The following is a 230,686-nucleotide window of genomic DNA, read 5'->3' as shown; positions in this document are numbered from 1 at the left end:
TCGTGAACTTGTTTGCCTTTTTCTACGCAAAGACGGGTTCACGACCATAGAGGCTGGAGATGGCAAAGAAGCGCTAGCCCTCTATCGCTCAACGCCAATCGATCTTGTTGTACTGGATATTATGATGCCAACGATGGATGGCTGGACACTATGTAAGGAGCTACGCAAAATGAATACAGATCTGCCCTTACTGATGCTGACAGCAAGAGGAGAAACATGGGAAAAAGTGAAGGGCTTTGAGCTCGGAACAGATGACTATTTAACGAAGCCATTTGATCCGTTAGAGCTGACGGTACGTGTAAAGGCGCTTTTAAAGCGCTATAGGATTGGTCATTCGCAGACGATACAACTTGGTCAAATCACGCTGGACCGTCAGACCTATAAAATCATGAGAGGGACAGATACCATTTCACTGCCACTCAAGGAATTTGAATTATTATATAAGCTTGCGGAAACACCTGGGCAAGTCTATACACGGGAACAACTAATCGATCAAATTTGGGGGATTGATTATGCGGGAGATAATCGAACCATCGATGTACATATTAAGCGCCTGCGCGAGCGCTTCAACACGATAACTGATTTTCATATCGAAACAATAAGGGGTCTTGGCTATAGGCTTGAGGTTGATGAATGATTAAATCTTTATATACACGCGTCGTTCTAATCTTTTTAGTTGCTGTCATTGGAGGAACTGTTATCTCCTTTTTCATGGCAACATGGGTATTTAAAGATAAATTGAATGAAAACCTACAAATTCCCTTACTGAATTTTGGTCAAGACATGGTACAAATTTTTGACACATTACCGTTTAATGAAGCAAATCGTTTCATTCGTGATATGCATCAGCTTGAATCCTATCATATTCGTATTTATGAAGAAATGGGGCAGTTTACGTCTTACGGAAAGCTTCCTGACGATGAACTGGCTCCTGTAACCATGACACAAGTGAAAACTGTGCTGGCTGGAGAGATCATTCAAGTCAATCCTGGGGGCATTTCATCTATACTTGTTGGCATACCTTTAACAACTGAAATGGGAACAAAAGCGATGTTTATCCAGCCCATATCTTTACCTTCTACCTCTTTTTCCATAAAGTTGATTTTGAATTTTGCTACCTATGCCCTTGTTATAGGAAGTGTTGTGTTTTTAGTAGCAGCGATGTTTCTAGTCAAGCCAATCAAAAAGCTAACACAAGCAACTAAACATATTGCTGGTGGCGACTTCAATGTAGAGCTAAACATTAAGCAATCAGGAGAGCTAGGGACGTTGGCTAAAAGCTTTGAAGACATGGCGGAGGGGTTACAGCAGCTAGAGCAAATGAGAAGAGATTTTGTATCGAACGTATCCCATGAGGTGCAGTCTCCACTTACCTCCATCTCTGGCTATGCGTTAGCACTAAAGCAAGTCGATGTAACGGACGACGAGAAAAGCCGTTATCTTGATATTATCATTTCAGAAGCCAATCGAATGTCCAAGATGAGTGATAGCCTCTTAAAGCTGAGCTTACTAGAATCAAAGACAAAGCCCATGCATCTTGATAGGTTCAACCTAGATGAGCAAATTAGACGTGTCATTGTCTCGATCCAGCCGCAATGGTCTTCTCGCAACATCGATTTTGAGCTTAATTTGAAGGCTGTTCGCCTCATGGCTGATTACGATCAATTACATCAGGTATGGACAAATATTCTTACGAATAGTATTAAATTTTCAAATGCTCATGATACGATTGAAATCAGCATGAAGCAACATGCTAATCATGTGACAGTGCGAATAACGGATAGGGGCATTGGGATTTCTTTAGAGGATCAGAAACGTATATTTGAGCGATTTTTTAAGGCTGATCGTTCACATAGTCACAAATATGAAGGCAGTGGAATGGGACTTGCTATCGTGAAACAAATTGTCTCGCTACATCAAGGAGAAATTCAAGTAGAGAGTGAGCTTGGACGAGGAACGACAATCATTGTCAGATTACCTTTTACCTTAAATTAAAGGGATAATGTTACGACTCCTATAGGGATAACGTAACATTTTTTGTTGTTCATCTTGCGTTCATATTGTCGTCATTCGGAAGACATCTTCCTCCTTTATATTAATACTAACAGCTTAAAAGTAGCTGGAATAATCGTAGTAAAGGAGGGAAGCACGGGTAAAGGTGAATCCCCCTCGTGCATCAAACATGAAAAAAATTACGCGTATTTTACTGAAATCAATGGCGGTCATCGGTGTAACAATTGTGGTACTACTTGCTATTGTTTTTACAGTAAACATTGTTTGCAACAAAATAGAGCAAGGAAAAATAGAACCCTATGGTCAGCTCGTCTCTGTTAATGGGAAAAAGATGAATATCACCATCCAAGGCAAGGGTACTGAAACCATCGTACTGCTACCAGGCTTCGGAACTGCAGCACCAACGCTTGATTTCAAGCCACTGATAGATGAACTAGCTCCTTATTATAAGATCGTCTCCGTAGAGCCCTTTGGCTATGGCTTAAGTGAGGATACTGCTAAAGAACGAAGCACGGAGAACATAGTTAGTGAGATTCATGAAGCTTTACAGGAGTTAAAGATTGATCGGTATATGCTCATGGGACACTCGATAGCAGGCATCTATGGGCTGGATTATGTCAATAAATATCGGAATGAAGTAACTGGATTTGTCGGGATTGATAGCAGTGTACCTACGCAGGATGGGATGGACACGAAGTTTCCAATCAAGTCATTACAACTTCTAAAAAAATCAGGGATTGCACGAATTCTTATAAAATTTACAGATGATCCCTATGCAGGTCTTCCATATGATGATGACACAAAAGAGCAAATAAGGATGATTACACTCAAAAACTTTTATAATACAAGTACTTCTAATGAATTAGAAAGTATTTACAAAAAATTTACGGCAGCAAAAAATCTTACATTCCCTAAAGATTTACCCCTTCTATTATTTGTCCAAGCAAATAGTGAGGGTGTTGAAAAAAATTGGATACCACTCCATGAAGAACAAGTCAAACATTCAGTTTATGGCAAAGTAATCACATTGGATGGGGATCATTACTTACACCATACAAAATCGCCGGAAATCGCAGAAAACGTCAGATTGTTTATGCAAAACAAATGATCAATAGTATCTTACCTCTTTGCTTTTTGGAGGTAAGATTTTTTAAATCCTATCCCTTTAATTGATTTCTTCCTTACGTAGTCTTCTAAAATCTTTCGTTTTTCTGATAGTTATATGATTGAATTGAGCAAAATGATCCAAATGTGTTATCACATCTTTCGGTTTGAAATAGACAATACGTAAGTTGAAGCCTTTTGTGATAATCGTTGCACCCGGTGTTGCCCATCCATAGCGCTTAAACAGTATTTGCTTTATTTGCTGTGCTTGCAGATACTTTGAAAATAGTACGACCTTACAAAGAGAGATGGTATACTTGATTTCATTTTCTTTGATTAGTAAATCATATTGTACTAGGAGACCTGCCAAACAAAGTAACAATGAGAGACTCAATAAAAGGGTAAGGATGAAATTATCTCCTAAAGTAATCAATAGGAATGTCCCACAAAAAAGTATGGATGGTAATAAGCTACTTTTAGGCTGCTTTGCACTATAATGCATCGCTATCTCCTCCTTTAGATATGTATAGTCTCATTCTATCTTTAATGATAGTTGTAATCCATACTTCGATAAGCATGGAAATACTTCCTGATTATAATCAACATAGAGCGATTATTCTATCAGATAAGGAGCTATTAGATGAAAAATTATCAATTTATTGCTTTATTAGTAGTAACGACCTTTTTAATGGGTTCATCTTTTGCCATTGTTAAATTAGGTTTACCGTATGCCTCGCCTTTATTATTGGCTGCCCTCCGTTTTATATTGGCAGGTATAATCATGGCTATCGTTGTGATCATCTTGAAGAGACCTCATCCTATTGCAAAGAAAGAATGGTTCAAGTTATGCATGATCGGGTCCTTTCAAACGGCAGGTGTGATGGGATGTATTTTTTTAAGTCTACGCACCATCACAGCAAGTGAATCTTCTATATTAACATTTACAAACCCATTACTAGTTGTGATTTTTGCCACCATTTTTATGAAAGTGCGCTACCATGTCTATCAATGGATAGGAGTATTGTTTGGCTTAATCGGCGTGATCATCACGATGGGGGCACAAGTTGAATTGAAAGTAGGTATCCTTTTTGGCTTGCTATCTGCTGTTTTTTGGGCCATTGCCACCCTATTAGTGAAAAAATGGGGCGTATTATTTGATACGTGGACTTTATCGGCTTACCAGATGTTGTTTGGCGGCTTACTCCTTTTACTTGGGAGTGCGTTGTTAGAACAACCATTTTTTATTGTGAATAAACAATCATTAATTATTTTGTTGTGGCTTAGTATTTTTTCCTCCATCATTCAATTTGCGGGTTGGTATTATCTTCTGCAAAACAGTGATCCAGGGAAAACAAGTGCCTATTTATTTTTAGCGCCATTTTTTGGTGTATTAACAGGCTGGATGTTATTAAATGAACCGTTAAAACCATCCCTAATGATTGGCGGCTTATTCATCATCATGGGCATTTATTTAGTAAATCGTACTTTTAGTAAAGGAAAGGGCTAGGAGATAACTCAGAGCCCTTTTCTATTTTACAAATCTAAATGAAAGACCTCTTTAAAGCCTATTTTACCTTTCTCTGTCACTTTAATGGCGCGAATAGAGGGAACACGTATAAGCCAATCGAGGTTGAAAAATTGATTTAATAGCTCGCTGCCTAGTGCACCAGCTAAATGATAACGCCGTTCACTCCAATCTAAACAGGCATGAGAAAAGGAGCGTCGTTTTCTCTTTAAAGCAGCTAAATCGATTCCGAATGTGGTAAAAAATAATGTGCCTTCATCTGTCAGGATAAATTGCTTGTCGTCTAGTTTTATATAACCTGCATTCATCATCGATTCCGTTAATTGGACACCCAATTTACCAGCAAGATGATCATAGCAAGTTCTAGCATCCTGCAATAATTTGATTTGGCTTGATTGCTTTAATGAACGCACTTCAGGTGGCGGTGAGATGGCTAGGAATGACTCTAAAAATTGAGCAATGTCCTCATCAGCCAATTGAAAATAACGATGTCTGCCCTGTTTTTCAACTTTTATCAGCTTTCCTTCTACTAATTTAGCAAGATGGAAGCTAGCAGTTTGTGGCTTGATAGCAGCCATATATGCCAGTTCACTAGCCGTATGAAAACGACCGTCCATCATACTAGCAAGAATGGTTGCCCTTGACGTTTCACCAAGAAGTGCTGCTACTTCTGCCATGTTTGGATTAATTCCCATATGTCACAATCCTTTCAGTTTCCTATATTTAGATTTTAGTCAAAGTCATTATCGTTTACAATAAAAGTAATAGAGGGGGAGAAATAAATGGAAACATATTATGCAGTGATTTTTACATCGCAAAGAACTAAACAAGATGGGGAAGGCTATGGCAAGATGGCTGACCTCATCGATGCCTTAGCACAGCAACAACCTGGTTTCCTTCGTGTGGAAAGTGTCAGAAACGAGGAAGGAAAGGGCATAACGGTGTCTTATTGGGAATCGCTAGAGGCTATCCAAGCATGGAAAGACAATGCCAAGCATTTGACGGCACAACAATTGGGTAAAGACAAATGGTACACAAATTATAAAGTGGAAATTTGCCAAATGATTAAAGATTATTCTTTTACCAAATAGCAAATGAGAAGGAGGCCTATTTTTTATGACGATTGCTGAGGAGTGGCATGATCTAAGACAAACATTTAATCCTTCCAATCCGATAACCATTAATCAAATGCATATTTTTAAAGATCAATTAAAGCAGGTTCAACAAACAGAAGAAACGTTAAGGATATTAGTAGAGGTTTACTGTTTACTTAGAATGTATCCAGAGGCTTATCGGTTATTTACTGTCATTATGAATAAAGACGATAAAAAAGATCGAAAAAAATATGGTGTTCTCCAAACCTACATAAAACAAGCAAATTCGGTGAATCCTCTGTTGCCACGAAAAATAAGAGATCATCAGCCAACACAAACGATTATCCCAACGTTTAAATATGTCCCCAAACCGCTTGAGGCGAAAATATTTGAAACAGATGAGGTCGTTGTCTGTGATTGTTGCCAACAGCAAGTGGATGTTTATTATACAGGAGGCATTTACGCAATTGAGGATGTTGATTATCTCTGTCCTACTTGTATTCACAGTGGGGATGCAGCGCAAAAATATGATGGCTCTTTTCAGCAAGATTTACTATATGATGAGCAGATTACCAATCCTTTATTGGCACAAGAAGTACTGTATCGCACGCCAGGTTATGTGAGCTGGCAGGGGAATAATTGTGTGGCACATTGCTCTGACTACTGTGCATTTATTGGTTATGTTGGTTGGAGTGATATAGTGGAGCTAGGAATTGAGGATCAATTTGACAATTATACAGGGTTTCCGAAAGAAGAACTTTCTGCATCCTTAATGAACAATGGTCATCATCAAGGGTATTTGTTTCAATGCTTGGAATGTGACCGTTATGTGCTTTATTCAGATTTTAGTTAATGGTTGTTTGAGGGGGTAGAGAAGTGGAACAATTTCTGCAACGATATATGTATTCATGGCGCTTAAATGGTTGGCTCATCCACGATATTTTTTTATGTATTGTGCTAGGCATAGGATTTATACTGTTATTGTTTATCGTCATGAAACGTAAACGACTCGTTACTTCTAGCATTTTGCTCATTGCTTTTTTATTGGTCAGTCATCTCTTAATGATTGTTTTTGGCTTAGCGGGGAGAGGCTTTCCAATTAAATCAGATTCTCCGATTTATACAGATGATTCACAAAGCATTGCTGTCCAAATGGTGCAAGGCTCGGAAAATAATGGGACATCGAATGGAATTACGCATTTAATTGCACACCATCTCCTAGTAGCTGTGAATTTACAAACGGGTGAAAAGCAATGGACAAAATCAGCTTCCTATAAAGAAACACTGATTGGGAAATTTATGGGTGGTCTTCTTATCCATCATCGTGATGATGAGTTTGGTCAATTGTCACTATTAGATATGGAAACAGGCAAAGAAATACTTTCTGAAAAAGATTTTCGAAAGCAACATCCGTCCTTAATAGCGATATTGAGTAATAATGCACATCAAATGGCTGTCCTAGAGAACAATTTATATTTGGAAGGGGTCGATGGTAAATTCTATCGCTTTGATGGTAAAGCATTAAGTGAGGATGCGAAGGCTCAAGATTACCTATCTGCCCGTTTTTTCATTGAAACCGAGTTGCCGGGTTATTTTGCTACACATCCACAGCTTGTAGAGGATAATCAGGCCATTCGAGATTTTAGTCAAGCTGTCCTAACAGAGCCAGCCATTCAAGCCTATGAAAATTTAGAGCCAAAAGTGGTCGATGTGGATATCGTAGAAAAAACAGCGCTTGTTTCTTATCGACAAACACAGCGAGAAAGTGCTGAACACATGCTATTGCTTTATGATATGAACAAACATCAAGTATTGTGGGAAAATAATATTGGTGTCATTAATTCACAGCAACAACAGCCAGGTGTACGGACATTAGAGACTAGTTATGTCATTCAAGCTGGTGATAGATTTCTAGTATTCGATAAAGAAACGAAAAAGAGGTCTGTTCACTATCATCTACGTTGGAATCGCCCTATTGATGAGTGAAATCTATTCGAATAATTGTTCTTTTTCTGATTCTCCAAAAAAGGAGTATAATTTAATAGGAAGAAACTCTGAATAAAAGGATGGCGTGCGAATATGGATGAGCAATTAGTAGATTGGATTATACGCTTTCAAAGGGATAAAGATATTGAAGCACTGGCCAATTTAAAAGACTATTGTTATGAGATGGTCGAACCTTTGATTGAAGAATTTACAACGAAGTATGGGGAAGAGGCAGGCGAGTTATTACGCCTAAAGTGGGATAAACGATTTTATTTTATATTTACAAAATATCAAGTGAATGTAGGGCTACCACTAGAAACATTCGTCAAAAATACGTATCGTTTTTATTTCATGCAGGTGTTACAAAAGGCTGGTTATAAGTGATAGAATAAAGCCCTTGATTTGTTTTTACACAAATCAAGGGCTTCATATTATTTATAAAGCAGATCTTCTGCTAAATGAGTAAACACTTCACCGATTATCGACTCTTCGGCATAGACCGAGGAACCTGTATTTTCCTCAGGTTGAGCGAAAGGAATCTGAGCTATCACATGTGTCTGCAATAAATCTGCTAACTGTTCTGCTCCACCTTGTCCAAATAGATAGTTTTTTTGACCATCTGCTCCTTCAAAATAGGCCATGTTTTCAACAACACCAAGAATCGTGTGTTTTGTATGTTGAGCCATCAAGCCTGCACGAGAAGCAACATGAGAAGCGGCAAGATGCGGTGTTGTCACGATGATTTCTTGAGCTTGTGGAATCATCGCAGCCATATCAATCGCAACATCTCCTGTACCAGGTGGTAAATCGATGAGGAGATAATCTAAATCTCCCCATAGCGTGTTGACAAGGAAATTGCGAATCCATTTATTGAGCATAGGACCACGCCACATAACAGGCTGGTTGTCATTTGTAAAAAAGCCCATCGACATCATTTTTACGCCGTGACTTTCTACTGGAATCGCCGTTTGATCAAGCATGGTAGGCTTTTGGTCAATCTTCATCATGGCAGGGATACTGAAACCATAGATATCGGCATCTAAAATACCTACACGTTTACCAAGACGAGCAAGAGCAACCGCTAAATTGATTGTTACAGTAGACTTTCCAACACCGCCTTTACCACTTGTGATGGCAATGAATTGAACGCCAGAATTAAGCAGTAGCATGTTCGGCATTCCTTGTTCAGTTACATTTTTTGCTTGTAGAGAGGCAGTTAATGTGCGTCGCTCCTGATCTGTCATAGCGCCAAAGCTAATGGTAACAGTGGAGGCGCCGAGCGCTTGTAATGCTTCCTCCACATCTTGCTGTATTTTTGCCTTTAACGGACATCCTGGAATGGTCAAAATAATATCCAGCGTTATATGATTGTCATGTATTTGGATATTACGCACCATATTCAAATCTACGATACTTTGATGGAGCTCAGGATCATTCACTTGTTTCAATGCGTTTACAACATTTTCTTTTGTTAACATATAGGAACCACCTTATTCTTTTAAGCCTTTGCCAAGTCCCTTTAAGAAATGGACCCCAAAATTGAGCGCGCGATTGACATCTGGATCATTTAACATTTTCATCAGCTTAAAGGCACTTACTTTTTCATTGGATTCAAGTGCTTTGCTGGCCTCATCTACGCCAGCGTTTAAGCCTTCAATTAGCTTAGTCGTTGTTTCAGGATTGAGCTCCGTCAATGCACCTGCAACACCCATTAAATTGTTAATAATATTGGTTACAGGCTTACGTGTTAATTGACCAAGTGCAACATGGGCGACTTCTTCTTTGGCTTCAAGTAGCTTCATTGCTGCTTCTAATGCACCGATATCATTTAATTCAGCCATAATACTAAACACTTGATTGACCGTTTCTTCATTATCAGAAAGCAGTTCTTTTAGATTGTCTAATTTTTGTTCCTTTAGTTGTTCTTCCGTTAATTGTTGTTTTTTAATGCCTGTAATGGGTACAGCCATGCTCTCACTCTCTTTCGTTAATGGTTGTTAAGTGAACGTAGCCAGGACGATTCCATTTTCGTTGTACCTCAACACCATTTTGAGGATGACGCTTTTTATAGCGTGGGTTCGTGCGAGGAAGTGGTGATTTTCCTTTTGCTTTTAGCACTTCTACTCGTACTTTTGTTTGTTTATAAGCTGGTGTTGATGTATTTACGTCTGCTGCAGGGCCTGTTAGGAAGTTGATGGCAGAATCTTTGCTAACAGAGTTCATTGGTAAGAACAATTCGTTACCTTGCACGCGATCTGTGACAAGGGCATTTAGCTTTAATGCACCATAAGGAGATACTAAACGCAGTAATGCTCCATCTGCAATACCTCTTTCTTTCGCCAATTCTGGTGATACTTCAACGAAAATTTCAGGTACTTTCGATTGAATACCTTTTGATTTATTTGTTAGATTTCCTTCATGGAAGTGTTCAAGCATACGTCCATTATTAATAAGACAATCGTATTGTGCCTCATATTCAACAGGTTGCACCCAATCATTTAAAGTAAAACGAGCTTTTTTATCAGGGAAGTTAAAGCCATCTTCATATAATAACGGTGTATCTTTACCATCATGACTACCCCAACAGAAGCTACCCCAGCCTTCTAGAACATCATAGTTGGCTTGTGAGAAGAGGGGAGACAGGCTCGCCATTTCATCAAAGATGTCACTTGGGTGATCATAATGCCAATCTGCTCCTAAACGACGAGCAACAGCTTGCAAGATTTCCCAATCTGCTTTCGATTCACCAAGTGTTGGTAATACTTGATACAGGCGTTGAACGCGACGTTCTGTATTTGTGAATGTACCTTCTTTTTCAAGCGAAGGTGCAGCAGGTAAAATCACATCTGCATATTGTGCTGTGCGTGATAGGAAACAATCTTGGACCACAAAAAAGTCTAGCTGTGAAAGTACTTCATCTACATGGTTGGCATTACAGTCAACAAGTGCCATATCTTCGCCCACTAAATACATCGCTTTCATTTTACCTTCCATAATCGCATCTAACATTTGCATATTAGTTCGACCTGGTTGCGACTGAATTGGGACACCATAAGCTTTTTCGAATTTTGCACGCGCTGCCTCATCTGTTACCTTTTGATAGCCTGGCAAGAGCGTTGGTAGTGTTCCCATATCACAGGCACCTTGCACATTGTTATGACCACGAAGAGGGTAAGCACCAGCACCTGGACGACGATAGTTCCCCGTTGCTAAAAGTAAATTTGAAATAGCAGCTGACGTATAAGAGCCACCAGTATTTTGTGTTACACCCATGCCCCAAAGCACACATGTACCATCTGCATCACGAATCATTTCAGCCACTTCGATCAATGTTTCTTTACTAATACCCGTCATTTCTTGCGCATAATCAAGTGTATAGGTTTCAAGTACTTGTTTAAAATCATCATAATGAAGGACGTTTTCTTGAATAAACGCTTCATCATGCCATCCTTGGTCAATGATATATTTGGTAACGGCCATTAACCAAACTTGGTCAGTCCCTTGCTTCGGACGCATAAAGATGTCGGAACGTTCGGCCATTTCATGCTTACGAATATCGGCAACAATTAATTTCTGACCATGTAATTTATGCGCACGTTTCACACGTGTTGCTAAAACAGGGTGTCCCTCAGCTGGGTTAGCCCCAACAATAATGACAAGACCAGCCTTGGCGATATCTTTGATCGTACCAGCGTCACCGCCTAAACCTACTGTACGTAATAAACCGTCAGTAGCAGGGGATTGACAATAACGAGAACAATTATCGACATCGTTTGTTCCAAATAACTGACGTGCCATTTTTTGAATTAAGTAATTCTCTTCATTTGTAATTTTAGAAGAGGAGATAAAGCCAACAGAACCTGGACCATATTGTTGTTGAATTCCGCCTAGTTTTGTTGCAATTAAATCCAGTGCTTCATCCCACGATGATTCAACAAACTCATCATTTTTACGAATGAGTGGTTTTGTAATACGTTCCTCAGAATTGACAAAATCCCAGCCGAATTTCCCTTTGACACAAGTAGAAATCGCATTTACTGGACCTTCAGAAGGCTGTACTTTTAAAATTTTTCGGCCCTTTGTCCAAACTTCGAACGAGCAGCCGACACCACAGAAAGTACAAACTGTTTTTGTTTTTTTAGTGCGTTTACTACGCATAGCTGCTTCCACTTCAGAAACGGCAAAAATACCGCTATAGCCCGGTTCAACTTCCTTAATTAAACTGATCATCGGATCTAACATATCCTGTTTCAGACCAGTCATAAATCCAGCCTCTCCAAGCATGGATTTTTCCATTAAGGCATTACATGGGCAAACGGTTACACATTGTCCACAACTTACACAGGAAGAATCATTGATGGCAACGCCCGTATCCCAAATAATACGTGGTCTTTCTGCTTCCCAATCAAGGGATAATGTTTCATTCACCTGTAGATTTTGACAAACCTCTACGCACTGACCACAAGCAATACATTGGTTAGGATCATAACGATAAAACGGATGTGACATGTCCACTTCATGAGGTTCCACTTTTGGTTGGTATGGATATTTTTGATGCTCGATTTCCATTAATTCGGCCGTGTTGTGTAATGTACAATTCCCGTTGTTGTTATCACAAACTGTACAGTACAGTAAATGATTTTCGAGTAGACGGTCCATTGCTTCTGTTTGTGCTGCTTTCGCTTTGTCAGAAGTTAGTAATACATTCATGCCGTCTATTGCCTTTGTGGAGCAGGAACGAACTAATTGGCCATTCACCTCCACGATACATGTATCACATGTCTCGATTGGGTCAACAGCGGGCACATGACAAATCTGTGGATGTGGAATGTCATGTTGATTAATGGTATCAAGGATTGTAGCTCCCTCTTTTACATCATACGATACGCCATTAATATTAATTTGAGTCAAGATAACTTCCTCCTTTTGCACTTTGAGACTAATCGGACAACATGTTGCAGCTTAAGACAAAATGGGAATAACAAATTGAGTTGGTTATTTTTGAAAAGATTGTCTTGTTATCATTGTAATTCCCAATTGTTCTTGAAGCTACCTCAAAATAGGCAAATTGCTAGATCATAACAAGTTATCCATGTCTCGGCTATTCAAAAAAAATAAAAAAATCCACCATGAAATTACATGTTCTAGACATGCTAATAATTCATGGTGGATAAAATTCTTAGCAGGCCTTGCTAAAAACTCAATCTACTTTTATTTTTTAATAACAATAGAATTCAAATATTAAAAACACTATGCAACATCGTGACATAGGGTTCAAAATAAATCAATTCCATTTGTGATATGAATATTATAGCCCTTTCCTTCAAAATGAACAATATTTATCATAAAATTTATTAAATGAGAATTATTATCAAGAAGTATTTTCTCTTTTATTTTTTTAAAAGTTGCTATATCATTAACAAACTGTAAGGGTGGCCCACATAACCATTTGCCTAAAAAAAGTTTAATTACGATGGGAGAATCGTTGCTATGTCTAAAAAAATACATGAATTTAATGACATGATTCGAAAGTTACGCAAGGAAGTGTTTGGTAAAGGTCCTGAACGTATTCATACCGTTTTTGTCGAGAATATGGCTGTCTCTACTTTATACGGGAATATCACACCGACAGAAAAATTTATTGCCAGTACACCTGAAGGACTGAAAATGGTGCATGCTGCAAGGACGAGTATGATTCAAGATTTATATACACAATCGCCACCAGAGGGTATGGAAGAATTGATGGGCAGCAAATTACTTCACTTATTTTCAGATATTAAAATTGAAGAGGATTTTGCGATTTCCGTCTTTGTTTTTGAAAAGAATATCAGTGAATAAAGGGGATGCCTTATGGATCGAGCAATAACAAGAAAAATTGTGCGTGTTGAAGGACAACAGGTGAAAGAAATGGATGATTTAATCGTCTCAGAATACGCGGTGACCGTAAAAATAAATCAGCAAGAATTTGTCACAATGGTATGTACACCAGAGTATGTGGAAGATATGGTTATCGGCTACTTAGCATCTGAACGAGTCATTCGTAGCTTTGAGGATATTGAAGAAATTTGGCACCAGGAGAAAGAAGGTTTTGTGCATATTAAAACAAAGCATGTCAATCCTTATTACCAACAGACGCAAAACAAGCGCTATATTACCTCTTGCTGTGGGATGAGTCGACAAGGGTTTGTGTTTACGAATGATGCATTAGTAGCCAAAAAAATGGATGAAGTCCATGTGCAAATAACGACCGAGGATTGCTTCCGCTTAATGCACGAGATGCAGGATGATGCCGACATTTTTAAGAAAACGGGTGGCGTGCATAATGCTGCACTATGTGATGTGAATGGCATTGTCTTAAGTCGCATGGACATTGGTCGTCATAATGCTTTAGATAAAATTTACGGCTATTGCCTACGTAACAATATCCGTATGGAAGATAAAATCATCGTCTTTAGCGGACGAATATCATCGGAGATTTTACTAAAGGTTTCCAAAATAGGCTGTGCCATCGTACTATCTAAATCAGCACCAACCGAATTAGCATTGCAATTAGCGGAGCAGCTTGGTATTACGACGGTTGGCTTTATTCGACAACACGCATTGAATATTTATACACATCCACAACGCATCCTATTACCAGCTAATGAATTGAAAGAAGGAGATTAAATGACGAATCTACAAGACCAATTACACAGACCGTTAAGAGATTTAAGAATATCCGTGACAGATCGTTGTAATTTTCGTTGTCGCTATTGTATGCCAGCAGAAGTATTTGGTCCAGATTACGCATTTTTACCATCTGATAAAATATTAAGTTTTGATGAAATTGAACGATTAGTAAAAATCTTTGTTTCATTGGGCGTGAAAAAAATACGAATTACAGGCGGGGAACCATTGTTACGTCGTGATTTGCCCGAATTAATTGCCCGTATTCACCGCATAGAGGGTGTAGAAGATATTGCTTTAACAACCAATGGTTCGTTATTAAAAAAATACGCACAGCCATTGGCACAAGCAGGCTTAGCCCGAGTTTCGGTTAGTCTAGACTCACTTGATGATGAGCGTTTTTTTGAAATGAATGGTCATCGAGGCAAGGTATTGCCTGTGTTAGAGGGAATTGAAAAGGCTGCAGAAGCGGGCTTACAAGTAAAAATTAATATGGTTGTTCAAAAAGGGAAAAATGAACAAGATATTGTTACAATGGCACAATTTTTCAAAGAAAAACAACATATTCTACGCTTTATAGAATATATGGATGTAGGGAATTCGAACGGCTGGCGCTTGGATGATGTGGTGTCCAAAAAAGATATTATTGAGCAAATCAATCAGATTTCACCGTTACAGCCAGTAGCCCCCAATTATAAAGGAGAAGTGGCAACGCGTTATCAATATCAAGATGCCCAAGGTGAGATTGGTGTAATCTCGTCTGTGACGGATTCTTTCTGCTCTAATTGCTCACGTGCTCGTCTCTCTGCAGAAGGATCATTATACACCTGTTTATTTGCGACAGAAGGCACGGATTTAAGAGAACTATTACGTTCAGGGCAAGATGATGCAGCTATCATCAAGTGTATTACGAATGTTTGGGAAACAAGAAATGATCGTTATTCAGATGAACGTAATGAACAAACCATGGCAAAAAGGAAAACGTCAAAAATTGAAATGTCTCACATTGGGGGGTAGCGTGTAAAAAAGCAGAAAAAAATCGGCACAATCATGCCGAATTTTTTCTGTTTATTTATGCACAAAAGTGCCACTTTTCCCACCAGTTTTTTCAACAAGATAGGTTTCTTTAATGACCATCGTCTTATCAACGGCTTTACACATATCATAAAAAGTTAGTGCAGCGATCGACACAGCAGTGAGGGCTTCCATTTCAACACCCGTTTTTCCACTACATTTAACAGTGGCTTGAATATGGAGCTCATAGCCATTTTCTGCTTTTTCATAGTCAAACTGGAAGTCTGTGCCCTGTAGCATGATGGGATGGCACATGGGAATGATATCAGCCGTTTTTTTAGCACCCATAATCCCAGCAATTTGCGCAACTTGCGTCGGATCACCTTTTTTAATGCCACCTTGTTGGATGGCTTCATAGACCGCATCGGATAATATAATCGTACTGCGAGCAATGGCTGTACGTGTTGTGATTTCTTTTGCCGAGATATCGACCATTTTAGGACGACCTTCTTCGTTCCAGTGTGTAAAATTATTCATTGTTAGACTCCTTTTTACTTGTTTGTGACCAGTCTTGTTGTGCATTGATATTGATAAATGTTGAGCTATCGTCATCAAAAGGGACATAGCAGACACGAAGTTGCTCTAAAAGCACTTTCATACTCCGTTTGTTTTGTGCCGTTAATTGTGTCGCCTTTGGTAAAGCAGTACGTCGGTATAATGCAGCTAGTGGCTGATCGCGTAGCGCTTGCGTCGGAACAATGGCATCATAACTGTCATTAATCAGCCCTAGCATTTTTTGGATAAATTCTGCATTCATATAAGGCATATCGCTCGCTACGACAAAAAACCATTCCACATCAGGATAGGCTATCATGATATGATGCAGGGCAAAAAGAGGGCCTTGATGTGGCTGCTTTTCAATGACCCATTGGACATTTTCCTGTCCAAACTGATGTTGTAAGTGCGCATTTGTAGCAATAATAAGAGGATCTAGCTGATTTTTTTGCAGGGCTATGAGACTATGCTTATATAAAGGCTGCCCAGCAAATGTCTCAAACATTTTTGGCTGACCATAGCGAGAGGATTGACCGCCAGCTAACACAATACCAGCAATTTTCATAAGCGATGCAACTCACCGACAAAATGTTGAACAGTAGGCACTATAAGCTTCGTCATAGCTAAAGTCACCGCATTAGTGGAACCTGGTAAAACATAAATGGCTGTTTGCTGAAGACTCCCAGCAGTGGCACGACTAAACATCGCTCTTGGGCCAATTTCTTCATAGCTAAGCGTTCGAAATAATTCACCAAACCCCATCATTTCTTTTTCAAACAGAGGCAGAATGGTGTCATAGGTTTGATCTCTTGGTGTAAATCCTGTTCCACCAGTGACGATAATGGTATTAATTGTTGGATCACTGCACCAATTTGTAACATGACGAGCGATATCCAGTGGTTCATCCTTTGTTAGTTGGTAGTCCACTACTTCAAAGGCAGCTTCTTGAAGCAAGGACTGAATACGTTGACCAGCATGATCATCTGTCTTTGTGCGTGTGTCACTGACCGTTAAAATAGCAACTTGGATTGGTTGCTGTTGATGTGTGGGATGCACAGGTAGGACCTCCTTCAAATGCGTTTTGCTAAAAAACATTGCTTTTATTATAATGCTATAAATGAAAAGGTCAAACGAAAATTCATAGAAAGAAAGGCCTCATACTTATGCAAAATAGATATTCTAGACAACAATTATTTCACCCTATCGGACAAACAGGGCAACAGTCCCTCCAACAAAAACACGTCCTTATGATAGGTGCGGGTGCATTGGGGAGTGCTAGCGCAGAAGCACTTGTGCGTGCTGGTATTGGTAGGCTGACCCTCATTGATCGTGATTATGTAGAGTGGAGCAACTTACAAAGACAGCAATTATATACAGAGCTAGATGCACAAGAAAAAATGCCTAAAGTCATCGCAGCTAAAAAGCGCCTTCAACAAATTAACACAGAGGTAGAAATCCATGTCGGCATTATGGATGCTTGTACCGAGTCCTTGCTACCATTGCTAGAAGATGTAGATGTGATGGTCGATGCGACCGATAATTTTGATGTTCGCTTTGTCATGAATGACCTTGCACAAAAGTATCGTATTCCTTGGGTATATGGCTCTTGTGTTGGAAGTTATGGTGCGACCTATACGATTGTACCAGGCAAAACACCTTGTTTGCATTGCTTATTAAACGTGATGCCCCATACTGGGATGACTTGTGATACGGTAGGAATTATTAGCCCAACGGTCCAAATCGTAGCTGCTTATCAAGTGGCAGAGGTTTTAAAACTGCTTGTTGGGGATGAGAAAGCCTTACGAAAAAGCTACTTAACGTTTGATGTTTGGCAAAATCAACACTATGAAATCAATGTAGAGAAAATAAGGCAGCCTGATTGTCCATCTTGTGGCGATAAGCCGACATATCCTTACCTGTCCTATGAAAATCAAACTAAATTACAGATACTTTGTGGCCGTGACGCGGTCCAAATTCGACCACCAAAGCCCATTCACTATTCGTTCGACCAACTGGCAAACCAGCTTCGTTCCTATGGTGAAATTCAGGTCAATCCTTATTTGCTATCTTGCCAAGCTGAAGATTACCGAATCGTTATTTTCCAAGATGGGCGAGTAGTAATACATGGTATACAAGATATACAAAAAGCTAAAAACATTTATTATCGTTTATTAGGATAAAGGAGTGTGCCAAATGTTAGAAAAAAGACAACCAATTCCTGTGGCAGAAGCTGTTCATGGTGTAATGGACTACGCCTTTCAAGCAAAAAAGGAGCATGTGTCATTAACACAAGCTCATGGGCGATTTATCGCAGAAGCTGTTAAAGCTGATCATGATGTACCAGCCTTTGATCGTTCGCCGTATGATGGCTATGCCATTCGTTCCATTGATAGTCAAGAAGCCTCTTCACAGCATCCCGTCCGTTTTCAAGTTGTTGGGGAAATTGGGGCAGGCTATGTCTATGACGAAGTAGTTGGGGATCATCAAGCTGTCCGTATTATGACGGGAGCACCGATACCACAAGGGTGTGATGCAGTGGTCATGCTAGAATTAACCCATACATTTGAAGAAAATAATCAGAAGTATATGTCGATTAAACGGTCTTTTGAAGCAGGTACTAATATTTCCTATAAAGGGGAAGATGTGCAGCAAGGCGCAGTCCTCATTGAACAAGGCCAATATATTAACCCGGGTGTGATGGCCTTACTTGCTACTTTTGGCTATGAGCAAGTACCCGTTTTTCGTAAAACGGTTATTGGTGTGATTGCCACTGGTAGCGAATTACTAGAGCCAGGTGAATCTTTACAGCCAGGCAAAATTCGAAATAGTAATGCGTATATGATGATGGCGCAGATTGAGCGTGCTGGGGCAGAAGTAAAATATTTTGGCAAGTTTAGCGATGATCTTACATTATGTATTGAAAACGTCGAAAAAGCCTTACAGGAAGTAGATATTTTAATTACAACAGGAGGCGTTTCCGTAGGTGATTATGATTATTTACCAGCCATTTACGAGGCGATTGATGCAAAGGTATTGTTCAATAAAGTAGCGATGCGTCCAGGTAGTGTGACGACGGTTGCGGCTCGCAATGACAAATTATTATTTGGACTTTCTGGTAATCCCTCAGCCTGCTATGTTGGCTTTGAGCTATTTGTACGCCCAATTATTCGCACTGCATATAGGAATAAGCAACCCCATTTACGCAGAGAGCAAGCTATTTTAGGGGCGGATTTTACAAAGCCTAATCCCTTTACACGCTTTGTACGAGCTAGTATCTATTATGAAAAAGGGCAGCTCGTCACTGTCCCGTCTGGCTTTGATAAATCGAGTGCAGTTTCATCTTTAGCGACAGCCAATGCGTTCATTGTTTTACCAGGTGGCTCTAGAGGCTATGAAAAGGGTATGCAAGTGGATGTCCTTTTGCTAGAAGATTTGCAGGGAAGTGAGTGGCCTTGGGACAACATCGAAAAATCTTACAGATAGTTGGCTATCAAAATAGTGGGAAAACGACATTGATGGAGCAATTGATCAAGCAGGCTACAATGGAAGGGCTACGAGTAGGAGCCATTAAGCATCACGGACATGGTGGTGTGCCGATGATCGAAACCTCGAAGGATAGTAGTCGTCATGAGCTGGCAGGTGCGGTTGTCACAGCAGTGGAGGGGGCAGGTACTTTACGTATGAGTATTCACCAAGATAGCTGGCAATTGGCTGATATACTAACAATCTATGAGTCCCTTCCACTGGATATCATACTGATTGAAGGGTATAAAAATGAACATTATCCGAAGGTTGTGTTGCTGCGCACTGCTCAGGATCAAGTGCTGCTACAGCAAGTAACCAATATTCTCTGTGTGATTTATTGGCCAAGCTATCCACTCAATCCATCCTTAACAATCCCAGCTTTTTCTATTCATGAAGAAACACAATATATGGAATTTTTGTTGACAGAAATGAGGGGAAAACTATGACGAAAGCGTTATTTGAAATTATCGATCAACCGATTGATGTGGAGGAAGTAAGACAAAAAGTCCTTAGTCGAAATGCGGGGGCCATTACATTATTCATCGGCACCGTGCGTGAAATGACGAATGGTAAAAAAACAATGCATTTGGAATACCAAGCCTATCCTGCGATGGCGATTAAAATGTTTGAACAGATTGCGAAGGAAATACAAGAAGAGTGGCCAGAAGCAAAAGTGGCCATCACCCATCGTGTTGGTCATTTAGCTATTTCTGATATTGCTGTAGTGATTGCTGTGTCATCACCACATCGTAAAATAGCTTATATGGCGAATGAATATGCAATTGATCGCATAAAACAAATTGTGCCGATTTGGAAAAAAGAACATTGGGAGGACGGGACAGAATGGATTGGTGATCAATTAGAAAATATTCCCTATCCACAAGGGAAACCAGCCATTCAGGAGGAGGAAAACGGTGATTAACATTTTATTATTTGCCCATCTACAGGAAGCGGTTGGTGAGTCAAAGCTAACAGTAGAGCTGTCAGATGTGACAGTTGCGCAATTAAAAGAGTGGATGGAAAAGCACTATCCCCAGCTATCATTACAACAGATAATGACGGCGATTAATGAGGAATTTGCAACGGATACCACAATTGTCAAATCTGGCGACACAATCGCCTTTATTCCACCCATCAGTGGGGGATGATCAAAAAGAGGTAGTTGGTTCAAGCCAACTACCTCTTTTATACTTTCAGGATATGAATGCTAAGAAGCAAAAGGAAGGAAATAGCGATCATGCACAAAACCCATGTCCAGGCAAGAGTCATGTTTCCCGAATCAATCGCCATATAAATCGCTAGCGGTGTTGTTTGTGTTTTCCCTGGAATATTCCCCGCAAACATGAGAGTAGCTCCAAACTCACCTAAAGCTCGTGTGAAGCTTAGAATCCCACCAGATACAAGTGCCTTTAATGCAAGGGGGATGGACACATAAAGAAAGACCTGCCATTCATTCGCCCCATCCACACGTGCTGCATTTTCAATATCTCGATCGACAGAGGCAAAGCCAGTTTTAGCCGATTGATACATTAATGGAAAGGCAACAATCGTAGAAGCGATGACAGCCGCCCACCATGTGAACATGATAGGTTGATCGAATAGCCAGATAATGAAATTTCCTAACAGACTATTTTTCCCGAAAATAACGATGAGCAGGAAACCGACTACTGTAGGAGGTAGTACTAAGGGTAATAGCAACACCGTTTCTACCACTAGTTTGCCTTTGAAATGATGAGCTGCCATCCATTTACCCATTAAAATACCTGCTATAATAGCGATGATCCCTGCAACAAAGGCTATTTCAATCGAAAGCCTAAGTGGAGACCAAAAATCGGTACTCATCTTTTATTGAGCCCCTTTAAACCCATACTTTTCAAAAACATCCATAGCTTCATCACTTTGTAAGAATTGATAAAAATCTTCCGCCTCTTGCGCATGCTTACTAGCTTTTAGAACACCTACAGGATAAATAATTGGTGCGTGCATAGCATCATCGGCAGTTGCAACGACATTGACTTTATCAGAGACAAGGGCGTCTGTTTTGTAAACCATTCCAGCATCCACATTTTCTGTTTCTGTGTAAGTAAGTACTTGACGTACATCTTTTGTATACACTACTTTCGATTCAAGTGAATCCCAAAGTTGCATATTTTTTAATGTGTCCACGCCATACTGCCCAGCAGGAACCGTTTCGGGTGTACCGAGTGCAATTTTTCCTGCTTGTTGTAAATCTTCAAAGGATTGAATTTGCTTTTCATTGTTTTTAGGAACGATTAATACCAATTCATTGGCTAAAAGATCTGTTCCTTGCTTTTGATCGATCATTTCTTTCTCTACAAGAGCATCGAATTTATCTTCTGCTGCTGAAAAGAAAAGATCGGCAGGAGCACCCTGTAAAATTTGTTGCTGTAATGCACCTGAACCACCAAAGTTATAGAGGATGTTGATTGTATCGTGTTGCTGTTCATAAGTTGTTTTCAGTTCTTCTAAGGCATCCTGTAAACTAGCTGCGGCAGAAATCGTTAATTCAACAGGTTCGTTTGTTGCCACCTCTTTTTCTTGGTTACCACAGGCTGCTAAAAGACCAACTAATACTAACAGTGTCGCAAATAAACGATAAAATTTTTTCACTATGAATATACTCCTTTTATAACTCGTTATAACAAGACATAACTAATTATAATCAGTTATAAGTAAAAAAGAAAGATAGTATTGGTAGAAAAATTTCAAGATGTTCATAAAGCTTTAAATACGTTACCATGTAAATAGAGGCTTATAGGAGGAGAACTTTTACATGTCACAAGAACAATCCTATACGATTGAAGAGGTTGCACAATTATTAAAGGTTTCAAAATTAACGATTTATGATTTAGTGAAAAAAGGAGACTTGCCGGTTTTCCGTGTAGGGCGGCAAATGCGGGTAGATCGTGCTGACTTGCAAACCTATATACAAAAACGAAAAACAGGTAGTGCGCCAGCTGTGCCACAGGCATCCGTAGCTACTCCAACTAAAAATCACGCAAAAGTTATTATAAGTGGGCAAGATTTAGTGTTAGATATTTTAGCAAAATATATTGAGAAACGACGATCTACGAAAGTATTACGTTCACATGAAGGTAGTTTTAATGGTGTGATGGCGTTGTATCATGGAGACTGTGATATTGCGAGCTTACATATGTTTGATGGGGATACAGGAGATTATAATACCCCTTATGTAAAAAAGATCTTTGTGAGCCATGCATTTGTCCTTATCAATGTCGTATCACGTAAAGCGGGTTTCTATGTTCAAAAGGGGAATCCGTTGGAAATTCGCACATTTGAAGATTTTCAAACTAAGACATTCACACTTATCAATCGTGAGAAAGGTTCAGGGGCTCGTACTCTGTTAGATGAGCAATTGCGCATTCACGATATTGCACCATCCACGATTGCAGGCTATTCGAAGGAAGAAATGAGCCACCTCGATGTCGCCTCTGCTGTCGCAAATGGACGTGCAGATGTTGGGATAGGAATTGAAAAAATCGCCAAGCTTATCCAGGTCGATTTTATACCGGTTGTCACCGAACGTTATGATATTGTGTTATTAAAAACGCCTGAGAATCAACCACTAATTGATGCGGTAAAAGAGATTTTGAATGCACCTGATTTCCAATCGGAAGTAGCTGCATTAGGAGATTATGACGTCTCTCAAATGGGTCAAGTCATGTATGAAACGCTATAATCAAAAATTCATATTGAGTTTAACAAAAAAATCAATTACAATTTTAACTAGGAAATTTTATGGTCGTTGTGTCATTTAACTATTGCATAGCTTCTATATAATTTTTTTATGATACATGGTGAGATGGATAAATTAGTAGGTACTACTGCTAGAATATTAGCCCACCATAAAATAGTTTGCGTAATCAAAGCGCAACTATTTTATGGTGGGCTTTTTTGTATATTAAAAAGGAGATGGATTATGTGACATGGTCAGTATTACATATCATTGGCATTATTGCCTACGCCATTAGTGGAGCATTTGTTGCGTTACAGGCCAAATATTCTTTTATTGGCATATTTGTGCTTGGTCTTACAACTTCCTATGGTGGTTCCATTATCCGCAACGTTGTACTGGATATCCCTGTGTCAGATATATGGGAGCGGCAATCCTTATTAGTCGTTTTAGTCACGCTGACGGCTATTTTATTTGTCAAAAGGAATTGGATTCACCACTGGAACCGCTGGGGCTATTTCTTTGATTCGATTGGACTGGCTTCGTTCGCTATTCAAGGGGGATTATTAGCAAAAAGCTTGCATCACGACCTCGGCATCATTATTATAGCGTCGATGTTTACGGGTGTTGGCGGAGGCATGGTTCGAGATTTGTTAGCGGGTAGAACGCCACTTGCATTAAGAGAAGAAATCCATGCTGTCCTAACATTTGTATGTGCTCTTTGTATATGGGCAGGGTGGGATAGCCCGCTTGAATTATCAGTCATTGTCATCTTTATAGTAGTGATTCGCTTGTTAGCAGTAAACAATAAATTAAAATGGAAGCTTCCTTTTAAACAATCTCCCTAACGTAACTCCAAACGATATAAATGGAACGTGGAAGTGATGATTTATATCGTCAACTACTATGATGAATCCAGGATGCTTTCGTTATGGTGAAAATAGTGTAATAAGTGTTAGTTATTTTATTTGCTAGCATATAATTCTTATATTAATAAAATATATAAAGTCGATTGGATTTTAAGCAAGGCCTGTTTATACATGGTCTTAGTGTTGAAAAACAAAACAGTCAACTGAAAGGTAGAAATGGATTTTCGTTGCAGGCTACTTGCTTTCCTGTGGGCGAGCGCCGAACCGCTTCCACCGCTACCGCTCCGTTTAGAGTTTTGCCTGTCTCGCTAGCCCACAGGAGTCAAGTAACCTTCCACTCTAACCCATAAATATTTAACTTTTTTAGCAAAGGTTTTCAAATAAAGTGGAGGTGTTCACTACTTTTTATGAAGAGGTGTTGTCACGCATGACTTCTCCACATTGAAAATAAAAGCTTATCCCCTCTAAGAATACAAATAATGGGCGATTTAATCGCTATGCTACTATGAAAAAAGTAAAGACACTTTGCAGAATGGTTGATTGGAGTGGAGCCAGCGTCACTCCAAGGGGATTTAGCGTCACAGAGGAGACCCTGGAGCGAACGTAAGTGAGTGAAGCGGCTCCTCGGACGCCCCCTGGAAAGGACGCTAGCGGAACGGAAATCAACCTCTCACCTTGCAAAGTTGCTTTTTCTGCCGTTGACATCATCTTTTTTCAACAACATGGTGGATTTTTTTGAGCAACGATAATTCATTAGGTAATTTTTTTATACATATTCAAGTGCAGAAAATGATGAGTAGATACTGAGATTCATTATTCCTATGACTTAAATAAAATTAAATAGATATGGGAGAGAGAGAATTCGTCATGAAACTATTGTCAAATTTAAAAACATCAGTAAAGTTAGTTTCAGCATTTGTCATAATGAGTATTGTTATAGGGGGTATAGGTGTATTTGGATTAATTAATTTAAACAAATCAAACGAACAGCTTCAGTTTATGTTTGAACAACGTGTTGTTCCATTAACAAACCTTGGTAATGTGGAAACATTGTATCAGCGTCTTCGTGTAAATACCCGTGATATAGTATTCGTGGGTGAAACAGCTTCAAAAAAGAAAGAGTTTGAAGAAATAATTAAAGAAATAAAAGCCACTATTGATACGGAATTAAAGACCTATGGGAATGGGTCGATTATTCTTGATACTGAACAAGCCTTGCTGGATGAATTATATCCAGCATTAGAGGACTATTATGCTGTGTTAGATAAGACGATTACATTTGCTTATGCAAACGATACAGAAGCATACTTACGTATTGCCCCGGAATTCAAAGAATTAGGTAGTCGAGTAGAAGGAATTATTCAAGAGCTTATTGATTTGAATGTTGAGCTTGCCCAAAAGTCAAATACAGAGTCAAATCAGCAATATCATAAAGCCAAAATAGCAACAATCATTGTCGTTTTGATCGCCATTGTATTTAGCATTACGGTAGGGTATCTACTTGCTCAACAAATCGCAAGACCATTGAATAAGATTGTTACTTTAGTAGGGAAGGTAGCGAATGGAGATTTAACACAAACAGCAGATATTGATACTACGGATGAGGTTGGCATTCTCGCTAAATCAACAAATACAATGGTAATCAGTTTACGCAAGTTGATGCAAGAAGTAATGAATATGTCCAAACATGTTGCTGCTTCATCAGAAGATTTAACTGCCAGTGCTGAACAAACCAGCCAAGCAACAGGTGAAATCACCACTGCCATTCAGCGCATAGCTGAAGGTGCAGAGACATCTACCACTAGTCTAGAAGTCAGTTCCAAAAGTTTAGAAGAAGTGACGTTAGGTGTACAAAATATAGCTGAAAATTCGAATTTAATTGCAGAAGCTGGCACACAAGCTAGTACTCAAGCAAAAATGGGAGGAGAATTTGTTGAAAAGACGGTACAACAAATTCATGCCATCAATGACTCAGTGAATGAAAGCGACAAGACGATCAGGTCTTTAGATAGAAGATCACAGGAAATTGGAGAAATCACGAAGGTCATTACAGAAATAGCTAATCAAACAGATCTATTGGCATTAAATGCAGCTATTGAAGCGGCGAGAGCAGGTGAACATGGAAAAGGTTTTGCTGTAGTTGCTGAAGAAGTTCGCAAGCTAGCAGAACAATCCCAACAATCTTCCATTCAAATTTCAACGTTAATTAGTGAAATTCAAGTTGATATGGCTCGTTCAAACGCTTCGATGGATCAAGTGAAATCAGATGTTAAAGAAGGTCTTTCGATCGTTGAAAAAACAGAGGAAAGTTTTAATTTAATATCAAATGCCTTAGAGAAGGTAGGAATACAAATTGATGATATGGCAGCTACAGCAGAACAAATATCTGCTAGTGCCCAAGAGGTTTCTGCTAATGTGTCAAGTAGTGCTTCTTTGTCAAGAGCGTCATCTACAAACGCTCAATCCGTTGCAGCTTCTACAGAAGAACAACTAGCATTTATGGAGGAAATTTCGGCAGCAGCCAACAATCTATCCAACATGTCAATGGATTTACAAGGGCTTGTTAGTAAATTTAAATTATAACTATACATTATCGCATTTTTTCATTGTAGAACCAGGTACTCGCATGAGCATCTGGTTTTATTTTTTCTGCATATTTTATGATTCATCTTCCTTTTCGTCCTTCATTGTTTCCTTCTTCCTCTGAAAAAAAGAGCTTATAGAAAAAATAAAAAATAGAAATAGAAGAAATAAAATAATAATTTCAGTTGTTTCCATGACTGAAAATGGATTAACAGCATTTAAAATGGAAGTGTTTATATCAAACCCAATTAATATATCCATTGATAATGAAAATGCTGTCAATAGGACCAACGTCAAAGTGAAAATACCTAGTATCTTAATTGATCATCACACTCCATAAAATGAATACGGCTTATTACTGTAGATCAGCATATCCTTCACATGTCATTTTTTATTTTTGAGAAAAGCAATGAACAGCAGTAAAATTGGAATAATTATTTGAAAGGGGAGATGAACATAAAGAGGGATGACCTTTAGCCCTTCACGTATATGTTCTGAAAAATTGCTGGCAATCGTCATAGAAATGACTAAGATGACCAGCCCTATAGGATAGGCCAACTTATAAGAATCCTTTATTTTAAATAAATTTGCTGTGCCTACCACAGACGCGTAAGAAAAAATACTGATCTTAAAGAATCCGCCAAGCACTGACAATAACATAAATGTAACATCCATCCTTTCCAAGAAACCGGCAACCTCAATGGTTTGGATAGTAGAAAGGAGAGGAAAAGGTGAACGTGAAATGATACTCACATCAAGCACACTGATATTGATAGCTGTAATAAGGGCTAATAATAGACCACTTAATCCTAATGCGAGTAAACCCGTTTTTTTCGCCCTTTCTGATTGCTTCAAATAGGGCAAAAGCATAGTAAACACAATCACTTCGCCATATGGGAAAAAAAGAGTGGAAGATGCGGCTTTTACAACAGGCATTACACCATTTTCAAATACAGGTTGCAAATTAGAGATTTGGCTAATGCCAGAAATAGCTATCAAAATCAAGCCACTGATAACGAGTAATATCATAAAGGTGAAGAGAATTTCCCCTGTGCGTGCCAAAACCTCAATACCTTTTCGAACTGTATATACCACGCTCATAATCATCAACGCATTGATGATAAACAAAGGTGTTGTTGGATAATACACCGTAATCAACATTTCGCCAAAATCTCGCAATACTCTGGCTGCAATATACATAAAGTAGAGTACGTAAAAGAATGCCAAAAACCTTCCTACAAATTTCCCTAGTACTACTTGTAAATATTCAGTAAGTGGTATATTCGGATAGTATGAATAAAGACCGTGGTAAATTAAAAAAAGGAAAAGGCCACCTACTAATCCAATTAAAATAGCCATCCATGCATCTTGTTTTACATTAGTGGCTAGTGGAATCAGTAAAGCACTGCCAAATTCAAACAACATGATTAGGATGAACAGCTGGTGTGTGCTGATTTTTGCCTTTTCCATTAAATACTCACTCCGTTTCCATGCGTTTATTCTTTCATATCTGAAAGAAATGAATTGGATCTAAGACCAGTACGGCGTATAAAAGCATCTACCTCCACCTGAACTTTTAAGTTTGGGAAGTAAGTATCATTCCAACTATCCTTCATCGTTTTCCACTTTCGAGGATCGGAACGATGAACAACTTCTCCGAAACCAAAAATATCTGTTTTGTTTTGCTGAGTCCTCGTAACGGTTTCTTCTAATTGTCTCTTTATTTCATTTTCCAATTCCTTTTCCATATCCAGAATAACCATTGGGTCCTTTAAGTCTACTGGCGTTCTGACTTCACGAATATCACCTTCCACGTTGACATGAATAGTGATTGTAGGGAGAGCATTTTGAGTGGCAGCTGATAATTTTGTTTTTTGTCGGATCACTTTATAAATAATACTTTTTTCCTTTTCATTCCAGTTCAAACTAACATTGGTTTGTTTGATTTTATCTAATATCCAAATCACACCTCTAGAAGTTTCATCTTTATACCAGTCAATCAACTTTCCTTCTTTGAAAATGGCTAAGCTATCTGATTCGAGAATGGTAGAGAGTTCAGTTTGCTGAACATTTTCAATTTTTTTACCTTCTTTGATATCTCCTAATATTTTTACACCACTGAGAACAGGCTCTTTTCCCTCAGTGGTAAGTGTTTTTATGACTTCCTGAAGAGTGACTTCCATATTTTCACCTTTTGATTGTTGAATTACTTTCAAAATTCCGTTTACTTTCTCAGACGGAATACTGTCAATGGCAGTCAATGATTTAAGCACATCTCCTGCTTTTGCATGTTGAGCAATCACAATCCTTGAAGTATTTCGAATTTCAGGATCTCGTTCAAATGCATCTAATAATTTTGCAATGCCCTCATCTTTTGCTATCTCATCACTTATTACGATTAGGTTTGCATGAGCTTTGTACAGTTTTCGGGAAACTTTGGACGTTAAATTGAATTCGGAGTCAAGTACACTACCCCCTTCAGCAGAGTAGACGGTAACAGTTGGGCTTTGGCCCGCTCCACCACCCTGAAGTCCACCAGCCACGTTTCCTGGATTGACCAGTTGAACGGTTCCAATATATTGTCCTTCTTCATTTTTATCAATAGCCATAGCGGATATGATGGAAAGGTCATTTAATTCTTTTTGGCTCCAACAACCTGAAACAAAGAAAACACTTATAATCATGAAATAAAAGAAAATAAAACTACGATTGATTGGAATCACCTTTTTCTATGCTCGAATTCACCATGTTGCGGGTCTTAGGAGGTTGCGGTTTTTGATGTTTCCCTTGTTTCACCTTATTTTTTCCGCTTATCAAGTGTGCTCTCTTCTTATAAGTCCAAATCGGTTTTCGGAAAATTGTATCGCCTGCATCTTCGCTGATGAACGGTGCGAGCGGTGACATGTATGGAACACCGAATGAACGTAAACTAACTAAGTGAACAATTAGCAGGATAAATACTAGAATAATGCCAAAAAAGCCAAATGTTGCAGCACTAACCATAAATATAAATCGAATCAAGCGCGCTGAGATAGCGATTGTATAGGAGGGAGTCGCAAAACTAGCGATTGCTGTAATAGAAACGACAATCACCATGGCTGGTGAAACAATGCCAGCTTGTACTGCCGCCTGACCAATAACAATAGCTCCTACGATGGAAATCGTGGAACCTATTGCTTTTGGCATACGGATGCCAGCTTCTCTTAAAATTTCAAATGTAATTTCCATAATAAGTGCCTCAACAAAAGCGGGGAAAGGTACCGATTCTCGCTGTGCGGCAATAATGACAACCAATTTGTTTGGAACCATCTCCTGATGAAAAGTAGTAGCAGCAATATAGATGGCTGGGCCAACAAGTGATACAAAGAAGATAAGGATACGTAAAAAACGAATGGCTGTTATAATATCAAAACGTTCATAGTAATCATCAACAGATTGAAAAAAATTAATAAAAAGAGCGGGGACAAGTAATACAAAGGGTGTGCCATTGACGAAAATAGCAATTTTCCCTTCTAATAAATTTCCAGCGATGACATCAGGTCTGTCTGAATGTTTAATCGTTGGAAAAGTAGAAGTAGATTGATCTTCAATCAACTGTTCGATATAGCCCGATTCAAGGATGGCATCGATGTTGATCCTATCTAAGCGCATACGTACTTCTTCAATTACCTCATTTTTTGCTATTCCATTTATATACATAATCGAAACATCAGTTTTAGTCACTTTACCTATTTTCATGGATTCAGTCCATAAATCGGGTGTATTAATAATCCTGCGAACCATAGCGATATTTGTCTCAATCGATTCTGTAAAAGCTTCCTTTGAACCACGAATGGAAACATTGGTAGTAGATTCTTGGATTGAACGCCAATTATCGCTCTGCGTGCTGACACAAAGAGCTTCGCTGATACCATCGATCAGAATAATTGAATGACCTGACATTAATGATGTGAATAATTCGTCCCAATGATTAATTTTATTAATTTCACTTAGCGCCACAACATCTTCAGTAAGCCATTCAATTATATCCTGATTAAGAGCTTCTTCTTGTAAAACAGAGTGATTAATCATAGCGTCAATTAAAAATTCATTTACAGATTGACTGTCAATCATTCCTTTAATATAAACAATAGCGATTTTTCTCTTAGAATGATGTCCAAGCTTTAAATGTCGAATGATTATATCTGAGCTGTTTCCAGTCCTTTGTTTTAGGACTTCAAGATTCTTTGAAAGAGAGATGGAGATGTGATGATTGAATTGTTTTTGGCTGTTTTCATATGGATTCATAGTATCCTTCTCTTATATTTTTTTCTAAAGTTATAACCAGAAAAAGGTTCACTAATACAGTGAATAGGCTGAATATCTGATACAAGAGCATTATTTTACCCCATAGCTCTTGGTTTGAAGACCTTCTCAATTTGAAGTGAAATTGAAGTTAATTATAAAAATACAGTTACTATCAATTATGCTGCTATTGGGTAGTAGGGGATTGAGGACTTTAGGGTTATGGATGCGTTCTTCAATGGATTATTTCGATTCAATTTAATTGATTCTTTCCGTTCAATTTATTCGATTTTATAGCTATATAAAATGGTATTTATATTTATTCGGGGAATGTATAGTTTTCATTTTCTTGGGTAATCTTTAAACAACTTCCTTGATGTGTGGAAGTGCATTTCTGAAATAGCAAAGTCGTGTAAGACATGAAAAATGAGTCCTAGTTGAACGGAGGAAAAACAATGAGTGAGCATTCAATACATATTAATGGCAAAGCTTACAAAGCTGAAGTGGGTAAAAGCATTTTGGAGATTGCTACCGATCAAAAAGTTTATATTCCTCATATATGTAAGCACCCTAATTTACAGTCGATTCAAACATGTGATACTTGCTTTGTTGAGGTGAATGGAGAATTGGTTCGTGCCTGTGCGACGCAGTGTGAACCAGACATGAATGTAAATACTTCGTCTGATTTAGTGAAGGAAGCGCAAAATGAAGCGATGTCACGTATTTTAAAAAACCATGAACTATATTGTACGGTTTGCGATAACAATAATGGAAATTGTGTCGTGCATAATACAGCTGAATTTTTGCAAATTGAGCATCAGAAATATGAATTTGAGCCAAAACCATATCCGCCAGATAACTCCCATCCATTATACCGATATGAACCAGATCAATGTATACTTTGTGGGCAATGTGTTGAAGCTTGTCAGGATCTTCAAGTGAGTGAGGTTATTTCTATTGACTGGAATCGCAAGAGTCCACGCGTAATATGGGACAATGATGTACCTATAGATCAGTCTTCCTGCGTTTCATGTGGGCACTGCGTAACGGTTTGTCCATGCAATGCCTTAATGGAAAAATCAATGCTTGGTAAAGCGGGGTATTTGACTGGAATTCCGCCAAAGGTTCTAGAGCCAATGGTTAATATTACAAAAAAGGTAGAACCAGGGTACAAAGAAATTTTTGCTATATCTGAAATTGAAGCCAGTATGCGGAAAACGCGGATTAATAAAACGAAAACCGTATGTACGTATTGTGGAGTAGGATGTAGTTTTGAAATTTGGACAAAAGGACGTGAAATACTAAAAGTCCAGCCTAAAACAGAGGCTCCTGTCAATGGCATTTCAACCTGTGTAAAAGGAAAATGGGGATGGGATTTTGTTAATAGTAAGGAGCGTTTGACAAAACCGTTAATCCGAAAGGGAGAAAAATTTGTTGAAGCGACATGGGATGAAGCACTTTCTTTTATCGCCAATAAACTAACCGCAACAAAGGAAAAATATGGGCCAGATTCAATCGGCTTTATTGCTTCCTCAAAATGTACAAACGAGGATAATTTCATTTACCAAAAATTTGCTCGAGCGATTATGCAAACCAACAATGTTGATAATTGTTCTAGATATTGTCAGTCTCCAGCATCTGTGGCTTTACTAAGAACTGTAGGATACTCAGGTGATTCAGGAACGATAAAGGATATTAGCAATGCAGGTTTAGTACTTGTGATTGGTGCAAATCCTACAGAATCTCACCCTGTGCTATCAACTCGTGTAAAAAGAGCTCATAAATTATTTGGCCAAAAGTTGGCAGTAGCAGACTTACGAAAGCATGAATTAGCAGAAAGAGCAGATTTGTACCTTCATCCCAAACCAGGAACTGACTTTGTATGGATTTCCGCTATTTCCAAATATATTATCGATCAAGGCTGGGAAGCGAAGGAATTTTTAAAAAGCAGAGTAAATGGCTTTGATGATTATGTAAAATCTATTCAAAAATATACATTAGAATATGCTGAAAAAGAATCAGGGCTAACAAAGCATGATTTGATAAAGCTTGCGACTATGATTCGTGATGCGGATGGTACATGCATTTTATGGGCAATGGGCATTACGCAACATGCTGGAGGAACGGAAGCGAGTACAGCGATATGTAATCTGCTTTTAATCACTGGGAATTTTGGGAAATCTAATGCAGGTGCCTATCCTTTAAGAGGTCATAACAATGTACAAGGAGCTTGTGATTTTGGTACTATGCCTAATTGGTTCCCAGGTTATCAACCAGTACAGGATGATAAAGTCCGAGCGCGATTTGAAAAAGCTTGGGGAGTGAAATTACCTAAAGACCCAGGATACAATAATCACCAAATGGTGGAGGGAATCAATAACGGGAAGTTGAAAGCATTGTACTTATTTGGAGAAGATATGGCTGTTATAGATTCTAATATTAATTATGTACAATCAACATTCGAGAAATTAGATTTATTTGTGGTTCAAGATATCTTTTTCACTAAAACAGCACAGTATGCGGATGTGGTTTTACCTGCATCTCCTAGCTTAGAAAAAGATGGTACGTTCGTGAATACAGAACGTCGTATTCAGCGGTTATACAAAGTTTTTAATCCTCTTGGTGAATCCAAGCCCGATTGGATGATTATTCAGGATTTGGCCAATAAAATGGGAGCGAATTGGAATTATAAGCATCCGAGTGAGATTATGGCAGAAGCAGCGAGTTTATCCCCTTTATTCGCAGGTGTCAGTTATGAAAAATTAGAGGATTTTAACAGCCAGTTATGGCCTGTTAAACCTGACGGGGAAGACACGCCAGTATTATTTACGGACCGCTTTGCATTCCCAGATGGTAAAGCTAGGTTAGTTTGTGTAGAGTGGAAAAAACCGATGTTTAAAGTAACGAAAGAATTCGATTTACATTTGAATAATGGACGTCTATTAGAACATTTCCACGAAGGGAATATGACTTATAAAGTTCCGGGAATAACGCATAAGGTCCCGAATCCATGGGTAGAAGTTTCTCCAGAACTGGCTAAAGAAAAAGATATCAAAGATGGTGCTTTGGTTCGTCTTTCTTCTCCATATGGCGAAGTAGAAGTAAGGGTGTTAGTTACGGATAGAGTCAAAGGCAAAGAGTTATACCTAACGATGAATTCATCAAAGGATCATCAATCCGTTAATCGACTAACAAGTAGTTACCATGATGACACCACGCATACGCCTAACTATAAAGAAATGTCCGTTAAAATGGAGATCCTTGAACGAGAAGGAGAACCACCACTTCCTCCTGTTAACTACCGTTTCGGTCATAAAAAGCCACAAATAGGTGTTAGGGTGGAAGATAAATGGAAGCGTGATGACTGGATAGCTATTCCTAATCTACTTAAAGAAGGAGAAGATAATAATGGCCAAAGCGATTACAAACATTGAAAAATATATAATGGATAAAGAGGAAGAAAAGCAACAGTCAATACACCAAATCCTTGATGTGATTAGTGATAATCGGGAGCCAATCACTACCTTTTTAGATATATTGAATGAAATTCATGAGTTAGGGATTTTAGACATCATTCAAGGGGCATTGAAGAATAGACAGGAGATTAGTGTGATAGCACTATCACAATTCGATCAACCAAGTATCCATCACTTGATGAAAACAGGCATGAATGCCATTCAATTTTTGGGAAAGTTGGAACCAGACAAATTGCAAGACCTACTACAAGGTGTTGAGCGCGGAATAGAAAGGTTAACTGAAACCCAAAATAATCAAACCCACAGTTTATGGGAGATAGGGAAAGCGATGCGTGATCCAAATGTAACTTTTGCACTTAGTTCCATGATTCGTTTTATGAATGGAATGGGGGAGGCAATGAAAGAGACTGAAAAACGAATTCACTAATGCATCGTGTATGAACACTCTAAAGGTAGAATGATGGAGCTAGTAAGTAGTACGTGGAATTTGTCATACAGTGACAAGTTAGATGAAGAGATTATTCAGGAGGAACGACCATGTCTAGGTTATGTGAAATTTGTGGCATTGCGGAAACGGTTGAGGAAGAAGGAACAGAAGAAAAAACATCTTCTGAGGAGATAAGTATGAGTATTCTTCATTTATGTGATAATTGTTTAAATGACCGACAACATTAGTAAAAGCATTTTTTTCACGTGTATCACCTTTAAAAAGTTCACTGAAATCCTTGAAAGAAATAAAGTTGAACGATTCGCCAATTGTGAATAGGAAAGTTACTATAGTTATTGTCCATTTTGGATGTAGAAGCTATAATAAAGAATATTGCAAAAGGAATTGAAATATTTTGTTTCTTGTGTCAATCGTTTTAAACTATTCGCGTAGTTAATCAAAATGTTTGAGTTCTTTAGTTAAATTAAATAAAAGAGTAGATAGCTTTTTTTGCAAGGCCTGCTAAAAATTTTATCCACCATGAATCATAAGCATGTGTAATTCGTGCTTTTTCATGGTGGATTCTTTTGTTTTTGGAAATAGGAACTATGGATCTAGACATACAAATTTTATCAATGAGGAGTTACAATGGTGTATTTAGAAACAGCTATAAAGACAGCACTAGAGAATAATGAATTTCAACTTTACTATCAACCAAAAGTTGATTTAGTTTCAGGTGAAATTGTAGAGATGGAAGCATTAATTAGATGGAATCATCCAGAAAAGGGCATGATTTCTCCTGTAGATTTTATTCCTGTTGCAGAGGACACAGGATTAATATTACCAATTGGTGAATGGGTATTGCGAACAGCCTGTAAGCAAAATAAGATTTGGCATGATTCAGGCTTATCGTCTTTGATAATGGCAGTGAATCTATCAACTCATCAACTTTATCAACCAAATTTGATTCACATGATTCAAGAGATACTAGAGGAAGCGGAACTGGCTCCAGAGTTTTTGGAATTAGAGATCTCGGAGAGTATGGTGATGGATGTTCAATATGTTCTTCCTATCATAAAGGATTTAAAAGCTCTAGGCATCAGACTAAGTTTAGACGATTTTGGAATTGGATATAGCTCTTTGTACTATTTGAAAGAGTTTCCCATTGACATTATCAAAATTGATCAATCCTTTGTTCGAAATTGTATTCTCAAAAAGAAAGATGCAACCATTGTAAAAACAATCATTGCCATGGCCCATCAGCTTAAATTGGATATTGTGGCTGAAGGGGTGGAGACAAAAGAACAAATGGTTTTTCTCCAACGACATCATTGTAATAAAGCACAAGGCTATTTATTTAGTCAACCTGCACCTCCAGAAGAGCTTATCCCAAAATTTCATGTCATTAAACAAATAATTAGAGAAGAAGGAATTGCACAAGAAATTGCTTGGCAACAGCAATTAGAAACTTCTTTTGATGATGGTTTTGACTTATTCAGAAGAATAGTAGAAAAATTACCCGAGGGTATCGTAGTTCATCTGAATGATACGATACTTTATACTAATCCAGCTGCTAAAAAAATTTCGAAAGAACATACTATGGTTGAAAATCCAATATATCAGGAAATTTTCAAAAAAAGAATGTTTCAAACTGAAGGGGAGCATTGTGAGACACCTGTAGTTGAATTACAAATGTTCAACGCTGATGGAGAAGTTCTTGATATCGAAGCCTATAGTAAAACGATTAATTTTCATGAAAATCCAGCATTTCTAACGGTAATAAGAGATATTACAGAAAGAAGGAAAATTAAAAAAACGCTTAAACAAAATGAAGAACGATATCGATTAATTACAGAGAATATTGAAGACCTTGTATGTATTATTAACACAAAAGGCTTCTTAGAATATGCATCGCCTTCCCATGAAAATTTATTGGGGTTCCCTGTTGCCGTATATGAGGGACAAAATATTCAGGATTTGGTTCATAAAGAGGACATCCCCCATATAATGCATGTATTTAATGTTACGATAAAATCACAGGAAGGCTATAATTTTGAGTTTAGATTACGGAATATCGTTGGGGTGTGGGTATGGCTAGAGGCGAAATTAACTCCTGTATTTGAGGAAGCAGGCGATTTCAAGTATTTTCTTATGGTATCCAGAGAAATTACCAAAAAGAAAAAGTATGAAGAGCAACTAACCCATATGGCATTTCATGATATTTTAACGGATCTTCCCAATCGAAGGTTATTTAAAGACAGGTTAAAAAAGTCTATAAAAAATGCAAAACGGCATGGTAATAAAATCGGGTTGATGTTTATGGATATTGATAGATTCAAGTACATTAATGATAAATGGGGCCATGATGTTGGAGATGAGCTTCTAAAACAGTTTAGTTATAGAGTAAAAAAGTGTTTACGAGAAATGGATATACTTTCTCGTCATGGAGGAGACGAATTTGCTCTTTTTCTTCCGACAATTAAAGAAGAGAAGGAAGCATTTCTAATTGCCAAACGTATACTTACAGAGCTTCAAAAACCTTGGAAAATTGGAGCACATGAATTTCATACGACTTCAAGTATTGGAATAGCCTTTTATCCTATGGATGGAATCACTGTTCATGAGCTAATGAAGCATGCGGACAGGGCACTGTATCATGCGAAGGAAAGTGGAAGAAACAATATAAAACAGTTTATTAAAGGCTGTTAAATTAGTAAACAATGAAAAGTAATGAGGTGTGGCAAATGGAACACTCTTCTGCCAAAGTCATGTCAAGAAATTTTGCCCGTTACTATGAAATTTTAGAAAATGAAATGGTTTCAAATGAGCAAAAGCAATTAACTAAAATGGCTTATATTTTGGTAAATAAAAGAATAGAAAAAAATATGAACCAAGATGAAATTGTAAAACGAAGCGGTTTATCTAAAAGTGTGGTTTCAAGAATGGAAAGCTTTAACACGATTCCATCATCTATAACGCTTGTTAAATATGCCAGTGCATTGGGAATGGAATTAATACTTGTCGATAGTGAATCGATAAAGGGATTTTGAAAAAAGCGTTGTATCAAATCAATTACAGCTATTACAAAGCGTTTCGCTCGTGGCTACGCATCACTAATTGGCAAGAAGTCAGAGAAATACCATGACTAGATATGCTCCATTCGTTGTCATCATTGCTGTCATGGATAAGGCTAGTTGCGCCTATTACGGTGGGAACTATGTCCAAATGTTGTGCTATTCGGAGAAAGTCTACCACAAGCAAGTTGGCACCGTTCGATGGAGGCAATCAAAACAGCTGAACTTGTCCTTGAAATGAGCCTCGAGGTATATCCGGTCAACCAACTACCCATGATGCCAAAAGGAAAAACCGTTTATATTAATTTGGATATTTCACAGCAGACAACCCCATTTGATCTGACAGTGAGGGGGAAATAAAAGAAGTGCTGCAACAACTACAAATATAAAAAAGGCGCCCTTGCGAATCCAAGTGGCGCCTAAAACATTTGAGGTAGAAATTCCCTCATGAATCGTTGATTTTTACGTAACCAAATTTTCAAAATCATGCGGTGTGTTAACAGCTTATGTCTTTTATTTGGCCTTGCCTTTGCTTCTATTAAGCTTTGTAAAAGAATACAAGTTTCAGTTGCAAAAGCTTGAGGTTCAACGAGAACATCGAGCTTGTAATCAATTAACTGGGCTGTCTGAACCTTAGCAAGTAATTGGGCAAATTGTGTATTCATCGTAGCGTAATTTTCCTTTAATTCTAGGTCAATCAGTGAATAGAGCGTTTGCTCTATTTCAACTTCTAATTCCTCTAGTAGCTCTTTTGATGGCTGTGTCAATCGTTCACCCCTCTTCTACACGACTAGATAACCAATAGCTGCAAATAGTATTCCAACTAGCAAGGTACTGGCAATATAGCGAATGGCTTGTCTCCATTTTTGCTGTTCCATAAGCTGTAGTGATTCAAATCCAAAAGTGGAGAATGTTGTGTAGGCTCCTAAAAATCCTATGCCAATTAATTGCCATAGCCAATCACTAAGATGGAGCGCAAATAAAAAACCAAGTGCAAAGGAACCAGTGATATTAATAATAAAAGTTGCCCATGGATAAGGATGTGCCAGTAATTTTCCTAAATAGAATCTTGAAAGAGCGCCAAAAAATCCACCAATTCCGACCAAAATCATGCGATGCGCCCCCTAGCAAGTCGTATTCCCATCCAAGTACAAGCTAACCCACCTAAAACACTCACAACAACATAGAGTACAGCCAGTAGCCACTCACTATTTTCCATGAGTAATAGTGTCTCTAAGGAAAATGTAGAAAAGGTAGTGAAAGCACCACAAAAGCCAGTACCTATTCCTAGTACAATAGGTGTACGTTTTGTAAAAGTAGTAAATAGCCATGCTAAGCAAAAGCAGCCCACTAAATTTATAAACAGTGTAGTAAATGGAAATACTTCTGTATTCGGAACGGCAAGACTAAGGCTATATCGACAGATGGCACCAAGAATTCCGCCAATTCCAACTGTAAAAAATGATTTCAAATGTTTCGTCGCTCCTTTAAGGAAGAGTAGCTATTAAGATTGTAACATGGAAAATCACCAATGGACATGCTGTTTGCCTTGTTGTTAATCACTTTAACATCATAATTACGATGTAAATATTTTAATAGAATAATATATCATACTAAAGTATGAATTTTCAGATAATTATTCTATTTATTATTGATTAGTAGAATTAGGAAGGATTAAAATGAATATGAGGCTATCTAGGAAGCATTTATACGCCAAAACACCTATTTTTGTAAGCGCCTACATCAGATTTGCCTATAGGGTGTTGATAGGTATAGTTGCTTACGGGATAGTGTCCAAAAATAAAACAGGAGGTTTGCTTATGAAAAAAATGTTATTTGCATCTATGTTGATGCTGCTAATCGTTTTAGCTGCTTGTAGCAATGATGGGGATGAACAAGTAAGTGTAACAGCCGATGTGAATGAATTAGGATCACTCGTGATCACTGGAGATACAGTGACAGAGCAAGGTGGATGTGTACTTGCTAGTCGCTTTTCACCAGGAGATAAAATTATTTTTCGTAACAATGTACTTGATGGGCTAACAAATGAACAGGTGAAAGATGCAAAAGTGCAGGTTCATTTATCTACAGGAGAGACACTTGATATGCAATATGGTAAGCATGGTGACGATAACTTTTGGGTAGTTGCGTATCCGGTCACAAAGGATACACCAACAGGTACGCTTAATTACACAGTCACAGCAGAATATAAAGAGCAAAAGGGAGAATTTAAGCCATTTAATGTTGCACCTTCCTTATTAACAATTGTGTCGGAAGAAGCGTCAGCAGCACCAAAAGAAGATAAGGAAGAGCCTACGTCAGAGGGAGAAGACCTAGCAGCTGTCGAAACCAATCAAAAAGTCGATATCATCGGTAAAAATTTTGAATTTCATGGTCCAAATGGAGAGCAAACTTTTTATGTGAAAGCAGGAGAGGAAGTTACACTTTCTCTAAAATCTGATGAGGGTTTACACGGCATTACAGTAGAGGGATTGGATGTTAAATTAGACAAAGATGGGACGACAAAATTTACACCAGAAAAGGCTGGAGAATTTAACATGGTATGTAATGTGTTTTGTGGAGCAGGGCACGGTGATATGACAGCTAAATTAGTAGTTGTCCAATAAAGGAGGGGTTTTATGAAACGCATATGTCAAACGCCTCTGCTTATCGTGGTGATGCTCGTAACAAGTATCACGTTAATGGCCTGTTCAGATAAAGAAGTAGTCGTGGTAAACAAAACATCCGTGAACAATAATGCTGAGAAACAGGAAGCACCAGAAGAGAAGCTATTAAACAATATAACCTTATCTAAAGAACGAGGTTTTGTTCGAGATGAAGTAGCATTTGAAGTGACAGATTTGGAGGCTAATAAGACGGTTGAATTAGTGTGGAATGCCATAGAAGGGGAATATGTGATTGAGGATCTCTATGCCGTTATTGGACCAAAGTTCACAGAACAAGAAATTGTTTTACAGCAAGGGAAGGCCAATTCAGCAGGAAACTGGTCTGGAAAGTTTACTGTTCCTGAAGGATTTGGCGGAGATTTTACCTTATGGGTCAAGCAGGATGGTAAAAAAATTGGACAAGTTGGCTATACAATAGATCCATCGTTTGTAATGGAACCAACTTCAGGTCCTGTGGGGTCAGAAATTGTCATTAAAATGGAAGGTCTTGGCTGGAGCACCTATATGCGTAACTGGCAGTTAACCTACGATAATAAATATACGGGACTAGTGACAGGTATTTCAACCAATGGAACGGCAGAGGCAAAAATTCGTGCTGCTGGTTCTGTTGGAGAACATGCGATTCGTCTTCGTACAGGCTATTTAGGAATGCAATACATTAACTATTTACAGTCCCCGTATCCAGATAAGCCTGCACCAGACTTTATGTTTACTATTACAGATGGGGTTGCTCCAACCATTGAAAATCATGTTGAAGAAATACCGATTGCTGCATCAGGTGGTCTTGAAATGCCAAAACTACAGCAAGCACAAGGTGTCAAGGTGGGGCTAAGTAAAGATGCAGCAACAGTGGATGAGCCTATAACATTAACATCTTCAGGATTACCAAAAGAAACAGAAATAGAGCTTATTTGGAATACGATGAAGGGCAGTCGTGTCAGTGGCAAAGGCTTTGGTGAGGATACTTCATCGCTAGGCACAATAAAAACAGATGCTAAAGGCAATTTACAGTATGACTTTAAAGTGCCAGATGATCTAGGTGGCATACCACATCGTTTAGATTTAATGGCAAAAGGTCAAGTATATGGTCAAGCTTATTTGCGTATTTTACCGTCAATTGTTGATTTCACACCAAAATCAGGTCCAGTTGGTACGAAAATTTCCATTACAATTAAAGGCGGTGGCTGGACTGAATACGATAATGCCTATTATCTAACTTATGACAATGCTTATACAGGATACTTATGTGCTTTTAATAGTCAAGGCAATTTGACATTTGATGTGATTGCCACAGGCGAAGTTGGCTATCATTTAATTGACTTATATCCTGGCATCTATAAGCAGCAGGAGAAAGAAACCGATATGACGCTAATTCCACAATTAACTTACTCAACGGATCATCCTGGTTCTGCAATGCCTGCTATTCGTTTAGCCTTTAACGTGACAGAATGATAATTTAATGCTTTAAAGCGCTAACTATTTCCTGAAAATGATAAAAAATAACAGGGTGATAGTTGACAAATATTTCTATAGTGTGATAATCTTCAAGAACACTATAACAAATAAACTAAAGGAGGGCATGACAATGTTCATTTTATCAGTATCACATTCTATCACAGTTACATACATTGTCCATGCCTAACATTTATTTAAAATTGCAGAAAAAGGTATGGAATTATCCTGCCTTTTATAAGAGACACTTACTCTTTTAGGGTATGTGTCTTTTTTTGTGCAAAAAAGGTTGTAGTGAAACAAAAAAGGAGTGTATGTATATGCGAAACACAGTACGACGAATGATTTTCAAAAAGGAATTTCTAGAAAGTGGGTAGCCACCCACAACAGCACGGAGGAAAGAAGGTTATGATGTATGTTTGATGTGTTAAGTAAATTAGGCTGGTTCTTTAAACAATACTGGAAGCAATATACGGTTGCCATTGTTTTACTGATGGTTGCTAGTGGATTAGAGGTTGTTCCTCCATATTTACTCGGCTCAATTATTGATCTATTGACTACAGGAGCGATGACACCAGCTATTTTAACTAAGTATGTATTGATTTTTATTGGGATTATTATTGGGGGCTATTTATTAAATTTTGTGTGGCAATTCCGACTATTTGAAGGGGCTATCAACCTTGAGAAAATTTTACGTCGAAACTTGATGCAGCATTTTTTACGCATGACCCCAACGTTTTATGAGAAAAACCGTACAGGCGATCTCATGGCACGTGCAACAAATGATTTAAATGCCGTATCCATGACAGCTGGTTTTGGCATTATGACGTTGATTGATTCAACGGTTTATATGGGCTTTATCATTTTTGCGATGGGCTATATGATTTCGTGGAAGCTCACATTTTTTGCGATGTTACCAGTCCCTATCATGGCGATCCTCATTCAATATTTAGGGAAAATTGTTCATGAGCGTTATATGAAGGCACAAGATGCTTTTGGGGAGCTAAACGATAGTGTACTTGAATCTGTGGCAGGTGTGCGAGTGGTGCGCGCCTATGTGCAGGAAAAAAAGGATGAGGCAAATTTTGCGGATATGAGTGAAGTCGTGTATGCGAAAAATATTCATACAGCTAAAATCAATGCTTTATTTGGCCCGATTACAAAAGTCGGAACAGGTATTAGCTATGTGGTAGCACTTGGCTACGGGGCTCATTTAGTGGCAACGGAAGCGATGACAGTTGGACAATTGGTCACGTTTAATGTTTATTTAGGTTTAGCTGTTTGGCCAATATTTGCAATTGGCGAGCTCATCAATGTTATGCAGCAGGGGAATGCCTCACTAGATCGCGTACAGGAAACATTGAACTACGAGGCAGATGTTCGAAATATTCCGAATCCACAAATGATTGCGACACCGAATGCGATTGGCTTTGATGCTTTAACATTCCAATATCCAATGAGTCAGGTGAAAAATCTACAGCAAATTTCACTGTCCTTGAAAAAAGGTCAAACGCTTGGCATTGTTGGTAAAACAGGGGCAGGTAAAACAACCTTCCTACGCCAATTATTGCGAGAATACCCAATCGGACAGGGACAGCTTTCCATTGACGGTATCGATATTACCGCTCAAACGAAGGAGCAGATTCTCGACTGGATTGGTTATGTGCCGCAAGATCATGTGCTATTCTCACGGACTATTCGTGAAAATATTTTATTTGGGAAAGAAGATGCGACACAAGCAGAATTACAGCAGGCGATTCATGCCGCGTATTTTGAAAAGGATTTAGGCAATCTACCAATGGGCCTTGAAACACTTGTTGGAGAAAAGGGCGTCTCTCTTTCAGGCGGTCAAAAACAACGTGTATCCATTGCCCGTGCATTAATTAAAGATCCTGAAATTTTATTGCTGGATGATTCCCTTTCAGCTGTCGACGCGAAGACGGAGGCACGGATTATTGAAAATATTCAGCGTGAACGTCAAGGTAAAACAACCATTATCACAACGCATCGCTTGTCTGGTATTCAGCATGCGGATGTCATCATCGTATTGGATGATGGGCAAATTGTAGAGCAGGGAACACATGAGGAACTTCTCGCGCAACAAGGATGGTATAAAGAGCAATTTGACCGTCAGCAGCTAGAAGGAGGTGCCTCATGAGTACGAGTCAACGTTTAATACGCTATGCGATGTATTTTAAAAAGCCGATATTATTAGGCTTATTCTTCCTGACAATTGCCGTATTTACGGAGCTTGTTGGGCCATTTATTGCGAAACATATTATTGATCATTACATGACAATCGGTCATATTGAAATCAAACCGATTACATGGTTGCTCATTGTTTATCTATTATTAGCCATTGCAACGGCTATATTACGCTATTTTATGTATATTTATTTGCAAATCGGTGCAAACCGTGTAATCCAAAAATTACGTCAAGATGTCTTTGAACATATTCAAACTTTACCGATCCAGTATTTCGACAATTTACCAGCAGGTAAAATTGTTGCTCGTGTAACGAACGATACAGAAGCAGTTCGTAATTTATATGTACAGGTATTATCCAATTTTGTGACGAGCTTCATTTCTATTTTTGGGGTGTATATCGCACTCTTTATTTTAAATTGGAAAATGGCAATGCTTGCTTTAATAATGATTCCCATTGTTTATGTGTGGATGATTTTGTATCGAAAAATCGCCTCCAAATATAACGATGTCATTCGTACAAAAATCGCAGATATTAATGCCATGATTAATGAATCCATTCAGGGCATGACGATTATTCAGGCATTCCGTCGCGAGCAACAAATGACGAAGGAATTTGATGATATGAATAATGAGCATTATGCTTATGGACGTAAGCTATTAGTGCTTGATTCAGCGACTTCCTTTAACCTTGTGAATACGTTAAGGCTCATTATGTTTACCGTGTTTATTTTCTATTTTGGTACACAGTCATTTACAGCTACTGAAGTGATTTCAGCAGGGACATTGTATGCGTTTGTCGATTATTTAACAAAGCTGTTTAACCCAATTACGAATATCGTCAACCAATTTTCTCAGCTTGAGCGTTCTCTCGTTGCAGGGAAACGTGTCTTCGAGGTGCTAGATACGGATGGAGAGTCTGTTTCTGAAAAGAGCATTCCACGATATAAAGGAAATGTGGTCTTTGAAGATGTTTCCTTTGCTTATAAAGACAATGAATATGTGCTGAAAAACCTATCATTTGAAGCACATCAAGGTGAAACAATTGCCTTAGTTGGTCATACAGGCTCAGGGAAAAGTTCCATTATGAACTTGTTATTCCGCTTCTACGACCCGTCAAAAGGTAAAATTACCATTGATGGCATTGATATCACCTCTGTTCCTCGTCAAACGATGCGTGAACATATGGGGATTGTGCTACAGGACCCCTATTTATTTACGGGTACGATAGCGTCCAATGTTGGCTTAAACAACCCTCGTATCTCCCAAGAGAAAATAGAAGCTTCTTTAAATGCTGTCGGGGGAGAACGTGTTTTAGCGAACTTACCGAATGGCTATGAGGAGCCAGTCATTGAGAAGGGCAGTACATTATCATCAGGACAACGTCAGTTGATTTCGTTTGCACGTGCACTTGCTTTCGATCCAGCGATTTTAATATTAGATGAAGCGACATCGAATATTGATACGGAAACGGAAGAAATTATTCAGCATGCGATGGATGTCCTTAAAAAAGGGCGAACAACGTTTATTATTGCCCACCGACTTTCTACGATTAAAAATGCAGATCGTATCCTCGTGCTTGATCGAGGGAAAATTGTAGAAAACGGCACGCATGATGAACTGCTAGCACTTGGCGGAATCTATGACAAGATGTATCAAATGCAAGCGAATTCCTTACAATAATAGCTACGAAAAGCCCCACTTCAACTGTGAAGCGGGGCTTTCTTAGTGTTGAAAAACAAAACAGTCAATTGAAAGGTAGAAATGGATTTCCGTTGCAGGCTATTTGCTTTCCTGTGGGCGAGCGCCGAATCGCTTCCTCCGCTACCGCTCCGTGCAGGGCTTCGCCTGTCTCGCTATCCCACGGGAGTCAAGTAGCCTTCCACTTCAACCCACTGACTTTTTAGCAAAGGTTTTCAAATAAAGTGAAGGTGCTCACTACTCTTTATGAAGAGGTGTTGTCACGCATCACTTCTCCACATTGAAAATAAGAGCCTATCCTCTCTCTAAGAATACAAATAATAGGCTATTTAATTGCTAAGCTACTTTGAAAATTTGCAGAATGGTTGATTGGAGTGGAGCCAGCGTCACTCCTAGGGGATTTAGCGTCACAGAGGAGACCCTGAGAGAACGGAAGTGAGGGAAGCGGCTCATCAGACGCCCTCTGGAAAGGACGCCTGCGAAACGGAAATCAACCCCTCGCCTTGCCAAGTTGCTTTTTCTGCCGTTGACATCATCTTTTTTCAACAACAGGAAAGCCCCGCTTCAACTGAAGCGGGGCTTTCCTATTTATCTTACATATTTAAAGACATTGACAAAGAATAACAGAACGGACAGTGCTACAGCAATGCCACCACCAGATACGAAAAGCTCAAATAACCAGCGTGGTACATCCCAATACACCATCATCATGCCAACAAAAAGGAATGGTAAACCGAGATTGTAAAGCCAGAACTGTGCTTTGGCAAGACCTGTCTCCGCAGCATCTTTATAAGTCGAATAAATTAAACCAATGAATCCAGTAGTCAGCCAACCTACCACACCAATATGAGCATGTGTCGCCTTCCATTGAAGTTGAACCGTATAATGCATAAACAGGCCAAAAGCAAAAACAATCAATAAATAAAAGACTGAAACCTTTATCCATTTAGCACCCATCATCCACAACTCCTTTCTTGAAAGTGATTTTAGCTAGCTGCTACAGTATATTCTTGTCAAATAAAAAAGATGCTTGTATGTATTTGAAAATAAATGTAGTTTGTTTTCGGTAAACTAAAATATTTAATGGGAACTTTTTGTAATATGTAAACTTTTCATGGCGTTCTGCGTTGTATAGGCAGAAGGGAGGTGGACATGGTAAAGCAATCAATGAATGCGTTTCTACAGCAAGCAGGAACGCTGCTATATCGTTATTTGAGAAAACGTGGGTTAGCCCATGAGGATGCAGAAGATATCGTCCAAGATACATGTTATAAATTTTTATTACATAAAAATGGAATTCAGTCAGACAAAGTAATGAGCTGGTTATATCGTGTAGCAACCAATCAATTTTATGATCTCAAGAGAAAAGAAACACGTCATCCAACAACAGAATTAGAGGAAGTTCAATTGACTTCATTCATTCATATTCCTGAGATCCAGATGCTAAAAAAAGAAAAATTAAAGGACATACAGAACACACTCGAAACGCTATCCATCTTGCATCAGGAATTATTAATCCTGAAATATGAGCTGGGATTATCGTATAAGGAAATTTCAGCCTTGATGAATAAGAATGAAAACACACTAAAAACGCATGTCAGACGTGCTAGGGAAGAATTTACTGAACGATTTAAGGAGGATATTCATGATGAATAAAGAAGAAAATGAATTTTTGTTTGATGATAAACAAACGAAAAAAATAATGAGAAGGGCAAGGTTTTGGTCAACAGTCAAAATGATTGGGATTACATTGGTCGTTACACCCATTGTGCTAATAGCCTTATGGTATGGGCTGAGGACTTTATCGTTAAATAGTGCTCAAAAAGTAATGGATGATATTCATTTATTTAACGAAATAAGTGCGCCCAATGTTCAAATTAGTAATCAGGTTTATGACGATCATTTGCTTGGAGGAAAAATAACAACAACAACCTATAAGGTGCTTGGAGAACAGCATCGACCCTATATTTGGAAGCCTATCGAAAGTGATTATAATCTATTTGGAACGCTTACATTCACTTCCTTTCCTAGCTCCATCCAAATAGAAGGTTCAGAATCACTGGCAGAAACACATCAATTCGAACGGTTTAATGACTACACGGGTGATCGAGAAATGTTTTTTTATCACCCTAAAATTGCATACAATCATTATAAAGATAATATTAGTGAACTGAATCAATTGGAGAAAAATACTTTAGTAGAATTAGCTATTTCTTTTGATAATGCCTATCGTTTTGATGACATTAAAAGCAAGCTACCGCCTGAAGTGCAAGTAGATTGGTGGTGGGTGGATGCCTATACAGATGATACGCTAGATTTTTTTAAGCAAGGACAGCATACGATTGCAGCTAATCATCCGTACATTTACGGCTTCCAATCAGAGCAATCCAAACCAAAACCCCGACGTTCTTCAAACGACGAGGTTGACACCTTTATTCGAAACATTGAGCTACTTCGTAAAGGCAAGAACTTTGAGTGGGAAACAAACCAGGTTTATCAAGCTTTAATAGGGGAAAATGGAACCCTGGAGAAAAGTGATGTGAAAATAACCGGGGCGGTAGTAACTGGTACACCAGAGCAATTGCAGTCATTACAAGGACAACCATACATTAAAGGGTCTATATTTGGTGTAATATCAAATCAGAAATAGAGGGCTTGAAAAAAGTAATCGGCACGATCCTGCAGGAAAGGTCAATTTTAGAAAAGCTTATTTTGGATTAACCAGAATAGGCTTTTTTATCTGAAGTAATTTTGTTTATCTATAAATAGTTTAATTTTAAACTATTTATAGATAAACAAGAAGGAGATGTTGTTGCAATGGGTAAACTACAAAACAAAGTAGTCATCATTACTGGAGGTGCAGGTGGTATTGGTAGTGGAATGGCAAAAGCTATGGTAAAGGAAGGGGCGATTGTCACAATTGTGGACTTAAATGCAGAAGCAGGCGAGGCAATGGCAAAAGAATTACAAGAAATGTCTCCACAGTCTATGTTTTTACAGGCTAATCTAATGGAACGCGATGAATTATCAAAAATTATTGATACAGTCGTAGAAAAATACGGTAAACTAGATGTGCTAGTTAATAACGCTCATGCTGCTAAACAAGTTACAATAGAAGAAACTACACAAGCAGATCTTGACTTGTCATTTGGCACAGGTTTTTATCCAACCTTCTATTTAATGCAAGCAGCACTACCGCATTTAAAAGAAACAAAGGGTAATATTATTAACTTTGCATCTGGAGCAGGCATTCAAGGTCATGAAACACAGGCAGCTTATGCCGCTGCTAAGGAAGCCATTCGCGGCATTTCACGTGTTGCCGCAAATGAATGGGGACGTTTTGGTATTAATGTCAATATCATTAGTCCGCTTGCTGACTCACCAGGTGTACAGGCATGGGCAAAAGCACAGCCAGAATATTATGAAGCGGTTAGAAGTAAAATCCCACTAGGTCGTTTTGGTGATATTGAGCAAGATATCGGCCGTGTAGCTGTTTTCTTAGCTTCTGACGATTCCCAATACATCACAGGTCAAACGATTATGGTGGATGGGGGTTCACTAATGCTTCATTAATGCTCGGCGTTTGAGGAGGATTTTTTTGAAACAGACAAATATTTTTAAACTGATTCATATGATTGAGCAGGTGAATAATGCCAATATTATACGTTTTACAAAAGCGTTTCCATATCCTTTAGGAATTTCACCGATTTTAGTTTTAAACGAGCTACATGGCAAAGGCCCGCAAAAACAAGCAGAATTAGCCGAAACGATCGGCTATACAAAAGGTGCTATGACGAGCATTGCTGAAAAGTTGGTCAAGCTTGGATTAGCAGAAAGACTGTATGATCCATCCGACCGTCGCACGATTCGCTTACAAATTACAGTTGAGGGTCAAAGTGCTTTAGCAAAGGCTCAATCCATCGGGAAAGAGGTCTTTGTACAGCTTTTTGACGTATTAGATGATGAGGAAATTGCCCAATACTTACGGATTCAAGAAAAATTAGTACAGGGTATCCAGCAGAAAAATGAGTAGCTAATAGTAATGTGAAAAATCAACGCTCCTTTTAAGAGGTGGGTTGATTTTTTATTGGATAGAATACGCAAACTGGCGGATAAAACTCAATATGTGACGGATAGAATGAGGATTCTGGTGGATAGCCTTCTATTTTTGCTGGATAGCTACGCTCTATGCAATTTGGATGACCCTATTAACTGCTTGAATACAATAATTCATTTAAAATCTAATTGTAAAATAGTTGAATTTATTGAAAATTGTCCGGCTTCATTTTATAATCAAAATACGGTTCTATTATAGAGACATTTGAGGTGTAAAATGACATTAAAAACATTAGATAACTCCTTGGAGGTTCTGAAATATTTTAATAAGGAAAATCCTACATGGGGTGTACGTGAGCTAGCGAAAGAGATGGATATTAGTCACTCGATTATTTATCGAATTTTAGCGACCTTCGAAAAACAAGGCTTTCTTATTCAAAATCCTGAGACAAAAAAATATGAATTGGGGCTTCGCTTTCTAGAATATGGTCAGATGGTTAAAGATAAATTAAATCTTTCTGACTTTGTTTTACCAATTATGATAAACCTTGCAGATACCATCAAAGAATCCGTATTTTTAACATGGCTAGATGGAACGGATGGTGTCACAGTGGAAATAGCTGAGAGCTCTCAAACCATTAAGTTTTCGGTGTCGATTGGCACGCGGACACCGCTACATATTGGGGCATCTTGTAAAGTCATCATGGCTTATCTACCTGAAGAGAGAAAAAAGGAGATCATGGAGCATGGGATGAAAAGATTAACTCCTGAAACGATTACTGACCCTGATGAAATGCTAGCTGATTTAGAAAAAATACAACAGCAAGGTTGGTGCTTTTCGACGGGAGAATATTCTCACTCGGTATTTGGGCTAGGTGTACCTCTTTTTAATAGTAAAAAAGAAGTGATTGCCTCTTTAACAATTGCTGGCCCTATTTATCGTAAGCCGACAGAGGAGAAGTTACCTGAAATGGTGAATGTTCTTCAATACGGAGCAATGAATATTCAACGTTATTTCGATCAATACAGCTTTAAATTGTATCATGAATAAGCATGAAAAAGAGGCTCAAGATAGTTAATGTCTATCTTGAGCCTCATGTTGTTGCAAAAAGATGATGTCAACGGCAGAAAAAGCAACTTTGCAAGGTGGAGAGGTTGATTTCTGTTCCGCCAGCGTCCTTTCCAGGGGGCGTCCGATGAGCCGCTTCACTCACTTCCGTTCGCTCCAGGGTCTCCTCTGTGACGCTGGCTCCACTCCAATCAAACATTCTGCAAAAGTGGCTTTTCCTTATCTTTCATACTAGCTAGCCGTAGTAATCAAATTAGCCTATTATTTGTATGATTAGAGAAAGGATAGACTCTTAATTTCATTGCGAAGAAGTGATGAGTGTCAAAAGCCCTCCATAAAATGGGTAGTGAAGACCTTCACTTTATTTGAAAACCTTTGCTAAAAAGTTAACATTTTGTAGGTTGGAGTGGAGGGCTACTTGACTCCCGTGGGATAGCGAGACAGACGAGCCCCTGCACGAGCGGGAGCGGAGGAAGCGGCTCGGCGCTCGCCCACAGGAAAGCAAGTAGCCTGTAACGGAAACCATTTTCACCTTTCACAAAAATTCTATGGATGGTTTTGTTTTTCAACACTAAGAGGCTCAAGATAGTTAATGTCTATCTTGAGCCTTTGTTTGGATGTCTTTTATGATGGACACAGCCGTGTCGATTTCTTCAAACGTATTAAAATAGTGTGGCGAAAAACGGGCCATTTTAGTAATTTGATTGCGTTCCATAATGGTATTCGCCATAAATGTGCCCGCTTCAATGATGACCCCACGTTCTGCTAAAGCATTGGTTAGCTCATCTGGTGACAGCCCTTCAATATTAAACGGTGTAATCGATAATCGATAAGCATTATTTTGCGGGCCATATAAGACAATGCCTGGAATCGTTGCAAGCTGTTCAATTAAATAGTTTGTTAGCTGTTGTACGCGTTCATATATGTGATGGATACCAATATTGTTCGCATAATCAATAGCTGCCCCTAGTCCGAAAATACTGGGAATGATCGGACAACCTGGCTCAAAACGTTTAGCTGTTTCTAAAAAAGAATAGGCATTGTTCTGATAATCCCACTGGGTGCTGCCCCAGCCAATCATAATAGGCGTCAATGTTGGAATGAGCGCTTCTCGTACGTATAAAATACCTGATCCTTCAGGGCCGCGTAGCCATTTTCGCCCACATGCAACTAGAAAGTCACAGCCAAGTTCGGCAACATTCATTGGTGTTAAACCAAGTGTTTGATTGGCATTAATCAAGGTTAGCACATTGTGTTGCTGGGCTAGCTGACATATTTCTTTGGCGGGCTGGAGTGCGCCAGCAGCATTGGACATATGGGCAAAGGCAATCAATCTCGTTTGAGGGGTGATAAGTAGCTCAAGCGCTTGTAAATCTACCATATATTCATCATTCGTTTTTAACACTTTCAGCTGAACCCCATGTTGCTGAAGGGCAAGCCAAGGCACGTAGTTACTCAACATTTCTGTGTCGAGTACTATGACCTCATCTCCCCGTTTCCATTGCATGCCCCCAGCGACATAATTAATAGCCACTGAACCGTTTGGCACAAAGGCAATTTCCTCTTTTATTGCGCCGATAAACAATGCGGCTTTCTCTCGAATACGCTCTACTTGAGCATACGTTTCTTGACGAAAAGAGGGCAAGTAGGGACCAATACTTGCTTGTTTTTGGAGATAGCTCGTCATTTCATCCACTACTGGCTGTGGCATGGCAGATGCAGCAGCTGTGTTTAGATAAATACAGTGTTCAAGTAGCGGCATATCCTGTTGTATTTTCCTCATGTCTATCATTGTACACACCAACCTTATAAAATGATTAATTCTTTCGAATAGGTCATTAAATTTTCGTAACCATCTTCTGTGACAATTAAATTATCCTCGATACGAACACCAGCAACATCCTGCACATAGATACCTGGCTCCACAGTAAAGGCCATGCCTGGCTTTAACACTAGTTGATTACGTTGCATCATATAAGGCTCTTCATGTGCGCTTAAACCAATGCCGTGGCCAAGTCGATGTGTGAAATAATCGCCATAGCCAGCATCGCAAATAATGCCTCTTGCCAGATCATCGATGGCATGAGCTGTCATACCTGGTTTTATGGCTACTATGGCCGTTTCATTTGCTTGCTTCACAATGCTGTAAATCGTTTTTAGCGTTGGAGAAACTTCTCCTAAAGCAACCGTTCTGGTCATATCCGCCACATAGCCCTTATAAATAGCACCAAAATCTATGACGATTAATTCGCCTGTCTCTATTTTTTTCGTGCTTGCTCTACCATGAGGAAGCGCACCTCGATAACCCGAAGCAACAATAGTCCCAAAAGGTGTTCCTTCTGATCCGCGTCGTCTCATTTCATATTCTAATTGGGCTGCGACTTCCATTTCTGAAATACCTGCTTGAATAATTGGTAATGTGGCTGCTAGACTTTCTTCGACAATCTGTACAGCCTGACGCATGAGGGCTATTTCATGTTCATCTTTTTCCATACGTATATCACGAATGGATGCTCCGATATCACATAAATTGTCATATGTAAGGTTTTCGATAGCCTTCTGTTCCTTCACGCGCATGGCGTCATATTCAATACCAAGTGTCTGCGCTATTCCTAATTCTTTTTTTAGTTGCTGGATGGCCTGTGTAGGTCCTTCTTCATCTGAATAGGATAAGATTGTCCCACCATTACTCAAGTCTACTTTTGTTAATTCTACTTGTGGAACGAGAAAATATAATTGATTATGAGCGGTGATAGCCACTACTGTTAAGCGTTCACTTTGCTTTAACTGAAGGCCTGTAAAATAATACATGTTTGACCCTGGCACTAGTACCGCTACATCAATCGACTGTTGCTGCATACGGGAAACGAGCTGCTCTCTTCTTTTTTGAAACATTGAGTGATTCCTCCTAAATAAAATTGTTTCTATTATAGAGACGTTGTATCTTGAAAATAGTATATATCAACAATAATGAATTTTCAATAAATTAAGATAGCACCATTTTGATAGAAGGGGATGAATGTAAAAGGAAGATAATTGACAAATGAGGGAATAGTATGCTGTAAAATTAGTAAATACTAGTGTACGTCTTTTTTTCGTTCATTATGCATATAAGTAGACTAGATAAACTTTTTTCCAACTTAATACGTCAAAAAGAGGGGCAAAATTGTTAAGCAAGAAAGGACTTATGTATGGAAAAAAATATGAAACGCTCAAAAGAGAAAAAGAGCAAGAAAAAATTATGGCTGTGGATTGTTGGTAGCCTATTAGCAATTTTTTTGATTTTTATAGGTACTGCCTACTTTACCATCCAAAAAACTATGAATAAAATAAATACACCACTTATTCAAACAACAGATGCAGCACAACCAGAAGAAAAAACAGTGATTAAAAAAGATCCATTTTCGGTTCTGATGCTTGGGGTCGATGAACGAAAAGATGATAGTGGTCGTTCCGATACTATGATTGTAATCACTGTGAATCCTGAAAAACAGACAATGAAAATGCTTAGTATACCCCGTGATACACGAACAGAAATTGTTGGTCATGACACAGTAGATAAGATTAATCATGCCTATGCCTTTGGGGGCGTCCCAATGGCTGTGGATACGGTCGAAAATTTTTTAAATATACCCATTGATTATTATGTGTTTATTAATATGGAGGGCTTTTTACAAATTATTGACACGCTGGGTGGCGTAACAATCGATAATGATATGGATTTAACCTATGACGAATACCATTATCCAAAGGGAGAAATCACATTAGATGGTAATGAGGCCCTTATTTTTTCTCGTATTCGTTATGAAGATCCACGAGGTGATTTTGGACGCCAAATTCGACAACGCCAAATCATTGAAGCGGTGATGAAAAAAGCCTCCACACCATCAACATTATTAAAGGCAACCGATATGCTGAATGTACTAGGCGACAATGTTCGCATGAATTTCTCTGTGAAGGACCTTATTCAGCTACAAAGTATTTATAAAAAAATGGATAAGGATATTGAGCAGTTATCGTTTGAAGAGGGGGATGGGGAAAGGATTAACCGCATTTGGTACTACATTCCCAATGAGGCTGAGCTTCAAAAAATACAAACAGATTTAAAAAACCATTTACAAAGCAAGTAAGCAAGTTGCTTACAATATGTCGCATACGAGTTGTAAACTTTTTGGCCACGAAGGGAGGGAGATGAATGAATGGGAGGACCCAGGTGCTGAGGTATACAGCGCTGAATCATTGCATGCAAAGCTATGTACCTAAACGTAAAGTGCGAAAAAATCCAGTCCAATCAGCGGTAAGAGGCCTACAAGTATTGTGTTTAAAATTGTTTATGTAAGGGATAAAAAATCATTCAGGTAGGGTGCATGCCTAGTTGAATGATTTTTTTGCTGTTATCCATCATTTTTCGATATTTCTTGAAATATCTGAAAATTTGGTGTATACTGACATTAGAAATGGTTAAAGGAGTGATTGTGATGATTATAGGCACAATTTTATTAGCATTTGCATTACCAGTTGGTATCGTATTAGCAGTAGATTTATTAAACGAGCAGCATCACTCTGCTACACAAACTAACCATTCATAACGGTGAAACAACAAAATAGCAATTTCTAGACAATGTTACTTTGTAGCCTTGTCTATTTTTCTATGAATAGGAAACAATTTGTGTGATTCATTCGTCAATAATAGTGAGAAAATGTTATACTATTAAAAAACAGTATCGGGGAATGAGCATGCAAGAGGAAAAAACATCCAATCTAAAAAAAGAAATACTATCCTACATCAAAATTATTGTCATTACAGCTGTTGTTGTTTTTGGCTGTAAGCAATTTTTATTTGCGCCGATTAAAGTGCAAGGAGCATCGATGTACCCGACTTACCATGATAAGGATATTATTATTGTAAGTAAAACAAGTAAAATCGAGCGTTTCGATCAAATTGTTTTCCAATCACCTGTTGAGGATGAGTTATATATTAAGCGTGTCATTGGTCTTCCAGGGGATAAAGTGGAAATGAAAGACGATGTATTGTATGTCAATGGCAAAGCATACAAAGAAGATTATGTTAACCGTCAAACGGATGATCCTAATCAATTACGCATTACGGAAAACTTTACATTGGAACAATTAGTAAATGAAAAAGAAGTGCCAAAGGGCATGTATTTTGTGCTTGGTGACAATCGTCTAAAAAGTAGTGACAGTCGCCATTATGGTTTAATTTCAGAGGATGCAGTTTACGGTGAATCAAAATTAATACTATATCCATTTAGTCATTTTCATATTGGTTCAAAATGATGAAAAAGAGGTCACTCCATTGAGTAGCCTCTTTTTAATTTTGGGGTAAATCGGTACAGCTTTTATAAGTGGGATAATAGACACAAATCTTTGAATTTTCAACGGTTTCCTTGATGGGCGATGGCTTACTTTTCATTGGAGATTGCATTGCTGGTTCTTCATTTGTGAACGCTTCTTCTACTAATTCTACGCCATAAAATAGTATTAAAAAATAGCAGACAAATCCTACTATACGCAAACAATCACCTCGTAAAATAGTTATTGTATGTTATTATATATGGTCAAATTCGTCGAAATATAAGCAGAAAATCGAAATTTTCTCTCGATGAAAAGATTGTTAGATGTAAAAAACTCTATAAAAAAAAGTTATTGTCAATGAAATTTTGATGTGCTACTATAGCTAAAGTAAATATTTGATCTGTATAACCTCAATAATATGGATTGAGGGTCTCTACCAGGAACCATAAAATCCTGACTACAAAACTTTGCTTTATTTTTGTAGTCAGGATTTTTTATTTTGTTTTAAAACAATCTCCTACAAAAATGAGCGTGTAACGAAGGGGAGATTACGATGAATTGGAGAGTTTATATTCTTGCTGTGACTACCTTTGCAGTAGGGTTAGTTGAATTAATTGTTGGTGGCATACTGCCAAATATTGCAGAGGATTTAGATGTATCTTTAGCGACAGCGGGGCAATTAATTACTATTTTTGCACTAGTTTATGCAATTTCTGCGCCAGTCCTACTATCCCTGACAGCCAAGGTGGAACGGAAGCGCTTATTCCTTATTTCTTTATTTATTTTCACGTTAGGGAATCTCATGACTTTCTTTAGTACAACGTTCATCATTGTGCTAATTGCACGTATTTTCACAGCCATGAGTACAGCGTTAGTGATTGTTTTATCATTAACGATTACAACCAAAATCGTAGAGCCTCGCCATCGTGCTAAAGCACTTGGGCTTGTTTTTATGGGCGTAAGTTCTGCGCTTGTGATCGGTGTGCCAATGGGTATTTTTATTACAGAGGCGTTTGGCTGGCGAGCTGTATTTTTAGGTATTAGTGTACTGTCAACGATTTCAATGATATTAATTGCCTTATTACTTGAAAAAATGCCAATTGGAGAAGTAGTGCCACTCAAGGCGCAAATCAAATCTCTGGCGAATTTAAAAATCCTGACAGCGCAGTTAACTACCTTGTTTATGCTAGCTGGTCATTACATGCTCTATGCTTATTTAACACCATTTTTAGTAGAGGCATTTGATATGAGTGCTTCATGGATTAGTATTTGTTACTTAATCTTTGGTATTGCCTCTGTTAGCGGGAATGCTGTAGGTGGCTGGATCAGTGATAAAATTGGCACAAGTAAAGCCATTATTTTAATTGTCTCGGCCTTCGCCATTGTCTTATTCAGTATTCCTTATACAATTATTGCCTTACCACTGTTTTTAGTGTTTACGGTTTTATGGGGTGCGTTGAGCTGGGCATTGACACCGCCATTACAAAATTATTTAATTCAGGCGGATCCTCAATCATCCGATATTCAGCAAAGCTTAAATACAGCTGCCCTGCAAATTGGTATTTCTATCGGATCAGCAGTTGGTGGCGCAATGTTTGCCTGGACAGGATCCGTTATGCACTTAGCTAGCTTCGGTACGATTCTAGTTCTCTGTGCTTTAGGCTGTGCCATCTTCTCTATTAAAAGAGCACCACTTGGACAGGAGCAGCACGTAGATTATCAATCAGCACAACATAACTCATAATAGAACAACAGCCATGAAAGGTATTGGGAAAGCCATCCCAATACCTTTTTAATTGGTTTGCATGAATCTATTTTCATACGCTTTCCAAAATTAAATTCTCTATGGTTTCTTAGCATACTCTAATTACCTATGGAATAGATTGTTGTAGTTAATGAATTTTACAGATTTGAGGAGTTTGAGATTTTAAGAGCGAATATTATTTTCAAGAAAAATAGTAGGAGACCTTCATCTCTTGTAAATGGAAGGAGAACCCAATGAATGAATATCATCAACAATCATCTGCTGAAGTCATGAAGATATTGAACGTCACCACACAAGGTTTGACTGATGATGACGTCCAAAAAAGGCAACAGGTCTATGGCTATAATGTATTAGAGGAAGGGAAAAAAACAAGTACGTTGGCTGTTTTCATGGGCCAATTTAAAGATTTATTGGTCATCATTTTACTCGTTGCTGCCATTGTTTCCTTTCTACTAGGAGAAGTAGAAAGCACCATTGTGATCATGATTGTGGTTATTTTAAATGCCATTTTAGGTACAGTGCAGCATGTCAAGGCAGAACAGTCACTAGATAATCTGAAAGCATTGACCTCTCCCATTGCCAAGGTCATGCGCAATAATCAACTAGTAGAAATTTCTTCTGAAGAAATTGTAGTAGGAGACCTTCTGATGTTGGAGGCAGGAGACTATATCAATGCAGATGGCAGACTACTAGAAAGCCATAATTTACACATCAACGAAAGCTCTCTTACAGGCGAATCGATAGCTGTGGCCAAAAGTACAGACCCTATTCGAAAAAACAATATCACCATTGCGGATAAGAAAAATATGGTGTACTCAGGAAGCTTTGTGACCAATGGACGTGGCATCGTGATGGTTACGGCAATCGGGATGCAGACGGAAATCGGAAAAATTGCGAATTTACTCGATACAGCCAAGGAAAAGAAAACACCGTTACAGATTAGCCTTGACCAATTCGGTGAAAAATTAGCATTAGGGATTACGCTGATTTGTTTAGCGATTTTTACGATTGACCTTATTCGAGGACGAGCCTTAGTGGAATCCTTTATGTTTGCCGTATCTCTTGCTGTTGCGGCTATTCCAGAGGCTTTGAGCTCCATTGTGACCATCGTATTAGCTTTTGGCACCCAAAAGATGGCGAAGGAAAATGCGATCATTCGCAAGCTGTATGCTGTTGAAAGCTTAGGGAGTGTATCGGTCATTTGTTCTGATAAAACAGGTACTTTAACAGAAAATAAAATGGTGGTACAGGAAGTTTTTGTAGACCAGAAGAAGATTCCCCATGATTGGCTTAATCCAACGAACCCAGTGGAAAAAGAGCTAATGGTAAAAGCCCTTTTATGTAGTGATGCTGTAGAGCGTGAGCAGAAAGAAATCGGCGATCCTACAGAAATTGCGCTCGTGAAATTGGGGAAACAGTATGGTTTAGATGAATTGAATATCCGCGAGCAATATCCACGCCTGGCTGAAATTCCATTTGATTCGACGAGGAAGCTCATGAGCACTGTCAATCAGATGGATAAGCAACCCGTCATGATTACCAAAGGGGCTTTAGATGTACTCTTGCCAAAAGTGACACGAATCAAAACATCAACAGGCATTTTTGAGATGACCCCGCAGCATCGTCAGAAAATCGAGGCGATGAATCGTGATTTTTCTATGAATGGCTTAAGGGTGTTAGCCATTGCTTATAAGGAGGTATTGCCTCTACAAAAAGTCGATACAAGAGCGGAACGAGATTTAATCTTTGTGGGCTTAGTGGCAATGATGGACCCGCCAAGAAAAGAATCAAAAGAGGCTGTGGAAAGCTGTATAAAAGCAGGTATTAAGCCCGTCATGATTACAGGGGACCATAAAATTACAGCAACGGCTATTGCCGAACAAATTGGTATTTTACAAAATCCAGCAGAAGCGATAGAAGGACATGCACTCGAGGGTCTAACCGATCAAGAGCTACAAGATAAAGTACATGATTATTCTGTGTATGCTCGTGTTACACCAGCCCAAAAAATCCGTATTGTTAAAGCATGGCAGGATAAAGGGCATGTTGTCGCCATGACAGGGGATGGTGTCAATGACGGCCCTGCTCTGAAACAAGCAGATATTGGGGTAGCTATGGGCGTGACGGGCACGGAGGTTGCAAAAGATGCCTCGTCCATGATTTTAACTGATGATAATTTTTCAACGATTGTTAAAGCAATCGCCAATGGCCGTAGCATCTATACAAATATAAAAAATGCCATTCTGTTCTTATTATCTGGAAATGCAGGCGCTATTTTTGTCGTGTTGTATGCAACGGTTCTGGGCTTACCTGTTCCTTTTGCACCTGTCCATCTATTATTCATCAACTTATTAACAGATAGTCTGCCAGCTATCGCCATCGGTTTAGAGCCAAATAATAAGAAAACAATGAAGGACAAGCCTAGAAACATTCATACCCCTTTATTAAATAAAGCCTTTACCACACAAGTCGTGCTTGAAGGGATATTAATCGCCATTTCCACCATTATTGCGTTTCAAATCGGTTTATCGACAGGCGATACGTTAACAGCGAGCACGATGGCCTTTACAACACTATGCTTATCAAGGTTAGTGCATGGCTTTAATTCTCGATCCAAACAATCCATTTTTGCTATTGGTGTATTTTCGAATAAATATACGTGGTTTGCCTTTATCATTGGTGTGCTAAGTTTACACATTGTTTTATTTATGCCAATGCTTACAACGGTCTTTGAGGTAGCTCCATTAACATTAGCACAGCTAGGTTTTATTTATAGCCTATCGGTGTTACCATTCCTAGTCAATCAATGGTATAAGCTACTGTTTGTGAGAAATCGATAATAGATAAAAAAAGAAGCTTCCGTTAGGTAATAAACGGAGGCTTCTTTTTAGCGTGGAGAGGCTAATAACCAGCCTTTACTCTTACTTAGGTCAATCAATTTCGCTCCAAGTAGGGCATAACGCATATGGAGTTCACCATACTTGGTTAGATGTGTTTTCTTTACTGCCAGTTCTAAAGCTTGGCTTACGGCAATCAAAGAGGAGGCAATATTCATCGATAAAATAGCACTAATTTCGCTATCATTAATGAAAGATTTTCCACGGATATCCGTTATTTTCATTTTGCTGTACTCTATCGAGGCTGTTGGTGCTAGCACACCGTTTTCCTTTAATAGCAGTGTTAGCTGTTTATTTTCTTCTTTTAAACATTGAATAAATTCCAATGTTAGGATTTTTAAGTTTTTATCACGCGTATGCTTAAAAAAAGCATGGCTTGAAGCAATATAGCCTTGATTGACACCGAGCTGTGACCAAAGCTTAAAAATCTCCTTAAATCGTAATGATGCTAGATTTTCATTTATCATTGTCATCCTGACACTTCCTAACTCTTAGTTTGATTTAAGATTAGGATGGAGCAGTAAATGACATTCTATTCATCTTTTACAATAAAAAATGAATAAGAGGTCGCTAATAGTAGGTGCCATAAGGATACGTATGAGGGTAACGATATGGATAAGGGTATGGACATGGTTTCATATATTGCTGTGGCATGGTTGGTTTATAAGGGGCTTGATCGGTTGCTGATTTGACACGATTGCAGCCTTTTGCTGGTCCAATATAAGTTGTAGGAACAATCGGTGCAATAGTTTTCTTCCATTGCTCTTCATCTAAACAATACGTATGGGCCATAATATTGGCTGGTGTGAATTTTAAGATATCAGAGCCTAAAATGACCTCTGGCGTTGGCGCATCAAAAATAGCGAGTAGATGTGTGTTATCTTCTGTTGCTACCTCATAATGCCACCAGCCCTGTGGTATATTGGCAACTTGCCCAGGCTTGATGGGATAGTTTTGAATTTTCTTGGTAAAGGGATTCAATAGAGAAACCGTTGCTGCTCCTGCAATACAATAGACAAGCTCGGCTGCATTTTGATGGTAATGTGGCTCGATGACATTGTCTTTACTTAAAAAAATATCAAGCAAAGATGTATTTTCTAATGTATTTAATTGTTCCACACCGAGAATATTAATGTAATTTCGGGAGTCTTTTTTAAAAAGCGTACTTTTATTGACATCAAACGTGAACGCTGCAGAAGGGGAGCTATAATCGATATTTGAGCTGATACTTACATCCTTTCTCATGTAAATTGAGCTATTCATCATCATAGATTATGTTTTAAGGGCTTCTAGACTTACACAAATGCCTAGATGCCGCTAGCATCTGTCTGGATAAAAATTAGCTAAAATTACCACTTCTATTTAAGAACGTATGTGCGTATAATGAAAACACAAACGTTTGTTCTTAGTTGTGAAAAACTCTGTTCAACATGTAACGCACGTAAACAGAGTCAGTAAAGGAGCATTCAACATGAAAGAACAGTTAATAAAAGCCATGCACCGTCACCAAATCGTCCACATGATGTATATAGCGAAATCAGGTGCCATTACAAAAAGGCGCGTGAAAATCATCAACATCACAGGTGATTCCTTTACCGCCTTTTGCTTTACAAGGCTAGCGAAGCGTACGTTTCTTATTAACAATGTTCTAGCACTTCTGCCTATTTTACAGCGAGAGTCTGAGGTCATATGAATTACGACGACTTCCCACAAAGAGATATTTTTTGTATTGATATGAAATGTTTTTATGCGAGCTGTATCGCTATGCTAGAAGGGCTAGATGTTCTGACAGATCCGATTGCCGTCATCGGTAATTTTGAGCAACCAGGCAGTATTGTTCTGGCTGCTTCCCCGATGATGAAAGAAAAATTTAACATTAAAACAGGGAATCGACGTTATGAAATTCCCCAACACCCAGATATTAAGCTGTTTGAGCCAAAAATGTCCTTTTTTCTAGAGATGTCCATGGCCATTACGCGTCTGATTGCACAATATGTCCCTCCAGAGGCGATCCATGTTTATAGTGTGGATGAAAGCTTTGTAGATCTAACGGGAACAGAGCAACTTTGGGGCTCACCTGAGCAGGTAGCCAAATTGATTCAGGAAGATATCTATGAAAAGTTTCGCATTCCGTCCGCCATTGGCATGGGACCAAATATGCTGATGGCTAAATTAGCGTTAGATCTAGAGGCAAAAAAGTCAGGCTTTGCCAAATGGACCTATGCAGATGTGCCACCAAAGCTTTGGCCAGTACGTTCTTTATCTGATATGTGGGGGATTGGTAAACAGATGGCAGCCAATTTAAATGCGATGGGCATCCAAACAGTCGGTGGATTAGCCCATGCCGATTTAGCCGAATTAGAAAAGCATTTTGGTATTATGGGCAATCAATACTATTACCATGCATGGGGCATTGATCTCTCCACATTGGGGGAGCCACTAGTGAACAATGCGGCATTAAGCTTTGGGAAGGGCCAAATGCTGATGAAGGATTATCACACACGAAAGGATATTGCGGTTGTGCTGTTAGAAATGTGTGAGGATGTGATGCGACGTACACGAGAAGCGGGGTATGTAGGGCGGACTGTTAGCTTGGGGCTCTCTTATAGTCGCAATGCGATGACAAAAGGGTTCCATCGCTCAAGAACCATCGAAAGTCCAACTAATGAGACCCTTGTCATGTATCAGACATGTCTGGCCTTACTAGATGAGCATTTTGCGGGTGAGCCAGCACGTCAATTATCGGTTAGACTGACAAACCTAGAGCCAGAGCGTAGTATTCAACTTGATTTATTTGATGAGCGGAGGGAACAACGACAGGTCATTGGTCATGTCATGGATGCGATTCGCAGAAAATATGGAGTGGTGGCCTTATTACGCGCAGCCTCCTATACAAACGCTGGTACGGCTATTTCACGGAATCGCTTAGTTGGCGGGCATTTAGCATAAGGAGTGAAAAAATGATAAGAGATAGAGGAACGATGAAATGGACAGCGATGATGCTACCAGAGCATTTAATGCTTTTGAAGGCGTGGAAACAAGAGATGTTGACAGAGTCACCTCGGGAACATGCTGAATGGGAGCTTGAAGAACTACAGCAAACAATCACACGAGCATTCGTACAGCATAACTATATTATGTTAACTATATGGGAACATGGTAACTATGTGCAATGGGGAGGTACCATTCAAGCAATGAACGAGGAGCAGTTGCTACTTGAAACCATTACCACAACGAAGCATATTCCCTTAAGGTATATTTATGCTGCTCGTATAGAAGATGATGGCTGTGATTAATGGAGAGCAACGACGATTATTACATCAATATTTGCTGCTTGATTTAGCCGTGAAATCCTTGCAGCACGATCTGACAGTGGCAGAACATTTTAAGATGAAGCGTGTATTTTTACCTGCCATGGATGCCTTGTTAAAGCAGCTACACAAAGATTATTTTCAATTGAAACGTCAGCTCGCCCAACAAAAAATACGATTAGTTGGCTGGCACCGGATTGATGACTACTTTAGTGATGTGCAAGTGGCTACCGCAGGCAATGATGAGGTGCTACGCTATGCCAATCAAGCATTAAAAACCCAGGTGGAGGAGCTTATGAATAAACATCTACACAATGCCTAGGCTTATTACGTTTACCACGGAAAAGCCAAAAGCTGATGACAAGAATGGTCAGCTTTTGGCTGGCTTTATTTCTCGATAGGTTTCACATCCATTTGCTCAACAAGAAATTCATTCTTAGTACGATTGAATTGATAGGTGATACGAACATCGGCTACATAAATGAGTGAGAGGCCAATCGATGCGGGGATGTTTCACATGATTTTCTGATTTGCCACTGTATAAACGATCACGCCACCGAAAGCAAGTTGCGCTTGATTGACATCTGGTGCTGGATCAAAATCATAATCAAATGTAGATTCTTTTCCTTGCACTTTCATCGTAATCGCTAATGTGCCATCATTATTTTTAGTAATCGTTGATTCAATATGAGGTGCAACGATGTCTTCATAATGTTGGACGTTCATCTCCGAAAAATCCTCTACATTTACAACATGAATCGCATAGTGATTGAAGCCTGTCCCTCGTCCAGTTTGGCTAATAATAACAGCCTCTTCCTTATGATCATTTGTCAGATTCGTATAAAATAACTGGGGCTGAGTTCATGTATCAGGGATTGTCCAGTCAAAATTTTTCCGCTTACCATCGATATCCAACGTTACGCCTGTTAGTTCATTTTGAGCTTCATTCAGTGCATATAATTTCTTTGGAAACGGCAATCAATGGAGCCTCATACTTTGTCTCGAGCTGTGTTGAGACCTGTTCACTAGGAGCGTTTACTATCTCGTTTGGAACAGCAGCACTACATCCAACTAGTAGAGAAATCCCGAACAACCATATCCCCATCTCTTTTTTCAATGTCTAGAAGCTACCTTTTTTATAGCTGTTTGACTATATTATCGTATACAAACATGCCACATAGTAGTTGAATTCGTGAAGGAAAAACTTATATGCTATAAGGTGGAGGTGTAACGATGAAATTTGAAACGTTTCATAAAGTAAATTCGTTTAAGCCATCACATCAAGACAAAGGCTCTATTTATTTTGAGATGGTGGGTGAAAATAGAAAAGGAAGCATGTATTTTATCGAGGTGTTTGAGGGGATATCGGTTACATTTAATGATTTTGAGGCGGAAACATTTGATGAAAAAAGCTTTACACATTCTCCATTATTATCCCTGAACTACTGTCATGAGGGGCGAATAGAGTGTGACTCCAAAAAGGGCAAAAGGATTTTTTTAAACCCTAACCAAATCCTTGTGACATGGCTTAACGAAACATTTGAAGATTTTCATATTCCCTCTCTTTTTTTTAAAGGGATTACGGTCACAGTAGATGTTGAAAATTTAGGAGAAAGCACGCTAGAGGATCTATCTTCACATCGGATTGATTGGCAAAAAGTAATGGCAAATATAGAAAAAATAAAGTTTTGTGTAATGGATTGTTATTCAACACCTGTTCTTAGCTTATTTAAAGATTTAATGGACAGCCCATTAAAATATGATATCCCCTATTTGAAGATAAAAGTATTAGAAGCATTGTACATCATAGCCTCCTTACCATTAGAAAAATATATGATTTCATCTGACTATATAGAAAATAGACATTGCGAGATGATGAAAAAGGTGGCACATTATATTGTGAATCACCATGCTTCCCCTTTAACATTAAAAGACCTGTGTGAGGCATTTGATTTTAAAGAATCCTCTTTAAAGAAAAATTTTACATTAACCTATGGTATGTCGATTACAGCGTATCTTCAAAAATGTCGTGTGTATCAGGCAAGTCGCTTGCTTGCCACAACAAATGAGTCGATTTTAGAGATTGCTGAAAAGGTAGGCTATAAAAACCCGAGTAAATTTTCAGAAATATTTAAACGAGAAAAAGGGATGACCCCATTAGGCTATCGAAATCATCTTAAAGGCTAAATGGAGTAAAAATGACTGAATAGAGTAGAAGCGAAAAAGTTGAATATGCTAACGTATAATACAATTGATAATGATTATCAGTTGTATTTTTTGTTTTGAGGAGGGCATTCAAATGAAAGAGAATTGGGTGATGTATACATGGCAATTTACAGAAAATAATCGTCCACAAGTGATAACGGCCATTATGCTTGGCATCATGAGTATGTTCATGGGGATCATTCCGTATTTTGGGGTTTTTAAAATCCTCGATCATTTCTTCAATGGAACGATTACAATACCACATATTTTATTGTGGAGTACTCTTAGCATCATCAGCTTTGTGGCAAAACATGTCCTGTTTGGGTTTGCAACAACGATGGCCCACGATGCAGCGTATACGATTTTAGAAAATATTCGCTTACGTTTAACCGCTAAAATGACGAAATTGCCCTTGGGGAAAATGTTGAATGAGCGAATTGGTAAATTAAAGAACTTGGTCATTGATCAAGTAGAAACAATCGAATTGCCTTTATCTCATTTGATTCCAGAGGGGATATCGTATGCTTTATTACCCTTCACTATTTTTGTTTACTTATTCATGCTGGATTGGCGAATGGCCATTGTTTCCCTTATTACTATACCACTTGCCCTCATCCCATTTTTAGTGGCTTTAAAATCATTGAATAAAAATTATGGCCCTTATATGGAGGCCAGTCATGAGGTTAATAGTGTCCTTGTCGAATATTCGGAGGGATTAGAGGTCATCAAAACCTTCAATCAAACAAGCCAGTCTTATACAAAGTTTGAATCGGCTGTTGTGGATTTTAAAGCATATACGGTGAATTGGTTCACAAGTTCAATTAAAACGTTGAGCATGATTTCAGCGATTTTACCATCATCATTAATTGGTACCTTACCGCTAGGCCTATATTTATATACGATTGGTGAGCTTACACCAACAGCGTATATTTTATGTCTGCTCCTTTCAATCGGTATCATCGAACCACTCACAAAATTTGCGCTATTCACGAACCATGTCAAGCAAATTCAATATTCGGTAGAAATTGTCCAGCAATTTTTAACGCTTGAAGAATTACCGAATGTCACACAATCGGTATCATTGTCAGAACAACTATCTATTGAATTAAAAAATATATCGTTTCAATATGATGCTGACAAACCCGTTGTGGTAAAGGACATTCAGTTGACGATTCCAGAGGGGCAATTCATCGCCTTTGTGGGGCCATCAGGATCTGGTAAATCTACTGTAGCTAAATTAATCACTCGATTTTGGGACCCTACAAAGGGAGATATTTTTATTGGACACACCAATATCAAAAATATGCCACTAGATCAGCTGGCGGATACGATTAGCTTTGTGACGCAGGATAATTTCTTATTTAATGATACCTTGTTGGAAAACATTCGTTATGGCAATCCACAGGCAACAGATGAACAAGTCATAGGGGCAGCGAAAGCAGCCTGTTGCGATGAATTCATTCGATATTTTGATAAGGGCTATGAAACAACTGTTGGAGAGGCTGGTGGACGTCTGTCTGGTGGCGAACGGCAACGAATCGCATTGGCACGTGCCATATTAAAAGATGCACCAATTGTCATTTTGGATGAGGCGACAGCCTTTACAGATCCTGAAAATGAAGTGAAAATTCAACAATCTCTACGTCATTTAACCAAGAATAAAACGTTGATTGTCATCGCGCATCGTTTAACTACTGTGAAGGATGCAGATCACCTATATGTGTTGAATAATGGTGAAATTGTGGAGGAAGGACAGCATGAAGAATTATTACGTTTAGGCAAATGCTATCACAACATGTGGCATGCCCATATAAATGCGCAACAGATAGCAGTCCATCATGACGCGAAGGAGGTGAAGCCATCTTGCTGAAAACAATACAAAGAATGCTGTTATGGTGCGCCCCATTTAAAAAGCGTTTATATTTAGGTTTTTTCGTGTCGTTTATCCATTCATTTTTTGTAGCCATTCCGATTATTTTAGCAGGCTATGCCATGAATCTGATGCTAGAGCATATGCATGGGAAGCTAACGATTTCGACTACCCATTTTATGACCCTTTTTGCAGGGCTGATCGTTTCAGTTTTAGGCAGATATGGATGTACCTATTTACGAGCAGTCCTGCAAGATATGATTGCCTATGAAATAACAGCAGAAAAAAGGTTGACGATTGGTAGGAAGATGAAGCAGGTGCCTTTAAGCTTTTTTAAAAAGAATGATAAAGGGATGCTAACGTCTGCCATTTCAACAGATTTAGGATTTATTGAAATGCACAGTATCAAAATGCTCGATACGATTATCAATGGCTATTTGAGCTTGCTCGCTTTCATGATTGTACTGGCCTTCTATCATTGGCAAGTGATTTTTATTGCTATCATAGGCACGCTCATTTCACTTTATTTCTTAAATCAAATTGGCGTTAAAGCGCGTGAAAATGCCAGTGAATTTCAACGGGCTCGCGATATGATGACAGCTGCGACCCTTGAATTTATCAGAGGAATGGCCATTGTGAAGTCATTCAAATTACAGGGCTTAGCCAGTACATCCCTAAAAGAATCGTTTGAAAAGGCCAAGAAAATCAACATTAAAATCGAAAAGGATTTTGTTGTGCCTAACCAAATTCATCTAGCGGTTTTAAAAGTGACAACAATCGCTATTATTATAGCAGTCAGTTTACTATGCTATAACCATCAAATGGCCATACCTGAGATGGTGGTCTTTATAGTCTTTGCCTTTACGATGTTTCGAGGTGTAGAGGCAATGAATGATGCGATGCATATCTTAAAGGTGCTTGATGAAACGTTTGATAAATTAGACAGCCTTGAAGCGGTTGCTGCTATGGATGAGACAGGCAAAACCATCTCATTAAATAACTATGATATTGAATTTAAACATGTGTCATTTCGTTACGATGACACGCCTGTGCTTACAAACGTTGATTTTCTTATTCCACAGCAACAGACAACAGCGATTGTTGGACCATCAGGATCTGGTAAATCGACAATCTGTCACTTAATAGCGCGATTTTATGATGTGCAACAAGGAGAAATTTTCATTGGACACCAGCCAATTAAGGACATGACAACAGATTCACTATTAAGTCATATAAGTATTGTTTTTCAAAACGTCTACTTATTTAACGACACCATTATGAATAATATTCGTTTTGGGAAGCCAGATGCTACAGAAGAAGAAGTCTATGAAGCGGCTCGAAAGGCGCAATGCCATCAATTTATTATGAATTTACCAGACGGCTATCATACGCAAGTCGGTGAAGCAGGAGCAACATTATCAGGGGGTGAAAAGCAACGGATTTCCATTGCTCGTTCCATTGTGAAGGATGCACCCATTGTGATTTTAGATGAGGCCACTGCCAGTATGGACCCAGAAAATGAACATCTCATCCAAGAGGCCATCAATGAATTAGTCGCAGGAAAAACATTAATCATCATTGCGCATCGTTTAAAAACCATTGAGCAAGCAGACCAAATTCTAGTATTAGACAATGGGAAGCTCGTTCAAAAAGGAACACATCAGGAATTAATCAAAGAAATAGGTACTTATAAAAAATTAATGGATTGTCGTAAAGAAATGGAAGCATGGACACTTTAGGAGGATTAGGATGAAGAACAAATGGACTGTAAATGATTTTATTTCATTGGCTATTTTTAATATGATCATATTCGTAGCATGGATGATTGGTGCGATGACAAATATTTTTTTAGGAGAAATTTATTCGCAAATCATATCAGGTCTACTGGCTACACCATTTATGTTTGTTTTAGCAAATAAAGTGAATAAACGAGGCGTCTTTTTATGCTCAGCACTTTGTTTGGGACTTTTGATGGCTATACTAGGCATGGTTTATTACATCATCATCTACATTGTGTTTGGGATGGTTGTGGAATTGATTTGTTGGAAGAAGGGAAGCTATCAACATCCATTGAAACTGACAATTGGCATGGCTGTCTATCAAATCGGTTATGTGCTAGCAGGTGTCTTCCCATTGTTTATGTTCCGTAAGCAATATTTACAATCCCTAGAAGCCAGCTATACGACCCCGGAATCATTAAATCACATGCTGTATTATTATGAAACACCAAGTATGATCTTAGGCATGTGTGCAATGGCTACAGTAGGGGTTTTAATAGGAGGATTAATCGGAAATTCCCTTCTCAATCGTCATGTGAAAAAGGCTAGTTTACTATGATACAAAATGATCCTCGTACTCATTTAATCGTGTTACTAGCAATGAGTATATTCGTTTTATTCAATGAGTCACAATGGCAAATTTATAGCATGCTAGTCTTTAGTATGGTCTATATGCTGTTACATGGCGCATGGAAACAAGCTATTCATGCCGTTGTTACATATGTTCTTTTAAGGATGTTGCTTCTTGTTATGCCCATTGTCATGCCTGGTTTAGCACCTGTCGTCTTTTCAGTTACACAAATTTATCCTGTTTTTATGATTGGTTTCGTTTTTACCGCTTCCAATGGAAGTAGAATTCTGTATGCTTTAGATGCACTAAGATTGCCCAAACCGTTTTTAATTGTAACGATGATTTTTTTACGTTTTTTTCATTTACTTCTGAAAGAAATCCAGACTATTTATGAAGGTATAAGGGTGAGGGGAATTTTTCCTACGCCCTTTCATCTTATCAGGCATCCTTTTGTTGCCTATGAATGCCTAGTTGTTCCGCTAACGTTTCGCTGCCTAAAGCTTTCTAGTGAATTGGCTGTCGCAGCTGAAATACGTGGCATTGAATGTCAGCAGCAACGTACCACCGTAGCTAAAACCAATTTTAGCGTAAATGATGTCCTCACAGTTTTGGTTTTACTCGCACTTAGTTTGTGGATCATGGTAGGTGATTTTAGTGATTGAATTTAAACAAGTTACATTCCAATATGAAGGTGCAGAGAGTGGTGTATCTCAAATTGATTTCACTCTACCAGAGGGTACATGTACCATACTTTGTGGAAGATCGGGTCACGGGAAAAGCACCATTTTAAGACTATTAATGGGGCTCATGCCAAATATTTATCCTGGCAAGCAGGAAGGAAAGATGACTGTTTTTGGAAAAGAACCGAGTACTTTTACACCTGAAGAGAGAGCATCAGTGATTGGTGTTGTTTTTCAAGATCCAAGAAGTCAATTTTTTATGTCGAATGTACAGGATGAAATTTTATTTGCTGCCAATAATCTGGGACGCTCTAAGGAAAATATGGTGAGGGAATTGGCCATACATGCGGAAAAATACCAAGTTAAGGAGTTGCTTGATAAAGATGTTGCCTATCTGTCCAGTGGAGAAAAGCAACGTGTCGCCATAGCAGCAGCAACATTTTTAAAGCCTAAATTATTAATTTTAGACGAACCGACAGCCAATTTAGATTCAAAGACGATGCAACTATTAACAGCAACATTAATCAAGCTTAAACAGGATGGGACAACAATTGTTATAAGTGATCACCGATTGTTTAGCTATCGACAATTGGCTGATCGTTTTATTGTATTGAATAAAGGTCAAGTAGTATTAGATCTTCATGCAGAACAGTTTCTAGCACTTTCTAATGAGATGTATCATCAATACGGATTGCGCTATCCAACGATGGGTATGAATAACTTACTAGAGAAGGTGAAGCAAGAAGCACCAAATAGCTTACAAATAAAAGATTTACAGTATGTTTATAAAAAAAGTAAAAAGGGCTTTCAGCATTTTCAGGCACAGGTTCAGAGTGGAAGGGTGATCGCGATTGCAGGCGCAAATGGGGCAGGAAAGACCACGCTATGTAAGGTATTAGCGGGACTATACAAACAGCAAAAAGGGCAAATTCTTTTAAACGATAACGTATTATCCCCATCACGGCGAAGCAAGCTATCCTATTTTGTCATGCAGGATCCAGACTATCAACTGTATGCAGAAAGCGTGGGCCATGAAATCGTGCTAGGTCGACAGCTAACAGAGATGTTAAGAAACAAAGCAATCGAAGCACTGGAACATTTCTCGCTTGTCCCATTGAATGACAGGCACCCCGCATCACTATCAGGTGGAGAAAAGCAGCGTGTGACACTAGCAGCCGCGTCTATAGCAGATGCACAAATTATACTGTTAGACGAGCCTACTAGCGGGTTAGATGGAGCAAATATGTTAAAAGTAGCGAAGTGGGTGCAGCACATGGCCAATCAAAATAAATTTGTCTTTGTCATAACACATGATGAGGATTTCATTGCCACTGTTTGTGATGAAGTTTTCATTCTATAAAGGTAACGTCACTCATTTAGAATAAAGCAAGTGAGTGACGTTTTCTTTAAAGCGGCAAATTCAAAACGATTTGCTCACCAATAGGCCCCATTCTTCTTACGCCATGATCCACAAAGCCTACTTTGATATACAAATTCTGTGCAGCTATATTTTTATGATTGACGACTAACACCACTTCGTTACATTCTTTAAATTCCTGCTTCACAAAATCAGCAAGAGCAAACATGGCCATTTTAGCATAGCCCTTACCTTGCTGCTGATGATCGATGGATAGGGCAGTTAGTAACATGGCCTGAGGATTACTAGAATACTCCTTAACCCTGTCCGTTGCATGAAGAACAAAAAAGCCAACAGGTACATCATCACTTAAAATCACAATCGGATATTGTCCTACCTTTTCAATCGCAATCTCTTTAGGAAGAGCTGTAAATTGGTGTTGTTCTTCAGGTAATTCAAAACGATTTAACTGTTCTACGTAGTTTTTAGAGAAATGTACTAACGCAATACTCGTTGTTTTTTGCATAAAAAAGCCTCCTTTTTTTATATTTTAAACATAGAACAAACGTTCGTCAAGGAGGCTTGTATAAAAATAATATGGGGGCAGGTCATTTTAACTTAATAGGGTACCAAAAAATAAAATAAAAGAAATACTAATAATCACAATAAGAGTGATCACCATTGTCAAAATTCCTCGAAGCAAGGTCGTTAAATTTTTCACATCTTTCATGCCGACCAGGCTTAGATAAAAGCAGGCAATGGACAAGAGAAGTGTCAATAGTAATGGATGGAAATGAAGATGTGTGTCAAAGAAGCCTTTCAATGTGCCTGATAGAAAAAATAGTAGGATGCAACCCAAAGATAAAATAAATGACCAAAAATTTAAATTAATTCTCATTATTTTCCTCCTTCCTATAAAAACGAATTTGTTGTAGGAATGTTTCGATGATTCCGCTTGATAGGGAAAAGGAGAAACTAAACGAGCAGTTGCTAAAAAAGGGTCACTTGGACGAAAGTGACCCAAAGTACCATAAAGGAGTATAAAGTAAAGTTGAAAGAACTTTACACTACTATTAGTATGTGAAGCTAGCTGTTTAAGATAGTTATCTATCTCAGCCGCTAGCTATTAATTGTTTGTCAAAAATAAAATGAGCTAGAAAAAAACGATGAGGGGGAGTTTAGAGGAATAGCTGGGTAGCGTTTCATTGTAAAAGGCTTTAGCTTCTGTAATGGAACAGAGGCTAAAGCCCGAGGCGATCAATTAACACATAAAGCTAGCACCAACGATAATAAGAAGGATGAATAGTACAACAATAAGCACGAATGTCGAGCTATTGCCACTTCCATTGTCCCCGCCACAGTAACTATTGAAATTACTAACATTTCCATAGTAACTCATGAAACATACCTCCTTTCTTTCTTCTAAAGTATGTACAGGACAAAAGGGGGAGCGTTATGGAGCCAAGCCACAATGAGAGAAAATGTAAAAGAGCAAATCATTGCCTGAGTTGAACCTTCATTTTGAACGTTTTACTTTATTATTATGATGAAATAGTAGCTTGAGCTAGTTGTTAGCCTGCGCAGCACTAGAAAATGCTATCACGAGCAGGTAAAGACTTTTTGGCAAGGGGAGGGGGTGATTTCCGTTATGTCAGTGTACGATGAGCCCATTCACTTATTGTGTTTGCTTTCAACTAGTTACAGCATCAAAAATAATGAAACAAATTCTACTAATTGTTTTGTTTTCATCACTATGTAAAAAAACATCCGTTCTAGGATGCTTTTTAGTATAACGACTGCTGCATATGACAAGAAGGGAAGCCGTTCACATCGTGAATCATATGAAGATCGTACTGCTTTAAGGCAAATTGACTTTGATACAAATATTCAAGGACAAGAAGCTTTCCACCTGATACGCCACAGAGGACACCGGAAGTTCCTTGACCATTTGTGAAAGAAACACCAACGGGCTGACCGATTAAATATGGAATTTTATGTTGCCAAGGCACAATAGCCACTCCTTTCACTATAATATATGAAAGGAGAGACTAGAGGTTCTTGCCTTTACTAAATCGTTACCAAATATTAGTGAATGTATTTTCTTTCATCATCATTTATATGGTAATATAAGTTATAATTGGGGTTATAAAGAATTGTGAGTTATTAACGATCGGGAGGAGAAATGATGAAATTTAAAATAGGGGTCACATTTATTCTAGGCTTCTTACTACTCATGCTTGCTGCATGCACACCAACTGAAAAAAAGGAGAGCCAACTTCACGAGAAAGAGCAAATAACAGATGACGAAGAGATGATGTTCTCATTTGAGCACCCTCAAACCAAACAAAAATACAAAATCATTCATGCCAATCAACTGTTTTATCCCTATATTGAAAAGGTCAAAGAGAACCCGAATCTTTCAACCTCGGAAACCTTGGAACTGTATAATAAGGAAATCATTCAACCAATCTACCAGGATTGTTTTGAAAATGGGGAGTATTATCATATGGCAGAAACCCTGCTTAATACGGTTCCTAACAGGCTAACAGAAATACAAGTGGTAAGTGAAAAAATGGAGACGCATAAAGCAGAAATCAATCAACTCATTCAAGAATCGCTATTGAAATCCGCAGACCTCTTACCCTCTCAAAGTGATGTAGCGGTTTGCGTATTCCCTTCCGCAACCAATAATAGGATACCCTTCGCAGTTGGGGCGGGAAAAATAATTATCCCGCTTAATCTAAATGTTTTGGATGATGGTATAAAGTCAACTGTTGCCCACGAATACCATCACAGCGTTTGGGCGGAAAAATATTTCAATAAAGATGTCGAGGTTTCGGTTTTGGATAATATCGTCTTTGAAGGAAAAGCAGTTATGTTTGAAAAATCTGTTTATCCCAACATCGGCTATACACCAAAGAATGTAACTTACAACAAGGAATTATGGTCTAAAGTAGAACCTGATTTAACTAAGTATGACAGTAATCGTACCTCAGAAGTTTTATATGGTGGAAAAGGATTACCGGAAAATTACGGTTACAGTGAAGGCTACAAGATGGTTAAATCCTATCTAGACTTGCATCCTAATCAAACACCAGAGGATTGGACAGCCTTAAGTGCACAAGAAATTTTTGAAGAAGGAAAATACTTGGAACACTATCAATAACTATTTTAGGATGACACTTATTTGTGAGGGGCCAAAATTAAAGACAGAGCACTTTTGCTTACGGATTACCTTGTGAACTAGTAAAACATGCAGCGTAATGATAGGTCCTTCTCAATTAAAAAGCAACAAACAATGAGTCACTACGGTTTTGAATCGCAGTGGCTTATTCTCTTTAATGAGCACTAACTGTCAAATATTCTTTTATGTAAGGTTCACAATTATTTGAAAAAAAGAAGAGAAATATGAGTTTTACAAAAATATTAGGAACACCTTTTCCGACAATACAAACGAAGCAAATTCAATTAAGAAAGTTAAAGCCAGAGGATGCTATAAACTTATACAACTATTATTCAAATGAAAAGGTCTATCGTTATCTGGATTGGAACGGACCAGAGTCACTCGAAAAAAATTATGAAGTCATTAATAGTTGGAACGAAGGCTATGAAAAGGGTTGGCTTATTCGTTTTGCCATTGCTGACAAGTCGACAGATGAAGTAATTGGAACGATTTTTTTAAGTGAATTTGTAGGAAAACGAGCTGAAATAGGCTACGAATTATCGGAAAGATACTGGCATCGAGGCATTATGACAGAAGCGGTGAATGAAGTATTATCTTTTGGCTTTAATCAATTAGGTCTGGTCAGGATACAGGCAACTGTTGCTACAGAAAACATTGCGTCCAAGAAGTTACTAAAAAAGTAGCGATATGTTGATCTACTCATTATTACAGACAGAGTTTGCAAAAAAAGGTAGGAAAATTAGTGTGTTATCAAAGCAACCTTAGCTGTTCAAAGGCCAAAATATAAATGCCGCAAAGTCATAGTATGCTGATGGAATGAGGAGAACCTTCCCAAAAACGATGCAACGAGTTGTTAATGAATAGTTTGCTCTAAATCATGAAAAAATCTGTGGCTAAACAAAGTATGTAAAAAGGGATAGCATTGTACAAAAACATCTTGGGGGCGATGTTAAAGGTGCTATCCCGACATTAATGTATGTGAAAGGACTTAAGAACATTACCACTGTAAGTAAATTGAAAAGTGATTGAAATAAGCATGAAAAGTTTTTTACATGGATTTCATGGCGCATCCAACACATTCAGCGTTAAAAGGGAGTACTGGAGTTGAGCTAGATGAAAGATTGCTGAAAGTAAACAATGTTTATTTTTCAAAAAATAAAGCTAATGCATTTAGTAACCCAGAACTGACTAGATTTTTAAATGGTAATGGAATCAAAGAAATACATATTGTCGGTTTGTTTACAGAAGGCTGTTCTCTTCACAATAATTTTCATACGACCGTCGTGAAAGATGCAGTGGCAAGTTCAAGTGATAAAAAGAGATTAATAGCATTAAATAAGTTAAGATCAAATAAGGTGAAAGTTATTGATTCTTTTCAGTTATTAGAGATGCTTTGAATGGCAGAAATTCCTTTCACACAAGGATACAGGTTTCAATTACATTTTTGTAACGAGAAAGGGTGGCAATATGAGTAGGAATTTCATTATATTTGGGGCTAGCCAAGGATTGGGTGATGCGTTTGTCAAAGGTTTACCTGTCAAAGGAGATACAGTATGGATGGTATCACGAACGAGACCTAAAAGTTTAGATATAATTGACGGAGTAAATCGTCAATGGCTATCAATCGATTTGTCTAATCAACAACAAATAGCAACTTTAAAAGAAGCGTTAAAAGACATTCCTCTCGATGTATTAATTTATAATGTTGGGGTATGGGAAAAGCATGGATTTGAAGATAATTATACATTTGATAAGGATGAAGTAGAGGATATTTCTAAATTAATCAATATCAATCTAACTTCTACTATTACATATATTCAGGCACTTTTACCAAATTTAAGACAAGCGGAGCATGGGAAAGTTATTTTAATTGGGTCAACAGCAGGCTTAGATCACACAAAAAATGCACAAGTTTCATTTGTCACGTCTAAATTCGGCTTAAGGGGCATTACAAATGCGCTACGCGAACATTTAAGAGAAGATAAAATTTCAGTCACTTGTATTAATCCAGGTGAACTGGCAGCGGAAGTACCGTATGAAGAAGGAGCCGAAAAGGCCATTCATTTATATGAAGGTACAAGAATTCCCGTACAAGATATTGTAGCTATTGTACAATGTGTAATTAATTTATCAGCGGTCTCCTGTGTAAAAGAAATTAATGTGCCAGCCATAACGGATTTAAATGCTTGATTACTCGGTAGACGCTACTCATGTTGAGTAGCGTATTTTAATAAAATAATAAGCGATTATTCTTTACCCCAGAAAAAATTTTCGAGATCACCTCACACATATGCATACAAGTAAGCTCATATAAATAAAGGTAGTACAAAAATCAACATCATTTCATCGTCATCATTAAATTCTAAAAACACTTCCACCCTATCAAATCTTAAGAAAATCTTCAGGTTCTACTAGGAAATATTTAAGATTCGCTGTGTATAATTATAAAAAAAGGAAATTTACGAAACCATTTGAAGATTTAAAACGTATTGGTAGTAGGAGAGAGAATATTGAAGTAGGTGAAGATATGGCACATACGATTTACATAGTATTAACCAAAACAGGGACGTTATTATCAAAAGCGATTGGTATGTATACGGGCAAGGAGATGAATCATGCATCCATAGCCTTTGACGAGGGGCTATTGGAGATGTATAGCTTTGGTCGAAGGCAATTGAACAATCCATTAAGTGGGGGTTTTTTACGAGAGGATGCAGAAAGAGGGCTATTTGAATGTGCGGATTGCGTTATTTATCGCTGTCGTATATCCCATTATCAATATTTAGACATGATGAAAATTGTCCGTTATATGTATTGGAATCGAGATCGCTATAAATATAATTTTATCGGACTTTTTGGTGTGATGATGCAAAAGGAAGTGAGACGTGAGCGTGCTTATTTTTGTTCCCAGTTTGTAGCGACGCTATTAAAAGTGGGAGGTCTAAGAATAGTTCAAAATCCAGCATTAATGACGCCTCATTGCCTAGCACAATTACCGTATTTAGAGAAAGTATTTGCAGGGAAAATGGCCGATTATTTACAAAATGTACGTGAACCAGCTATGCTTTACGGTTAACGAATGTATGCACTACCTTATGTTTAAATATTAAAATAGACACGCACGCGGGCAATCTTCTATTTTGTAAAATAGAGGATTGCCTTTTTATCTTAATTCAATAGAAAACTCGCTTCTCTATCGGTAGTGAGATGAAAGTACAAATTGTTCTTTTGATGCAGTGGGTATCCAAATACCGAAGCGGAGGAACTTTTCGAGCAAACTCAAAAAAATATGGATGCAATTACGCTAAGGCGCAGTCGATTATTAGTAATATTTACCTCATATGGAATGTCAATAAACCTAGTTGTTGGAAAGTGGAAAATGAGTCCTATTCCTGTTAAAAGAGTCACCATAAAATTGCTATCATAATTAGTAGCGTATGTACGTTCAATGATTGAATAGTAGCAAGGAGGATATGTAAATGAGTGAAGAAGTAACAGCAGTTGGTTGGGATGCGATTGATCAGGCATTATCCCAGGTGTATGGTGAGCAGGAGCCAATGCATTATGGGACATTGATTCCCTATTCACTAGGAGGACAAGATCCTTTAGATGGAATAAGTGTTTATAAAAGCGAAACATCGATTCCACATTGGCATTTTGTTACATATGGCTTCTCGGAATTATATGAAAAGGAATTTGAAAATAAGGACTATAGTGGCTATGGATTTGAATTAACATTTCGACTAGTACGTCAAATAGATGAGGAAGAGCCACCTGCTTGGGCGTTAAATTTACTCCAAAATATGGGCAGATATGTGTTTAATAGTGGCAATGTTTTTAGAACGGGAGATTATTTAGATGCAAATGGTCCTATTTGTCTTGATGCCGATACACAATTAACCGCACTGGCCTTCACACATGATCCAGAGCTTGCTGAAATCGATACACCAAATGGCAAGATGGCGTTTATCCAAATGGTTGGTATTTCAGAGGATGAGTTAGAAGCGATGCAGACGTGGAATACACTTGGTGTGCTAGAGGCAGGCATCAAGGAAATTCCAAGCTATATTACTGATTTAACAAGAATTTCTCTACTACAAAATCCTGAAGTTGCCGAGGCAGTTGCGCGAGGAATGGAGGAGGATGGTTCTAATACGGGGTTTCTTTTCGTAGATCAACTCGCTTGGGAAGTAGAAAAAAAGGGCTGGTTTAACAAACAGTCTACTATCGTTCAACTTGGGGCAAAGCAAGCTGATGTCATTAGTAAATTATTACGTGGACGAATTTTGAAAGATAAAGATCTTAGCTTAGTCGGTCAACAAATAACGATAATATTTAAAGCAGGCCATCAAGTAGGTTTTTCTGAAAATGGTCAAGAGATTACGATTACATTGAACAAGGCAGCAGTAGAAGAATTAAGTCAGAAGCTGATACCGCAAGAAAGTCAATTCACCATTTCTTCCTTAGCTGGTGTAAGCTTTCAAATTTTGAAGACATATATTAAAAATCAAGAAGGAGCGGTTGTGAAAACAATCGGATAAGATGAATCTCTCGCTAGGCTTTAGCGAGAAATTTTTCTCTAACAATAGAAAGCGAGGATGTACAGTGAAGCAGTGTGTAGAGCATTTTCTAGCGGCTGTATGGGGGCAACTCACGGCTGTTTATCAACAAGAGAGTAAACGAATAACAGACTTGAAAGAGCAAAGTAGGTTACAAGCAGGCATCTTTCAATATTTAAAAGTCGCCTGGAAAAAGGGAAAAAGCCCTAATGGCACGATCTTGATAGATGTTTATGAGCCATTTAGTTGGAGTGATAGTTCTTATAAGGTGGAAGCGGGTCCATATATACAAGAGTTTACAAACGTACACCATATTGAGGAGCTTTTTTCGGCTTTATGTACAAAAATAGAGGCTATGTTTCAATCTGAGCAATATGGTCCCCGATTTTTTGATTACCGCTTTCAGGTGGTACTTGAATTTGAAGATGATAAAACGGTATTCCAATATCAAAAGGAGCTGTTGAATAATCGTAAACTGGAGTCAACGAAACAAGTGCTGGCAACATTTATAGAAACAAAGGTGAAGGCAGAGCTACCAGTCAGACCAAGTGATAACGATGAATTTTTCTTTGCGCAGTATTTGGTCAATCCACATTTTTTCCATCAAACAGCTGAGGAAGTCGAACCACTTATTCATCGACTTCAAGAAAAGCATCGTGCCAATAAAGAACGTTTAGACCAATGGATTTATTATTATACGATGGCGTTTAAGCACTGGGCAGAGGAGCATTTTTTAACGCACTATTTTGAACAAACAGGCGATTACATGAAAGAGTGGGTATTGATAACGGAGGACCCAGTACAACAACTAGAGCAGGAAAAACTAGATTTCTTTCTTTATGTCGCGTTGAAAATTGGTCAAAAAGAGCCAGCCACACGATTAGAATACTTGGAACTTGCTAAGCAGCTTGGCTCGCAGCAGGCAGCTGATTATTTGGAAAAAGGAAGCGGTCGTTTTGAAAGTATAAGAAAGCGAGATGTATTCCAAGGACAAGCAAATGATATTTTACAAACGATTGATATACGAGTGATGGTAGAAGAGGAAGCAGCTTATCGTGAAGCGCTTTGCTATATCAATCAACTGTTAAAGGAAGGTTTTCCAAAGGGCTATAAGCTGACTTTAAAGAGTAAAGCGAAAAATTACCTTCCTATCAAAAAGTTAGCTAAATCAAAGCTTCATCAGTTTTTCGCCAATTGTCTAGAATTTCCGAACCTTTTTCCATTATTGGCGGATTATGCACAGCTCGCGATGGAGGAATTTGCTTGGTATCAGGATGTCGAGCCAAGCGAAAAATCAGCTATGCCTGGTACCTATGCAGTTTTAGGATTAGGGCTTTCTAGCAGGGATTATTTTACGCTTGTTCAACGTTATATGTTACTCGTTGATACAGAGCATCAGTCTGTGCAAGATCCTTATGCGGAGGCTTTTCTCGAAGCTCATGGTCTATCGGTGGAGATAATGCCTGTGTTTGTAGCTATTTTACTTGGTGCAAGTGAATCGGCGAAGCCATTAAAGGCCATTGACATCAGGGAACTGGATTTACTCGTGGCGCTTCGACAAGAGCTGGAGAAGAAAGAAGATTATCAGCGTGCATTTGCATTATACCGAATATTCGGTAGTTCCAAGAAGCTTGCACAGCGACTAAAGCAAGAATCAGCACCCATAAAGGATGAACTAGAGAAATTACTGCAATGGATGGATTCCTGAAAGGAGGGAAAACGAATGGAATGGGCGGAAGTGAGTAAATCCAAGGATCTAGAGGTCGTCCGAAAGGCCATAAGTAAACTAAATGTAAATGAGCGAGATGCACGAGGGAGAACACCGTTGATGCTTTTTATAACAAATCGAATGCCCCTAGAAGGAATCCAGCTTCTTATGGCACAACATATTGATTTGGAGGCACGAGACAAGCTAGGTGATACAGCGCTTAAAAAGGCTGTAAAGTTTAAGCAAGAAAAAGTGATTTCATTACTACTTGCAGAGGGTGTAAATTTACATATGCCAGAGGGGATTACAGCTACAGCTTGGTTTGCAGCCAGGGAGCATGCTAGAATAGCAGATTTATTGTTAGAAACACCAGGTGCAATCCGTCTAACCTTGAATGCAGTAGAACAACAGCAAGTCGATACCATTTTATACGAGGATTCTCTCGATACAATGTGCCAGCACATTAGCAAGGTATCATCAGCTGTCATTTTGCATGCCATTGTCAATAACTATAACTGGGATGATGGACCAGAGCCAATGCGCACAGCATTAGCTAATCCAGTTTGTGCCCCTATTACCATGATGGACATGTTTGAGCTAATGGAAGGTGCGTATTGGCTAACACTAACAGAGGAAGAAATAGCGAGTTCCGATTGGAAGCGACCATGGAAAGAGATGGCGGAAATGTTACGGGAAAAATTAGAACGATAGATAGTGAGGAAAGAGCAATGGATCAGAAAGCAAGGAAAATATTAATGCAAACCTATTGGCAAGCTGGTAGATGGCGATCTGGTGGATATACCTATACAGAAGAAGATTTTCAATATGCTAAAGGTAAGGGTTTGATGTTTGATCGATTAACGATTTCCCACGATGAATGTGTACAAAGGTTGCAACAGCTTCACGAGAAAGCCTTAACAAAGGAGCTTGTGGTGAAGGCATTTTTGCATAGTTTATCGACGCGCAAGGTACATTTACGCAGTGCCTTATCGAGCTGGGCTCTTACTCATAATTTACCAATGCATACGTATCATGAACGACCTGTGGCATTGGCCTCCTATAGTGGTTGTGGCTACTGTAATGAGCAGAAAATCATGTCAAATGAAGCGTATGAAAATGAAGATTTAAATGTGCTTAATTTTGAACGAATCAAGTGGGGAGGGGTTCGCCTCAATTGGCTCGTCTATTGTTTACTAGACTTAGAATGCTTAGTGAAAGAACAACAGACATTGAATGTAAGTGAGGAAGACGTAGCCCTGCTAAAACAGATGGTAGCGGCAATAGAATCCTGTAACGACACAGATGCAGCTAGACAGCTTGAGAAGCGCTGGAAAGAAGTTTTCAAGTCCAATCAATATGAACGAGATGTGGTAATGGAAATCTGGGGTTATGCGGGTTTACTCGTATCGAAGGATGATTATCGCAAGGAGCGCGGACGGGGAACTGATTTTATGTCAATGGCTACTTGGAGAGGACAGGATGGCTATTCACAAGAAAAGATGGAGTTCTACTTCGGTTCCTACTTATAAAAAAAGGAGCGATATTCGATGAAGAAACTGACCAAAAGACCGTTGAAGCTTGTAGCGAGGGAACCTTTAAAGCAAATAGCGTATTTGACAACAGCTCCTAAGTGGCTCCCTATTTATTTGATAGTTTCTGTGGACATGTTCAATGGAATACTGCCATGGTGGAATACACAGACGATATGCAGATTTTAATTACAGAGGACTGAGCATTTATTTTTACGAAAGCTTTATTAGATTAAGTAAAAAGGAGAGGACAATGAAATGGGTGCATGGGGATACAAAGCATTAGAAAGTGATGAAGGTTTAGATGTAGTGGCGTTTTTACAGGAGTTTATGGAACAGCAAAAGGAATCCAATGAGATAACATTATCGGGTATTATACAGGCTATGAAACAGCAAGGCTTTTTTGGTAAAACCTTTGAGGAAATTGACTTTTTCTACGATATAAGTGCCATGGCTTTGGCAGAGCTTTATAGTCAATATCTGAATACGGGTACCATTTATGGTCAAGAAAGGAAGGATGGGGAAATACAATGGGTAGCGGATGAAGGCTCATTGACATTTCTATTACGGTATTTACAGGACATTAGAGACGAAATACCTGATCAGCATGGTAGTAGAGAGATTGTAGAATTATGGCAAGAGTCCAAGAGCTGGCCCGACTGGCAGTCCAACTTAGCCTACCTTATTCAGACAATGGAACAAGAGATTAGCCGTTTGCCACAATAAAAACACATGGAGTGAGTGTAAGTGACCTATGATTTTTGGATAATGGCTTCAATCATGGAATTGATTGAATATCCAGATGAGGCAAGTGATGACTATCAAGCACATCCAACTTTACAGGCCATTATAGATGTGCTTGATATCCAAGTGCCGATAGCAGAAATTTACGAACGTTATTTGAATCAATCCATCCATACAGGGCATGTTTTGGTATTTGCCAATAAGCAGCTGCCACATGTCTGTGTGGTACTTGATACTTATCGTGATCCACTTGATCAACATGATTTGATTCAATTTGGCTGGAGAGTGAATACAAAAGATGTTCGCCTAGTAAAACAGCTGACACGAGAACTATTTGATCATTGTGATGAGGGGATTCGCTATGAGGAAGGTCAATCCATTCTCTATCAGGTATTACAAGAACAACGCTATCCTCGCCAATTTTACTATGAGACATTATATGAGCAACAGATGAAGAAATTTTGGGTATGACAGCATCAAAAAGGATTCGTGACACTTTCTATAAAAAGTGCACGAATCCATATGATAGAACTTTATATAAAGACAAAGCTGAATAGAGATAACGCTATGGAAATGATTACAATAGGTCCAATCATTTTCATATGGCGTTTTCGTGCCATCACAACAATCGCTACATATTCACGAATCATCGCATTGGGCCAATAGTAAAAGGCTGTCTTAGAGCCAATGCCCTGACTATCTAAGCCCGCGAGTCTTGCATAAATACCCGCACGAAATAGATGGAAATTATTTGTGGTAAAAATACTGTTGTAGGTGTCACCTTGTTTTCGATCATCCATGAGCTGCTTAGAAAATAACATATTTTGATAGGTATTCACAGAGCGGTTCTCCTGAAGTGTATGCTCAATAGGAATGCCTTTTTCAATTGCATATCGTTGCATCGCTTCAGCTTCTGGTAAATTCTCATCAGGACCTTGTCCACCAGAGAAAATAATGGTAGGTGGTGTAGTCACTGCTGCTTGCCTATGATAGAAATCCATTGCCTTTTGAATTCTACTAACTAAAAGTGGAGGGACCTTATCATTAATTAATCCACTGCCTAGCACAATAATAAAGTCTTGGTTCAATCGAGGTCGATTGAATTGGTAAAGAAAATAAGCGGATAAAAAATTGGATAAATGGATAAAAAAATAAAACGTAATGAGTGAAATTCCACCAAAAATGGGCTGGAGATGGATTGAAAACAAACTTGCTGGATTGATAATCGGTAATAGGATAAATAATAAGATGCCAATCGCCACGAGTAGTGTTAAGGAATTGGCTAAACGTCTACCTTCTCGCTTCATTAATACTCTTGCATTTAAAAATAAACCAAACATTAAAGCAACAATGCCAAAAGGAATTAGGATGAATAGAGCAATGAGTGGAATAATGACAATAAGCCTTAAAAAGTAATGGTCAGATGCTAAAGATAGGATGACGCAGAATAGCAGAAATGAACAGACAAATAGATTAAATAATAGCCCGTTGATCATTTTTCTTGGGTCTTTGAAGTAAGAAATGAGAAAAACGACGAAAAGAATCAGTGGAATAATGCCAAAATACATACAAAATGCACCTCAAGTGATGGAGTTGGTTAATATCTCTTTATTATAAGTAATTATTGGATGAAATCAACCATCGATGAAAAGTGAAGGGGGAGCATTTAGAAGCTCCCTCTATTTTTTGTGTGTACGAGGATAGGTTTTATTGAGGTAATCAATATATTGGGTGCGCGTCAATCCACCAGTTTGGCGATTAAAATCATCATAGGAGATATCTTCTGGTAAACTAAATTCAGCTAGTGCCCGCTGACGTTCTTCACGGAAGTGCGGATGATCTAGCGACGCTGTTACAATTCCTTCTTCTGGTTTCAACCAATCACTGGCAACGCCTGCAGAGACACCATGATTGGTAAAACGGCTAGCTGTTTGAAATGAGGTTGAAGGTGCAGGTTTACTAATGTTTCCTGTTCCCCAGGATAGACGATATCGAGGCTCTTTCCCATAGTTTAGTGTCACGCCATAGCCCATTGGGAATACAATATCGGATGCTGTTAACATTTTGTGACCTATCTTTTCATAGCACCCTCGCATAAAATGGTCGTCCATCACAATATGGGTTTGAGCGGCCAATGGAGCAGATATGATTTCTTCAAGAGAAGGCACGCGCTCTGTCGTTGTCAACAAATAGGGCCGGACGAACAATGGCATTGTCATTACATTATGCCAAATACTATCTTCTGCAAAGAGATGATCCTTTTGCATTTGACGTAAATCGCCAATGACAAGCACATAGCCGTCCACAAATAAATCGATTTCTACACGAAAAATATCGCCTGGCACAGTCTTATAGCGTAGACTTTTCATCTTTGTTAGCTTTTCAAGCTTGGCTGAATAATCTGCAGGAAGCTGGGATGGAAATTGCTGTAACCAATTCAAGAGAGCCGATTTAGTCGTTAAATGCTCAAAGCCTGTTAGTGGTAGCTGGTAATATGTTTTGGTATTACGAGCCGTAATAGAGCTAGATGGATGATTTTGGTTACCTAGACCAGCAGAAAAAACAACGCCTGCAGCTTTCACAGCGGATATATTGGTGTAATTCAATTTCTTTTCTTTTCCACGCGCGGTTTGAGGGACGATGACTTCTCGATTACGTGTTAAAATGTCCACATCTGCTTCTTGGTAGCTATGCTCATTAACGAAAATTCTTTTTTTAATGAGATCCCCTTCAAGGCAAATAAAATAATCCTCTCGAATCTGAATCGTTTCCCAATGTGTTTCTAGGGTATGTAGGCCGAAATAAGGGCGCAATGAATTGGTTAACCAACTAGTAAATGGTGTCAACTGGACTTCCTCCTAACTATCGTTTCTTATTTTGGTTCAGTATACTGAAATTGATGAAGGACGAAAATAGCTAAGGTGGAAAATAGTTACTTTTATGCAGTGATAATAATTGCTTTTGGAGCAGATGTCTATCTTTTTCTTCAGGCTATAGAACTGCTATAATGACAGACGGAGGTGATGAATATGCATATTGTGACGATAGAAGGCATACCCTATGCTTGGCTTGAACAATTACAGAAAATCCACGCACACGTTTTTGATGGTGCTAATTTGCCACTCGAAAAGCTAGAAAAGAAAGAAGGTCTTCTTTGCATATTGGCAGTGGAAGGTAGCACATTAATCGGCTTTAAACTAGGCTATCCACATCCAGATGGTGTTTTTTATAGTTGGTTGGGTGGCGTTCATGTGACGAAACGAGGTCAAGGGATTGCAAGCCAATTAATGAAACAACAGCATGAACATATCAAGACTTTAGGCTTTCACAAAGTTCGTACATATGGTAGAAATACACGCAAAGCCATGCTCATTACCAACCTCAAACATGGTTTTGATATACTATCAACATTTAGTGATGAAAAAGGAAGACATAAAATTATATTTGAAAAAACAATCGATTAAGGAGTTCTAAACATGAAAGCATATTTAGCAAATGGATTATTTTCATTAGGGGATCGTTTCGTGAATGAACAATTGGCAGCAGCTATTCGCGAGGCAGTGCCAGGCATCGCATTGTATGTACCCCAGGAGAATGAAGCCATCAATGATAAATCTGCCTATGCAGATAGCCTAGCCATTGCCCAAGCCGATTTAGAGATGCTACAAAATAGTGATGTACTGATAGCTGTATTGGATGGGGTGGAAATTGATTCAGGTGTAGCCGCAGAAATTGGTGCGTTTTCTATGCTGAATCGTCCCATTATTGGTGTACTAACAGATGTTCGTCAGCAAGGGCGGGACAACATGCAAAAAATAGAGGCTCTGATCCGAGATGGGCTAGAGAATCAGTTTGTTTATCGTAATTTATTTGTTGTTGGGTTAATTAAACGCAATGGCGTGATAACATCTTCTATTGAAGAGGCTGTGAAAGCAATACAAAAACTAAAGAACGGGGAGGCATCATGATGCTATTAGCTACATCAGATATTGTGGCAGGAAAAGATATTATTGAAACATTAGGACTGGTGAAAGGGAATTCTGTTCAATCCAGAAACATTGGTCGTGACATGATAGCTGGACTTCGCAATATTGTAGGTGGAGAGATGAAAGAGTATGCTGAAATGCTTGTGCGCTCTCGTGAAATTGCAACAGAGGCAATGGTTGAGGAAGCCAAACAATTAGGTGCAGATGCGATTGTAGGCGTTCGTTATGCTACTTCCTCTGTAATGGATGGTACATCAGAAGTATTGGTATATGGAACGGCTGTAAAATTCAAATAAAAGAGTAGAAGGACTTTCATTCAATGGAAGTCCTTTTTCAATGGTTAAAAAGTGACACCTTCATCTAAAATGCTGTAAAATTTTAGTTGATTATGTCAGAAATACAGTCTATTGTGCTGCTTGAATGGTGATTTATTGTAGGATGCGTATAGTACAAATTATACCAATAAAGTAGAAGTTTTATCTTGATTCAGCAGAAAACACCCATCTTAGTGGGTGTCCAAACACCGACTGAATCAAGATAAAAGCCCTAGCGGAGGTCACAGATTTTGAAGAGGAGCTTTTGGAGCAACTCGAAAAAATCCGGACGCAATCACGCTGAGGCGTAATTGATAGTAGGAAGGCTATTTATGTCCAATGTCTTGCGAGCCGGGCATGATAGAAGGAAGAGTGGGATATATGGTAGATTCACAACAAGGCAAAGGCTATCGCGTTCTATCGATGTTTGATCGATTGATGAATGGCCAAGGAATCAACAAGAAGCAGGAAGCATTGACACATCAGGTTGGTGAAAAAACCATACAACGGGATATCGATGAGATTCGTACGTATCTGGAAAAGGCTAAGCTTGATTGCCATTTACAATATGTGCGAACAGAAAAAGTGTATAAATTATTGAATCAGGAAAGCAATCGTTTATCTAAAGAACAGGTACTGGTCATCGTTAAAATATTGATTGCATCAAAAGCTCTTATAAAGTCTGATATCGGTGAGATCATGGAGCAGCTTCTCTCACAAGTAGCAGTAGATCAACTGGATCAAATATTATTAAATGAAAAAGCTGTGTATGAAGATGTCCATCATAATAAGTCATTATTGTCATTGATATGGGAGATTTCAGCCGCCATTCAAAAGAAAAAGGTCATTACCATTGATTATTTACAGGAGGGTGAAGCTATTCCAACTACAAAGGTTTTAAAGCCGCTCGCTATTATCTTTTCAACACATTATTTTTACTTAATGGCAGATAATCAAGACACCCCAACTGTTTACAGAATGGATCGTATTCAGCATTTTCGTGAAATGGATATAAAATTTCAATTTCCCGCTGTAAATCAATTACGAGTAGAGGATGTTAATGAGCTTACTCATATACGTATTCTCTATAAAGGCCAATCTCCTCAAATTGTTTACGGTCGTTTCCCAACAGCCAACCTAGTTTCCAAAAACAAGCATGAATATGTTTTTGAGGCAGAAGTATTAGGACATGGCATGAAAGAATGGTTGTTAAGTCAAGGAGCCGATATAGAGGTATTAGAGCCAATTGAACTGAGAGAAGAGATTATTGAAATCATCGAAGCTATGCAGCAAAATTATCGTTGCATATAAAAAAACCTTGCATTTGCGCACGGGTTTTTCTTAGTGTTGAAAAACAAAACAGTCAATTGAAAGGTAGAAATGGATTTCCGTTGCAGGCTACTTGCTTTCCTGTGGGCGAGCGCCGAGCCGCTTCCTCCGCTACCGCTCCGTGTAGGGGCTCGCCTGTCTCGCTATCCCACGGGAGTCAAGTAGCCTTCCACTCCAACCCACAAAAGTGTTACCTTTTTAGCAAAGGTTTTCAAATAAAGGGAAGGTGTTCACGACTCTTTATGAAGAGGTGTTGTCACGCATCACTTCTCCACATTGAAAATAAGAGCTTATCTCCTCTAAGAATACAGATAATAGGCGATTTTATCGCTATGCTACTATGAAAAAAAGTAAAGACACTTTGCAGAATGGTTGATTGGAGTGGAGCCAGCGTCACTCCTAGGGGATTGAGCGTCACAGAGGAGACCCTGGAGCGAACGTAAGTGAGTGAAGCGGCTCATCGGACGCCCCCTGGAAAGGACGCTGGCGGAACGGAAATCAACCCCTCACCTTGCAAAGTTGCTTTTTCTGCCGTTGACATCATCTTTTTTCAACAACATGAAAAACCCGTACATTTGCGCACGGGTTTTTACGATTACTGAAACAATTGCTTGATGAATGTCATATCGACATCCTTAGCAAGTTTATAATCTTTCATGTAGTTTTCTTCATATAAATATACAAATAAATGCTGATTATCATCTAAACGTAAGCCAATTTCCCTGCCATCATTGATCGATAATGTCAGCCAGTAAGCTTCATTAGAATTGGATTTAGAAAACCACACTTTTTTTAAAGGTAGGTTCTTTAATGGCTGCATCATTTGATTGATTTCTGCTGCATCAGTAATGGTCAATGTTTTCTCATCTGAGGAACGAATGATTTCAATTTCATAAATTTCCTCCATTTCGAGACGTTCTGTTACCTCTGTTGTAAAATCAGTGTCTCGTGTTAACAACATTGTCGAGATATACAGAATAAGTAGTGGTAGTAAAATGCCTAGAAGTAGCTTGTATCTTTTTTTCATGCTCGTCTCCTTAAATTCTAAAAATTCACACATATGTATTCTTTTCCACGCTATAATTGAGCATATACTGAAATGATGAAGGAAGGCAATTAAATGACACATAATCATGAAGAAAAAGAACTATTTTATCCAAATGGAACGGTCATGTATCGAGGTGGCGTCAAAAAGAATGATTTTGGCCACGATATCTATGACGGCAAGGGCTCGCTATTTGATCAAGAAGGAGAACTATTATTCGAAGGTGAATTCGTCAATCATATGAAGCAAGGCAATGGCATCATGTATTTAAAAGGACAACTCATTTATCAGGGCGAATTCATTCAAAATAAAAAACAAGGTCATGGCATTTTATACAAGGATGGTCATATTCATTATGAAGGTCATTTTCGCAATGATTTAATGGATGGTTATGGAATTCTATATTATGAAGAGGATGTGACGGCCCCTTATCAAGCACTGCGATCACAGTACCCACATTTAAATCAACCACAGTATGAGGGTGATTTTGTCCACGGCATGAAAAAAGGAAAAGGTAAGCAATATTATCCAAATGGATTATTACAATATGAGGGTGATTTTATTTGGCATCATATGCAAGGGGCTGGGAAGCTGTATTATCCTACAGAATCACCAACAGCTGAGGAGCTTGATCGTGGGGTAACAACACTCCACTATGAAGGTCATTTTTTTGAAGATCTTAAGCATGGTAAAGGCAAAGTATATGCTAGGGATGGGATTCTAGAAGCGGAAGGGCAATTTAAAGAGGATGTGATGACAGGGCAAGGAACGTTATATTATGCCAATGGGCAGGCTTCCTATATTGGTGACCTCGTGCAAGGCAAAAAACATGGACGAGGCGATTATTTTAATGAAGAGGGCAAAATCATCTATAGTGGAGAATTTATCAACGACGAACGATTACGCATTACACCTGAAGTCGAGCAAGAGATTGCCAAGCTACAAAAACAATTAGATAGTCTTGTAGGTCTTCCAAATGCAAAGAAGGAATTACATAATTTAATTAACTTTATTAAAATTCAAAGTCTGCGTGTGGATCATGGTTTAACAAGCTTTCCTATTACCTATCATCTTGTTTTCTCAGGCAATCCAGGCACAGGTAAAACAACGGTGGCACGTATTATTGGCCAAATCTACAAGCATCTTGGTGTCCTTTCAAGTGGGCATTTTGTGGAAACAGATCGTGCGGGGCTAGTCGCTGGCTATGTTGGACAAACAGCGTTAAAGGTTCAGGAAGTCGTCAATAAAGCGAAGGGTGGGGTACTTTTTATTGACGAAGCCTACGCATTAATAAATGATAAACAGGATGCATTTGGGAAGGAAGCAATTGATAGTTTATTAAAGGCAATGGAGGATCTACGTGATGACTTAGTAATTATTGTTGCTGGCTATACAGAGCTGATAGAGGAATTTTTACAATCTAATCCAGGCTTTAAATCTCGTTTTAATCATTTTGTACAATTTGATAATTTTAGCACTGATGAACTCTATGATATCTTTGCGATGCTTTGTCAAACGAACGACTATCAATTTGGCGATGCATTTGCCCAACATATGAAAGCACAGCTACGTCATATGCCAATTGAAACCATCCCTAATTTCTCGAATGGTCGTTATATTCGAAACTTGTTTGAAAAACTAGTGACAATCCAATCAACCCGATTGATTCAACAGGCAACAATCACGAAAGATGAACTTATGACATTTGAGGAGCAAGATATTTTACAGGGCATTGCAGAAAAGTTATTTGATAATACTTTTTAAGACAAGGAGTAGACGAATGAAAAAATTGATTGCGCTTATTATAGTGTGTGCATGTATTTTACCACGAGTGGTAACAGTCCATGTTACAGTGAATAATCATATTAATGTTCGCCATAAAAACGATAAAAGTTGATGAGGGATGCATAAGGTGGTAATATAAGACAAAACATACGCTATCGTATTTTTTGGAGGCAATCATGCAAGTATTGAAAGAAGATTGGATTAGAGCGGGTCTAGAGCAATTAGCAGAAGCGGGCATACATAAAGTACGTATTGAAGCACTTGCTCGATCATTAAACATTAGCAAGGGGAGCTTTTATCATTATTTTCGTGATCGTCAACAGCTATTAGATGCCATGCTTGACTATTGGGAAACCCATGCGACAAAGGCCATTATTCAAAGCATGGAGCAAGAAGATGCTACTTTAGAACAGCTTTTACGGATAAGTTTTCACAAAAATAAAAAAATGGAGATAGGCATTTATGCTTGGTCCAAATATGATCCAGATGTCGCAAAGCGTATCGTTCAAATAGAGGAGCAGCGAATTGACTGTGTGGCGACACTCTATCAAAAAAGTGGTGTAGATATAAATGAATCTACTGACCGTGCAAGATTGGCTTATTTAACCTATATTGGCTGGATGACACGATTCGAAGCCAATCCTCATTTCGATCTCGAAAAGATGATTAAGCTCCTATTACAATAAGAAGGTCTCTCAGAGCCGACATAAGCTTTGAGGGACTATATTTATCGCCAAAACATACGATGGCGTATGGAAATGTGAATAGGGAGGTAGAACATGTTTATTTTATCAATTGTCGCAGTGGGACTATTATGGCTGATTAGTGTAATACATATTTATTGGGCTTTTGGTGGTCGATGGGGTACAGAAGCTGTTATTCCTATGAAAGAAGGCAGCCAACAAGCCGTTTTTGTTCCTAGGAAATGGGGAACGCTCTGTGTAGCAATGCTGGTGTTGCTAGCAAGTAGTATCATCCTTGTTCAAGGAGGGTGGATGACATTTTTTCAAGCCTCTATTTTTTCAAAAGTAGGCAGTATCGTTTGTGCGCTGGTATTTTTGATACGAGCAATTGGTGATTTTAAATATGTTGGTTTTTTTAAAACCATTAAGCATTCCAAGTTTGCTCAAAATGATTCGAAATGGTATAGTCCGTTATGTTTGTTTCTTAGCTTGGTCTATGTACTGGTGTTGTTTTAACAGCTATTTTACTTTGGGATGGGGGAAATAAAATGGAGAAAATAATCTACTTACTTCGTCATGGTGAGACAAATTATAATACACAAGGGAGATATCAGGGACAGCTTGATTCACCACTAACAGAGCGTGGCCGGGAGCAAGTTCAGCAAAATGCACGCATGCTGAAATCACTCATTGGCGATGCAGATGAATGGACCATCCTATCAAGTCCAATGGGAAGAGCCATGCAGAGCACAGTCATACTTTGTGAAACGCTTGGCTATAACATTAACAAGGTGAAGCAGGATCAACGTTTAACAGAGGTTGCTGTGGGACAATGGGCTGGCTTAACCATGGCAGAAATACAGCAAAATTGGCCTGCTTTATTAACGAACACGGATGCCTTCAATTGGTATTTTCGTGCATCAGATGGAGAAACCTATGAAGCTGTTGTGAGCAGACTAACTGCTTTGCTTGAAGAGATTCAACCATTTTCAAAAGTAATTGTTGTCTCGCACGGTTTGACGGGGCGTATTTTGCGCGGCGTCTATGCTGGTCTAAACAAAGAAGAGGCTCTCAAGCTAGAGGTTTCTCAAGATGTATTGTTCAAACTAACTAATAAAGAGATTACAAGAATTAGTTCAAATTACGAAGATGATTTTTACATGTGAAAATATTTGAGTTCATCTCATTTTTCTCAAGGAATATTAAGAAATGCCGCCTATTATAATGTGTAGGAGGCGTTTTTTATGAAAAAATGGATGTTATTGGGCTGTCTTTGTATCGTGGTTTTCTTATTTTATTATACAAACAAAATATATGAACTCGCTCATCTAGAACTGCCATCATTACATAGTCAAAATGCTTTGTTACTCAATGAACAGGGCGAAGTATTATACGAAAAAAATGCGGATGCTATTATTTATCCTGCATCCTTAACAAAAATCATGACAGCTATCGTTGCCATAGAGATGACAGATAATTTACAAACACAAACCATTGTAGAACCCCGAACGATTGCGAACTATACGGCACAAAATGCTTCGATGGCAGGCTTTCAAGCAGGAGATTTTGTCACGATGGAGGACTTATTGTATGGCACACTCCTTGCCTCAGGTGCCGATGCAACCGGAACACTTGCAGATGCTGTGGCAGGCAGTGAGGATAAATTTGTCACGTTGATGAATAACAAGGCACAGGAATTAGGCATGCATGATACACATTTTGTTAACACCAGTGGCCTACATGATGAGGCACATGTATCCAGCGTGCGGGACATCAGTAAACTTCTACGTTATGCGTTAGAAAATCCTATCTTTTATCAAATCTTTACCTCGAAAAGCTACACAACCCATGTACCCAACCAATTAATAATTACAAACTCATTATTTACAAAATTGCCTGGTCAAGACGGACCAATACTAGGTGGAAAAACAGGCTATACCCCCGAAGCAGGACTGTGTCTGGCGTCCATAATCGAAAAAGAAGGGAAATCTTTTTTATTCATTACAACCAATGCCCCAAGCTATATGTGGACCCCACCCCCACATATCGAGGATGCCCTCACTGCATACAAAGCTCTATAAGAGGAAAAATAATGAAAAAAACTCAACTTTTTCATGGCTCCCAGCGTCTTAATAGAAAGGAGGGCATTGTATATTTTAGGGACGGTAGTAGATAATCCAGGTTTTAGAAATTTGTTGTTAAATACGAGCAAGGGGATCTATTTCTGAGAAGAGCTGCTCATAAAAGTGATGGAAACGCTCCAAATGAGGAGAGACCCGCTCATAAAGGAGGTGGTCCCACTCCAAAAGAGGAGAGAGCCGCTCAAAGAGGAGAGAGCTGCTCATAAAGGAGGTGAACCCGCTCCAAAAGAGGAGAGAGCCGCTCATAAAGGTGGCAAACCCGCTCCAAAAGAGGAGAGAGCCGCTCAAAAAGGAGAGAAACCCGCTCCAAAAGAGGGGAGAGCCGCTCAAAAAGGAGGTGAACCCGCTCCAAAAGAGGAGAGAGCCGCTCATAAAGGTGGCAAACCCGCTCAAAATGAGGAGAGAGCTGCTCAAAGAGGAGAGAGACCCGCTCCGAATGAGGGGAGAGCCGCTCATAAAGGAGGTGGACCCGCTCCAAATGAGGAGGGAGCCGCTCATAAAGGGGGTGGACCCGCTCCAAATGAGGAGAGAGCCGCTCAAAGAGGAGGTGAATCTGCTCCAAGTGAGGAGGGAGCCGCTCATAAAGGAGGTGAACCCGCTCCGAAAGAGAAGAAAGCCGCTCACCTAAGTAATAGTACCGCTCCATTCTTAGTAGCAACGGCTCATTAGTAGCAGCACGAAGCTGATCCATTCTCAAAATAGGAACTAACAAAATAAGTCGACATCATTGAATTATCATAAACTATGCATAGTTTCGTAGAAAAACGGGAAGGAGGAATGTATAAGTATTTATTAAAATACGTTTTGAGTAGCCTTGCAATAGGGAATCTAGTTGATTATTACTATTTTCTGGTATGAATGTTTCCTCTATAATGAAAGTTAAATCTTAACATTTTTTTAGCAAACAGACATGGAAGACATCTAAGGGCGGTGTAGAACAATGAGAAAATTTTTACCCTATGCAGTCGTTTTGACGTTTATGATATGCATATTGGCTGGGCAACTTTCAGCAAGTGCTGAAGGGTCAGTGGTGATTCAAAAGGTTACCAAAGATGCGGTAATCTATGAAGAAGCTTCTACGAATAGTGCGGAGATTGGGGAATTATCAAAAGGAAGCTTTGTTTCAGTAACACAAGCAAGTAAAGGATGGACACATATTCAAACGCCAGAGCAGGAGGGCTATGTCACATCTGATGTTTTAGTCAAGCTGAAGTCTGAGGGTTACTTAGTGATTCAAAAGGGTGGTACGACTTTATTTACAGCCCCAAGTCAACATGCCCAGCATGTAGGACAGCTCTATGAAGGACGAATGATTTATGTGTATGGCACAGCACCTGGAGGCTGGTCTTTCGTTCAATATGGCGAGGAGATAGGGTATGTAGCGACAAACGCATTAAAAAAACCTGTCCCAACAAAGAAACGAATCCAAGCTGTGGCTGGTGCTGAATTACGTTTAACAGCGAGTCCAAACGGAGAAGTTCTTGGTACACTTGCCAATAAAACAACTGTCCAGTATTACATAACACTTGCAGGCTGGGCCTATGTAGAAGCGGGCGACCAAAAAGGGTATGTCAAAGCTTCTGAGCTAGCCGATATTCAGTTAATAGATAACAAAGTTTATAATAAAGGTGTGCCAGTGGCGAAAGGTGCAAAAAAACGGGTAGCTTTAACATTTGATGATGGACCTGATGCCAAGGTGACACCACAAATTTTGGCAACGTTAAAAAAATACGATGCCAAGGCTACATTCTTTATGGTAGGTAAAAATGTATCAAGAAATACTGCAATCGTTAAGCAAGTCTATGAAGCAGGACACGAAATCGGCAACCATACCTTGAGCCATAAAAAATTAACGACCTTATCAATAGCAGGTGTTAAACAAGAAGTCAATGGCACAAGTAACGCTATTTATGCAGCCATTGGGCAGTATCCAACCGTTTTTCGTCCACCGTACGGAGCAACCAATGAACAAGTACGTTCTGTCATGACCATCCCTTCGATTTTGTGGTCGATTGATACACTGGATTGGAAACATCACAATCCAGATAAAATTTTAGCGTATGTCAAAGCCTCTGTAAAAGATGGTAGTATTATTTTAATGCATGATATCCATCAAACGACAGCCAATGGTTTAGATAATGTCATTCTTTATTTACAGAAACAAGGCTATGAATTTGTCACAGTAAGTGAGATATTACAATAATAGAAAAGCTTTGCAATCGTCTACACTGGACGACTGCAAAGCTCTTTTTTATTTAAATAAATTGATCGTTGTAATGATAATTGGAATACCAAATACGTCGATTAAAAAGGCACCGACAATCGGTACGACAAGAAATGCTTTTTTAGAAGGACCGAAGCGTTGCACAACGGCTGACATATTGGCCATGGCATTTGGTGTGGCCCCTAAACCATGTCCTGCAAAACCAGCTACCATAACAGCTGCATCGTAGTTTTTGCCAAGTAATTTAAACAATACAAAAATACTAAATACAACAATAAAGAATACTTGAGCAAAGACAATGATAAATAATGGAAGCGCTAAATCAGCAATTTCCCATAACTTGATACTCATTAGCGCCATGGAAAGGAAAACACCTAATGTGACATCACCAATTAATGAGATACTCTTCATATTGATTGCTTCTGGTTTGAATTTGTCCATCATATTGCGGACTAAGACAGCTACAAACATAGCTCCCACATAGCCTGGCAGAACGAAGCCTGTTGCCTCTGAGAATAGTGTGCCGACATACGTACCGACAGCCATACAGAAAGTAATTAATAAGACTTGTGTAAAGAACGAATCCGATGTAATTTGCTCATGTTTATTCTCATATTCGATTTCTTCCGATTCTTGTTCATCTGGTGTTAAATTGTATTTACCTACTAAATATTTGACAATTGGACCACCAATTAAACCACCAGCAACTAGACCACATGTTGCGGCAGCGGCACCAATTGTCATGGCTGAAGAAATACCTAAATCTTCTAAAGTTTGTCCAAATGCAGCGGCAGCTCCATGACCACCCTCCATAGAAACGGCTCCAGCCATCATTCCGATTAAAGGATGAATGCCCATGAGTGAGGCAAGCGATACCCCAATGACATTTTGCATTAACGCTAGGAAGCCACATGCTAGCCAGTAAATAATGAGTAATTTTCCACCGAGCTTTACTAGTTTAAAGCTTGCACCTAAGCCAATTGTTGTGAAGAAAGTAATCATAAATAAGCTTTGTAAAGAAGTATCAAGGGATATTTCTAGGATACCCGTTGTTTTTAAGATGGTAGCAAGGGCAGCGAACAATAAACCACCAACCACGGGAGCTGGGATACAGAAACGCTTTAAAAAGCCTATTTTATTAATAAGAAAGCCACCCAATGCAAAGAGTGCAACGGCTAGAAACACCGTTGTAATTTGATTAATTTCGATCATGAACCTTGCCTCCTAAGTAAGTTGTTCAGTGCTTCATACACAAAATAAGCACCTAATTTCACTGTACGTCCGTTTTCATCTAATAACGGATTGACCTCACATATATCAAATGAATGTGTGTGTGGGTGTGAAGTGACTTGTTGGAGGATTGTGCGCACAGTCGATGGGTCAAGCCCAAACGGTGAAGGAGCACTTACACCTGGAGCGAAAGCAGCATTCAAGACATCCATACATAATGTTAAAAGAATATAATCATGTTGCTCCATATAGTGCTGTAATTCATCCGATAATTGCTGTTGGTTGGCTACTGTCATTTGATCTTCATAAACATACTTCACCTTTAATTCATCGGCTTTTTCGAAAAGTTCTCTTGTATTGCCATAGCGTTGGATACCAACAACAAAATAGTCAGCGTGTGGATCCTGCTCTAAAATTTGGCGGAACATCGTACCTGACGAAGTTTGTTCATCGTATGGTCGTAAATCGAAGTGAGCATCTATATTAATGATGCCGATTTTAGCATCCTTCGGTAGGGCAGAACGAACGCCTACATAATGGCCATACAGCGTTTCATGTCCGCCACCTAGCACAACACATGCTAATTTTTTTTGCAGTACTGTTGCTACTACTTCACCAAGCTCACGCTGTGCATCCTCTAACGCATGGTTCAGACAAACGATATTGCCAACATCAATGATTTGTTGATCGTCCTCAAATGTCCACGGTAAACTTGCTAATCCTTCTCGCAGTGCGTTTGGTCCGTTTGCTGCACCTACACGACCTTGATTTCGACGTACCCCTTCATCGCAGATAAAACCAACGAGTGCAGCGCTTTTCTTATCTGAAGCGCTTACATCATTAATCGCCAATCTTTTAACTTGTTGGTGTAAACGAAAACTGCTTGTATTTGTCGTTGAATCTATTCGGCCTTTCCATTGTTTTTGATCTGTCAGTGTGTACATAATTTATCAACCCCATTGTTAATATTATTGTAGAAAAAGTATTGTTGTAATTCATTATATATTCACATAATTATAATTACTAATATATAATTAATATTAATCTATAGCTTTTAACTATAAATATTGGAGGTATCTATAGGTGGACATTAAACAATTACACTATTTTATCGCTGTTTCAGAACAGATGAATTTCTCAAAAGCCGCAGAAAGACTGCATATTTCGCAGCCTTCCTTAAGTAATGCTATCAAAAAATTAGAACAAGAGATTGGCTCCCCCTTATTAGAAAGAAATACTAGAAATCTGCAATTAACAGAAGCAGGAGAGTTACTTTTTGAACGGGCAAAAGTTATTGTGAAAAATATGGAAGTATTGAAAATTGAAATGGATGAAGTGATTGTTCATGGCACGAAGGACATCACCATTGGGGGCATGGAATCGATCAAGCATTGGCTCCCGAAAGTAATCGCCAACTATAAAAAAGACTATCCACAAATGAAAATTCATTTAGTCGATATTTTAGGCAGTAAGCGGGTGAAAAAATCCTTGAAAAGCTATAAAACTCATGTAATCATCACCAATCAGCTAATGGATGATCCAGAGTTAGAAGTTCAAACCTTATATGAAGAACGATTGGTCGCAGTGTTACCTTTACATCATCCGTTAGCCCAAAAGGAGGTTCTAACCATCTCAGATATTTGTGAAGAACCATTTATTATTAGTACCGAGGGCTTTCAAACAAGACGAGATATATTAACGTCATTTGAACAGGCTGGTAAAAACATCAATATTCAATTTGAAATTGAGCGTTTTGAAACGGCTGTATCGCTCGTACGAGAACATTTAGGTGTGACCATATTACCTGAAAATTACTTGCAAGGGCCGACTGCCAAAACGATTGTAAAAAAAGAAATTGAGGGTGTGAATTTAAGTCGAAATGTCTATCTAGTGTACTTGAAAAACCGACATTTACCATTAGCCATCCGACAATTATTGAAGGATATTTTACAATTTTTTGAAAATAAAACGACGTAAGTCCATAGTAATGAATTTTCCTTTTTGTTAGAAAATTCAAAAATAGAACATTGCTTTACTAGAAAAATAGCGGTAACATTTATTGTAAGAATGAAAATGAACATTCATTCATTTTGCGAAGTTCAAGCAAAGGGGGTATCTTCTAATGAATTTTTCCTATAGTGAAAAGGTTGTGAAGTTACAGGACAAGCTGACGAATTTTATGGAGCAATATATTTATCCAAATGAGACCGTTTATGCTGCACAGGTCGAGGCAATGGAAGATCGTTGGGGAGCGATTCCACCTATTATGGAGGAGCTGAAACAGAAGGCACAACAGGCAGGTTTGTGGAATTTATTTTTACCAGATAGTGAATATGGAGCAGGTTTAACCAACTTAGAATACGCACCTTTATGTGAAATCATGGGACGCTCACTTCTGGCACCCGAAGTGTTTAACTGTAATGCACCTGACACAGGAAATATGGAAGTACTTGTACGTTATGGATCGGCACAGCAAAAAAAGCAGTGGCTTGAACCGTTATTACGAGGCGAAATACGATCTTGCTTTGCGATGACAGAGCCAGCTGTTGCATCCAGTGATGCTACGAATATTGAGGCAAGTATTGAACGAGACGGAGATGAATACATTTTAAATGGCCATAAATGGTGGACAACCGGTGCCGGGGATCCTCGCTGTAGGGTGGCTATTTTTATGGGCAAGCATAAAGATACAACGGCCCCTATCCATGAGCAGCAGTCTATGATTCTCGTACCAATGGATACACCAGGGGTAAAAGTGGAGCGTATGCTGACTGCCTTTGGCTACGATCATGCACCAGAGGGACATGGTGAGGTTACTTTTACTAATGTACGTGTACCGGTGGATAATATTTTATGGGGGGAAGGGAAAGGCTTTGCTATTGCGCAAGGTAGGTTAGGACCCGGAAGAATTCATCATTGTATGCGTCTTATTGGTGCAGCAGAACGTGCATTGAAGGAAATGTGTGTACGTTTACAGGAGAGACAGGCATTTCATCGACCACTAGCAGATCAAGGGGTAATGCGGGAGCGTATTGCCGAATCTCGCATGGATATTGAGCAAGCAAGGCTTTTAACTTTGAAGGCTGCTTATATGATGGACACGGTAGGCAACAAAGAGGCAAAAGCTGAAATTGCCATGATTAAGGTAGTTGCGCCAAATATGGCACTAAGAGTCATTGATCGAGCTATCCAAGCATTTGGTGCAGCTGGGGTAGGTCCAGATACAACGCTTGCTGCACAATGGGCAAATTCACGCACATTGCGTTTAGCGGATGGACCAGATGAGGTGCATCGTAATACCATTGCTAAGCTAGAATTGAAAAAGCATGCCAACAAACAAGAGGAGCTGGTGAAATGACGGTCCTAGAGTTATTTAGCTTAAAAGGTAAAACAGCCATTGTGACAGGAGGAGGACGTGGACTCGGTGCGCAAATTGCTCAAGGATTCGCAGAGGCTGGAGCCAATGTGGTCCTATGCTCACGAAAGGTGGAGGCGTGTGAGGAGGTTGCCACAGGGCTCGAAAAGCTAGGTGTTCAAACATTAGCCCTAGCATGTGATGTCACAAAGCCAGAGGATATTGCTCATGTGGTGGCCAAAACAATCACAACATTCGGTAAAATTGATATTTTAGTCAATAACAGTGGCGCATCATGGGGAACACCTGCCATTGATATGCCCTATGAAGCCTGGCAAAAAGTATTTGATGTCAATGTCAATGGAACCTTTTTATTTAGCCAAGCAGTTGGCAAAATTATGCTAGAGCAAAAAAGCGGCAAAATTATTAATATTGCTTCCATCGCTGGACTAGGTGGTACGCTACCAGCTTTTATGGACACGATTGCCTATAACGCGAGTAAAGGGGCTGTCATCACTTTAACGAAGGATTTAGCTGTTAAATGGGGACCACATGGAGTCAATGTCAACGCCATTGCACCAGGATTTTTCCCAACGAAAATGTCCAATGTTTTAATCGAGCGTGGACAAGACTATTTAATGGGCGTTACACCGTTAAAACGTTTAGGTTCAGAAAATGATCTGAAGGGCGTAGCGTTATTTTTAGCAGCACCAGCTTCGGATTATGTAACAGGGGATGTCATTGTAGTAGATGGGGGCATGAGCTCCATTATTTAAGGAGGGAAGTAAAATGGATACGATGCAAGTAAGGTCAAGTGAACGGTTAGATGTGGATAAATTACATGCCTTTTTAGAAAGCTATTTCCCTGAGCTTCCACAGGGGAAACTTGAAATATCACAATTTAGTGCAGGACATTCCAATTTGACGTATTGTTTAAAAATAGCAGATTTCGAAGCTGTTCTACGTCGTCCTCCGCTTGGACCAGTTGCCAAGAAAGCGCATGATATGAAGCGGGAGTTTACAATTTTATCGGCATTGCATCCATTTTTAACAGCGGTTCCCAAGCCGTATGTCTACGTAGAGGATCGAGACATCATCGGTAGTGATTTCTTTTTAATGGAGCGCAAAAAAGGCATCGTCCTTGATACGCATTTTCCAAAAGGGACAGAACCAACAGAGGAACTAGCACGTCAGTTGTCCGAAATGATGGTTGACTCTTTAGTTGCATTACATGCCATTCCTTATCAAGACACACCATTAAAGGATATGGTGAAGCCTGACGGATTTATGGAACGACAAGTGTATGGCTGGATCGAGCGTTATGAAAAAGCGAAAACAGCAGAGCATGCGGAAGTAGCCGTATTAACTGAGTGGTTAAAAAATCATATCCCTTCCAATAATGAAGCAACCATTATTCATTATGACTATAAATTGAATAATGCGATGTTCTCTAAGGATATTACCGAAATGATTGGTCTTTTTGATTGGGAGATGACAACAGTAGGGGACCCACTAGCTGATGTTGGGGTAGCAATGAGTTATTGGATGCAAGCGGATGACCCGAAAATGCTATTATATGCACTTGGAGAACCACCAGTAACTGTATTACCAGGCTTTTATACCCGACAACAATTTATTGATCGTTATGCAGAGAAGAGTGGGCGAGATGTGTCAGCCATTCATTATTACTGTACATTTGCTTATTTCAAATTAGCCGTTATTTGTCAGCAAATCTATTATCGCTATGTCAAAGGGCAAACTCAGGATGATCGCTTTGCTCAGATGGATAAAATGGTCGCTGCACTCATACAACAGGCTTCTAAATCGATATAAATTAAGAAAAAACGGTTACTTTTTGCTAAGTAGCTGTTTTTTTATAGCTCATTAAAACAGATTATCCGACAATAAATTATATATTTATTGATTTTTACTCGCACAAAATCTACTCAAAAATCATAACAAAGCACGTACAAGAAATTAAAAAAGGGGGAACATTAGTTCTTTTTTATTATAGGTGCTAATCAATAATTATTTATTGTTTTTCGATAAAAAATAATTGACTTATAATATAACTAACGCTATCATAACAGTTGTAAGCGACATCAATAACAACAAGGATTTAACAATCTGGAGGAAGAAATAATGAAAAAATATTTACTTGCCACAATTCCGATGATCATGGGGATCGTATGTTTATTTATAAAAGGAATTATAGGAGATGAGATACTAGCAGATGGTACGATTGTGGAGAAAAACTTCTTTTTAATTCCATTAAGCTATTTATTTTTCTTTAGCGGCATACTAACATTCTTGATTATGGCGTTATTTTCTACATTCAAAAAGCAAACTACCGCATCATAATGCTAAAACAGGCCCAAAATAGGAGCCTGTTTTTTTATGACCATGTTTGATCTAGTTTATCACTGTAGTAGTGAATGGCTTTTTTATAGTCTTGAATGCCCTGATGGTTGGTTGTAAGTATTAAGGTGTGCAATAATGTTTCCATTGATTTTGCATGTTCGCCAAGATTATAAAGTGTCATGGCATAGAAGACCTTGACATGCTCGGCCTCAGGGAATTCTTGAATGGCTTGTTCAAAGATCCGCTTTGCTTGCTCGTATTGCCCTAAAGTTCGATATGTGCTCCCTAAACCAAGGTAGGCATCTACTAAAACTTCTGGTTCTAGTCCCAATTTTATCGCTTTTTCATAGTGCGGAGCTGCTTCTTTTTCCTGCCCTAAAGAATCAAATGTCCAAGCACATTGAAATTGATAGAATGCATTTTCAGGATGTTCCTTGACCAGTGCCACCATGCATTGATTTGCTTCCTCAAGCTGTCCGTTTTTTCTTAATGCAAGTATACGTTCTAATTGTTTGTCCATTTTATTTAACCTCTTCTTTGTTTAAATAACTTACCATTCATAAAAACAATCTTCTATTAACAATTCAAATGAATCAGCTAATCGCTTGATTTCCCCGCAATCATGATCGCAAATGAAAACCTTACCTGATGAATCGATGAAAATGGGATTTCCTTCACCGTCCATTGAAATGACATAGCTAGTGTCTATGATAGTCGGAGATAGGATATCTTTATATTGTTGACGAAAATCCAGTGTTAAATCAACAACGGTTTCGTTTCCTAGACTAGAGCCATTCGAAAAAGCATGGATTGCTAAACCTGCGTATGCTCCACCAAACGTTTCAATAAATTCGACATAATCGTTGTGAAATTGTACATAAAGTTGCTGCTGTGCATCTTTTATTTCTCTTTGGCTTGCAGGTTTACCTACTAAGGTTGGGTGCTTCTCATTAAATAAAAATGACCGCAAACGCTTTATTAGATTTTCCTTCATAGACACGCTCCTTTTATTAAGTATACACGATCCTTCATTGCTAGGAATCTGTGGAAATGATATTGTTAATGTAATAGTAACATTTACCGAGGTGATAGAATGCTAGAGCGTTCAATGGAAAAAACACGGGAAAACAAAGAAGAAAGGGAGTGATGATACAAAAAAAGAAAAGAGGATCAAGATGATGATATATCAAAAACTTATGTGTGATGGATTTGAATTAAACTATTGTATAAAAGGTCAAGGCCAACCAATTTTAGTAGTGGGGAGTAGTATATATTATCCACGTCTGTTTTCAGAAAACTTCTACCAACATTTTCAGGTTATTTTTTTAGATCATCGAGGTTTTGGTAAGCCTACGCATGCATTGAAACAAGCTGATTATACATTGGACAAAATAGTGAAAGACATGGAGTATGCAAGACAAACTCTACAGCTTGATGATTTAATTGTTTTAGGACATTCAGGGCATGCATTTATGGCGATGGCGTATGCCAAAGCTTATCCCCAGCATGTTCAAAAAATCGTTCTTTTAAATACGGCAACAACGAATAGTCAAGAAAGACAGCAGCAAAGCTTGTCTTATTTTGAGGCACATGCAAGTGCGCAGCGTAAACATCAATTTACGCATGATATAGCTTTGTTGGAGCAGGATCTTAAGAGGGAGCCTGAACGACGCTTTGTTCACATGTGTATTCGTATGGGGGCACATAGCTTTTATGATTATATGTTCAATGCTACCTCTACGTGGGATAACGTTCATCCGAATATGGAAATTATTGATTATCTATGGGGAGTAGCTTTTGCGGAGCAGAACCTTTTACAAGAAATACAACAAGTAAGCAAACCGATTTTTATAGGACTAGGTAGGTATGATTATTTAGTTGCTCCTGTTTCGTTATGGGATGCAGTGGATTATACTCCTCATGTAAAGAAAGTTATTTTTGAAAAAAGTGGTCATAATCCTATGTTTGAAGAACCTGTCTTTTTTGATGAACAATTAATCAAATGGATAAACGAAGAGTAGTCGAATGGCTGGTTATGCTTAAATAGCAATAACCAGCCTATTTCAATTACACAAAAAAGGGAAGAGTTAAAGTATTAACTTCCTGCGCAGGTTTTACGTAATGCATCTATTTTTTGACAGTCTATAATGACTGGGCGTGCCGTTTCATCGAATTGAAGGAAGTACCCACAGCAGTTTTGCGGATCAAGATAGATAAAATAAATACCTAAAAATTGGCTGCCGTTTGAGAGGTATACATCTACTAAAGTCCCTGGTTCAAAACATTCTAAGTGACTACAAACACAGCTTTGACAATGTTCTTTGTCTTGCTTTTTTTTCTGATATGTTTTTTCAAATTGGGGGCTATTATAATATTTGATTTTATAAGAATCTTCCTCAACAATAGGATGATCGACGCCAGAAGCGTGATCAAAGCAAAAATTTCTTGATTCACAATAACATTTGGAAAACTTATGATAATTGTTAAATTCCCAATTCATTCGTGTTAAATATCTGTTTTCATCCATTCCTTAAACGCTCCTTTATGGTTTCAATATCATGCTAGCACGGGTCACCTATTTCTAATCTATGTCAAAGAGCCATTTAGGAGATGGTAAAATGTCTATTTATCTGTAGAATAAAAGAAAAGACTAAACTCATAAATAGAGTTTAGCCGTTCAAGTCGTACTCGCCCTTCAATAAACCATAGATCTCTAAATCAACAACACCTTTGCCAGACCATAATGAAGCTTGTCTCAAGAGACCTTCTTTTATAAAGCCATTTTTTAGCAGCACTTTTTTCGATGGTTCATTTAAAGGCATGACTTCTGCCTGTATTCGATTAACATTTACCTCCTCCAATAAAAATTTTACGATGATTTCGACTGCCTCTGTAGCGATGCCCTTTCCCCAGGAAGCTTCAGCTAAGTAGTAACCAATTGTAACCATATCTACTTTTTGATTAAAGTCCATCGCTTCGATAATCCCTACAAGTTTTTCACTCTGTGATTTCTCGAAAATACCCCATTTTATTCTGCTTTTCTTCGTATAATCACGTTCAAAATGGCCAATCATTTTTTGAACAGTTTGAAGGTTGTGTTTTGGGATGATGCCACAGTACTCAAATACCTTGTCATTATCATAAATGGCAAATAGCTCTTGTATATGTGATTCTTCTATTTTTTTTAATTGTAAATTAGTTGAATGTAAGGTAGGGAATTGCTTAAATACTTTCTCAATAATCATTGGCGTAGCTCCTTTTCTATTCTTTAATAGGAATGTAGATTTTCATTTTCATCTCATGTGGATAGATAGATTGCATAACATCCGTTATTTCAAAATCGGGACCGGAATCGCGCTCATAATTAGAATTTGGTAACCATACGCCATAAATATAACGTCTTGTATTTTGAATTCCTTCTGCAGTGCTATTCAATGTAAACTCCGCATATTTACCAGCAGGAATTTCAAGTTGGGTGAAGCCTTTCTCTAATTGCTCCTCAAATGTTTCGACTTCCTCTCCTACAATAAAGGAAAATTGACCATTCTCCTGATAGTTTGTAGAAATGCCATACGCCATATTAGGGGCTACTTTATGTGAGATTCGCTCATAATATTGCTGTTGACCAAAATCCATATAAAAGCCTGGAATTTCAGCATAATACTGTTCGTCTTGTAAGGACGTTTTGTATTCATAGCCAGTGATACGTTTTTTAGGTAATTGAAGTATTTCTGGTCGCTGCATAGGGAGTTCTCCTTCCAGTTTATAATCCAAAAAGTTTATTTTGGTTTGAAGTGGTATGGAGTGGGCTCCTTTTCGGTATTTAGCAGGTGTGACACCAAAATACTGAACAAATGCCCGTGTAAATGCCTCTTGAGAACCATATTGAAAGTTGATTGCAATCTCAAGTATATTCTGGGTAGTTGTTACTAATAAGGAAGCCGCTTCAGAAAGCCTCCTGTTGCGAATATACTGCTGCACTGAAAAACCTGTAATGGCTTGAAAAAGTCGTTGAAAATGAAATGCTGAAAAGTAAGATTGGGAAGATATATCTGTAATCATTAACTTTTCCTGTAGGTTTCTCTCAATAAATTCTATGGCGTTTTGAATTCTTTCAAAATAATCCATACCATCATCCTTTCTTAACTCAATGGTACTGTTTAATAGGAAGGGTTTTTTGATAATTTGTGCTAATTTGTACATTAAATTGTAATGAATAGGAAATCAATAGAAACATTGAATTAAATGATTAATAAATGTATAATTTAACTAAATTTACAAGAAAGCGAGTGATAGATGATGATAGTCAGCTCAATTTTCCCATTCAATAACATAAAGGTGCGGGAGGATTAATAGATTGATTTCTTCCGCAAACAATCGGAGGAGAAAATATGTACAAAAATTACGGATCGTTAAGCACAGCACTTTATGATTTTACAAAACCAGTTGGACACTCTCTTGGTGGGGATATTGAATATTATCTAGAGCGATTGCAAGGTATCACGGGTAAGATTTTAGAGGCAGGGGTCGGTTCTGGACGCTTCTATATTCCTTTAATGGAAAAGGGCTTTGATATAGAAGGAATTGATCATTCCCCAGAAATGCTAGCATCCTGTCGAAAAAGATGCCAAGAACGAGGATTGACGCCAGTGCTGTATGAGGGAAATGTTTGCCAATTCACCTTAGGTCAACAATACGAAGCTATTGTTATGCCTACAGGCTCATTTTGTTTAATTGAAAATCATCAAGAAGCACTATCAGCATTAGCCTCTATGTATCAGCACCTTGTCCCTGGTGGAAGACTCCTAGTAGATTTATTACTTCCTACAGACTGGAAAACAGGAGAAATTACGACATCTTACCATCAAATTTCACAAGATGAAGGAATTGCTCTTGAAAGAAAATCGATTGCCATGAACTGGGTGGAGCAATATACACTCATGGTTTTAAAATACGAGAAGTGGCAACAAGGTACATTAATGGATACAGAACTGCAAAAGTTTTTATTGCGCTGGTATGGGATAGAGGAATTTAAGCTTCTATTACAAAGTGTTGGATTCTCTGATGTAACTTGTTCAGCGAATTACACGTTCCTTCAACAACCAAATGAAGAAACGTCACTTATAACATTTGAAGCGGTGCGTTAATTGTAATGACCAGTACTCCTTAAAAGAGTCTGGTCATTTTTTATGAATTAATCTAGTTTTAATTTTGTAGCAGTTCCGACTCCTTTTGTATGAACCTTGACTTCAATTTGAACTGCTAGGTCTGGATAGAGGGTTAGCCAGCTCTTTTTGATTCGATTCCATGCTTGATAGTCCTCTCGGTGTAGTACATCACTAAATTTTAATAGATCAGCTTGATAGGTTTGTTGAATCGTTTGAAGTGTATGTTCTAAACGCTCCTTGATTTGTCTGCTCGTTTCTTTATTTAAAGCATCGATGGTTTTTGATTTTGTTAAATCCAGAGGGCAACTAAGCTCTGCAACATTCTGCTCAATATCAAGTTTAATGGAAATCGAAGGTATCCCATTTTTAAAATGGCCCGTCACTTTAGTAGAAGAATTAATAATTTCGGTTGAGATTTTCCCTTGCTCAGGACAGGCAATAATTTCAAATGTACTTTTTATATTATTGTTTAAAAAATTATAATCTCTGCTTTCTTGTTCTGATAAATAGCCAATGAGCTTATAATTTTTAAAAATGGCCAGCCCACCATATTTTAATTGTGCGGGGCTCTCAATTTTTTCTATATTAGAGCTATAAGCACCAGCATCTGCATCACCGTATATTTGAATAGAGGGTAATACGGCACTATTATCAATACTACCTAAAGATTGGACTAAGTCATCTAGAATAACAGACTCTGTCGTTCCCCATACAGCTTCTGATACTTTTAAGGATTTAAACATTTTGCTAGCAGGAATATCCTCTAACGGTGTTAAAATACTTAATATTTCTAGTGCAGTTGCTTCATGGGACACGATAATGTTAAATTCACTTCTACCTTCAGGGTCTCTTTGAAATAAATCCAAAATGCTATTCATACCTTCTTTAGCCATTTCTTCGCCGACAATAATGATTTGCGCATGCGCATAATAAGGCTTTCTTGGCGTCAGTGTTGTTAATTTTCGAATGGCATCAAATAAGGTTTTTCCCTTTGCATGATAGGTAAAAACAGGAACTTGAATACTTGATGCTTTGTTCGAGGTAACTTGACTTGGGTTCACAATCTGAACAGAGATTTCAACTAGCTCGTCCGATTTATCAATGCCAACAGCCGTAACAATAGCTAGTTCGTTTAACTCCCGTTTATTCCAGCATCCACCTAGCAAAAAAATCACTACAAGCAATAGGATAAATGATACCGTGTATTTGATGATGGGCACCTCCTCTAGGAAAAGGGCTAGGACAATTCCGATACTATTAAGGATAAGCAAAAGACAGGCAAAATAATCAATAATGGATATCTCAAAGAATCTTTTTGAAGGAGGATAAAATGTAGAAACAAAACAGTATGTATATGAAATGGAAAAAGGGAAATGAAACAATTTTTATTTGAAGGTGTAGAGGCCATCAAAATGATTGGCTAAATGGTATGAGGACATATTGGGTTTTAAGCTTCTATACATAGAAGAGGGAGCATTAGCCATTTCATTTTCCAGACAATCACTTTGAAGTTGGAAAATATGTGAATTTCCTTTCTCAAAATATTGAAGAGACTGATTTATTTTGAGTGGATCATCCTGTTCAAGTGGATGCTTTAAGAGGAGAAGGGTAACTAAATTTTTTTATTAGTCGTTTGTCAAACATAAGCGGGTCACTGCGTTAACAGTGACCCTAATAACAAATCTAGGAGGTGTAAGGCTAATTAGCTTTACACTACTATAGTATACTAATCCTCTATATTGAAATAGTTAATTGCCTGGGTAATAAAAAGAAAATTAAGAATTATATAAAAATAAGTGGTTTCGACCTATTTTTTAACAATATGCATGTAATGAATAGTTTCAAAAGCACATAAGTAATCTGTTCGATTTTGGAAATACAGCTCTTGAATCGCTGTAGGAGATAGATGTTCGTATATAAGCAAGCCTAATTGATCTAACATCCTCTCCATGTCCGCATAAGCATAGCAAGATTTCATTGGTTCACCACCAACTGCGGCCATTTTCACCATGTTTTCCACTCTATTCGAGAGTCCTTTTTCTTTAAAGAGAGATTGATCAGCATAATCCAAAACAATGGAACTCCCTGATGGAACTAGGGCAAATAAATGATTAAGTAAGCTTGCTAATTCCTCTTTAGTTAAATAATAAGAAACACCTAACAGACTAAAAAAAGTTTTTTTATTTTGGAAGCCTTGCTCTACTAATGGTTGAGATTGAAATTGTTTTGTAAAATCCATTGGTACAAAATGTAGATGATTCAGGAGGGGAAGGGAAGCTTCCTGTAATCTTTTCTTTTTGGAAGCCTGTGTTGCTGGATAATCCACCTCAAAAATTTCTAGCATGGCTTGTACCTGCTGCTGACGATACGGAAAAGTATCAAGGCCAGCACCTAAAATGACATATTGCTCGACACCAAGCTGTATTTCGTTTTGCAGGACCCTTTCACAGTAAGCAGCACGTGCCAAGGGCGTTGGAGAGAGTTGAACTTGTATAATCCATTTTATTAATTCTTTCGTATTGCCTTTAAACTTTGTAGCAATCTCTTTATTAAAAAATGCAATACCTTGTATCATGTTGTCTTGAATTGTTTGATATTCTTCTTGTGAGATCAATTCTTTGGCTACATAATCATCAAAAATTTTCGGAGAATCAAATTGACTATGATAGGCTCTACTAAAAGCAGCTACTAATGAAGTGATACTAGATTCCTGTTGATTCATACCAACACTCCTTAACAAAAAAATAGGATTCCCCTGGCCAGGAGAATCCTATTATATAAAAGATTAATTTAAATGTAAATTTTAGCATAAAAATATTTTTTTGTCAAGTTTTAGGTATTGAAAGAGAGGAGTTATATGAAAAAATTTAAAGTGATTTTACCTTTACTCTTAGCTGTTATTCTTGGTGGTATGTTCGTTACATGGAAAAATCAAAGCTATTCTGCTACCGATATATTAGAAAACGCTAATTTTGATGTGGAAAATCCCACTATAAGCCTACATCGGATCGATACAGATAAAGAAGATATATTTTCGGAAATAAAAATATCAAAAGAAACACAGAAAGAATTGCTAAAGTCTTTTCAACAAGCAACATTCAAAAAAACAGCAATAAAAACCGTTGATTACGATTATCGAATGACGATCTCACTTAATACAGGTTATCCGATGTTCATTGATTCTAAAAATAAAACACTGGTTCTCCTTACCACCAAAGAAAGCTTTGAAATTGTAAAAGGTCATGATTTTTTTAGTATGTTAGAAAAAGCAGCGGAAGATTCTAAGAAATTGGTTGATGTCCAACACCAGATGAATGAAGTAGTGATGCAGCATAGACTCCCTGTGACTTATGTAGGTGGAACAACTGGGCATGGTGAATTTCACACCTCTTTTTATAGTAACCATTCTACTGAAGAACTTGGTATTCGATATGATGTGAAAAATAGAGGCACACAACAATTTAGCTGGAAAATTACTCATTCCGAAGGCAAACTATGGGCTCAAGGGACATTAGCTGCTGGAGAAGAACAAACATCTATACTGGAAAAAGGAAGCTATACTATGCCAGAGGGAGAATATGCTATTTCAATTATTACAGTAGATGGCGCTGAGGGGATGTTTGATTTTGCTATTGAAGTGGTGGAGTAAAAAAGTTTTTAAGAATGTGTAACTTTTTAAAACATCAGCCGTCTAACTCATCAGTAGAATACAAAAAACTAAAGCAAACTAGTAACATTCACTTTTCACAAAAGGGCCAGGATTCACATTTTTCGTGATTTCCTGGTCTTTTTGTGGTGGTAGTCCTATTTTTAACGAAAAAAATTTAAAATTCATGAAACCTTTAGCCTGTTCATTCGTATTGTTATTTGAATCTAAAGCTAGACAAAATTTAGTAAGATTCACTTTCACTTAAAAGACTAGGGCTTACATCATATTGTGAGGATCTAGTCTTTTTTGTATAGTTGTTCAGAAATTGTTCAGTGTAATATGCTAATCTATGAAAGAAGATTTTTCATAGTCTTCACCTAAACGCAAAATGACCAGTTCTCTTTATAAGAGTGACTGGTCTTTTTGTTTAATGTACCTTAAGTTACTCTGCAAAATATAAAATGTTTTCCTCAAAATTAGTAACGGACTGAGATTCTTCTGCTATTTTACTAATTGTACGACGCGATCCATTGCCTTTTTAACATCAACTGGCAGGTTAAACTCAGATTTCCTAAGATCAGTTTGCCCATGAACCCTTTATTTCTTTGCCATTTTACAACGTTACTTTGTGAAAGGGCAGGCTAGAACTATAAAGTAGATTCACTTCTTTTGGCAGAAATTATCCAGATGGAACAGGGTGTAGTATTGCTACCAATATCAGTTTGTAGAAAATACAATTTAAATTATGTGAAAATAGCTAATATGCCTCCTACCTATACAGTGGGATTGTCATGGATAAAAGATTTTATGTCATCAGCCACCATTAGACAATTAAAGGATTTTATTATTTCCTACTTTAATGATAACAATGAAGATTACAAAAGTTGAAATATCAAATTATTTTCTCGAAAAAACATTAAATTTGCCTAAAACCCTATTGGAAAATATTTTAACTTGTTCAGCGCCTCAACTTATCGTAGTATTATAACGAATCAAAACTAAGTAAGTTAGTAAGATTCACTTTCACAATAAAATCAGGTGCTCCCGACAAGAGAGCACCTGGTTTTTTGTTTTATAAATTACTATAGATGCGTTTTTTTTATAAAATTGAATTTATAGCAATGTATAGACAACTACTTTAACCTCCCAGAAATCGTACTGTAATAGTATCATTTGTCTCAGATGCTGGTAGCCATACTTCTACATAGCTGTTTTAATGATTGAAAAGGACAGGGCTATTCTTCAATGGTTTCTTCATAGGTTTTGCGACCAGGGTTTATTTTTGTTACTTGGATCGTTATTTCCCCGATGGAATCCTTTGTTAAAGGGATTTTTCCTTCTTTCTCTAGCTTTTTCCATGCCTTGACGTTTGAGCGATAAAGATATTCTGAAAAACGATAGATATCAACGTCTAATTTTAAGCCTTCTTCATAGGTTTCCATTATTTCTTTTTTTACTTGTTTGATGATGTTGCCTCGAATTTCATCGGCATTTATTTTTCCTTTAAATCCATTCAGCGTAGCCTGTAAATGAATAGAAATATCAAATGTCACATGATTCTTATTTTTAACGACGGGTTTCACTTCGACATTTAATTTATCTAAATCCACGGTTAGATAATCTCTTTCGCGACCTTCTAATTTAAAGGTGATTTCGCCACGATTGGTATTGTTATGCATCCATTGATTGCCTCTAGCAGCTGCGTTTTTTATAAAGCCTTTAAAGCCATCCTTTGTCAAAATTCCAACACCTGCAAAAGTCGTTTCTTCAACTTGTTCCTCTGCTGTTTCCCAATCTTTCATAATGGTCACGTAGGGAATACTTACCTCATGGCTTGGCTCATTTAAGCCTATAATTAAATTTCTTAGGCTTTGAGGCTCTATGAAGGATTCTTGCTTAGTTGTATTGATGGGATTACTTAATTTTGAAGAGGTCAATGAATTCTTTAAGATCGGTGTGACAAGTAGAACATCTTTAATCGGGTCCTTTGTACTATAGACCCAAATATGATAGCGAGTCTCTCGAAAACGAATAAACGTATCAATAACAGGGATGCTTCGTTCATTTTCCATGGCTCGTTCTGAGAAAAGCAAATACCTCATATGCCCCCAAAAAATTTCCTGGTCTGAGGAACGATACAGTTTATAAATGGCTTCTTCAACAGTTTTTCCTTCAGCATAACCCACCTCTGCGGGTGCAACATCTCCACTAGGCTGTTCTGATTTCGCTACATCGGCAAAATTAATAATTTGGAGATAGACTTTATATTGATTATCCTCAAAATCCACCCCAACAGCATTGACATAATACATTCTTTGGGGTTCCGTCACATCCCAACAACCTGACGTAAACAATACAGTCGTTAAAATGAATACGAGAAATACATTATTTTTTCTAGTCATCGTGTCCCTACTTTTATATTTGGTTACCTTTAAAATAGTTTGGACAAAAAAATGCGGACTTATAAGTAAGGGTGTTGAATGAATCGTACTAAGTGGCGAGATGTGAAATGCTCGCGATGAGAAGTCAAATATCAATAGCTTTGTGTTGCTTAATTATTTACTAAAGTATGTATTGGGCATCCATAACTATTTATATGGATGAAAAGAGGAGAGTGATGTAGATAGAGGATGTTTTTGCCCCGTTGCGTGTTTTTATTTTGCTAATATTTATTGAATGAGTATAAGCACCTAAAAGAAAAATAATAAAGAAGTTATGTGTTAATGCTAGTCGCATTAACACACATCGATTATTTCTTCTCTGCTGAAATGATTAAAAACATAGGTCTTCGCAGTTCATCCCGCATTTCGGGAATATTTTTTAGCATTTCCTCTGATGGCATGGGCTCCTTCACAGCACTTACCCTAAAACCAGCTTGAATTAAGACATTGATATAAGTGGAGAGTGTACGATGGTATTTGATGACATTCTGGGTAAGGAAGTTCGTTTCGCGAATGCCTTCTGTTTGATAATGATCGACTGCCCAATGCAAGCGATTGCCGTCCTTATCGTAGTACCAATCTTGTTCATGGCGTGATGTGAATAGAGGATGCTCTACTGAGAAAATAAACGATCCATTGGGTGTTAGATAAGCATAAAGCTTTTTACACAATGTTTCAAAGGGTTGTACATAATGAATAGCTAATGAACTAATTATGACATCAAATTGAGAAGCAGAAAAATGGATATCTTCAATCGGCATCTTTAAATAGGTAATAAATGGATCATTCGTTTTTTCCTGCGCTTTTTGAAGCATTTTTTCCGATAGATCCACACCGATTACTGTTTTTGCCTGTTGCACGCGGGCATAGCGGCAATGCCAACCGAAGCCGCAGCCTAGATCGAGTACAGTCTTCTCTCGTAAATCTGGAAGAAGTGCTTTTAACACGTGCCATTCACCTGCTGCGTTTAGTCCTTGAACGGAACGTGGCATTTTTTCATATTCGGAAAAGAAATTGATTTCATCATATTTATTTTGTTTCATATATTGAACACTCCTATTAATTAAGTTCGCCTCCTAAATCTACTGATAACCTAGGAGGCTAGCTATCTTCTTCTAACCATTGCTGTCACCTCTTGTAACTTTTTTAAACGATAACACATTTAATTACTACAAGAACTTCTCAGAATTAATCACAACACTGACATCATCCAAAAAAGCTCACATCTCTAAAATTTAACGATGTGAGCTGCTATTACCTTATATACCCTTTAAGTTATCTGTTAATCTAACCACTCAATTGCACAACTGTTAAGGAGCGGTTTAAGTAACTAGCTATTAAGGAATCCGATGCTGCACTTGCACCAACCAAGTCTCCTGCTGCTAATGTAGCTTGAACAACATAAGACGAACTACTTCTATTGACAACATTAAAGACTGCGATGCCGTCTAGAAAAATAGGTTGCCCATTGACGGTAATGCTAACTGTGAAAAATGGTTGATCAGGATCAGCATCTGTTGTTGCTTGCGCATTTATCGAAATGGTAATTTGATAGACACCATTATTTTGAACGACTAACTCGTTTCCAGTAGGGCTAACTGTAACATTTGATAGCGGGCCAACTACATGGAAAGTAACGGGTGTCTGTTCAGACGTTAAAAAGCCTAAAGTATCTCCTCTCAGGGACCCATATCCTAAAACACCACGGTCAGGCGAGGGAATAGGTATAATAGGACCAGGAAGAGCAACAATTTTTGGGAAGTAATTCGTTTCATTTTGACAACAGTCATTACATGTATGTTTATTGAACATTCTCTAACCCTCCTATATGCTCTCAATATAGGTATTATATTCAACTCTCTTATCACCATTTGAACGAACACCTAGGCTACAGATTAGATAAAGTCTAAAAACGCTAGCATTTTCTGCTAAAATGCTATTTGTTGAGGGTGTTAAGCATCTACTACAGCCTTTTATCTTAAATGGAAAAGAATGAATGCTTCAATTAGACTTTATTACTGAACGATTATTTTGATGGGGGAGGTATATAACCTGGTAAGGAATTTAGAGGAACAGGGAAATAAGGAAAACCCAGTACCCAGTCAGGGCTTTCCTTATTTAACAATATCGAAAAAAAGGCTATTTTTTTGCCTGAATCAAGGTGAACCAGCTTTTTTTATTGAATGTACCAGAAACTCTGTATATGGGTTGATAGAATCCTTTCGTATCATACATATACGAAAGCTCTATTAAATCGATAGTCAGCTGATCGCCTGTTTTTATCAAAAGTTCTTCATCTGTTACGAGTGCATTGAATTTTATTTGCGGAAAATCGCCATTCTTAATTCGCTCATACACCTCTGCAGGTGACAAAATATTTACTTCCCGTATCAATTGATGCTGATGAAGACTATAGGATAATGCGTACACACTTCCATCTGGTTTTAGACCGAGGTCTACGTCACCAAGCCAATAATCTTGGTTAGATTCGGCGCGGTCAGGAAGCGTCCATTGAAATACGCCATTATCCAAAGCTGTAAATGCTACATCTTGAGGCAGGAGAGAAAGCTCGTCCATCACGCTCTTTGCCTTGTTCACCAGTGTCTCTTGCACAGCTGAAGAGGGTTGCACTGGCGTATAAAGATTGTCTGTTAGCGACCAATTGCCCTCTGCGCTAATGAATAACGTATACGAGTTTTCTGCTTTGTCTTTCAATAAAAGCTCACGATCACCCCTAATATCCTGTCTACTGAACTCTGATAAATCGAATTTCTTTTGCAACAGAGTCTTCACTTCATCATTTTGAATTATTTTTTTATATATTGGGGCAACGGTAGATGTTGCATGTAAATCTAATGAAGTGGTTACATCAACGCCCGACATATTCGATTTTGTGTAGGCGTTTATGGTTAAATGGCCAAATTCCTGTTGCGCATAGACAATCATCATGCCAACAAAAATCAAACCCATCATGATAGGAATGGCTAGATTTCCGACCAAACTTTTCATTTTTACTTTTTTGTGCTGAACAATAGAAGTCCCAAGTCTGTATAACTGGTATCCAATAATCCCGCCAAGCGAGTTGTTGATTAAGTCATCAAGCTCAAAAATCCCCGCTCCTGTGAGTGTTTGATACGTTTCAATGGATAAAGTTGCAATCACTACTACAGGAAGAAGCCACTTAAACAATTTAAATTTAGAGAAAAGTAAAGGTAAGAAAACGCCTAATGGCACAAACATGAAAATATTAAAAATACAATTTTGAAGATCTCGTAACGAGTATTTCTTCCATGCATCTATATAACCACTGAATGGTTGAAGATTCATTTGCATGAAATGGGAAGAACCGCGACCAATAATCGTTAGCTCACACACAAATACAATATAGCCGATAAAGAGTGCTCCAAGCATCAGTTGCTTTATGTTTATTTTTTTTCGATCGGACTGGTGTTTTTTATAATAAAGGAAATAATAAAGTGCAATGAGTAAGAACTCAGCGCCAATAATAAGGATGACTGGCAACATTAAAATCCGAATGTTATTCATAATATCTGTAACGCCCAAGACAAGATGCTCCTAACTATGTTAATCTGATAAATTGATTTTCTGTTGATGTAATATTGTCGACTTTTCTTATTGTAAATGGTAATTATTAATAATTATTGAGAATAATTATGAAGATTTCTTAAGATTTTGCATCATATCTACTAGTGGAGGAAGTGCTTGGAAGAGTAAGGGGAAATAGATAAAACTTTAATAGCTGGAAACGTCTAACGTGAAAAGGAGTGGATGAAATGTTAGTAGATGTTTTTTATTATATAAAATTATCAATGGGTATTTTTCTACTTAGTTTGTTCGTTACATTATTTTTAATTTTATTAAAAAAGCCTATTGTCAATGGATATACAATAGGTGTATTAGCAATAATTTCCTGTATCGTATCAGGGGCACTGATGATTATTTCTGGATACATAGCGGATGAAGTGCCCTCAGGCGGAGACCCAACTACCTTTTATATGTTTCTAGCTATTCTCTTTTTAAATATAGTAAATTTGATTTTATTTTCCGTAAAAAAAGTGAGGGGAGATTAGGGGATCATCAACAAAATTTATGGAAATTGTACTTTCAGAAGTGTTGACAAAATAAATGACATCGCTTGTTCTCTAGAATTAAGGGCATCATTTTATGGGCAATTAAGTATAGGTAGGTGTTTTTTATGAGTCTTCCGTTGTGTTGGCTTGTCGGTCCTTGTAATCAAAAATGATATAAACAATTGTCAGAAAATATCAATATACCCTATAATAAATAAAAAAGCTGAGAATAAGAGGTGAACTTATGGGGAAACCAGTAGATTACAATCTATTTCCGGGTTATCAAAACACACTTGACTCCAGACTTGATGAGCGTAAGGAAGAATTTATTGAGGAACTAGAAAGAGCAAAAGTTGATGGACATATACTTGAATTTGAAAAATCACTAGAAGAATTGCCCCAATAGTAAAGTGAAAGCATCTTGACGAGAGATGCTTTTTTCTTTTGCTTAGAGCTTGTTTATATGTATAAATTGGGCTATTCACTTCAAGGAATTCTTCCTTTTTAAGCGATAATAATTAATAGAAATGTCAATAATCAATAGGATGTATAGTACACTAAATACATTTAAAGTTAATGAAGGCAGAGGGAAAATGACTTCTCTAATCAATATTAACCATATAGTAGTTGATACTAAAACAACAGCATCCAATAAAATAGCCATCGTATGTTTGTGTTCTTTGAAAATAAAATTAAATACAATTAACCTTATTAAAATGGGTGTCGTGAAGAAGTAAAATGAATAAATTTGTGTAATTTCTTCTAGGCTCACATTGCATCTTCCTTTGGTGTTATTTGAGTTAAATAAGCGGCAGCAAACAAAAATAGGACTATTACTATTAGCCCTACTCTGAGATTATAACATATAAATGTCTATTTTTCCATTTTACGTAAATAAGCAAGCTGTCCAATATGATAGGCATTGTGAGTCGCGGCATTCGATAGGATGGCCCACCATTCCGCTTTTACGGGGTATCCATTTACGATAGATAAAAGTTGCTCTTCCTCAATTAATTCTTGCCATTGCAGCAGGATATGGAATAACTTTTCTTTCAATTCATAGAAAGTTACTTCATCTTTAACAAGAAACGTATTTGCATTATTCGTTTGGGATGGGGCCTTCACTTGATTCTCCCTATACCGTATTTGCCAAATTTCATTCCAATAGATTAAATGCTGGACAATTTCAGCCATACTATGGCTAGAAGGATCGGGTTTCCAAAAGGCTTCTGCTTCAGATAGCCCTTCAACGACTTCATAAAATGAGATATACCAACTACGGTCATTCGCATTAGCTAAAAATTGATCTAACAAGATGGTCTTAGCCTCCATCACTCACGTTCCCTTCTTCAAAGTATTTTTTGAATAGTATATCATTTTGAGGTTTGAATGTACGGATAAAATACTAGTGCTGACAAGCTTTGTATGAATTTGGTGCAACAATAAAAAAGCTGCAGCTTGTAGATGCCACAGCAATTGAATAAATTGTAGGAAATAATTAAACAATAGAAAATATCATTAAATAGGTATATCAACTTCTATTATCAGCTTTTTCCGATTCAACTTTTTTACTTCTAAGCAGCAAGGCCATAAATAAGAAACTGGCTACCCAAAAGGCAAAGAATAAATTCTCAAGCAAGGCCCAATGACCACTATTAAAATAGTTCCAAATTGTTGTGAATAAAAAGACGATGATAAAGAATGCGATATATAAACATTTTCCGAATATAGTCACTTCAAGCACCTCTATTATTATATAAAATGGTGTAATCATCACACATAAGAGATGAAGACGTTCAACAAATACTACTTTCTTCACTTACTGCGTGCGAGACACTCAAAATTAGTGTGTGTTAATTATGGTTAGTTATACATTCATTGAAAAGTCGAGGAATCTGGCAGCGTTTCCTGTTTTAAAAATATACGATTTTCAAAGGATATATGGAATGAGATCATTACGTAGACAAATACATTTTTCAATCTCCAATTCCAATAGAGCAAAAACCCCACCAAATCAATACTTTTACGCTATAATGTAGGACGAGGTGAAGAAAATGTTTGTAAGTGAGAAACAGATTGAAATACGGTATGCAGAGACCGACCAAATGGGCGTAGTGTACCATGCGAACTACATCATTTGGATGGAAATTGGTCGTACGCAGCTTGTAAGTGATGCGGGCTTTGAGTATGCTGCATTAGAAAAAGATGGCTATGTATCGCCAGTAATGGATTTATCGATTTCGTATAAAGCAGCCATGCATTATGGACAGGTAGCAACGGTGCGCACTTGGGTAGCAAAGCATGATCGTTTACGAACTACGTATGGCTATGAAATTTTACATGAGGATGGCACGGTAGCAGCCACAGCTCAATCCGTACATATTCTTGCGCATAAGGATACATTGCGACCAGTATCTTTAAGTAAGATTGACCCAGCTTGGGACGCCAAATATAAAGAAATTGCCGTTGAGGCAAAATAGGAGAACAATAGATGGAAATGTTTTTAGCTTTAGGCGCGATTTTGGCAGGTCTTGGTGTTATTTTAGGAGCTTTTGGCGCACATGCGCTAAAGGATAAGTTTGCCTCGCCACATTATGCAGCCATTTGGGAAACGGCTGTGCAATATCAAATGTATCATGCTATAGGAATTCTTGCACTTGGTATTCTATCCAATGAGGCACTTTTAGGAAGCTCTAGTCTGCTTTCGTGGGCAGGATATCTGATGTTTACAGGGATTGTCTTCTTCTCTGGTAGCTTATATGTGCTTGCCGTGACAGGTGTGAAAAAGCTAGGGGCGATTACCCCAATCGGTGGAATGTTATTTATTGTTGCATGGGTGCTTGTTATAATAGCCGCCTTATCATAAGAAAGAGACTGTAACGAGAAAGTTCTGATGATTCACATCATAGGAACTTCTCGTTTTTTAGTTTAGTATGAAGAAAATGAAACAATTTGTCTGATTTTGCGTATTACATAGTGTTGATAGATGATAAAATAAGCTAAACATCAATGTAAAGGTGGGAATATTTATGGGTTTATTAAAAGCAGGCGTTGGGGCATTAACAGGCGTTTTAGAGGATCAATGGCGTGAGTATTTTTATTGTGAGGCATTATCCGCCGATGTTCTGGTGACTAAGGGCATTAAACGTACTTCTAAACGAGGTTCAAATAAAGGCAATGACAATATTATTAGCAATGGCTCGATAATTGCCATCAATGAAGGGCAATGTGTGATGATTGTAGAGCAGGGGAAAGTCGTAGAGTTTTCTTCAGAAGCTGGCGAATATGTCTATGATACATCAACAGAGCCTTCGATTATGTATGGCTCAGATTTGTCTCATGGCATTATGGAAACATTTAAACAGATAGGCAAACGTTTCACATTTGGTGGAGAACCTGCTAAAGATCAGCGAGTTTATTATTTTAATAAAAAGGAGATTGTTGGGAATAAATATGGCACTCCTGCACCAATTCCATTCCGTGTCATTGATCGTAATATTGGCTTAGATATCGACATTGCCATTCGTTGCCATGGCGAATATTCTTATAAAATCATTGATCCATTATTATTCTATACAAATGTGTGTGGAAATGTGGAGCGTGAATTTACACGAGAGACCATTGATAGCCAGTTAAAATCAGAATTAATGACAGCGTTACAGCCAGCCTTTGCACAAATTTCAGCTAGTGGCGTTCGTTATAGTGAAATACCCGCTCATACAGTTGCATTAGCAGACGCACTCAATAAGGTATTATCTGAAAAATGGCTTGCTACACGTGGTTTAGCTGTTGTGTCATTTGGCATCAGTACACTGAAAGCTTCTGAAGAAGACGAAGCGATGATCAAACAACTACAACGCAATGCGGTCATGCGTGATCCAGGTATGGCTGCTGCCCATTTAACTGGCGCTCAGGCAGAAGCGATGATTGCGGCTGCCAACAATGATGGTGGGGCTATGGCAGGATTCATGGGGATGAATATGGCTGCACAAGCTGGTGGAGTCAATGCTAGTCAGCTTTATCAAATGAATGAGCAAAATAAGCAAGCGCAAATGGCTCAGGCTGCGATGCAAAATCAAACAGCTAAAGCCCCTGATACTTGGACATGTGCATGTGGTCATGACAACACGGGGAAATTCTGTTCAAATTGTGGTGCGGCAAAACCAGCGGAAGAGGGCTGGACATGTACGTGTGGAGCGGTGAATAAAGGGAAGTTTTGCAGTGAGTGTGGCTCTAAAAAACCAGCTGGTGCTTTACTCTATGCATGTGATAAATGTGGATGGACACCAGAGGACCCTGCAAATCCGCCTAAATTCTGTCCAGAATGCGGCGATGTTTTTGATGAAAAGGATGTCAAGTAAGGAGATGATGGCCTATGTCAACGCAAGAAGTTGAAAATGTCAAACAAGTAAAGCTTGACTTTGATGCTGAATGTCCTTCCTGTGGTGCATCGATTGAGTTTAATCCGGCCACAGGTAAGCTGACTTGTCCGTATTGTGGATTTGAGTCTGAAATTGCAACACCTGAGCAAGAAGAGGAAAAAGTTGCCCAGGAAATGGACTTCTTAAAAGTAGAAGAACGTGGGAATTTCAATTGGGGCGTAGAGAAAAAGACGGTCATTTGTAAAGCTTGTGCAGCCGAGACGATTTATGATGCCCTGCAGGTTGCTGACAGTTGTCCTTACTGCGGTTCGAATCAGGTCATGGAGGCTAGTGCTGAGAATACGCTAGCACCCAATGGCGTATGTGCTTTTGAAGTAACGGATAAGCAGGCAGGGGAACATTTTCAGAAATGGATTAAAGGCAGATGGTTTACACCAAAGGCTGCCAAAATAAGTGCAAAGCCTGATGCCTTTAAAGGGGTATATCTCCCGTATTGGACGTTTGACTCAAAAACAAGCTCCAGATACTCCGCAAGATATGGACGTCATCGAACAGTTACGGATAAAGACGGTAAAACGCATACAGAAACAGATTGGTATTCAACAAGTGGTTTTTATCAGGAATTTATTGACGATCATTTAGTAAGTGCCACGACACGCTATGATCGGGACATGATGCGAAAAATCGAACCATTTAATCTCCTTAATAATAAGGCCTATAAACCACAATATGTAGCTGGATTTTTATCAGAGCGTTACAGTGTTGGCTTGCAGGATGGCTGGAGCCAAGCAAAAAGTGAAATCCATGATCACCTCCATGCACAGATCACGTCCAAAATTCGTTGGGAAAATAGTGCCGATGTAGTATCCAATCTGCGTTTTTCCACAAACCATGATGATATTACATACAAATATTTAATGTTACCGATTTGGTTATCTTCTTTCCGCTATAAGGAGAAGATTTACCGCTTTATGGTGAATGGACAAACGGGTCGAGTTGGCGGAAATGCTCCTATTTCGCCGCTTCGCGTAACGATAGCTATTATTTTATCAGTAGCAGTAATCGCACTGATTTGGTATTTCTTTATGTCTGAATAATAATAAACAGTATGCCAGTAGGAGCCTCGTGTTGTCCTATTGGGATACTGTTTTTTCATAAAATTGTCCTTAAATACTGGGCAAATGACTGAATTATTTGGCTTGGATAGGATAATGATCATCTATTATCACGGCTGTCTTTGTGCCATGTTGCATAAATTAAAGTGAGAAACAAAATAAGAGAACAGCCTTGACAGACATGAAAATTAAGTAAAGTAACAAGATGGCGTAAGAAGCAACCTACTATGCAGGAAAGTCGTTAGCATTGATAAAAATCAAATAGTTGAACGTTAAAATTTAGGACAGATTTGCCATAAATTATGAGAAGTGAAGTTGCGATTTTACTTTAAACAACTTATTATACAGTCAGAGAGCATTTTTTTAGTTAATCATGATGAATGTAATGTTATTTTTGAATAACAATGAAAATGTTATTCATATTGGAGGTTTCGATGATGGACGCAATTGAAGTGTTAACGAATTTAGATCAAATACATGGGTATTATCAACCGATATTTAGTGCAGATGCGCATACGGTGATTGCCTACGAAATTTCCGGATATCTACAAATTCAAGGTCAGCAAATTAATTTAAAGGATTTTGTCAACAATGAAGATATTCCAGAAGAATATCGAATTGATATGGAACATAAAATTTTACATGCGGCATTAGCTAAAATTGATGAAATTGCACCAGAAATTGATATTTATATTCCAAGCAATCCAAATTTATTGATGCAAGATTTTGGTGAAAGTCATTTTAATATTATTCAACAATATATAGATGAAAAAGATTTACAGCGCATCGTACTTGTCGTATCAGAGCATCGTTTTATCGGGGATATTAACAAACTACATCACGCCCTCCGCTATTTTACGACGTTTGGAGTGAAAATTGCCGTTCAAGAAGTAGGAGCCGAAAGTCATTTAGAGCATATTGCGTTATTGGCACCCCATATCTTAAAGGTCAATACACGTGATTTAAATTATGATTCTTGGTCTGCTCAATCGGACATGATTTCCGCCATTGGTAGCCTAGCTTATAAAATTGGAGCGAATCTTTTATTTGAAGATATCGAAACGGTTTATCAGCTACAATTTGCTTGGAAAAATGGGGGGAGATTTTATCAAGGACCATACCTAGCAAATCCAGCAATGACCTTTGTTGATAAGGATATATTAAAGGAACGTTTTAAAAAAGAATGCCAGCAATTTATTACTTCCGAAAAGAAAATGCTGGAGGCACAATATTTGCAGTTGAAAAAATTAAGAGAGGAATTAGAGGCGATTGTTCATCGTGTGAAACCAACGAGCGACAATGTCTCCCATTTAGAGTATCTAGCTGAACTATTAGATAACTACTCCTTCCGACTCTATATTTGTAATGAGGATGGGTTCCAGTTAACACCAAACGTTATGCGAATTGACGGTAATTGGGAGCTACAGCCACGTGCCATCAATAAAAATTGGAGCTGGCGTCCTTATTTCCTCCAAACGATTATCAAAATGCGCAACGATCAAAGTGGGGAAATCTCTGAATTGTATCGGGATATTGAGACAGGAGAAATTACAAGAACATTCTCCATCGCCATCAACGAGCATGAATATTTGTTTGTTGACCTTTCCTATGACTATCTTTATGAGCATAAAATCTTTAGGTAAGTTTATATATCAAGGATTGTGGGGTACATTCAATGAGTGTACCCCACTTTTTAAATTCAGTGATAACGATGTCGGACAGGTAGATGTAAAGAATAAAGGAGGGCTCTTTGTAATGAAGACGGCTATTATATCAGACATTCATGGAAATATAGATGCGTTACAAGCAGTACTACTTGATATTAAAAATCGTGGTATTAAGGATATATATAATCTAGGTGATAGCTTATATGGACCTTTATTTCCTATCGAAACTTATGAATTATTAGTAAAAGAGGACATTCGAAATATTAGGGGGAATTGCGATCGAATCTTATTAGATAACAAGACAGATAATCCAACGGTACAATATGTTCAAGATCTATTGGAAGAGGAACAGAAGGAATGGATAGCTGATTTGCCATTCTCTTTACAAACGGAAGATTTTTATTTTTGTCATGGTACGCCCACTAGTGATGAAAGTTATTTGTTAGAGGAAATCAGTCCAAATGGTTGTACACTTAAGAAAACAGAAGATATTTTGAAGTTGGTTAATGGAATTTCGCAGAACAATATTTTTTGTGCCCATACTCACATACCCAGAGTTGTCTATTTACCTAATGATAAAATCGTTATAAATCCGGGTAGCGTTGGATTGCCAGCATATGAAGACGAATTACCAACCTATCATAAAATGGAGTCTGGCTCTCCCTATGCGAATTATACAATTGTAACTAAAAAAGAAGACGATTGGATGATAGAACAAATCCTTATTCCATACAATCGAGATGCAGCTATCTTACAAAGTGAAAAAAATGGAAGGAGAGATTGGGGAAAAGCTTTGCAAACAGGTAGAATGTAAAATTGTTTGGTAGCCATCGTTCTAACAAGGTCTTCTTCAACTAACAATCGAACTGCTACCTTATGATTTTGAGCACACAGACATTTAAATTGCATAATCAGTTAAAAGAGAGAGCAATTTAATAAGATCACATGCCTTCTGCAAACGTAGAGGACTTTTATTATGCTCTATGTAAGAAATCGAGCTTGGTGATGGTGAGAAAGGACATTAATTTAATTCAAGCTAATATTCATCACCTACCATATTGTTCAGAAACTGTTCATATTACCCTGATATACTATCAATGAACACGCATACTAACCAAAAAAACTAGGTACTCCAAAGTGGGGTACCTAGTTTTATGCAAAGGGACACTTGGGATGGAGTGACCCTAGTAACAATTTCGGAGGTGTAAGGCTAATTTAGCTTTACATTACTATATATATGTTGTGTTTGTTATGGTTGAATAGTTAATTGCCTGAGAAATAATTATTGAAACTCAAAAATAGTCTCTAGGTTCATTGATTGCCTAGGATAAAAATGGTAAAGTGTAAATAACTTTAGGTACAAGGAGGAGAATTCACATGAAAAAAAGATCTATTCGTTTTTTAAGCATGGGTATAGGGTTCTCCACAGCTGTTTTTTTCTAAAATCGATAAGTAAGGGATAAGTCTGCCCTTTTTTAGAAAAATACGACCTAAAGGAGAATCGAATATGAAATCAAAAGTCATACGTAAAAATCCAATGCAGGTACCTAGCCCTGTTGGAAAGTATAGCCATGTCACAATCATTCCGAAAGATGCTTCAATGTATGCATTTTCTGGACAAATAGGAATTGGTCAAGATGATCAATTGCCGGCAGGATTGATAGAGCAAATTACTAATACATTTAAAAATATTGAAATGATTTTAACAGCTGAGGAATTGGATGCTTCACATGTGGTAAAGGCTAACATTTGGGCCACAGAGGAGATTGATTGGCATCACTTCTATCAGCAATGGGTAGCCATGTTTGGTGATTCCTATCCTTCTATGACTATTGCTTATGTATCAGCATTAGGGCTACCAGATATAAAAATAGAGATGGATCTTTGGGCTGCTAAATAACCTAAAAAACGACAATATCCAAGTGGTATTGTCGTTTTTTGTATTAACGTAACATCCTTTTTAATTGCTTCATTTCATAATTCAATTCGTCAATTTGCTTTTGCAGTTTATTAATATCATTGCTATTGCTTTCATTTTCCTTTAACTCATCCTCTAAAGCAAGACCAGCCGCAATGGTCGCTAATGCGTCACCAAGTGTTGTAATGGCTCCTGCAATCACTGCGAGCTTAGCTGCTTGACTCACGGATTCCATTCCATCACTATTCCGATTGCCTTTATTATTCTTCATACAATCCTCCCTATAAAAAAGGGTATTATTTGCATTCTATGCTTAGGATAAGTAGCAGGTGAAGATTCTTTTTGGCATACCTCGTATAAAAAGGTCACTTATGTTTGCAACAACGGAAAGTTGGATTTTTTGAGGCGTTTTCCAGAAGTTGAAGGACTTTATTTTACAGCTATTTTTAGACCCAGTAGAGAATAAATATTTTATTTTAACTCATGGTAAAATGCGTTGTCAATAATAAATTTGTAATTTTATTAAAAAATGTTATAATAGTCTTACGATAATTTTTTATAAATGTATTTCGAATTCCGATGTCCTATTTTGCAGAAAGAATTTGGATACGTTTTTTTAATTTCCTTTGATAAGCTGAAAAAAATCAAAACCGTTATGTATGCTTTAAAGGAAGTTACTGAAAAAAATTTACTATCTAATAGTAACTTAGTTTTTATTCCATAAGGAGGACTAGATTAATGAATCTAATTAATAAGAAAGTTACACACAAGCGTTTTGGCATAGGTAGTATAGTTAATCAAAATGATTCGAGTATTGAAATCCATTTTGCAACGGAAAATAAAAGGTTTGTTTTCCCTGATGTATTTGGAAACCACCTAAAAATACATGATAAAAGTGATGCTAAGTTACTTGAGGAAATTATACAAAAAAAAGAAATTGAACGACAAGAAGAAGAATGGAAGAAGGAAGAGGAAAAAAAACTACAACGGAAAGAACTAGTACTTCGCTTGGAACACGAAAAACTTATGAATAACCATAAACTTCATCCCGCATCACAAATGGTTTTTTGGTGTGACACAGAAGAACAGAATAGTTCTTTTTCCGAGTGGAAAGTTTTTTCAGGCATATTAAAGAGTGGTAATAACAAAGGAAAGCCAAACAAGCCGAGCCGCCTGCACCAGAATAGCGCTGTTCTATTAACGGCAAGAGAATCCAGCAAGCCTGAAAAAGATAGACGTATCTTAGGTGTCTATATGGTGAATGAAAATTTTGTCGGTAAGCTGTGTGAAGATGGACATATTCCTGCTCATTCAAAATACAGAATTCAACTGACAGAACAGGAATCAGATCAGCTGCTGTTCTGGCAATACTATATAAATGAAAAATTCCCCGAAAAAATGACATGGAAGACAGGTAAATATCGTTACTTTGAAAATTTATGGATGGCTCAAATTTTACTTGATATCATTTCGTTGAAAAGTGACCCAAAAGAACGAGAGTTGGCGCAACAATTCTTTAAACACTTTTGTAAAATGAATCAGATAACAGTTCAAGAATTACCAAAGCCGAATGGCGCATTAACACGTATTTAGACGTTAGGGCTACGGATATAAGAATGACTAACACCCACTTATATAATGAACCAACTATCTAACGAAGAAGAGACATACTCGAGTGTAACGAAAGTGGCAATGAACAGCTATATAGAAAAATAACTGTAATGAAGACAAGTCACTGGATTTTAAAATCCAGTGACTTGTCTGTTTATCAAATGTTTTTTTATAGAAATAAAAGAAACAGCGTCAATATTGGATTAACGCTGTTTTTAAATTAGTCACTTCTGCATATTTCTGACCGTAATCTTCTGTATGCAAAAAGTGACCAAATTAAATGGGGATGTGTTTCTTGCTGAAGATATGAGCAAAGATGGAAAGCGAGTAGGGTACATTACCAATATATGACGTTTAACGCTATGCTGATAGGTATTTATCATTGACTATAAAGAATCTTTATTACTTTGTCTTAGGGGAGGAACTGTCCAATAGGTACCCATACGCCACAGCCATTCCTTTAGATGGATTTATTGCTAAGGAAAATGATGATTTGCAGTGGCTGGAAGAAACTGAGGGAGAAGGAGATAACGGCTACGCTGATATGTATCAAAGCATTGATACCGTCATTATGGGAAAACGAACTTATGATTATATTCTAGAGCACAGTGATACGTTCCCCTATCCTGATAAAAAATGCTATGTGTTCACAACAGCTCAAACTGGGGAAAATGAGCATGTGACATTTGTCCAAGAAGATGTGGTCACATTTACTAAACGATTAAAAGAGCAAAAAGGTGCAAAAATTTGGATGGTTGGAGGAGCAGTTATACTAGATGCCTTTTTACAGGAGCAACTAATTGATGAATGGATTATTACCATCACACCACATTTACTGGGCTCGGGAATACCTTTGTTTACATCTCCACGTCCGTTCGAAAATTTAAGGCTACTGGAGACAAAGCGATATGGTCAAATGGTACAGATGCATTATCAGGTGAGGAAAGAGGCTTAAATCGAGCCTCTTTTTTAGTTGACAAAGGAACGATAGATATCGCCTAAGAGACCTTGCATTTGATGGACGCCTGTATCGGTGTTAGACATGGCAACAAAGCCTTTTTCTAAATGAGGGTAGGCCACGAGCATACATTGGTAGCCAACACCCCAGCCAAGGGAGGATATTTCAAGCTGCTTGCCAGTACCATCAAGAAATACACCAAGGCCCATCCATTCCTTACAGCCCTGAGGACGAATTAGCTCATGGATTGAAGATAATCCAAGTGTACCTTTTCCTTTCAATGCCTGCATTACCTCTAGTAATAATTTGACTAAATCTGATGGTGTGGTCCATAATCCACAAGCTGCATCGTATGGGTAGATTGGGTGTCTTTGGGCTGTTAAGGTGCCATCTTTATGATGACCACTTGCTGTATTAGCAGTTGGAACTTCGGAAGAAAAAAAGCTGTTTGTCATGGCTAGTGGTCGAAAAATAAGGTCTTTCACGAGTTTAGGAAACATTGAGCCTGTGGTGTTCTCAATCAGTAATTGAACGATGCAAAAGCCTGCATCGGAGTAATGAAATTCATGCCCAGGTTCAATGGTACTTTCGATAGGCGTGGGACAATAAGGTGTTTTACCGTGTAATATATCGCCCATCGAAGGCATTTTCGTCAATGAAAGTAAGGGAGGAAAGCTGCCTTTAGGGTCTATAATACCTGCCTGATGACATAACAAATGTCGTAATGTTACTTTTTTTGCCCTAGTATAGTTATTATCTGGTATCTTCCAGGACGTAAGTTTTTGATTAATATCCTCATCTAAATCTACTAGTTCTTGTTTGACCAGCTTCAGCACTAAAATGCTTGTTAGTAGTTTACTGATTGAACAGGCATTGAAGATGGTTTCTGTATTGATGCTGGTAGTTTTTCCGACCTCTAACAGCCCAAAGCATTCTGTTTTCTGAAGCTCTCCATCCTCTATATAGGCAAGGCTGAGACCTGCTATTTGTTGTTGCAGCATTTGCTCGTGTATTGTCATAAATAAAGAGTCTCCTAGTTTTTCCTTCATCATACCATAAGTGGGAACTTATGTTCTTGAAATTTTTAAGCTGAAATTTATTGTATAATAAAGGAATTATTTCTACAAAGGTATATGTAATGGAGGGATTCGATGACAAAAGAGTTTCCACAAAGAATACATATCATTGGGTCTGTTGGTAGTGGGAAAACAACATTGGCGAGGGAATTATCTAAAACCTTTCAGATTCCTTATTATGAGCTTGATAATGTGGCATGGATTCGAAAGGAACCAGGAGATATTCTAAGAACAGATGAAGAAAAAAAGGAGCACTTACAAAGCATTCTCCAAACGAACAGTTGGATTATCGAAGGGATACATCAGGAGGAGTGGGTTGTTGATAGCTTCCAACAAGCTGATTGCATTCTCTTTCTCGATACGCCTTACAAAGTTCGGATCTTTCGTATTATAAAAAGATTTATGAAACAAAAAATGGGCATCGAAAAAGCTCATTATCAGCCAACTTTTTCAATCTTCTTTAAAATGTTTCGTTGGAATAAACGCTTTGAGCAGAAGGGGAAACCTAGATTTTTTAAACAACAAAGTGATCTGTTAAATAAAATTTTAGTGATTCAGCATAAAAAGGATTTGAATAACTTCCTTCAACAATTTTAAAGCGTATCCCGAAATAAGGATACGCTTTTTTTAGGCATTTTTCTTTGTTCGTGTTGTCCGTTTTCTTGTAGCTGGCTTTTTCGTTTTTTCTAAGGAAGCCTGTAGCGCTGTCATTAAATCGGTGACATTTTCAGGGATTGGGCGTTGTTTATCACTTGTAGCTATCGTATTTGTAGCTTTCTTTTCTTCAATTAGTTCTAATAAAGCATTGCGGTAATCGTCTGTATATTTTTCAGGGTTGAATGTAGTTGTTAGTTGCTCCACTAACATGAGTGCAGTATCAAGCTCCTTTTGCACAACATCCTGTTCACTTGGAATATTTGGTACATCGCCAATACTTCTAACTTCATCTGGATAGTGAATGGTTTCCATCACGAGGGCATTTTGATAAACACGTACGATGGCAAGCTGCTCTTTTGAACGGATAATGATTTTAGCAATGCCAATTTTTCCTGATTGTTCTAATGTTTTACGTAACAATGAATAGGCTTTGGCACCGGTCGAATCGGGCGATAAGAAATAGGTACGCTCAAAATAAATCGGATCGATTTCAGTTAATTGCACAAAATCAATAATTTCCACAGCCTTATCTTCATTTTCCTTACGCAAGTTTTCTAAATCCTCTTGGTCCAACACAACAAATTTATTTTTGGCATATTCATACGCCTTCACGATATCTTCATCTTTTACCTCTTGGTTACAGCCCTCACAAACTTTTTTGTAGCTAATGGGCGTATGACAGTCTTTGTGAAGCTGACGCAATTTGACATCTTTATTTTCAGTAGCAGCATGTAGTTTCACAGGGATATTGACCAACCCAAAGGAAATACTGCCTTTCCACACTGTATGCATTGTTGTCACCTCGTTTTTCTTACTATGATGTATTTTGAGGTTTTTTATGTATCTTAAAATGAAATCTTCAAACACTGAAGATAAAAAGCAAAGAAGGTATTGTGGAATGAAACCAATGCTTTTAATGGAAACAAACGATATTCCTAGTGGAGATGAATGGCTATTTGAAACGAAGTATGATGGCTTTCGCTGTTTATTCGTTTGGGATGAAGAGCCGCAGCTCATTAGTAGAAATGGGCGAAATTTAAATCACTTGTTTCCTGAAATTTTGGCTTTTTGTCAGCAAATACATGCGTCCATTCAAACATTTTTACCCCTAACCTTGGATGGGGAATTAGTTTATTTACGCAATCATTACAAAAGTGATTTTGCCGTTGTTCAAAAAAGGGGGAGAATGCAAAATCAAGATGTGATTCAGCAACATGCTAACTCATTTCCTTTTCGCTATCTAGCATTTGATGTTTTAACGCTTAAAGGAGAATCCCTCCATAACCGCTATTTAAAGACGCGGAAAGAGCAATTGGTCAAGCTTGCTGCGAAGTTCAAATGGCCAATCGTTGACTATGAGAATCCAACGCCTGTCCAAGTTGTACATGGCAGTGAGGAGCACGAGAGCTTATGGCAGTCCATCAAGCTTTACAATGGGGAGGGCATCGTTGCCAAGAAAAAAACAAGTAAATGGCTGGAAAACATACGTTCAAATCATTGGTTAAAAATTAAAAATTGGCGTTATGTCACAGTTATTGTCACGCAATACGACCATAGCAATAGCTATTTTCATGGTGCAGTTTTTGAGGAGAATCAATTACGAGAAGTCGTTACGTTTAAGCATGGTATGACAGAGGAAGAACATCAAACACTTATCAAATTCTTTCAGACGAATGGAAAACGTAAAAAGGAGCTATGGGAACTTGAGCCTTCTATTTGTGTTGATATTGCCTGTATTGATTTTGATGGTAGTAAGCTTCGGGAACCTAGATTTCATGCCTTTCGATTAGAGTTGTTACCTGAGGATTGTCATTGGCAGCACATGCAGCGTCAACTGTATCCTATCCCTGAATCAGTTTCTATCACACATCCAGAAAAACCTGTATGGCCAAAAATGGATATTATAAAGGATCAATACTTGTCCTATTTGCAAAATATCTCGCCCTCTTTATTGCCTTTTCTAAAGGACCGCCCACTAACGCTAATACGCTATCCGCATGGGGTTCCGGGTGAAAGCTTTTATCAAAAAAGTCGACCAGAAAAAATGCCTGATTTTGTGGCAACAGCAGTGATGGATGACATCGATTATATCGTGTGTAATAACTTGGAAACATTATTGTGGCTTGGAAATCAACTGGCATTAGAGCTACACATTCCATTTCAAACACAACATTCCCCGTATCCGACAGAGATTGTTTTCGATTTAGATCCTCCCTCAGCACAAGATTTTTCATTAGCCGTTTCAGGAGCACTTGATTTAAAGAACATTATTGATTATTTTCAGCTACAATCCTTTGTTAAAACATCTGGTGGAAAAGGCCTACAGCTTTATATTCCTTTGCCATCAAATTCGTTTACCTATGAAGAGGTTCGTGTATTTACAGAATTTGTTTGTCGCTTTTTATGTGAGCAAAAGCCGAATTTATATACAATTGAGCGTTTAAAAAAGAATCGTCATGAAAAATTGTATTTAGATTATGTGCAGCATGCAGAGGGCAAAACCATTATTGCTCCTTATTCCACTCGTGGCAATGAACTGGGCTTAGTAGCAACACCGCTTCTGTGGGAGGAGGTCAATGAAAACCTAACACCAGCGCTTTTTACAATTCCTTTTGTCATGGAACGCATAAAAAAAATGAGTAATCCCTTTCAATCGTTCCGTGAAGTAGGGGAGCAACAGGATTTTCAAGCTGTTCTAGATCGATTAAAGGAATGAGGAAAGGGAATGCCCCGTGCTAAATGAGGTTTGGAGCACTTTGAACAGAGAAGCGAGCGGGTTTACCTGAAAAGGAGCGCCTCGAGCAGAAAAAGGAGCGCTTTGAAAAGAGAAGCGAGCGGGTTTTATCTGAAAAGGAGCGCTTTGAACAGAGAAGCGAGCGGGTTTACCTAAAAAAAGAGCGCCTCGAACAGAAAAGTGAGCAGGTTTATCTGAAAAAGGAGCGCCTTGAAAAGAGAAGCGAGCGGGCTTACCTGAAAAAGGAGCGCTTTGAAAAGAGAAGAGAGTGGGTTTACCTGAAAAAAGAGCGCCTCGAACAGAAAAGTGAGCGGGTTTACCTGAAAAAGGAGCGCCTCGAACAGAAAAAAGAGCGGATTTACCCAAAAAAAAGCGCTTCTAAAAAAGAGGTGTCCCCAAAGTCATTGGAGACACCTCTTTTTCCTATTAGTGTGGAACCTGAGCATTTACTTTTTCTAAGTAATCCAGTATCCCCATTGCTGACACAATGGTATCAAATGGAATGGTTTGATAGACAGGATGATGGGACGGAATACCATTTTCCTGTAAATAGCTGAATAAAAGTTCCTTTAAGCGAGCATCTAAGTAGTGAATTTGTTCCTGGAATTGACTTGATGCTGCTTGTGCTTTTCTACCTTCTTCTAAAAAGAGCGGTGTCCAATAGCGCACCTGACGATAGGCTTCTGCTGGATTTTGATAGGCACCATAGTGACCGAAATATAACTCATTTGCTTGTAGCTTTTCATACAATTGCAGGGATTGTTCCATGGTTTCAGGATTGTACTGATTTGGAGAGGTCGACGGAATGATTAAATCGATCGCTTCCCCATCCATTTCAGGGTAGCGAACACCTGTCGTATCTCCTACAAATAAACCATTTGTAGCGGAATAAAGTATTGAAACATGATGTTTAGCATGGCCTTCCGTATGATAAAACGTTAAATGATGTTGTCCTAATTGAAGACGTTGTTCATGACTAACTTCAATAATTCGCGCAGCGTCAATGGGTACAATCGGATCAAAGAGTTTGTCAAATTCAGCACCATAAACACTTTTTGCACTGAAGATAAGACGACTTGGGTCAATCATATGGGCTGCACCTCGTGGATGAACCACTAATTTAGCATTAGGGCAGCTTTGCAAAAATAACCCTGCTCCGCCTGCATGATCTAAATGGATATGTGTCACGATGACATAGTCTATATCCTCTAATGCAATATTTAATTCCTGTAACCCTTCCATAATATAAGGTACGGATGGACTGGCCGAAGTTTCGATTAAGGCTATCTTTTCATCAATTAATAGATAGGAGCTTGTTCGCTGCTCTCGACCTAAATCATGTGTATCAATACAGTAGAAATTTGGTGCGATTTGTTGGACGCTGGTCAATTCAATTTCCCCCTTTTATTTCAAAAATAAGTAACTTATGCTTATAAATGCAATATTTAGCTACAAAAAGTAGTAGTTATACTATATAATAATAGAAAATTAAACTGAATGTCTATTCATTTTTTAGGGGGGAAGTAATGGAGAATAAAATTCGTTATGATACACGAAAAGTCCATCGTGTAAATTTGGCTATTATTTCAATTTTGGCCATTTTAATATGCGGACCTATGATTCTATCGAAGGGCATACATTTTTTATTTATTGGGCTAGCTGTCATTGCCTTGGCGGTGTGTAATTATTTTTTACCTATAAAAACGTATGTCAAAGGCTTTATTTTTGGCCTCATTCCATCAAGTGTTGTATTTACCTTATTTTTGCTTGATAGCTTTTCGTTAAATAAACATTATATTTTACTATGCACAGTGGCCATTATTGCACTGTATTTTAAAAAGGAATTGATCGTCTTCTTTGGCATTTTAACAAACCTTAGTTTTTTCATTTTATATATGGTCAACTCGTCATCATTGTTGGGGCCATTTGATGACACCATTGTCTTTGTGACACTTCTGGCGATTTTGAATGGGGTCATTATTGCCTTTTATTTGCTGGCAAAATGGGGGAATGAACTGATTCAACATGCAGAAATCCAGCAAAATGAAGTGCAAGCATCCTTCAATCAACTACAAAATACATTTCAAGAAATCGAAAAGAGCAGTCAGGCATTGGACAAGCATGTCACGCAATTCCAACAAACAATGCAAAGGATTTCTGGCTCTAGTAAGCAAATTTTAGTAGCCACAGAGGATATTTCTGCAAGTATTCAGCAGGAGGCATCCAGTTTACAAATGATTCATGGCACAATGGGCGACTCTGTACATTTCGTCAATAAAACATTGACGATTTCGAAGGATACGGTCGCAAAATCTACGGAGCTACAAACAGAAGTATTGGCAGGATGGGATAAAATGCAGGATGCAATGACTCAAATGAGCGTCATGAGTCATGCGATGAGCTCTACTGCGGAAACTGTCAACGAGCTGCAACACAGCCTGCAAACGGTGGATAGCCTATTAAAGGGAATTACTCATATTGCAGAACAAACCAATTTATTGGCATTAAATGCGGCGATAGAAGCGGCTAGAGCAGGGGAACATGGTAAAGGATTTGCCATTGTAGCAGATGAGGTGCGTAAGCTAGCTGAGGAAAGTGCCGCTATTACAGTCAGCATTACTAATGTGACGAAAACTTTGTTTGAAAAATCAACAGAGGCTCATCAACGTTCTGATGACGGTGAAAAGGCGCTACAGCATGGAGAACAGCTTTTACAGGATGTCAGTCATTTCTTTAATAGTTTAAAAGATTCTTTTTCAGAAACGAATACAGATTTAACGAGGGGAATGCATGAATTAAGCAGTGCCATCTCACAATTTGAGGTGATCCAAATGCAAATTGAAAAACTGAATCACATGACTGAGCAAAATGCAGCTTCTACTGGTGATATTCTACATTCAGTGGAGGACGAAAATCAGCTTCTAGTAAGCATGACAGATACGACGAACCATATTCAGGCTTTAAGCAATACGTTAAAGTCATTAGTAATGGCAAAGGTATAAATAGAACCATTGATATTGAAATAAATGGTAGGGTAAAATAAGAATAGGATTAAGCATCCTTGATGGAGGGTATAGAGATGTTATTCATCTGCATTGTTTTATCTATACCTGTTTATGGTTATTGTATTTGGAGTTTGTATGATCCTGAGGAAAGTTTTTTATTCTTTGAGCGTTGGCGTTATAAAGAAACATCAGAGGTATCCGATTTGCAAATAAAATTGATACGGATTGGTAGTGTGTTTGCAATGGTGATAGTCACCATTTATCTCATTGTTGTAGCTGTCAATACATTCAGACCATAAAATCTGTTGTATGAGTTGAAAAGGAGGAGGGATTCCATGAACATTCGTAGTGTACAGAGTTCAGATTACTATACTTTATCTCCATTAATTGATGAGTGGTGGGGCGGCAGGAATATGTCAGATAAGCTGCCTAAATTATTTTTTGATCACTTTACAAATACGAGTCTGATAATGGAGAAGGATGGCGAAATTATCGGCTTCCTCATCGGCTTTTTATCGCAGTCCAAAACAAATGAAGCGTTTATCCATTTTGTTGGGGTCCATCCTGATTATAGAAAACAGAATATTGCAAAAAGATTATATGATGTATTCTTTCATGTTGTGAAGCAATACCATCGAAATATTGTGAAATGTGTCACGTCGCCTATTAACGAAGTGTCTATTGCCTTTCATACAAATATGGGCTTTAGAATGGAAAAAGGTGACAAAGTGATGGATAATATGTCCATTCATAGTAATTATGGTGGCGAAAAACAAGACCGTGTGTTATTTTATAAGATTCTACCGTAATTTACTTTAGATAATTGGCATATAGTCCCCAATAAGGGGGCTATAAATGTTTATCAAAAAGATATTTACGTTATGGTTGCTACTTTCGATGCTTGTTTGTGGTGCATTTTTCTTTTTTCCCAATGCACCTATTCATTCTGCTGAAAAATCCAATGCTCCTCTGTCACGACCTAGCAATAATGAATTATTGCGTTATATTCAGCAATATCAATTTTTAATCAGTGAGATTTTTCATGCATTGCGCAAGGAATCCTATAGCTTTCAATTAGATTATGGGATTCTATCCAATGGGAAAATCGAGCTCCTTGTGTCATTACCCGCCAAGGTCGATCATAAGACAAAGCAACATATAGAAGAAACGATGTTGGGTGTTATAAAAGACAATGATTTAAACCCCATCTCTTTTCAAATAACGTTAAAGAATCTCTATGAGCCAGCAGAAGCGTTCTCCACTCGGCTAAGTTATAACGATGTAATGGCCAATCTATTTGAGACGATGATTGAACAAGATTTTGGCGCCTTCAGCATCGATCATAGTATTATGTCGGAGGAAATTCAGATAAGGATTAATTTAACAGAAGAGAAAAATGACATAGCTAAAAAGAAGGCTCAACAGTTAGCGGAAGACACAATAAAACAGCATCAATTTGATATAGAAACATTTTCTATTGACGTTCAAAATAAAATTAAAATTTTAGATTAGAAATTAAGACAAATTTTTGTATTATATGAAGAAAGGGGAATTTATACGCTACATGTGGCAAATGCTGTAGCTTTTTTAAGGGGAAAGTGTATCTAGGTATGATGTTCATTTTCAAGGGTGCGCGGTGAGGAGTTTTGATTCCTAAAAACGGAGCAGACCATTATGGTGATGCTCTTTTTTTATTTAAAATCTCAATAACCATCGAAAGCATCCCATATTAACTGGGGGTAAAAAACAATGAGTAAAATGCAGCATAAAATAGCGATCATTACAGGTGCAAGCCACCCACGAGATATTGGCACAGCTATTTGTAGAAGATTAGCTGCGGATGGTGTCAGTATTTTTTTTACACACTGGCATGCTGATCGTAATTGGATTGGCGAATTCAAACAGGAGATTTTGAGTATGGGTGTTTCTTGTGAAGAAATGACGATTGATTTATCAGATTCACAGGCAGCCCAAACGATACTCGAAACGGCCGTCGAACAACTGGGTGTACCTTCCATTTTAGTAAATAATGCTGCCCATTCAGCACAGGATGGCTATCTAGTGTTAGATGCTCAAACATTAGACGAACATTACGCGGTGAATATGAGGTCCACCTTTCTTCTTTGTGTGGAATTTGCCCGTCTTTTTGAAAAAGCTAACTTAATCTCAGGGAGAATCATTAATATGACATCTGGTCAAGATTTAGGTCCTATGATGGGAGAGCTAGCCTATGTAGCAACAAAAGGGGCAATTTCAGCCTTTACTAGATCATTAGCACAGGAGCTAGCACCGCTAGGCATTACCGTAAATGCTGTCAATCCGGGGCCAACAGATTCTACATGGATGAATGATGAAATTAGAGGTTATTTACTACCTAAATTTCCAATGGGTCGGCTCGGAACGCCAGAGGATGTGGCCAAAGTGATTGGCTTTCTAGCTAGTGATGAAGCTACATGGATAACTGGACAAATAATCCACTCAGAAGGCGGATTTCTGCGAGGATAGAGAATAAAATTGAGATCAAAAGTCTTGCTACGATTTGTGGCAAGGCTTTTTTACGTGCCCATAAAAAAGGTCACTTCCGAATTTGGAAATGACCAAGTTTTGTCAGGTGTGTTCGTTGGAGGAAAAAAATCTTAAAGAACAGATACACTATTATTTTATTCGTTTAGTATAATAATTTCTAGGTTTTTAACCAGTAATTAAGTTTCTTCCTAAACGCTGTATTTTTTCCCATAATCAACACTTTTATCTTCGCCCTACTTATGTATAGTAAGGCAAAAAGGTTGCTGTAGACCTACTCGATGTTGGGTTGTTATGATGATAATGTACGTAAGTGGGAGGTAAGTGAATTGGAAGCAGAAAGATATAATAACCTTAAATTAGGTGAACGTGGCGCCATCATCAGTATTATTGCCTATATAATTTTATCTATCGTGAAAGTTGGAATTGGTTACATGAGTGGTTCAGAGGCCTTAAAGGCGGATGGATTAAATAATACAACAGATATAATTGCCTCTATTGCAGTACTGATTGGACTAAAGCTTTCACAAAAACCTGCAGATCATGATCATCGATATGGGCATTGGAAAAGTGAAACCATTGCATCGATGGTCGCTTCATTTATTATGATGGCCGTTGGTATTCAAGTATTAGTGGGTGCTTTTACTTCATTTTTTCAAGGTGGAAAAGAATCGCCAGATATGGTTGCAGCCTATGTGGGATTAGGATCGGCGTTGGTGATGTATTTTGTCTATCGCTATAACAAAAAATTGGCAGAAAAGATCAACAGTAAAGCTGTTATGGCAGCTGCTAAGGATAATTTGTCAGACGCTAGGGTAAGTATTGGAACCGCTGTAGGTATTTTGGGATCACAACTACATATGCCATGGTTAGATACGGTAACAGCTATTATTGTAGGTTTCATCATTTGTAAAACAGCTTGGGAGATTTTTAAAGATGCTTCTCATGAACTTTCTGATGGATTTGATGAGAAAATACTTCAAACATACAAAGAAATTATTTTAAAAATAGATGGCGTTAAAGGGTTGAAAGAAATCAGAGGAAGAAATTATGGTAATAACGAGGTAATCGATGTCGTTATTCTTGTAGATGCAAAGTTAGATATCACGAAAGCTCACGATGTCGCTTCTGTTGTTGAAAAAAATATGGTTGAAAAGCAAGGGGTCTATGAAGTGCATGTCCATGTTGAACCTAAGGAGGCATAAACGGGAGTAGAGTGATTGAAACCAAAGAGCTACACAGAGAGCTATCAAGTGTGATGTCTTTTATAACAGCCTCCACAGTGCCGTTTGTTTCAACTTATTGGATGGCACTGTGAAGGCTGTTGGAGGAAATAATGAAAGTCAATGGGATGTAAGTGACTGGCGAGATATTCCTCAATAAATAATTATTCTGTAACTGCTTAATGGTGATGAAATGACTAATTTTAACTTTTAAAATAAGTGGTAATTGTAGGTTTTAGCCTTTCATTGATAAAAATTTCATTTAGGGCTGGACTAATACGATTTTTTATCATATACTGTATGTAATAGAATCTTTCTTAAAGAAATAATAAATTCACATATTACAAAGAGTAATCGTGTTTTGTTAGTTACTTTTTGTAATATGTGAATTTTTTTCTTTGGAAGTTGTATGATTTTATTTAATAACATTATTGGAGGTCATTTAAATGACACAAGGTACAGTAAAATGGTTTAACGCAGAAAAAGGTTTTGGTTTCATCGAAGTAGAAGGCGGACAAGACGTATTCGCTCACTTCTCAGCTATCCAAGGTGAAGGTTTCAAATCACTTGAAGAAGGTCAAAAAGTTGAATTCACAGTAGAAGAAGGTCAACGCGGACCACAAGCTGCTAACATCGTTAAACTTTAATTTTTTAAAAAACATTCTTGAATAGAGTGCTTTCAATAGACAAAGTCGATTTTTTCGACTTTGTCTATATTTTTTTGACTCACAACATATTGAGATCTTTATTTTAGATTTAATAATTGATTTTTTATCATTAACGCACCTTCCAAAACGCCCCTATGAAATACTACCATACGAAAATCTCCTGTAAACTATCCTGCATTTCAAGTGAACTGTACCTAAATTTTTACCCAATATTTTTCATTGGAAGAAATTGCATAGATTTTCAAGAGGATTTAAGTAGTTATACCAATGATTTTGATAATCGTTGTAGCGCAGATTCCCTAAACAAGTTGTCTACAACCCAACACGGACGATAATGAACGCAGAAGCAGCAGGAGGGAGTATTTACGTGGGGCTGGTATATGCCATTCTTACACATCAAAACTACCTAAAACCATAAAATCTACAATAACGCCACTTACTGGATTTTCTGAACCCAATACACTAATTCCTAATACTGTGACACCACTAATATTGGTAATATTAGCTGAGACATATTTTCCAATACTATTCTTCTCCCTCATTTGTGCTCTCGGTCTTAAATTTATCGACGAATTTGTCGAGTATACGCTTGACACGGCATAGTCAATTGTTGATAAAAGAGGGGAGCCATTAGCTAATGCGTTGTCTGTAAAATAAAATGTGGCTATCCCATTTGCATCAGATGTAGCTTGTCCATAAACAATGCGCTTTACTTTTTTTGGATTCGACTCTCCTGCTTTAAACACTTGCAATATCGTTGGTGCAAGTGTAATAAATTCAATGCTCATAGCCATTCTCCTTTGTTATTTTTAGCCTTAATTATGTTTATATTGTATGAACTGAATGTAGAATGGAGTCATGGACACATCCTGGTTAAGTAAGTATTATTATAACCAAGAGAGGACGTGTCTTTTTTATGAGTCAAAAAAGATTTAATAAAGAATTTAAACAAACTGTTGTGGAGCTTTATCACTCTGGTACACCAGTCAGTCAACTGTCTAGCGAATATGGCGTTTCTGAAGTAACTATTTATAAATGGATTAAGTTACATTCTCCAATCGAAGGTGCAGAAGAATTAACTGCAGCGGAAGTTTCTTCGATTCAAAAAGAAAATCTTCGGTTAAAGCAGGAGATTGAAATCTTAAAAAAGGCTATGACCATATTCGCGAAAAAGTAACAGAACAAGAACTCATTGACCATATTGAAAACGAAAGCGAACATTATCCTATTCAATTAATGTGTCGCGTTTTAAAGGTACCCAAAAGTACGTATTATCAGTCTTTCCACAAGAAACCAAGCGTGTACGAAGTTGAAAACAAAAAAATTACAGTACGTATTTGTGCCATTCACAAAGAAAGTGATGGACGATACGGTGCGCCGAAAATACATGCACAGTTACTCAAAGAAGGCGTGAAAGTTAGTATTAAACGCGTACAACGACTCATGAAAAAAGCTGGTATTCGCTCAAACATCACAAAAAAGTACCGTCCGACGCCAACACAAAAGCCCGTGGAAGAACGTGAAAATATACTTGAACAAGATTTCCATACAACGACGATTAATGAAAAATGGGTAGCTGATATTACGTATATCCATACAATCCGAGATGGATGGTGCTACTTGGCGTCGGTTCTTGATTTACATTCGAAGAAAATTGTAGGGTATAAATTCGGACGAAAAATGACCGTAGATTTGGTCGTTGAAGCATTGGATTACGCTGTACAAGCTCAAAATCCATCCTCAGGATTAATCATCCATACCGATTTAGGTACGCAATATACGAGTGAAACATTTCAAGAAAAACTAAAAAAACACGAAATGATTCCGTCGTTCAGCCGTAAAGGATGCCCGTATGATAACGCATGTATCGAGTCTTTTCATGCGACATTGAAAAAAGAAGAAGTCTATCGAACACGCTATGAAAATTATGAAACAGCTAGAGTGGCACTATTTCAATACATTGAAGGTTGGTACAATCGCAAACGAATTCACGGTGCTATAGGCTTTCTAACGCCTGATGAATGTGAAGATATGTGCCGAGCTATGGCGTAACATTTTGGAATACAAGAAATGTTCCCCTTCACATTTTTGATGCGCAACCTCCATGGATTTCTCGCTCTACATCCCGAGTAGTCTGTCAAAGGCTCTTTTCACTTTGACTGGCTACTCGGGATGTGGAACACTCCATAAATGGTGGTTGCTACAAAACAAAAACTTAACTTTAATGTGTCCGGAATCTTGACTTAGATCCAAATCATACGTTTTGGCTTCTGAATAGAAAACTTCATTAACTTATATTTCATCAAATTTAAAATAAAATGACCAATAGGATATCTATTAGTGTCCCTTGTTATTCTCCCATGAGCGATTTATTCTATGCCTTGTCCACTTCCCACAGTGATTTTATCTTGTTTTAATGGTGTCCTCATATTCAGCTATGTTCATTCTGCAGTTGCTATTTGATAATTTATGATATAATGAATCATCTGACTATACTGGCAAGACAACGGCTGTAGCGTGTGACGACGCTGCGGCTTTTTAAATGTATAAATAAGCTATATTTACACAAACTATTAATGAGTGTATCGCACGCACTTCATAGGCTATGACGTTGGTTGACCGTCACAGCCTTTTTTATTGTTTAAATTTATTTTAAAGGCAATAAACTATACAAAAGGAGTTAGCTTTTCATATAAATAGTAGTGTTAAGCTAAACTAGTTTAACTTGTACCTCCCGAATTGTTACTTAGGGTCACTTCCAGCCGAGTGACCCTTAAATATTTCTAATTCGTACGAACCACGATAAATATGTAATATACATTTTTTAAAAAAGGAGAATAACTGGCTAGTTGCTTTCTATAACTTTACATATTCTAGATGACTGAAAGGAGGGACTTTAATATGGGATATGAAGTTTACGGTTCAAGCTATGGCAAGCATGATAATTTATCATTCGCTCTAATTGTTGTCCTATTTATTCTTTTAATTATTGTCGGCGCTAGTTTTTTGCATAATTAATACTTGTATTATTGGCAAAAATTAAAAACCTGCATTACGCCTTCTGCTACTAGTGGAATGCCTATCTATCAGCCTTATCCATGCTATGACCAAAGGGTCGTCTCCCACTCTGGTGACCCTTTTTTAGCTTCTTTCCTCATATGCATACTTTGTCACACTTCATTTTAGTAAACATATTCTTTTAAGTGTTTTCTTGATAGCGCCATATTCTATATCCATTGTTTTAGCATCGTGTATAGAATTCTTAATTGTGATGGCTTACATCTGTCAAAACAAGCTCTGCTGCTCATATAAAGTACTAATCTAACATAAAGTTCTTAACATGAGTCAGAAAGACATACATCATTTGTTTTCATGCCATCATCAAGAAATTTACTAAATTTTGCTATGGCTTCATCCAAATTTTTGGCGTGTATCTGTTTTTGGCTATCAGAAGATGAACTTTGAAATAAACCAGCCTCCATTCTAACCTTTGATTCCAATTCTACAAATTCATCAATATTGACTTGCTTATATAATAAAGCTTTGACTGAGTCAGAATGATTCTCAGATAGTGACAATAAATTAATATGATTTTCCAGCATTTGCTTCTTTTTATCACTATTCTGTTCTTTTAAATAGCTCTTCTCAAAATCTAAAATAAATTGATAATTTTCTATCAAATCTTGTGCGCCTGAAAAAAACGATGTTTTATAGTATCTGATTTGTTCAGATTGCGTTTTAACATATGTAAAGGTTAATAATAATGTAACAACTAATAAAATGGAGAGTATTATAAGTCCTTTTTTCATGTAAATCCCCCATATTCAAAAAATAAAATTGAAATAATCGTATCTAATTAATTTCCTATCAATCACTAGCTTACAATTTGTTGTCATAATAACCATGGATAAATATATCACAATTTATACAGTGATCATTCAATGAATAAATCCCTTTTATGGTAATAATTAAATAGTGTTATACATGTGTGTAACGGGTTAAGATCTGAAATTTATGCGTAAAAAATAATGATGCTAATAAGAAAACAGCTATCTAAATTTGAAAAGATTGTTCTGAAGTTAATTCTAGATAGCATAACGAACCAAATGATTTAAGAATTTTCCAATCTAATAGGAGCATGTTTTGATATCAGCTTTATCAAAACATGCTCCTTCTTTTTATTATTTATCAAAGCTGCTTGTACTTTAGATTAAACCTCTTACTTTACAGAAATATCATTCATTCATGTCCTCTTCTTATTGGTGAAAAATTTCCTTTCAACCAAAAAAGTGGTTGAACTAAATTTTCATTTGTGTATATAATGTTTATATAGTATATATACAATATGTGATGGTGAAGGTAAACGTATGTATTTCCGCCTTTAGAGAAGGGAGATTTTGTTGCGAGGATGGGAAGATGGATTTTGGATTCGAGGCTCTTCACCGAATGGATTACCCCTTACTCCTTTCCATTTTTTAATATGGCCATCTCAATTCATGTTATTGCGATACTGATTGCAGCACTAGGGGGCATTATTTCAACTATATTCTCAAAAAAAATAAAGAAGAGGGATTGGCATGCAAATCATTATTTCGAACAGTTCAAAGGAGCCAATTTATGAACAGATTACGAATCAAATTAAATCACTTATTTTAGCAGGTGAACTACAGGAGGGGACAGCAATACCTTCTATGCGCAACCTCGCAAAGGATTTACAAATTAGTGTGATAACGACGAAACGAGCCTATGAGGAATTAGAGAAGGCGGGCTTTATCTATTCCATTGTCGGCAAAGGATCTTTTGTTGCAGAGCAAAATTTAGAGGTTATAAGAGAAAAGAAGCTGAAGGTTATTGAGGAACAGCTGAGCGCGGTCATAACGAATAGCAGAGAAATGGGCCTGTCACTTGAGGAGTTACAGGAATTATTGAAGATTTTATACGAGGAGTGAAAGAAATGGAAAATGTGGTTGAATTAAAAAATGTAACGAAGAAGTTCAAAGGTTTTTCTGTAAATAATATTGATTTACAAGTGAAGCGAGGCTTTGTTACGGGATTCATTGGAGCAAATGGCGCGGGTAAGTCGACAACGATAAAAACGATGATGAATCTATTAAAACCAGATACCGGAGAAGTGAAGCTTTTCGGATTGGACTACAAGACGCATGAGAAGGCGATTAAGGAGCGCATTGGGTTTGTATACGATGGCAATATCTTTTTTGAAGGGCTGAACTTAAAAGATATAAAACGCATAGTTGCACCTGCTTACAAACGCTGGGATGATACATTATTTTATCAATATGTCGAACAATTCGAATTACCACTAAACAAAGCGATAAAAACTTTTTCAAAAGGGATGCAAATGAAGGCTTCATTGGCGATAGCACTCTCACATCACGCAGAGCTGATCATTATGGATGAGCCAACAGCAGGATTAGATCCCATTTTTAGACGGGAGCTGTTAGATCTATTACAGGAATTAATGGTGGATAGTAATCGCACCATCTTCTTCTCTACGCACATTACAACTGATTTAGATCGTATCGCAGATTATATAGCTTTTATACAGAAAGGGGAGTTAGTATTTAATCAGTCTATTCACGATGTAGCTCAAAACTATGCGCTCGTTAAAGGCGAATTGGAGCTTCTGGATAGAGATACTGAAAAGGCATTTGTTCATGTTCATCGTGCAACAACAGGATTTGAAGCATTAACGGATAATATCAAGGCAGCAAAAAATATTTTCGGAGACACAGTTATTATTGAACGTGCCTCTCTGGAAGATATCATGTATTACTTTAAAGGAGGCATCCATCATGCTTAACTTAATCAAACGCGATGTCATACTACAGAAAAGGCAGCTAGTAATCTTTATTCCTTTTATCTTAGTCTTTATTATTATGGGGGCACATCCAGCTTTAATTTTTCTAGTTGCCAGTATTTTTATTCCCTTTAACACATATGCATATGATGAAAAAGTAGAGACAAATATATTATTAAATTCCTTACCTTACACACGTACGGAGATTATCGCATCACGCTATCTTGGTGCAATTGTATATATGATTTTATCCATTGGGGTGACAAGTTTAGCGTTATTTGCTTTCAATAAACATTTTACGATGGCTGATATTGCGATTGGTAGCGGCTTATTCTTATTATTTGCTGCGCTTACTTTCCCATTATTTCAGGTATTTAAACAGGGCTATATTACAACTGTTATACTGATTAGTTTTATCCTCTTAACATGGATTTCACGACCTATTGCAATGTATATGAATGAACACTTAACAGCAATCATTGATTTTATAGATCATACATCTGTCACGGTTTTATATACTGGAGCGACACTTTTTATTTTAGCAATCTATAGTATTTCTTGGGGGATTACCAATATTATTTACCAACGAAAAGCGTTCTGATTGTGTTCATTGAGGTAATGTTTTCCTCTCAATTATTTAATCTGAGGAAAAGAATGATAACGAACTTTAAATCGACATATTTTGGCGGGTTTACTTGGTATTTCAAAAGTGGTTTTATAGTAAAATTTGGTATATAAAATGTAGGAGGTTTTATATGCCTGACTTATTACTCATCCTTTTTTTATTGAACTTTTCATTATTTCTTTTGCACGAAATGGATGCTATAAGACATTCTGAGTGGCGATTGTTTATAATACTTAAAGATATGGAAGATTCAAAGGCTTATAAAGTATTCACTTTTATTCACCTGTTTCTTTACGTAGTAATCCTTTCCTTACTTTTCAGTCAGTATCAAACCATTATTTTTTGGGTTCTTGATTTATTCTTTATCATTCATGCAATCTTGCACTTCATTTTTGAACGACATCCTCGAAATGAATTTAAAAATAGATTTTCAAGAGCCATTATTTATCCAATAGGATTCCTTGCTGTAATACATTTAGTATTTTTATTTAATATCTCGATTTAAGGCATGATAAAGGAAGTTTTCAAAGTGAAATTTCCTGAAAATTATTCCAATTTGTTGATCTTCTGCTTATTATAAAGATGGAGGTGATTAACAGATGTATAGTAATACCGCAAATATGTTGAAGCAAACGAACAATCTTATCAATGCATTGAAAAAAATAAAACAAAACCTATCCTTTGTAAAATTGTATATGAATAGCGATAGAATACTGGCAATTTATTTTTTAAGTAATGCATATAGTGACTTTAATTTATTTAAAACAATTTATTTATCTGTAACACCTGGTGATCAAACAATTGATGAGTTTTTACAGGAGTATGAAAAATTCTTTGTAGACGTGAATAAATACTTAGAGGTCTTTACTGATGATAGCGTGGTTGAAGATCGACTTCATAAGGAAGTTTTGTTTGCGATTAATGAATTAGAAAGATATTTGTTAAATCTGTTAGATGTGTACAGATAAAAAGTTAGACATTCCTTATTTCTGAGGGGTGTCTTTTATTTTAAGAGGTCTCCTTTTGAATAAGCTAAAGCCTCTCTAGTTGTAGCGTTAGAGGATAATCAAAATGAATTAGAAATATTAAGTATTGGGAGAAATATATGATTAAAAAAATTGAAATGGGTTTGTTCGTAATTGGTATAGTAATGGCATTAATAGGCATGCCTTATTTATTGGGCTATTCAACGAATGAATTTTTAAAATACCCTCTCTATTTAGGGTTAATAGTAGTGGTTGTCTCTTTCCCTGCAAAAATATCAAAAAAAAAATAATTTGAACTTATTGGGATTTTAATACTTGATGTCTTCTGCATTAGAGCTTGTATAGTAGATAGACACGCTTGTGATATAGTTCCTAACAAAAGACAAGTAACAAGGCAGTAGCAGTTTATTTCGCTGATATGTAAAAATAAACTGCTAGTAGATAAATGAAGATATAGAAAACAGCAATACATTTATATATAACTGTAGAGTAATATTGATCAAGACTTGAGGGCGTTAATACCACAATGGAGAGAATTACAATCAAGATATACAAAGGACTATATGTCAGTTGGGAAAGTAAGGTAGTTATAGGTTGGGTGCTTACATCGGTCATATTGCCTCCAAATGATGAAACGAACTTCATTCATTTTATCAGTAACTTACTCAAATGGAACTAGTAAATATTGGGTGTAGGATAAAGCAAAGGAGGACGATATGAGAAAATTGAAATGGGTTCCATCTTGAATAGCTTAATCTAAAAATACTTTTAAATAATAAAAAACTAAACAGACAGTCACAAAAGAATTAAACAAAAACGCTAGCTTGTTTTGAAACCTAGTTTTAAACAGAAACATCATTAAATTATGAAGAAATAAATACATTGTTATAATAGCAAAATGAATGATAGAAAATAAGAAGCTCCATACGACTAAAGAAATAGTACTCAAATCCCCAGGATAACTTTCTGCAGCTGTAAATCGAATACCTCCCATAAAAAGCACCGTCACCCATTGGAAACAATAAGTTAAGAAAAGCACTATTACAAAATAAACGATATACGATAAATAAAGAAAAAATGTCTTAATAACCATTCCAGTCTCCTCCAATAATTACAATAACGATATTTTTATCAATTAGTTGCAAATGTCTAAAAGAAATGATTCTTCCATAATGAAGCAGGGTAGTTGACAGAGGGGGAATTTTCATATATGGCAAGACAATCCATTGTTAAGATTTGATAGGTAAAGTATTCCGTGGAATGAAATTGGAATAGGACGTTAATTAAATAATAAGTTGTATGGAGGAATCTCATGGGTTAATGAAGTAACTAATGCTAAAGAAATGATACATAGGTCTTGAACTTTCACGAGGATAGTGACAGTTAGAGAAAGAAAGCCCCGGAAATTGAAGCGATTGTTGCTCCAATACGGCAGTGGTAGTGAACGAAATCAAATTAAGGCTAATTATATTTAGCAATACATCACTAACAAAAGGACAGCATGAAGCCAGTTGGGGTGTTAGGACATGAACAGATGATCAATCCCCAAACGTTATCGTGATGAATATAGATTTTATATTTTTGAAATTTCAAATAAATGAATGACCAAAACCTAAAAAAGTGGTAAAGTATAGAAAAAGTGAATGGAGAATTATGTAATGGAAAAACTGAAAAAGGTTGAATTAAAGCATTTTTCAAGTGAATATATGAAAGAATTGAACACTTTTGTACTTACTGAAGAACAAAAACAATTTTCTGCACTGCCAAGCAAATTTGAGGAAATTAATGAAGGACAGCATCGTATTGTAATTTTAAGTGAAAATACACCTGTAGGTTTCTTTCTCCTAAATTCAAATGAACGAGTTAAGAAATACTCTAATAATATAAATGCGATGCTATTATCTGCATTATCAATTAATCATATGGAACAAGGGAAGGGCTACGCAAAGCAAGGCATGACATTACTAGTAGAGTTTGTTAAAACAGAATTCCCTAACTGTGATGAAATTGTTTTAGTTGTTGACAAAGATAATATACCAGCGCAGAAACTATATGTAAAAGTAGGGTTTGAAGATACGAATGAGAGGCTAATAGGACGTATCGGTGAAGAAATTATCATGAGACAAATAATAAAATAATAATAGACCAGCATTGTCACCAGAGTTTATGCTACATTTTGTAGATGAACTCTGGTTTTATGTTTTGCGGAAAATGTCGGATCCATTCTTGAAAATGAGCTTCATCGCTCAAGGTTAGCAAAGAAAAGCATTTAAAATATCCTAATTAAAAATACACCAGCTATCATTACCATTAAACCAATTATTTGTAATGGTTCAATTCGATTTTTTATCGAGTTAAACAATCCGAATTGCTCTACCAACAGGCTACCTGTGATTTGACCAAATAAAACAAGGACTACAGTTTGTCCATTTCCAATTTGATTGACGAGAAATACATTGATTAGTACATAAGATCCTCCTAAGATCCCTCCAATCCATATCCACCAAGGAGCAGAGTGTTTAAAAGGCTCTTTAATATTTGTGTAAGAGCGATCCATTAACCCAACAATTATAATCAACGTAATAGTACCCACAAAGAATGAAACAAGGGCAGCATGGGAAGCAGAGTGAAGAACTTTCCCTAATTGTCCATTAATAGCAATTTGGATAGCTAGTAACATTCCTGCTAATATACCTACCATGCGCCAAATCCATTGTTTCAACATGCTTTCCTTATTTGTTAGGAGAGAAATCTGGCCATTTTTCTTGCTGCGTATAGCTGTCGCTAAAAAGACACCTAGTAAGACTAGTAATATACCAAAGATTCGATTCCATCCAAAAGAATATTGTATTGAATTAAACCAACCATAATGATCGATTAACATACTCATCAGAGTCATTCCCAAAATTGGTAGTATTGCTGTCTGCACACTGCCCAATTTAGGAAACAAAAGAATGTTGGTAGTTATTGCAATAGCGCCACCAATTCCTCCCAACCATATATAAATAGGCTGGTTCAAGAATAAATCTAATGGAATACCCAATGATGAACCACTACTTAATAATGTAATCGTTAAGAAGATGACGCCAACAGCGAATGAAATCATTGAAGCTAAAAGTGGAGAAATCACAAACTTTCTTAATTGAGCATTAATGGCTGTTTGCCCAGCAAAAATAGCTCCAATACCTATAGCCAAAAGTATTGCAAACATAAAAATTCATCACAACCTTTGTTGAATAAAATGTAACGAAAAAAGAAATTTAAAACAACGGCATGATTGATTATATCAAAGTACGTGTCAAACTTTATAAAATTAAGCATTGAACACTTAGTAAAAAATAGATTTTATTTACTAGAAGCTCTGGATCCTTTATGCAATGTAGCCAATGTTAGTATTTTCAATAGATGTCCAACGCCACCAGCTCAGGATACTGGAACATTAAAGAAGATGATGAAAAAATTTGTCTCTCAAAAAAGAAAAGTGATTTCTCAGGTATAGAAGCGGCTAAGAAATAGTAGCTTTATGTCAATAAAGTATAGTGTAATCACTTCATATTCTGTATATTGGTGTATGAGGAGGAGATTTAATGGCAAGAAAATGGATACTACCCTTTTTGTTAGTATTAAGTGTTTTGATAGCTGGATGTAGTCAGGGGCAAGAAAAAGATAGCAACAATGGTGGAGATGTAGAAGTGACCATTCCAGCTATATTTTTTGAAGGACAGGACATCGATTCGGTTATTTCTAAGGCGAAAAATAGTGGGATTAAGGAAGTCATGAAGAATGATGATGGTTCTTTAACTTATAAAATGTCTAAATCAGAACACAAAGAAATGATGAAAGGTTTAAAAGAAGGCATTCTAGCAAGTGTAGATGAGATTAAAGCTAGTGAAGATTTCAAATCTATAAAAGATGTAACATATAACAAATCCTTCTCAGAATTCACATTATCTGTAAACAAAGAAGAGTTTGAAAATAGTCTTGATACAATGGCCTCTTTAGGACTAGCTTTAACAGGTATGTACTATCAATTATTTAACGGTGTGGACGAAAAAGATTATAAAGTCAAAGTAATTTTTAAAGACGACTCAAACGGAGATGTAATCAACACAATAATTTATCCTGATGATTTAAACGAGAAAAGTTGATTTTAAGAACACCTAATTTGGGTGTTCTTTTTAATTACTATGAGAGCGATCGAATGGAAGTAGTGTCCACAGTAGCAGCAGCAAATCTGAGACGAGAACAAAATAACAAAATTCTATAGGTACTCCATTAATTTTGAACTTGGGTATTTTTGTATTTATTCATGGTTCCACTCTCATAGATAATGAAGCTAGTTTAGAAAATTGCTTGAAGTGGTAAAGTTCTATCTAGCTAACATTACCAATAATTGTTTAGATATTAATATTCGAATCTATGATAGTATCAATAATTGTGGAAAATATATGTATGTAAGAGAGGAAAGTGAATATGCAAAAGAACACGATCAAAGGCTTTTTTTTAGGATTTACAACAGCAATGGTATTAGGGGCTGCCACAGTAACAGTAGGTGCTGCGAGTGGAACATTTAAGGATGTCAAAGCTGGTGCGTGGTACGAAGATGCCGTTCTTTGGGCACAAGAAAAGGGAATTGTTAGTGGTTATCCAGATGGGACGTTTAAACCAAATAGCAATGTCACACGCGCTGAATTAACAGGTGTTGTTCAAAACCTAGCCGAAGGGGGTTATATTGATGCGGATTTAGATCGGGTGGATCAGTATGAAGCAATCAAAATTGGAAAAACAACCAAAGAGGATTTGATTAGGATGTTTGGAGGATATAGTCCAGGCTCTAACTATGGTGAATATTATATTTCTTCAATAGAAGCAACAGTATGGTTTAACAATGACGGCACAGTAAGATCTAAGGGTGGGTTTAGTGCAAATTACCCTCAAGTAACAGTAGAGAACTTAAAAAAGTTAGAATCGGGTATGAGCTATGAACAAGTTAGTATGATCCTAGGAGGAAAAGGTTTAACGTTTGAATCAAAAAATACGAATGAAAAAACGTATGGTTGGCGTGGTACGGAAGCTCTAAATGCTTCATATGCTCATTTAGTTTTCGATAAGGTCGGAGATGGATTATCTTTAGCACTTGATCGGAGTAATATTATATACCCAAAAACTAACAATGAATAATTTGAAGATAGTATATTTGTTAAGTAGAGATAGACCTAAATTATTCCACAAAGCCCAGATACTCATTAATTTTGAGTCTGGGCTTGTGCTTATTCAACTCGTAATTCCTTTTTATTATCCTCAATCTTCTGGTAGGCCGCCTCAAAGAGCTATCTAAAGAAATTTTTAATGGCATCCATACGAATTTTACTATAACACTCTTCGCAACGAAAAATCTTATCGGTTCTTTCTTTTAACTGTCTGAATCTCAGTGACCCCTCATATACTCTGAATTTATTTCTACAACTAGAGCAAATTACCTCATAGTAGTTCATAGCTATCCTCCCCAGGTGTGACTTATTATTTTTTAGTTGATTTATCGAAGATTGTAATCAGTTCCCTTGTATATTCCTGAACATTTAGCTGAGGATTTCTCATTAATTCAATGGTGAACCCGTCAATGGAATTTCTTATAGTTAACGCCATTACTCTCGCAGACAATTGGGTGAATTCTCGGAAAACACCCTCGTGCATTCCTAGTGTGAGTATGTTTTCAATGGGAAGAAAAATAGTATCATCATGGTCCGCCGCAAATCGAAGTTTGCCATCAGCAGTTCTTTCATTAGAAACAATTTCAATGACAGCGAAAACATGTTGCCTATTTTCATCTATGAATCTCAGGTTTGATTCAATATACACGCTAAGCATTTCTATAGGAGATGGTTGATTTTCTATTAGAGGTGCAGTATAGGCTTGACATGCCATGTAGTATTCGTAAATTACTTGCTCTAATAATTCCCCCTTGTTTGCAAAGTGATAGGAAATAACGCCCTTACTGATTTGTGCACGTTTTGCAATTTGACCTAAAGAAGCTTGAGCGTAACCGACTTCAGCGATGGTTTCAATGGCACATTCTATAATTTGAGTTCTACGAGCTTTTTCAATAAATGACATTTCTTTTTGGTTAGTTGTTTTATTTTTTATACTCATGTATATATTTTAGCACGGTCGTACAAATAAATCGAATAAGAAAATTTAAGTCGGCTCCTATTTTTTTCTAGTGTCATTATCCATAAGAATTATTTACCATTAGTTAATAATGGATAGAATATATATAATAAAACGATTACCTAATAGAATAATAACGAAAGATTGGATTGAATGAATTTTGAGTAAAATGAAAAGATTAGTAGTTTGTTGTTTAATAGTAGTTATTGCAACATGCCACTTCGAAACAGCGAATAGTACTGTATATGCAAGTGAAAATGATAATCAGATTTATAATGGTAAGGTGGTAAACGGAAGACTTTACGTACCTATTCGAGCTGTAGGCGAAAAGATAAAGGCGCAAGTAAGCTGGGATGCGACAACAAAAACAGCCACTTTAATTAAAGGTAAGAAAGTGATCAAAATGACACTTGGCTCCAAGATCCTAAAAGTGAATAATGAGCAACGACAAATGGATGCATTTTTTTACCAATCAGATTTATCGGCGATGCGCTAGAGTACAAAACTACATGGACTCAATATAACCGGGTTGCAGGTTTTTATTCTGAGCAGGAGCAGTTTGGTGTCGTTGTATATGCTCAACTACTGTACTATGAGGATGGCTATAAGCTGCTTGATGAAGCCATTGCTAAAGTAAAAAATATTTCAACTGTCGCTCAAAAAAGACAGTATTTAAAGCCATATTTCACAGATGAAATGATTAATTTAATTATTATGAGAAACTTGACCTTTACGGATATGTCACAAGAATATAATTCTTATTCTTACTCTTATCCAAAAGAAACGAATATGAAAATCAGTCGTGAGGTTTCTGTACCTGGAAAGTTTGGACGGTTGGTACAAGATGCTTTACTTACAAAGAGAAATAATCAATGGGTAGTGGGTTCTCTTACAGAAGGTTTTTATCAATTTATGCCATAGAATTTTGTATTTTACTAAACAGTTAGATTTAGTAGCACTTAAAAACTACGTTTGAAACTTTCAAGAGTAGATACAGCAGTGTCAATGACAAGTTAACACATATTATATGGGGATCACATTACGTGATATCTTATCTTATTTTATTTTGGAGGTTTCTATTGAGCAGACAATAATAATTCCAACCAAGGAGCTGAAGTAAATGAGCATTTTACAGCAAGACTAAAAACTAATTGCTGATACAGTTGTTTATAACTTATAAGATGAAGAGTCAGTTGTAGAAACAGTGGTTTAAACGCAAAAGATTTAGTTGTAACAGGAGAAACTATGAATGGATGTTAATTATGATGATTTATACAAAATATTACGATGAAAATGTTAATAAAATTGAACCCTCAGAATAAATACAAGCATAGGATTAGCGTTATTTTTTATGTCAAAAATATTTTTAACCTAAATTTAATATTGAAAGAATATACTAGAATGGGGAAAGTAGGTTTTGGATATCTACCGCTGATGGATCGCCGTATGCGATGATAGTCGCCTGTACGGTGAAGGCTCGTTATAAAACTGAAAGATAGATAAAGTATAAGACGAGAACGGTATTTTAAAGACACCGCCAGTTTTAAATGCAGTTTCACCAGTTCCGATGAATAGTCTTGTTGTGTTTAATTTTACGGATGATCCTGATTGGAGAGCAGCCATCAATAGTATTACTTATACTATTGAATCAATATCTTATATTGGAAACATAATAAATAGATTCCAAATTGATGTGGGTACGTTGTTTCAGTATCCTGGGTATGCTTATGGGATGAACGGTACATGGGAATGGACAATTAAAGCAACAGGCTACGAAGATATTTTAGTGACAGTAATAGTACAGTAAAAGAAAACATTTTTAGAGCGTCCATCTGGGCGTTCTTTTCTTTTGTTCTCTCGATTGAAGAGCTTTTTATTACAATAAAATCTAAGCAATGTACCATGCCTAACAGTGAATCTTTAGTAATTAATTTTAGAAATAAAAATACGATGTTCACGAGAAAATAAGTATTAAGTTTTAGCACAGACAGGTCGCCGTATGTAATGAAAGTAGTTTGTGTGGTAATATTTAGTATATTATTGAGAGATAAAGAGGGTACAAGAAGGGGTAACATACAAAGTGATTAACAGTTTCCCCTCTATGGAACTGTTAAATTTTTTGGAGGAAATATTTTTGGGAAACATACTGCTAACGGTTCGCCGTGTACGATGAAAGTCGCCTGCACGGTGAAGGCTCGTTATAAACCTATTAGATAAAGAAGGATAAGGCGAGAATAGCATGATGAGTTCTGCAAGTAACACAATTGGCACTATTATTACTGTAACATTTTTTGGAACAAACGTCCCGTTACCGGATAATCAACAGTTAAATAATATGTCTATAAATGGAGCGAATGACACTTTCACAATTGAGCAATCAGGGATGTATGAACTTGAATATCATATTTACCTTACTAATCCAGCAACATCGACATATTCTAGATTGGAATGTAATGGTGCACCGCTTGTAGATAGTGAGTTTACTCCTGTAATAGGTACAGATCATTTAACTAAAAAGGTCACAGTAAATCTAAATGCAGGCGATACTTTGAGTTTGCAAGTATACAATTATTTAGGTCCAGTTACATTGGTAAATGGAGACCCATCTAAAGTTACATCATTAAGTATTACAAAGAAGTAAGTTTTTAGGGACATGTCTTTATGACGTGTCCTTTTTCTTGTATCTTTTGAAAACACCTTACTATGCGAGGGGTTCTCAAGGGTCTTCAATTATGGACAAGAAAAAACCCCAAATGAAGTGACCCCTAAAAGTTAGACACGGTTATTTCGTTTAGACAGCTTGGGTAAAATGAGTTCGGTACTGCACTGGACTCATTTTTAATTTTGCCTTCATACGTTTCGTGTTGTAATAGTTTATATAGTTTTCCAGTTCCTTTTTAAAATGCTCGACACTTTTAAATTCCTTTAAATAGAGAAATTCCGACTTCATGATGCCAAAGAAATTCTCCATGACAGAATTGTCGTAACAGTTGCCTTTATGCGACATACTTTGCACAATCCCTCTTGATTGAAGGGCGTGGCGATATTGTTTCATTTGATAATGCCAGCCTTGATCGGAATGCATGAGGAGCTGGTGTTCTTCTGGCAACCGCTCTAAAGCCTTTTCTACCATCTCTGAAACTAACGAATATGTAGGTCTAGAGCCAATTGTATACGTAATAATTTCGCCATTAAATAAGTCTAAAACAGGCGATAAATAAAGCTTTTCACCAATTAACTTAAACTCCGTAATATCTGTTACCCATTTCTCATTAGGCGCTTTTGCTGTAAAATTGCGATCTAAAATGTTAGGCGCAATTTTACCAACTGTCCCTTTATATGACTTATATTTTTTCATACGAACGATGCACTTTAAGCCTAGCGCTTTCATCAGGCGTTGCACTTTCTTATGATTCACTTTTTGCCCACTATTCGCTAGCTCATCACGAATGCGACGATAGCCATAACGGCCTTCATGTTCCTTATAGATTTCTTGAATTTCGGCCTTTAACTCGGCATCTGGATCGGGACGATTCATCTTCTTTACTAAATCATAGTACGTGCTACGTGGAATTTCTGCGAACGCTACAAGCGCCTTCACCGAGTATTTATGCCTTAATTCATAGATGACGTTTACTTTGTCTTCTTTGGTGATTTTTCCTTGGCTTGAACTAAGGCGTTTAACTTTTTTAAATACTCGTTTTCCATACGTAGACGATTGATTTCTGCTTGAAGTGCTTCTGGTGAGCCTTCTACTGGTGCTTGTTTTGGTTGTTTATTTGTTTCTTTTTTCATGGATGGACGCCCATTTTTCTTTGATTGAAGGGCATCGAATCCTTTTGTTTCAAATTGTTTTTTCCAAAAACGAAGTGTAGAAGGAGTAGCTATATTAAAGATAGCTGCCGTTTCAAGTAAGGACGTACCGTTTTCAATCATATAGTTTAGTACGTCTAGTTTAAACTGTGCCGAATAATTTGTATATCGTTTTATAAACGCTTCTACGCCGTTATACTCATATTGTTTCACCCAATTAAGAATCGCTTTGTGATCTGTTCCAATTAATCTAGCAATTTCATGTGAACTTTCTTTACCTTCTATGTAGCGTAGGACTGCTTGTAATTTTTCTTCTGATGTATATTTCGCCATATAAAAACTGCTCCTCCAATTGTTAGATGTGTCTAACAATTGGGGAGCAGTTCATTTGGGGTGTTTTCATATGGCAAAATATAGAGATGCAATGAATTTAAAATAATAGTTGTTAAAGAATATTTAGAAGGTACTTTAGGCTATTAATTATTAGCCATTAAATATGGTATCCCTGTTGAACTCAACTAAAAAAATGGATACGTGCCTATAAAGAATTAGGTGAAGAGGGGCTATGTAGAAAGCGAACAAAATAAGTTTATTCTGTTCAATTCAAATTAGATGTATTAAACTTTATGAAGCAAACATGCTTCTTACCTAGATACAGCGATGGAATTTAAAATGAATTATCCCTCTTTAATTACGAACTGGAACAGTATTTTTCTGAAAGTAGGTACATAAGGTCTGAATGAAAAAGTGAAAAGCTCAGATTCTACTACAAATAGCAAGACTGTATCAGACTTTCGAACACACAATATTGAAGAGAAACAAAATATCATCCTCAAAATAACGCCATCACGTACAGATTTAACGTTTAATCAAAAAATTCTTCTTATTTCAGGGGCGGTGGACTAAATGCCATTTGAGTACAAAGTACGTAATCCATACGGCACTATGGGTGCAATAAAAAATACGGAGTGGAAGAAACGGTAGAGGAAAAGGCTGCTCGATTAGAACAAGAGAATAAATTGTTACTCGGTACATGATGGAAATGTCATGATATATAGCAATGCAAGAAAAACGACTAGAAGGTCAGTAAAATGCCATTATTATTTAGCTTTTACGTTGATCGCAATGTCGTTACCTAGAGGTGAAAGTGATGTTTAATGAAAACAGTGGTAGTCGGTATTTGGAGCAACTTGTAAAAGTTAATCCAGACAAGCGTGAATAGGTACCTAATCATCTAATTTACGTGAAGTTGTCTTCAATACATTAGATAAGGTAAAGGCTTTGCGTTAAACTTTTTTCAATTTTTTTAACCTAAATTTAACCTTGAGAGAATATACTTAAACTGGGGAATAAGTTTTGAAGATCTAATGCTGACGGATCGCCGTATGCGATGAAAGTCGCCTGTACGGTGAAGGCTCGTTATAAAGCTGAGATAGAGAAGGTATAAGACGAGAACAGCAATGTAGCTCCACAAATTTCGAGCATTAATATCTTTAAGAATAGTAACAATCAGTACACAAAGGCAGAAATAAAATTTTCACACCCTATCAAAGATTCGACTGTAGTGCCAGGGGAATTTAAATTTTATGACAATAATAATTCTTATAATCCAATAATGGGTTCAATGTTTAATACTTATCGTCCAAACCTACCCCAAACATCAAATCAAATTGATGATGAGTATATTACGGTAGAATTCGCTCCAAAGAGTACTGTGGCTAACGTAACATATACTAAGGGATCCTTAAAAGGTGTAAATGGAGTAGAAGTTGAATCACAATCTGTGACACCAGTGGTAGAATAAGGTGAAATACTATGGTATATAAACAAAGCGTTGAACAAGAATGGTCAATTGAAGAACAAGAAAAATCATTAAATATCGTTGTTTCTACGAAACTCCATCATACGCAACTAGAAGAACTGTTAGCTCATTTTGCAGTTGAATATGGAACTTGTAATAAGGATATCTATGTCCAAGTATCTGAAGTAGAATTTAATCAAAACTATGATATATCTTCTGATAAATGGAAAAAGGAAATATCTCAGCATGTTTTTATACTAGATGTGCTAAAAGTTAAAGAACTACCCATCTTTAATCGAAATCATTTAAAAGAAGGATTTACTATTCATTCGATTCAAGAGTTAACACCACAAGAGATTGATTTTATTGAAAAAGGTGAAAATGTTTGGTTTCCGACTAGATTTCATCCACTTCGTTATGAAACAGTTGCGAATAATAGTTTGATTTTACGCTACCATAAAGAATTAGTAGGCTGGTGTGTTGTGTTACCATCTACAAATCAATTGCTAATGTATGATAATCTTTTTGTTAAAGAAAGATATCAATCATTGGGAAGAAGCTTGTCATTGTTTTGGCACGCTATTTTACTGCAATTAGAGCAAACACCAATGAAATATCTTACCTTTGTGGTAGATGGGGAAAATGAAAAGATGTTAAAAGTTTTGAGGAATAAAGTTCATGTTCCACTAATTGATTATCAGAAAGTAACTGTTTTCAAATTAATGGATTAAATTAAACTGAATAAATAGTAGAATTCAGTCTTTATAAAGGATACGTCATATTGACCTATCTTTTTCACATTGCCTTCCACTTACATGGAGGGCTTTTTTATATGCTATGTAAGCAATTATGATGGGCAACGGTACAAGTTACTGATTCTCGATTCGCCTCATGGCTTTTTATTTTCATAAAAATGAGCAAAGGATAGGTGATGATAAAATGAAAGAATAACTAGGAACAAAGTCAATCGGTGGTGAAGTGAATAATGAAAGGGTACGTTAAGATTTCTTTACCCTGTCGTGGTTCTCTTGATTAACTTTAAATTTGTAATTATGATGACGGTTGGGAAATAAATATAAAGATCTAACGCTGACGGATCACCATAGGAATTAACTTTCAAGTTTAATCCTGCAATAGGTTCAACAAGTATGAAGGTACAACAATCAATCGATGGAGGATTAACTTGGGTTGTTTCAACACTTGTTGCTGTATTTGATGGGCCTAATTATAACGTAAAGTATATCAGCCCTATATTAACAGAATTAAGTTATGGTGTTCGTATTGATGGTTGGCACTACCTATCATATTAAGTTAGTTGTAACATGTCGCATTAAAGATGGTGATTCTAATATTGTGATTATTACTTATTAATTCGTTTAGTTAAACTTCGCCATTAGGTGGGGTGTTTTCATGTAGAAAATTATATATATAACATAGCTAGGCGTTATTTGTTATGCCTATGATTTTTTGAGAGTTTCACTTGATATTCTTTTTTGGGGAGAAAAGCATAAATATCTAAAGCTGACGGATCACCATATGCGATGAAAGTCGCCTGTACGGTGAAGGCTCGTTATAAACCGAAAGATAGAAAGGGATAAGACGAGAATAGCGTTACAAGTACTACAGGTTATATGGTAGGTTGGGGTGTGGGTCATGAATGGGCTGCCATTTATATTTCTGATCAGCCATCTGCCATAGGGGGGATATACGACCATTACCTATTTACAAACTGGTCAACATTTTAGTTACAAAGCTAATGGTTAAGAGGTTTCAAATCAGGATTTTCAAGACTTAATAAATTTTTTAAAAGGTAATGGTAATGTGGCAATCCCCATTTATGACAGTAGAACAAGTCAAGAAAATGGAATCAATATCATTAATCTAATACATACTCCATTAGTATAATTTTGCTAACCTCACCCTTTAGTAGGGTGACTTCAATTTCCAGCAATGCACTGTGCCGAGCAGTGCTATTTTTATTGTAAAAGGTTAAGATTTCTTTACCTTGTCGTGATTCTATTGATTAGCTATTAATTTGGAAATATGATGACGATAGGGGAAATAAGTATAAAGATCTATCGCTGACGGATCGCCGTATGCGATGAAAGTCGCTCGTACGGTGAAGGCTCGTTATAAACCGAAGTTAGTAAAAAGGATAAGATGAGAATAGCATGACGTTAGAGGAAGCTGTCCAACAAGTTAATGATGCAGTAACAATACCCGATATGTTAAATGCACTAAATTTACAAGTTCTTAATTTGCAGCATGCTATGTATTCAAATCTTGAAGATTATGAGTTAGAGATTGTTGCTCAATATATGATTGATAACAAAGGTGCTGGTTATGTAGATCACAATGCTATTCAATCAACATTTACTAATATTATTGATGCGATAATTGAAGACTGGAATGAGATAATGGAAGATTTAAACGCCGCAAAAATTTTATTATCGCCTGGTGATAGCAGAACTAGCATTACCCAAGACCTCACATTACCATCTGTGGGTACTATCAACGGTTCTACATTCACCTGGACATCTAGTAATCCAGGAATTATATCTGACTCAGGTATTGTCACTCGCCCGGCTGTTGATACAATTGTGACATTAACTTTTTTGATGGAACATGGGTACGAACACTATACAGTATCAACTAATTTTACTGTAAAAGGAACTAATTAATTTTCTTTTACCTCACCATTTCGGTAAAGTTCCTTATGGCACATTAGTAAAAAATATGCAATAAATAATTAAAAATTAAATATCAAATAATTATGCCTTCCACGGGTAAGTGGAGGGCTTTTATTTTGCAATTGTTGATAGGATAATCATTTCTATTGTCGAAAGATAAATAAAGGAGTAATGTAGATGATTGATGAAAAAGTCCATTTAAAATGCGGCTACATTTATGTGAAAAAAGAAAAAACAGGAACTTTAATTTTTTGGAAAGTTAGTAAGAATTTTATCCATCCAAATGTCAACGCTAGTAGCAACTGATATTTTTGTTAATACAGGATGGACAGTAAAATCATTTATGTTCGTTGGAAAAGAACCAGTTAAAAACGATTGAGCACTCTCGAATAAGGGTGCTTTTTATTATGCAAGAGAAAGTGAACTCTTGCAAAACATCCCACTAAGAACTATTTTAAGTTACTAGGTAAAGTTGAACGTTTTACGTCAGACCAAATAAGCATCTCATGGTCTGATATAGGAGAGTTAGAGCTTCAAATTAATCGGTACCTGCAGCTGACAAAGGGTAAATAGACGCACTCCACTCGAAAAGAAAGCACGCTACAGTCCTTTAAATGAAAAGTTCAAAGAATAGAGCTTCATGGACTAGGGTGGAATATAGAGCTAGTTTGCATAATAAACAATTCGTATTCGTTAGACAAGAAGGAAGAAATTTCGTAGCCAATCGGACTGGACTACCACAAGCCATCTTCAGTGCAGAGTTTGAAACGATTGAATCACTTGAATATACTGAAAGTGATCTAGAATACAAGAACTTCGCTGTTGTGTAGAGAGAAGAATAATCTCTATAGGTGATGCAGTGGGTGCTGATCTCTATGAAATGTTAGTTGATGCTAGGGACATATCGGAGGATGACGATGACGGAAACCCACGTCCAGCTATTAAAGTTATTGCGGATTTAGAGAAGAGAGGGAAAAAACCTTGCTGAACATGCTCAAGAAGTATATCTCGATGGACAGATAATGACTACATCCCGTTTAGTAATTGATGAAGACTCCAGCGTGAGTGAGATGGTCACGGTACGAGATAAAAGTTGTGGTGTCACAATAGATACACGAATTACGGAAGCTAAAGTGATTTGTGAGTACGGGATGCGAAAAATAGAGGGGGAGGGGTGTGTTTGAAATGATAAACCGACCTTAATCAGTAAAATTAGGCGTGAAATGGATGCGCTGTCTTAGATTTACCTTTTTTGTCTAATAAATATGGAAATTAACACACGTGTTGATTAACCAAAATCATCCAGTATTTACTTAGTTCAGCCTCCAATAAAAGGCGAGTATTTCTTTGATACCGATATGCCATTCAATTGGCAGGGTATCGCAAAGAAGCTGGCGTGTAAAACCAGCGAAAGATAAGCGTCTGCAGTTGTTTTTCTTGTGTCCTTCTGTATGAAGAAATTTTAGTAACACATAGGCAATTAACGCTGAAAAAAGTTGGCTAAATACCGCATTTTTAGTCGTTCCAAATAGCACTGGCACATTTAAATTTTGTTTAATCCAGCGAAAGAATGACTCAATCGCCCAGCGTTCCTTGTACATGTCGGCGATTTCTTCGGCCGTTACATCACGAAGATTTGTGACAACGCGTACAATCGCACCTTCGTAATCGATGAACTCGACAACACGGTGGCGTTCCGTTGTTTGCTTTTGAGCAGTACCGAGTGTACAAGTGAAATCACCAACGATATTTGACCCTTCAACGGCTGCTCTTTTTAACGATTTTTTGCGATTTAATTGAATATTATCCTTTAAACGAATGACGAAATCTTGTTTTGTTGTCGTATAACGATCGACTTTATCAATGGAAAAATAAGCACGGTCCGCTACTAAAATAAATCGCTTATCTTCCAGCTCGACACCAAGAGGACCATCGTGCTTTAGGCCTGTTGTTTCAACGATTTGAAGGGGCATTCCTGTTTGATTGGTGAAGCTGACATGTAGTTTAATACCTGAACGTTCACCGTGATACAGCGCCCAAGGTAAACGATTTTTCCCGACAGTAATCGTTGTTGAATCAATCGCCAGTAGCTCTTTTTTTAGTTTAAGTGAGCGTCTCGCAGCTCAGTTTAATCGGCTGACAATCAGCTCAAAAATACGTTTGACGATGAGATAATTTAGTTCGCCTAAACGTTTTGAAAATGTGGAATAATCCACTGATTTCAAGCCTTGCACTGGTGCAACATCCGCAGCGTAGCGTAAACTTTTCCATTCAAATGTAGCAGCGCCAACCAAGTAGTTTAAAAGCGTTGGTACATCACATTTACGAGCCGTATCTTCAAACTGAAGATCAGCTAGAATCCCATTGATTTCTTCTTGTGAAATAAAGTTTTGAAGTAGTGTGAAAATCGTGGTATTCTTAGCCATGAGAGATTCCTCCTCGTAAAAGTTTGTGTGGTAACTTACATTTTACATGGAATCTCTCTTTTTTATTAGATTTTAATGGTAAAAACTAGTTAATCAACAGACGTGGGAAATTAACAGAAAATTGTGGTGTGTTCTTTATTGGGGAGATAAGTGTTTAAAATCTTTAGTGATGAGTTGCCGTATGCGATGAAAGTCGCTTGTACTGTGAAGGTTCGAATCCGCAAGCACATATGTGTGTAAGACGAGTATAGCAAACCAACAGTAGATGTAACTGCACCAATAATTGATATTCCTAACTTTGGTATCATTCCACCACCGTCTACACCTTTTTCGTTTCAATAAAATGTTAAAGTAGATTAAAATGTAACACTTTACTATGTACTTATACCACCTGGTATGGAAGCACCGCATATAGACTTAGTTAAACAAGGGAAAGATTTTAATGTTAATGATTGCATTAAGTTCAGGGAATAAAGCTATAATAGGTGATAAAATCAGTGAAATTGAATTTACTGGTTTAACGGAAGTTACTAATTATGGATTGGCTTTATTTATTGAAGAAGCTGCTGGAAGTTCAACATAAGTCTATTTATATCTAGTAAAACCAAATGGCGTCGGTATTCTTTGATATTATACTTACAGTGAATATATTGAAATTAAAGCATTCCACAGATATGTGTGCGGCAATGTTTATATGCTTCAAGATCTAGAAACTCACTGTATCAAATAGTGCTATTTTTATTGTAAAAGGTTAAGATTTCTTTACCTTGTCGTGATTCTATTGATTAACTATTTATTTGGAAATATGATGACGATAGGGGAAATAAGTATTAAGATCTAACGCTGACGGATCGCCGTATGCGATGAAAGTCGCCTGTACGGTGAAGGCTCGTTATAAACCTAAGTTAGTGTAAAGAATAAGACGAGAATAGCATGACATTAGATAGCACAGTCACTGTATCTTCAATTATGGTAATGACACCACCTGTACCACCTGTAATGCTTCCTGGTATGGGACCAGCATTTAACATCGATAATATAAATGGAACTATTTCAGGTAGCGGTATGGTGATTACAACGTCAATGCAGGTTCAGGCATTTTTAAGTTACCTATTAAAAGGGCACACTGCACAAACTTTAAAAGTATTTAGTGCAGGAGAAAGTACTGCTGGGGGTAATACACCGAAATCTCTTACAGCCACTTTAACTATTAACGATGTGTTAGAAGTAACTGCTGAAAACGGTGATTTAAAGCAATACACAATTACAGTAATACCAAATTAGTTTTTTTAAACCTCACCTTTAAATTAGGTGGGGTTTATTTTTGCCTTCCACAACCTTGGCTCACAGCTTATACAACTAAAATTAGATGTCATTTCAATGGAAAAGTGGTGGGAAGTAATGGAATTTCGGCAAATTGCATTCATGTTTAAGTGGGTAACAGCTGAACAACTACGAATTGCAGTTAAAACGGGGCCAATCCGTTTGGCGTGATTACACCTCAACAGTACAATGAAATCACTAAGCCAGATTATTAAAAAGCCAAGTTAATCGAATAACTGGCGTTTTTAGGTGTTCATTAAAGCTATAGTACTTTGGATGTTATTGGATTAAGTCCAATATGTCCGTTTCTTGATCTTGTTTTATGAAAAATTATATCTTTTTGTGAATATTTGGGTTGAACATCTTCTAGAAGGTTATCCCTATATACTTTAGAAAGAAATTTTAAATTAATTTCAAATGTAATCAAACTATGAGAGCTATGGAGAAGGGCTACTGATTCTCAATGCTTCTCATGAAAAAAGGGCAAAGGATAGGGGGCGGTAATAATGAAGTACTTGGAACAAAGTCATTCGGTGGTGAAGTGAATAATGAAAGGGTACGTTAAGATTTCTTTATCTTGTCGTGATTCTATTGATTAACTTTAAATTTGTAATTATGATGGGGTAGGGGAAATAAGTATAAAGATCTAACGCTGACGGATCGCCGTATGCGATGAAAGTCGCTCGTGCGGTGAAGGCTCGTTATAAAGCCTTATGGTATAAGACGAGAATAGCAATGTTGAAATCACTTTTGCAATTGTATTTCATGGGACTGGACAGTCTACTGGTAATTTACGCCTTTACTTTAGCGAAGGAGTCTACGGTGCCAGTGATGGACTTACACCGATAGATAGTAATGATTTAGTAGCTACGTATAATAATGGTGGCGATGGAAGTATTACAGGAATTACTATTACCCATGTAGAGAAGCCAAATGAAGGTACTCCACTAACAGGTGGCGAATCAGAAGTTCGTGTTTTCTTCACTCTGACAGGAACGCCTGATGAGAATGATCAAATAATAATTAGTGTGGCTGGGGAAAATACTATATTTAATGTACATGGTACTCCTATGAACTCTAATTCATCAACTGGTCCTAAAGATTTAAATTAACATGTTAAGACATAGAGATTTTATTTAGATCTGTATAAGATAAACCTCACATTTAATTAGGTGGGGTTTTTTCTTACAAAGAAACTTTATTAATCATTGCCTTCTGGACTTACCCCTGTCAAGTAGACAGCTTAAAAAAACTATGCAGCCATCTGGTGTCGATATTCTATTAAAACAATATCATCACGTTTACGTAACGATATCTTGCCATTTTTAAGCCACTTATAGTAGCCTGAACGTTCCAACTTTGCCATTTCAGTAAGCTTCGTAATGGGATAGCGATCTTTCATTTCTTCAATAATTCGATAACGATCTGGATAAGTAGGCATTCCTCCATTTACAGATTTGGATACTACTTTTTTAAGTATTCGACCTGTGCCTTATAGTAATCACGTTCTTCTACGCCATTTTTAAAGTGGACACGTTTTCCTTTTAATTGATTTTTCACACCTTTCGCGCCAGAACCTGTAGCTGTGATACGATTAAAGGCTTCGATTGATCCTACTTCTTTATATTTCTTCACCCAAGCTTTTACTTGAGACACATTACGAATCTCATATCGATCCGCAATACTTTCATTGCCAGTTAAATAAGCTTGTACAATCTCTAACTTCAATTCATTTGAATACGTATTATTTTTTCTCGACACAGAAAAATTCCCTTTTCGTAAAATGTTTATCTACAGCGTACTGTAGATTTTTTAACATTGTCTAATTAAAGGGGATAATATCATTGTTGTTTATTTTGTTGTAAACTGCATTTTTACATTTTCATTCAAAATTTGACCATCTTTAGAAATAATATCTTTTATATATAGCGTATAAGTGCTTTCTGGGCTATAACTTCCTACGGGTGCAATTGTAACTTTGCTTGTCTGCATATCTGAATCTCTATCGGTGATGAACTTTAAAGGTATGCTTTCTCCATACACACTTTTAATGTAAATATTAATTTCCAAAATAGTAGAAATATCAATATTTGAATTGAAGGAAATTGTAAATCCTTTATTTAACTCAACATAATGTTGTGATTCCCAAGATGAAAGCCCTCTACACTGTTATTGGAAACAAAATAACGCTTAATGAGGCAATAGCACCTGAACAGGCAGTATATAGAACGTATGGAAATACTATTAAACGTTTCAACTCAGAAGAGGTTTATAAAGAAACTTCAATTGGTGGAACGGATTATATTGTTTATGTCGAGTTTGATGGGGCTGAATCAGGATTTGATGGTGCATCCTATTTCACTGGGCCTAATGAGGGTGTTACTGTAACGGTTAAGAATGAACATACACTTACATTTGATGTGAATGTTGACAACAATTTTGCAACTTTTGCACAAGATAATTTCGCTGTTGTAGTTCAAAGTATTTCAAATCCAAACAAAAAATATCATATCAATTTAAATGTAGATACTACACGTAATAACCGAATATTTATTAATGGGTAATTTTAAAGCCTCACCTTTTGATGGGGTTTCTTTTGCACTCTTACTCAAGGGTGCTTTTCTTATGCTGTGAGACCAACCGAGATTGGCAACAATACAATGTACTGAACCAAGATGCTCTCATAGTTACGTTATTTTTTATGTCAAAAATATTTTTAACCTAAATTTAACGTAGAAAGAATATACTAGCATTTGGGAATTAAATTTAAGTCTATGGCTGACGGATCGCCGTATGCCATGAAAGTGACCTGTACGTTTAAGGCTCGTTATAAACCTAAGATAGAGAAAAGGATAAGACGAGAATAGCGTGACATTAGATAGCACAGTCACTGTATATTCAAATATGGTAATGACACCACCTGTAATGTTTCCTGGTATGGGACCAGCATATAACATCGATAATATAAATGGAACTATTTCAGGTAGCGTTATGGCAATTACAACGACAATGCAGGTTCAGGCATTTTTAGATTACATATTAAAAGGTCACACTGCACAAACATTAAAAGTGTTTAGTGCAGGAGAAAGTACTACTGGGAGTAATACACCGAGATCTCCTACAGACACTTTAACTATTAACAATGTGTTAGAAGTTACTGCTGAAAACGGTGATTTAAAGCAATACACAATTACAGTAATACCATTTTAGTTTTTTTAACTTCACCTTTAGATTAGATGGTTTCTTTTTGCACTTTCACAAGAGAGTGTTTTTTATATTGCTTTTCATACTGATTATGGAGGGTTATTATTATACGTTATGAGAGCACTCGAGAGGGGCAACAGTTACGTGTTACTGAATTTCGATGCTTCTCATGGTTACATTAATTTTTATGTCGAAAATATTTTAACCTAATTTTAATGTTGATAGAATATACTAGAACTGGGGAAATAAATTTTAAAGATCTATCGCTGACGGATCGCCGTATGCGATGAAAGTCGCCCGTGCGGTGAAGGCTCGTTATAAAGCCAAATAAAGAGAAGGTATAAGACGAGAATAGCGTACCAAATGTAATTATCTCACCACCATTCGAAGACGAATCTGTACATGGGCCATTTGCATCCTATACGAATGTGAATTTAACAGTTGCATTACCTGGTTCTAATGGAACAACAGCAACTTATTCAAATCCTGTTAGTAGTGACCCTGGCGTTGCTACGGTATCCATTTGGGGACCAAATCCTTCTGGACATGTGTATTTGGATGTGAACAAAGTATCAACTGGAACGGTCGATATTACTTTTACTTACACTGGTAGCAATGGGGCATCTGGCACTATAACTTGGACCTTTATTTTTAATTGATAGAAATTCAAAAGAACTTGAAATACCTTAAACATACTAACATTAGTAGTACAAACCAAGGCCATGGTTTGTGCTACTATTTTTTTATAGTAGAAGTGAAGAAAAGCCGACCAGCCTCTGGGACCATTTGTGAGTCCGTATATTAAACCGGCTAACTTCATGCCCTTATATGAATCAGTTTAGTATGTTGGGTCCAAGAGATCGTGTATAAGAAAGTGGAATCGATAAGGTACTGTGAAGGCTTCTATGATTGGTCAAAAGGAGAAGAATGAGATGAAACATGTCATTGCGTTAGATGTCAGTAAAGGAAAAAGTACTGTTGCGATTTATGATGGTCACCGCCAATGTGAATTCGAAGGTGTGCTACTTCATACACGCGGTGATTTTGAGCGATTACACGAACGAATAGTAGAGATGTCAAAACAAGATGGACAAGCACCAGCTATCGTATTTGAAGCAACAGGTACCTATTCAAAACCTATCGAAGCATTTTTCAAAGATTACGGCTACGCATACTGCCGCATGAATCCACTTGAAGCGAATTTACAGATGGCAACGATGCGTCGTCATAAAACCGATATTAGTGATGCCCATGAACTTGCGAAGACTCATTTTAAAATGGAACGCGAAATAACGTACATACAAGACGATTATTATGAACAGATGCGTGCACTGACTCGTTACTACGATGAAATTGATGAAGAAATCATTTTACTCAAAAGTAGAATGCATGCCATTTTACAGCTGAGTTTTCCAGAATTAGAAAAGCTGATTACACCGAGTTCAGCACTATTTTTAAATATTGTACAACTCTATCCACACCCCGCACTTTTACAAGCCCATTCAAAAACGATGATTAAAAATCGTTTAAAGGCCAATACGCGAAAAAACCTCTCGCTAATGCGTGCGGAGGCTAAAGCTATTACATTATTAGAAGCAGCTGAAAATAGTTACCCCGCGATTAAACCAACAGATATTCGTTGTGATCAAGCACGAGATTACGCAGCTCGCATTGCGGATTTACAAGAGAAGAAAGATACGCTTGTGAAACAGATGGTGGAATTGTCGGAAGGACGAAAAGAATATCTAGTATTTCGATCGATTCCTGGAATTGGCGATTCAACGGCGTGCCGATTAATTGGAGAGATTGGTGACATCCACCGCTTTCAAAATGCGAAACAACTGAACGCTTACGCAGGCATTGATATTATGCGGTACCAGTCTGGGAATATGCAATATCGAGACAGAATTAATAAACGAGGAAACAAACATTTACGAAAGATTTTATATTTTATGGTGTGCGCAATGCTTATGGCTAAAGGAAAACCGAATCATTTTGTGGACTATTACTACAAATTAAAAAAGCAACCTCAGAGGAAGCCTCATAAGGTTGCGATCATCGCCTGCATCAATAAGTTTCTGAAAGTGACATTTCAGTTACTGACGCGTGGCATTCTTTACGATTATGAGTCCGCACTACCAGCTCAGAAATCGTAATCACCTACATAGAACTATATCATAATGACCTTTCGAAAAAAATAAAAATCGTCAGGTCTTTTTGGCGTATCTAAAAATGAGTGTGAAGTGATGAGGGATATCCCTCACCACTTCACACTCATAAAAATATAAATTATTCATTAAATAAAGTTGACTAATCGTAAGAAGAGGCTGGGACAAAACCCACCTCTAAATCCAAAAGCCTGTGAAATTTTACGATCAGTAAAATTTCACAGGCTTTAACTTTTTTCATAAAAAAATAAGGATCACTTCTGATAAAATTAAGTCACCACAACAAAATTATACAGAAAGAAGGATCCTTATGTTTAAAAATTATAACATGAATCAATTAGTTTTGCCTTTAGATTTAGAAGTAACATTACAAAAAAATGATATTGCCTTCCATGTCCACCATTTAGTTGAAAGTATCTCGCCTGAAGCGTTTGAACCATTCCTTCGAAATGAAGGCTGTCACGCCTACCATCCACGCATGATGCTTAAAATTATCTTATGTGCTTATACACAATCTGTCTTTTCAGGGCGTAAAATTGAAGCTCTATTAAAAGATAGCCTTCGGATGATGTGGCTAGCTCAAGGGTATGAACCAAGCTACCGCACGATCAACCGTTTCCGTGTTCAACCAGAAATGAAAGAGTTGATCCGCCAATGTTTCGTCCAATTCCGTTGCCAGTTGGTCCAAGAAGAATTAATTGATCAGGAAGCTATTTTTATTGATGGAACAAAGATCGAGGCCAATGCGAACAAATTTACTTTCGTGTGGAAAAAATCCATCGAGAAATATCATAACGGATTAATTGAAAAATCAAACCAGTTATACAATGAGCTACTCGAAAAAGAAATTATACCCGAAATTGAACGAGAAAATGTAGAAGAATTAGCAGTAGAAGAGCTCGCCCAGATGGTAGAAAAAGTAGACGAAGTGATTACCGAGTATGATCAAAAAATGGCGGATTCATCAGATGTAGCTGAACGAAAAGCTTTAAGAGCCGAACGAAAATTCCCAAAGCAAGCACGGATATCAGGGACAGTTGACTAAATGCCATTTGAGCACAAAGTACATAATCCAGACGGAACTATGGATGCAATGAAAAAATTCGGAGTGGAGGAAACGGCAGAGGAAAAGGTTACTCGATTAGAGCAAGAAAATAAATTGATACTCGGTAGCATGATGGAAATGTCATCTTATATGGCAATGCAAGAACAACGTCTAGAAGGACAAGAGAATGCCATTATGGAGCTCTCCACATTGATTGCTATGTCACTACCAGGAGGTGACAGTAATGTTTAATGAAAACAGCGGCTTAGTCGGAATTTGGTGCAATTTTGTAAAAGCGAATCCTGACAAGCGTGAGCAAGTACCTAATTTATCTAATTTACGTGATGTTGTTTATAAGAAGCTAGACGAAGGAGAAACGCAAGTATAGCTTAGCGTTATTTTTATTGTCTAAATGAATGGGTACGTTAAGATTTCTTTACCTTGTCGTGATTCTATTGATTAACTTTATATTTGTAATTATGATGACGATAGGGGAAATAAGTTTTGAAGATCTACTGCTGACGGATCGCCGTATGCGATGAAAGTCGCCTGTACGGTGAAGGCTCGTTATAAAACCAATAGGTATAAGACGAGAATAGCGGACCGGTATTTGTAAATAAAGTTGATTGGACATCAAACGAAGTGAACTTCACTGTTATAGGAAACAAAAAAACACTCACAGAGGCAATAGGACCTAATCAAGCAATATATAGAACTTATGGAAATACAGCAACTCGATTTATGTCAACAGAGGTTTTTAAAGAAACTCCTATTGGTGGGGCAGATTATATTGTCTATGTAGAGTTTAATGGAGCTGAAACAGGTTTTGATGGAGTACTCAATTTTACAGGACCTAATGAGGGTGTTACTGTAACAGTTAAGAATGAACATACACTTACATTTGATGTGAATGTTGACAGCGATTTATCAATTTTTGCACAGGATAATTTCGTTGTTGTAGTTCAAAGTTTTTCAAATCCAAACGAAAAATATTATATCAACTTAAATGTAGATACTACACGTAATAACCGAGTATTTATTAATGAGTAATTTTAAGGCCTCACCTTTTGGTGAGGTTTCTTTTTGCTTTTCACTTTCGTGGTGAGCAGTGTTATTTTTTATGTATTTTTTTGCTATGAGAGCAATCGAGATGGGCAACGAAACATATTACTGAATTTCTATTCGCCTTATGGCTTTTTATTTACACAAAAATTGGCGAAGGATAGGTGATAGTAAAATGAAAGAAGTACTATTAACAAAGTCAATCGGTGGTGAAGTGAATAATGAGAGGGTACGTTAAGATTTCTTTACCTTGTCGTGATTCTATTGATTAACTTTATATTTGTAATTATGATGACGATAGGGGAAATAAGTTTTGAAGATCTCTTGCTGACGGATCGCCGTATGCGATGAAAGTCGCCTGTACGGTGAAGGCTCGTTATAAAACACTGATGTGTATAAGGCGAGAATAGCGAACAAGAATCATTAGTGGTGATAGGCGAAACTAATGATGCAAATGGTTTTTCTGTAGTGTTTTCAGAACCTGTTAAAGCTCAAGTGTTAGGTTGGCAAGGAGTACTCATACCTAATGAAAGCCGCCCAGATCCAACTCTAATTTACAATAGCTTTAATTTTGCAGCATTAGAAATCCAACCGGGTTTGGAAGTAGTCAATATCACTTTTGGTACTAGAAAGAGTAATGATGAAGAAAGTGTGTATAAAGCAATTTATAACGCTGTTTCAGAAACGTGGAGTTTAAATAAAATTACTCTTAATTAGTTTTATTAGAACCTCGCCTTTAGGCGGGGTTTTTTCATGAAGCCTTTCCACAATCATTAGTGGAGGGTTGTTTATATACAACAAGATCTAAGTGATGCACTGTACCGAGCAGTGCTATTTTTATTTGTGAGGCAGGTGGCCAAGATGGGCGAAGAATGGTATTCGAATAAAGAATTGTTCGAACAAATAAATGCATTACGCGGAGAAATGCAAGAAACTCGTAATTTGATTAAACAGTACAATGGATTGCGTGAAGAGTACCAAGGATTAAAACTTGAGGTTGATCAAGTGAAAGAATTGATGGTGCAAATTGAAGCTGTATCCATAGGTAAAAACAAGGTACTTGAAGCCATTCAGAACTGGGGTGGCTGGGCAGTGGCAGTCATTGCACTTGTACTAAATTTCATGAAACTATAAATGGAGGAATTACACATGAAAATTAACTGGAAAGTACGCTTTAAAAATAAAACGTTTTTATTATCTCTATGGGCGCTTATTATCGTCCTAGCACAACAAATTGCTTCAATATGAGGCGCAGACATTACACTTGTTAGTGCGCAGGTAACGAACGTAGTCGAGACAGTACTGACTATTCTCGCGTTAATCGGAATCGTACACGATCCAACAACACCAGGTATAAACGATAGTGAAAGAGCTTTAAAATATGACAAGCCAACGGGTGGTGCAAAATGACTTATCAAATTGAAAAACGCTTAATGTCTGGATTACCAAACACACGATTAGAAGCTGTTAAGTATGTAATTGCTCATGAGTCAGGAAATCCAAAAAATTGCGGTCCTGATGCATTAGAAAATGAAATTGCGTATATGATCCGAAATAAAGCTAATGCATTTACGTCTCACTGGGTAGGCGGTGGTGGACGAATCGTGCAAATTGCGCCAGTTAATCGTGTGCAATACGGTTGTGGTCCTAAGGGGAATCCACTCAGCTATGCACAAGTTGAGTTGGCTCGTACCGATGATAAAGAACAATTTAAAAAGGATTATGCTGCTTATATTTGGCTGTTACGTGAACTAGCTATAGAGGCTGGAATACCTGTTGTACTTGATGGCAGTGGTAATGGTATCAAGTCACATCGATGGATTACAGAAAATCTTAAAGGAACAACGCATATAGATCCTTATGATTATTTAGCAAGCATGGGGATTACAGAGAAACAATTCAAGTTGGATATTCTGAATGGCTTGGACAAACCACAACATATAGTTAAGGAGGATGATGACACAATGAAATTCACAAACGATACAACTAAAGCTGCTGTACGTGACTACATTAAACAAGCAGTTGATAAAAAGAAAATCGATAAGTCATGGCTTGATAAATTCGACCAAGGTACGATGACAAGTGGCGATTTTGAAGGTTTGAAAATTATTATTTCTCAACGATAATATGGTATAGATTTTTTAACAATAGGAAAGAAAATCATGCCCGATAGTATTGTCTTATCGGGCAATGTTTTTTAATGGGTAAAAAGAAATGTTAATCCAATAGTAATTACAATAGCTCCAGCCCAGTATAACTTTAATCGTAAGTCATAGTATCTGTTCTTTCTAAATCTAATGAAATTGTTACATAGGAAAATTAACCCTAATGCAGATACCAATATAAAGATTGAAGCTAAGACTGATAATTTAAGAAATCCTAGCATATTTTTCACCTCCTTTCAAATGAAAAAGCACCTGAGGATAAAGCCATCATAAAGATGACTTATCCCCAGGTGCTTCCTGTGTCAAAGTAAAATTAAATTAATTTACCTAAAATTACTGTACCGTATTTGGTATATTATGTCTACCATCTTAGCACTAAACTCAAATTATTTTGAGCCTGGGCATTGTAGTGATTAATTATTCCATAACATTGCGTCAATAATAACTCAAATAATGATTAGAACTACTATACCCCAAACGAATTTTTCAGCTGCGCGAATGTTTTCTTCGTTTGTGACTTTGTTTTGGACTTCCTTTCGTACTCGCTCTGACGCGTCTCTCATTTTTCTCGTTGAAGTATCTTCAAAAATTGTATTACAATATTCACATTTCACAAATACTAAACCATCTCTATATACTTTCTTAAAAGGACTACTAGCTAAACAATTAGGACAATTATTCATTTGTATTCACCTCAATATACCTATCTACTATTTACCATTTTAGGAAAATCAGGATGTTTTGTACATAGAAATAAAGTTGATATTCGATTTAATGGAAGGGTCTTTAAACTTATATGTAGAAATATTTGTGAAAAGAGGTGGAGATTATGAGCTATGAAGTAATAGTACCAGTACGCTTTTTATTCAAACGTGAGCCCGATAATGTACCAATTATAGGTTTATCAAGCTTACATTTATCACACGGTGAACATGAAGCACTAACAGATGATGTTGCTCTAAACCTTTTAAGAGCACAGGGTTACAACGTAATCAGAATGATCCAAAGAGATGAAAATATTATAAGTATTAATTTCAAAGAAAGATTTTAAAGCTGTCAAATATGATAGCCTATAATAAAAATACCAATAAAGAAAAAAGAGCCCAAACACATGGAACGTGATGAATTTGATTTAGAAGAAATTTCAAAATCATTACTGAAGCAATGAGAGAAAGCAAACAAAAATCTTTAGCATTTTCAAACAAGATGAACCACTAGAAGGTACCATTATAAAAATATTTTAATATAGTAGAAAATTGTTTGTATAGTAAAAAATCAAAATAAAAATGCCGCAAACTGTGGCAAAGAAATAATATTAACTTTAAGGGAATTTATATCGTTCTTTCCTTATAAAATAGTACCTGTCCAAACCTTCTTTATCTACATTTTACGAACTGGGGCACCATTTTAAAAAAAGTTACAGGTGCCCCAGCGAGTGCCCCAAAAAGTACCCCAGTTAAATACACTTAGATATGCTTCGTTAGACAGGTATAGAAACCCTCATTAATACAAAACCTTGATATTATGCACATCAAAAAATTAAAAATATCAGGATAGAAACCAAGGTCATAAGTTATGCTTATCAAAAAAGATAATATTAATGTAATTTACTTATGAATATAAATGCGCTATCATGGGTATTGGAGAAAAGATGCTACACATTTTTAAAGCCTTTTCAAAAAGATATATATTAGGGGGATCCGCAAATGGCACAAGGTAATTTACACAACAGCCGTGCATCATTCGAAGTGAATGGTAAAACTTACAATTACTATGATTTAGCTGCGATTGAAAAAGCTGGCGTTGCAAAAGTTTCAAACCTTCCTTATTCAATTAAAGTATTATTAGAATCTGTTTTACGTCAATATGATGCGTATGTAATTAAAGAAGAACACGTAAACGAATTAGCAAAATGGGGTAACGGTGCTGACCCAGAAGCAGAAGTACCATTCAAACCTTCTCGCGTTGTATTACAAGACTTTACTGGTGTACCAGTAGTTGTTGACCTTGCATCTCTTCGTTCTGCAATGAAGGAAATGGGTGGCGACCCAAGCAAAATCAACCCTGCTATTCCAGTTGACCTTGTAATTGACCACTCAGTACAAGTTGACAAATACGGTAATGCATCTGCATTACAAGCAAACATGGACCTAGAATTCGAACGTAACGCTGAGCGTTATAACTTCTTAAAATGGGCTCAAACTGCTTACAATAACTTCCGTGCTGTACCACCAGCAACAGGTATCGTTCACCAAGTAAACTTAGAGTACTTAGCTCCAGTTGTACACGTTAACGAAAATGCTGATGGCACATTCGAAACATTCCCAGATTCAGTAGTAGGTACTGACTCTCATACAACAATGATCAACGGTATCGGCGTTCTTGGATGGGGCGTAGGTGGTATCGAAGCTGAAGCAGGTATGCTTGGTCAGCCTTCATATTTCCCAATTCCAGAAGTTATCGGTGTTAAATTAGTTGGCGATCTTCCAAACGGAACAACTGCTACTGACTTAGCATTAAAAGTAACACAAGTATTACGTCAACGTGGCGTAGTTGGTAAATTCGTTGAGTTCTTCGGACCTGGCGTATCTAAATTACCACTAGCTGACCGTGCGACAATTTCTAACATGGCTCCTGAATATGGTGCTACATGTGGTTACTTCGCAATCGACGAAGAATCATTAAACTACATGCGTTTAACTGGTCGTGACGAAGAGCACATCGCGGTTGTAGAAGCTTACTTAAAAGCGAACCACATGTTCTTCAATCCAACATTAGAGCCAGTTTACACTGATGTTTTAGAAGTAAACTTAGCTGAAATCGAACCAAACCTTTCTGGTCCAAAACGTCCACAAGACTTAATTCCACTATCTCAAATGCGTTCTCGTTACAAAGAAGCAGTAGTGGCACCACAAGGTACACAAGGTTTCGGTTTAACAGAAGATGAATTCGCAAAAACTTCTGTAGCGAAATTCGCTGAAGGCGATGTAGAAATTCCAACAGGTGCTGTTGCAATTGCTGCCATCACTTCTTGTACAAACACATCTAACCCATACGTATTGATTGCTGCGGGCTTAGTGGCGAAAAAAGCTGTAGAAAAAGGTCTTACAGTGCCGAAATGGGTAAAAACTTCTTTAGCACCAGGTTCTAAAGTTGTAACTGGTTACCTTGAAGATTCAGGTTTACAAACGTACCTTGACCAAATCGGTTTCAACACTGTAGGTTACGGTTGTACAACATGTATCGGTAACTCAGGTCCATTATTACCTGAAATCGAAGATGCAATTAAAGAAAATGACTTATTCGTAACTTCAGTTCTTTCTGGTAACCGTAACTTTGAAGGTCGTGTACACCCACTTGTAAAAGCTAACTACTTAGCTTCTCCACCACTTGTTGTTGCTTATGCACTTGCTGGTACAGTGGATATCGATCTACAAAAAGATTCATTCGGTAAAGACAAAGATGGTAACGAAGTATTCTTCGCTGATATCTGGCCTTCAACTGAAGAAGTTAACGCAGTATTAGGTACTGTTGTTAACCGTGAGTTATTCCAAAAAGAATACGAAACTGTATTCACAGCGAACGAAAAATGGAATGCAATTGAAACATCAACTGAGTCTCTTTACACATTTGATGACAAATCAACTTACATCCAAAACCCACCATTCTTCCAAGGTCTTGCAAAAGAGCCAGAAGCTATTAAAGGCTTAGACGGCTTACGCATTATGGCGAAGTTTGGTGACTCAATCACAACTGACCATATTTCTCCAGCTGGTGCAATCGGTAAAGATACACCTGCAGGTAAATATTTAATTGAAAACGGTGTTGCAATCCGTGACTTCAACTCTTACGGTTCTCGTCGTGGTAACCACGAAGTAATGATGCGTGGTACATTTGCAAACATCCGTATCCGTAACCAAGTGGCTCCTGGTACAGAGGGTGGATTCACTACTTACTGGCCAACAGGCGAAGTAGAGTACATCTATGACGCATGTATGAAATACCAAGAGCAAGGTACTGGCTTAGTCGTACTTGCTGGTAACGACTACGGTATGGGTTCTTCTCGTGACTGGGCTGCGAAAGGTACATTCCTACTTGGCGTGAAAACTGTTATCGCACAATCTTACGAGCGTATCCACCGTTCTAACCTAGTAATGATGGGTGTTCTTCCACTTCAATTTATGCCAGGTGAATCTGCTGATACATTAGGCTTAACTGGTAAAGAAGAAATCTCTGTTAACATTACTGACAACGTAAAACCACGTGAAATCTTAACAGTAACTGCTAAATCTGAAGACGGCACAGTTAAAACTTTCCAAGCTTTAGCTCGTTTCGACTCAGAAGTAGAAGTAGACTACTACCGTCACGGTGGTATCCTACAAATGGTTCTACGCGCAAAAGCTGCTGAGTAATCATCACCATAAAAACCGATCTCTTAGGAGGTCGGTTTTTTTATTTCTTGAGAAAGTGATGGATAGAAGTAGCCAAAATATGGATAAATCGAACCAAATGACGGATATAATGGATAATTATAATTTAATTTCCAACTAACCTAGCATTTTCCTCATCCTTTCGATAAAATTAATAGGTAAGCATTAAAATTTACATAAACGGGGGACGATTAATTATGACAAAGAAAAAACATAAGCTTTATACAGCGGCAACAGCTGCAATGGCGGTTACTGCTGTTGCGGTAGTTCCTGTTTCGGCTGCAAGTCCATTTTCAGATGTGAGCGAAGATTATGCGCATTTTAACAGTATTTCCACATTACATGCAAAAGATATTATTAATGGTTTTCCAGATGGTACATTTAAGCCTTCACAGGACGTAACACGTGGACAGGCGGCGAAGATGATAGCAAGTGCTTTCCAACTAACAACAACGGATATGACTGTAGAGAATCCAAATTTCAAGGATGTCGATTCATCTAGCCCATTCTATAAAGCGATCGTTACATTAGTTAATCTTGGGGTTGTACAAGGCTATGAGGATGATACATTCCGTCCAGATGACACGATTACTCGTGGTCAAATGGCGATAATGGTAGCAGAGGCTGCAGGTTTAACAGCAGAAGGCAAAAGTCCATTTACAGATGTACAACAAAATAGTCCATTCGCAGATGCAGTAACAGCCCTGTACGAGGCAGGTATTGCGAAGGGTGTTTCTGCCACAGAATTTGGTGTAGATAAAAATGTTACACGTGGTCAGTTAGCGACATTTATTGTAAACGCATTAGGCTTAGCTGAGGTTACAAAGCCTACAACGGAAGAAAAAGAGGAAAAACCTACAGAGGAGCAGGTAACGGAAGAACAACCTACGACAACAAAGGATAGTGCTTTGTTAGAGGAAGTGTTTACGAAAACATTAGCTAAGCAAAAAGAGCTAAAAAGCATGAAGGCTACCATGACGATCTCTCAGACAGTGGAGGCAAACGATGGTAAGGAAACCATGAAAATGGATTCTAAAGGCAACATGAAGATGGAAATTGTTACTGAGCCAATGCAATTCTTTGCGGAGGGTTCAATGGCTTTAACAGATCCAACAAGTGGTGAAGCGATCAATTTGCCGATTAAAATGTATATGACAGCTAAAGATGGTATGTATATGTATGAGGCAGAACAAAAGGCTTGGGTAAAGTTCCCGAAACAATTATTTGAAGATGTACTGAGCCAAACAGGGATGCAGCCAGATGCAACAGAACAATTGGAGATGCTACAAGCATTTGCTGAAGATTTCACATTAGTTGAAACAGCAAACCGTTATGAATTAACTCTAAAGGGTGCTGGCGATAAATTCACAGAACTAGTGAAGCAACAGCTTGGCGCAATGGATTTAGGAATGGATGCTGATTTAGAGGCACAATTAGGCAATATTTCCTTTGATGGTCTCACATATAAATTATTGATTAATAAAGAAACATTCGATGTAGAAGAAATTGCTATGGATATGACATTAAAGATGCAAGTAGAAGGCAATTCGATCAAAACAAGACAGCAAACAACGATCAAATATCATGATTTCAATGCGGTAACAACGATTACGATTCCAAAAGATGTGCTAGACAACGCAAAGGAAATGGATTTTAGCGCATCAGAAACAGCACCAGTAAGCAAATAATACAAAAAGTAGGTTTATGCCAAGTATATTGGCGTAAACCTACTTTTTTATGCTTTAGTGGAAACCCATTAATTCTTTTACTTTCGCTGTGTTTGTAGCAGATGTCAGTGTTTCTAGTAAACGAAAGGCAACATCAAAAGCTGTTCCTGGATTGGAGGAGGTGATAATATGATCTGTTTGCACAATGCGCTCGTTGACAATAGTTGCGCCATAGCCTTTTAGCTGTGCTAAACGTTTACTTGTTGGATGATTATAGGTAGTTGCTTGACGTTGCTGAAGAATCCCACTATGTCCTAAAATAAGGGAAGCTACACAGATTGTTGCAATCGGTTTTTTGTGCTCATCAAAGTGGCGAACGACTGCCTGAAATTCCTCGCTAAAGGCATCCTCATAAAATCCCGCTTCCTCAAAGCCACCTGGAATCGCTAAGGCATCAAATTCCTCTAAATTAATTTCATGGAGCAATTTCTCAGGAGTGACTTTAAAATTCCATGTGCATTGTAGCTGTTCATGCAAGCCGACTGTAACCACCTCTGTTGTCCCATCACCTTCCCATTTATTCCAGCCTAGCATATCAGTAAAGACGCTTGCTTCCACTGCTTCAAAGCCATTTGCTAATAGTAATAATATTTTTTTCATGTTTGTTTTGCCTCCTTTATTGCTTTTATTGTAAACAAAAGGGATAAAAGATTACATAGGTTGTATAATGGATTTTAGGTGAAAAACTTTATTTGAAAAGGTATTATGTCCTAAATGATTGATTTAGAAAGGTGATGGACCATGGATCATATTGATACACAAATTTTACAGCAGTTACAGCAAAATGCCAAAATCTCGATGAAGGAATTAGCCACTACCGTTCATTTATCCTCTCCTGCCGTTATTGAAAGAGTCAAAAAGCTGGAGGAGCAAGGTGTGATTGAAGGCTATCATGCAAAGGTAAATTTGAAAAAGATGGAGCGTACGATTGAAGCCATTATTTTATTTAAATCCATTGATTGTAAAAGTCTTTCTTCCTTTTGTAATGCCCATCCTGATGTTTTGGCATGCTATCGGGTGGCAGGGGAAATTAGTTATATTGTTCAACTAGCGACCTATTCAGTAGAAACATTAGAACAATTTATTGATGCGACTATGCCCTATGGCACGCCTTCTACTAATATCGTGTTATCTTCAACGGAAAAACAGGTGATCACACCATTTGCTGACAATGATTTGGGGTAAATGACAAAAAAAGCAAACCTCGAAGCCGTGAGCACCGTTAATAGGGTAGAGAGGAGGAAGAATGTTGCTAATTCATGAACTGGAAAGAATAATGGAACAGCATACAGAGAGGCTTATTCGTCTTGCCTTTTATTATGTTAGAGATTTACAAAGCGCTGAAGATATCGTACAAGATGTCTTTATTAAATTCTATGATAATCAGCAAAACTATGAGGAACGTGGTGAGCTAAAGGCTTATTTATCGAAATTAGTTAGTAATCGAAGTAAAGATTATTTACGCAGCTGGACCTATCGGAAAATTCAAGTTCAACAGAAGATTTTTCCGAAGCAAACCGTCACGAGAAGAGATATGCTTGTACAGCAAGATGAACGTACTTTGATTGAAAATGCGATTCTAGCTCTCCCATTCAAGCAGCGTGAGGTCATTATACATTTTTATTTTGAAGAAATGCCTGTTGTGGACATTGCAGAGCTGTTAACTATTCCTGAAAGCACAGTCAAAACAAGGCTACGTCGTGGGCGAGAGTTATTAAAGCTACAGTTACAGCATGTTGAATGGGAGGTGCTCCTGCATGAGTAAAGTGGATGTTCGCGTATTAAGGGATTTATCAGAAAGCAAAAAGCGTGTGATGACAAATGTGGTCCAGCATTTACAACAACGCCATGAAAAAAAATCTGCTAAACGTTGGCCATATGGCGTTTTGGCTATGATTTTAAGTATCTGCATAGGGCTGTTTATATACCAGCAATACAATGATCCACAACAGCAAGCATCTAAGATTCCCAAAGTATTAGATGAGCGGATTTTAGAGCTATATTTACAAAAGGATGCTTATATGAATGGAAAATATCGTCTCTATAAGGCAAGTTTTGATAGTTTTTTATATCTTGAATCGACTTTTGCTTATGCGCAATCAAGGAAGTTAATCCCCTCACAGGAGCAAGTAGATAAAGAGCTAGAGCTGATTATGGAGGGATTTAGCAATGAAACTCAGCCAACAATGGATGAACGATTACAAATGCTGCAAATCACAAAAGAAGAGTTTTCTGCTAAATATGCAATGCCAATCGCTTATAAAATGGCCACAGTTAACTTATTATGGGAGGCAAGCAAAGCCGATTATAAGGATGTAAGTTATCCAATTCGTACATGGCTTGTTGAGCAAGAAGCCATGAATTATTTAGAGCAACATTATCTTCAAGACATTGCCTCCTTACGAGAAAAATATAAAATCCCAGAAAAGGACAGCCAAATGAAGCTCATCAGAAGTGGAACGGTCTTAGCAATTAAGGAACATGAGTTTTTAGTTGTCTCAGGTGTCCTGGAAAGCGAGATTGGTCAAAAATCTGTAGATGAATTAGTGCAAAAACATAGCAATGGTACATGGTTCCCTCTAGTGGATGTCCCGAAAACACTATCAGTTGGCGATCGAGTAGAAGTACAGTATAGACAGGCGATTGGGAACGATGACACTCAGCCGTTCATTGATTATAAAGATATCGTCGAGATGAAAATAGTAAAGGAATATCAATAAAAAGAAGCTAGACATTCAATGAATATAGAATGTCTAGCCTTTTAGTGTTGAAAAACAAACAGTCAATTGAAAGGTAGAAATGGATTTCCGTTGCAGGCTACTTGCTTTCCTGTGGGCGAGCGCCGAATCGCTTCCTCCGCTACCGCTCCGTGCAGGGCTTCGCCTGTCTCGCTATCCCACGAGAGTCAAGTAGCCTTCCACTCAACCCACTGACTTTTTAGCAAAGGTTTTCAGATAAAGTGAAGGTGTTCACTACTCTTTATGAAGAGATGTTGTCACGCATTACTTCTCCACATTGAAAATAAGAGTTTATCCCCTCTAAGAATACAAATAATGGACGATTTAATCGCTATGCTACTATGAAAAAAGTAAAGACACTTTGCAGAATGGTTGATTGGAGTGGAGCCAGCGTCACTCCTAGGGGATTGAGTGAACTGCACCCAAAATATTGGACTTGAAAAATCTACTATAGGGGGTGCAGTTAGTGATTTCTGATGAACAAAAGTTAGCCGCAGTTCTAGCTTACATTGAAGAAAAGGAAAGTACGTATCAGATTGCCAATCGATTAAAGAGGGATCGACAGTACATTCGATTATGGATTGAATTATATCGCTATCATGGCATTGAAGGAATTATTCGTCCTCAAGGGTTCACGAATTACGAAGATTCTTTTAAAATAAAAGTAATTCAACACCTGATAGAGACGGGCGATTCGCTCCTTCAGACTGCTGCGAAGTTTAATATTCCTTCTCGTGAAACCATTCGGAGATGGAAAAAACAATGGATGTCTAAGGCTGGAGAGGTGCTCTATCAAATAGAAAAGGAGCACCGATCAATGCCAAAAAAACAACCACCTTCGTCCGATTTAAATGAAAAAACAACGGAAGAGTTAAAAGCGGAAATTGAGTATTTACGGATGGAAAATGCCTATTTAAAAAAGTTGAAAGCCTTAGTTCAAGAAAAGGAAGCCTTCAAACCAAAGAAAAAGTGAGAGCTGTGTATGAGCTAAGGCTGGAATTTCCACTTCAAGCTCTATTAAAAGTCGCGAAACTTAAGAAAAGTACGTATTATTATCATCTTCAAAAATGGGTAAAACCAGATAAATATCAGGCGATTAAAGAACGAATCCAGATACTTTTTCATCACCATAAGGGGCGTTATGGCTATCGTCGTATTTGTCTTGCCCTCCGAAATGAAGGGATTTTCATCAACCATAAAACGGTCCAACGATTGATGAAAGAATTGGGCTTAAAAGGGACAGTACGCCCTAAAAAATATCGTTCGTATAAAGGAACAGTCGGCTATGTCGCAGAGAATGTCTTCCAACGTGATTTTGAAGCCTCTGCACCCAATCAGAAATGGGTAACCGATGTCACAGAGTTTAAAATAAACGGTCAAAAAATCTACGTATCGGCTGTATTAGATTTATTCAATCGAGAGATCGTTGGATATGAGGTATCAAAATCACCTAATTTTGAGTTAGTTCAACAGTCTTTTAAAAAGGCGTTTATGTATACAAAGTTATCGAAAAAGAGTGGCTTAATCATTCATTCTGATCAAGGATGGTTATATCAAATACCACGTTTTAAAGCGTTATTGGCAACACATGAAATCAAGCAAAGTATGTCACGGAAAGGAAATTGTTTAGATAATGCCGTGATAGAAAGCTTTTTTGGTATTCTGAAATCAGAATTTCTGTACACAACTACGTTTAAAAACTATGTAGAATTTACAAAAGCATTAGCAGAGTATATTTACTATTACAATCATGAGCGGATTAAAAGAAAACTCAACGGAAAAAGTCCCGTTGAATATCGAAAAGCTTCGTAAAAAAGTTTATATTTTTGGGGTCAGATCATGAGCGTCACAGAGGAGACCCTGGAGCGAACGGAAGTGAGTGAAGCGGCTCATCGGACGCCCCCTGGAAAGGACGCTGGCGGAACGGAAATCAACCCCTCACCTTGCAAAGTTGCTTTTTCTGCCGTTGACATCATCTTTTTTCAACAACATGAAGCTAGACATTCAATGATTATAGAATGTCTAGCCTTTTCTTTAAAGTTGGATTCATATACAATAGTTGTAATATTTTTCTAAAATAGAGGTGTTGAATTGTTATTTGCTATATTAGATAATGCGACAGCTTTTTTCCTAAGCTTACCTCTTCTACTGATTTATTTAAAAAGTATGTCGCAGGAAGAGTCCTCTTGGCGTTGGTCAATGCCTTTATGGTTGTTGAATTACTTTGGTATTCGTTATTTTGTATCAGATGGTGCGCTTTTTTGGGTTGTCCTCTTTTGGCAGTTACTATTTTTATGGCCAATTAGTCTAGCAATCTATATCCATTTATACAACAAGGAAAAGAAGTGGGCATGTTATATAGGCTTAAAGAAAAAGCATGTTGTGATTGTGGCAACATTGATGGTGTTATTTGGGAGCTCACTCGTTTATTCACTTTATCAGGCAAATCAGCAAGTGATTGCGTTTCATCAGCAGGTAATGCTAGAGCTTGAGGACAGTTCAGATCGACAGCTTTATTTGATGCACAATACGATTGCTCCTTCGACACTTCTAGATGTTGCTGATGACATAGCTGAAGTTCGCAGTGGTCAGGTATACGCGGCAACCTTTCCTTGGCGTAGTAAGGTGATTGTACACCAAGATAATTGGCAAAAGGAATTTACATATGTCCGTTTTAATGAGGGATGGAAGCTAGATGGGATATACCGAAAAAGTGAGTATCAAAATAAATAAGCAAAGGGGAGTCAAACAGTTGATACAAGATGTACTGAAGGAAGAAGAATTAAAGGATCGATTAATAGCATTGAAAAAGGGACAAACAACAATGGAGCTAGAGAATCAAGAGCAGCTTGTGCATTCCATGCTAGCACACATCGGTTCTATTGATAGTGAGCTACGGGATACCTATATTTATAGCAGCTTTTATGAATGGATTTTAGAAAAAAACTTGCTGGATCATCGTTGCTTAACGGAGCTGTGGGATTACAGCTTAAACCATTTATTAGTTAAGGGAATTGGAGAAAAGGAATCGGATTGGGTCTTTACTCGCTCCTTTACATCATTATTAGTAGCGCTTATTTTAGCAAGAGATCTACAGGATAATTTTTTGCCCAAGGCTTGCATTGAGGACTGTCAAACGAAGTTACTGACCTATGTAACCTCTGAAAAGGATGTAAGAGGCTATGTGCCTGGCAAGGGATGGGCGCATAGTGTGGCACATGTTTCAGATGCTATCGATGAACTCGTGAAAAATCCTAAATCACTAAAAACAGCCTATGTCGATTTGCTACATGCATTATGGTCCATCTATTTACAATCAGATTACGTCTTTATCCATAATGAAGATGAAAGGCTATTAGTGCCAATATTCGCGATGCTGGAGCAGGGACTGAATCAAAATGAAATCATCCAAATAGTGCAGCAAATGCCATTCACTATAGCCGTATTAAAGGAACAGCTGAGTGAAGAACACTACAGAATAGTACTATTCAATAGTAAAACTTTGCTAAAGAGCTTTTTGATTCAAACCATTCATCAGCCACGGTATGCTGTTCTCCATCAAAGCATTGCCACTTGTCTCAACGAAAATTTTTAAGATTGTCCACTGTTGACAGACAATTGGTAATTTGCTAAGATGAAGGACAATAAAAGCATACAAATTCGTTGATGAGAAAGAGTAGTGTTTCATTTTGTTCTACAGAGAGCCGACATTTGGTGGAAGTCGGTGTGCAGGTGTTACATGAAAATCCTCTCTGAGAAGATTAGCTGAATCGAGTAAGCTAATCCGGGTGTCTACCGTTAAAAAGAACACGTATGATTGTACGTTGCTGAGTGCTATTGGCCATAGTGTCAATAGAATTAGGGTGGTATTCGCGGTTAACCCCGTCCCTTTTCCTTGGGACGGGGTTTTTTGTATGCCTTTTATACAAATTTGCTTGTATAGGAGGAGCTAATATGCAGAAAGAACAAAAGAAAGAAACAACGGTTGAACGAGAAACAAGGATTCGTGCATTGTGGGCGCAAGAAGGGACCTTCACCAAATCCGTTAGCAATCGTGCTGGACAGCAGCCCTTTGTGTTTTATGAGGGACCACCAACAGCGAATGGTTTACCACATGTTGGCCATGCATTTGGTAGAACCATAAAAGATGTCGTGGCACGTTATAAAACGATGCAAGGCTATTTGGTTGAACGAAAAGCAGGCTGGGATACACATGGTTTGCCTGTGGAATTAGGGGTAGAAAAGACATTAGGCATATCTGGAAAGCAGGAGATTGAAAACTACGGGGTAGAGCGCTTTATTCAGGCATGTAAAAAGAGCGTTTTTACCTATGAGCAAAAATGGCGTACCTTTACAGAGCAGCTTGGCTACTGGCTCGATATGGATGATCCTTACCTAACATTAAGTAATGACTATATCGAATCTGTATGGCATATTTTAAGCCATGTTCACAAGGAAAAACTTTTATACAAAGGGCATCGCGTTTCACCTTATTGCCCTAGCTGTCAAACATCCTTAAGCTCTCATGAGGTGGCACAGGGCTATAAGGATGTCAAGGATTTATCCGTTACTGCAATGTTTAAGCTTCAGAATGAGAACGAATATTTCTTAGGCTGGACAACGACACCTTGGACGTTACCAGCCAATGTAGCTTTGGCTATGAATCCTGCTCTTCGATATGTACGTGTAAAGCATGCAAATAACATATATATCCTCGCCAAATCGTTAGTATCAAAGGTTTTTTCAGAGCCTGTGGAAATATTAAGTGAGCATGACGGGCAGGATTTTGCGGGTGTTTCCTATTTACCACCATTTTCCTATATAACCGTCGATAAAGGGCATGTTGTTGTCATGGCGGATTATGTGACAGAGCATAGTGGAACAGGGATTGTACACATAGCGCCGGCTTATGGAGAAGACGATTATAAAGCGGTCCAACAAAATGATTTGTCCTTTGTCAATGTAGTCGATCTTAAAGGCTGTTATACAGAAGCTGTACCTGAGCTTGTCGGACGATTTGTGAAAGACTGTGATGTCGATATCATTAAGATGCTTGCAGCAAAAGAGCTTTTATTTGCTAAAGAAAAATATGAGCACAGCTACCCGCATTGCTGGCGCTGTGATTCTCCATTGCTGTACTACGCAACAGATAGCTGGTTTATCAAAATGTCTGCATTAAAAGAGCAGCTTTTACAAAATAATCAACAGGTGACATGGTATCCTAGCCATATCAAGGATGGTCGCTTTGGCAACTTCTTAGAAAACTTAGTGGATTGGAATATTAGTCGTAATCGCTATTGGGGGACACCGCTCAATGTATGGATTTGTCAGGACTGCACTCATGAGGAGGCACCTAACAGTGTTGCAGCACTAAAACAATTAGCCAAAGGGACTGTCGATGAGCAATTAGAGCTCCATAAACCATTTATTGATGACATTGTCTGTACCTGTCCTGTCTGTCAAGGCGACATGAAACGTACGCCTGAAGTTATCGATGTTTGGTTTGACAGTGGCTCGATGCCATTTGCCCAACAGCATTATCCTTTTGAGGATGGAGCGACTTTTCATCATCAGTTTCCAGCAGATGTCGTTATTGAGGGAATCGACCAAACACGAGGATTTTTCTATAGCTTATTAGCGGTATCGACCTTATTTACAGGAAAACCACCTTATAAAAATGTGCTATCGTTAGGGCATGTACTGGATGAGCATGGACAGAAGATGTCCAAAAGTAAAGGCAATGCGTTAGAGCCTGTTGAGTTAATTGAGCAGTATGGAGCAGATGCTTTACGCTGGGCATTTTTAGTTGATAGCTCCCCATGGAATCCAAAGCGTTTTTCTAAGAAAATTGTCCTAGATGCGAAATCTAAGCTAGTGGATACACTCGACAATACGTTTAAATTTTATGAAATGTATGCCCAGATCGATGGCTTTACGTATGATGCTACAAATACAGGTACACGTTCACAGCTAGATCGTTGGATATTGTCTCGCTTACATCACACTATCCAGCTAGTCACAACATCCATGGATGATTATCAATTTACACAGGCTACACGGGAAATTGGTCAATTGGTAGAGGAGTTAAGCAATTGGTATATTCGTCGGTCACGCGCTAGATTTTGGGCAAATGGAATGACAGCAGATAAATGCGGTGCATTTAGCACACTTTATGAGGTGCTTACATCCATTTGTCAATTAGTAGCTCCGTTTACACCGTTTATAGCAGAGGATATCTACCGTCAATTATGTGGGAAAAGTGTTCATCTTGAGAAATATCCAACATTCAACGATCAACTAGTGGATATGAAGCTTGAACAAGAAATGGCTACGGTTTTAACAGTTGTGGAACTTGGACGTAGCATTCGTAATAGTCAGGGAATCAAGGTTAAACAGCCTTTAAGTGAGCTCATTGTTGCCATTAGAGGTGAAGCGACAGATTATCAAGTCTATTGCGAACTTATTCAGGATGAGTTAAACATCAAAGTTTGTAGATGGACATATGATTTTTCGGCTTATGAAAGCGTGTATTACAAGCTGAATTTTAAAACGGCTGGAGCGGTATTTGGTCCAAAGGTTAATCAAGTAAAAGAATATGTGTTGACATTAACGGATGATGAGAAACAAAAGCTACAACAACAAGGAACAGTGGATATCATGATGGAAGGTCAACAGCTAACATTAGTAACAGAACATGTGATAGCTGAATCAATCGTGAAGGATCACTATATTTTAGCGGAGGATAGCACATGCCGTGTCTTGATGAATGTTCAACTCACAGAGAGCTTGCTACAAGAAGGGCAAATGCGAGAATTGATTCGTACAATACAAGATGCACGAAAAAAATGGCAGCTACCAGTGGAGCAATATGTATCGATTGCTTTTAATGGTAGTGCAGAGGTGCTTTCCATCATTCAACAGCATGAATCATTATTACAAGCCAATGTATTAGTCAAAGCTATTCATTATGGCGAGGAATGGCCTCATGCGAAATCCATTGAGACGGCATTATTTAATGAAAAACTCACTTTGTTTGTCACTCTATAAAAGAAATGCTCAGGGATTCCTCCTGAGCATTTTCTATGTATGCTACAATAAGCCACTTGCGAGGTAACATGCTGTTGCCCAAATAAAGATGGCAGAGCATTTATTAAAAATACGCATCAGCTTTCCAGCGCTATCGAGTTTTTTGAATGAGGCGCCTGTCAATGTCAGACCGAAAAACCATAGCCAAGAAATGAACACACAAGCAACAGTGAACATCATTTGCTCTGTACCACTATATTTTAATGCGCTCGTACCAATGACGCCGATTGTATCTAAAATAGCATGTGGATTGAGAAGTGACACCGAAAGTGCGAAGAGAATTTGTTTTTTTATGGGCAATGCTTCACTATTTTCAGTGGTTGCTGGATTCGAACGCCAAATGGTATAGCCCATATAAAGTAAAAAAACGATACCAATAGTCATTAAAGTGATACGCAGCCACTCAAATTGTAGGACAATTAGTGATAGACCGAATACCGCAAGCAGAATGAGCATTGTATCACAGATCGCAGCTGTCACACTTGCTGGCAAAGCGCGTAATAAATTTGGTTGTGTAGCACCTTGCGAAAAAACAAAAACATTTTGAACGCCTAATGGCAATATGAGTCCGAATGCTAAAATGATACCATGCAGAAAAGCTTCCAACGATTATTCCTCCTTTCACTACTCATTTTAGATATGATATAACTAAAAGAAAACGACCAATTGGATGGTTTTTTATCCACCCAATTTTATAGGATGGAAGGAGAGGGATCATGAGCTGGCAGCCGAATAGACAAAGTGACACTACATTACAGCAGCAGATTGTACAGTGGATAACAGCCCAAGTGGAACGAGGGGACTGGGTAGCAGGGACAAAACTGCCCACCCAAAGACAGCTGGCCATCCAGTTCGATGTGAACCGTAGCACTGTTCAACAGGCTTTGGAGGAATTAAAAGCAATGGGCATCCTTGAAGCAAAAGTAGGCTCTGGGGTTTACGTTACACACCATTCTTGGCATGCATTAATCCAACAAACACAGCCGAATTGGCAAACTTATATTGAGACAAGCATCCATAAACCAAATTATCATACCATCCAATTAATTAATGAATACGAACAGCGTGATGATGTAATTCGTTTAGGAACGGGAGAGCTAGCACCTAGCTTGTTGCCCACCGAGGAAATAGAAGCATCACTTCGAAAGCTATCCTTTCAACCCAAAGCATTAGGCTACTCTTCACCACAGGGAAATGACCAGCTTCGTGCAGCAATTTGTGAATATGTCCAAAAAAGGGGTATTACTGCCGAGCCTCAAAATGTCTGTATTGTCTCAGGCGCTCTTCAGGCACTACAGTTGATTGCTGTTGGTTTATTAGAGCAAGGGTCCATTGTGTTTCAGGAGCCAACTTCGTATTTAAATTCTGTTCATCCATTTCAGTCCGTCGGCATGCAAATGATTAGCATTCAGCGTGATGACCAGCTTGCCAGTACATTGTCTCAAAGGAAACGAAAAAAACAAGCCGTGTTTTACGCAATTCCTACTTTACATAATCCAACAGGGCATGTGTGGACAACACGGGAGAGAAAGCAGTTATATGAAGCATGTCAGGCATCACGCATTCCGATTATAGAGGATGATGTCTACCATGAATTGCTTTTTGAGGAGACATCATCTCCGATTAAAGGAATGGATAGTAGCGGACAAGTTCTTTATATTGGTAGCGTCTCCAAAACCTTAAGCCCTGGGCTACGTATTGGCTGGCTCATTGGTCCAACCACTGTCATCGAACGATTAGCCGATATAAAAATGCAAACAGACTATGGCTCAAGTGCCATTTCACAAGAAATTGTCCTGCATTGGTTGCAATCAGGAAAATATGAAAAGCATCTCACTGGATTACGTCAACAATTACAGGAGCGAGCCAATTTTACGGAACAGCTTTTACAGGAAAAATTTATAGACATAGCGAATTGGAATAAACCAAAAGGAGGCTTTTATATTTGGCTCAAGTTTCACGAACCGCTTGTAGATAAAGACCTCTTTATGAAGCTGTTGCAGCAACAAGTATTAATCAATCCAGGCTATATTTACGATCCACACAATCACCACCATATTCGGCTATCCTATGCCTATGCAACCTTTGAAGAATTACAAGAAGGCTTACGAATCCTGCATGAATGTGTGGTTGCGGCTATGGTACGAAAGAGCAAGTAAGGACTTGTTCCAAAGTTAGGGAAACGTGGAAGTGAGGAGGTCGCTCTAAATAAGGTGAGAAGTGATCCAAAAAGAGAGGAATCCGCTCCAAAGTGGGTTAGAGGTGATCATGAAAGTGAGGCCCGCTCTAAAGTGATTGAAAAGTGATCAAAAAATGAGGCCCCCCGCTCCAAAGTGGGTTAGAGGTGATCCAAAAGAGAGGATTCCGCTCCAAAGTGATTGAAAAGTGATCATAAAGATGAAGACCCCGCTCCAAAGTGGTTGAAAGGTGATCCAAAAAGTGAGGCACCCGTTCTAAAGTGAGTGAGAGGTGATCCAAAAAGAGAGGCCCCTGCTCCAAATTCAATGAGAAGTGATCAAGAAAGTAAGAAACCCGCTCCAAAGTGAGTAAGAGGTGATCAAAAAGGCGAGGATCCCGCTCCAAAGTGATTGAAAAGTGATCCTAAAAATGAGAAACCCGCTCTAAAGAGAGTGAGAGGTGATCATGAAAGTGAGGCCCCGCTCCAAAGTGATTGAAAAGTGATCCTAAAAATGAGAAATCCGCTCCAAAGTGATTGAGAGGTGATCCAAAAAGAGAGGAATCCGCTCCAAAGTGAGTGAGAAGTGATCCAAAAAGAGAGGAATCCGCTCCAAAGTGATTGAGAGGTGATCCAAAAAGAGAAGAATCCGCTTTAAAGTGGTTGAGAGGTGATCCAAAAAGAGAGGATCCCGCTCCAAAGTGAGTGAGAAGTGATCAAAAAAGTAAGAAACCCGCTCCAAAGTGAGTGAGAGGTGATCAAAAAAGTAAGAAACCCGCTCCAAAGTGATTGAAAAGTGATCAAAAAAGTGAGGCCTCCGCTCCAAAGTGATTGAAAAGTGATCAAAAAATGAGGCCCCCGCTCCAAATTCAGTGAGAAGTGATCAACATAGCAAGCCCCTCTCTTAATCAAGTATCCACGCTCAGTCACTCATCTCACCAACAGAAAAGAAAGTGAATAATCCGAGCATTGCATCCATACATTTTAGAAGGATGAAAGTATTTTATTTCGATTACGAACATAAAGAGGTGAAGGATTGGAGAATTTACCACCGGGTTATTTTCAGGTGCCTCAGCCTATGCGAGGTGATGGGGCTGGAGGGGTGGATAAGGGGCCACGGGATATTATGAGGGATTTAGAAAATCCTGATATGCTGGTGCCACCAACGACCGATGCAGGTTTGATTCCAAATCTGCGATTCTCGTTTTCAGACACGCATATGACCTTAAATCAAGGTGGATGGTCACGGGAAATTACGGTTCGTGAATTGCCGATTGCTACGACGTTGGCGGGTGTGAATATGAGTTTGACACCGGGGGGCGTACGTGAGCTGCACTGGCATCAGCAGGCGGAGTGGTCTTATATGCTGCTTGGTCATGCTCGTATTACAGCAGTCGATCAGAATGGTTGTAACTTTATTGCGGATGTGGGGCCGGGCGATTTATGGTATTTTCCACCTGGCATCCCACATTCCATTCAAGGGCTAGCGGATGGCTGTGAATTTTTATTAGTATTTGATGATGGGCATTTCTCTGATCTGAATACACTGTCAATCTCGGATTGGTTTGCTCATACGCCGAAAGAGGTGTTATCAGCAAATTTTGGGGTTCCCATCAGCGCTTTTGATCACATTCCGAGTGAACAAGTGTATATTTATCAGGATCGGGTCCCGGGACCAATCGATTCGCAGAAAGTGCAGTCTCCTTACGGGCAGGTTCCTCAAACCTTTAAACATCGCCTGTTGGCACAGCCGCCATTAAAAACACCAGGAGGCAGTGTGCGCATTGTCGATTCGACTAATTTCCCTATTTCTAAAAATATCGCAGCTGCACTAGTGGAAATTGAACCTGGAGCGATGCGGGAGTTGCATTGGCATCCGAACAACGATGAATGGCAATATTATCTGCAAGGAAAAGGACGTATGACAGTATTTACAGGGGATGGAACGGCTCGAACATTTGATTATCGAGCGGGTGATGTTGGCTATGTGCCATTTGCCACGGGGCATTATATTGAAAATACGGGTACAGAGCCATTATGGTTTTTAGAAATGTTTAAAAGTGATCGGTTCCAGGATGTGTCCTTAAATCAATGGATGGCCTTAACTCCGACAGAATTGGTGCAAAGTAATTTGCAGGTCGGTCCGGAGCTACTAGAGGCTCTCAGAAAAGAAAAATGGCCGGTAGTGAAATATCCTGGCTTTTCCTATTATCCAAAATAACGAAAGCAGGTGAAGAAATTCTCACCTGCTTTTTGTTTAATATTGATATTTTTTGCGTGTCATGAGCAAAATAGCGATGGCTGGTATTGTACAAATGAGCATGGCTGCGAAGGATAGACCTGGCGATATTTCGTACAAATAGCCACCTAAAAACGTAAGGATGGCAGTACTTAAGCCCATAGCTAATGCAGAGTATAAACCCTGTGCATTGGGGATTTGTTCCTTTGGTAGCGCTTTTGTTAAGTAGCGAATAAAGGCAAAATGCGCTAATGCAAAGGATAATGCGTGCAAGGTTTGGGAAACAATAAATACCCAGACATTCGGGAACATAAAGATGAGTAACCAGCGTAGGGAAGAGCCGCTCGCTGCTAAGAGTAATAAGGAAGATGAGCGCCATTTCGTCAATAACGTATCAGCCTTCATAAAGTATAAAATTTCGCAAATAACTGCGATATTAATAATCATCCCCATATAGAATGGATCAACCTGTAAATCTTCTAAATAAATATAACCATAGCTATAATAGGAAGCATGTGCACCCTGTAGCAAGATGACGATGAATAAAACAATCGGGAAGCCTTTGATATGCCATAATGTCTTCATCGATAAAGATTTTGCCCGTTGTTCTTTGGTCGGCACCACGAGTAATTCCTTTGGTGTCGCTAATTGCTGCATAAGCAACATGCCAATCAACCCAATAATCATGCTCCAAAAGATGATGTTCTTACCAAAAACGCCTGTCAGCATACTAATAATTAAAACGGCAATGACAAAGCCAAATGAACCATAGGAGCGGCTTTTGCCATAATGAATATTGCCATGCTGAACAAGTGTTGCTGCACTACTTTCCACAGCAGGTAATAGTGCTGGATAAAAAATACTAAATAAAATAGTCACGATTAATAATGCTGTAAAGCCAGTGCTTGGAATATAGAGCAAGGCTGTTAGTAGCGAGCCTATTGCTAAAATCGTAATGAGTCGTTTATTGTGTACATATTTTGCAAGTGCTGGGAAGAAGAAAAGATTGGATGTGGCACGAGCTAGGAGCCCACAGCCCATCACCACACTTGCCTGCGAAACGGTTAGATGTTTCGCATCCACCAGCCAACCTGTCCAGTAGGGTAAGAAAATGCCCCAAGTGATGAAAAATGTAAAGAAATTCTGAGAAAGCCATCGTTGATTGTTCATATAATTTCCGTACCTCCATTAACTATGTTGAATAATAGCATGTTCATCGCTACAATAATGTGAGATATCTCATATTTTTTATAGGAGAGAGTAAAAAAATGCATATTTTAACAGCTGAAGCACGTGCCCATTATCTTGAAAAATATCCGATTGATGATTTTTTCTCATTTGATATCAATCCTTATCTAGAAGTCCGCCAGTTCGACAAGGGAGAGTGGATCTTCCAGGAAGGCTCCTTTCCAGATACAGTGTATTACATGATAGAAGGAAAGGCGAAACTCTATATGACACATAAAAATGGGAAGGTTTCACTTATTGAATACCTAGAAGCACCACTTTTTATGGGGGAAATTGAGTTGCTGAATGAGGCAAGGTATACAAAGGGGATACAAACTGTCACCAAGACAATTTGTTATTCGATTACGCAGTCATGTAAGGAAAAGTTACTTGCGGATGCCTTATTTTTACGTAGACTTTGTGTGTTTTTAGGGGAAAAAGCCACAAAAATGACATCTAAATATACACAAAATCAAGCATATCCGTTGGAAAATCGCTTAGCGGCATTTATCCAATTATCTGCCGATCAAGGTGTCTACAAAGAAAAGCATACGGAAATCTGTGAGTATTTAGGGGTTTCTTATCGTCATTTATTATATGTATTGGCACAGTTTTGTGAAGAAAAGATATTGGAAAAGCATAAGACTAGCTATCATATTATTGATGACAAGCGTCTTGCTCAGCTAGCACAAGAAATACAATGAAAAATACCGGAGGGTCTCAAAGATTATTTGAGGCCCTCCTTCTTTCATTCATAGAGGAGAGCGTAATTGCCTACTTCAAAATAATTATTCTAGTCAAAATAAGTATTCTTTCACTGTACAGAATTGAGCTGTGATAAAACTCCTGTATTTTTCAAATAGCAGAACCAAAAAAGTTATAGGTCTTTAGATATGGTTCTTTAGAATTTATTTTGAACTAAAATCTTACATTTTATAGATTGTTTTTCTTAGTTTCTGTGTTTATACTATTTTTAACTATGACATCTAAGAATCACTAAAAAACATCAACAATAATAAAAAGGGGGGAGCTGCGATGCCCTTAGCCCATTTGCTATGGCTATGCAGCGAGAGAAAAAATGTTTTTTTCTAAGAAAGTAGCTGGAGATTATAATTATTTTTCTGCAATAAATTTTTCAGATATAGAATCCAATGAGCGATTCAAAGAAAAACTAGATTTTTTAGCTTTTTCGAAAAATCGGAGGGAGCTAGTTCGTTATTTACGTACAATTTACGAGAATAATCGACAAGACATTTTAGACAATTTATCTGACCGTTTAAATGACGTACAAGATTTTGCCAAAATAGCAGAGAAGTATCCTGACATAGGTGGAGACAAGCAATTAATTGATGATTATTTTGAGAGCTTGTTTGAGGATGAATTGAACCTTCAATATGTTTTTAAAAGAAGGAAATTATCATCCATACTTTTAAGTGTTGGCATATTACCAAATCAAATCATTGCGATTTATATGTTAATTAATCAATTGATTATTCCACTCATCGTAAAAGAATTAGCTCGAAATCCTAAAAACATGTTGGATGTTTTACTCGCATTTGAAAGTCTATTGAATATTGATCAGCAAATTATCTTTGAAACGTATATAGAAAACCAGGCAAATTCTGTTGTGACAGGATTAGGAGAAATTATTAAATATAATACACAACTCAACTCAATCAAAGAATTAATCGAGTTCCAAGAGGTGCAGCAAAAGGAGATAGTTGCCGCAAATCAATCGATGCAGGATTTAGAAAATAGCATTGAAGAAATTGCTGTTTCTGTAAGTGATATTTCAGCTCAAACTAAAACAGCATTGTTTGAATTAAATGAAGACCTAGCGTCTTTAAAGCATATTACTTCCATTTTGCAAGTAACGGATGAAAGCCAAAAATCAATGCAGGTAAATATCGGTCTTTTAGTAAACCATGTCAATAGTGTGGCAAAATTAATGGAATTGATTAAAGCCATTGCTGATCAGACGAATCTTCTGGCACTCAATGCCACAATTGAGGCAGCAAGAGCGGGAGAGGCAGGAAAGGGCTTTACGGTAGTAGCGGAAGAAATACGTAAATTGGCTGATGATACAAAATCGTCCGTACTTTCGATTCATACGGACATCAATGAATTACTGCTCATAACGGCAGACATACAATCCGTTACACAGCAATTTGCCAAAGATTTGCATAAAGGCGTAGTCGATACAGCGATGATTACAGAAACACTTACAAATTTAAACGATAATATTCAACAGCAAGGTATCCGTTTTGGAGAGATTGCAGAGACAGCTAGAAGTCAAGCTGCATCGGCTAACTACATTGCCGAGTGCAATCAAAATATTACTGAAAGCATGGACAAAAGTAAGGAAATTGTTTTTCATATGGGCTCCTCTATTTACCGACTGAGCAATATGATTGATGATTACCGTACCAAAACGATTTCCAATAATTACATCATTAGTCAGGAAGATATTATCGAATTAGCGATTACTGATCATTTGCTATGGAGTTGGAAAATTTATAATTTACTATTAGGCTTTGAAAAAATGTCTGAAGAAGAAATAGCCTCCTATCAAAACTGTCGTCTCGGTAAATGGTATTACGGATTAGGAAAAACATTGCTTGGAGATAAAGCTATTTTCAAAGAGCTCGAGGAACCGCATATGCTCATCCATGAGCTGGCAAAAAAAGCTGTACAAGCATTCAATCAAGGTTACAAAGATCAAACGGAAGCTTATCTTCGCGAAATTACCTTGGTTTCTCATAAAGTAGTGGATAAGTTACAGCAATTAAAAGCTCTTTTAGTGAGTGAAAAGCAGCAATATGAACGTTAAACATGTCTTAGGTTTTAAACATTTCTGGGGGAATTAAAATGGCCATAATTAAACTTAAATCAGTGCGACAGAAAAATTTATTTGGTTTTTTGCTTGTCTTACTTCTAATGATCATTCTTTCTATTTTCACAATCGAGTCGATGAAAAAAATTCATCGAGATACCAACCATATCATGCAAGAGCAGTTACCTTTGCTTATGCTGGATCAATCAATGGCCTTTAACACGGCAGAAAAAATTGCATTAGTCAGAGGGTATATTTTGACAGGCGATATTTCTTATAAGAATGAGTTTCAGAAATATGCTGAGCAAGCCAGTACCCTAGAGGAGGAATTGCTGCAACAAACGGAATCTCCAAAGACTAAGGAGCTGATCTTATTAGGAAGAAAATGGGATGAAATGATTGTTGAAAATGTTTTTCCTCTTTTTGAGCAGGGAAAAATTAAACAAGCTGAAGCTATTTTAAATGGAGAGGCACAAAACTATGCAAGAGAATTAATGAGTGGTTTTACAGCTATGGCAGACGAGCGCAAGCAGGATGTATTAGAACAAGGTATCCATGTGATTGAAATAGGAAATAAAAATATTCAATTCAACTCAATTTTCACTATTCTGATAGTTCTAACGGGAATAATTATTGCGATATTTGTGACAAACGGCATAGTGAAACCTATCAATTTGGTTATGAAACGTTTACAAAAAATTGCTGAAGGTGATTTAACGGATCCACCATTGAAAGTTAAATTTCAAGATGAAGTGGCAGAACTGATGAAGGCATCTAATTTTGTTAGTGAAAATAATAATCGGTTATTGCAGCAGGTAAAAGTATCTGCGAAGGAATTACATCAACAAATTGGCTATATTGCACAATCTGTAAAGGATGTATTTAATGGTTCAGAGCAAACGACGGAAACGATGATAGAACTTGCCTCAGGGGCCGAAGCACAAGCAAATTTAGCAAGTGAAATGGTTTCTAAGATGGACGTATTTTCTAAAAACATTTGTGAAATGAATGAAAACGGTCAGCACATATTTCAGAAGTCACATGACATCTTAGCGATGACTGGTCAGGGCAAAGAATTAATGGATCAATCTTTGTTACAAATGTCCATCATCCATGAGGTATTTGAGGGAACAGTAACAAATGTCAACAATTTAGAAAAGCAGTCTCAAGAAATTAATCAGCTTGTCACCGTGATTCGGGAGATTTCGGACCAAACGAATTTATTAGCATTAAACGCTGCAATTGAAGCGGCTCGTGCAGGTGATGCCGGAAAGGGCTTTGCTGTCGTTGCGGAGGAAGTAAAGAAATTGGCAAATCAAGTTTCCTATTCTGTAGTTGAAATTACAGGCATTGTGGAGAAAATTCAACAAGAAACTAACACGGTGACAGAATTTCTGCAAAAGGGATATGTAGAAGTCGCGAGGGGATCAGAGCAAATGAAAATGACCGGGCATACCTTTGAAAATATTAATGAAGCCGTTAAAATGGTGACGATTACTATCCAAGATACATCTAAAAGAATTGAAATCGTCATGAAGGATAGTGAAAGTGTCAGTAAAATGATTGAGGAAATAGCTGCTGTCACAGAGGAGGCTGCAGCCAGTGTGGAGCAAACCGCCGCATCAGCAGAGCAATCCAGTAGCTCGCTTCAAGTTGTTACGAGCAGTGCAGATCAGCTAACGCGAACAGCCGATCAACTAGAGGAATTAATTCAGTTCTATAAGCTATAAATTAAAAATGGTTTTGACTTCTTTAAATGAAGTCAAAGCCATCATGTTGTTGAAAAAAGATTATGTCACTAGTAGAAAGAGACCTTTTTAACAAGGCGGGGGGGTGATTTCCGTTCCGCTAGCGTCCTTTCCAGGGGACGTCCGATGAGCCGCTTCACTCACTTACGTTCGCTCCAGGATCTCCTCTGTGACGCTGGCTCCACCCCAATCAACCATTCTGCAAAGGTGTCTTTTCCTTTTCTTTCATACTAACAGTAGTGAAAAATGTGGAGAAGCGATGCGTGACAACAGCCCTTCATAAAGTGTTGAGAACACCTTCACTTTGTTTGAAAACCTTTGCTAAAAGTGGAGGAAGGCTGCTTGATTCTGGTGGGATAGCGAGACAGGCGAGCTCTAAACGAAGCGGTAGCGGAGGAAGTGGCTCGGCGCTCGTCTACAGGAAAGCAAGTAGCCTGCAACGGCAATCCATTTTCACCTTTCACACAAATTCTATGGATGGTTTTGACTTCTTTAAATGAAGTCAAAGCCATCCTTGTTGTATTCACTTTTTTTAATGAACCAGCGAGCGATGTCCTTACCACTATTGTAGAAGTCCACCTCATTTACCTTGTTTTTTTGGATGGAGATGTCAGGTATGTTTTCTAAAACGTCAAAAGGTAAAACACCGATACATATAGGATTGTTTGATGGAAATTTTCCATGCAGCTTACGGCCAGTTTGTATCGCTTCACTATGCTTGTTTGCAGTATTTTGTGTCATATGGAATGCAAGTAGTTCTCCTTGTGCCAATGTTGTGCTTGATGAGTAACCAGTACTTTTCATTCAACATGCCCCCTTTTGTCGTTACATTTATTGTACAAGACTAGATGGGAAAATAGCCGTTATTTACAAGGCTTTTACAATAACTTTAAGGTTCATGGAAGATTTAGTAATTTGTAACCGTATTCATACCGTTATGGGATAAAAACCATAGAAAACTGATATAAATTCTTTTTAAAAAACTCATACTCAAACTATTGTGAATTTTTCTAACACGAAGTATTATTGTAATTAGATTTAACGTGAAAGTTTTCACAAAGTCACGAAATCGTTAGGAGGAATTTTTAATGAGTGCAATTCGAGTAGGTATTGTAGGATATGGAAATTTAGGACGTGGTGTGGAGTATGCCATTTCACAAAATCCAGATATGGAATTAGTAGCGGTGTTCACACGACGTGATCCTTCAACAGTAAACGTAGCAAGCAATGCGAGCGTATATTTAGTAGATGACGCTGAAAAATTCCAAAACGACATTGATGTCATGATTTTATGTGGTGGTTCTGCAACAGATTTACCAGAGCAAGGTCCACATTTTGCACAATGGTTTAATACAATTGATAGCTTCGATACACATGCGAAAATTCCTGAATTTTTCGATGCTGTAGATGCAGCGGCACAAAAATCTGGTAAAGTATCTGTTATCTCAGTTGGTTGGGATCCAGGTTTATTCTCTTTAAATCGTCTACTAGGAGAATCAGTATTACCAGTTGGTACAACATATACATTCTGGGGCGATGGCCTAAGTCAAGGACACTCAGATGCTGTTCGTCGTATCGAAGGTGTTAAAAATGCTGTTCAATACACATTACCGATTAAAGAAGCTGTAGAGCGAGTTCGTAACGGTGAAAACCCTGAATTAACAACACGTGAAAAACATGCACGTGAATGTTGGGTTGTGTTAGAAGAAGGTGCAGATGCAACGAAGATTGAACAAGAAATTGTCACAATGCCTAACTATTTCGATGAGTATGACACAACAGTGAACTTCATTACTGAAGATGAATTTAAAGCAAATCATACTGGTATGCCACACGGTGGTTTTGTCATTCGCAGTGGTGACAGTGGTGCAAACGATAAACAAATTCTCGAATTCTCATTAAAACTTGACAGTAATCCAAACTTTACATCGAGTGTATTAGTGGCTTACGCACGTGCAGCACACCGTTTAAGTCAAGCTGGTGATAAAGGTGCGAAAACAGTATTTGATATCCCATTCAGCCTACTTTCGCCAAAATCAGCTGCTGAATTACGTAAAGAATTACTATAATCATAGCTAATGATCCCGATTATCATAGAGTTGATAATCGGGAATTTTTTTAGCCTAATTGTTTGCTGAAATAGGTTGCCAATGAAACGGTACAGTTGTGTTATGATGTTTTGTCCATTGTAAAAAATCATCTACATGTCTAATGCCAAATTCCAAGACAGCTTGATAAATAAAAATAGAGGCGTATTGTGTAGGAAGATGAAGTAATGCTTCCTTTATATCAAGAATGGCTTTTCTAGTTTCCACTGTTAAATGATTTTTCATAAATGGTACTAAATCTTTTGAGATGGCACCATTGTGGCTATTTGAAAATAACCACATATCAATATTCCACTCAACTTCCTCCGCTCGGTAAAGCAACTTAAAATAATGTCCCTTAAAATCGGAACTTGTATAATCTCTATATTTTAGTTCAATGACATTCTTGTTCTGTGTGAGCATGGCTAATTCGCTCATTATGATGTGAGGATTAGGCACATCACAAAATGTTTCGAGGTCAATATCGGGGGAAACCATCAAATTATAAGCAGCTGCCCCTACTAAAAAACATTCGCCTACAGTACTCCATTTCTGAATCAATTGTAAGTCAGTTAAAACGCTTTCTGCTTGTTGTTTCTTTTTCGTTGCTCTATCTAGACTGTTCATTTATCCACTTTCCTTCTAAATTTTAGTAATATAACAGATTACTAAAATTAGGCATAAAATGCAAACGAAATTCTACTTCCATTCCCAAAACAAAAAATGGGGATGAAATCTATAAAATTACATAAAAAATATGGTAAACTGTCAATAATTTAATAATCTGAATTTTTGTAGAAATCTTTGTAACCTTACAAAATATGGAGGTTATATTTATATGACAGCGGAAATTATTATTCAATCAAAATGTATGGCGCCAAATCCTTCCACGCATTGCATTAATAGAGCGACACTTATGCGAACATTAAAGAAAAGCCATCATCACACTTGTACCTTTCTGCATAGTGGTGCAGGGTATGGTAAAACAACCATTCTAACTCAATTTCTTGCTAACGAATCGAGTAAATTTTCTTGGTATAGTATCTCGGATGAAGATGATAATCTATTACCCTTTTTGAGACATCTTTTTTTTAGCATACAGCGAATTGCACCAAATTTTGGTCATACCTTTGATGGGTGGAATCAATTGTCACGCTTTCCTAAGATGGATGAGCTCAATCGTTGGTATAAGCTATTTGTCAATTGCCTATGTGACATAGAGGAGTCACTACTTATTGTAATTGACGACTTTCATCTAGTAGATCATGTCTTTCCTATTAATTATTTCATGGAAAAAATCATTGAATTTGCTCCACCCAGCATTCATTTTATTATTGCTTCAAGAACACTCCCCAATTGGGATATTATGAGGAAATTAAAGCTGCAAAAAAGATGGCTGGTTATGAAAGAGGACGAACTGGCATTTACAACGGAGGAAATTGCGGTGTTTTTTGAAGAATATGTAGATGTGCATTTATCCGAGGCTGAAATGACCAAGGTATTAGAGATCACGGAGGGCTGGGCCATTAGTATTTCCTTATTGGCGGAGCAATGGCACCATGCTTCGTTAGATCATTGGCTAACGATTTCTACAAATGATCTATTCACTTACTTATCAGAAGAAGTTTATAGTACGATGACCGCTTCTGAGCAGGATACCATTTTGAAATTAGCAATTTTTCCTACCTTTTCTGCAGAGTTATTTGAAGCGTTTTATGGCGCTGAAATTGCACAAATACTGAATGCATTAACCCAGCGTCATTTATTTATCCAACCAGTGACAACAGATGGTTTATACCGTTTTCACGCATTGTTCAGTCGATTTTTAGAAATGAAATGGCGACAGCATCCAAGCCAATATACGGACCTTCATAAACAAGCAGCATTGTATTATGTAGACCGTCATAATATTCAATCTGTTTTGTATCATGCCTTTAAAACGAATGATCATGACTTTTGTGGGGAGCTATTACAGCTTCATGCAGAATCAATCGTACGTGCGGGTCAATTTGAATGGTTGTTAGAAAAAATCAATCGATTTACTGCACAGGAAAAAGACAAATTTTATAGATTATATTATTTCGAGGGAGAGTGTCATCGCTACCGAGCTTATTATGAAAAAGCAAAACAATCCTATGAAAAATGTGCAACCATCGCACAGCAACAGCGGGATCACCTATTTATGACAAAGTCCCAAGCCGGGATAGCCCATATATACTTAGACACCATTCAACCTGCTTTAGCAGAGCCCTATCTAGAGAAAGCATTAGAGCTAGCGAAACATACACCATTACGCAAAGAGGAATTATTAGAACTTCAACGGCAATATGCTGAAAATTTAGTGAACCTAGGGAAGGCCAAGGGTGCACAGCTCTTTATGGAGGACGTCGCATTGCCAGTGGATGTCATACAACGGGCGAATGTCGATGTTCGTGTTTTACTACGAACTGGACAACTACGGGAGGCCAAGGAGTTATTAGCACAGCGACTTGAATTACCGCCTCAGCTTGTTGCAACCCATCGAGAAAGTGAACTGCTGGCGGCTTTCGTTTATGCATTGTTAGGTCAAGGCAAAGAAGCCTGGTATGCTGCCCAACATGGTATTCGCAGAGGATTAAAAGAGAAGTCTATTTTCATAGAGGCGGTAGGCTATATCAGAAAGGCGCATGCCCTGCTGTTAATAGATTTCCCAGATCATCAGGGGGCATGTCAAGCCTATGAAAAAGCGTTGACGTTAATGAATGCCATTAATATTTCTCGTGTGAAGGCTGAGCCTTATATGGGGTTAGCCATTGTCAAACATTTTTTGGGAGATACGGTAGCGGCTAAGAAATACTTAGCACTGGGCTTACAGGAAACAGAGCAAGTTCAAGATGCGTGGATGACGGCTCTAATTCTTCTAGCAGAGGTAAAAATCATCCTTTCCCAGCAAGAAAGAGGGCGAGCGAAGCAATTATTAAAGAAGACACAGCAACTATTTCAAGAATGCGGTGATCGCAATGGCTTGATGCATGTTTTATTTTATCAGTCTGTGATTGCCATGCAAGAGCGTAATAAGAAGCCGTTTCAACAGTATTTTCAACAGTTTGCCCAACTATGTGTGGGGAATGGCTATGAATATTTCTTACAAAGGCCATCGATACTTGGTCCGAGCAATCGAATGATATTTTACGAGCTACTGCAATTTAGTCAAACTTGTCAGATGGAGCATCCAGCTATCTTAGCATTGCAAAGTTATTTTCAGGTCGAGGATAGCATCAGTTATCCGCAGGATGAGGTACAGATGAATCTTTTTGGGAGTTTAAATTTAATTCGAGCACAACGAAAGCTGGAAGACAAAGAGTGGCAGCGTGATAAATCAAAGGAATTATTCGTGTACCTCTACTGTCATCGCAATCGCTTTACACCAAAGGAAGAAATAGCACAGGCATTATGGCCAGATCGTAGTGTCGAGTCCTTAGATCGAGATTTTAAGGTGGTCTTAAACACATTACTCAAAGTGTTGGAGCCACAACGTCATGCAAGACAAGATAGCTTTTTCATTCAACGAAAAAATAATATGTATCAGTTACAAAATATCGCTTTTCTCCAAATTGATGTAGAACGCTTTCACTATTACTACAGCTTAGGAATAGAGGAATTTGATCCACAGTTGTCCAATGAATGGCTATTATTAGCGAAAGCGAGCTATACGGATGCTCTCTATGCGGAAAAAAAGCAAATCGACTGGCTTACGCAGGACCGTGAAAAGCTACAATTTTTATATATCGAAGTCCTGGAACGACTGGCACAAAACGCAACAAGACAACAGCAATTTAAAAAAGCCATTTTTTTCGCAGAAAAGATCCTGCGCGAGGATGCACTCTGGGAGGAAGCGTATCGCCTGCTCATGTACAGCCACTACCAACTCCAAAACCGCTCCCTGGCCTTAAAATGGTATGAAAAATGTGTCCAACAATTACAACAGGAGCTAAACACAACCCCCATGGAATCCACCATGACAGTCTATGATTTGATAATGGGTTAGCCAGTGTTGCTTTTAAGGCTAGGCGAAGTGGTTTAGTATTGGATGGGACTGCTTCATTGAGTGTGGGAAGTGACCCTTCTATGGGGAGAACTGCTCTTAAGTGGAGTCAAAGCGCTCATTTTATGGGGAAACCTGCTCCTAAGTGGAGTCAAGGCGCTCCAACTGAGAGTAGAGCCGCTCCTAAGTGTGGTCAAAGCGCTCTAAGTAAGGAGAGAGCCGCTCCTAAGTGTGGTCAAGGCGCTCCAACTGAGAGTAGAGCCGCTCCTAAGTGGGATTAAAGCGCTCTAACTAAGGAGAGAGCCGCTCCTGAGTGGAGTCAAAGCGCTCTAACTAAGGAGAGAGCCGCTCCTAAGTGTGGTCAAAGCACTCCAACTAAGGAGAGAGCCGCTCCTAAGTGATGTCAAAGCGCTCTAAGTAAGGAGAGAGCCGCTCCTAAGTGTGGTCAAGGCGCTCCAACTAAGGAGAGAGCCGCTTCTAAGTAGAATCAAAGCGCTCCAACTAAGGAGAGAGCCGCTCCTAAGTGAAGTCAAAGCGCTCCAACTAAGGAGAGAGCCGCTCCTAAGTGGAGTCAAAGCGCTCCAACTGAGAGTAGAGCCGCTCCTAAGTGTGGTCAAGGCGCTCCAACTGAGAGTAGAGCCGCTCCTAAGTGTGGTCAGAGCGCTCCAACTAAGGAGAGAGCCGCTCCTAAGTGAAGTCAAAGCGCTCCAACTAAGGAGAGAGCCGCTCCGAAATGATGTCAAAGCGCTCCAACTATGAGGAGAGCCGCTCCTAAGTGGAGTCAAGGCGCTCTAAGTAAGGAGAGAGCCGCTCCTAAGTGATGTCAAGGCGCTCAATCAAAGAGGAAAGCCGCTCATAAACCGTGTCAACCCGCTCCAACTGTGGAGTAGACTATATACAATGTACAAAAATGTACCGTATTTGGAGGAACAACAATGTCATTTTGTCAGACGAATAAAGCGAATATTTACTATGAAGTTATTGGAACAGGGACACCTATTATCATGCTACATGGTTTTTCTCCTGATCATCGTTTGATGAAGGGATGTATGGAGCCTGTTTTTATAGAGCGAGAAGGATGGAAGCGTATCTATATTGATCTTCCAGGAATGGGGAAGACAACAGACTATTCATCGATTCAGAACTCAGATGAAATGCTAGAAGCAATCATCGAATTGATACACACAATCATTCCAAATGAATCCTACTTGTTGGTGGGTGAATCTTACGGTGGCTATTTAGCGCGCGGTATTATGAGAACGTCAGTCGATCAACTTTTAGGTGCTGCCCTTATTTGTCCTCTCATCATTCCTGAAAAAGAGCAACGTACAGTGCCACAGCATTGTATTGTACAAGCAGATGCTGCTTTTTTATCAACATTAAGTCAGCAGGAGCAAGATGATTTTGGGGCTAATCAAGTCGTCTTAGATGCCTATAATTGGGAGCGCTATACAACAGAGGTGTTGGCAGGGTGTAACCTAGCAGATCAGGCATTTTTAGAAAAAATTCAGCAAAGCTATGGATTTTCCTTTGCCGTTGACGGACAGTCCTTTGACAAGCCAAGTCTCTTTTTACTTGGAAAACAAGATTCCGTTGTTGGCTATCAAGATGCTTTTTCGATTTTAGAAAAGTTTCCTAGAGCAACTTTTGCCATATTAGATATGGCGGGGCATAATTTGCAGATCGAACAAGCTGAATTGTTTACCAAGCTGATGAGTGAATGGTTGAATCGTGTAGAGGGAGGGGTGGATGAAAGTGATTTTTGCAAATGAAAAATTATTTTTAAGAGAATTCACGCAATATGACTGGATTGATGTTCATAAATATGCCTCACAGGAAATTGTTTGTAGGTATCAAACATGGGGACCGAATACAGAGGAGGATTCAAAAGAATTCATTCAGGATGTTCTCGATGAAGCAACACAAACACCAAGGGAAAGATATGTTTTTGCGATTATTTATCAAGAAACGTTAATAGGTGCGGTAGAAATCATGATTCAGGATTTTACAAATAAGGTCGGGGAAATTGGCTATATCGTGAACCCTGATTATTGGGGGAAGGGAGTAGCAACGCAGAGTGCTAAATTAATGATCACTTTCGGCTTTGAAACATTAAAGCTCCATCGTATTTGTGCAACCTGTGATCCTAGAAATATTGGATCAGCAAAGGTTTTAGAAAAAGTAGGAATGTTAAAAGAAGGAGTATTACGTGAAAATATGCTAATGAAAGATGGCGTTTGGCGAGATTCATTATTGTATAGTGTATTGAAACAGGAATGGTCATCATGTTAAAAGTTATGCATTAAATGAACATTCTGCATTTTATTGGATATGTTGAAATCCTTTTTGTAGATTGTCCTCATCGGAAATTACAGAATCAAATGAGGAACTACAAATCTTTTAACACTTTTAAATTTTTAATAAACAGTTCCATAACGTCGATATGGATAGTTGTCCAATCTTGATATGCTGAAGGTATTGAAACGTCTTCCATGTTCCTAATTTTTTTTTGATAACAAATTCATTTCATTAATGTAGTTTTTAAGCTTCACTATATCTTTTTTAGATCCTACTGAACCGTGACCAAGGATAGCTTTTTGAATGGCCAAGTTATTTACTTCTTCTAAAATATTTTCCCATTGTGTTGGATTGGAATAAGGGAAAAATGATGGATGCATACCGACAAATAGAAGGTCAGCCATAAATATGATTTCATCTTCAGGTTTATAAAGAAAAGAATCACAGGGAGAATGACCACCTCCCAGTGTTATTATTCTAGCGGTACGTTCTGTTCCGAAAATAGTAAATTCATGAGTAAAAGTATATTGCGGCAAAACTAATTCCAGGTCAGGGATTGAGCTTTCCATCTCTTTTAAAAAACTTATTTCATTCATTTTTTGTATGTCAGTGGAAGCGACAAGGGAGGCAATGTATTTTTTTAACCCTTCTAAATCTGCCTTTTGTTCAGCAATTTTTGCTGGATGGTTTTCTTTCATTTGTTGAAGTGTTATTTGACTAGAAACGATATGACAATCTTTAAATACTTGGTTTCCTCTCGTATGATCACTATGGAAATGACTGTTAATTACCCAAGAGACGGGTTTATTTGTAATATGTACAGCTATATTTCTTAGATCTTCAGCTGCTTGTTGCGTGTTAAATGTATCAAAAATAATGGTTTTGTCCCCTAAATCAATGAGACCAGCATTTCCAAACGCGCCACCCCCATCCTTTGCAATAGCGGCATAAATACCTTCACTTACTTTTTCAAGATTAAAATGTCTGGAATAATATTCACTCATTAAAATTCCCTCTCTTTTTTTAGGTGTTTAGTAAAGATAATACGAGTTGTTACATAAATATCCTACACTGTTCACTCTTCTTTAAAATACTTAAAGTAACAATACCATAAATGCCCAATTTGTAGATTATCGTCGCTATGAATAATCGCATTCGTAGGCGCTCCGCTACACTTTCGGGACATAAAAATGCTCTGCACTAAAGTGCAAAGCATTTTTTGTAACTAATTTGTAACTGGACTTTTATATAGTGTTGTCATAGCAAGAAAGCGCTTTCTAGGGAGCTTATTTTGAAGGGGGATATGGGATGAGGAAGCAGTGGTATTGGTTTCTTTTCGTGATGTTGGCTGTGGTGTTGGTGGCTTGTAATGGGGAAGACACGAAGGATGATGCAACGGATGCAGATTCTTCTGGTGGTGAGACGAAGGCGGTGACAGCGGAAGGGGGCACGATTAAGATTGGGGTGCTTGCTTCGTTAACGGGGGCGCTTGAGTCATATGGAAAGCAGACGCAGCGTGGGTTTGATTTAGGGATTGAGTATGCAACAGGTGGCACGATGGAGGTCAATGGTAAGAAAATAGAGATTGTGTATGAGGATACGGAGACGAAGCCAGAGGTGGCTGTGCAGAAGGCGACAAAGCTTTTGGAAGATGATCAGGTTGATTTTTTAGTCGGTTCTTCGAGTTCGGGTGATACGCTCGCTGTTTTACCGCTTGCCGAGGAGTATGAAAAAATTATGGTGGTAGAGCCAGCAGTGGCTGACAGTATTACAGGTTCCGAGTTTAATGAGTATATTTTCCGTACAGGTCGTAATTCATCACAGGATGCGTATGCTGCGGCAGCGGCTATTGCGGGCAAAGGTGTGAAGATTGCTACATTTGCGCCAGATTATTCGTTTGGCTGGGATGGGGTGAATGCCTTTAAAACGGCAGCGGAGAAATTAGGGGCTGAAATTGTACTTGAGGAATATGCAGATCCTGCAGCAACAGACTTTACATCCAATTTGCAAAAGGTGATTGATGCGAAGCCTGATTATTTGTTTGTTGTCTGGGCTGGCGCAAATTCACCGTGGAATCAAATTGCTGATCTTAAAATTCAAGAAAAGGGCATTAAAATTTCGACGGGTGCACCGGATATTATTGCCCTTCAATTTATGAATCCATTGGTTGGGATGGAAGGCTTCTCGGTGTATTATCATACGCTACCGCAAAATGATGTCAATAAATGGTTAGTTGATGAACACCAGAAACGTTTCAACGAAGTGCCTGACTTATTTACTCCTGGTGGTATGTCTGCGGCGATTGCCGTTGTGGAGGCATTGAAAAAATCGGATGGGGATGTAGATGCCAATAAGCTGATCGACATAATGGAGGGTATGTCATTTGAGACACCAAAAGGTACGATGACGTTCCGTGAAGAGGATCATCAGGCTCTTCAATCGATGTATTCGATTCGCTTAGAGCAACAAGATGGTGTGGAGTATCCAGTACCAGTGCTTATTCGGGAGTTAAGTCCTGAGGAAACGGCACCTCCTGTTATGAATTAAACAAATGAGAGGCAGCATGGCTGTCTCTCTACATATCTATTAGAAGGAAAGGGAGTAGAGAATGGAGCCGCTATTATACACTGATAATTTAACAATCCGTTTTGGCGGACACACGGCTGTGGACGGCGTTAATTTTCAAATGCCAGAGAAGCATTTGAAGTCCATTATTGGGCCGAATGGTGCTGGGAAAACAACATTCTTTAATTTGCTTAGTGGTGAGCTAAAGCCAACTGCGGGTGATGTTTATTTTAAAGGGCAATCACTTGCACAAAAGTCGGCTATCGAAAGAACACGTATGGGATTGGGACGTTCTTTTCAAATCACCAATGTTTTTCCAAACTTAACGGTCCTCGAAAATGTCCGCTTAGCCGTCCAATCCAAGGAGAAAATTCGTTACCAGCTATTCCGCCATTACAAAAGCTATAAGGCGATTACGGACAAAGCGGAGGAGTTATTGGCACTCGTTTTACTCGACAATAAACGAGATGCTCTTACAACGATGCTATCCCACGGAGAGAAAAGAAAGCTTGAGATAGCCATGCTACTCGCGTTAGATACAGAAATTTTGCTGCTCGATGAACCAACTGCAGGGATGTCATTAGAGGAAGTTCCTACGATTTTAGAAGTCATTCGGAGCATTAAACAGCAAGGGGATAAAACCATTTTGCTCATAGAACACAAAATGGATATGATTTTAGATTTATCGGATTCCATTATGGTGTTGTTCAATGGTCAGTTATTAGCAGATGGCTCACCAGAGGAAATTATGAATAATGATACTGTGCAACATGCATATTTAGGAGGGATGTACGATGACCACCTTACTGACATTAAATGAGGTTCACACGCATATCGGCCAATATCATATATTGCAGGGCGTTAATTTTGAAGCGAAGGAGGGGCAGGTTACAGTACTTCTTGGACGTAATGGCGCAGGAAAAACGACCACTCTGAAAACAATAATGGGATTAACGCCTGCAACAAAGGGTGACATTGCCTTTCGCTCTCATCCGATTAAAAAAAGCCCAACCTATAAGGTGGCGAAATTAGGGATTGGCTATGTGCCTGAAAATCAAGGGATTTTTGCAGATTTAACGGTAGAGGAAAATATGAAGGTAGCGATGCGCAAGGAGGATACGGCGACATTAGAGCGACAGCAATATGTGCTAGAGCTGTTTCCTGACTTAAAGAAATTTTGGAAAAAGGCTGGCGGGCATTTATCTGGTGGTCAAAAGCAAATGCTATCCATGGCAAGAGCCTTTATCAATGATAGCCAATTAATATTGATAGATGAGCCTTCCAAGGGACTTGCTCCTATTGTTGTGGAAAAAGTGATGGAAGCGATTGTGGAAATGAAAAAGAAAACGTCCATTGTTCTCGTTGAGCAAAACTTTATGATGGCTAGTCGAATTGGTGATACCTATACATTAATCGATGATGGCAGAACCGTAAATTCGGGCAATATGCAGGATTTGATTCATGATGAAGAACTAAAGCGCAAGTATCTTGGCATTGGATAGAGGGGGTGACCATCATTGGAGTTATTCGTCAATTTAATCATTAATGGCTTGGCCACGGGGATGTTGATTTTTCTACTAGCAGCTGGTTTGACGTTAATTTTCGGTTTAATGGATGTATTGAATTTTGCGCATGGTGGATTATTTGTTTGGGGGGCTTATGCGGGGATCTTTACCTATATGTGGACAGAAAGTTTTATCGTTGGGATTATAGGTGCGATTGTGACAGGAGCGTTACTTGGACTGCTGACAGAGAAATTTATTATTACGCCTGTTTACGGCAATCATATTCAGCAAATTTTAATTACCTTAGGGCTGATGCTTGTTTTGCAGGAGCTTATTAAGGTGGTCTTTGGTCCGAATGGTGTGGCAGTGAAAACACCGAGTTATTTAGCAGGAAGCTGGGAAATTGGTGATGTGATCATCATTAAATATCGTTTATTTATTATTGTCATAGGGTTCATCATTTTTGGTATTTTCCAATATATGCTGAAGCGTACGAAGATTGGCTTGATCGTTCGTGCGGGTGTGCAGGATAAGGAAATGGCACAGGCTCTCGGTATTCATATTAAGCGTGTATTTTTATATGTTTTTATGGTAGGCGCAGCTCTAGCGGCACTAAGTGGGATGCTGATGGCTCCCTATTCAGGTGTGATCTATGCGGAAATGGGTATGGAATATGCTATTTTAGGCTTTATTGTCGTGGTAATTGGCGGCATGGGTAGTTTTTCTGGCTCCTTGCTGGCAGCGATTTTAGTAGGGCTTGCGGGTAGCTTTATGGCTTATTATGTCCCTGTGCTGTCACTGGCAGTCAATATGATTTTAATGGCCATCGTTTTAATTTTCCGTCCACAGGGGCTGTTTGCGATGCGAAAGGAGCGAACATCATGAATAAGAAAATAACCTTACGCTCGATCGCATTTTTTCTGTTACTTGCCATTTTTATTATCCTTCCTTTTGTTAATGATTCACGCACGTTACTTATTTTACTCACGCAAATCTTTATTTTTGGGATATTGGCGATGAGCTATGATATTTTACTAGGTTATACAGGCATCGTCTCCTTTGGGCACGCCATGTTTTTCGGCATTGGCGCCTATACAACAGCGGTCATGCTGAAGCAGATGGATAACACACTCTTGATCTTTGTACTGTCCATCGTGATTGGCATGATACTAGCAGGCTTCATTAGTTTTTTAGTAGGCTTATTGACCTTGCGCTTAAAAAGTCATTTTTTTGCAATGCTCACACTAGCCTTTTCGGGGTTATTTTTAGTCTTAGCTGAAAAGTGGCGCTCTGTCACATATGGCAATGATGGCTTTACTTTTCGAGCACCTGATTTATTTAGAGATCGAATGACCTTCTATTTCTTTGTGCTAGCAAGCCTAGTTGTTATCTTTTTGGCACTCTACCGTTTTGTTAATTCGCCGACAGGTCGTATTTTAATTGCCGTTCGTGAAAATGAACAACGGACGAAATCATTAGGCTTTAATACGTTGCACTATAAAGTCATTGCCTCTGTTGTGGCAGGCATTGTAGCAAGTTTTGCTGGTTCCTTATATGCAGTGTCATTGCGCTTCGTCAACACAAGTGTCATGGCAATGGATATTACACTGGATGCTTTGTTAATGACGATTATCGGTGGGGTTGGCACTTTAGTGGGACCTTTATTAGGGTCGGCAGTCATCGAATATGCACAACATGCATTGTCAGGGCTTGCGCGAGATTATCCTATTTTCGAACGTTGGATTATCTTCTTTGGGATTCTTTATATTTTAGCCGTTATCTTCTTCCCTAAAGGTATTATTGGCTCACTAAGACTGCTGTTTTGGAAGTGGCGAGGAAGGCTAAAGCAACGAAAAACGACAGGCCCCCTGCCACAGGAAAAGGAGCGATTTGAATGACAGTTGGTATTGTTAGTACAGGTATTTATTTACCCCAACAGAAGATGACATCGCAGGACATAGCGGCTGTTTCCAATATTCCTGAGGACATTATCCGTCAAAAAATGGGCATCCATGAAAAGCCAATCCCAGGTAAGCATGATCATACAGTGCAAATGGGGATCTGGGCAGCACAGGAGGCGATTCAAAAAGCAAATATAGACCCTAAGGATATAGATGTTGTCATTTATATGGGGGAGGAACATAAGGAATATCCACTCTGGACAGCCTCCATTAAAATGCAGGAGGAGCTCGGTGCAGTTAATGCATGGGCATTTGATGTGCAATTACGCTGCGGCACAACGATCATGGCGTTGAAAGTGGCGAAAAGCTTAATGGCCTCAGATGACACGATACAAACCATTCTTTTAGCAGGTGGTTATCGCAATGTTGATTTTATCGATTATAGCAATCCGCGCACGCGCTTTATGTACAATTTGGCGGCAGGTGGGGGCGCCATGTTAGTACAAAAAAACTATGAAAAAAATCTGCTACTAGAGGCAGATTTGATAACGGATGGTTCTTTCTCAGAGGATGTAGTTGTACCAGTTGGAGGAACGAAAAATCCATTAACTCCATCTCATTTAACCGAAAATTTATATAAGCTTGACGTTTTGGACCCCATTGGGATGAAGGAGCGGCTAGAACAAAAATCTTTAAGCAATTTTTTGAAGGTCATTCGCAGTTCTTTAGCGAAAAGTGGATACAGTGAGGAACAGCTGGATTACTTAGCGATGCTGCATATGAAAAGATCTGCACATGATTATATTTTAGCGGAGCTTAGCTTACAGCAGGAGCAGTCTATTTATTTGCAAGACTATGGACATATTGGTCAGATCGATCAAATTTTGTCCCTACAGCTAGCACAGGAGCAAAATCAAATTCAAGCAGGTGATATTGTGACGCTCGTTAGTGCTGGCATTGGCTATGTTTGGGGAGCTATCACAATACGCTGGGGATAAGGGGGAAATGGCATGGTAAAAAAGATTCAACTAGCAAATGGGGAAACGATGGCTTATCGCACGCGCTTAGGTGGAGGTCATCCTTTAGTGTTGGTCCATGGCAATATGACATCTTCGAAGCATTGGGATATTCTGATGGATGCTTTAGATGAGAAATACACCATTTACGCGATAGATTTACGTGGCTTTGGCGAATCGTCCTATCATAAGCCCATTACTGCTATTAAAGATTTTAGTGATGATGTCAAGCTTTTTGTGGATGCCATGCAATTGCAAAGCTTTGATATGATTGGCTGGTCAACAGGTGGAGCCGTCTGTATGCAGTTTGCGGCGGATTATCCAAGTCACTGTCAACGAATGATTTTACTGGCTTCTGCTTCTACACGTGGCTACCCATTTTACACGGATTTGGGAACAGGCAATCCAGCCACCTTTAAGCGAGCCTATCATTATGAAGAGGTACTCGTGGATACATCGAAAACAAAGCTGATTCAAGGCTTCTATGAGTCAAAAAATGCTGAAGGCTTACAGTCTATATGGAATGCGTTAATTTATACGCATCAGCAACCAGAGGCTGAAAAATATCAAGAATATGTGGAGGATATGCTTACACAGCGGAATTTAGCAGAAGTATATCATGCTCTCAATACATTTAATATAAGTGCTGTTGACAACGAGGTGGCAAAAGGATCACAGGATGCCCTATTGCTCCATATCCCAATTTTAGTGCTACGAGGGGATCGAGATTTAGTGATTACAGAAGAAATGAATGCTGAATTGCTACATGATTTAGGCAAAACAGCACAGTTTGTAAGCTTAAAAAATTGTGGACATTCACCTTTGATTGATGATTTAGCACAATTAACAGCTGAAATTGAAGCCTTTTTAGAAATTGGAGGAAGACAGTATGCGTTTAAACAATAAAGTGGCAATCATTACAGGTGCTGCAAATGGCATCGGCTATGCGGCTGCAGAACGTTTTATCGAAGAAGGAGCATGGGTATTTATCGCTGATTTTGATGACAAGGCAGGCATTTTAGCAGCGCAACAACTTGGGGAAAATGCAGTGTTTATACAAGTAGATGTCGCAAGTAGAGAGAGCGTTAAACAATTGGTGACATCAGTGATTGAACAGGCAGGCCGCATTGATATTTTAGTAAATAATGCGGGAATTACAAGAGATGCCATGTTGACAAAGATGACGGAGGACCAATTTCAGCAGGTGTTAGATGTCAATTTGACAGGGGTCTTTCATTGTACACAGGAGGTCATTCCCTATATGGTGGCAGCTGGTGGAGGCAAGATTATTAATACATCCTCAGTTAGTGGGGTTTATGGCAATGTTGGTCAAACCAATTATGCAGCGACAAAAGCCGCGATTGTAGGTATGACAAAAACATGGGCGAAGGAATTAGGGCGTAAGGGAATTAATGTCAATGCAGTGGCACCTGGCTTTACTGAAACAGATATGGTCAAAAAAATGCCCGAAAATGTTTTGGCTCAAATGCGCTCAATCGTCCCCCTACAACGCTTAGGGACGCCAAGAGATATTGCCAATGCTTATTTGTTTCTAGCATCTGATGAGGCCTCCTACGTCCATGGGCATACTCTTCATGTGGATGGCGCGATTATGATGTGATAGGGGGTAGTCAAGATGTTTGTTGAGCAAGAATGGATTTTAAAACGTGCTGCATTAACGCCTCATCACATCGCCTTGATTAATTTAGCGTCAGAGGAACAATGGACCTACCAGCAATTATCCGAGGAAATCGGCAAATGGAGTCAATTTTTCGAGCGTCAGCAGCTACAAAAAGGAAGTAGAGTCGCTGTTTTTGCGAAAAATCATATCCAATTGTTTGCTGTTTTATTTGCCTGTGGGCTACGTGGGCTCATTTATGTGCCGTTAAATTGGCGCTTAAGCAAGGAGGAGCTAACACAAATTTTGGAGGATGCGACCCCTGCTATCCTATTATACGAAGAGGATAGTCATTGTCCTTTAGTTTTAGAAAAGATGTTTTCACTTCATGTGAGCCAACATGAGAAGGAGATACAACCAAGTAGGCAAGACGTGGCTGTGGATGATCCGTGGCTAATGATTTATACAGGAGGTACGACAGGTCGTCCAAAGGGGGTTGTGCTATCCTTTCAGTCGGTCAATTGGAATGCCATGAATACGATCATTAGCTGGGGTTTACATGCTCAAGATCGCACATTAAATTATATGCCAATGTTTCATACTGGTGGCTTGAATGCTTTATGTATTCCCTTACTTATGGCGGGAGGAACCGTCATTATTGGCGATAAGTTTGATGCAGAAGAGGCACTACAAGTAACGAACCGATATCAAACGACCATTTCCCTTTTTGTGCCAACGATGTATCAAGCGATGATTGCGACGAAGTATTTTCAGGAAAATCAATTTCCTTCGATGAAGGTATTTTTATCTGGTGGTGCTCCATGCCCTCATCCTATATACGATGCCTTTCATAATAAGGGATTATTTTTTAAAGAAGGATATGGCTTAACAGAAGCAGGGCCAAATAATTTTTACATTGCCCGGGAGCATGCCTATGCGAAAAAAGGCGCTGTCGGGAAAAGCATGCAATTCAATGAAGCTAAAATTGTTAATTTTGCGGGACAAAGCTGTGCACCCCGTGAAGTAGGAGAGCTATTGGTAAGAGGGAAGCATATGTTTCGCTTTTACTGGAATAACAAACAAGAAACCGCTAATATCCTCCAAGACGGCTGGCTGAAAACAGGAGATTTAGCCATGATGGATGAGGATGGCGATTTTTATATTGTAGGGCGTCGAAAAGAAATGATTATCTCGGGTGGTGAAAATATCTATCCTCAGGAAGTAGAGCAATGTATACTACGGCATCCAGATGTGCGGGAGGTAGCTGTGATTGGTGTAGGTGATGACTATTGGGGTGAGATCGTGACAGCTTTTATTGTCTGTCCTCACCAAGTAGCTTCCATACTAGATGATCTTAACGAGCTATGTCATCAACAATTAGGACGTTATAAGATTCCCAAACAAATGATTTTCATAGACGAATTACCAAAAACAAGCGTTGGTAAAATCGATAAAAAGGCATTGTATAGGCTTGTCGACTCATCTACCTGTTAAGTATGATGATGAGCAGGAAGACACGTTCATCTTGCGAAATAGAAACGAGAGAGGGACACATAAATGGCCCACGCATTAGTGATTGGTGGAACAGGGATGTTAGCTGACATATCTCTTTGGTTAGTGAATAAAGACTATCATGTGTCAATAATTGGACGTAGTGCCCATCGAATGGAAGACTTGCGAAATAGAACAACCAAACCTTCTCTTCTAACGTCGATTTTAGTTGATTATTGTGATATCACCTTATTAAAAGAGAAACTAGAAGAAACGATCGCACATAATGGACCCATTGAATTGGTCATTGCGTGGATTCATTCCTATGCTGACACGACACTAGAGAACATATCCAGTGTAATTTCCAATTGGAATAGCGGAAAATGGAAACTGTTTCATGTGTTGGGGAGTAAGGTAAATTTAAGTGAAGTCCAAGAGAAATTGAAGCTGCTTGATCGTACGCAATACAGGCAAATCCAGTTAGGTTTTATGATGGAAAAAGGTCATTCGAGATGGCTTACGCATGAAGAAATATCGCAAGGTGTCGTTGCTGCTATTCAACATGATCTGCCTGTTCATATCGTTGGCACGCTACAATCTTGGGAAAAGCGACCGCTATAACTACCTAACCTTCGTCTAACTAGATGGACGAAGGTTTTTACTTATGTCCATTATCAGTTTTTTTAGCGAAATTCGGATGTCTACATAATGGTGAGGGATATTTAGGTTTGTGTGAAAAACATCAGAATCAACCGTCTTTTTTACATCTTAAATTTTTCTTAGTATAACAAAATCATTTCTATATAACTCATCCTTATTTAATCACATCTCTTCCCATCAGACCGACATATCAGTAAAATAGAGTAGGTTAGGGGGATTACATGTGAAAGATCAACGCTTTAAAATAGCGCATCGAGAGGCGCTTATCGGGATTGGACTCGTCCTTGTCAACTTTGCGATTTGGTTTGGCTTTGCCTATGGACTAGGCTCAGGGGACCCAAGAAATTATACGTATGTCTTTGGTTTTCCAGCTTGGTTTTTCTATAGCTGTATCGCAGGGACAGGCTTTATGATCCTTCTTATCTGGATTGTGATGAAACTCTTTTTCAAAGAGGTACCATTTGATGATGAGGAGGTGGATCGCTAATGCATTGGCAAGTTGTATTTCCATTGCTATTATTTTTAATTATTATATTTGGAATTGGTATTTGGGCCAATAAGCATGTCCGCTCTTCTAATTCATTCCTACAGGAGTATTTCCTTGGTGGTCGCGAAATGGGTGGTTTTATCCTTGCGATGACGATGATCGCTACATACGGCAGTGCGAGTAGTTTTATCGGAGGACCGGGTGTGGCCTATACAAAAGGACTTGGGTGGGTATTACTGGCAATGGCTCAGCTACCTGCAGGTTATTTTGTGCTGATGATTTTAGGGAAAAAATTCGCCATTATCGCTCGTCGTTACCAGGCCATTACGTTAATCGACTTTTTACGAGAGCGCTACAAAAGCCATGTCATTGTCATTTTGTCAGCCATTAGTATCATTGTCTTTTTATTTTCGGCTATGATGGCCCAATGGGTTGGGGGTGCACGCTTAATTGAGTCTTTAACTGGCTTAAGCTACACAGCGGCACTGTTTATTTTTGCGATTTCCGTGTTAGTGTATGTCATTATCGGTGGTTTCCGAGCAGTAGCGTTAACCGATACGGTCCAAGGTTCAATTATGGTGATTGGTACGATTATTTTATTAATCGGAACCATTGTGGCAGGTGGAGGCATCGACAATATAATGGCCTCACTGGTCGCTGAAAATCCTGACTTTGTGTCACCATTTGGCGCACAAGGAGACTTAACGCCTTTGTATGTCTCGACATTTTGGATTCTCATCGGTGTAGGGGTTGTAGGACTTCCGCAAATTGCCGTTCGTGCGATGAGCTACAAGGATTCAAAAAGTATGCATCAAGCGATCATTATTGGCACGATTGCCATAGGGACAATCATGTTTGGCATGCATTTAATTGGTGTGTTAGCCCGACCTGTCTTACCTGGCATTGAGATTGGTGATAAGGTAATGCCACTTCTGACATTAAAAGTACTACCGCCATTTTTAGCAGGAATCGTCTTAGCTGCACCAATGGCCGCTACAATGTCAACGGTTAATGCTTTACTAATGCTTGTCAGCTCCACGGTTGTCAAAGATATTTATTTAAATTACATGAAGCCGAAAGCTAGTGATGCAGAGATTAAACGGGCAAGCTTTATTGTGACAACGGTCATTGGCTTAGCGGTTGTCATCTTTGCACTCAATCCACCTGATTTATTAGTGTGGTTGAACTTATTTGCCTTCGGTGGGCTAGAGGCTGTCTTTATTTGGACAGTAGTTTTAGGATTATATTGGAAAAAAGCGAATAAATACGGAGCGATTGCATCGATGATTTCAGGCATGTTGTTGTACATTATGATTGATCGATTCTACCCTTCTGTATTTGGTATGCATACAGTCACAATACCAATCGTCGCATCCTTCATTATTTTTGTGCTTGTCAGTTTGACGACTAGTCATAAATTTAAAAACGAAAAACTTATGATCTAACTCAAAAACGCCACAGATATGAAATTCTGTGGCGTTTATTGTTTTAATGCATCATAAAATCATAGGCATTTTTTGCAAGTAGTGTCATCGTGACTACAATAAAAAGCGTGCGGACAAAGCCGCTTCCTTTCCTGATCGCCATGCGCGAGCCAAGCATAGCCCCACCAATTTGCGCAATGCCCATTACTAAACCATAGACATAATGAATTTGACCTAAGTAAGCAAACATACAAACGCCGGCCACATTACTCGCCAAATTTAAAAACTTCGCATTACCAGCCGCCTTTAAAAAATCAAAGCCTACCAGTAGGAAGCTAAAAATTAAAAAGGAGCCTGTTCCAGGACCAAGAAATCCATCATAAAAACCAATAGCAAATAATAACAGCATAAATAAAAATAAATGCGTTTTAGATAGTTTTTTTACAGTAGCGACAGCGCCCCAATCCTTTTTAAAGATCGTATATATCCCAACAGCCGCCAGCATAACAAGCATTAAGGGCTTTAGTAATGCTGGGTTGATTAGATGTACAGTCCATGCACCACCTAAAGATCCAATAAATGCTAGAGGAAAATATTTGAGGACAGAGCGAATGTCCAGCTGGCCAGAACGGTAGAAGGAAATCGAGGATGTGAGCGAGCCCATTGCTCCTGCTAGTTTATTCGTTGCAACAGCTGCGGCTGGATTTAGGCCAACAAACAGTAAAGCAGGTAATGAAATTAAACCGCCTCCTCCCACTACTGAGTCGACAAAAGCCGCCAGAAATCCAAATGAAATTAACAGTATAAGAATATGTACATCGACTTCAAAAAACATATTACACCTCTTTTAAATTAGTTACTACTGAAATAGTAACTAATTTTATTTGCGCTGTAAACCCTCATTTTTTCATTGGCAAATCTTCACAAAAGTAGCCTATAATAAAGATAATGGAGGGATTACATGGAGGAATTAATCGCCCAGTTGAAAGAAATGGGTTTTACAGAATATGAAGCAAAGGCCTATACGGCACTTGTTCAGCAAAGTCATGTCAGTGCCTATCAGGTTAGTAAAAATTCTGGCATACCACGTGCAAGAGTGTATGATATTTTAAATATTCTTGTAGATAAGGGCATTGTGTTAAAAGAAGAGACCGCAGAACAAACAACCTATGCGGCAATGCCAGTGTCTGTGTTTTTACAGCAAATGCAACAACGCTGGGAGTCAAATTTTACATCTATGCGAGGGAAATTAGAGAAACTAGAGGAAAAAGTGCAAGAAGCGGAGCCTAAAGTGGTCATGCTAAAGGGCAAGGAATCCATCATTAACTATTGTCAGTCACTTCTAAAGAAAGCGAAGAAAAAGGTGATGCTGTCAATGTGGGAGGATATGTATGATGCGCTACGAGAAGAGTTGCAAGAGGTGGCCCAGCATGTTCCTGTCCATGGCATTACCTTGTATGTGGGGGAGCATTTAGCCTCGATTGACCAGCATAGAGCCACACACTATACAAAAAAACCGTCTACACCGCATTGGTTTATCTTATCGATAGATGGTCAGGAAATGATTTATGGTCACTCTCCATCCACGCAAGAGACGGCTTTTATCACCAATGATCCTGTCCATATTTATTTATTAGAGGATTATATTTGGCATGATGTGCTCATCAATCGTCTGGTAAAACGGGATGATCAGGAGTTAGAAGACTGGATTGCTAAGGAGCGAAAAGCTTTCTTCTTGGAATAGTCGTATAAGGGAAGGGGAGTAACGTGAAAAAGATCGTGTTGCTAGGTTTAATGAGTTTACTAATGTTAGGAGCATGTAACGCTACACCAGCTGCTGATCCACTAGCGATTCATGAGCTAACTGTTGTCCCCGACAATATCCAAAAAAATATTGTTTCTAATGACAGAATACAACTATTGCATGAAAATAATGCTTCATATTACCTCGTCTATTATTCAAAGGGGAATGTGTTGGCAAGTATTACGGCTGAGGGAAATAGGCTTATCATCCAGCTAGAAGAAGGCAGCGAGCAAAGGAAAGAGGCTCAGCCCTATGTTTTTCAAATCAACGTCAAGAATCCTGAGCTTGATACCATTGATTTGCGAATAAATGGCCAGAGTACACCAATCAATCGCATGACCATAATGTGAAAAAAGAAACCGAAATCCCTCTAGATGAGATTTCGGTTTCTTTGCATGATGTCTAATAAAAGACTTTGTCTACATTGTATTTAGAGCGGAAAGTATTAATCGCATATGTTTCGTAAATTTCACGTTCCATTGGATCTTCTACTTCATAGACTTCAATTTTGAACACTTCATCACGATGGTTTTTCATCGGAGATACATTGTCCTCGAAATGTTTTTTTATACGTTGACGAATTTTACGTGCTTTCCCAACAAACAATAGCTCATTCTTGTCATTATAGAATAAGAAAATGCCGCCTTTATCACGTGTGATTTTATGGAAGTCAATAAAACCGAAGTAAGGTGTGATTTCCACATCACCTGGTTTTAAATCTTGTTCACGTTGACGGATTACTAGATCTGGTTTTGGAAATTCAATTTTAATCAAACTATTCACGTTCCTCTCTCTTACTAAAAGTATATGGTAACATAATTACGGCATGTTTACCATAAATTTTAAATGTAGAAACACCACATATAGCAAGCTTAGTGTACATCAAATGAGCAAGGAACATGCACATGAATCACAAAATATTCTATGAATTATTGATATTCTAACTAGTTCATGTTACAATTCAAGATAATTAAATAATCTTATCAAGAGAAGCTGAGGGATTTGGCCCGATGACGCTTCAGCAACCTCTAACAATTGTTAGAAAGGTGCTAATTCCAGCAAAGGATTTTTTCCTTTGAGAGATAAGAGTGGACGTGAAAAAATCCTTCTCATTCTATCTCGTATGGAATGAGGAGGATTTTTTAATTTAGTTGCATTCTTTGCAAGCAAGGTTTGCTAAAAAAAGAGAGTGATTATAGAGAGGGGAAAGCAAGATGCCAATTAATATTCCGAAAAATTTACCAGCTGGAGAACATTTACGTGAGGAAAAAATCTTCGTCATGGAAGAGGATCGAGCGAAAACACAGCAAATCCGTCCATTAAATATATTAATACTAAATTTAATGCCTGAAAAAGAAAAAACAGAGCTTCAATTACTACGTTTATTAGGGAATACACCACTGCAGGTGAATATTACCTTTTTAAATACGGCCACACATGAGTCGAAAAATGTGAGTAAATCTCATTTGCAGCTATTTTACACAACGTTCAACCAAATTCGTCACCGACGCTATGATGGCATGATTATTACTGGGGCACCTGTAGAAAAAATGGCATTTGAAGATGTCAACTATTGGCAGGAAATTTCAGAAATTATGGATTGGTCTAAAAAGAATGTGACATCCGTGCTACATATATGTTGGGGGGCACAGGCTGCATTGTATCACCATTATGGCATTGGAAAGGTCGAGCTTGCTGCTAAATGCTCAGGCGTCTATTCCCATGTAATTACAGATTTAACGGTGGATTTAGTGCGCGGCTTTAGCGATTTATTTACTGCGCCTCATTCTCGCTATACATCTGTTTCCATTGACGAGGTTCGCAATCATCCAGACCTACGATTATTATCCTATTCAGAGGATGCAGGGGTATTCATCGTACAATCAAAAGATAATAAAAATATTATGATTACGGGGCATCTGGAGTATGATGCGACAACACTAGCCGATGAATATAGCCGTGATGTGGCGAAGGGCATAGATATCGATGTTCCTGTGAATTACTTCCCGAATGATGATCCGAAACAAGAGCCGATGAATACATGGCGTGCCCATACGCATTTATTATTCTCTAACTGGTTGAACTACTATGTCTACCAAGAAACACCATACGAATGGGATTTTGTAGATGAAATCGAATATCATATCTAATTAATAAAAAGTCTAATTTCTTTTCTAAACGTAGAAGAAATTAGACTTTTTGATTTTCCTTCGTTGTATCCTGTTGGGGTGTTTCGGTATTTTGAGCCTTAGATTTACGATTTCGAATAACTGCCACAATCAACAAAAGTATGGGTAATAAAATGGTGAAGATAAAGGAAAAGATAGGCCAAATTTCATTATTATAATTAGTAGAATGCACAATATCTGGATGAACAATTTGAGAAAGTCCAATGATAATGATGCCCATCGGTAA

Annotated in this window: 235 protein-coding genes, 4 pseudogenes, 2 riboswitches and 1 other annotated feature (2 of these 242 cut by a window edge); of the genes and pseudogenes, 169 read left to right on the top strand and 70 right to left on the bottom strand. The window is 38.0% G+C overall.

Annotation, left to right across the window (positions count from 1 at the left end; translation table 11 throughout):
* The 3 genes from MHB40_RS14155 to MHB40_RS14145 all read left to right on the top strand — a co-directional run.
* Window positions 1-637, top strand: the 3' portion of a protein-coding gene (locus MHB40_RS14155; RefSeq protein ID WP_342440792.1) for a response regulator transcription factor. Its footprint begins 38 nt before the window's first position; 637 of the gene's 675 nt are visible here — the last part of the coding sequence; its start codon lies beyond the left edge, outside the window; it ends in the stop codon at window positions 635-637.
* Complete coding sequence (locus MHB40_RS14150; protein WP_342532591.1) at window positions 634-1,995, top strand: HAMP domain-containing sensor histidine kinase; 1,362 nt, start codon at window positions 634-636, stop codon at window positions 1,993-1,995. Before MHB40_RS14155 ends, MHB40_RS14150 begins: the two co-directional genes overlap by 4 nt.
* Before the next feature lie 187 nt (window positions 1,996-2,182).
* Window positions 2,183-3,121 carry an alpha/beta hydrolase gene (locus tag MHB40_RS14145; protein WP_342440790.1) on the top strand — a complete coding sequence of 313 codons (939 nt, stop codon included), beginning with the start codon at window positions 2,183-2,185 and terminating at the stop codon, window positions 3,119-3,121.
* Between the two features lie 57 nt (window positions 3,122-3,178).
* On the opposite strand, the gene MHB40_RS14140 is transcribed toward MHB40_RS14145, so the two are convergent.
* A complete protein-coding gene (locus tag MHB40_RS14140; RefSeq protein WP_342440789.1) occupies window positions 3,179-3,619 on the bottom strand; it encodes a hypothetical protein in 441 nt (146 codons plus the stop codon).
* Window positions 3,620-3,757: 138 nt separating this feature from the next.
* Here MHB40_RS14140 and MHB40_RS14135 point away from each other — a divergent pair, with 138 nt between their 5' ends.
* On the top strand, window positions 3,758-4,624 hold the full coding sequence (locus MHB40_RS14135) for a DMT family transporter (protein ID WP_342440788.1): 867 nt from the start codon (window positions 3,758-3,760) through the stop codon (window positions 4,622-4,624).
* A gap of 26 nt (window positions 4,625-4,650) precedes the next feature.
* Here MHB40_RS14135 and MHB40_RS14130 read toward each other — a convergent pair whose 3' ends face one another.
* Window positions 4,651-5,337 carry a helix-turn-helix domain-containing protein gene (locus MHB40_RS14130; RefSeq protein WP_205444032.1) on the bottom strand — a complete coding sequence of 229 codons (687 nt, stop codon included), beginning with the start codon at window positions 5,335-5,337 and terminating at the stop codon, window positions 4,651-4,653.
* Window positions 5,338-5,424: 87 nt separating this feature from the next.
* Here MHB40_RS14130 and MHB40_RS14125 point away from each other — a divergent pair, with 87 nt between their 5' ends.
* From MHB40_RS14125 to MHB40_RS14110, 4 genes are all read left to right on the top strand, one after another.
* Window positions 5,425-5,733, top strand: coding sequence for an antibiotic biosynthesis monooxygenase (locus tag MHB40_RS14125; protein ID WP_205444031.1), 309 nt, complete (start codon window positions 5,425-5,427; stop codon window positions 5,731-5,733).
* A 25-nt stretch (window positions 5,734-5,758) separates the two neighbouring features.
* Window positions 5,759-6,589, top strand: coding sequence for a CbrC family protein (locus tag MHB40_RS14120; RefSeq protein ID WP_342532589.1), 831 nt, complete (start codon window positions 5,759-5,761; stop codon window positions 6,587-6,589).
* 23 nt (window positions 6,590-6,612) lie between these two features.
* Window positions 6,613-7,722 (top strand): PA2928 family protein, encoded by a 1,110-nt coding sequence (locus MHB40_RS14115; protein WP_342532588.1) that lies wholly within the window; start codon window positions 6,613-6,615, stop codon window positions 7,720-7,722.
* Between the two features lie 93 nt (window positions 7,723-7,815).
* Complete coding sequence (locus MHB40_RS14110) at window positions 7,816-8,106, top strand: hypothetical protein (protein WP_205444028.1); 291 nt, start codon at window positions 7,816-7,818, stop codon at window positions 8,104-8,106.
* 47 nt (window positions 8,107-8,153) lie between these two features.
* Here the strand turns inward: MHB40_RS14110 and MHB40_RS14105 are convergent, their stop codons facing one another.
* From MHB40_RS14105 to fdhF (MHB40_RS14095), 3 genes are read right to left on the bottom strand one after another with little or no spacing between them, the layout of a single operon-like run.
* On the bottom strand, window positions 8,154-9,200 hold the full coding sequence (locus tag MHB40_RS14105; protein WP_342532587.1) for an Mrp/NBP35 family ATP-binding protein: 1,047 nt from the start codon (window positions 9,198-9,200) through the stop codon (window positions 8,154-8,156).
* 12 nt (window positions 9,201-9,212) lie between these two features.
* Window positions 9,213-9,692, bottom strand: a complete 480-nt coding sequence (locus tag MHB40_RS14100; protein ID WP_342440784.1) for a DUF1641 domain-containing protein — start codon at window positions 9,690-9,692, stop codon at window positions 9,213-9,215.
* 4 nt (window positions 9,693-9,696) lie between these two features.
* The gene (gene fdhF, locus MHB40_RS14095) at window positions 9,697-12,633 is read right to left on the bottom strand and encodes a formate dehydrogenase subunit alpha (protein WP_342532586.1); all 2,937 of its coding nucleotides are present in this window, start codon (window positions 12,631-12,633) and stop codon (window positions 9,697-9,699) included.
* 579 nt (window positions 12,634-13,212) lie between these two features.
* Here fdhF (MHB40_RS14095) and MHB40_RS14090 point away from each other — a divergent pair.
* The 3 genes from MHB40_RS14090 to moaA are packed head-to-tail and all read left to right on the top strand — an operon-like array spanning window position 13,213 to window position 15,405.
* The gene (locus MHB40_RS14090) at window positions 13,213-13,560 is read left to right on the top strand and encodes a DUF2294 domain-containing protein (RefSeq protein WP_036120650.1); all 348 of its coding nucleotides are present in this window, start codon (window positions 13,213-13,215) and stop codon (window positions 13,558-13,560) included.
* A gap of 12 nt (window positions 13,561-13,572) precedes the next feature.
* On the top strand, window positions 13,573-14,388 hold the full coding sequence (fdhD, locus tag MHB40_RS14085; protein ID WP_342440782.1) for a formate dehydrogenase accessory sulfurtransferase FdhD: 816 nt from the start codon (window positions 13,573-13,575) through the stop codon (window positions 14,386-14,388).
* On the top strand, window positions 14,389-15,405 hold the full coding sequence (gene moaA, locus MHB40_RS14080) for a GTP 3',8-cyclase MoaA (protein ID WP_342440781.1): 1,017 nt from the start codon (window positions 14,389-14,391) through the stop codon (window positions 15,403-15,405).
* 51 nt (window positions 15,406-15,456) lie between these two features.
* Here moaA and moaC read toward each other — a convergent pair whose 3' ends face one another.
* The 3 genes from moaC to MHB40_RS14065 are packed head-to-tail and all read right to left on the bottom strand — an operon-like array spanning window position 15,457 to window position 17,013.
* On the bottom strand, window positions 15,457-15,939 hold the full coding sequence (moaC, locus tag MHB40_RS14075) for a cyclic pyranopterin monophosphate synthase MoaC (RefSeq protein WP_036120641.1): 483 nt from the start codon (window positions 15,937-15,939) through the stop codon (window positions 15,457-15,459).
* A complete protein-coding gene (locus MHB40_RS14070; RefSeq protein WP_342440780.1) occupies window positions 15,932-16,522 on the bottom strand; it encodes a molybdenum cofactor guanylyltransferase in 591 nt (196 codons plus the stop codon). The genes moaC and MHB40_RS14070 overlap by 8 nt, the downstream gene beginning before the upstream one ends.
* Entirely contained in the window at window positions 16,519-17,013 is a 495-nt protein-coding gene (locus MHB40_RS14065; RefSeq protein ID WP_342440779.1) for a molybdenum cofactor biosynthesis protein B, read from the bottom strand. The genes MHB40_RS14070 and MHB40_RS14065 overlap by 4 nt, the downstream gene beginning before the upstream one ends.
* A 107-nt stretch (window positions 17,014-17,120) precedes the next feature.
* On the opposite strand from MHB40_RS14065, the gene MHB40_RS14060 reads away from it, so the two are divergent.
* From MHB40_RS14060 to moaD, 5 genes are read left to right on the top strand one after another with little or no spacing between them, the layout of a single operon-like run.
* Window positions 17,121-18,137 (top strand): thiazole biosynthesis adenylyltransferase ThiF, encoded by a 1,017-nt coding sequence (locus MHB40_RS14060; protein WP_342440778.1) that lies wholly within the window; start codon window positions 17,121-17,123, stop codon window positions 18,135-18,137.
* A gap of 13 nt (window positions 18,138-18,150) precedes the next feature.
* Window positions 18,151-19,440 carry a gephyrin-like molybdotransferase Glp gene (glp, locus tag MHB40_RS14055; RefSeq protein ID WP_342440777.1) on the top strand — a complete coding sequence of 430 codons (1,290 nt, stop codon included), beginning with the start codon at window positions 18,151-18,153 and terminating at the stop codon, window positions 19,438-19,440.
* A complete protein-coding gene (gene mobB / locus MHB40_RS14050; protein WP_342532582.1) occupies window positions 19,410-19,928 on the top strand; it encodes a molybdopterin-guanine dinucleotide biosynthesis protein B in 519 nt (172 codons plus the stop codon). Before glp ends, mobB begins: the two co-directional genes overlap by 31 nt.
* Window positions 19,925-20,404 carry a molybdenum cofactor biosynthesis protein MoaE gene (locus MHB40_RS14045; protein ID WP_342532581.1) on the top strand — a complete coding sequence of 160 codons (480 nt, stop codon included), beginning with the start codon at window positions 19,925-19,927 and terminating at the stop codon, window positions 20,402-20,404. The genes mobB and MHB40_RS14045 overlap by 4 nt, the downstream gene beginning before the upstream one ends.
* Window positions 20,397-20,630: a molybdopterin converting factor subunit 1 gene (gene moaD, locus MHB40_RS14040; protein WP_205444013.1), complete on the top strand. Its 234-nt coding sequence runs from the start codon at window positions 20,397-20,399 to the stop codon at window positions 20,628-20,630. The genes MHB40_RS14045 and moaD overlap by 8 nt, the downstream gene beginning before the upstream one ends.
* A gap of 37 nt (window positions 20,631-20,667) precedes the next feature.
* On the opposite strand, the gene modB is transcribed toward moaD, so the two are convergent.
* Window positions 20,668-21,324 (bottom strand): molybdate ABC transporter permease subunit, encoded by a 657-nt coding sequence (gene modB / locus MHB40_RS14035; RefSeq protein ID WP_205444011.1) that lies wholly within the window; start codon window positions 21,322-21,324, stop codon window positions 20,668-20,670.
* Between the two features lie 3 nt (window positions 21,325-21,327).
* Window positions 21,328-22,113: a molybdate ABC transporter substrate-binding protein gene (gene modA, locus MHB40_RS14030; protein WP_205444010.1), complete on the bottom strand. Its 786-nt coding sequence runs from the start codon at window positions 22,111-22,113 to the stop codon at window positions 21,328-21,330.
* 163 nt (window positions 22,114-22,276) lie between these two features.
* Here modA and MHB40_RS14025 point away from each other — a divergent pair, with 163 nt between their 5' ends.
* From MHB40_RS14025 to MHB40_RS14015, 3 genes are all read left to right on the top strand, one after another.
* Window positions 22,277-23,203, top strand: a complete 927-nt coding sequence (locus MHB40_RS14025) for a helix-turn-helix transcriptional regulator (RefSeq protein WP_342532580.1) — start codon at window positions 22,277-22,279, stop codon at window positions 23,201-23,203.
* Between the two features lie 233 nt (window positions 23,204-23,436).
* Window positions 23,437-24,045: a trimeric intracellular cation channel family protein gene (locus tag MHB40_RS14020; protein WP_342443745.1), complete on the top strand. Its 609-nt coding sequence runs from the start codon at window positions 23,437-23,439 to the stop codon at window positions 24,043-24,045.
* An 888-nt stretch (window positions 24,046-24,933) separates the two neighbouring features.
* The gene (locus MHB40_RS14015) at window positions 24,934-26,649 is read left to right on the top strand and encodes a methyl-accepting chemotaxis protein (protein WP_342532579.1); all 1,716 of its coding nucleotides are present in this window, start codon (window positions 24,934-24,936) and stop codon (window positions 26,647-26,649) included.
* A gap of 384 nt (window positions 26,650-27,033) precedes the next feature.
* Here the strand turns inward: MHB40_RS14015 and MHB40_RS14010 are convergent, their stop codons facing one another.
* The 3 genes from MHB40_RS14010 to MHB40_RS14000 are packed head-to-tail and all read right to left on the bottom strand — an operon-like array spanning window position 27,034 to window position 30,936.
* On the bottom strand, window positions 27,034-28,119 hold the full coding sequence (locus MHB40_RS14010; RefSeq protein WP_342440772.1) for a GerAB/ArcD/ProY family transporter: 1,086 nt from the start codon (window positions 28,117-28,119) through the stop codon (window positions 27,034-27,036).
* Between the two features lie 26 nt (window positions 28,120-28,145).
* A complete protein-coding gene (locus MHB40_RS14005; protein WP_342532578.1) occupies window positions 28,146-29,372 on the bottom strand; it encodes a Ger(x)C family spore germination protein in 1,227 nt (408 codons plus the stop codon).
* The gene (locus MHB40_RS14000) at window positions 29,353-30,936 is read right to left on the bottom strand and encodes a spore germination protein (protein WP_342532577.1); all 1,584 of its coding nucleotides are present in this window, start codon (window positions 30,934-30,936) and stop codon (window positions 29,353-29,355) included. Before MHB40_RS14000 ends, MHB40_RS14005 begins: the two co-directional genes overlap by 20 nt.
* Window positions 30,937-31,388: 452 nt before the next feature.
* On the opposite strand from MHB40_RS14000, the gene fdhF (MHB40_RS13995) reads away from it, so the two are divergent.
* The 6 genes from fdhF (MHB40_RS13995) to MHB40_RS13970 all read left to right on the top strand — a co-directional run bounded on the left by fdhF (MHB40_RS13995) (window position 31,389) and on the right by MHB40_RS13970 (window position 38,270).
* Window positions 31,389-34,367: a formate dehydrogenase subunit alpha gene (gene fdhF / locus MHB40_RS13995; RefSeq protein ID WP_342532576.1), complete on the top strand. Its 2,979-nt coding sequence runs from the start codon at window positions 31,389-31,391 to the stop codon at window positions 34,365-34,367.
* Window positions 34,342-34,836, top strand: coding sequence for a hypothetical protein (locus tag MHB40_RS13990; protein ID WP_342532575.1), 495 nt, complete (start codon window positions 34,342-34,344; stop codon window positions 34,834-34,836). The genes fdhF (MHB40_RS13995) and MHB40_RS13990 overlap by 26 nt, the downstream gene beginning before the upstream one ends.
* Before the next feature lie 110 nt (window positions 34,837-34,946).
* Window positions 34,947-35,084, top strand: a complete 138-nt coding sequence (locus tag MHB40_RS13985) for a hypothetical protein (RefSeq protein ID WP_342440767.1) — start codon at window positions 34,947-34,949, stop codon at window positions 35,082-35,084.
* Window positions 35,085-35,484: 400 nt separating this feature from the next.
* Entirely contained in the window at window positions 35,485-37,545 is a 2,061-nt protein-coding gene (locus MHB40_RS13980; protein WP_342532573.1) for an EAL domain-containing protein, read from the top strand.
* Between the two features lie 35 nt (window positions 37,546-37,580).
* The gene (locus tag MHB40_RS13975) at window positions 37,581-37,886 is read left to right on the top strand and encodes a helix-turn-helix transcriptional regulator (protein WP_342532572.1); all 306 of its coding nucleotides are present in this window, start codon (window positions 37,581-37,583) and stop codon (window positions 37,884-37,886) included.
* 144 nt (window positions 37,887-38,030) lie between these two features.
* Entirely contained in the window at window positions 38,031-38,270 is a 240-nt protein-coding gene (locus MHB40_RS13970; protein WP_342532570.1) for a hypothetical protein, read from the top strand.
* Between the two features lie 59 nt (window positions 38,271-38,329).
* On the opposite strand, the gene MHB40_RS13965 is transcribed toward MHB40_RS13970, so the two are convergent.
* From MHB40_RS13965 to crcB (MHB40_RS13955), 3 genes are read right to left on the bottom strand one after another with little or no spacing between them, the layout of a single operon-like run.
* Window positions 38,330-38,677: a hypothetical protein gene (locus MHB40_RS13965; protein ID WP_342532569.1), complete on the bottom strand. Its 348-nt coding sequence runs from the start codon at window positions 38,675-38,677 to the stop codon at window positions 38,330-38,332.
* Window positions 38,678-38,692: 15 nt separating this feature from the next.
* Complete coding sequence (gene crcB, locus MHB40_RS13960; RefSeq protein ID WP_342440763.1) at window positions 38,693-39,022, bottom strand: fluoride efflux transporter CrcB; 330 nt, start codon at window positions 39,020-39,022, stop codon at window positions 38,693-38,695.
* Complete coding sequence (crcB, locus tag MHB40_RS13955) at window positions 39,019-39,381, bottom strand: fluoride efflux transporter CrcB (RefSeq protein WP_342532567.1); 363 nt, start codon at window positions 39,379-39,381, stop codon at window positions 39,019-39,021. The genes crcB (MHB40_RS13960) and crcB (MHB40_RS13955) overlap by 4 nt, the downstream gene beginning before the upstream one ends.
* Before the next feature lie 349 nt (window positions 39,382-39,730).
* Between crcB (MHB40_RS13955) and MHB40_RS13950 the strand changes: the two genes are divergently transcribed.
* The 4 genes from MHB40_RS13950 to MHB40_RS13935 all read left to right on the top strand — a co-directional run bounded on the left by MHB40_RS13950 (window position 39,731) and on the right by MHB40_RS13935 (window position 45,937).
* Complete coding sequence (locus tag MHB40_RS13950) at window positions 39,731-40,537, top strand: hypothetical protein (protein ID WP_342532566.1); 807 nt, start codon at window positions 39,731-39,733, stop codon at window positions 40,535-40,537.
* Window positions 40,538-40,549: 12 nt separating this feature from the next.
* Window positions 40,550-42,049, top strand: coding sequence for a hypothetical protein (locus tag MHB40_RS13945; protein WP_342532565.1), 1,500 nt, complete (start codon window positions 40,550-40,552; stop codon window positions 42,047-42,049).
* A gap of 415 nt (window positions 42,050-42,464) precedes the next feature.
* Entirely contained in the window at window positions 42,465-44,207 is a 1,743-nt protein-coding gene (locus MHB40_RS13940) for an ABC transporter ATP-binding protein (RefSeq protein ID WP_342532563.1), read from the top strand.
* The gene (locus MHB40_RS13935; protein WP_342532562.1) at window positions 44,204-45,937 is read left to right on the top strand and encodes an ABC transporter ATP-binding protein; all 1,734 of its coding nucleotides are present in this window, start codon (window positions 44,204-44,206) and stop codon (window positions 45,935-45,937) included. The genes MHB40_RS13940 and MHB40_RS13935 overlap by 4 nt, the downstream gene beginning before the upstream one ends.
* Before the next feature lie 606 nt (window positions 45,938-46,543).
* On the opposite strand, the gene MHB40_RS13930 is transcribed toward MHB40_RS13935, so the two are convergent.
* Window positions 46,544-46,915: a hypothetical protein gene (locus MHB40_RS13930; RefSeq protein ID WP_243456230.1), complete on the bottom strand. Its 372-nt coding sequence runs from the start codon at window positions 46,913-46,915 to the stop codon at window positions 46,544-46,546.
* Window positions 46,916-47,107: 192 nt separating this feature from the next.
* Between MHB40_RS13930 and MHB40_RS13925 the strand changes: the two genes are divergently transcribed.
* The 5 genes from MHB40_RS13925 (at window position 47,108) to MHB40_RS13905 (ending at window position 51,062) form a co-directional block, all read left to right on the top strand.
* Complete coding sequence (locus MHB40_RS13925; RefSeq protein ID WP_066037741.1) at window positions 47,108-47,611, top strand: RNA polymerase sigma factor; 504 nt, start codon at window positions 47,108-47,110, stop codon at window positions 47,609-47,611.
* The gene (locus MHB40_RS13920) at window positions 47,601-48,605 is read left to right on the top strand and encodes an anti sigma factor C-terminal domain-containing protein (protein WP_342532561.1); all 1,005 of its coding nucleotides are present in this window, start codon (window positions 47,601-47,603) and stop codon (window positions 48,603-48,605) included. Before MHB40_RS13925 ends, MHB40_RS13920 begins: the two co-directional genes overlap by 11 nt.
* 167 nt (window positions 48,606-48,772) lie before the next feature.
* Window positions 48,773-49,528, top strand: coding sequence for an SDR family oxidoreductase (locus tag MHB40_RS13915; RefSeq protein WP_342532558.1), 756 nt, complete (start codon window positions 48,773-48,775; stop codon window positions 49,526-49,528).
* A gap of 25 nt (window positions 49,529-49,553) precedes the next feature.
* Window positions 49,554-49,988 carry a MarR family transcriptional regulator gene (locus MHB40_RS13910; protein WP_243456226.1) on the top strand — a complete coding sequence of 145 codons (435 nt, stop codon included), beginning with the start codon at window positions 49,554-49,556 and terminating at the stop codon, window positions 49,986-49,988.
* Window positions 49,989-50,288: 300 nt separating this feature from the next.
* Window positions 50,289-51,062 (top strand): IclR family transcriptional regulator, encoded by a 774-nt coding sequence (locus MHB40_RS13905; RefSeq protein WP_004230566.1) that lies wholly within the window; start codon window positions 50,289-50,291, stop codon window positions 51,060-51,062.
* 607 nt (window positions 51,063-51,669) lie between these two features.
* On the opposite strand, the gene MHB40_RS13900 is transcribed toward MHB40_RS13905, so the two are convergent.
* On the bottom strand, window positions 51,670-52,872 hold the full coding sequence (locus MHB40_RS13900; protein WP_342440755.1) for an aminotransferase class V-fold PLP-dependent enzyme: 1,203 nt from the start codon (window positions 52,870-52,872) through the stop codon (window positions 51,670-51,672).
* Between the two features lie 14 nt (window positions 52,873-52,886).
* A complete protein-coding gene (locus MHB40_RS13895; RefSeq protein WP_342532557.1) occupies window positions 52,887-53,975 on the bottom strand; it encodes a Xaa-Pro peptidase family protein in 1,089 nt (362 codons plus the stop codon).
* A gap of 296 nt (window positions 53,976-54,271) precedes the next feature.
* Here MHB40_RS13895 and MHB40_RS13890 point away from each other — a divergent pair, with 296 nt between their 5' ends.
* From MHB40_RS13890 to lepB, 3 genes are all read left to right on the top strand, one after another.
* Entirely contained in the window at window positions 54,272-55,210 is a 939-nt protein-coding gene (locus MHB40_RS13890) for an LCP family protein (RefSeq protein ID WP_205443995.1), read from the top strand.
* A gap of 348 nt (window positions 55,211-55,558) precedes the next feature.
* On the top strand, window positions 55,559-55,669 hold the full coding sequence (locus MHB40_RS13885) for a hypothetical protein (RefSeq protein WP_016995537.1): 111 nt from the start codon (window positions 55,559-55,561) through the stop codon (window positions 55,667-55,669).
* A 148-nt stretch (window positions 55,670-55,817) separates the two neighbouring features.
* Entirely contained in the window at window positions 55,818-56,378 is a 561-nt protein-coding gene (gene lepB / locus MHB40_RS13880) for a signal peptidase I (protein WP_342440752.1), read from the top strand.
* 34 nt (window positions 56,379-56,412) lie between these two features.
* Here lepB and MHB40_RS13875 read toward each other — a convergent pair whose 3' ends face one another.
* The gene (locus MHB40_RS13875) at window positions 56,413-56,616 is read right to left on the bottom strand and encodes a hypothetical protein (protein ID WP_342440751.1); all 204 of its coding nucleotides are present in this window, start codon (window positions 56,614-56,616) and stop codon (window positions 56,413-56,415) included.
* A 160-nt stretch (window positions 56,617-56,776) separates the two neighbouring features.
* Window positions 56,777-56,876, top strand: a riboswitch (purine riboswitch).
* A 73-nt stretch (window positions 56,877-56,949) separates the two neighbouring features.
* Here MHB40_RS13875 and MHB40_RS13870 point away from each other — a divergent pair.
* Both MHB40_RS13870 and MHB40_RS13865 read left to right on the top strand, forming a co-directional pair.
* Window positions 56,950-58,140: an MFS transporter gene (locus MHB40_RS13870; RefSeq protein ID WP_342532555.1), complete on the top strand. Its 1,191-nt coding sequence runs from the start codon at window positions 56,950-56,952 to the stop codon at window positions 58,138-58,140.
* Between the two features lie 254 nt (window positions 58,141-58,394).
* The gene (locus MHB40_RS13865; protein WP_342532554.1) at window positions 58,395-61,001 is read left to right on the top strand and encodes a cation-translocating P-type ATPase; all 2,607 of its coding nucleotides are present in this window, start codon (window positions 58,395-58,397) and stop codon (window positions 60,999-61,001) included.
* A gap of 47 nt (window positions 61,002-61,048) precedes the next feature.
* Here MHB40_RS13865 and MHB40_RS13860 read toward each other — a convergent pair whose 3' ends face one another.
* A complete protein-coding gene (locus MHB40_RS13860; RefSeq protein ID WP_243456224.1) occupies window positions 61,049-61,531 on the bottom strand; it encodes a DUF3231 family protein in 483 nt (160 codons plus the stop codon).
* A 97-nt stretch (window positions 61,532-61,628) separates the two neighbouring features.
* On the bottom strand, window positions 61,629-62,327 hold the full coding sequence (locus MHB40_RS13855; protein WP_342532552.1) for a cupin domain-containing protein: 699 nt from the start codon (window positions 62,325-62,327) through the stop codon (window positions 61,629-61,631).
* Between the two features lie 202 nt (window positions 62,328-62,529).
* On the opposite strand from MHB40_RS13855, the gene MHB40_RS13850 reads away from it, so the two are divergent.
* The 4 genes from MHB40_RS13850 to MHB40_RS13835 are packed head-to-tail and all read left to right on the top strand — an operon-like array spanning window position 62,530 to window position 64,691.
* The gene (locus MHB40_RS13850) at window positions 62,530-62,751 is read left to right on the top strand and encodes a transcriptional regulator (protein ID WP_205443991.1); all 222 of its coding nucleotides are present in this window, start codon (window positions 62,530-62,532) and stop codon (window positions 62,749-62,751) included.
* Window positions 62,748-64,007, top strand: coding sequence for a UV damage repair protein UvrX (locus MHB40_RS13845; protein WP_342532551.1), 1,260 nt, complete (start codon window positions 62,748-62,750; stop codon window positions 64,005-64,007). The genes MHB40_RS13850 and MHB40_RS13845 overlap by 4 nt, the downstream gene beginning before the upstream one ends.
* A gap of 11 nt (window positions 64,008-64,018) precedes the next feature.
* Entirely contained in the window at window positions 64,019-64,354 is a 336-nt protein-coding gene (locus MHB40_RS13840) for a YolD-like family protein (protein ID WP_205443988.1), read from the top strand.
* On the top strand, window positions 64,338-64,691 hold the full coding sequence (locus MHB40_RS13835) for an aconitate hydratase (protein WP_342440747.1): 354 nt from the start codon (window positions 64,338-64,340) through the stop codon (window positions 64,689-64,691). The genes MHB40_RS13840 and MHB40_RS13835 overlap by 17 nt, the downstream gene beginning before the upstream one ends.
* 191 nt (window positions 64,692-64,882) lie before the next feature.
* Here the strand turns inward: MHB40_RS13835 and MHB40_RS13830 are convergent, their stop codons facing one another.
* Window positions 64,883-65,095, bottom strand: a complete 213-nt coding sequence (locus tag MHB40_RS13830; RefSeq protein ID WP_342440746.1) for a hypothetical protein — start codon at window positions 65,093-65,095, stop codon at window positions 64,883-64,885.
* Between the two features lie 507 nt (window positions 65,096-65,602).
* Between MHB40_RS13830 and MHB40_RS13825 the strand changes: the two genes are divergently transcribed.
* The 6 genes from MHB40_RS13825 to MHB40_RS13800 all read left to right on the top strand — a co-directional run bounded on the left by MHB40_RS13825 (window position 65,603) and on the right by MHB40_RS13800 (window position 72,833).
* Window positions 65,603-66,556, top strand: a complete 954-nt coding sequence (locus MHB40_RS13825) for an AraC family transcriptional regulator (RefSeq protein WP_342440745.1) — start codon at window positions 65,603-65,605, stop codon at window positions 66,554-66,556.
* 112 nt (window positions 66,557-66,668) lie between these two features.
* The gene (locus tag MHB40_RS13820) at window positions 66,669-68,444 is read left to right on the top strand and encodes an ABC transporter ATP-binding protein (protein WP_342440744.1); all 1,776 of its coding nucleotides are present in this window, start codon (window positions 66,669-66,671) and stop codon (window positions 68,442-68,444) included.
* Window positions 68,438-70,183 carry an ABC transporter ATP-binding protein gene (locus tag MHB40_RS13815; RefSeq protein ID WP_342440743.1) on the top strand — a complete coding sequence of 582 codons (1,746 nt, stop codon included), beginning with the start codon at window positions 68,438-68,440 and terminating at the stop codon, window positions 70,181-70,183. The genes MHB40_RS13820 and MHB40_RS13815 overlap by 7 nt, the downstream gene beginning before the upstream one ends.
* A gap of 10 nt (window positions 70,184-70,193) precedes the next feature.
* Complete coding sequence (locus tag MHB40_RS13810; protein ID WP_342440742.1) at window positions 70,194-70,781, top strand: MptD family putative ECF transporter S component; 588 nt, start codon at window positions 70,194-70,196, stop codon at window positions 70,779-70,781.
* Window positions 70,778-71,455: an energy-coupling factor transporter transmembrane component T gene (locus MHB40_RS13805; RefSeq protein ID WP_342440741.1), complete on the top strand. Its 678-nt coding sequence runs from the start codon at window positions 70,778-70,780 to the stop codon at window positions 71,453-71,455. Before MHB40_RS13810 ends, MHB40_RS13805 begins: the two co-directional genes overlap by 4 nt.
* Window positions 71,448-72,833 (top strand): ABC transporter ATP-binding protein, encoded by a 1,386-nt coding sequence (locus tag MHB40_RS13800; RefSeq protein WP_342440740.1) that lies wholly within the window; start codon window positions 71,448-71,450, stop codon window positions 72,831-72,833. Before MHB40_RS13805 ends, MHB40_RS13800 begins: the two co-directional genes overlap by 8 nt.
* A 46-nt stretch (window positions 72,834-72,879) precedes the next feature.
* Here MHB40_RS13800 and MHB40_RS13795 read toward each other — a convergent pair whose 3' ends face one another.
* From MHB40_RS13795 to MHB40_RS13780, 4 genes are all read right to left on the bottom strand, one after another.
* Window positions 72,880-73,356, bottom strand: a complete 477-nt coding sequence (locus MHB40_RS13795; protein WP_342440739.1) for a GNAT family N-acetyltransferase — start codon at window positions 73,354-73,356, stop codon at window positions 72,880-72,882.
* 87 nt (window positions 73,357-73,443) lie between these two features.
* Window positions 73,444-73,728, bottom strand: coding sequence for a hypothetical protein (locus tag MHB40_RS13790; protein ID WP_205443985.1), 285 nt, complete (start codon window positions 73,726-73,728; stop codon window positions 73,444-73,446).
* Between the two features lie 363 nt (window positions 73,729-74,091).
* Window positions 74,092-74,229: a YjcZ family sporulation protein gene (locus tag MHB40_RS13785; protein WP_243456223.1), complete on the bottom strand. Its 138-nt coding sequence runs from the start codon at window positions 74,227-74,229 to the stop codon at window positions 74,092-74,094.
* A 385-nt stretch (window positions 74,230-74,614) separates the two neighbouring features.
* Window positions 74,615-74,839 carry a hypothetical protein gene (locus tag MHB40_RS13780; RefSeq protein ID WP_342440738.1) on the bottom strand — a complete coding sequence of 75 codons (225 nt, stop codon included), beginning with the start codon at window positions 74,837-74,839 and terminating at the stop codon, window positions 74,615-74,617.
* 176 nt (window positions 74,840-75,015) lie between these two features.
* Between MHB40_RS13780 and MHB40_RS13775 the strand changes: the two genes are divergently transcribed.
* The 11 genes from MHB40_RS13775 to MHB40_RS13725 all read left to right on the top strand — a co-directional run bounded on the left by MHB40_RS13775 (window position 75,016) and on the right by MHB40_RS13725 (window position 85,025).
* Window positions 75,016-75,996 (top strand): DUF2268 domain-containing putative Zn-dependent protease, encoded by a 981-nt coding sequence (locus MHB40_RS13775; RefSeq protein WP_342443742.1) that lies wholly within the window; start codon window positions 75,016-75,018, stop codon window positions 75,994-75,996.
* 242 nt (window positions 75,997-76,238) lie between these two features.
* Window positions 76,239-76,697, top strand: a complete 459-nt coding sequence (locus MHB40_RS13770; RefSeq protein WP_342440737.1) for a GNAT family N-acetyltransferase — start codon at window positions 76,239-76,241, stop codon at window positions 76,695-76,697.
* 378 nt (window positions 76,698-77,075) lie between these two features.
* Window positions 77,076-77,411 carry an isochorismatase family protein gene (locus MHB40_RS13765; protein ID WP_342532549.1) on the top strand — a complete coding sequence of 112 codons (336 nt, stop codon included), beginning with the start codon at window positions 77,076-77,078 and terminating at the stop codon, window positions 77,409-77,411.
* A gap of 70 nt (window positions 77,412-77,481) precedes the next feature.
* On the top strand, window positions 77,482-78,204 hold the full coding sequence (locus MHB40_RS13760; RefSeq protein WP_342440735.1) for an SDR family NAD(P)-dependent oxidoreductase: 723 nt from the start codon (window positions 77,482-77,484) through the stop codon (window positions 78,202-78,204).
* Window positions 78,205-78,448: 244 nt separating this feature from the next.
* On the top strand, window positions 78,449-79,090 hold the full coding sequence (locus MHB40_RS13755) for a hypothetical protein (RefSeq protein ID WP_342532546.1): 642 nt from the start codon (window positions 78,449-78,451) through the stop codon (window positions 79,088-79,090).
* A 403-nt stretch (window positions 79,091-79,493) separates the two neighbouring features.
* Window positions 79,494-80,555, top strand: a complete 1,062-nt coding sequence (locus MHB40_RS13750) for a suppressor of fused domain protein (protein ID WP_342532545.1) — start codon at window positions 79,494-79,496, stop codon at window positions 80,553-80,555.
* A 64-nt stretch (window positions 80,556-80,619) separates the two neighbouring features.
* Window positions 80,620-82,281 (top strand): DUF6138 family protein, encoded by a 1,662-nt coding sequence (locus tag MHB40_RS13745; RefSeq protein WP_342532544.1) that lies wholly within the window; start codon window positions 80,620-80,622, stop codon window positions 82,279-82,281.
* Window positions 82,282-82,296: 15 nt separating this feature from the next.
* Window positions 82,297-82,992, top strand: coding sequence for a DUF4274 domain-containing protein (locus MHB40_RS13740; protein WP_342532543.1), 696 nt, complete (start codon window positions 82,297-82,299; stop codon window positions 82,990-82,992).
* A gap of 17 nt (window positions 82,993-83,009) precedes the next feature.
* Entirely contained in the window at window positions 83,010-83,810 is an 801-nt protein-coding gene (locus MHB40_RS13735) for a hypothetical protein (RefSeq protein ID WP_342532542.1), read from the top strand.
* 258 nt (window positions 83,811-84,068) lie between these two features.
* Window positions 84,069-84,536, top strand: a complete 468-nt coding sequence (locus MHB40_RS13730) for a DUF4259 domain-containing protein (protein WP_342440729.1) — start codon at window positions 84,069-84,071, stop codon at window positions 84,534-84,536.
* Between the two features lie 21 nt (window positions 84,537-84,557).
* Window positions 84,558-85,025, top strand: coding sequence for a hypothetical protein (locus MHB40_RS13725; protein ID WP_342532541.1), 468 nt, complete (start codon window positions 84,558-84,560; stop codon window positions 85,023-85,025).
* Between the two features lie 62 nt (window positions 85,026-85,087).
* Here MHB40_RS13725 and MHB40_RS13720 read toward each other — a convergent pair whose 3' ends face one another.
* Together MHB40_RS13720 and MHB40_RS13715 are read right to left on the bottom strand one after the other, a co-directional pair.
* Complete coding sequence (locus tag MHB40_RS13720) at window positions 85,088-86,122, bottom strand: YdcF family protein (protein ID WP_342532540.1); 1,035 nt, start codon at window positions 86,120-86,122, stop codon at window positions 85,088-85,090.
* Between the two features lie 111 nt (window positions 86,123-86,233).
* Complete coding sequence (locus MHB40_RS13715) at window positions 86,234-87,400, bottom strand: immunity 26/phosphotriesterase HocA family protein (RefSeq protein WP_342532539.1); 1,167 nt, start codon at window positions 87,398-87,400, stop codon at window positions 86,234-86,236.
* A 183-nt stretch (window positions 87,401-87,583) separates the two neighbouring features.
* Here MHB40_RS13715 and MHB40_RS13710 point away from each other — a divergent pair, with 183 nt between their 5' ends.
* From MHB40_RS13710 to MHB40_RS13695, 4 genes are all read left to right on the top strand, one after another.
* Window positions 87,584-88,018 (top strand): GNAT family N-acetyltransferase, encoded by a 435-nt coding sequence (locus MHB40_RS13710; protein WP_342532537.1) that lies wholly within the window; start codon window positions 87,584-87,586, stop codon window positions 88,016-88,018.
* Between the two features lie 12 nt (window positions 88,019-88,030).
* Window positions 88,031-88,522, top strand: coding sequence for a nucleoside 2-deoxyribosyltransferase (locus MHB40_RS13705; protein WP_342440724.1), 492 nt, complete (start codon window positions 88,031-88,033; stop codon window positions 88,520-88,522).
* Window positions 88,522-88,836 carry a YbjQ family protein gene (locus MHB40_RS13700; protein ID WP_205443961.1) on the top strand — a complete coding sequence of 105 codons (315 nt, stop codon included), beginning with the start codon at window positions 88,522-88,524 and terminating at the stop codon, window positions 88,834-88,836. Before MHB40_RS13705 ends, MHB40_RS13700 begins: the two co-directional genes overlap by 1 nt.
* 399 nt (window positions 88,837-89,235) lie before the next feature.
* Window positions 89,236-90,165, top strand: a complete 930-nt coding sequence (locus MHB40_RS13695; RefSeq protein WP_342532536.1) for a WYL domain-containing protein — start codon at window positions 89,236-89,238, stop codon at window positions 90,163-90,165.
* A gap of 613 nt (window positions 90,166-90,778) precedes the next feature.
* On the opposite strand, the gene MHB40_RS13690 is transcribed toward MHB40_RS13695, so the two are convergent.
* Window positions 90,779-91,210, bottom strand: a complete 432-nt coding sequence (locus MHB40_RS13690; RefSeq protein WP_205443959.1) for a hypothetical protein — start codon at window positions 91,208-91,210, stop codon at window positions 90,779-90,781.
* 93 nt (window positions 91,211-91,303) lie between these two features.
* On the opposite strand from MHB40_RS13690, the gene MHB40_RS13685 reads away from it, so the two are divergent.
* From MHB40_RS13685 to MHB40_RS13655, 7 genes are all read left to right on the top strand, one after another.
* On the top strand, window positions 91,304-92,992 hold the full coding sequence (locus tag MHB40_RS13685) for an AAA family ATPase (protein WP_342532535.1): 1,689 nt from the start codon (window positions 91,304-91,306) through the stop codon (window positions 92,990-92,992).
* A 197-nt stretch (window positions 92,993-93,189) separates the two neighbouring features.
* On the top strand, window positions 93,190-93,699 hold the full coding sequence (locus MHB40_RS13680; protein ID WP_342532534.1) for a helix-turn-helix domain-containing protein: 510 nt from the start codon (window positions 93,190-93,192) through the stop codon (window positions 93,697-93,699).
* 93 nt (window positions 93,700-93,792) lie between these two features.
* Window positions 93,793-94,212, top strand: a complete 420-nt coding sequence (locus MHB40_RS13675) for a DUF3995 domain-containing protein (protein WP_342532533.1) — start codon at window positions 93,793-93,795, stop codon at window positions 94,210-94,212.
* Between the two features lie 32 nt (window positions 94,213-94,244).
* Window positions 94,245-94,862: a histidine phosphatase family protein gene (locus MHB40_RS13670; RefSeq protein WP_342532532.1), complete on the top strand. Its 618-nt coding sequence runs from the start codon at window positions 94,245-94,247 to the stop codon at window positions 94,860-94,862.
* Window positions 94,863-94,940: 78 nt separating this feature from the next.
* Window positions 94,941-95,777, top strand: a complete 837-nt coding sequence (locus MHB40_RS13665; RefSeq protein WP_342440718.1) for a serine hydrolase — start codon at window positions 94,941-94,943, stop codon at window positions 95,775-95,777.
* Between the two features lie 271 nt (window positions 95,778-96,048).
* Window positions 96,049-96,465, top strand: a complete 417-nt coding sequence (locus tag MHB40_RS13660) for a hypothetical protein (protein WP_342532530.1) — start codon at window positions 96,049-96,051, stop codon at window positions 96,463-96,465.
* A gap of 312 nt (window positions 96,466-96,777) precedes the next feature.
* Window positions 96,778-98,040, top strand: coding sequence for a polysaccharide deacetylase family protein (locus MHB40_RS13655; protein WP_342532529.1), 1,263 nt, complete (start codon window positions 96,778-96,780; stop codon window positions 98,038-98,040).
* Between the two features lie 48 nt (window positions 98,041-98,088).
* Here the strand turns inward: MHB40_RS13655 and gltS are convergent, their stop codons facing one another.
* Together gltS and hutG are read right to left on the bottom strand one after the other, a co-directional pair.
* On the bottom strand, window positions 98,089-99,273 hold the full coding sequence (gene gltS / locus MHB40_RS13650; RefSeq protein ID WP_205443946.1) for a sodium/glutamate symporter: 1,185 nt from the start codon (window positions 99,271-99,273) through the stop codon (window positions 98,089-98,091).
* Complete coding sequence (gene hutG, locus MHB40_RS13645; protein ID WP_342532528.1) at window positions 99,270-100,235, bottom strand: formimidoylglutamase; 966 nt, start codon at window positions 100,233-100,235, stop codon at window positions 99,270-99,272. The genes gltS and hutG overlap by 4 nt, the downstream gene beginning before the upstream one ends.
* A gap of 139 nt (window positions 100,236-100,374) precedes the next feature.
* On the opposite strand from hutG, the gene MHB40_RS13640 reads away from it, so the two are divergent.
* The 5 genes from MHB40_RS13640 (at window position 100,375) to MHB40_RS13620 (ending at window position 105,007) form a co-directional block, all read left to right on the top strand.
* Complete coding sequence (locus MHB40_RS13640) at window positions 100,375-101,268, top strand: LysR family transcriptional regulator (protein ID WP_342532527.1); 894 nt, start codon at window positions 100,375-100,377, stop codon at window positions 101,266-101,268.
* 145 nt (window positions 101,269-101,413) lie between these two features.
* The gene (locus tag MHB40_RS13635; RefSeq protein WP_342532526.1) at window positions 101,414-102,649 is read left to right on the top strand and encodes an acyl-CoA dehydrogenase family protein; all 1,236 of its coding nucleotides are present in this window, start codon (window positions 101,414-101,416) and stop codon (window positions 102,647-102,649) included.
* The gene (locus MHB40_RS13630) at window positions 102,646-103,422 is read left to right on the top strand and encodes an SDR family oxidoreductase (RefSeq protein ID WP_205443939.1); all 777 of its coding nucleotides are present in this window, start codon (window positions 102,646-102,648) and stop codon (window positions 103,420-103,422) included. Before MHB40_RS13635 ends, MHB40_RS13630 begins: the two co-directional genes overlap by 4 nt.
* A 13-nt stretch (window positions 103,423-103,435) precedes the next feature.
* A complete protein-coding gene (locus MHB40_RS13625; protein ID WP_342532525.1) occupies window positions 103,436-104,479 on the top strand; it encodes a phosphotransferase family protein in 1,044 nt (347 codons plus the stop codon).
* Window positions 104,480-104,788: 309 nt separating this feature from the next.
* Entirely contained in the window at window positions 104,789-105,007 is a 219-nt protein-coding gene (locus MHB40_RS13620) for a DUF3955 domain-containing protein (RefSeq protein ID WP_342440711.1), read from the top strand.
* Window positions 105,008-105,041: 34 nt separating this feature from the next.
* Here the strand turns inward: MHB40_RS13620 and MHB40_RS13615 are convergent, their stop codons facing one another.
* On the bottom strand, window positions 105,042-105,527 hold the full coding sequence (locus MHB40_RS13615) for a tetratricopeptide repeat protein (protein ID WP_342440710.1): 486 nt from the start codon (window positions 105,525-105,527) through the stop codon (window positions 105,042-105,044).
* Window positions 105,528-105,557: 30 nt separating this feature from the next.
* Window positions 105,558-106,001, bottom strand: a complete 444-nt coding sequence (locus MHB40_RS13610; RefSeq protein WP_342532524.1) for an SMI1/KNR4 family protein — start codon at window positions 105,999-106,001, stop codon at window positions 105,558-105,560.
* A 181-nt stretch (window positions 106,002-106,182) separates the two neighbouring features.
* Here MHB40_RS13610 and MHB40_RS13605 point away from each other — a divergent pair, with 181 nt between their 5' ends.
* Complete coding sequence (locus tag MHB40_RS13605; protein WP_205443931.1) at window positions 106,183-107,028, top strand: alpha/beta hydrolase; 846 nt, start codon at window positions 106,183-106,185, stop codon at window positions 107,026-107,028.
* A 74-nt stretch (window positions 107,029-107,102) separates the two neighbouring features.
* On the opposite strand, the gene MHB40_RS13600 is transcribed toward MHB40_RS13605, so the two are convergent.
* The 3 genes from MHB40_RS13600 to MHB40_RS13590 form a co-directional block, all read right to left on the bottom strand.
* Window positions 107,103-107,534, bottom strand: coding sequence for a hypothetical protein (locus tag MHB40_RS13600; protein ID WP_342532523.1), 432 nt, complete (start codon window positions 107,532-107,534; stop codon window positions 107,103-107,105).
* Window positions 107,535-107,676: 142 nt separating this feature from the next.
* Window positions 107,677-108,252, bottom strand: coding sequence for a GNAT family protein (locus MHB40_RS13595; RefSeq protein ID WP_342440706.1), 576 nt, complete (start codon window positions 108,250-108,252; stop codon window positions 107,677-107,679).
* A 16-nt stretch (window positions 108,253-108,268) separates the two neighbouring features.
* On the bottom strand, window positions 108,269-109,135 hold the full coding sequence (locus MHB40_RS13590; RefSeq protein ID WP_342534783.1) for an AraC family transcriptional regulator: 867 nt from the start codon (window positions 109,133-109,135) through the stop codon (window positions 108,269-108,271).
* 263 nt (window positions 109,136-109,398) lie between these two features.
* Between MHB40_RS13590 and MHB40_RS13585 the strand changes: the two genes are divergently transcribed.
* The gene (locus tag MHB40_RS13585; RefSeq protein WP_342532522.1) at window positions 109,399-110,154 is read left to right on the top strand and encodes a class I SAM-dependent methyltransferase; all 756 of its coding nucleotides are present in this window, start codon (window positions 109,399-109,401) and stop codon (window positions 110,152-110,154) included.
* Between the two features lie 47 nt (window positions 110,155-110,201).
* Here MHB40_RS13585 and MHB40_RS13580 read toward each other — a convergent pair whose 3' ends face one another.
* Both MHB40_RS13580 and MHB40_RS13575 read right to left on the bottom strand, forming a co-directional pair.
* Entirely contained in the window at window positions 110,202-111,395 is a 1,194-nt protein-coding gene (locus tag MHB40_RS13580) for a Ger(x)C family spore germination protein (RefSeq protein WP_342532521.1), read from the bottom strand.
* Between the two features lie 587 nt (window positions 111,396-111,982).
* The gene (locus MHB40_RS13575; protein WP_205443921.1) at window positions 111,983-112,897 is read right to left on the bottom strand and encodes a class I SAM-dependent methyltransferase; all 915 of its coding nucleotides are present in this window, start codon (window positions 112,895-112,897) and stop codon (window positions 111,983-111,985) included.
* Between the two features lie 135 nt (window positions 112,898-113,032).
* Here MHB40_RS13575 and MHB40_RS13570 point away from each other — a divergent pair, with 135 nt between their 5' ends.
* A complete protein-coding gene (locus tag MHB40_RS13570; protein WP_342532520.1) occupies window positions 113,033-113,824 on the top strand; it encodes a hypothetical protein in 792 nt (263 codons plus the stop codon).
* Window positions 113,825-115,059: 1,235 nt separating this feature from the next.
* Here the strand turns inward: MHB40_RS13570 and MHB40_RS13565 are convergent.
* The 4 genes from MHB40_RS13565 to MHB40_RS13550 all read right to left on the bottom strand — a co-directional run bounded on the left by MHB40_RS13565 (window position 115,060) and on the right by MHB40_RS13550 (window position 119,829).
* The gene (locus MHB40_RS13565) at window positions 115,060-116,226 is read right to left on the bottom strand and encodes a Ger(x)C family spore germination protein (RefSeq protein ID WP_342532519.1); all 1,167 of its coding nucleotides are present in this window, start codon (window positions 116,224-116,226) and stop codon (window positions 115,060-115,062) included.
* Window positions 116,227-116,573: 347 nt separating this feature from the next.
* Window positions 116,574-117,308, bottom strand: coding sequence for a class I SAM-dependent methyltransferase (locus tag MHB40_RS13560; RefSeq protein WP_342532518.1), 735 nt, complete (start codon window positions 117,306-117,308; stop codon window positions 116,574-116,576).
* A 244-nt stretch (window positions 117,309-117,552) separates the two neighbouring features.
* A complete protein-coding gene (locus MHB40_RS13555; RefSeq protein WP_342532516.1) occupies window positions 117,553-118,077 on the bottom strand; it encodes a hypothetical protein in 525 nt (174 codons plus the stop codon).
* 327 nt (window positions 118,078-118,404) lie between these two features.
* Window positions 118,405-119,829, bottom strand: coding sequence for a VanZ family protein (locus MHB40_RS13550; RefSeq protein WP_342532515.1), 1,425 nt, complete (start codon window positions 119,827-119,829; stop codon window positions 118,405-118,407).
* 230 nt (window positions 119,830-120,059) lie between these two features.
* On the opposite strand from MHB40_RS13550, the gene MHB40_RS13545 reads away from it, so the two are divergent.
* Both MHB40_RS13545 and MHB40_RS13540 read left to right on the top strand, forming a co-directional pair.
* Complete coding sequence (locus tag MHB40_RS13545) at window positions 120,060-120,356, top strand: hypothetical protein (RefSeq protein ID WP_342532514.1); 297 nt, start codon at window positions 120,060-120,062, stop codon at window positions 120,354-120,356.
* Window positions 120,357-120,600: 244 nt separating this feature from the next.
* On the top strand, window positions 120,601-120,762 hold the full coding sequence (locus tag MHB40_RS13540) for a hypothetical protein (protein ID WP_205443914.1): 162 nt from the start codon (window positions 120,601-120,603) through the stop codon (window positions 120,760-120,762).
* Window positions 120,763-121,229: 467 nt separating this feature from the next.
* Here MHB40_RS13540 and MHB40_RS13535 read toward each other — a convergent pair whose 3' ends face one another.
* Both MHB40_RS13535 and MHB40_RS13530 read right to left on the bottom strand, forming a co-directional pair.
* Window positions 121,230-121,691, bottom strand: coding sequence for a DinB family protein (locus tag MHB40_RS13535; protein ID WP_342532512.1), 462 nt, complete (start codon window positions 121,689-121,691; stop codon window positions 121,230-121,232).
* 196 nt (window positions 121,692-121,887) lie between these two features.
* Complete coding sequence (locus MHB40_RS13530; protein ID WP_342532511.1) at window positions 121,888-122,175, bottom strand: RNA polymerase subunit sigma; 288 nt, start codon at window positions 122,173-122,175, stop codon at window positions 121,888-121,890.
* 235 nt (window positions 122,176-122,410) lie between these two features.
* Here MHB40_RS13530 and MHB40_RS13525 point away from each other — a divergent pair, with 235 nt between their 5' ends.
* The 7 genes from MHB40_RS13525 (at window position 122,411) to MHB40_RS13495 (ending at window position 129,420) form a co-directional block, all read left to right on the top strand.
* Window positions 122,411-122,836 carry a thioesterase family protein gene (locus MHB40_RS13525; RefSeq protein WP_342440695.1) on the top strand — a complete coding sequence of 142 codons (426 nt, stop codon included), beginning with the start codon at window positions 122,411-122,413 and terminating at the stop codon, window positions 122,834-122,836.
* Window positions 122,837-122,847: 11 nt separating this feature from the next.
* Window positions 122,848-123,222: a DUF423 domain-containing protein gene (locus MHB40_RS13520; RefSeq protein ID WP_205443912.1), complete on the top strand. Its 375-nt coding sequence runs from the start codon at window positions 122,848-122,850 to the stop codon at window positions 123,220-123,222.
* A 163-nt stretch (window positions 123,223-123,385) separates the two neighbouring features.
* Window positions 123,386-124,717, top strand: coding sequence for an SPFH domain-containing protein (locus MHB40_RS13515; RefSeq protein ID WP_342440694.1), 1,332 nt, complete (start codon window positions 123,386-123,388; stop codon window positions 124,715-124,717).
* Window positions 124,718-124,731: 14 nt separating this feature from the next.
* On the top strand, window positions 124,732-125,835 hold the full coding sequence (locus MHB40_RS13510; protein WP_342532510.1) for a hypothetical protein: 1,104 nt from the start codon (window positions 124,732-124,734) through the stop codon (window positions 125,833-125,835).
* A gap of 455 nt (window positions 125,836-126,290) precedes the next feature.
* A complete protein-coding gene (locus MHB40_RS13505; protein ID WP_342534782.1) occupies window positions 126,291-127,496 on the top strand; it encodes an EAL-associated domain-containing protein in 1,206 nt (401 codons plus the stop codon).
* Between the two features lie 112 nt (window positions 127,497-127,608).
* Window positions 127,609-128,334: a metallophosphoesterase family protein gene (locus MHB40_RS13500; protein WP_342532509.1), complete on the top strand. Its 726-nt coding sequence runs from the start codon at window positions 127,609-127,611 to the stop codon at window positions 128,332-128,334.
* Between the two features lie 693 nt (window positions 128,335-129,027).
* Window positions 129,028-129,420 carry a RidA family protein gene (locus MHB40_RS13495; RefSeq protein ID WP_342532508.1) on the top strand — a complete coding sequence of 131 codons (393 nt, stop codon included), beginning with the start codon at window positions 129,028-129,030 and terminating at the stop codon, window positions 129,418-129,420.
* Window positions 129,421-129,463: 43 nt separating this feature from the next.
* Here the strand turns inward: MHB40_RS13495 and MHB40_RS13490 are convergent, their stop codons facing one another.
* Window positions 129,464-129,709, bottom strand: coding sequence for a hypothetical protein (locus MHB40_RS13490; RefSeq protein ID WP_342440690.1), 246 nt, complete (start codon window positions 129,707-129,709; stop codon window positions 129,464-129,466).
* A 467-nt stretch (window positions 129,710-130,176) separates the two neighbouring features.
* Between MHB40_RS13490 and MHB40_RS13485 the strand changes: the two genes are divergently transcribed.
* On the top strand, window positions 130,177-131,031 hold the full coding sequence (locus MHB40_RS13485) for a malate synthase (protein WP_342532507.1): 855 nt from the start codon (window positions 130,177-130,179) through the stop codon (window positions 131,029-131,031).
* A 442-nt stretch (window positions 131,032-131,473) separates the two neighbouring features.
* Window positions 131,474-132,004, top strand: a complete 531-nt coding sequence (locus MHB40_RS13480; RefSeq protein ID WP_342534781.1) for a dihydrofolate reductase family protein — start codon at window positions 131,474-131,476, stop codon at window positions 132,002-132,004.
* A gap of 14 nt (window positions 132,005-132,018) precedes the next feature.
* On the opposite strand, the gene MHB40_RS13475 is transcribed toward MHB40_RS13480, so the two are convergent.
* On the bottom strand, window positions 132,019-133,026 hold the full coding sequence (locus MHB40_RS13475; protein WP_342532506.1) for a serine hydrolase domain-containing protein: 1,008 nt from the start codon (window positions 133,024-133,026) through the stop codon (window positions 132,019-132,021).
* 132 nt (window positions 133,027-133,158) lie between these two features.
* Here MHB40_RS13475 and MHB40_RS13470 point away from each other — a divergent pair, with 132 nt between their 5' ends.
* Window positions 133,159-133,680, top strand: a complete 522-nt coding sequence (locus tag MHB40_RS13470) for an AAA family ATPase (RefSeq protein WP_342532504.1) — start codon at window positions 133,159-133,161, stop codon at window positions 133,678-133,680.
* Between the two features lie 30 nt (window positions 133,681-133,710).
* Here the strand turns inward: MHB40_RS13470 and MHB40_RS13465 are convergent, their stop codons facing one another.
* Window positions 133,711-134,532 (bottom strand): Ku protein, encoded by an 822-nt coding sequence (locus MHB40_RS13465; RefSeq protein ID WP_342440683.1) that lies wholly within the window; start codon window positions 134,530-134,532, stop codon window positions 133,711-133,713.
* Window positions 134,533-134,638: 106 nt separating this feature from the next.
* Here MHB40_RS13465 and MHB40_RS13460 point away from each other — a divergent pair, with 106 nt between their 5' ends.
* Window positions 134,639-136,456 carry a DNA ligase D gene (locus MHB40_RS13460; protein WP_342440682.1) on the top strand — a complete coding sequence of 606 codons (1,818 nt, stop codon included), beginning with the start codon at window positions 134,639-134,641 and terminating at the stop codon, window positions 136,454-136,456.
* On the opposite strand, the gene MHB40_RS13455 is transcribed toward MHB40_RS13460, so the two are convergent.
* Both MHB40_RS13455 and MHB40_RS13450 read right to left on the bottom strand, forming a co-directional pair.
* Window positions 136,445-136,840: a hypothetical protein gene (locus MHB40_RS13455; RefSeq protein ID WP_342532503.1), complete on the bottom strand. Its 396-nt coding sequence runs from the start codon at window positions 136,838-136,840 to the stop codon at window positions 136,445-136,447. The genes MHB40_RS13460 and MHB40_RS13455 overlap by 12 nt on opposite strands.
* A 60-nt stretch (window positions 136,841-136,900) precedes the next feature.
* Window positions 136,901-137,863, bottom strand: coding sequence for an MBL fold metallo-hydrolase (locus tag MHB40_RS13450; RefSeq protein ID WP_342440680.1), 963 nt, complete (start codon window positions 137,861-137,863; stop codon window positions 136,901-136,903).
* 137 nt (window positions 137,864-138,000) lie between these two features.
* On the opposite strand from MHB40_RS13450, the gene MHB40_RS13445 reads away from it, so the two are divergent.
* The 7 genes from MHB40_RS13445 to MHB40_RS13415 all read left to right on the top strand — a co-directional run bounded on the left by MHB40_RS13445 (window position 138,001) and on the right by MHB40_RS13415 (window position 143,872).
* A complete protein-coding gene (locus MHB40_RS13445; protein ID WP_342532502.1) occupies window positions 138,001-139,476 on the top strand; it encodes a methyl-accepting chemotaxis protein in 1,476 nt (491 codons plus the stop codon).
* A gap of 77 nt (window positions 139,477-139,553) precedes the next feature.
* Window positions 139,554-139,778, top strand: coding sequence for a hypothetical protein (locus MHB40_RS13440; RefSeq protein WP_342532501.1), 225 nt, complete (start codon window positions 139,554-139,556; stop codon window positions 139,776-139,778).
* A gap of 36 nt (window positions 139,779-139,814) precedes the next feature.
* Window positions 139,815-140,288: a GNAT family N-acetyltransferase gene (locus MHB40_RS13435; protein ID WP_342440677.1), complete on the top strand. Its 474-nt coding sequence runs from the start codon at window positions 139,815-139,817 to the stop codon at window positions 140,286-140,288.
* Window positions 140,289-140,334: 46 nt separating this feature from the next.
* Window positions 140,335-140,991, top strand: a complete 657-nt coding sequence (locus MHB40_RS13430; protein WP_342532500.1) for a hypothetical protein — start codon at window positions 140,335-140,337, stop codon at window positions 140,989-140,991.
* 237 nt (window positions 140,992-141,228) lie between these two features.
* The gene (locus MHB40_RS13425) at window positions 141,229-141,984 is read left to right on the top strand and encodes an SDR family oxidoreductase (protein WP_342532498.1); all 756 of its coding nucleotides are present in this window, start codon (window positions 141,229-141,231) and stop codon (window positions 141,982-141,984) included.
* A gap of 347 nt (window positions 141,985-142,331) precedes the next feature.
* Window positions 142,332-143,207 carry a cation diffusion facilitator family transporter gene (locus MHB40_RS13420; RefSeq protein ID WP_342532496.1) on the top strand — a complete coding sequence of 292 codons (876 nt, stop codon included), beginning with the start codon at window positions 142,332-142,334 and terminating at the stop codon, window positions 143,205-143,207.
* Between the two features lie 464 nt (window positions 143,208-143,671).
* A complete protein-coding gene (locus MHB40_RS13415; RefSeq protein WP_004225195.1) occupies window positions 143,672-143,872 on the top strand; it encodes a cold-shock protein in 201 nt (66 codons plus the stop codon).
* A 410-nt stretch (window positions 143,873-144,282) separates the two neighbouring features.
* Here the strand turns inward: MHB40_RS13415 and MHB40_RS13410 are convergent, their stop codons facing one another.
* Entirely contained in the window at window positions 144,283-144,681 is a 399-nt protein-coding gene (locus MHB40_RS13410) for a hypothetical protein (protein WP_342532495.1), read from the bottom strand.
* Window positions 144,682-144,809: 128 nt separating this feature from the next.
* Here MHB40_RS13410 and MHB40_RS13405 point away from each other — a divergent pair.
* Together MHB40_RS13405 and MHB40_RS13400 are read left to right on the top strand one after the other, a co-directional pair.
* Window positions 144,810-145,945 (top strand): IS3 family transposase gene (locus MHB40_RS13405; protein WP_342532494.1). Its coding sequence is split into 2 segments (ribosomal slippage): window positions 144,810-145,032 and window positions 145,032-145,945, totalling 1,137 coding nucleotides; the frame shifts between segments, so codons are not numbered across the junction.
* Between the two features lie 849 nt (window positions 145,946-146,794).
* Window positions 146,795-146,911, top strand: coding sequence for a YjcZ family sporulation protein (locus tag MHB40_RS13400; RefSeq protein WP_205443869.1), 117 nt, complete (start codon window positions 146,795-146,797; stop codon window positions 146,909-146,911).
* 317 nt (window positions 146,912-147,228) lie between these two features.
* Here MHB40_RS13400 and MHB40_RS13395 read toward each other — a convergent pair whose 3' ends face one another.
* Window positions 147,229-147,702 (bottom strand): hypothetical protein, encoded by a 474-nt coding sequence (locus tag MHB40_RS13395; protein WP_342532492.1) that lies wholly within the window; start codon window positions 147,700-147,702, stop codon window positions 147,229-147,231.
* A gap of 599 nt (window positions 147,703-148,301) precedes the next feature.
* On the opposite strand from MHB40_RS13395, the gene MHB40_RS13390 reads away from it, so the two are divergent.
* The 8 genes from MHB40_RS13390 (at window position 148,302) to MHB40_RS13355 (ending at window position 153,460) form a co-directional block, all read left to right on the top strand.
* Window positions 148,302-148,514, top strand: a complete 213-nt coding sequence (locus MHB40_RS13390; RefSeq protein WP_342532491.1) for a YfzA family protein — start codon at window positions 148,302-148,304, stop codon at window positions 148,512-148,514.
* A complete protein-coding gene (locus tag MHB40_RS13385; RefSeq protein ID WP_205443868.1) occupies window positions 148,471-148,842 on the top strand; it encodes a GntR family transcriptional regulator in 372 nt (123 codons plus the stop codon). The genes MHB40_RS13390 and MHB40_RS13385 overlap by 44 nt, the downstream gene beginning before the upstream one ends.
* 5 nt (window positions 148,843-148,847) lie before the next feature.
* Entirely contained in the window at window positions 148,848-149,714 is an 867-nt protein-coding gene (locus MHB40_RS13380) for an ABC transporter ATP-binding protein (protein WP_342532490.1), read from the top strand.
* Window positions 149,707-150,312 carry an ABC-2 transporter permease gene (locus MHB40_RS13375; RefSeq protein ID WP_342532489.1) on the top strand — a complete coding sequence of 202 codons (606 nt, stop codon included), beginning with the start codon at window positions 149,707-149,709 and terminating at the stop codon, window positions 150,310-150,312. The genes MHB40_RS13380 and MHB40_RS13375 overlap by 8 nt, the downstream gene beginning before the upstream one ends.
* Before the next feature lie 154 nt (window positions 150,313-150,466).
* Complete coding sequence (locus MHB40_RS13370) at window positions 150,467-150,841, top strand: DUF6713 family protein (RefSeq protein WP_342532488.1); 375 nt, start codon at window positions 150,467-150,469, stop codon at window positions 150,839-150,841.
* A 94-nt stretch (window positions 150,842-150,935) separates the two neighbouring features.
* Entirely contained in the window at window positions 150,936-151,304 is a 369-nt protein-coding gene (locus MHB40_RS13365) for a hypothetical protein (RefSeq protein ID WP_205443863.1), read from the top strand.
* A gap of 137 nt (window positions 151,305-151,441) precedes the next feature.
* On the top strand, window positions 151,442-151,612 hold the full coding sequence (locus MHB40_RS13360) for a hypothetical protein (RefSeq protein ID WP_342440670.1): 171 nt from the start codon (window positions 151,442-151,444) through the stop codon (window positions 151,610-151,612).
* A gap of 1,368 nt (window positions 151,613-152,980) precedes the next feature.
* Window positions 152,981-153,460, top strand: coding sequence for a GNAT family N-acetyltransferase (locus MHB40_RS13355; protein ID WP_205443859.1), 480 nt, complete (start codon window positions 152,981-152,983; stop codon window positions 153,458-153,460).
* 131 nt (window positions 153,461-153,591) lie between these two features.
* Here MHB40_RS13355 and MHB40_RS13350 read toward each other — a convergent pair whose 3' ends face one another.
* Entirely contained in the window at window positions 153,592-154,533 is a 942-nt protein-coding gene (locus tag MHB40_RS13350; RefSeq protein WP_342532487.1) for a DMT family transporter, read from the bottom strand.
* A gap of 376 nt (window positions 154,534-154,909) precedes the next feature.
* On the opposite strand from MHB40_RS13350, the gene MHB40_RS13345 reads away from it, so the two are divergent.
* Together MHB40_RS13345 and MHB40_RS13340 are read left to right on the top strand one after the other, a co-directional pair.
* The gene (locus tag MHB40_RS13345; protein ID WP_205443856.1) at window positions 154,910-155,470 is read left to right on the top strand and encodes a hypothetical protein; all 561 of its coding nucleotides are present in this window, start codon (window positions 154,910-154,912) and stop codon (window positions 155,468-155,470) included.
* A 325-nt stretch (window positions 155,471-155,795) separates the two neighbouring features.
* On the top strand, window positions 155,796-156,503 hold the full coding sequence (locus MHB40_RS13340; protein ID WP_342532486.1) for an S-layer homology domain-containing protein: 708 nt from the start codon (window positions 155,796-155,798) through the stop codon (window positions 156,501-156,503).
* Between the two features lie 149 nt (window positions 156,504-156,652).
* Here the strand turns inward: MHB40_RS13340 and MHB40_RS13335 are convergent, their stop codons facing one another.
* Together MHB40_RS13335 and MHB40_RS13330 are read right to left on the bottom strand one after the other, a co-directional pair.
* On the bottom strand, window positions 156,653-156,817 hold the full coding sequence (locus MHB40_RS13335) for a DUF2197 domain-containing protein (RefSeq protein ID WP_243456214.1): 165 nt from the start codon (window positions 156,815-156,817) through the stop codon (window positions 156,653-156,655).
* A 25-nt stretch (window positions 156,818-156,842) separates the two neighbouring features.
* Window positions 156,843-157,472: a TetR/AcrR family transcriptional regulator gene (locus tag MHB40_RS13330; protein WP_342440667.1), complete on the bottom strand. Its 630-nt coding sequence runs from the start codon at window positions 157,470-157,472 to the stop codon at window positions 156,843-156,845.
* Window positions 157,473-157,659: 187 nt separating this feature from the next.
* Between MHB40_RS13330 and MHB40_RS13325 the strand changes: the two genes are divergently transcribed.
* The 4 genes from MHB40_RS13325 (at window position 157,660) to MHB40_RS13310 (ending at window position 160,131) form a co-directional block, all read left to right on the top strand.
* Window positions 157,660-157,986 (top strand): copper amine oxidase N-terminal domain-containing protein, encoded by a 327-nt coding sequence (locus MHB40_RS13325; protein WP_342532485.1) that lies wholly within the window; start codon window positions 157,660-157,662, stop codon window positions 157,984-157,986.
* Between the two features lie 200 nt (window positions 157,987-158,186).
* Window positions 158,187-158,411, top strand: coding sequence for a hypothetical protein (locus tag MHB40_RS13320; protein ID WP_342532484.1), 225 nt, complete (start codon window positions 158,187-158,189; stop codon window positions 158,409-158,411).
* A gap of 646 nt (window positions 158,412-159,057) precedes the next feature.
* Window positions 159,058-159,297 (top strand): hypothetical protein, encoded by a 240-nt coding sequence (locus MHB40_RS13315; RefSeq protein WP_342532483.1) that lies wholly within the window; start codon window positions 159,058-159,060, stop codon window positions 159,295-159,297.
* Window positions 159,298-159,729: 432 nt separating this feature from the next.
* Window positions 159,730-160,131: a hypothetical protein gene (locus MHB40_RS13310; protein ID WP_342440664.1), complete on the top strand. Its 402-nt coding sequence runs from the start codon at window positions 159,730-159,732 to the stop codon at window positions 160,129-160,131.
* A gap of 150 nt (window positions 160,132-160,281) precedes the next feature.
* Here MHB40_RS13310 and MHB40_RS13305 read toward each other — a convergent pair.
* Window positions 160,282-161,636, bottom strand: a protein-coding gene (locus MHB40_RS13305; protein WP_342440663.1) for an IS3 family transposase whose coding sequence is annotated in 2 segments (ribosomal slippage) — window positions 160,282-161,168 and window positions 161,168-161,636 — 1,356 coding nt in all. Because the reading frame shifts where the segments join, the coding sequence is not laid out codon by codon here.
* A gap of 1,282 nt (window positions 161,637-162,918) precedes the next feature.
* On the opposite strand from MHB40_RS13305, the gene MHB40_RS13300 reads away from it, so the two are divergent.
* The 5 genes from MHB40_RS13300 (at window position 162,919) to MHB40_RS13280 (ending at window position 166,624) form a co-directional block, all read left to right on the top strand.
* Window positions 162,919-163,107 (top strand): hypothetical protein, encoded by a 189-nt coding sequence (locus MHB40_RS13300; protein ID WP_342532480.1) that lies wholly within the window; start codon window positions 162,919-162,921, stop codon window positions 163,105-163,107.
* Window positions 163,108-163,118: 11 nt separating this feature from the next.
* On the top strand, window positions 163,119-163,835 hold the full coding sequence (locus MHB40_RS13295) for a hypothetical protein (protein ID WP_342440662.1): 717 nt from the start codon (window positions 163,119-163,121) through the stop codon (window positions 163,833-163,835).
* Window positions 163,836-164,252: 417 nt separating this feature from the next.
* The gene (locus MHB40_RS13290; protein WP_342532479.1) at window positions 164,253-164,414 is read left to right on the top strand and encodes a hypothetical protein; all 162 of its coding nucleotides are present in this window, start codon (window positions 164,253-164,255) and stop codon (window positions 164,412-164,414) included.
* 861 nt (window positions 164,415-165,275) lie between these two features.
* The gene (locus tag MHB40_RS13285; RefSeq protein ID WP_342440661.1) at window positions 165,276-165,785 is read left to right on the top strand and encodes an immunoglobulin-like domain-containing protein; all 510 of its coding nucleotides are present in this window, start codon (window positions 165,276-165,278) and stop codon (window positions 165,783-165,785) included.
* 677 nt (window positions 165,786-166,462) lie between these two features.
* On the top strand, window positions 166,463-166,624 hold the full coding sequence (locus MHB40_RS13280; RefSeq protein ID WP_342440659.1) for a hypothetical protein: 162 nt from the start codon (window positions 166,463-166,465) through the stop codon (window positions 166,622-166,624).
* 483 nt (window positions 166,625-167,107) lie between these two features.
* Here MHB40_RS13280 and MHB40_RS13275 read toward each other — a convergent pair.
* Window positions 167,108-168,220: pseudogene (locus MHB40_RS13275) on the bottom strand (IS4 family transposase).
* Window positions 168,221-168,662: 442 nt separating this feature from the next.
* Between MHB40_RS13275 and MHB40_RS13270 the strand changes: the two are divergent.
* Both MHB40_RS13270 and MHB40_RS13265 read left to right on the top strand, forming a co-directional pair.
* Complete coding sequence (locus MHB40_RS13270; protein WP_342440658.1) at window positions 168,663-168,803, top strand: hypothetical protein; 141 nt, start codon at window positions 168,663-168,665, stop codon at window positions 168,801-168,803.
* 350 nt (window positions 168,804-169,153) lie between these two features.
* The gene (locus MHB40_RS13265) at window positions 169,154-169,504 is read left to right on the top strand and encodes a hypothetical protein (RefSeq protein WP_342440657.1); all 351 of its coding nucleotides are present in this window, start codon (window positions 169,154-169,156) and stop codon (window positions 169,502-169,504) included.
* 856 nt (window positions 169,505-170,360) lie between these two features.
* On the opposite strand, the gene MHB40_RS13260 is transcribed toward MHB40_RS13265, so the two are convergent.
* The 4 genes and pseudogenes from MHB40_RS13260 to MHB40_RS13245 form a co-directional block, all read right to left on the bottom strand.
* Complete coding sequence (locus tag MHB40_RS13260) at window positions 170,361-170,528, bottom strand: hypothetical protein (protein WP_281114900.1); 168 nt, start codon at window positions 170,526-170,528, stop codon at window positions 170,361-170,363.
* A 267-nt stretch (window positions 170,529-170,795) separates the two neighbouring features.
* Window positions 170,796-170,984 carry a hypothetical protein gene (locus tag MHB40_RS13255; RefSeq protein ID WP_342440656.1) on the bottom strand — a complete coding sequence of 63 codons (189 nt, stop codon included), beginning with the start codon at window positions 170,982-170,984 and terminating at the stop codon, window positions 170,796-170,798.
* A 23-nt stretch (window positions 170,985-171,007) separates the two neighbouring features.
* Window positions 171,008-171,304: a transposase gene (locus MHB40_RS13250; protein WP_342440655.1), complete on the bottom strand. Its 297-nt coding sequence runs from the start codon at window positions 171,302-171,304 to the stop codon at window positions 171,008-171,010.
* 90 nt (window positions 171,305-171,394) lie between these two features.
* Window positions 171,395-171,661 (bottom strand): annotated as a pseudogene (locus MHB40_RS13245) (Ig-like domain-containing protein); the annotation flags it as partial.
* A 32-nt stretch (window positions 171,662-171,693) separates the two neighbouring features.
* Here MHB40_RS13245 and MHB40_RS13240 point away from each other — a divergent pair.
* The 15 genes and pseudogenes from MHB40_RS13240 (at window position 171,694) to MHB40_RS13170 (ending at window position 185,305) form a co-directional block, all read left to right on the top strand.
* Window positions 171,694-172,107: a hypothetical protein gene (locus tag MHB40_RS13240; RefSeq protein WP_342440654.1), complete on the top strand. Its 414-nt coding sequence runs from the start codon at window positions 171,694-171,696 to the stop codon at window positions 172,105-172,107.
* A 346-nt stretch (window positions 172,108-172,453) separates the two neighbouring features.
* The gene (locus tag MHB40_RS13235; RefSeq protein ID WP_342532476.1) at window positions 172,454-172,753 is read left to right on the top strand and encodes a hypothetical protein; all 300 of its coding nucleotides are present in this window, start codon (window positions 172,454-172,456) and stop codon (window positions 172,751-172,753) included.
* A 422-nt stretch (window positions 172,754-173,175) separates the two neighbouring features.
* Window positions 173,176-173,406 carry a hypothetical protein gene (locus MHB40_RS13230; protein ID WP_140423002.1) on the top strand — a complete coding sequence of 77 codons (231 nt, stop codon included), beginning with the start codon at window positions 173,176-173,178 and terminating at the stop codon, window positions 173,404-173,406.
* A 273-nt stretch (window positions 173,407-173,679) separates the two neighbouring features.
* Complete coding sequence (locus tag MHB40_RS13225; RefSeq protein ID WP_342440652.1) at window positions 173,680-174,903, top strand: IS110 family transposase; 1,224 nt, start codon at window positions 173,680-173,682, stop codon at window positions 174,901-174,903.
* 322 nt (window positions 174,904-175,225) lie between these two features.
* Window positions 175,226-175,933 (top strand): annotated as a pseudogene (locus tag MHB40_RS13220) (transposase); the annotation flags it as partial.
* A 27-nt stretch (window positions 175,934-175,960) separates the two neighbouring features.
* A complete protein-coding gene (locus MHB40_RS13215) occupies window positions 175,961-176,212 on the top strand; it encodes a hypothetical protein (protein ID WP_342440651.1) in 252 nt (83 codons plus the stop codon).
* The gene (locus MHB40_RS13210; protein WP_342440650.1) at window positions 176,205-176,348 is read left to right on the top strand and encodes a hypothetical protein; all 144 of its coding nucleotides are present in this window, start codon (window positions 176,205-176,207) and stop codon (window positions 176,346-176,348) included. The genes MHB40_RS13215 and MHB40_RS13210 overlap by 8 nt, the downstream gene beginning before the upstream one ends.
* A 254-nt stretch (window positions 176,349-176,602) precedes the next feature.
* Window positions 176,603-177,010 carry a hypothetical protein gene (locus MHB40_RS13205; RefSeq protein WP_342440649.1) on the top strand — a complete coding sequence of 136 codons (408 nt, stop codon included), beginning with the start codon at window positions 176,603-176,605 and terminating at the stop codon, window positions 177,008-177,010.
* Between the two features lie 438 nt (window positions 177,011-177,448).
* Window positions 177,449-177,739 carry a hypothetical protein gene (locus tag MHB40_RS13200; RefSeq protein ID WP_342532475.1) on the top strand — a complete coding sequence of 97 codons (291 nt, stop codon included), beginning with the start codon at window positions 177,449-177,451 and terminating at the stop codon, window positions 177,737-177,739.
* A 144-nt stretch (window positions 177,740-177,883) separates the two neighbouring features.
* Window positions 177,884-178,156, top strand: a complete 273-nt coding sequence (locus tag MHB40_RS13195; RefSeq protein ID WP_016994216.1) for a hypothetical protein — start codon at window positions 177,884-177,886, stop codon at window positions 178,154-178,156.
* Window positions 178,157-178,432: pseudogene (locus MHB40_RS13190) on the top strand (phage holin).
* Complete coding sequence (locus MHB40_RS13185; RefSeq protein ID WP_205443749.1) at window positions 178,429-179,148, top strand: peptidoglycan recognition family protein; 720 nt, start codon at window positions 178,429-178,431, stop codon at window positions 179,146-179,148. The pseudogene MHB40_RS13190 and the gene MHB40_RS13185 overlap by 4 nt, the downstream one beginning before the upstream one ends.
* An 868-nt stretch (window positions 179,149-180,016) precedes the next feature.
* Complete coding sequence (locus MHB40_RS13180) at window positions 180,017-180,238, top strand: hypothetical protein (RefSeq protein WP_342440647.1); 222 nt, start codon at window positions 180,017-180,019, stop codon at window positions 180,236-180,238.
* 655 nt (window positions 180,239-180,893) lie between these two features.
* A complete protein-coding gene (acnA, locus tag MHB40_RS13175) occupies window positions 180,894-183,599 on the top strand; it encodes an aconitate hydratase AcnA (protein ID WP_205443747.1) in 2,706 nt (901 codons plus the stop codon).
* Between the two features lie 215 nt (window positions 183,600-183,814).
* Window positions 183,815-185,305: an S-layer homology domain-containing protein gene (locus MHB40_RS13170; RefSeq protein ID WP_342532474.1), complete on the top strand. Its 1,491-nt coding sequence runs from the start codon at window positions 183,815-183,817 to the stop codon at window positions 185,303-185,305.
* Window positions 185,306-185,359: 54 nt separating this feature from the next.
* Here MHB40_RS13170 and MHB40_RS13165 read toward each other — a convergent pair whose 3' ends face one another.
* Window positions 185,360-185,944, bottom strand: a complete 585-nt coding sequence (locus MHB40_RS13165; protein ID WP_342532473.1) for a DJ-1/PfpI family protein — start codon at window positions 185,942-185,944, stop codon at window positions 185,360-185,362.
* Between the two features lie 141 nt (window positions 185,945-186,085).
* Between MHB40_RS13165 and MHB40_RS13160 the strand changes: the two genes are divergently transcribed.
* From MHB40_RS13160 to ileS, 8 genes are all read left to right on the top strand, one after another.
* A complete protein-coding gene (locus MHB40_RS13160; protein ID WP_342532472.1) occupies window positions 186,086-186,529 on the top strand; it encodes an Lrp/AsnC family transcriptional regulator in 444 nt (147 codons plus the stop codon).
* Between the two features lie 64 nt (window positions 186,530-186,593).
* Entirely contained in the window at window positions 186,594-187,109 is a 516-nt protein-coding gene (locus tag MHB40_RS13155; protein WP_342534780.1) for a sigma-70 family RNA polymerase sigma factor, read from the top strand.
* Window positions 187,102-188,064 (top strand): DUF3221 domain-containing protein, encoded by a 963-nt coding sequence (locus MHB40_RS13150; protein ID WP_342532471.1) that lies wholly within the window; start codon window positions 187,102-187,104, stop codon window positions 188,062-188,064. Before MHB40_RS13155 ends, MHB40_RS13150 begins: the two co-directional genes overlap by 8 nt.
* A 484-nt stretch (window positions 188,065-188,548) precedes the next feature.
* Complete coding sequence (locus MHB40_RS13145; protein ID WP_342440642.1) at window positions 188,549-189,055, top strand: helix-turn-helix domain-containing protein; 507 nt, start codon at window positions 188,549-188,551, stop codon at window positions 189,053-189,055.
* Window positions 189,052-189,894, top strand: coding sequence for an IS3 family transposase (locus MHB40_RS13140; RefSeq protein WP_342440641.1), 843 nt, complete (start codon window positions 189,052-189,054; stop codon window positions 189,892-189,894). Before MHB40_RS13145 ends, MHB40_RS13140 begins: the two co-directional genes overlap by 4 nt.
* Before the next feature lie 279 nt (window positions 189,895-190,173).
* Window positions 190,174-190,815 carry a hypothetical protein gene (locus MHB40_RS13135; protein ID WP_342532470.1) on the top strand — a complete coding sequence of 214 codons (642 nt, stop codon included), beginning with the start codon at window positions 190,174-190,176 and terminating at the stop codon, window positions 190,813-190,815.
* 19 nt (window positions 190,816-190,834) lie between these two features.
* Entirely contained in the window at window positions 190,835-191,677 is an 843-nt protein-coding gene (locus tag MHB40_RS13130; protein WP_342532468.1) for a DUF2785 domain-containing protein, read from the top strand.
* 59 nt (window positions 191,678-191,736) lie between these two features.
* Window positions 191,737-191,975, top strand: a binding site (T-box leader).
* A 61-nt stretch (window positions 191,976-192,036) separates the two neighbouring features.
* Window positions 192,037-195,129: an isoleucine--tRNA ligase gene (ileS, locus tag MHB40_RS13125; protein WP_342532467.1), complete on the top strand. Its 3,093-nt coding sequence runs from the start codon at window positions 192,037-192,039 to the stop codon at window positions 195,127-195,129.
* Window positions 195,130-195,171: 42 nt separating this feature from the next.
* On the opposite strand, the gene MHB40_RS13120 is transcribed toward ileS, so the two are convergent.
* Window positions 195,172-195,774, bottom strand: a complete 603-nt coding sequence (locus tag MHB40_RS13120; RefSeq protein WP_342532466.1) for a LysE/ArgO family amino acid transporter — start codon at window positions 195,772-195,774, stop codon at window positions 195,172-195,174.
* A 110-nt stretch (window positions 195,775-195,884) separates the two neighbouring features.
* Between MHB40_RS13120 and MHB40_RS13115 the strand changes: the two genes are divergently transcribed.
* Both MHB40_RS13115 and MHB40_RS13110 read left to right on the top strand, forming a co-directional pair.
* A complete protein-coding gene (locus tag MHB40_RS13115) occupies window positions 195,885-197,327 on the top strand; it encodes a PLP-dependent aminotransferase family protein (protein ID WP_342532465.1) in 1,443 nt (480 codons plus the stop codon).
* 1,095 nt (window positions 197,328-198,422) lie between these two features.
* A complete protein-coding gene (locus tag MHB40_RS13110) occupies window positions 198,423-199,565 on the top strand; it encodes an oxalate decarboxylase family bicupin (protein ID WP_342443740.1) in 1,143 nt (380 codons plus the stop codon).
* A gap of 36 nt (window positions 199,566-199,601) precedes the next feature.
* Here the strand turns inward: MHB40_RS13110 and MHB40_RS13105 are convergent, their stop codons facing one another.
* Window positions 199,602-200,753, bottom strand: a complete 1,152-nt coding sequence (locus MHB40_RS13105) for an MFS transporter (RefSeq protein ID WP_342440635.1) — start codon at window positions 200,751-200,753, stop codon at window positions 199,602-199,604.
* A 98-nt stretch (window positions 200,754-200,851) separates the two neighbouring features.
* On the opposite strand from MHB40_RS13105, the gene yeiL reads away from it, so the two are divergent.
* The 3 genes from yeiL (at window position 200,852) to MHB40_RS13090 (ending at window position 205,373) form a co-directional block, all read left to right on the top strand.
* Window positions 200,852-201,514, top strand: coding sequence for a transcriptional regulator YeiL (gene yeiL / locus MHB40_RS13100; RefSeq protein ID WP_342440634.1), 663 nt, complete (start codon window positions 200,852-200,854; stop codon window positions 201,512-201,514).
* Between the two features lie 374 nt (window positions 201,515-201,888).
* Window positions 201,889-203,640: a methyl-accepting chemotaxis protein gene (locus MHB40_RS13095; protein ID WP_342440633.1), complete on the top strand. Its 1,752-nt coding sequence runs from the start codon at window positions 201,889-201,891 to the stop codon at window positions 203,638-203,640.
* Between the two features lie 38 nt (window positions 203,641-203,678).
* Window positions 203,679-205,373 (top strand): methyl-accepting chemotaxis protein, encoded by a 1,695-nt coding sequence (locus MHB40_RS13090; protein ID WP_342440632.1) that lies wholly within the window; start codon window positions 203,679-203,681, stop codon window positions 205,371-205,373.
* 510 nt (window positions 205,374-205,883) lie between these two features.
* Here the strand turns inward: MHB40_RS13090 and MHB40_RS13085 are convergent.
* On the bottom strand, window positions 205,884-206,195 hold the full coding sequence (locus tag MHB40_RS13085; protein ID WP_342440631.1) for a hypothetical protein: 312 nt from the start codon (window positions 206,193-206,195) through the stop codon (window positions 205,884-205,886).
* A 284-nt stretch (window positions 206,196-206,479) separates the two neighbouring features.
* Here MHB40_RS13085 and MHB40_RS13080 point away from each other — a divergent pair, with 284 nt between their 5' ends.
* Entirely contained in the window at window positions 206,480-207,460 is a 981-nt protein-coding gene (locus tag MHB40_RS13080) for a diaminopimelate dehydrogenase (RefSeq protein WP_205443726.1), read from the top strand.
* A 54-nt stretch (window positions 207,461-207,514) separates the two neighbouring features.
* On the opposite strand, the gene MHB40_RS13075 is transcribed toward MHB40_RS13080, so the two are convergent.
* The gene (locus MHB40_RS13075) at window positions 207,515-208,105 is read right to left on the bottom strand and encodes a hypothetical protein (protein ID WP_342440630.1); all 591 of its coding nucleotides are present in this window, start codon (window positions 208,103-208,105) and stop codon (window positions 207,515-207,517) included.
* A 211-nt stretch (window positions 208,106-208,316) separates the two neighbouring features.
* Between MHB40_RS13075 and MHB40_RS13070 the strand changes: the two genes are divergently transcribed.
* The 3 genes from MHB40_RS13070 to MHB40_RS13060 all read left to right on the top strand — a co-directional run bounded on the left by MHB40_RS13070 (window position 208,317) and on the right by MHB40_RS13060 (window position 213,794).
* The gene (locus MHB40_RS13070; RefSeq protein ID WP_342440629.1) at window positions 208,317-211,505 is read left to right on the top strand and encodes a BTAD domain-containing putative transcriptional regulator; all 3,189 of its coding nucleotides are present in this window, start codon (window positions 208,317-208,319) and stop codon (window positions 211,503-211,505) included.
* A gap of 932 nt (window positions 211,506-212,437) precedes the next feature.
* Window positions 212,438-213,274 (top strand): alpha/beta hydrolase, encoded by an 837-nt coding sequence (locus MHB40_RS13065; RefSeq protein ID WP_342440628.1) that lies wholly within the window; start codon window positions 212,438-212,440, stop codon window positions 213,272-213,274.
* Window positions 213,258-213,794 carry a GNAT family N-acetyltransferase gene (locus MHB40_RS13060; RefSeq protein ID WP_342443739.1) on the top strand — a complete coding sequence of 179 codons (537 nt, stop codon included), beginning with the start codon at window positions 213,258-213,260 and terminating at the stop codon, window positions 213,792-213,794. The genes MHB40_RS13065 and MHB40_RS13060 overlap by 17 nt, the downstream gene beginning before the upstream one ends.
* 206 nt (window positions 213,795-214,000) lie before the next feature.
* Here the strand turns inward: MHB40_RS13060 and MHB40_RS13055 are convergent, their stop codons facing one another.
* Window positions 214,001-214,804 carry an MBL fold metallo-hydrolase gene (locus MHB40_RS13055; protein WP_342440627.1) on the bottom strand — a complete coding sequence of 268 codons (804 nt, stop codon included), beginning with the start codon at window positions 214,802-214,804 and terminating at the stop codon, window positions 214,001-214,003.
* A gap of 304 nt (window positions 214,805-215,108) precedes the next feature.
* Between MHB40_RS13055 and MHB40_RS13050 the strand changes: the two genes are divergently transcribed.
* From MHB40_RS13050 to panF, 12 genes are all read left to right on the top strand, one after another.
* Window positions 215,109-216,347, top strand: a complete 1,239-nt coding sequence (locus MHB40_RS13050; RefSeq protein WP_342440626.1) for a substrate-binding domain-containing protein — start codon at window positions 215,109-215,111, stop codon at window positions 216,345-216,347.
* 61 nt (window positions 216,348-216,408) lie between these two features.
* Window positions 216,409-217,185 carry an ABC transporter ATP-binding protein gene (locus MHB40_RS13045; RefSeq protein WP_342440625.1) on the top strand — a complete coding sequence of 259 codons (777 nt, stop codon included), beginning with the start codon at window positions 216,409-216,411 and terminating at the stop codon, window positions 217,183-217,185.
* Window positions 217,160-217,867, top strand: a complete 708-nt coding sequence (locus MHB40_RS13040; RefSeq protein ID WP_342440624.1) for an ABC transporter ATP-binding protein — start codon at window positions 217,160-217,162, stop codon at window positions 217,865-217,867. Before MHB40_RS13045 ends, MHB40_RS13040 begins: the two co-directional genes overlap by 26 nt.
* Window positions 217,868-217,882: 15 nt before the next feature.
* Complete coding sequence (locus MHB40_RS13035) at window positions 217,883-218,755, top strand: branched-chain amino acid ABC transporter permease (protein ID WP_342440623.1); 873 nt, start codon at window positions 217,883-217,885, stop codon at window positions 218,753-218,755.
* The gene (locus tag MHB40_RS13030) at window positions 218,752-219,768 is read left to right on the top strand and encodes a branched-chain amino acid ABC transporter permease (RefSeq protein WP_205443715.1); all 1,017 of its coding nucleotides are present in this window, start codon (window positions 218,752-218,754) and stop codon (window positions 219,766-219,768) included. The genes MHB40_RS13035 and MHB40_RS13030 overlap by 4 nt, the downstream gene beginning before the upstream one ends.
* The gene (locus tag MHB40_RS13025; RefSeq protein ID WP_342532461.1) at window positions 219,765-220,769 is read left to right on the top strand and encodes a 3-oxoacyl-ACP synthase; all 1,005 of its coding nucleotides are present in this window, start codon (window positions 219,765-219,767) and stop codon (window positions 220,767-220,769) included. The genes MHB40_RS13030 and MHB40_RS13025 overlap by 4 nt, the downstream gene beginning before the upstream one ends.
* A gap of 12 nt (window positions 220,770-220,781) precedes the next feature.
* Window positions 220,782-221,693 carry an alpha/beta hydrolase gene (locus tag MHB40_RS13020; protein ID WP_342532460.1) on the top strand — a complete coding sequence of 304 codons (912 nt, stop codon included), beginning with the start codon at window positions 220,782-220,784 and terminating at the stop codon, window positions 221,691-221,693.
* Entirely contained in the window at window positions 221,677-222,408 is a 732-nt protein-coding gene (fabG, locus tag MHB40_RS13015; RefSeq protein ID WP_342440619.1) for a 3-oxoacyl-ACP reductase FabG, read from the top strand. Before MHB40_RS13020 ends, fabG begins: the two co-directional genes overlap by 17 nt.
* 15 nt (window positions 222,409-222,423) lie before the next feature.
* On the top strand, window positions 222,424-223,899 hold the full coding sequence (locus MHB40_RS13010; RefSeq protein WP_342440618.1) for an AMP-binding protein: 1,476 nt from the start codon (window positions 222,424-222,426) through the stop codon (window positions 223,897-223,899).
* 63 nt (window positions 223,900-223,962) lie between these two features.
* The gene (locus tag MHB40_RS13005) at window positions 223,963-224,517 is read left to right on the top strand and encodes a short-chain dehydrogenase (RefSeq protein WP_342440617.1); all 555 of its coding nucleotides are present in this window, start codon (window positions 223,963-223,965) and stop codon (window positions 224,515-224,517) included.
* Window positions 224,518-224,779: 262 nt separating this feature from the next.
* Window positions 224,780-225,043, top strand: a complete 264-nt coding sequence (locus MHB40_RS13000) for a YhdT family protein (protein ID WP_004227902.1) — start codon at window positions 224,780-224,782, stop codon at window positions 225,041-225,043.
* The gene (gene panF / locus MHB40_RS12995) at window positions 225,043-226,488 is read left to right on the top strand and encodes a sodium/pantothenate symporter (RefSeq protein WP_205443709.1); all 1,446 of its coding nucleotides are present in this window, start codon (window positions 225,043-225,045) and stop codon (window positions 226,486-226,488) included. Before MHB40_RS13000 ends, panF begins: the two co-directional genes overlap by 1 nt.
* Before the next feature lie 43 nt (window positions 226,489-226,531).
* Here panF and MHB40_RS12990 read toward each other — a convergent pair whose 3' ends face one another.
* Window positions 226,532-227,302, bottom strand: a complete 771-nt coding sequence (locus MHB40_RS12990; protein ID WP_342440616.1) for a TSUP family transporter — start codon at window positions 227,300-227,302, stop codon at window positions 226,532-226,534.
* Window positions 227,303-227,428: 126 nt separating this feature from the next.
* Between MHB40_RS12990 and MHB40_RS12985 the strand changes: the two genes are divergently transcribed.
* Together MHB40_RS12985 and MHB40_RS12980 are read left to right on the top strand one after the other, a co-directional pair.
* Complete coding sequence (locus tag MHB40_RS12985) at window positions 227,429-228,211, top strand: helix-turn-helix domain-containing protein (protein WP_342440615.1); 783 nt, start codon at window positions 227,429-227,431, stop codon at window positions 228,209-228,211.
* A gap of 23 nt (window positions 228,212-228,234) precedes the next feature.
* A complete protein-coding gene (locus tag MHB40_RS12980) occupies window positions 228,235-228,621 on the top strand; it encodes a hypothetical protein (RefSeq protein WP_342440614.1) in 387 nt (128 codons plus the stop codon).
* Window positions 228,622-228,673: 52 nt separating this feature from the next.
* Here MHB40_RS12980 and MHB40_RS12975 read toward each other — a convergent pair whose 3' ends face one another.
* A complete protein-coding gene (locus tag MHB40_RS12975; RefSeq protein WP_205447536.1) occupies window positions 228,674-229,045 on the bottom strand; it encodes a nucleotide excision repair endonuclease in 372 nt (123 codons plus the stop codon).
* 203 nt (window positions 229,046-229,248) lie between these two features.
* A riboswitch (SAM riboswitch) is annotated at window positions 229,249-229,360 on the top strand.
* Between the two features lie 125 nt (window positions 229,361-229,485).
* Here MHB40_RS12975 and metA point away from each other — a divergent pair.
* Window positions 229,486-230,421: a homoserine O-succinyltransferase gene (gene metA / locus MHB40_RS12970; protein WP_205443704.1), complete on the top strand. Its 936-nt coding sequence runs from the start codon at window positions 229,486-229,488 to the stop codon at window positions 230,419-230,421.
* A 40-nt stretch (window positions 230,422-230,461) separates the two neighbouring features.
* Here the strand turns inward: metA and MHB40_RS12965 are convergent, their stop codons facing one another.
* Window positions 230,462-230,686, bottom strand: the final stretch of a protein-coding gene (locus MHB40_RS12965; RefSeq protein ID WP_342440601.1) for an endospore germination permease. It continues 924 nt past the right edge of the window; 225 of the gene's 1,149 nt are visible here — the last part of the coding sequence; its start codon lies beyond the right edge, outside the window; its stop codon occupies window positions 230,462-230,464.

Source organism: Lysinibacillus sp. FSL K6-0057, assembly GCF_038630885.1.
Taxonomy (GTDB): Bacteria; Bacillota; Bacilli; order Bacillales_A; family Planococcaceae; genus Lysinibacillus; species Lysinibacillus fusiformis_F.
This window is presented reverse-complemented; position numbering and strand designations above follow the sequence as displayed.

Bases quoted from the DNA above. Each gene is read 5' to 3' on its own strand.
- MHB40_RS13150 (WP_342532471.1), top strand. From the start codon at position 187,102: ATGAGTAAAGTGGATGTTCGCGTATTAAGGGATTTATCAGAAAGCAAA.
- MHB40_RS14145 (WP_342440790.1), top strand. From the start codon at position 2,183: ATGAAAAAAATTACGCGTATTTTACTGAAATCAATGGCGGTCATCGGT.
- MHB40_RS13440 (WP_342532501.1), top strand. From the start codon at position 139,554: ATGTTATTCATCTGCATTGTTTTATCTATACCTGTTTATGGTTATTGT.
- MHB40_RS13400 (WP_205443869.1), top strand. From the start codon at position 146,795: ATGGGATATGAAGTTTACGGTTCAAGCTATGGCAAGCATGATAATTTA.
- MHB40_RS13180 (WP_342440647.1), top strand. From the start codon at position 180,017: ATGAGCTATGAAGTAATAGTACCAGTACGCTTTTTATTCAAACGTGAG.
- gltS (WP_205443946.1), bottom strand. From the start codon at position 99,273: ATGATCGAAATTAATCAAATTACAACGGTGTTTCTAGCCGTTGCACTC.
- MHB40_RS13355 (WP_205443859.1), top strand. From the start codon at position 152,981: ATGGAAAAACTGAAAAAGGTTGAATTAAAGCATTTTTCAAGTGAATAT.
- MHB40_RS13590 (WP_342534783.1), bottom strand. From the start codon at position 109,135: ATGGATTATTTTGAAAGAATTCAAAACGCCATAGAATTTATTGAGAGA.
- MHB40_RS13975 (WP_342532572.1), top strand. From the start codon at position 37,581: ATGGAACACTCTTCTGCCAAAGTCATGTCAAGAAATTTTGCCCGTTAC.
- MHB40_RS13765 (WP_342532549.1), top strand. From the start codon at position 77,076: ATGGCGCATCCAACACATTCAGCGTTAAAAGGGAGTACTGGAGTTGAG.
- MHB40_RS13500 (WP_342532509.1), top strand. From the start codon at position 127,609: ATGAAGACGGCTATTATATCAGACATTCATGGAAATATAGATGCGTTA.
- fdhD (WP_342440782.1), top strand. From the start codon at position 13,573: ATGGATCGAGCAATAACAAGAAAAATTGTGCGTGTTGAAGGACAACAG.
- MHB40_RS14000 (WP_342532577.1), bottom strand. From the start codon at position 30,936: ATGAATCCATATGAAAACAGCCAAAAACAATTCAATCATCACATCTCC.
- MHB40_RS13730 (WP_342440729.1), top strand. From the start codon at position 84,069: ATGGGTGCATGGGGATACAAAGCATTAGAAAGTGATGAAGGTTTAGAT.
- MHB40_RS13690 (WP_205443959.1), bottom strand. From the start codon at position 91,210: ATGAAAAAAAGATACAAGCTACTTCTAGGCATTTTACTACCACTACTT.
- MHB40_RS13360 (WP_342440670.1), top strand. From the start codon at position 151,442: ATGATTAAAAAAATTGAAATGGGTTTGTTCGTAATTGGTATAGTAATG.
- MHB40_RS13790 (WP_205443985.1), bottom strand. From the start codon at position 73,728: ATGAGAATTAATTTAAATTTTTGGTCATTTATTTTATCTTTGGGTTGC.
- MHB40_RS13620 (WP_342440711.1), top strand. From the start codon at position 104,789: ATGAAAAAATATTTACTTGCCACAATTCCGATGATCATGGGGATCGTA.
- MHB40_RS13465 (WP_342440683.1), bottom strand. From the start codon at position 134,532: ATGCATACAGTGTGGAAAGGCAGTATTTCCTTTGGGTTGGTCAATATC.
- MHB40_RS13945 (WP_342532565.1), top strand. From the start codon at position 40,550: ATGAAACGCATATGTCAAACGCCTCTGCTTATCGTGGTGATGCTCGTA.
- MHB40_RS13495 (WP_342532508.1), top strand. From the start codon at position 129,028: ATGAAATCAAAAGTCATACGTAAAAATCCAATGCAGGTACCTAGCCCT.
- MHB40_RS14060 (WP_342440778.1), top strand. From the start codon at position 17,121: ATGCAAAATAGATATTCTAGACAACAATTATTTCACCCTATCGGACAA.
- MHB40_RS13370 (WP_342532488.1), top strand. From the start codon at position 150,467: ATGCCTGACTTATTACTCATCCTTTTTTTATTGAACTTTTCATTATTT.
- MHB40_RS13430 (WP_342532500.1), top strand. From the start codon at position 140,335: ATGTTTATCAAAAAGATATTTACGTTATGGTTGCTACTTTCGATGCTT.
- MHB40_RS13085 (WP_342440631.1), bottom strand. From the start codon at position 206,195: ATGAAAAGTACTGGTTACTCATCAAGCACAACATTGGCACAAGGAGAA.
- MHB40_RS13585 (WP_342532522.1), top strand. From the start codon at position 109,399: ATGTACAAAAATTACGGATCGTTAAGCACAGCACTTTATGATTTTACA.
- MHB40_RS13610 (WP_342532524.1), bottom strand. From the start codon at position 106,001: ATGAAGGAAAATCTAATAAAGCGTTTGCGGTCATTTTTATTTAATGAG.
- MHB40_RS12985 (WP_342440615.1), top strand. From the start codon at position 227,429: ATGGAGGAATTAATCGCCCAGTTGAAAGAAATGGGTTTTACAGAATAT.
- MHB40_RS13865 (WP_342532554.1), top strand. From the start codon at position 58,395: ATGAATGAATATCATCAACAATCATCTGCTGAAGTCATGAAGATATTG.
- MHB40_RS13345 (WP_205443856.1), top strand. From the start codon at position 154,910: ATGGCAAGAAAATGGATACTACCCTTTTTGTTAGTATTAAGTGTTTTG.
- MHB40_RS14150 (WP_342532591.1), top strand. From the start codon at position 634: ATGATTAAATCTTTATATACACGCGTCGTTCTAATCTTTTTAGTTGCT.
- MHB40_RS13840 (WP_205443988.1), top strand. From the start codon at position 64,019: ATGATAAGAGATAGAGGAACGATGAAATGGACAGCGATGATGCTACCA.
- MHB40_RS13675 (WP_342532533.1), top strand. From the start codon at position 93,793: ATGTTTATTTTATCAATTGTCGCAGTGGGACTATTATGGCTGATTAGT.
- MHB40_RS14015 (WP_342532579.1), top strand. From the start codon at position 24,934: ATGAAACTATTGTCAAATTTAAAAACATCAGTAAAGTTAGTTTCAGCA.
- MHB40_RS13030 (WP_205443715.1), top strand. From the start codon at position 218,752: ATGAATAAGAAAATAACCTTACGCTCGATCGCATTTTTTCTGTTACTT.
- MHB40_RS13625 (WP_342532525.1), top strand. From the start codon at position 103,436: ATGGATACGATGCAAGTAAGGTCAAGTGAACGGTTAGATGTGGATAAA.
- MHB40_RS13410 (WP_342532495.1), bottom strand. From the start codon at position 144,681: ATGAGCATTGAATTTATTACACTTGCACCAACGATATTGCAAGTGTTT.
- MHB40_RS13735 (WP_342532542.1), top strand. From the start codon at position 83,010: ATGGATCAGAAAGCAAGGAAAATATTAATGCAAACCTATTGGCAAGCT.
- MHB40_RS13265 (WP_342440657.1), top strand. From the start codon at position 169,154: ATGACATTAGATAGCACAGTCACTGTATCTTCAATTATGGTAATGACA.
- MHB40_RS13255 (WP_342440656.1), bottom strand. From the start codon at position 170,984: ATGCCTACTTATCCAGATCGTTATCGAATTATTGAAGAAATGAAAGAT.
- MHB40_RS13565 (WP_342532519.1), bottom strand. From the start codon at position 116,226: ATGACTAGAAAAAATAATGTATTTCTCGTATTCATTTTAACGACTGTA.
- MHB40_RS13890 (WP_205443995.1), top strand. From the start codon at position 54,272: ATGGAAAAAAATATGAAACGCTCAAAAGAGAAAAAGAGCAAGAAAAAA.
- MHB40_RS13845 (WP_342532551.1), top strand. From the start codon at position 62,748: ATGAATTACGACGACTTCCCACAAAGAGATATTTTTTGTATTGATATG.
- MHB40_RS13010 (WP_342440618.1), top strand. From the start codon at position 222,424: ATGTTTGTTGAGCAAGAATGGATTTTAAAACGTGCTGCATTAACGCCT.
- MHB40_RS14070 (WP_342440780.1), bottom strand. From the start codon at position 16,522: ATGAAAATTGCTGGTATTGTGTTAGCTGGCGGTCAATCCTCTCGCTAT.
- MHB40_RS13925 (WP_066037741.1), top strand. From the start codon at position 47,108: ATGGTAAAGCAATCAATGAATGCGTTTCTACAGCAAGCAGGAACGCTG.
- fdhF (WP_342532576.1), top strand. From the start codon at position 31,389: ATGAGTGAGCATTCAATACATATTAATGGCAAAGCTTACAAAGCTGAA.
- MHB40_RS13850 (WP_205443991.1), top strand. From the start codon at position 62,530: ATGAAAGAACAGTTAATAAAAGCCATGCACCGTCACCAAATCGTCCAC.
- crcB (WP_342440763.1), bottom strand. From the start codon at position 39,022: ATGATTTTGGTCGGAATTGGTGGATTTTTTGGCGCTCTTTCAAGATTC.
- MHB40_RS14010 (WP_342440772.1), bottom strand. From the start codon at position 28,119: ATGGAAAAGGCAAAAATCAGCACACACCAGCTGTTCATCCTAATCATG.
- MHB40_RS13225 (WP_342440652.1), top strand. From the start codon at position 173,680: ATGAAACATGTCATTGCGTTAGATGTCAGTAAAGGAAAAAGTACTGTT.
- MHB40_RS13185 (WP_205443749.1), top strand. From the start codon at position 178,429: ATGACTTATCAAATTGAAAAACGCTTAATGTCTGGATTACCAAACACA.
- MHB40_RS13485 (WP_342532507.1), top strand. From the start codon at position 130,177: ATGAATCTAATTAATAAGAAAGTTACACACAAGCGTTTTGGCATAGGT.
- MHB40_RS13160 (WP_342532472.1), top strand. From the start codon at position 186,086: ATGGATCATATTGATACACAAATTTTACAGCAGTTACAGCAAAATGCC.
- MHB40_RS13680 (WP_342532534.1), top strand. From the start codon at position 93,190: ATGCAAGTATTGAAAGAAGATTGGATTAGAGCGGGTCTAGAGCAATTA.
- MHB40_RS13810 (WP_342440742.1), top strand. From the start codon at position 70,194: ATGAAGAACAAATGGACTGTAAATGATTTTATTTCATTGGCTATTTTT.
- MHB40_RS13920 (WP_342532561.1), top strand. From the start codon at position 47,601: ATGATGAATAAAGAAGAAAATGAATTTTTGTTTGATGATAAACAAACG.
- MHB40_RS13685 (WP_342532535.1), top strand. From the start codon at position 91,304: ATGACACATAATCATGAAGAAAAAGAACTATTTTATCCAAATGGAACG.
- MHB40_RS13115 (WP_342532465.1), top strand. From the start codon at position 195,885: ATGAGCTGGCAGCCGAATAGACAAAGTGACACTACATTACAGCAGCAG.
- MHB40_RS14025 (WP_342532580.1), top strand. From the start codon at position 22,277: ATGTCACAAGAACAATCCTATACGATTGAAGAGGTTGCACAATTATTA.
- MHB40_RS13885 (WP_016995537.1), top strand. From the start codon at position 55,559: ATGATTATAGGCACAATTTTATTAGCATTTGCATTACCAGTTGGTATC.
- MHB40_RS13785 (WP_243456223.1), bottom strand. From the start codon at position 74,229: ATGAGTTACTATGGAAATGTTAGTAATTTCAATAGTTACTGTGGCGGG.
- MHB40_RS13615 (WP_342440710.1), bottom strand. From the start codon at position 105,527: ATGGACAAACAATTAGAACGTATACTTGCATTAAGAAAAAACGGACAG.
- MHB40_RS13575 (WP_205443921.1), bottom strand. From the start codon at position 112,897: ATGAATCAACAGGAATCTAGTATCACTTCATTAGTAGCTGCTTTTAGT.
- MHB40_RS13670 (WP_342532532.1), top strand. From the start codon at position 94,245: ATGGAGAAAATAATCTACTTACTTCGTCATGGTGAGACAAATTATAAT.
- MHB40_RS13395 (WP_342532492.1), bottom strand. From the start codon at position 147,702: ATGAAAAAAGGACTTATAATACTCTCCATTTTATTAGTTGTTACATTA.
- MHB40_RS13335 (WP_243456214.1), bottom strand. From the start codon at position 156,817: ATGAACTACTATGAGGTAATTTGCTCTAGTTGTAGAAATAAATTCAGA.
- MHB40_RS13555 (WP_342532516.1), bottom strand. From the start codon at position 118,077: ATGTTCAATAAACATACATGTAATGACTGTTGTCAAAATGAAACGAAT.
- MHB40_RS13835 (WP_342440747.1), top strand. From the start codon at position 64,338: ATGATGGCTGTGATTAATGGAGAGCAACGACGATTATTACATCAATAT.
- MHB40_RS13870 (WP_342532555.1), top strand. From the start codon at position 56,950: ATGAATTGGAGAGTTTATATTCTTGCTGTGACTACCTTTGCAGTAGGG.
- panF (WP_205443709.1), top strand. From the start codon at position 225,043: ATGCATTGGCAAGTTGTATTTCCATTGCTATTATTTTTAATTATTATA.
- MHB40_RS13560 (WP_342532518.1), bottom strand. From the start codon at position 117,308: ATGAAACAAAATAAATATGATGAAATCAATTTCTTTTCCGAATATGAA.
- fabG (WP_342440619.1), top strand. From the start codon at position 221,677: ATGCGTTTAAACAATAAAGTGGCAATCATTACAGGTGCTGCAAATGGC.
- MHB40_RS13215 (WP_342440651.1), top strand. From the start codon at position 175,961: ATGCCATTTGAGCACAAAGTACATAATCCAGACGGAACTATGGATGCA.
- MHB40_RS13165 (WP_342532473.1), bottom strand. From the start codon at position 185,944: ATGAAAAAAATATTATTACTATTAGCAAATGGCTTTGAAGCAGTGGAA.
- MHB40_RS13985 (WP_342440767.1), top strand. From the start codon at position 34,947: ATGTCTAGGTTATGTGAAATTTGTGGCATTGCGGAAACGGTTGAGGAA.
- MHB40_RS13935 (WP_342532562.1), top strand. From the start codon at position 44,204: ATGAGTACGAGTCAACGTTTAATACGCTATGCGATGTATTTTAAAAAG.
- MHB40_RS14100 (WP_342440784.1), bottom strand. From the start codon at position 9,692: ATGGCTGTACCCATTACAGGCATTAAAAAACAACAATTAACGGAAGAA.
- MHB40_RS13930 (WP_243456230.1), bottom strand. From the start codon at position 46,915: ATGATGGGTGCTAAATGGATAAAGGTTTCAGTCTTTTATTTATTGATT.
- MHB40_RS13940 (WP_342532563.1), top strand. From the start codon at position 42,465: ATGTTTGATGTGTTAAGTAAATTAGGCTGGTTCTTTAAACAATACTGG.
- MHB40_RS13105 (WP_342440635.1), bottom strand. From the start codon at position 200,753: ATGAACAATCAACGATGGCTTTCTCAGAATTTCTTTACATTTTTCATC.
- MHB40_RS13315 (WP_342532483.1), top strand. From the start codon at position 159,058: ATGAATAGTCTTGTTGTGTTTAATTTTACGGATGATCCTGATTGGAGA.
- MHB40_RS13600 (WP_342532523.1), bottom strand. From the start codon at position 107,534: ATGGATGAAAACAGATATTTAACACGAATGAATTGGGAATTTAACAAT.
- MHB40_RS13980 (WP_342532573.1), top strand. From the start codon at position 35,485: ATGGTGTATTTAGAAACAGCTATAAAGACAGCACTAGAGAATAATGAA.
- MHB40_RS13895 (WP_342532557.1), bottom strand. From the start codon at position 53,975: ATGTTTCAAAAAAGAAGAGAGCAGCTCGTTTCCCGTATGCAGCAACAG.
- MHB40_RS13045 (WP_342440625.1), top strand. From the start codon at position 216,409: ATGGAGCCGCTATTATACACTGATAATTTAACAATCCGTTTTGGCGGA.
- hutG (WP_342532528.1), bottom strand. From the start codon at position 100,235: ATGTACACACTGACAGATCAAAAACAATGGAAAGGCCGAATAGATTCA.
- MHB40_RS12990 (WP_342440616.1), bottom strand. From the start codon at position 227,302: ATGTTTTTTGAAGTCGATGTACATATTCTTATACTGTTAATTTCATTT.
- MHB40_RS13795 (WP_342440739.1), bottom strand. From the start codon at position 73,356: ATGCAAAAAACAACGAGTATTGCGTTAGTACATTTCTCTAAAAACTAC.
- MHB40_RS13820 (WP_342440744.1), top strand. From the start codon at position 66,669: ATGAAAGAGAATTGGGTGATGTATACATGGCAATTTACAGAAAATAAT.
- MHB40_RS13050 (WP_342440626.1), top strand. From the start codon at position 215,109: ATGAGGAAGCAGTGGTATTGGTTTCTTTTCGTGATGTTGGCTGTGGTG.
- MHB40_RS13520 (WP_205443912.1), top strand. From the start codon at position 122,848: ATGGAAATGTTTTTAGCTTTAGGCGCGATTTTGGCAGGTCTTGGTGTT.
- MHB40_RS13775 (WP_342443742.1), top strand. From the start codon at position 75,016: ATGAAATTTAAAATAGGGGTCACATTTATTCTAGGCTTCTTACTACTC.
- MHB40_RS13330 (WP_342440667.1), bottom strand. From the start codon at position 157,472: ATGAGTATAAAAAATAAAACAACTAACCAAAAAGAAATGTCATTTATT.
- MHB40_RS14105 (WP_342532587.1), bottom strand. From the start codon at position 9,200: ATGTTAACAAAAGAAAATGTTGTAAACGCATTGAAACAAGTGAATGAT.
- MHB40_RS13365 (WP_205443863.1), top strand. From the start codon at position 150,936: ATGTATAGTAATACCGCAAATATGTTGAAGCAAACGAACAATCTTATC.
- MHB40_RS13855 (WP_342532552.1), bottom strand. From the start codon at position 62,327: ATGATGATGAATAGCTCAATTTACATGAGAAAGGATGTAAGTATCAGC.
- MHB40_RS13095 (WP_342440633.1), top strand. From the start codon at position 201,889: ATGTTTTTTTCTAAGAAAGTAGCTGGAGATTATAATTATTTTTCTGCA.
- MHB40_RS14125 (WP_205444031.1), top strand. From the start codon at position 5,425: ATGGAAACATATTATGCAGTGATTTTTACATCGCAAAGAACTAAACAA.
- MHB40_RS13540 (WP_205443914.1), top strand. From the start codon at position 120,601: ATGGGGAAACCAGTAGATTACAATCTATTTCCGGGTTATCAAAACACA.
- MHB40_RS13710 (WP_342532537.1), top strand. From the start codon at position 87,584: ATGCATATTGTGACGATAGAAGGCATACCCTATGCTTGGCTTGAACAA.
- moaC (WP_036120641.1), bottom strand. From the start codon at position 15,939: ATGAATAATTTTACACACTGGAACGAAGAAGGTCGTCCTAAAATGGTC.
- MHB40_RS13695 (WP_342532536.1), top strand. From the start codon at position 89,236: ATGGTAGATTCACAACAAGGCAAAGGCTATCGCGTTCTATCGATGTTT.
- MHB40_RS13595 (WP_342440706.1), bottom strand. From the start codon at position 108,252: ATGATTATTGAGAAAGTATTTAAGCAATTCCCTACCTTACATTCAACT.
- MHB40_RS13950 (WP_342532566.1), top strand. From the start codon at position 39,731: ATGAAAAAAATGTTATTTGCATCTATGTTGATGCTGCTAATCGTTTTA.
- MHB40_RS13270 (WP_342440658.1), top strand. From the start codon at position 168,663: ATGTTAATGATTGCATTAAGTTCAGGGAATAAAGCTATAATAGGTGAT.
- MHB40_RS14135 (WP_342440788.1), top strand. From the start codon at position 3,758: ATGAAAAATTATCAATTTATTGCTTTATTAGTAGTAACGACCTTTTTA.
- MHB40_RS13860 (WP_243456224.1), bottom strand. From the start codon at position 61,531: ATGACAATGATAAATGAAAATCTAGCATCATTACGATTTAAGGAGATT.
- MHB40_RS13025 (WP_342532461.1), top strand. From the start codon at position 219,765: ATGACAGTTGGTATTGTTAGTACAGGTATTTATTTACCCCAACAGAAG.
- ileS (WP_342532467.1), top strand. From the start codon at position 192,037: ATGCAGAAAGAACAAAAGAAAGAAACAACGGTTGAACGAGAAACAAGG.
- MHB40_RS13235 (WP_342532476.1), top strand. From the start codon at position 172,454: ATGACACCACCTGTAATGTTTCCTGGTATGGGACCAGCATATAACATC.
- MHB40_RS13210 (WP_342440650.1), top strand. From the start codon at position 176,205: ATGTTTAATGAAAACAGCGGCTTAGTCGGAATTTGGTGCAATTTTGTA.
- MHB40_RS13320 (WP_342532484.1), top strand. From the start codon at position 158,187: ATGATTAATTTAATTATTATGAGAAACTTGACCTTTACGGATATGTCA.
- MHB40_RS13700 (WP_205443961.1), top strand. From the start codon at position 88,522: ATGCTATTAGCTACATCAGATATTGTGGCAGGAAAAGATATTATTGAA.
- MHB40_RS14045 (WP_342532581.1), top strand. From the start codon at position 19,925: ATGACGAAAGCGTTATTTGAAATTATCGATCAACCGATTGATGTGGAG.
- MHB40_RS13390 (WP_342532491.1), top strand. From the start codon at position 148,302: ATGGGAAGATGGATTTTGGATTCGAGGCTCTTCACCGAATGGATTACC.
- MHB40_RS13630 (WP_205443939.1), top strand. From the start codon at position 102,646: ATGACGGTCCTAGAGTTATTTAGCTTAAAAGGTAAAACAGCCATTGTG.
- MHB40_RS13240 (WP_342440654.1), top strand. From the start codon at position 171,694: ATGAAAGCCCTCTACACTGTTATTGGAAACAAAATAACGCTTAATGAG.
- MHB40_RS13740 (WP_342532543.1), top strand. From the start codon at position 82,297: ATGGAATGGGCGGAAGTGAGTAAATCCAAGGATCTAGAGGTCGTCCGA.
- MHB40_RS14110 (WP_205444028.1), top strand. From the start codon at position 7,816: ATGGATGAGCAATTAGTAGATTGGATTATACGCTTTCAAAGGGATAAA.
- MHB40_RS14140 (WP_342440789.1), bottom strand. From the start codon at position 3,619: ATGCATTATAGTGCAAAGCAGCCTAAAAGTAGCTTATTACCATCCATA.
- MHB40_RS13605 (WP_205443931.1), top strand. From the start codon at position 106,183: ATGATGATATATCAAAAACTTATGTGTGATGGATTTGAATTAAACTAT.
- modB (WP_205444011.1), bottom strand. From the start codon at position 21,324: ATGAGTACCGATTTTTGGTCTCCACTTAGGCTTTCGATTGAAATAGCC.
- MHB40_RS13475 (WP_342532506.1), bottom strand. From the start codon at position 133,026: ATGACAATACACGAGCAAATGCTGCAACAACAAATAGCAGGTCTCAGC.
- MHB40_RS13005 (WP_342440617.1), top strand. From the start codon at position 223,963: ATGGCCCACGCATTAGTGATTGGTGGAACAGGGATGTTAGCTGACATA.
- MHB40_RS13290 (WP_342532479.1), top strand. From the start codon at position 164,253: ATGAAGGTACAACAATCAATCGATGGAGGATTAACTTGGGTTGTTTCA.
- MHB40_RS13760 (WP_342440735.1), top strand. From the start codon at position 77,482: ATGAGTAGGAATTTCATTATATTTGGGGCTAGCCAAGGATTGGGTGAT.
- MHB40_RS13435 (WP_342440677.1), top strand. From the start codon at position 139,815: ATGAACATTCGTAGTGTACAGAGTTCAGATTACTATACTTTATCTCCA.
- MHB40_RS13380 (WP_342532490.1), top strand. From the start codon at position 148,848: ATGGAAAATGTGGTTGAATTAAAAAATGTAACGAAGAAGTTCAAAGGT.
- MHB40_RS13020 (WP_342532460.1), top strand. From the start codon at position 220,782: ATGGTAAAAAAGATTCAACTAGCAAATGGGGAAACGATGGCTTATCGC.
- MHB40_RS13375 (WP_342532489.1), top strand. From the start codon at position 149,707: ATGCTTAACTTAATCAAACGCGATGTCATACTACAGAAAAGGCAGCTA.
- MHB40_RS13525 (WP_342440695.1), top strand. From the start codon at position 122,411: ATGTTTGTAAGTGAGAAACAGATTGAAATACGGTATGCAGAGACCGAC.
- MHB40_RS13325 (WP_342532485.1), top strand. From the start codon at position 157,660: ATGAAAAGATTAGTAGTTTGTTGTTTAATAGTAGTTATTGCAACATGC.
- MHB40_RS13490 (WP_342440690.1), bottom strand. From the start codon at position 129,709: ATGAAGAATAATAAAGGCAATCGGAATAGTGATGGAATGGAATCCGTG.
- yeiL (WP_342440634.1), top strand. From the start codon at position 200,852: ATGCATATTTTAACAGCTGAAGCACGTGCCCATTATCTTGAAAAATAT.
- MHB40_RS13510 (WP_342532510.1), top strand. From the start codon at position 124,732: ATGTCAACGCAAGAAGTTGAAAATGTCAAACAAGTAAAGCTTGACTTT.
- MHB40_RS13065 (WP_342440628.1), top strand. From the start codon at position 212,438: ATGTCATTTTGTCAGACGAATAAAGCGAATATTTACTATGAAGTTATT.
- MHB40_RS13350 (WP_342532487.1), bottom strand. From the start codon at position 154,533: ATGTTTGCAATACTTTTGGCTATAGGTATTGGAGCTATTTTTGCTGGG.
- MHB40_RS13655 (WP_342532529.1), top strand. From the start codon at position 96,778: ATGAGAAAATTTTTACCCTATGCAGTCGTTTTGACGTTTATGATATGC.
- MHB40_RS13990 (WP_342532575.1), top strand. From the start codon at position 34,342: ATGGCCAAAGCGATTACAAACATTGAAAAATATATAATGGATAAAGAG.
- MHB40_RS13770 (WP_342440737.1), top strand. From the start codon at position 76,239: ATGAGTTTTACAAAAATATTAGGAACACCTTTTCCGACAATACAAACG.
- MHB40_RS13195 (WP_016994216.1), top strand. From the start codon at position 177,884: ATGGGCGAAGAATGGTATTCGAATAAAGAATTGTTCGAACAAATAAAT.
- MHB40_RS13075 (WP_342440630.1), bottom strand. From the start codon at position 208,105: ATGAACAGTCTAGATAGAGCAACGAAAAAGAAACAACAAGCAGAAAGC.
- MHB40_RS13295 (WP_342440662.1), top strand. From the start codon at position 163,119: ATGGTATATAAACAAAGCGTTGAACAAGAATGGTCAATTGAAGAACAA.
- MHB40_RS13285 (WP_342440661.1), top strand. From the start codon at position 165,276: ATGACGTTAGAGGAAGCTGTCCAACAAGTTAATGATGCAGTAACAATA.
- MHB40_RS13470 (WP_342532504.1), top strand. From the start codon at position 133,159: ATGACAAAAGAGTTTCCACAAAGAATACATATCATTGGGTCTGTTGGT.
- MHB40_RS13515 (WP_342440694.1), top strand. From the start codon at position 123,386: ATGGGTTTATTAAAAGCAGGCGTTGGGGCATTAACAGGCGTTTTAGAG.
- MHB40_RS13545 (WP_342532514.1), top strand. From the start codon at position 120,060: ATGTTAGTAGATGTTTTTTATTATATAAAATTATCAATGGGTATTTTT.
- MHB40_RS13040 (WP_342440624.1), top strand. From the start codon at position 217,160: ATGACCACCTTACTGACATTAAATGAGGTTCACACGCATATCGGCCAA.
- MHB40_RS13310 (WP_342440664.1), top strand. From the start codon at position 159,730: ATGATGAGTTCTGCAAGTAACACAATTGGCACTATTATTACTGTAACA.
- acnA (WP_205443747.1), top strand. From the start codon at position 180,894: ATGGCACAAGGTAATTTACACAACAGCCGTGCATCATTCGAAGTGAAT.
- MHB40_RS13505 (WP_342534782.1), top strand. From the start codon at position 126,291: ATGGACGCAATTGAAGTGTTAACGAATTTAGATCAAATACATGGGTAT.
- MHB40_RS13900 (WP_342440755.1), bottom strand. From the start codon at position 52,872: ATGATAGACATGAGGAAAATACAACAGGATATGCCGCTACTTGAACAC.
- MHB40_RS13570 (WP_342532520.1), top strand. From the start codon at position 113,033: ATGAAAAAATTTAAAGTGATTTTACCTTTACTCTTAGCTGTTATTCTT.
- MHB40_RS13415 (WP_004225195.1), top strand. From the start codon at position 143,672: ATGACACAAGGTACAGTAAAATGGTTTAACGCAGAAAAAGGTTTTGGT.
- MHB40_RS13170 (WP_342532474.1), top strand. From the start codon at position 183,815: ATGACAAAGAAAAAACATAAGCTTTATACAGCGGCAACAGCTGCAATG.
- MHB40_RS13340 (WP_342532486.1), top strand. From the start codon at position 155,796: ATGCAAAAGAACACGATCAAAGGCTTTTTTTTAGGATTTACAACAGCA.
- MHB40_RS13720 (WP_342532540.1), bottom strand. From the start codon at position 86,122: ATGTATTTTGGCATTATTCCACTGATTCTTTTCGTCGTTTTTCTCATT.
- MHB40_RS13825 (WP_342440745.1), top strand. From the start codon at position 65,603: ATGAAATTTGAAACGTTTCATAAAGTAAATTCGTTTAAGCCATCACAT.
- MHB40_RS13635 (WP_342532526.1), top strand. From the start codon at position 101,414: ATGAATTTTTCCTATAGTGAAAAGGTTGTGAAGTTACAGGACAAGCTG.
- moaA (WP_342440781.1), top strand. From the start codon at position 14,389: ATGACGAATCTACAAGACCAATTACACAGACCGTTAAGAGATTTAAGA.
- MHB40_RS13445 (WP_342532502.1), top strand. From the start codon at position 138,001: ATGGAGAATAAAATTCGTTATGATACACGAAAAGTCCATCGTGTAAAT.
- glp (WP_342440777.1), top strand. From the start codon at position 18,151: ATGTTAGAAAAAAGACAACCAATTCCTGTGGCAGAAGCTGTTCATGGT.
- MHB40_RS13300 (WP_342532480.1), top strand. From the start codon at position 162,919: ATGGGTTCAATGTTTAATACTTATCGTCCAAACCTACCCCAAACATCA.
- MHB40_RS14020 (WP_342443745.1), top strand. From the start codon at position 23,437: ATGGATTATGTGACATGGTCAGTATTACATATCATTGGCATTATTGCC.
- MHB40_RS13665 (WP_342440718.1), top strand. From the start codon at position 94,941: ATGAAAAAATGGATGTTATTGGGCTGTCTTTGTATCGTGGTTTTCTTA.
- metA (WP_205443704.1), top strand. From the start codon at position 229,486: ATGCCAATTAATATTCCGAAAAATTTACCAGCTGGAGAACATTTACGT.
- MHB40_RS13385 (WP_205443868.1), top strand. From the start codon at position 148,471: ATGCAAATCATTATTTCGAACAGTTCAAAGGAGCCAATTTATGAACAG.
- MHB40_RS13070 (WP_342440629.1), top strand. From the start codon at position 208,317: ATGACAGCGGAAATTATTATTCAATCAAAATGTATGGCGCCAAATCCT.
- MHB40_RS13090 (WP_342440632.1), top strand. From the start codon at position 203,679: ATGGCCATAATTAAACTTAAATCAGTGCGACAGAAAAATTTATTTGGT.
- MHB40_RS13915 (WP_342532558.1), top strand. From the start codon at position 48,773: ATGGGTAAACTACAAAACAAAGTAGTCATCATTACTGGAGGTGCAGGT.
- MHB40_RS13905 (WP_004230566.1), top strand. From the start codon at position 50,289: ATGACATTAAAAACATTAGATAACTCCTTGGAGGTTCTGAAATATTTT.
- MHB40_RS14120 (WP_342532589.1), top strand. From the start codon at position 5,759: ATGACGATTGCTGAGGAGTGGCATGATCTAAGACAAACATTTAATCCT.
- MHB40_RS13055 (WP_342440627.1), bottom strand. From the start codon at position 214,804: ATGAGTGAATATTATTCCAGACATTTTAATCTTGAAAAAGTAAGTGAA.
- MHB40_RS13705 (WP_342440724.1), top strand. From the start codon at position 88,031: ATGAAAGCATATTTAGCAAATGGATTATTTTCATTAGGGGATCGTTTC.
- MHB40_RS13750 (WP_342532545.1), top strand. From the start codon at position 79,494: ATGAGTGAAGAAGTAACAGCAGTTGGTTGGGATGCGATTGATCAGGCA.
- MHB40_RS13460 (WP_342440682.1), top strand. From the start codon at position 134,639: ATGAAACCAATGCTTTTAATGGAAACAAACGATATTCCTAGTGGAGAT.
- MHB40_RS14090 (WP_036120650.1), top strand. From the start codon at position 13,213: ATGTCTAAAAAAATACATGAATTTAATGACATGATTCGAAAGTTACGC.
- MHB40_RS13110 (WP_342443740.1), top strand. From the start codon at position 198,423: ATGCGAGGTGATGGGGCTGGAGGGGTGGATAAGGGGCCACGGGATATT.
- MHB40_RS13425 (WP_342532498.1), top strand. From the start codon at position 141,229: ATGAGTAAAATGCAGCATAAAATAGCGATCATTACAGGTGCAAGCCAC.
- MHB40_RS13080 (WP_205443726.1), top strand. From the start codon at position 206,480: ATGAGTGCAATTCGAGTAGGTATTGTAGGATATGGAAATTTAGGACGT.
- MHB40_RS13805 (WP_342440741.1), top strand. From the start codon at position 70,778: ATGATACAAAATGATCCTCGTACTCATTTAATCGTGTTACTAGCAATG.
- lepB (WP_342440752.1), top strand. From the start codon at position 55,818: ATGCAAGAGGAAAAAACATCCAATCTAAAAAAAGAAATACTATCCTAC.
- MHB40_RS13830 (WP_342440746.1), bottom strand. From the start codon at position 65,095: ATGAACGTCCAACATTATGAAGACATCGTTGCACCTCATATTGAATCA.
- MHB40_RS14130 (WP_205444032.1), bottom strand. From the start codon at position 5,337: ATGGGAATTAATCCAAACATGGCAGAAGTAGCAGCACTTCTTGGTGAA.